A 178496-nucleotide genomic window follows, 5' to 3' on the forward strand; every position below is an offset into this window, starting at 1 on the left:
AGCTGGGGCCGGATCGCGGCCCAGGGCGAGCGGCTGGAGCCGGACCTCGCGGTCGGCCTGCGGGCCGCCCGCCGCGCGCTGCGGGTGGTCCGGGCGCCGGGTCGCGAGGTGCTGCCGGTGACGGAACGCCCGTACGTGGCCTCGTTCTCGGACGAGCCCAACATCGCCGTCGGCGACGTGACCCCGTGGGGCGTGGCCGGCATGCTGGCCGACCGCTTCCCCGGCACCCGCACCCGCGAGGTGGGCCCGCAGGACGCCGCCCCGGAGCAGCTGGACGGGCTGGTCGCCGGGGTGCTGGCCGGGGCGGAGGGCCGCCGCCTGGTGCTGGTGGTCCGGGACGCGCACCGGCACGCGTGGATGGCCGCAGCGCTGTCCCGTCTGGTGGCGGCCCGGCCGGACGCCGCGGTGGTCGAGATGGGCCTGCCGCAGTCCGAGCCGGTCGGCGCGCTGCACATCGCCACCCACGGTGCCGCCCGCGTCTGCGGCCTGGCGGCGGTGGAGGTGCTCACCGGGCAGCCGGGAGCGATCGGCTGACCCACTGTCGGACAGTGACCCAGGGTGCCGGGAGGGCATCCACGAGCGGGCCCGTCATGCGCATGTCGCATGGCGGGCCCGCTTCGTCTTTCCCGCGTTGACCTGCGGTTTCGCCACCTGTCGATGTTCCCTCAAATCCCCCTTAAGGCAGCCTTAAGTTCTACTTAGGGTGATGGCGCCACGACTGATCGCCACGCGGTACAACAGGTCTGCAACGTCCTTTGCCGGTAGGCCATTTCACGTTGACACCGCAAGTGGTCTAGGCCAGGCTCCACCCATCCGGTTCGAACTCAAACCTCACCGGATGTGGTATCGGCCCTTCCCGAAGCACTTCGCCGCCCCTTTCCGGAGATCCCTCCCGACGGGCGCCGGCGCTGCCGGCGGGCACCCAGGCTCTAGCACCCTCGGAGGATGACGTGAACAAGCGTCGGCTCATGGCGGCAATCGGGATCACGGCGCTGGCCGCCGGACTGACGGCCTGTTCCTCGACGGCCTCGCCGTCGGCCGACGGCAAGGCCGGATCGGCGGACCCGAAGTCGGCGACCGGGACGGTGACGGTCTGGCTGATGGAGGACGCCCAGAAGAGCTGGCCGGACCTCGTCCAGCGGGTCAACGACGAGTTCGCCGCCAAGTACCCGAACGTCACCCTGAGGCTCTCCTACCAGGGCTGGGCCGACAAGGTCACCCGGCTGGACAAGGCGCTCGCCGAGGGCACCGCCCCGGACGTCGTGGAGCTCGGCAACACCGAGACCATGAAGTACGTGCTCTCCGGCGCCCTCGCCCCGGTGGAGCGGAGCAGCTTCGAGAACTCCGACGCCTGGATCAAGGCGCTCGCCAACACCTGCACCTACCAGGACAAGCTCTGGTGCGTGCCCTACTACGCGGGCGCCCGGGTCGCCGTCTACAACTCGGCCGCCTTCCAGACGGCCACCGGCAGCGCGGACTTCCCCAAGACCGAGGACGAACTGCGGACGGCGCTGGACAGGCTGGCCGACAAGAACAAGTCCGACAAGACGTACTCGGCGCTCTACCTGCCCGGCCCGTACTGGTACGCCGCGATGAGCTACGTCTCCGCGTACGGCGGCGCCATCGCCCGCTTCGACGGCAGCGGCAACTGGCACGGCACGCTCAGCGACCCCAAGTCCGTGCAGGGGCTCAACCACTTCGTCGACCTGGTGCGCAAGTACAACAAGGGCGACCTCGCGGTGAACGAGCTGAACCAGTACGAGGCGATGGCCCGCGGGCGCGCCGGCGCCTTCTACGGCAACGGCTACGAGGCGGCCAGCGTGACCGCACCGGTCACCGGCGACCCGACCCTCAAGGACGCCGTCAAGGTGGCGACCATGCCCGGCCCCGGTGGCAAGCCGCTGCCGACCTTCATCGGCGGCTCGGACCTCGCCGTCACCGCCAAGTCGAACGTCGCCCCGCTGGCCGCCGACTGGATCCGGATGTTCACCAGCGGCAAGTCCGAGCAGGCGCTGGCCGACAGGGACATCCTGCCGAACAACCTGACCCAGCTGAACCCGCTGAAGAGCAAGCCGGCCACGGCCGCCGCGGCCAACGCGGTGCCGGACGCCTGGTTCACCCCGCTGGCGCCGGGCTGGGGCGCGATCGAGAAGCAGAAGATCCTGCCCGACATGCTGACCGCCATCCTCAAGAACAACAAGCCCGTGGAGCAGGCCGCCAAGGAGGCGGACGCCGCGATCGACCAGCTGATCAACAAGCAGGGCTGATCCGGGGCCGCGGGCCCCACCGTCCGACGAGGGGCCCTCCCGCAGCGCCGGGAGGGGCTCTCGAATGTGCTCCACGGGGACCGCCCCCGTAGGATTGCCGCAGGAATCACCGCAGCGAGTGTGCGGACTCGCCGCCGTAGAGGTCCCCGCCGGGCATCCCCGCCCGCGTGGGGTCGAACCATCTCATCGGAGGCACATCCAGATGTCCGACACGCAGACTGTCCCCGTCCCCGGCCGGATCATGGCGGCGGAGATGGCCGAGCAGCCGGCCGTCCTCCAGCGCATCCTCGACGAGGGTGCCCCGAAGATCTTCGAGATCGCGGCCGAGATCGCCGCCCGCAACCCGCGCTTCGTCCTGCTGACCGCGCGCGGCACGTCCGACAACGCGGCGCTCTACGCCAAGTACCTGATCGAGATCCTGCTCGGCAAGCCGGCCGGTCTGACCTCGATGTCGACCACCACCGCGTACGGCGCCAAGCCGGACCTCACCGACGTGCTGGTGATCACCGTCAGCCAGTCCGGCGGCTCGCCGGACCTGGTGGCCTCCACCAAGGCGGCCCGCGAGGCCGGTGCCATCACCCTGGCGGTGACCAACAACGCCGCGTCGCCGCTGGCCGAGGTCTCCGAGTTCCACATCGACGTGCTGGCCGGCCCGGAGAAGGCGCTGCCCGCCACCAAGACCTACACGGCCGAGCTGCTGGCGCTCTACCTGCTGGTGGAGGGCCTGCGCGGCGGCGACGGCGCGGCCGCCAAGGAGCTGCCGTCGCTGGCCGCCGGCATCCTGGCCCGCCAGGCCGAGGTGAAGGCCCTGGCGGAGCGCTACCGCTTCGCCCAGCGCCTGGTCATCACCTCGCGCGGCTACGGCTACCCGACCGCCCGTGAGGCGGCGCTGAAGCTGATGGAGACCACCTACATCCCGGCCTCCCCGTTCTCCGGCGCCGACCTGCTGCACGGCCCGCTGGCCATGGTGGACAACGTCTCCCCGGTCATCGCGATCGTCCCGGACGGCAAGGGCGGCGAGGCCCTGCAGCCGGTCCTGGACCGCCTGCGCGGCCGCGGCGCGGACCTGGTCGTCATCGGACAGCGGGCGCAGGTGGACGCCGCCTCCGCGGGCTTCGCGCTGCCGGCCGGCGTGCCCGAGGAGGTCCAGACCATTCTGGAGATCCTGCCGCTCCAGCAGCTGGCCTACGAGGTCACCATCGCCCGCGGCCAGGACCCGGACGCCCCGCGCGCCCTGGCGAAGGTCACCGAGACGCACTGACGCCGCACCGGCGCCGAACGCGCAACGCCGAACCCCCGTCCACAGGTTGTGGGCGGGGGTTCGGCGTTTGAGCGGCGGAGAAGGGTCCTGGTCGCACCACCCGCCCGGAGCTGTCGTCGGGCGCGGAAAGCACTACGGGCCACGGCGCCGACACGGGACCCTCAACCCGTGCGGCACCGCAGCCCGGAGCTGTCGTCGGGCACCGTGGTCGACCGAGAACTGTGCGGGGTCCTCGCTCGGCGGCGTCCGACCGAGGAGGGGCCTCGCGCGGGTCAGGGCAGTTGCGCGGGGGGCCTCTCCTTGGTGCCCTTTCATTGTGGACTAGACCAATCTGGCTTGTCCAGGGGGCTCCGAAAATTGGTCTGGACAACTTCGGGAGGGCGTGCGGACCGGCGGCGCGGGCGGGTGCGACAGGCCCGCGCGCCCGGCCTGGAGCTACCCTCGCCATGTGCCCTCGCTGAACGAACTCGTCCGCCGCCACACCACCCTGACCGGTGCCGATGTGGAGTGGCTCCACATGCTGGTCTCGGAGTGGCAGCTGCTCTCCGACCTGTCCTTCGCCGACCTGGTGCTGTGGATCCCCACCTGGGACGGCATCCGGTACGTCTCGGTCGCCCAGATGCGGCCCAACACCGGCCCCACCTCCTACCAGGACGACATGGTCGGCCACCTCGTCCCGCGCGGCCGCCGCCCGCTGCTGGACGCCGCCTTCGACGAGGGCCGGATCGTCCGCGAGGGCGACCCGGAGTGGCGCGAGGAGGTGCCCGTCCGGGTCGAGTCGATCCCGGTGCGCCGCGAGGGCAAGGTGCTCGGCGTGATCGCCCGCAACACCAACCTGCTGACCGTCCGCACCCCCAGCCGGCTCGAACTCACGTACCTGCAGAGCGCCTCCGACCTGGCGCAGATGATCGCCGCCGGCGCCTTCCCGTACCCCGGCGTCGAGCAGACCGACATGGACGCCGCGCCCCGGGTCGGCGACGGCCTCATCCGGCTGGACGCCGACGGCATCGTCACCTACGCCAGCCCCAACGCGCTCTCCGCCTACCACCGCCTCGGCCTCACCACCGACCTGGTCGGCAGCCACCTCGGCCGCGCCACCGCGGAGCTGGTCCCGCCCTCGCGCTCGGCCGTGCACGAGGCGCTGGTGAAGCTGGCGAGCGGCTGGGCGCCCCGGCAGACCGAGGTCGAGGTGCAGGGCGGGGTGGTGACCCTGCGGGCCATCCCGCTGAAGCCCAAGGGCACCCTGACCGGCTCCCTGGTGCTCTGCCGGGACGTCACCGAGCTGCGCCGGCGCGACCGCGAGCTGATGACCAAGGACGCCACCATCCGGGAGATCCACCACCGGGTGAAGAACAACCTCCAGACGGTGGCCGCGCTGCTGCGGCTGCAGTCCCGCCGGATGGACTCGGACGCCGGCCGGGCCGCGCTGGACGAGGCGGTCCGCCGGGTCGGCTCGATCGCGATCGTGCACGAGACGCTCTCGCAGGCGCTGGACGAGCAGGTCGCCTTCGACGAGATCGCCGACCGGGTGCTGGCGATGGTGATGGAGCTGTCCCAGGACGGCCGGGTCGCGACCCGCCGCAGCGGCAGCTTCGGCATCCTCTCCGCCGAGGTGGCGACGCCGCTGGCCATGGTGCTGACCGAGCTGCTGCAGAACGCCCTGGAGCACGCCTTCGGCCCGACCGCCTCCGGGAACCTGGAGGTCTCCGCGCTGCGCGGGCGGGCGCCGGCCACCGGCATGGGCTGGTCGGACAGCTGGAACGGCGGGGCCAGGCCGGAGGAGTACCTGCTGATCACCGTGCAGGACGACGGGAAGGGCATGCCGGAGGGGTTCGACCCGCAGCAGGCGGGCAACCTCGGGCTGCAGATCGTCCGGACGCTCGCCACCGGCGAGCTCGGCGGCACCTTCGACATGGTGGCGGGGCCGGACGGCGGCACCAAGGTGGTCCTGGAGATCCCGGTCCGCTGAGGTCCAAGGGGTTCGCCGGGGTCCACCGGGGTCCGCCGGGCCCGTCAGCCGCGGTGGGCCCGGGGTGGGCCCGGGTCCGTCGCGGTCCTCGGCGGACCGTCGGGGTGCATCGAAGTGTGCGAGGGGCGTGTGTCCGGTGAAAGCGCCGGTCCCGCACCCTCGCACAACCATCACGGCCGGAAAACAGAAACGAGGCCCTGTCGACCGGGGGGGGTGGGTCGACAGGGCCTCTCAACCCGTTCCGGCCGTCGGGGGGAGTCGGCCGGAACGGGGGCTCTGGGTGGTGCGACACCTCACCGGTGCGTTGCACACGGTGAGCGCCTCAGCTCCACAATATTGCTCTCCGTGAACAGTATCAAGTGCCTGGGCGGCTCGGTGTCGCGGGACCGTGTCGAGCAAGGTCCTTTGTGCGGAAGGCTTCACCAGGAAGTGCAGGGAAGCCCTTGATCATGTGTTGATCGGCACTGCGGTCACTGCTGGTGCTACGGCGTGTGATCAGGCGGTGCGGGCGCGGTTGCGGGCGGCACGGCGCTTCATCGCGCGACGCTCGTCCTCGCTCATACCGCCCCAGACGCCGGCGTCCTGGCCGGTCTCGAGCGCCCACTGCAGGCACTGCTCCATGACCGGACAACGGCGGCACACGGCCTTGGCTTCCTCGATCTGCAGCAGAGCAGGACCGGTGTTCCCGATCGGGAAGAACAGCTCCGGGTCCTCTTCGCGGCAGACAGCGCGGTGGCGCCAGTCCATGGTCGTCCAACTCCTCCTGCCGCGGGGGTTGCCCGGTCGGCACAATCGATGGCTTGTGAATGTGAACGCTTTCACGAATCCCGCAACAGCAAAAGAGACCAAAGGCCCGCCGGGCCCGGGTGGTCTGTGCTGGGGAGGGATTCGGCGATTCGAGGGACACTCCGCGGTCGGCCCCCGTCAGGGTCTGAGGTTGCCGTCGCTGCGATGTGTCCCGATCGCCATGTAGAGGTTCGCAAACCTCGGGCCCGGATACAACCCCCTTCAGGGAGGAATTTTTGATTCTTCGGTGTCGCCTAGCTCACAGCCAGTACTTCTATGGAGTGAAGGGGGCTTGTGCGTTCGAGAAGAAGGGTGAACCCCTCTTCCGGTCACACAATCACACGCAGTGCCCGCCGTACGCCTGTGAAACTGACGCGACTCCTGTCTCCAAGGTGGTCCCCATCGACCTGGAATGGGGCCGGTTCCTGTGAAACCAAGGTGAAGTGGCGGGCGTCGTGATAGGAGACGACGTGCTTGCCGGACGGGCCGGCAGGTGCCGTGCCATCGCTCGAAGGGCTGTGCGACCGCAGGATCTGACGGACCGTTCGAGCCGTGCCGAACGCCGTCATCCGGGTGATGCCGAAGACGTCGAGGTCCGTGTCGAAGGAGGCGAGCGGCGAGGGGTAGACGGGGCGGTTGCCCAGGAACGTCCACGGCGACGTGTTGCTGACTATGGCCATCACCAGGCCCGGCACGGGCTCGCGGCCCGGCAGTTGCAGGGTGACCGGGCCCGACCGGCGCTGCTCACGCTGGGTGATGTAGTGCCGGAGCGCCTGCCCGACGTAGAGCGCGTGGGTGGACTTGCGCCCCGCTCTGCGCTGCTCCTCCACCCGCCCGACCACACCGGCGTCGAAGCCCAGGCCGGCCGTGAAGGTGAACCACCGGTCCGGCAGTCCCTCGGTCATCGCCTTGCCCAGGCCGATCGGCCGCTCGCGGCGGTTGTCCAGGGCGTCCAGCAGGGCGCCGGTGGCCTCCACCGGGTCGTTGGGCAGGCCCAGCGCGCGGGCGAACACGTTGGTCGACCCGCCGGGCACCACGGCCAGCCGGGGGAGCTTCTCGCCCGGGCCGTGCGCCAGGAGTCCGTTGACGACCTCGTTGACCGTGCCGTCGCCGCCGAGTGCCACCACCAGGTCGACGGTGCCGTCCTCGGCCGCCTCGCGGGCCAGGTCGCGGGCGTGGCCGCGGTACTCCGTCTGCGCCACCTCCAGCTTGAGGTCGCTGCGCAGGGCGTGGATCAGGACATCCCTGGTGCGGCCACTGGTGGTGGTCGCTTTCGGGTTGACGACCAGGAGAGCGCGCATGTGCTCAGCCTACGGGTCGGTACGGACCAACCGGCGGCTACCCTGCTGGAGTGACCGCAGAATCCTCCGCACCCGCACCCGTGCCCGGCTCCGGGCGGCCGACGGCCCTGACCGTGGGCGCCGCCATCACCGCCCTGGAGGGCGCCGCGCTGGCCGTCACCGGCGTCTGGGACATGGTGGCCGCGCTGTCCGGCCAGTCCAAGCAGCTCGCCCTCAACGAGTTCGGCGGCCTGGTGATCGTGCTGCTCGGCGTGCTGCCGCTGCTCGCCTCCCGCGCGCTGCTCCGGGGCCGGCGCTGGGGCCGCAGCCCGGCGGTGCTGACCAACTCGCTCTGCCTGCCGGTCGCGTACTACATGCTGAAGAGCGGCGGCGTGATGATCGGGGTGGGCACCCTGGTCGGCCTGCTCGGGCTGGCCGGCATCGGCGCCCTGCTCAGCCCGAAGTCGACGACGGCCCTCTACGCTCCGCACGAGGGCTGAGCACAGAGGGCCGGGGCCGGGGACGGCCGCCCGGGCGGCCGTCGGTCCTACTCCTCCACCAGGAGCTTCTCCCGCAGCTGGGCCAGCGTGCGGGCGAGCAGCCGGGAGACGTGCATCTGTGAGATGCCCACCTCGGCGGCGATCTGGGACTGCGTCATGTTCCGGAAGAACCGCAGCACCAGGATCTTCTGCTCCCGGGGCGGGAGTTGGGCCAGCAGCGGTTTGAGGGACTCGCGGTACTCGACGCCCTCCAGCGCCTCGTCGGTGGCGCCCAGGGTGTCCGCGACGGCCGGCGACTCGTCGTCGCTGTCCGGCACGTCCAGCGACAGCGTGGAGTACGCGTTGGCGGACTCCAGGCCCTCCAGGACGTCCTCCTCGGAGATCCCCAGGTGTTCCGCCAGCTCGTGCACCGTGGGGGAGCGGCCGTGCCGCTGGGAGAGCTCGCTGGTCGCCGTGGTCAGCGACAGCCGCAGCTCCTGGAGCCGGCGCGGGACCCGGACCGCCCAGCCCTTGTCGCGGAAGTGCCGCTTGATCTCGCCGACGATGGTCGGCGTCGCGTAGGTGGAGAACTCGACCCCGCGCTCGTGGTCGAACCGGTCCACCGACTTGATCAGCCCGATGGTGGCGACCTGGGTCAGGTCGTCCAGCGGCTCGCCGCGGTTGCGGAACCGCCGGGCCAGGTGCTCGACCAGCGGGATGTGCATGCGCACCAGCTGGTTGCGCAGCTCGACGCGCTCCGGGGAGCCCTCGGGCAGCGCGGACAGCCGGACGAACAGTGCCCGGGCCGCCTCGCGGTCCGGCGCACCCGATCGGTGCGGGGCCTGGGCCGGCACCGCACCGCGCAGCGCCTCGCCGGCCGCCTGGTCCTCGGGGGACGGCGGGGGCGGGGGCGTCTGCGACGGGTCGGACGTCGGCTCGGTCGGCTGGCTCATCCGGTGGGCGTCCTTCGGGTGCGCTTCGTCGTTGGAGGCGAGGCCGGGAACGCTCGCCTGGGTCGGTACGGCAGGGCCCGCCGTCGCGAGGCCGGTACGGTCCAGATCACTCACGGCCATTCCCCCGTTCCGTTCCGGGAGCACCGGGACCTTGGGGCGGTCCCGGTTCCGTCATGTCGGTCGTACCGCGTGTAGGGCGGTACCGGGAGCCGCCCGCCGGCCCGGGTGGGGTGCCGGGCGGACGGCCCTTGTTCGGTGCTGCTGTGGCGGACCTAATGGGCGGCGGACCCGCCGCGCTTCTTGTGCAGGCTGATCGACACGGTCTTGTCCTCGCCGACGGAGGATTCCACCTCGCCGGCCAGCGCGGAGAGCACCGTCCAGGCGAAGGTGTCCCGCTCCGGGGCCCGGCCGTCCGTGGTCGGGGCGGAGACGATGACCTTCAGCGAGTCGCCCACCAGCCGGAACTCGCAGGAGAGGACCGAGCCGGGCACCGCCTGCTGGAGCAGGATGGCGCACGCCTCGTCCACCGCGATGCGGAGGTCCTCGATCTCGTCCAGCGTGAAGTCCAGCCGGGCCGCCAGCCCCGCCGTCGCTGTTCGCAGCACCGAGAGGTAGGCCCCCGCCGCGGGCAGCCGGACCTCCACGAAGTCCTGCACTCCGGGCTCGCCGTCGATCTGGGACACCCTCACCTCCTGGGTGACGCGCTGTGCTTCCGGGCCGGTGGCCGCGGCACTGTCTGTTGCTTGGCTCAACTGCTTCGCCCCAACTGTCCAGAGGGGTGGTGCGGTACGTACCGGTCATACCCCTCCGAGGGTGGCCGGACGCCGCGCATCCGCACGAGACGTTACCGCTTTTGTCCCCGGTGCGGGAGTCACTCATGGTAGGCCCTCGCGACACAGGGTGTCAGCGGCCTGGCGCCAACGTCCGGAATCGGCGGCCGGATCCACGGCCGGACTCCCGGACGTGCGCCCCGGGGGTCAGCGGGTGCCGACGGCGGTGAGCGCCTCGTCGGTCAGCCGGAAGACGCTCCAGCCGTGCATCGGCACCGCGCCGAGCGACTTGTAGAAGTTGATCGAGGGCTCGTTCCAGTCCAGCACCGACCACTCCACCCGCGAGTAGCCGCGCTCGACGGCGATCCGCGCCAGCTCCAGCAGCAGCGCCTTGCCGTGGCCGCCGCCACGGGCCTCCGGGCGGACGTAGAGGTCCTCCAGGTAGATCCCGTGAGTCCCGCGCCAGGTCGAGAAGTTGAGGAACCAGACCGCGAAGCCGACCGGCTCGCCGGTGGTGTCGTCCTCGGCGATCAGGCCGAACAGCGCCGGGTTGGCGCCGAACAGCGCGTCGCGCAGCTGTTCCTCGGTGGCCACCGCCTCGTCGAGGGCCTTCTCGTACTCCGCGAGCTCGCGGATCATGGCGTGGATGACCGGGACATCGGTGACCAGTGCTGTGCGGATCATGCTACGAGCCTACTTGGACTGCTCGTTCTCGTCCCAGGCCTGGATCGAGGTCTGGTCGACGATGCGGCCGTCCCGCAGGTCGGCCACCGAGCTGACCAGCACCCGGACACCGTCGGGGTACCGGCAGGACTCCAGGAAGGCCACGTGGTCGTCCTGGAGCACCACCTGCTCCAGCCGGTGGGTCATCTCCCGGCCGTAGACGTCGGCCAGCATCGCGCCGATCTCGTCCCGGCCGTGCATCACCAGGGGGTGGCTGGGCTGGGTCTTGCGGTCGACCATGCGCAGTTCGGCGTCGTCCGCGTACAGCGCCAGCAGGGCGTCGGCGTCGGCGCGCTCGATGCCCTCGCGCAGCGCCGCGGTGTCGAAGGCGGACGACGCGGCCATGGTGGTCATCTTTCGCTCCTCCGGTCGGTTCCGTCGGCTCGTACCTCCGAGCCTACGCCCGCCGGGCGCCGCCGCCCGGCGGTGTCCCGTGGCCGTCCTCAGCCGGCCGTGACGCCGCGCAGGTACGCCGCGAGGGCGGTGATCGCGGCCGGGTTGCGCGGGCTCTCCACCAGGTCGACGTAGTCCAGGACGAAGATCCGGTCGTTGCGGACCGCGGAGACGCCCGCGAGCGGCGGGAAGGACTTCAGGAACCTCGCCTTCGCCCCGGCGTCGGGGGCGCCGTAGTTGTTGATCACGATCACCTCGGGGTCGCGCTGCACGACGCTCTCCCAGCCGACGGTCGTCCAGGAGTCGGCGATGTCGCCCATCACGTTGGTCCCGCCGGCCTTGGCGATGATCTCCTCCGGCGCGGCGAACCTCCCCGAGGTGTACGGCTTGTCCTCGCCGCTGTCGTAGAGGAAGACCCGCGGCCGGCGCTCGGGCTGCGGCACGGCCGCGACCTGCGCCCTGAACCCGTCGATCAGCCGGTCGGCCCGGTCGCGGACGTCGAAGATCTCGCCCAGGTTGGCCAGGTCGGTGTAGAGCGCGTCCAGCGGGGACATCACGCCGCGCTCCTGGCCCTTGCCGCTGCGGCAGGACTCGGTGAGCACGTAGGAGCCGATGCCGAGGCCGGCCAGCGCCTGCGGGGTGAAGCCGTCGGCCTCGCTGAAGCCGTAGTGCCAGCCGGCGAAGACCAGGTCGGCCCCGGCCTCCAGCACGATCTCCTTGGTGATCTGCTGCTTGGAGAGCCACTTCGTCTGCTGGTAGCCGTCCTTCCAGGCCACCTGGTCGACCCGGCCCTTGTCGTCGGGCATCACGTAGCCGGCCATCCGGTCGGCGACGCCGAGCGCCAGCAGCAGCTCGGTGATGCCGACGTCGTTGCTCACCGCCCGGGCCGGCTTCTGCCGGTAGGTGACCTTGGTGCCGCAGTTGTCCACGGTCACCGGGTAGTGGGCCTGGCCGGCGGCCGCCGCCCCGGTGGCGGCGTCCCCGGCGGGGGCGATCTCGGCGCCGCAGGCGGTCAGCGCGAGGGTGAGCAGGGCGGCGGGGGCAACGGCCTTGGTACGCACGGGGGATCCTCGGAGGTCGGGTCAGCGGAGTCGGTCGAAGAGCAGCTGGACGGCACCGGTGTCCGGGTGCCGCAGCGGGGTCGCGCGGACGCCGAACACCTCGGCCAGCAGCGCGGGCCGGAGCACCTCGGCGGGTGCCCCGGAGGTGACGATCCGGCCGGCCGCGATGACGTACAGCAGGTCGCAGTGGCCGGCCGCCAGGTTGAGGTCGTGCAGCGCGGTGAGCACCGTCGGCCCGGCCTCCCGGACCAGCGCCAGCACCTCCAGCTGGTGGGCGATGTCCAGGTGGTTGGTGGGCTCGTCCAGCACCAGCAGCCGGGGCTCCTGGACCAGTGCGCGGGCGATCAGCACCCGCTGCTTCTCGCCGCCGGACAGGCTCAGGAAGCCGCGCTGCGCCAGATGCCCGGCGCCCACCCGGTGCAGCGCGGCGGCGCACCGCGCGTCGTCCCCGTCGGCGGGGCGGGCGAAGCCGCCGCGGTGCGGCAGCCGGCCCATGCCGACCACCTCGGCCACCGTGAAGTCGAACTCGGCGGAGTGCTCCTGGGGTAGCGCGGCCACCCGCCGGGCGGCCTCGCGCGGGGCCAGCGCGTACAGGTCCGCGCCGTCCAGTCGGACGGCGCCGGCGGCCGGCCGCAGCGCCCGGTAGACGCAGCGCAGCAGGGTGGACTTGCCGCTGCCGTTCGGCCCGACCAGGCCGACCACCTGCCCGGCGGCGGCGTGCAGCGTGATGTCGCGGACCAGCCGGGTGCCGGCCGGACCGGCCGAGACGTCGTCGAGGTCGAGGTCCATCAGCGGCCTCCGAAGGTGTAGCCGCGACGGCGCATGAGCAGCAGGAAGCAGGGCACCCCGAGCACCGCGGTGACCACCCCGACCGGCAGTTCGGTCGGGGCCAGCAGGGTGCGCGAGACGATGTCCACCCAGACCAGCAGCAGCGCGCCGGCGAGCGGGGCGACCAGCAGCACCCGGCGGTGCCCGGCCCCGACCAGCATCCGGGTCAGGTGGGGCACCATCAGCCCGACGAAGCCGATCGCCCCGCTGGCCGCGACCACGGTGCCGGTGACCGCCGCCGTCACCACGAAGAGCTCGCGGCGCAGCCGGTCGCCGTCGACGCCGAGCGAGGCGGCCGTCTCGTCGCCCATCGCGAGCGCGTCCAACCGCCCGGCGGAGCAGGCCAGGTGGGCCAGGCCGGCCAGCACGGTGACGGCCACGATGGGCACCGATCCCCAGGTGGCCCCGCCGAGGCTGCCGAGCAGCCACATCATCGCGCTGCGGGCCGCCTCGCCGCGGGCGGCGGCGAACACCATCAGGGCCGTCACCGCCGAGAAGCCGTAGGACATCGCGGTGCCGGTGAGCACCAGCCGCAGCGGGGTGAGGCCGAAGGCCGTCCGGGCGGCGGCGTACACCAGCACCATGGCCAGCAGCGCCCCGCCGAACGCGGAGACCGAGATCGCCCAGACCCCGAGCGAGGCGAAGGCACCGAGGAGGAGCACCGCGTTGGCGCCGACCGCCGCGCCGGAGGAGATGCCGAGGACGAACGGGTCGGCCAGCGCGTTGCGGACCATCGCCTGTACGGCGACCCCGGTGGCCGCGAGCCCGGCGCCGACCACGGCGGCCAGCACGGTGCGCGGGAGCCGGATCTCCCAGACGATCGCGTAGGCGGCGGCCTCGTCGGCGTCCAGCCGGCCACCCGTCAGCCCGGCGCCGAGCAGGCGCAGCACCTGTGACCAGGCGAGCCCGGAGGAGCCCAGGGCGACCCCGCAGAGCAGCGAGAGCAGCAGTGCCACGGTCAGGGCGGTGGCGGTGGCGGTGACGGGTATTCGGCGGACGGCGGGGGCCGGGGGCGTTCCGTCGGGGGGCGCTGCGGGGGCCGGTGCGGGGGTCGCGGCGGTGCTCACGCGCCCGCCCCGGTCCGCCCGGCAGGGGCGTCCGCCCTCGTGCACCGCTCGGTCGTTCGCTCGCTCACGGGGGCGTGCCTTCGCCTCGGGCCGCGGGCGTCGCGGGGCGGCGCGCCGGGGCCGCAGGGGATGCCGGAGCGCCATCCCCTCGCAGTCCGCGGCGAGTTGTCGGGAGGTCAGCGTCCCGGGGCGATCGGGCTCGCGGGCACGGGGCTCCGCTTACCGTTGCGGGTCAGCGCCGGATTCGCACCGGCTTCCCCCGCGGGACGCCCTGGCAGCATAACAGGCAGTTAGGCGAGGCAACCCTTACCCGCCTGGGTCCGGGCCGGGCCCAGGTCGGTCAGGGGCGGGGCGGGCCGGGAAACGCGACCGCCCCCGTCCGGCGGTGCGGACGGGGGCGGGCGGCGGAGGCTGACCGGGGATCAGGCCTGCTTGGTCTCCCAGAAGATCTTGTCGACCTCGGCGATGAGGTCGAGCAGGGCCTGGCCGGTGGCCGGGTCCGTCGACGCCTTGGCGGCCGAGGCGGCCTTCAGGGTGTCGTTGATCAGCTGGTGCAGCTGCGGGTACTTCTCGAAGTGCGGGGCCTTGAAGTAGTCGCTCCACAGCACGGAGATGTGGTGCTTGACCGCCTCGGCGCGCTGCTCCTTGATGATCAGGGCACGGGTGCGGAACGCCGGGTCCTCGTTGGCCTGGTACTTCTCCTGGGTGCCCTTCACCGACTCGGCCTCGATCCGGGCCTGAGCGGGGTCGTACACGCCGCAGGGCAGGTCGCAGTGGGCGTGGGCGGTGGCGCGCGGTGCAAACAGACGAGAGAACATGGGAGTCCTTCCTTAGATCGTCTTCCCGCGGCTGAGATTACCCTTCCGGCCTCGGGGTTTCGCGATCGGGCGGTGGGCCTAGGGCAAAAGGCGGAGCCGGAAACGGGCCAATCCGGACATCGGCGGGTGACGGTCCGTACGGCAGACTGGGACCGGGCGGGCCGGGAGGAGGAGTCGTGGCGCGGATGGCGGAACCGGAGGGCGGCACCCCGGGGGGTGGCGCACCGTTCGGGCTGATCGACGTGGCGGGGCCCTCGATGGTGCCGACCCTGCGCGAGGGCGACCAGCTGCTGGTCCGTTACGGCGCCCGGATCCGGCCCGGCGCGGTGGTGGTCTTCCGCCACCCCTTCCAGCAGAACCTGCTGGTGGTGAAGCGGGCCGCCGAGCGGCGCCCGCAGGGCTGGTGGCTGCTCTCCGACAACCGGCCGGTCGACAGTGACAGCCGCAGCTACGGCGCCGTCCCGGACGAGCTGGTGCTCGGCCGGGTGCTGCTGCGGCTGCGCCCGCGCCCGGCCTGGCTGGCCCCGGGCCCACGGCTGGAGCGGCTGCTGCTCGCCGCCCCGCTGGCCCGGGTGCCGGGGTTGGCGCGCCGGCTCGGCGTCTGGGCCGATCCGGACGCCCTCTAGCTTCGGGGCCGGCCCGCGGCTAGCCCTGTCCGGCGAGCGTCGCCGCGTCCTGAGCCTCCTGCCGCTTGCGGGCCCGGTACGCGGCGACGTTGGCGCGGGTGGCGCAGCGGTCGGAGCAGTACCGCCGCGAGCGGTTGGTGGAGGTGTCCAGGTAGGCGTTGCGGCAGGGCGCGGCCTGGCAGATGCCGAGCCGGTCGGCGCCCAGCTCGGTCAGGTGGACCGCCAGTCCCATGCAGGCGACGGCGCTGAAGTGCGCGGTGGCGGTCGGCGAGTTCTCGGCGAGGTGCAGGTGCCAGCGCGGCCGCCCGGCGTCGTCCAGGTAGTCGTGCCCGGAGACCAGCGGGCTGACCGGGTACTCCATCAGCAGGCTGTTCAGCAGGTCGACGCCGCGGACCTCGTCGCCCTCGGCGGCGGCCTCGAACACCCCGCGCAGCCGGGTGCGGACGGCCCGCAGCCGGGGCAGGTCCGACTCGTCGGCGAGCCCGGCGGCCCGTGACGAGTCCGCGAACAGTGCGCGCACCGCGTCCACCGAGGTCAGCGAATCGGTGCCGCGCTCGGGCTCCTCGGTGTTCACCAGCCGGACGGCCAGATCGGCGTACGAGGCGAGCTCCACGGTGGTCCTTCCAGAGTCGGTAACGGGCTGAATGCTTCCAGCCTATTACCCGGATGGGGAAAACGTCGGCGCCCGGCAGGACGGGCCTGCCGGGCGCCGACTGGAGGTGCGCTCAGAGCACCTTGGACAGGAAAGCGCGGGTGCGCTCGTGCTGCGGGTCGGTGAGGACGTCGCGCGGGCTGCCGGACTCGACCACCACACCGCCGTCCATGAACACCAGGGCGTCGCCGACCTCGCGGGCGAAGCCCATCTCGTGGGTGACCACGATCATCGTCATGCCCTCCTCGGCGAGGCCGCGCATGACGTCCAGCACCTCGCCGACCAGCTCCGGGTCGAGCGCCGAGGTGGGCTCGTCGAAGAGCATCAGCTTGGGCTTCATGGCCAGCGCGCGGGCGATCGCGACGCGCTGCTGCTGGCCGCCGGAGAGCTGGGACGGGTAGCTCTTCGCCTTCTCGGCGAGGCCCACGCGCTCCAGCAGGGCCATGCCGCGCTCCCGCGCGTCCGCCTTGCTCTCGCCCTTGACCTGCACCGGAGCCTCGGTGATGTTCTCTATGGCGGTCATGTGCGGGAACAGGTTGAAGCGCTGGAAGACCATGCCGATGTCGCGGCGCTTGAGGGCGACCTCGCGGTCCTTGAGCTCGTAGAGCTTGTCGCCCTTGCGCCGGTAGCCGACCAGCTCGCCGTCGACGGACAGCAGCCCGCCGTTGATCTTCTCCAGGTGGTTGATGCACCTCAGGAAGGTCGACTTGCCGGAGCCGGACGGCCCGACGAGGACGAACACCTCGTTCTGCTTGACCTCAAGGTCGATGCCCTTGAGCACCTCGACGAGGCCGTACGACTTGCGAACGCCCTCGGCCTGCACCATCGGGTGCCCGGGGACCGGGGGCTTGCTCAGGTCGGTCATTGGTGGCTACCTCCCTCGATCCCCGGGACCACGTCGTTCTTGGCCTTCGGGACGGGCTTGCCCGCGAACAGCCGGCGCAGTCGCTCGATCGGCGTCGGCGGCAGCGTCCGGGTGGTACCTCGAGCGTAGTGCCGCTCGACGTAGTACTGGCCGATGGTCAGCACGGAGGTCAGGAAGAGGTACCAGAGGCTGACGGTGATCAGCAGCGGGATGGTCTGGAAGGTGCGGGAGTAGATGTTCTGCCCGGCCCGGAAGAGCTCCTCCAGGGCGATGACGCTGACCAGGGAGGTGGTCTTGAGCATCGAGATGGTCTCGTTGCCGGTCGGCGGGATGATCACCCGCATGGCCTGCGGCAGGATGATCCGGCGCATGGTCGCGAAGCGGCTCATGCCGAGCGCGTGAGAGGCCTCGGACTGCCCCTCGTCCACCGACTGGATGCCGCCGCGGACGATCTCCGCCATGTAGGCGGCCTCGTTGAGGCCGAGGCCGAGCAGGGCCGCCGTGAAGACGGGGATCAGCTTGTTGGTCGACTCGGACCAGAACTCCGGCCCGAACGGGATGCCGATCGACAGCGTCGGCCAGAGCGCGCCCAGGAAGTTCCAGAAGACCAGCTGGACCAGCACGGGGGTGCCGCGGAAGATCCAGATGTAGAACCAGGCGGTGCCGGACAGCAGCGGGTTCGGCGACAGCCGCATCACCGCGAGGATGATGCCGCCGACCACACCCATCACCATCGAGAGCGCGGTGAGCTCCAGGGTGACGCCGAGGCCGTGCAGGATGCTGGAGTCGAAGAGGTAGGTGTTGACGACATCCCACTGGAACGCGGGATTGAAGATCAGGGCGTGGAGCAGCATCGCCGCGAGGACCGCGACGACGACGGCTCCCGCCCACCGGCCGGGGTGGCGGACCGGGACGGCCTTGAAGGACTCAGGCCGTCCCGGGCTCACCTTCCCCTGATCGGAAGTGTTCACAGTGGCCTCAGGGGGGTGGGGAACTGGTGAGGGGTCAGCTGGTGGCGCCGTTGACGACCGACTTGTCGATCGCCCCGGCCTGGACGCCCCACTTGTCCAGGATCGCCTTGTAGGTCCCGTCGTTCATCAGCGACTGGACGGCGCCCTGGACGGCCGGGGTGAGCGCGGCGCCCTTGGCCAGCACGATGCCGTAGGGGGCCTTGCCCTCGACCGAGCCGAGCTGCTGCAGCTGGCCGTTGGTCTGCTTGATCGCGTAGTCGATGACCGGGGAGTCGGCCAGCATGACCTGGTCGCGGCCGGAGACCACGGCCTGGGTCACGTCGGTCTGCAGGTCGAACTTGTCGCCGTCGTTCGGCACCGGGGGCTTGCCGGCCGCGACGCAGGCCGGGTTGATGACGTCCTTGATGGAGTCGGCCTGGGTGGTGCCGGTCTGGACGGCGACCTTCTTGCCGCACAGGTTGTTGATGTCGATGTTGTCCGGGTTGCCCTTCTTGACCGCCGCGCTGGTGCCCGCCAGGAAGTAGGTCACCATGTCGACGGTGGCCTCGCGCTCCTTGGTGTCGGTGAAGGAGCTCATGCCCAGCTGGAACTTGTTGGCCGCGATGCCCGGAATGATCGCGGTGAACGGCGAGTTCTGGACGTCGACGGCCAGGCCCAGCTTCTGGCCGATGGCGTTGGCCAGGTCCACGTCCATGCCGATGATCTTGCCCGAGGCGTCCTGGAACTCGTTGGGCGCGTACGAGGCGTCGGCGGCGACGACCAGCTTGCCGGCGGACTTGGCGTCGGCCGGCACCAGCGCGGCGAGCGACGGGTCGGCGCTGACCGCGGGCACGGTGCCGGTCGCGGAGCCGGAGGCGCCGGAGGAGGACTTGCTGCTGCCGCAGGCGGTCAGGACGAGGGAGACGGACGCGACTACCGCGCCGGCCGCGAGGAGGCGGGTGCGCTGGGTACGGGCGGTCATGAGGGGGATCTCCTCCTGAGGGAGAGGTCGGGCGGAGCGCGCCGCGGGGGAGCGGCACACCGGGACAGCAGGCCGTACGGCGCTGTACGGGTGGTATTTCGCTGTACGTCGTCGTACGGGCAGAGCCGGTCGTGCATGGCCTGGGCAGGGGGCGCGCAGGGTGGTGCCAGGGACTGCTTCCGCCACCCTCCGCCGAGGTGGACGTCGATCGAACCGCCTCGACCAGTGGCCGGCTCGATCCGAGATGGGGGGAATCCTGCCATCTGATGACGGTCGGGTGGCCCTCATTCAGATCAAAATCGGATAACGAGGGGTCACACTGTCCGCTATTCGGACGAATACCGTGCCCCTGTCACCCTGCGTATAAGTATGCAGATCTCCCCGCGCTCCGCCCGGAGGCCCGCCCGAGGAGCCGGGGGGATTGGTCCGCCCGCGCGGGCCGGGGCCGGATCCCGCCCGGATCCGCCCGGCCCGCCCGGTTCGCGGGGCTCAGATCCCGCCGTTCACCACGGCGTTCTGGGCCGCGCCCGCACTGACGTTCCACTTGGCGAGGATCTTGTCGTACTCGCCGCTGCGGATCAGCTCGTCCACCGCCTTGGAGAGCGCGTCCCGCAGGTCGGTGTCGCTCTTGCGCAGCGCGATCCCGTACGGGTTGGACTTGGACTGCGCGCCGGTGACCTCGAAGCGGTTGCCGCCGTCGGTCGTCTTCGCCGCGTAGGCCGCCACGGGGAAGTCGTTGAGACCGGCCACCGCCGCGCCGGAGGCGACCTCGGCCAGCGCCTTGGCGTCGCTGTCGAACTTGTGCACGGTGAGCGGCTTGTTCAACCGGGAGCAGGCCGTGACCTGGCGGGCGACGATCTCGTCCTGGGTGGTGCCCTGCTGCACCGCGACGGTCCGGCCGCAGAGGTCGTCCAGGGTGTGGATGCCCTTGGGGTTGCCCTTCGGGACGGTGATCGAGGAGCCGGCGATGAAGTAGTCCACGAAGTCGACGCCCGGGTCGGTCTGCTTGCCCCCGTCGTCGACGCCCTCGCGGCGCGCCCGGATGTCGCTCAGCGCGGACATCGCCACGTCGAACTGCTTGGCGTGCAGGTCCGGTATCAGCTTGTCGAACGGGGTGTCGACGATCTCGATCCGCAGGCCGAGGATCTTGCCGAGGCCGTTGGCGATGTCCGGGTCGAGACCGTCCGGCTTGCCGTCGGCACCGCGGAAGTCCACCGGCGCGTAGTTGAGGTCCGAGCCGACCCGGAGCACGCCGGCGGAGCGCTGGGCCTTCGGGACCTTGGCGCGGACCATCTGCACCGGGTCCTTCGAGGCCTGCTCGTCTGCGCCGCCGCTGCCGCAGCCGGTCAGCAGCAGGGCTGCGGCGGTTGCCAGGGTGAGGGCGGCGGTGGCCGTTCGTCGCGGGTGGGCACGGTGGTGCATGAGGTGCTCCTGTGGGAGGGACGTGGTGTCGCCGCAGCATCGCGGAGGTGTACGCGAGATGGCGGAACAAGGGATCCTCCCATCCCGCCCTGCCAGGCCCGGCGGCGGGTGTGTCAGAATCTGGTACCGGGTGACCCCCGACGATCGAACCCAGACCGCCGAGTCGAGACAGGCTCGGGGTGCACAGGAACGGAAGTCCACGACGCGGACTCCGTATCCGGGGCACCGGCTCCCCTCCGTGTCTGCGTTCACTCCTGCGGGTGCGTGTGCGCGCACGACTGCCGCCACCGGGGCCAGGTGCTTCCGACGCCAGGTGCCGTCAAGGTGCAACACAGTCAATGAAAAAAAGCGCATGACGTTGGACGAAAAGGCATAGGTGCGATGCCGTCGTCCGACCTACGCTCAGCCCGGAAGCACAGCGCAGACAACTGGAAAGAAAATCCCTCATCCCGAGGGCGCGGGCCCGACGGCAGCGCCCCGACCCCGCTCTCCCCGGGTCCGCTTCGGCGTACCCGGTTTCGAGTTTCCGCCGGGTCGTCCGCCCGTCGGCCTCGTCCTCGCTGATCAATGACGAAGAGGTCATCGTGGCAGCGGAGATCATCCACAGCAGCACTCAGGAAACCGACGATCCGGTCGACGCCGTTTTCGCACTCCACCGCGGCGGCAAGATGGAGATCCGGGCGACCGTCCCGGTGCGCGACGCGGACGACCTGTCCCTCGCCTACACCCCCGGTGTCGCCAAGGTCTGCACGGCCATCGCCGAGCAGCCCGAGCTGGTGAACGACTACACCTGGAAGTCCAACACGGTGGCCGTCGTCACCGACGGTACCGCCGTGCTGGGCCTCGGGGACATCGGCCCGGAGGCCTCGCTGCCCGTCATGGAGGGCAAGGCCATCCTGTTCAAGCAGTTCGGCGGGGTCGACGCCGTCCCGATCGCGCTCGCCTGCACCGAGGTGGACGAGATCGTCGAGACCGTCGTCCGCCTGGCGCCCTCCTTCGGCGGCGTCAACCTGGAGGACATCTCCGCCCCGCGCTGCTTCGAGATCGAGCGCCGGCTCCAGGACGCCCTGGACATCCCGATCTTCCACGACGACCAGCACGGCACCGCGATCGTCACCACCGCGGCGCTCTGGAACGCCGCCAAGGTGACCGGCCGCGAGATCGGCGCGCTGCGCGCCGTCATCTCGGGCGCCGGCGCGGCCGGCATCGCCATCGCCAAGATGCTGGTGGCCGCCGGCATCGGCGACGTCGCCGTCTGCGACCGCCGCGGCGTGGTCCACGAGGGCCGCGAGGACCTCACGGACGTCAAGGCCGAGATCGCCGCGCAGACCAACCGGACCGGCGTCAAGGGCTCGCTGGCCGACGCACTGGCCGGCGCCGACGTCTTCATCGGCGTCTCCGGCGGCACCGTGCCGGAGGACGTCGTGGCGACCATGGCCGAGGGCGCGTTCATCTTCGCGATGGCCAACCCGAACCCGGAGATCCACCCCGAGGTCGCGCACAAGTACGCGGCGGTCGTCGCCACCGGGCGCAGCGACTTCCCGAACCAGATCAACAACGTGCTGGCCTTCCCCGGCATCTTCGCCGGCGCCCTGCAGGTCCGGGCCACCCGGATCACCGAGGGCATGAAGCTCGCCGCCGCCAAGGCGCTGGCCGGCGTGGTCGCCGACGAGCTGACGCCGCAGAAGGTGATCCCCTCCCCGTTCGACGAGCGGGTCGCCCCGGCGGTCACCAAGGCCGTCGCCGAGGCCGCCCGCGCCGAGGGCGTCGCCCGCCGCTGAGCACCCGTACGGCTTCGGGCCCGGGACGCGCGTCACACCGACGCGTGGTTCCGGGCCCGCGTCGTCGCGGCTATCGTCCGGATCATGTTTGCTGCCTACGCCGCACGAATCGACGCCGACGACCCGCTGAGCGGGCTGGAGTTGGGCGAACTCCCCGAACCGCAGGCGCGCCCCGGGTGGAGCGTGGTCACGGTCCGGGCCGCCAGCCTCAACCACCACGACCTCTGGTCGCTGCGGGGGGTCGGCCTGCCCGCCGAGAAGCTGCCGATGATCCTCGGCTGCGACGCCGCCGGCATCGACGAGCACGGCAACGAGGTGGTGATCCACTCGGTGATCGGCCAGACCGGTCACGGGGTCGGACCGGCCGAGCCGCGCTCCATCCTCACCGAGCGGTACCAGGGCACCTTCGCCCAGCGGGTGGCCGTCCCCACCTGGAACCTGCTGCCCAAGCCGGCCGAGCTCTCCTTCGAGGAGGCCGCCTGCCTGCCCACGGCCTGGCTGACGGCGTACCGGATGCTCTTCACCAACGCCGGGGTGAGGCCCGGTGACACCGTCCTGGTGCAGGGCGCCGGCGGCGGGGTGGCGACCGCGCTGATCGTCCTCGGCAAGGCCGCCGGCCTGCGGGTCTGGGTCACCGGGCGGGACGAGGCCAAGCGCGCCCGGGCCGTCGCACTCGGTGCCGACGCCGCCTTCGAGAGCGGCGCCCGGCTGCCCGAGCGGGTGGACGCGGTCATGGAGACGGTCGGCGCGGCCACCTGGTCGCACTCGGTGAAGTCGCTGCGCCCCGGCGGCACCATCGTCATCTCCGGCGCCACCTCGGGGCCCAGCCCGAAGGCCGCCGAGCTGAACCGGATCTTCTTCCTGGAGCTCAAGGTGGTCGGCTCGACCATGGGCAGCAAGGAGGAGCTGGCCGGGCTGCTCTCGCTCTGCGCCACCGCCGGGGTCCGGCCGGTGATCGACTCGGTGCTGCCGCTGGCCGAGGCCCGGGAGGGGTTCGCCCGGATCGCCAAGGGCGACGTCTTCGGGAAGATCGTCCTCACGCCGTGAGCCCGGGCCGGGTGCGCCGGTGACCCGCCGACGCGTACGGGCCCGGTACCCCTGCGCCGAGGGGTACCGGGCCCGTACGGGCACTCAGCCCAGCAGGCGCCGCAGCCGCTCGCCGGTCGCGCCCAGCACCGAGCGGGCCTCGGCCAGCCCGGCGGCCGTCACGCCGCCGTCCCGGGCCGCGTCACGGACCTGGTCGCGGAAGCGGTCCAGCAGCCGCTCCAGCTCGCGCGCCGGGTCGCCGGCCGGGTCGGTGGCCGTCCACGCCGGCAGGTCGGCCGGGGCGGTACCGGCCGGCTCGTCCTTGTCCAGGTCGATCCGGGTGACGGTGATCCTCTCGGCGGACGGCGCCGCGTCCTCCGCCGGGTGGCCCCAGCGGGCCGCGTCGGCCAGCCCGGCCAGGCCCTTGGTCAGCTCCGAGAGTCCCTCGGCCAGCCCGGTCGGCCAGTCGCCGCGGGCCGCGTGGTCGCGCACCTGCTGCTCGACCCGGCGCTTGATCCGCAGCGCCTCCTGCTGGGCCGCCGTCCGCGCCGCCCGGGACTGCTCGCGCAGCCGGCGGGCCTCCTCCTCGGCGGCCTTCGCCTTGGCCTTGGCCGCCTTCTCCTGCTCCTTGGCGCGCTTGGCCTGCTCCTTGGCCTGCCGCTTGAACTGGGTGAACTCCTCCTTGGCGCGCTGCCAGGCGTCCTTGTCCCCCCAGGGGCCCGCCCACGGGTCCCCGCCCTCGGCCGGCTCCGGCTTCGGCGCCGCCTCCCGGGCCTTCTGCGCCGCGCCCCACAGCTCCTCGCGGAGGTCCTTGGCGCTGTCCCGGACGTCCTCGCGGATCGCCCCGGCGAGCTGGGCCACCGAGTCGCGGATCTCCAGCTCCAGCTCGTCCAGCTCGCCCCGGCGGTCCGCCAGCTCGGCGCGGCCGGCGTCGGTGAGCCGGTAGACCTTGCGGCCGCCCTCGGTGCTGTGGGCGACCAGGCCCTCCTGCTCCAGCTTGGCGAGCCTCGGGTAGACGGTGCCGGCGGATGGCGCGTACAGGCCCTGGAAGCGCTCCTCCAGGAGGCGGATCACCTCGTAGCCGTGCCGCGGGGCCTCGTCGAGCAGCTTCAGCAGGTAGAGCCGGAGCCGGCCGTGGCCGAAGACCGGGCTCATCTCAGGCCTCCTTGGTGAGGTCGGGGCCCTTGGTGAGGTCCGGGGCGGCCGGCAGCTCCTTGACGACCGCCGGGCCGTCCTCCTCCGCGTCGGGGCGGTGCAGCACGGTGACGGCGCCGGAGACGGTGGTCACCGCGAGGCTGCCCTTGCCGTCGCCGAGCTGGCCGGAGAGCCGCTTGGCGCCCCAGGTGCCGCTGACCTTCAGCTGCTCGAAGGTGCTGGAGATGTCGCCGCTGTTGGTGCCGGCCTCGACCTTGGTGTCGGCCAGCGAGGGGATCCGGACGCCGACCGCGCCGCTGACCGTGCTGACCTTGATGTCGGTCGGGGTGGCCACGTCGAGGTCCAGGGTGACCGCGCCGGTGACGGCGTTGGCCTGCACCTTGTCGGCGGTGCCGGCGACCACGGTGAGCCGGCCGGAGACGGTGTTCAGCTTGAGCTGCCCGGCCACCGACTGGGCGTCGACGTCGCCGGTGACGGTGTTGGCGGACGTCCGGCCCGCCAGGCCGACCAGGGTGACGTCGCCGTTGGCCGTCTGCGCCGAGACGTGCTCGGAGAAGCCGGAGACGGTGGTGTCGGCCGAGACGGTGCCGACCTTGACCTCGGTGGCGGCCGGCACGGTCACGGTGACCGCGGCGACGCGCTTGTGCTTGAACGAGGAGAGGAAGCCCTTCACGGAGTTCACCGACTTCAGCACGTCGCCGAAGTCGCTCCAACTGCTGAGGTCCTGGTAGGTGACCGTCAGCACGCCGTCGACCAGGGTGACGTGGAGCGGTTCGCCCTTCAGCTCGGTGACCTCCAGGTGGGCCGGCCCCTCGGCGGCGACCACGTTCACCGTGCCGTCGACGGTCCGCACCTGGAGCGTCCGGACCTCCTCGTCGATGGTGATCCGGTCGGGCCCCTCAAGCGTCCACTGGCTCATCTCTGCCGCCTCCCGTTGTGACTCGCGATGTATCGCGTCCTCTTCCAAAGACGATATATCGCGTGACGGCGAAGTCAAGGGGATCCGGCCCCGAGGGGAACCCGGAGAGGACCCGGAGACGCCCCCTACGGGGAGCACGCGAACGGGCCCGGGAGGCATCGCCTCCCGGGCCCGTCGTCGGTGCGTCGTTGGTCTACCGCGTCACTCGTCGTCCTCGTCGTCGAGCCGGGCCAGCCAGGTGGCCAGCCGCTCGACCGGGATCTCGAAGTCGGGGTTGAGGTCGACGAACTCGCGCAGGCGCTCGGCCAGCCACTCGAAGGTGACCTCCTCGTCGCCGCGCCGGCTCTCCAGCTCCTCGATGCCGCGGTCGGTGAAGTACACGGTTCGCTCCGGTCCGGTGGGGATTCGACCTGGTCAGGATAGTCCGGGGCGGTCAGCCGTCGTTGCGGTAGTAGGTGAGCGAGCAGGTCGCCGTCCCGTCGACGGCTCCGAGCTTGACCACCTTCAGCACGACGATCGAGCCGCTGGCCCGCTGGCGGACGCAGAACTGGCGGTCCACCGGGAGGTTGTCGAACTTGAAGTTGGCGGCCGGCTCGCGGTCGATGCCGTTCGCGCAGGACTCCGGGGTGATCGGGCTGTTGTCCTTGGCGATGTAGGCGTCGCTCTTGTCGCTCAGCCGGAACTCGGCGCCGTAGGTGCCGACCTTCCAGTCCGCGGTTCCGGTGGGGACGACCTTGCCGTTCTTGAGGTCGAACTCGTAGTTGGCGTTCGGCGGGATGGTGAGCACCTGGTCCTTGTAGACCTCCACGTACTTGGGCGGCCGGGCCGCCGGGGAGGTGGGCGAGGAGGTGGGCGAGGCGGACTTCGTCGAGCCGGTGCTCGTGGCCGCGGTCGGCGAGGGGGACGGCTCCTCGGTCTGCGACGGCGCGGTCGTGGCGGGCGTGCTCTGGGTGGGCGCGGGCTGGGGCTGGTTCGCCGGGCTCTGCTGGGCGGTGTTCGCCTTGTCGTCGCCCTTCTTGTCGTCCAGCTGCTTCACCAGCACCACCCCGCCGACGGTGCCGCCGACCGCCATCACCAGGGCGACGCTCAGCAGGACCTTCCAGGAGACGCCCTTGCGCCTGGGCTCGGGCGCGGCCGCCGGGGTGTCCGTCACCACCGGACCGGGCGGCGGGGTGTCGTAGGACGGCGGCTCCTGGCGCAGCTGCACGGTCGGCGGCGAGGGCAGCACCGGCCCGGTCGGGGCCTCGGTGGCGGGCTGCGGGGCGCCGTACGCGCCGAGCGGCGGCGGGGTGAAGCCGGCCGGCGGGGTGACCGGCGGCTGCGGGGCAGGGTACGAGACGGCGGTCGCCGGGTGGGTCGGCTGCGGGGGAGCGGTGGGCGGCCCGGCCGGGGCCGGCGGAGTGGCCGGCGCGGCCGGCAGCGGGGTGGGCGGGGTCTTCGGCAGGTCCGAGCGGCGGGTGATCTCGGTGTTGACCTGCTTGGGCAGCCAGTCGTCGGTGAACCGCAGCTGCCCGCCGACCGACGGGTGGTTGCGGGCGATCTCGATGATCTCGGCGGGCTTGGGCCGGTCCTCGGGGGACTTGGCCAGGCAGCGCAGGATCAGCTCGCGCAGGTCGGCCGGGACGGCGTCCAGCTCGGGCTGCTCGTGCACCACCCGGTAGAGCACCGCGGTGTCCGGGCCGTCGCCGAACGGTGCGGCGCCGCCGGCCACGTACGCGGCCAGCGCGCCGAGCGCGAAGACGTCGGTGGCCGGGGTGACCGTGCGGCCCTGGGCCTGCTCCGGGGACATGAAGGCGGGCGAGCCGATCCGGTAGCCGGTGCCGGTCAGCGCGGTGGCGTCGGCGGCCCGGGCGATGCCGAAGTCGATCACGCGCGGGCCGTCGCCGGCCACCAGCACGTTGGCCGGCTTGAGGTCGCGGTGCACCACCTCGACGCTGTGGATCGCCTGGAGCGCCTCGGCGATGCCGCCCATCAGCAGCAGCACGGTGCGGACCGGCAGCGCGCCGTTCTCCCGCACCACCTGCTGGAGGGACGGGCCCGGCACGTACGCGGTGACCAGCCAGGGGGCGTCCGCGTCCAGGCCGGAGTCGATCACCTGCGCGGTGTAGAGCCCGTGGATGCGCTGGGCGTTGGTGACCTCCTGGGCGAACCGGCGGCGGAACTCGCCGTCCTCGGCGAACTCCGGGCGGACCACCTTGAGCGCCACCGGCCGGCCGCCGGGGGTGTACGAGAGGTAGACCCGGCCCATGCCGCCGGCGCCGAGCCGGGCGAACAGCCGGTAGCCGCCGACCTCCCGCGGGTCGTCCGGGTGGAGCGGCTGGAAGACCGGCGGGAGCGGTGCGGAGGCGGCGTCCCGTGGTGCGTCGGCGGTCATGCGGTGATCCCCCTGGGAGAGCGGTGAGGTCGTTCGGCCGGCCGACGGGCACGATGACGGTTGCCCGGGCGGCGGTCTGGCGAGGCATAACCTATCGACCCGTCAGGCGAACGCGCATTTCCGCGCCGTTTTGGTTGCAGAGCTGCGACCTTGGCATGGCGTCATCGTGGAGCCCGGGGCAGCGCGAAGGCCCCGGCCCCCCGCGCGGTGTGCACGGGGGGCCGGGGCCTTGGAGCGGGGCGCCGGAGCGCCGGGACGCCGGGGCGTCAGATCGTGAAGATCTCCTCCAGCAGCGCCTGCTGCTCGGCGGCGTGGCGCTTGGCCGAGCCGACCGCCGGGGCCGAGGAGGCCGTGCGGGCGACGCGGCGCAGCCGCGAGCCGTTGGCGCTGCGGCCGACGACGACCTGCAGGTGGTCGACCAGGTTCATCGCGATGAACGGCCAGGCACCCTGGTTGGCCGGCTCCTCCTGCGCCCAGACGAACTGGACGTCGTCGCCGTACTTGGCCAGCTCCTCCTGGAGCTCGGCCACCGGCAGCGGGTAGAGCCGCTCGACCCGGACGATCGCGGTGTCGGTGACGCCGCGCTCGGTGCGGGCCGCCTCCACGTCGTAGTAGAACTTGCCGGCGGTGATGACGACCTTGCGGACGTTCGCCGGGTCGACGGTGCTGTCACCGATGACCGGGCGGAACGAGCCGGACAGGAACTCCTCGGTCGCACTCGCCGCGGCCTTCAGACGCAGCATCGACTTCGGGGTGAAGACGATCAGCGGCTTGTGGTGCGGGTTGTGCGCCTGCCAGCGCAGCAGGTGGAAGTAGTTCGACGGCAGGGTCGGCATCGCGACCGTCATGTTGTCCTGCGCGCACATCTGCAGGAAGCGCTCCGGGCGGGCGGACGAGTGGTCCGGGCCCTGGCCCTCGTAGCCGTGCGGCAGCAGCAGGGTGACGCCGGAGTGCTGGCCCCACTTCTGCTCGGCGGAGGCGATGTACTCGTCCACCATGGTCTGCGCGCCGTTGACGAAGTCGCCGAACTGCGCCTCCCACATGACCAGCGCGTTCGGGCGGGTCAGCGAGTAGCCGTACTCGAAGCCCATCGCCGCGTACTCGGACAGCAGGCTGTCGTACACGGTGTAGCGGGCCTGGTCCTCGGTCAGGTACAGCAGCGGGGTGTAGTCCTCGCCGCTGTTGCGGTCGATCAGGACGGCGTGCCGCTGGCCGAAGGTGCCGCGGCGGCTGTCCTGGCCGGCCAGGCGGACCGGGTGGCCCTCCATCAGCAGCGAGCCGATGGCGAGGGTCTCGCCCATGGCCCAGTCGATGGTGTTGTCCTCGACCGAGGAGGCGCGGCGCTGGAGCTGCGGCAGCAGACGCGGGTGGACGGTCAGCCAGTCCGGCAGGTTGACCTGCGAGGCGGCGATCCGCTTGACCATCTCCTGGGAGATGCCGGTCTGGATGTTGACCGGGAAGTCGGCCTGCGGCTTGCCGTTGGCGGTCGGCGCCGGCGCCTGGGCGGCGTCGCGGACCTCGGCGAAGACCTTCTCCAGCTGGCCCTGGAAGTCCTGGAGCGCCTGCTCCGCCTCTTCCATGGTGATGTCGCCGCGACCGATCAGGCCCTCGGTGTACAGCTTGCGCACCGAACGCTTCTTGTCGATCAGGTCGTACATCAGCGGCTGGGTGAACGACGGGTTGTCGGCCTCGTTGTGACCGCGGCGGCGGTAGCAGATGAGGTCGATCACGACGTCCTTGTGGAACGCCTGGCGGAACTCGAAGGCGAGCCGCGCGACGCGGACCACGGCCTCCGGGTCGTCGCCGTTCACGTGGAAGATCGGGGCCTCGATCATCCGGGCCACGTCGGTGCAGTACATCGAGGAGCGCGAGGACGCCGGGGCGGCGGTGAAGCCGACCTGGTTGTTCACCACGACGTGCACGGTGCCGCCGGTGCGGTAGCCGCGCAGCTGCGACATGTTCAGGGTCTCCGCGACGACGCCCTGGCCGGCGAAGGCCGCGTCGCCGTGGATCTGGATCGGCAGGACCGGGAAGGTCGTGCCGCCCTGGTCCAGGATGTCCTGCTTGGCGCGGGCGATGCCCTCGACGACCGGGTCCACGGCCTCCAGGTGGGAGGGGTTCGCGGCGAGCGAGACCTTGATGGTCTCGCCGTCCAGGCCGGTGAAGGTGCCCTCGGAGCCGAGGTGGTACTTCACGTCGCCGGAGCCGTGCATCGACTTCGGGTCGAGGTTGCCCTCGAACTCGCCGAAGATCTTGCCGTACGGCTTGCCGACGATGTTGGCCAGCACGTTGAGGCGGCCGCGGTGGGCCATGCCGATGACGGCCTCGTCCAGGCGGTGCTCGGCCGCCGAGTCGATGGTGGCGTCCAGCAGCGGGATGAGGGACTCGCCGCCCTCCAGCGAGAAGCGCTTCTGCCCGACGTACTTGGTCTGCAGGAAGGTCTCGAAGGCCTCGGCCGAGTTCAGGCGGCGGAGGATCCGCAGCTGCTCCTCGCGCTCCGGCTTGGTGTACGGCTTCTCCAGGCGCTCCTGTAGCCACTTGCGCTGCTTCGGGTCCTGGATGTGCATGTACTCGATGCCGACGGTGCGGCAGTACGTGTTGCGCAGCAGGCCGAGGATGTCGCGCAGCTTCATCATCCGCTGGCCGCCGAAGCCGCCGACCGCGAACTCGCGCTCCAGGTCCCACAGGGTGAGGCCGTGCGTGGTGACGTCCAGGTCGGGGTGCTTGCGCTGCTTGTACTCCAGCGGGTCGGTGTCGGCCATGAGGTGGCCGCGGACCCGGTAGGAGTGGATCAGCTCGATGACGCGCGCGGTCTTGTTGACCTCGTCGTCGTGGGTGGTGGCGACGTCGGTGGCCCAGCGGACCGGCTCGTACGGGATCCGCAGGGACTCGAAGATCTCGTCGTAGAAGCCGTTCTCGCCGAGCAGCAGACGGTGGATCTCGCGCAGGAACTCGCCGGACGCCGCGCCCTGGATGACGCGGTGGTCGTAGGTCGAGGTCAGCGTCATGATCTTGGAGACGCCCAGGCGGGACAGGGTCTCCGGGGCGGAGCCCTGGAACTCGGCCGGGTACTCCATGGCGCCGACGCCGACGATGGTGCCCTGGTTCTGCATCAGGCGCGGCACGGAGTGCACGGTGCCGATGCCGCCGGGGTTGGTCAGCGAGACCGTGACGCCGGTGAAGTCGTCCATGGTCAGCTTGTTGGCGCGGGCCCGGCGGACGATGTCCTCGTAGGCCTGCCAGAAGCCGAAGAAGTCGAGCGTCTCGGCCTTCTTGATGGCCGCGACGACGAGCTGGCGGTCGCCGTTGGGCTTCACCAGGTCGATGGCCAGGCCCAGGTTCACGTGCTCGGGCTTGACCAGGTAGGACTTGCCGTCCTTCACCTGGTAGCTGTGGTTCATGCCCGGCGAGGCCTTGATGGCCTGGACCAGGGCGTACCCGATCAGGTGGGTGAAGGAGACCTTGCCACCGCGGGCGCGCTGCAGGTGGTTGTTGATGACAATGCGGTTGTCGATCAGCAGCTTGGCGGGCACCGCGCGGACGGACGTCGCGGTCGGCACCTCCAGCGAGGCGTCCATGTTGGTGGCGACGGCCTTGGCCGGGCCGCGCAGCTGGACCAGCTCGGGGCCGGTCCCGTCGGCGGGCGCGGCCGGGGCCGGGGTGGCGGCCTTGGGGGCCGGGGGCGCGGCGGGGGCTGCGGCGAGCGGCGCGGTTGCCGGGGCCGCGGGGGCCGGCGCGGGCGCGGCCGGTGCGGCGGGGGCGGGCGCGGCCGGAGCGGCAGCGGCGGGCGCGGGGGCGGCAACGGTGGTCGGCGTGGGGCCGACCTGGGTCGCGGCCTGGGTCACTGGGGTCACCTCGGTACCGGGCTTGTAGTCGGCGAAAAAGTCCCACCAGGCTCGGTCGACCGAGTTCGGGTCCTGGAGGTACTGCTGGTAGATCTCGTCGACGAGCCACTCATTGGGGCCGAAGCCAGTGGAACTTGCCGAGCTGTTGGGGGTTTCTTGGGACTGTGGCGACACGGCGGCAACCGCCCTCTTCCGCTTCCTTTTGGGATGTTTGGACAGCGGGGATTAAGGCTACGCCCCTGACCAGTGATCGCGCAGTCCCCAGGGCTCAGGCGTCGCCCAGATCACAGTCCTGACCTGCAGTTTGGCTGAAAATGTGCGTTAGAAAGCCGCTTCGGATGGGAAGCGATCACCCCCGATCAGGCCCCATAATGGGGTGAAACCGGACATAATCGCTTCCCGAGATCCGTATACGTCTGTGTCGGATCTGTGACATGCAGGTCTGAATCGGGGGTCAGCGCGGACCGGGCAGCCGTACCTCGATCCGGCAGCCCCGGGCGGCCTCGGCCACCTCGATCCGCCCGCCGTGCAGGTCCACCGCCCAGCGGGCGATGGCCAGCCCCAGCCCGGTGCCGCCGTCGGAGCCGGGCCCCTGGGCGGTGGCGGTGCCGCTGCGGCTGAACCGCTCGAAGACCCGGCCGCGGTCGGCCGGCGGGATGCCCGGCCCCTCGTCCTCGACCTCCAGCAGCAGGGCGCCGGGGGCCTCCCCCGGCCGCGCGCGGACCGTGACGGTGCCGCCGGGCGGGGAGTGCTTGCAGGCGTTGTCGACCAGGTTGGCGACCACCTGGTGGAGCCGCTCCGGGTCCGCGACGCCGGTCAGGCCGGCCGGGCTGACCTCCAGGGCCAGCCGGACGTCCCCGCGACGGGAGAACGCCCCGCCGGCGGTCGCGCCGTCCACGGTGACCCCGCGCAGCACGCCGTCCAGGAACTCGCGGACCTCGAAGGGCCGGGCGTCCAGGTCGACCACGCCGTCGTCGATCTTGGAGAGGTCGAGCAGGTGGGTGACCAGCCGGCCGAGCCGTTCGGTCTGCTCCAGTGCGGCACCCAGGGTCGCCGGGTTCGGCTGGACCACGCCGTCGACCACGTTCTCCAGGACGGCGCGCAGCGCGGCGATGGGCGTGCGCAGCTCGTGCGAGACGTTGGCGACCAGCTCGCGGCGGTGCCGGTCGGCGGCCTCCAGGTCGGCCGCCATCTGGTTGAAGGTGGCCGCCAGCTCGCCGATCTCGTCGCGCGAGTTCACCTCGACGCGGCGGCTGTAGTCGCCGGAGGCCATCGCGCGGGCGGCGGCGGTCATGTCGCGCAGCGGGGCGGTCAGCCCGTGCGCGAGGAACTGCATGAAGAGCAGTGACGCGATCATCGAGAAGATCATGATGATCCGGATCTGCGTCTCGGAACGGATCGCCACGACCACCATGCCGGTGGCCAGGAAGACCGAGACGATCACCAGGAGGGCGAGTTTGCCCTTGATGGAACGGACCGGGTCCAGCGGCCGGATGTCGGCCCAGACCCGGCGGGCGGCGCGGGCGGCCAGGGTGGGCCGCCGGGTGTCGTCGGCGTCCCCGTTGCGTTGCTGTGGAAAGGTCATTGGTTCCCTGTGATCCCCGCGTGCTGTGGTTCCCCGCGTGCGGTGCTCGCCCGCGCGGGTGGGCACGGCGGTTCGGGACACGGGCCCCCCGGAGGCCCGTCGCCCGAGGCGCCGCTAGGAGAGCGGGGCTTCCAGCGCGTAGCCGACGCCGTGGACGGTGCGGATCCAGCTGGCGCCGATCTTCCTGCGCAGCGCCTTGACGTGACTGTCGACGGTGCGGGTGCCGGACGCGTCCGTCCAGTCCCACACCTCGGCCAGCAGCTGTTCGCGGGTGAGCACCGCGCGCGGCTGGGCGGCCAGGCAGGCGAGCAGGTCGAACTCGGTCGGCGTCAGGTGGACGTCGCCCGAGGCCAGCCGGACCCGGCGCTGCACGTGGTCGATCTCCAGCTCGCCGAAGCGCAGCGAGCCGAGCGCCGGTGTGCGGGCCGCCTGCTGGGCGCGCTCGACGCGGCGCAGCAGCACGTTGACCCGGGCCGCCAGCTCGCGCATGGAGAAGGGCTTGGTCATGTAGTCGTCCGCACCGACGCCGAGGCCGACCAGCAGGTCCGTCTCGTCGTCGCGCGCGGTCAGCATCAGGACCGGTACCGGGCGCTGCGCCTGGATCCGGCGGCACACTTCGAGGCCGTCGAAGCCGGGCAGCATGATGTCGAGCACGACCAGGTCGGGCTGCCAGGTGTGGAAGCCGTCGACGGCACCGGGGCCGTCGTGGGCCACGGCGACCTTGAAGCCCTCCGCACCCAGCCGGGCCGCGATCGACTCGGCGATCGTGGGCTCGTCCTCCACCACCAGCACTCTGCGCTGGCTGCTCACCGTGCCGCCGCTGTTCTGGTTGTCCTGCTGAATTTCTGTCACGGTCACGCCACCGCCCCCAGGGCTGCGGGCCGGCCACCTGTGGGGATGGCGGGGCTCCGCTCGTAGTCTTGTTCCGTCGTGGACTGTGCCGGGTCCGCCGTCCCGTTACCTCGTGTGCGCGGACCGGAGGGCAGGTGTGGACTGCCCGCCGTTTCCGCACACTTCGCAGCGTACGGACCGCGGATGCTTCCCGGCAGGTGGACCGGTCGTTTCCGGCCCGTGGGCCGGCTTTCGGGCCGCCCTCCGACCCACTCGGGAGTGGGCACGGGCCGCTACCTTACCCGGCGATTTTTCACTCCGTGACGATACGTACGCAGACTTTTTGACATCAACCCGCCGGTCAGGACAGCTACTCGTGCGTAAGCAGAGTGAAGGTCTGGACCAAATCCGGGTGTTCCCGCCGTCCGGCCGTCAGAGGGTCTTCACGGGGATTTCCCAGCGGGCTCCCAGGAGCCCGACGTAACGTGGTCACGACAAGAGTCATGGGGGTGGGATCTGCGGCGCGCGCCGGTACGTTGAGCACCGGACGGGGCCGGATGCAGCGGGTCGGAGCGGAGGCGGCATGGCGGGGCTGCGCAGTGGTGCCGGCCGGGCCGGGCCGCCCTACGGGATGCTCCGGCACGGCCTGAGGGTCTGGGTGGTCGACTGGCTGCTGGCCCGGGTGCCGACGCCCCGGCGCAACCCCTTCGCGCTCGGCTACCTCGCGGTGGTCTGCGCCACCACCACCTTCGCCAAGCTCGCCGACCCGGGGCTGGTGCTGCGGCTCCAGCAGGCGTCCAGCTCGGACGCGCACAACCTGTTGCAGCACCCGCTGCGCGCGCTGCTGTTCAGCGGGTTCTGGGTGGCCGGGACGATCTGGATGCCCTACCTGTGGGCCTTCGCCTTCACGGTCGCGCCGCTGGAGCGGCGGGTCGGTCCGGGCCGGGCGGCGGCCGTCTTCGCGGCCGGGCACGTCGGCGCGACGCTGCTCTCCCAGGCGGTGGTGATCGCCGCCGTGGCCGACGGGCGGCTGGAGTCCGGGGCGCTGGACCACCTGGACATCGGGGTCAGCTACGGCGTCCTGGCCAGCCTCGGAGCGTTGGCCGGGCTGTTGCGGCCGCGCGGGCGGCTGCTGGCGCTCGGCCTGGCGGCCACGCTGATCGTCCAGCAGATCGCGGGCGACCGGGACCTGGTGACCGGCATCGGCCACCCGGCGGCGCTGCTGGCCGGGGTGGCGCTCTGGGGACGGCTGCGGCGCACCGCCGACCGCCGCCTGTGCCGCCCGGAGCCGGGCCGCCGCGGGGGGAGGCGCCGGTCCGAGCCCGCCGGGCCGTCCGGGACGTCCGCCCCGGCCTCGGGCCGGGCCGCCCTGCTGGACCGGATGTGACGCCGCCCGGGCGTTTTTGACGGGCCCTCCCGCGGTCTTCCCCGTGCCGTTCCCGCCCGCTCCCGTTCGCTCACGGCGAACGCGCCGTGGGGAACAACCGGCGCCCGCCAAACCTTAGTCAGGTCAACTCAACTTCACTGACTGGGGAGAGATCATGGCATCGACGTCCACACCGCTCACCCTGCCCGTGCTGCCGCTCGACGACGAGGTCGTGCTCCCGGGCATGGTCGTCCCGCTGGACCTCAAGGACACCGAGGTGCGGGCCGCGGTCGAGGCCGCGCGCGCCGCGGCCACCGGCACCGGGAAGCCCCAGGTCCTGCTGGTCCCGCGGGTGGACGGCTCCTACGCGCCGGCCGGCACCCTCGCCACCGTCGAGCAGGTCGGCCGGCTGGCCGACGGCGACCCGGCGGCGCTGGTGCGCGCCGTGCGCCGGGTCCGGATCGGCGTCGGCACCACCGGGCCCGGCGCCGCCCTCTGGGTGGAGACCACGGGTTTCCGGGAGTCCTCGGTCGGCACCCCGGTGGCCGGGCGCGCCGCCGAGCTGGTCAAGGAGTACAAGTCGCTCTCCACCCAGTGGCTGCGCAGGCGCGGCGCCTGGCAGGTCGTCGACCGGGTGGCCCAGATCGAGGGCGTCGGCGAGCTCGCCGACAACATCGGCTACGCCCCCTTCGTCACCGCCGAGCAGAAGCTCAAGGTGCTGCTGGAGGCCGACCAGGTGGCCCGGCTGGAGTACGCGCTGACGCTGCTGCGCGAGCACCTCGCCGAGGAGGAGGTCAACGACACCATCCGCAAGGACGTCGAGGAGGGGGTGGCCAAGCAGCAGAAGGAGTTCCTGCTCAGGCGCCAGCTGGAGGCCGTCCGCAAGGAGCTGGCCGAGCTGAACGGCGACCCGGCCGACGAGGAGGGCGACTACCGCGCCCGGGTCGAGGCGGCCGACCTGCCGGAGAAGGTGCGCGAGGCGGCGCTCAAGGAGGTCGACAAGCTGGAGCGCGCCTCCGACCAGTCGCCCGAGGGCTCCTGGATCCGCACCTGGCTGGACACCGTCCTGGAGCTGCCCTGGAGCGAGCGCACCGAGGACGCCTACGACATCGCCGGCGCCCGCGCGGTGCTGGACGCCGACCACTCCGGCCTGGCCGACGTGAAGGACCGCATCGTCGAGTACCTCGCGGTGCGCAAGCGCCGGGCCGACCAGGGGCTCGGCCTGGTCGGCGGCCGGCGCGGAGGGGCGGTGCTGGCACTGGTCGGCCCGCCCGGCGTCGGCAAGACCTCGCTCGGCGAGTCGGTGGCCCGCGCGATGGGCCGCAAGTTCGTCCGGGTCGCGCTGGGCGGCGTCCGGGACGAGGCGGAGATCCGCGGCCACCGGCGCACCTACGTCGGCGCGCTCCCCGGCCGGCTGGTGCGGGCGATCAAGGAGGCCGGCTCGATGAACCCGGTCGTCCTGCTCGACGAGATCGACAAGGTCGGCTCCGACTACCGGGGGGACCCTGCCGCGGCGCTGCTGGAGGTCCTGGACCCGGCGCAGAACCACACCTTCCGCGACCACTACCTGGAGGTCGAGCTGGACCTCTCCGACGTGGTCTTCCTCGCCACCGCCAACGTGCTGGAGGCCATCCCCGAGCCGCTGCTCGACCGGATGGAGCTGGTCCGCCTGGACGGTTACACCGAGGACGAGAAGGTCGTCATCGCCCGCGACCACCTGCTCCCGCGCCAGCTGGAGAAGGCCGGCCTGAAGGGCGGGGAGGTGGCGGTCGACGAGGAGGCGCTGCGCAGGCTGGCGGGCGAGTACACCCGCGAGGCCGGCGTCCGCAACCTCGAACGCTCGATCGCCCGGGTGCTGCGCAAGATCGCCGCGCAGAGCGAACTGGGCGAGCGCGAGCTGCCCGCCGCGATCGGCGCCGACGACCTGCGCGCCCTGATCGGCCGGCCGCACCACGTCCCCGAGGCGGCCCAGGAGCCGGCCGAGCGGCGCACCGCCGTCCCCGGCGTGGCGACGGGCCTCGCGGTGACCGGCGCCGGCGGCGACGTCCTCTACATCGAGGCCTCGCTCGCCGACGCCGAGACCGGCGGCACCGGGCTCACCCTCACCGGGCAGCTGGGCGACGTGATGAAGGAGTCCGCGCACATCGCGCTCTCCTTCCTCCGCTCGCGCGGCGCCGAGCTGGAGCTGCCGGTCACCTCGCTGCGGGACCGCGGCGTGCACCTGCACGTCCCCGCCGGGGCCGTCCCCAAGGACGGGCCGAGCGCCGGCATCACCATGACGACCGCGCTGGCCTCGCTGCTCTCGGGCCGCAAGGTGCGCACCGACGTGGCGATGACCGGTGAGGTGTCGCTGACCGGGCGGGTGCTGCCGATCGGCGGGGTGAAGCAGAAGCTGCTCGCCGCCGACCGGGCGGGCGTCACCACGGTGATCATCCCCAAGCGGAACGAGGCCGACCTGGACGACGTCCCGGCCGAGGTGCTGGAGCGGCTCACCGTCCACCCGGTCGCGGACGTCCGGGAGGTGCTGAAGCTGGCCCTGGAGCCGGCCGAGGTGCTGGTCGCCGCCTGACGGTGGTTCAGGGGCCCGGCGGAGCAGGGGGACTGCCCGCCGGGCCCTTTCCCGTACCGTGAGACGCGCCTTGTGAGACGGACCGTCAGTGGGGCAGTCTGACGGTGTGAATCGCCATGCGCACCTGAGCCGTCGACTGGACGTCGACCTGGCCCGCGCATGTTCGGCGATCTGTCACCGCGTCCTCTGACGCGCGGTGACCCGCCTGGCGCCGCCCGTACGACCGCGGGCCCGGCCGCAAGCCCGGCCAGCTCAGCTGGGGCACCGGCTCGACGCCCACCTTCTTCGGGCCGCGCACCGGCACCGACTATGTCACCGTCGTCGACAACGCCGCGCCCACCGTGAACCTCCTGGTCTACCGGGCCTCGGACGGCTCGCAGGTCTGCTCGGTGCCGGTGCTGAAGGCGGGCGGCAGCGGCAGTGAGAACTCCCCGGTCGCGGCCGGCAACACCGTCCTCGTCGCCTCCACCTACGGGTACCCGTACCCGAAGCTGCCCGACGACGCCGGGCCGAGCGTGCCGTCGTCCGACCGGTTCCGCGGCGGGCTCAGCCGGGTCGACGTCCGCGCCGACGGCTCCGGCTGCGATCTCGCCTGGGACAACAGGGTGCGCTCCGCGGCCGTCCCCCGGCTCTCCATCGCCGACGGGCTGATCCACACCGTGCTGCGCAACCCCGTGATCCCGGGCACCGATGCCACCTCGGTGCTCGACCCCTACTACTACGCGGAGGTCGACCCGCGCACCGGCGCCGTGGTGCGCACCAAGTACACCGGGGCCGGCTTCGTCTTCGACACCCTCCAGATGGTCGGCTCGATCGCCCCCGGCGGGGTCGTCTACCAGGGCACCACCACCGGGGTGCTGCGGATCACCGCGGACGAGTAGCCCGCGCGCGGGGCGGGCGGCGGCCGACGAGTAGCGGCCCGCGGCCACCGTGGTCAGACTGCGAAGATGCCGTCCCCCACGCAGCGCGCCCTGGCCAGAGTGCCGGCCGGGCTGCGCCCGTTCCTGCTCAGGCACCGCCGGCTGGTGAAGTTCCTGCTGGTCGGCGGTGTCTGCTTCGCGCTGACCACGGTGCTCAACCTCTCGCTGAAGTTCACCGTGCTGCAGCAGAAGCCGGTGGTGGCGCTGACCGTCGCGACGGTGGTCGGCACCGCGGTCTCGTACGTGCTCAACCGCCAGTGGTCCTTCCGCGCGGCCGGCCGCCGCCGGGAGGTGCTGCTGTTCGTGCTGGTCAGCGTGGTGGCGATCGGCGTCAACGACCTCCCGCTGATCGTCTCGCGCTACCTGCTCGACCTGCGCGAGCCCCAGGTGACCGCCTTCACCCAGGAGGTGGCCGACTTCCTCAGCGGGATGGTCGTGGGCACGTTCATCGCGATGCTCTTCCGCTACTGGGCCATGCAGCGCTGGGTCTTCACCCGCCTCGCCGAACCCGCCGCCACCCCCGCGGAGCAGCCGCAGCGCATCCCGTGAGGCGCGGCGGGCCCGCCCTCCCGAGGCCGCCGGGAGCGGGCGGCCGAACGCGGTTAGGCTGCAGACGACCGGTCTCGACGACGGTGTCCGGCAGTCGAGCGGGGTGAGGGCGATGCGCGAGACGGACGGCCTCCGGGCCGGGCCCGCCAGCCAGCAGGGCATGCGCCGGGCCAACCTGGCGCTGGTGCTCGGCGTGATCGCGCGCGCCCCGCGCTCCCGGGCCGAGGTGGCCGCCGACACCGGCCTCACCAGGGCGGCCGTCTCCTCGCTCGCCGAGGAGCTGATCGCCGCCGGCCTGGTGGTCGAGGAGGGCCCGGCCGCACCGAGCGGCAAGGTCGGCCGGCCCGGCACCGCGCTGGGCCTCAACCCGCAGGGGCCGGGCGGCCTGGGCGCCGAGATCGGGGTGGAGCACCTCGGCGCCTGCGTCGTCGACCTGCGCGGGGAGGTCCGCGCCTGGCGCCGCCAGGAGATCCGCAACCGGGGCAGGCGGCCCGCCGCCGTCCTGGCCGACCTGGCCGAGCTGCTGCGAGCGGCCGCCGTGGAGGCGGGGCTGCGCCCGGCCGGGCTGACCCTGGCCGTCCCCGGGCTGGTCGGCGACGGCGGCGGGCAGCTCCAGCGGGCCGCCAACCTGGGCTGGCAGGACGTGCCGGTCACCGCCGAGCTGCGGCTCGCGCTGCGCGCCGCCGGTGCCGGGCAGCTGGCCGAGCTGCCGATCGACGCCGACAACGAGGCCAACCTGGGCGGGCTGGCCGAACTCTGGCTGGGCGGGGCGCCGGACCACTTCCTGCACGTCTCCGCCGAGGCCGGGGTCGGCGCGGCGATCGTGATCGGCGGCCGGCTGCTGCGCGGGGCCCGCGGCTACGCCGGCGAGCTGGGCCACGTGCCGGTGCGCCCGGACGGCCCGCTCTGTGCCTGCGGGTCGCACGGCTGCCTGGAGCAGTACGCGGGGGAGGCGGCGGTGCTGCGGGAGGCGGGCCTGGAGGGGATCCGCGGCGACTGGGTGGCGCTGCTCGCCGAGCGGGCCGGGGCCGGTGACGAGGAGGTCCGTGCGGCGCTGGCCGGGGCCGGCTCGGCGCTGGGCATCGCCTCGGCCGGGGCGGTCAACCTGCTCGACCCGGCCGAGGTGGTGCTGGGCGGCGGCTACGCCCGGCTGGCGCCCTGGCTGCTCGGGGCGATGCGGGCCGAGCTGGCGGCCCGGGTGACCGTCCGCCCCTGGACGGACGAGCGGCTGACGGTCTCCCGGCTGGGCCGCCGCGGCCCGCTGCTCGGGGCCGCGGTCGGCGTGGTCCGGGCGATCGTCGCGGACCCGGGCCGGCTGGACGTGTAGCGCGGCCGGGGCCCGTGCCGGGCGGCCGCGGGGCGTGCCCGGCGGTCCGCGCCGCCGCCGGCGCGAACCGTCCGGACGCGCGTCCTACGGGTGCACGAGCTCGCGGCCGCCGCGCGGCCCGCGCAGGACGGCGGCGAAGGTGATCCCGACGCCGACCAGTGCCCAGACCACCAGGACCACCAGCGGCATGCCGAGGTTGGTGGCGTCGAAGTAGGCGATCGAGCGGGTCGCCTCCGTCCCGGCGCCGTTCGGGATCCAGGCGCCGATCGCCCGCCAGAACGGCGGCATCAGCGGCGGCGGGAAGACCCCGCCCGCGCTCGGGTTGCCGAGCACCACGAAGATCAGCACCGCGATGCCGATGCCGATGATGTCGAACAGGCACTGCAGCGCCATGGTGAACGCGCCGACCGCGAAGACCACCAGCGCGCCGACGCCGGCCAGGCCCCAGAACGAGCCGGGCAGCGCGTCGAGGACCGGGCCGACGATGATCGCGCCGCCGATGCCGGCCGCGACCGAGTACAACGCCAGCGTGCCGAGCCGGATCACCGCCCGGTTGGTGTTGGCGGGCTTGGCGCCGGCGCTGACGCCCAGGATCGAGGCGACCAGGTAGCCGCCGACGCAGAAGCCGATCACCAGGTAGAAGGAGGTGAGGCCGTTGGGGTCGCCCTTGGCCAGCGGCACCACGTCGACGGTCTTCACCGTCCGGCCCTGGGTCTTCTCCAGCGCGGTGACGATGGTGTCCGCCGCCCTGGCCGCGGACGGGCCGCGGGCGCCGCCGACCAGCAGGGTGTCCTCGGTGCCGGCCGGGTTGAAGACCAGCGCGGCGTAGATCTTCTGGTCCTTGATCTGCGCGGTGGCGGTCTCGGCGTCCGGTGCGGTGACGGCCTTGACGGCGTCGTCCGGCACCGACTCCAGCGCCGCGACCAGCTTGGGGGAGACCTGCGGCGGGGCGACCACCGCGATCGACAGCTCGTGCGGGGTCGGGTGGTGGAGGGCTCCGACGTAGGACGTGATGAAGCCGAACTGGAGCAGGAGCACGGCGATCACCAGCAGCGCCGTGCGCGGGGTGACCGCTCCCTTCAGTTCGGCGACGAGGCCCGGTCCCGGTACCTGTCCTGGGGCGGTCATGCACATCTCCTTGCCTATCGGCGGATAGAGGACAAACGGATACTTCATACCATCAACTAGTTGGGCGGTGTCCTCCCCGCGCCGCTTCCGGGACCGGTGGGCTGCGGGATACTGGCGCCGTGAGTGCGGAGAGTGACGACGAGTCCCTGATGGCGGTGGAGCGCGAGGTCTCGCTGCTGTTCCGGCGCGGCCGGGCCCGGGTGGCGGAGATGTCCCGCCGGGTGCATCCCCAGCTGGAGGGCATGGCGTACAGCATGCTCGCCCACATCGAGCAGGCCGGGCGGGTGCGGGTGACCGACATCGGCGTGCACTTCGCGGTGGGCAAGGCCACGGTGAGCCGGCAGATCCGGGCGCTGGAGGAGCTGGGCCTGGTGGACCGGGAGGCGGACCCGTTGGACCGCAGGGCGGCGCTGGTCTCGCTCACCGAGGACGGCCGGCGGCGTTTCCTGGGGGCGCGGGACGCCCGGATGGAGCGGGTGCGCGCGCTGATGGCCGACTGGCCGGAGGAGGACGTGGCCCGCTTCGCGGAGCTGCTGCACCGCTTCAACGACGTGGTCGGGGAGGGCATGGGGGTCTGAGGCGCAAGGCCCGGGGCCGGGCCGGCGGCAGATTTTACTTGGGCTTGAAGAAAGTTGCCCTAGTCAACCATTCGTCCTATGGTTGCGTAAGGCAACGATTCCCTGCCCTTCGTCCGCCGTCTCCCGCTTCCGCCCCGCACCCCGCCGAAGGACCCAGATGACCGTCACCACCCAAGCCGCGACCGGGGCCGCCACCGCCGACGACCAACCCATGACGCACCGGCAGGTGATGGAGGCGCTGTCCGGCCTTCTGCTCGGTCTCTTCGTGGCCGTGCTGTCGTCGACGGTCGTCTCCAACGCGCTGCCCCGCATCCTCACCGACCTGCACGGCGGCCAGTCCGCCTACACCTGGGTGATCACCGCCACCCTGCTCACCCTGACCGCCTCCACCCCGATCTGGGGCAAGCTCTCCGACCTCGCCAGCAAGAAGCTGCTGCTGCAGATAGCCCTGGTCATCTACATCGCCTCCTCGGCGCTGGCCGGCCTCTCCCAGAACACCGGCCAGCTGATCGCCTGCCGCGCCCTCCAGGGCATCGGCGCCGGCGGTGTCACCGCCCTCGCCCAGATCTGCCTGGCGGCGATGGTCCCGCCGCGCGAGCGCGGCCGGTACAGCGGCTACTTCGGCGCCGTCTTCGCCCTGGCCACCATCGGCGGCCCGCTGATCGGCGGCGTCATCGTGGACACCTCCTGGCTGGGCTGGCGCTGGTGCTTCTACGTCGGCATCCCGTTCGCGCTGGCCGCGATCGCGGTGCTCCAGCGCACGCTCAAGCTGCCGGTGGTCAGGCGCAAGGTGAAGATCGACTACCTGGGCGCGCTGGTCATCACCGGCGCCGTCAGCCTGCTGATGATCTGGATCACCCTGGCCGGCAAGAACTACGCCTGGCTCTCCTGGCAGACCGTGGCCATGGTCGGCGGCGGCCTGGTGCTCGGAGCCCTCGCCGTGGTGGTCGAGAAGCGCGCCGTCGAGCCGATCATCCCGCCGGACCTCTTCCGCCACCGCACCGTCGCCCTGGCCGCGCTCGCCAGCGTCCTGGTGGGCGTCGGGATGTACGGCGCGACCACCTTCCTCAGCCAGTACTTCCAGCTGGCCAGGGAGAAGTCCCCGACCATCGCCGGCCTGATGACCCTGCCGATGATCCTCGGCCTGGCCGTCTCCTCCACCGTGGCCGGGAAGCTGATCACCAAGTACGGCAAGTGGAAGGTCTACCTGGTCTCCGGCACCCTCATGCTGGCCATCGGCTTCGGCCTGCTCGGCACCGCCCGGGCCGACACCCCCTACGGGCTGCTCTGCGTCTACATGGCGATCACCGGCATCGGCCTCGGCCTGACCATGCAGAACCTCGTCCTCGCCGTGCAGAACACCGTGCCGCGCCACGAGCTCGGCGCGGCCAGCTCGGTGGTCACCTTCTTCCGCACCATGGGCGGCGCGATGGGCGTCTCCGCACTCGGCGCCCTGATGAGCAACAAGGTCGGCCACTACCTGGCGGAGAACCTGGCCGCCGCGCACATCCCGGCCACCGGCGCCGCGGCCGGCGGCGGCATCCCGGACCTGCACAAGCTGCCCGCCCCGATCGTCCCGCTGGTGACGGACGCCTTCGGGCACGGCGTGGGCGTGGTCTTCCTGATGGCGGCGCCGTTCGCGCTGCTGGCCTTCGTCACGGTGCTGTTCATCCGCGAGACCGCGCTGCGCACCACCCAGCAGGACTGACCGGGCGCCCGCGGGAACGCCGAAGGGCTGGGGAGCGGATGCTCCCCAGCCCTTCGGCGTGTGCGGCCGGTGGCCGCTGCCGTACCGGCTAGTGGCCGGCGATCAGCGACAGGCCGTAGAGGACGGCCGCGCCGCAGACCGCGAAGCAGGCGTACGCGCCGGCCAGGGCCAGCCGGCCGGCGCCCGCGGACGGGGCGCCGGTGCCGGCCGCCGAGCGCTGCGCGGTCAGCGCGGCCTCGCGGCGGGAGAGGGCCAGGATGCCGAGCGCGAAGACGGCGACCACGGCGACGGTGATGCCGAAGCTGAAGCCGGCGGTCTGCGCCAGGGCGTTCCACTTGATGTGCATGGTGTGTGCTCCTCAGCCGGCGGCGCTCAGGCCGCGACCGTGGTCGAGGCGGTGGTGGGGGCGGCGGGGGTGCCGGCCGGGCCCACCTCCACCGGGGTGACGTTCTCGACCGGGTTGACGTCGTTGACGTTGTCCGCGCCGACCGGCTGGCGGCGCGAGATGATCCACATCGCGCCGGAGCCGGCCACCAGGGCGGCGCCGACCAGCGCCACGCCCCAGGGGCCCTGCTGGGCGAGGAACGCCGCGGCGCCGGAGACCACGGCGGCGGCCGGGAGGGTCAGGCCCCAGGTGTAGACCATGCGGCGGACCAGGCTCCAGCGCAGCTCGGCCTTCGGGCCGCCGAGGCCGGCGCCCATGATGCCGCCGGAGCAGACCTGGGTGGTGGAGAGGCCGAAGCCCATGTGCGACGAGGTCAGGATGACGGTCGCGGCGGCCGACTCGGAGGCGAAGCCCTGCGGAGCCTGGATGTCCGCCAGGCCCTTGCCCATCGAGCGGATGATCCGCCAGCCGCCCATGTAGGTACCGAGCGCGATCGCCGCACCGGCCGAGACGATCACCCAGGTGGGGGGCAGCGCACCCTTGGGCAGGGCGCCGACCGAGACCAGGGTCAGGGTGATGATGCCCATCGTCTTCTGGGCGTCGTTGGTGCCGTGGGCCAGCGAGATCAGCGAGGAGGAGAACATCTGGCCGGTCTTGAAGCCCTTGGTGACGGTCTCGCCGTTGCTCCTGCGGGTGATCGCGTAGGCCAGCTTGGTGGCGCCCCACGAGGCCAGGCCGGCGACCAGCGGGGAGGCGACCGCGGGGATGAGGATCTTGGTGACGACGGTGTCGAAGTTGACGCCGTTGACGCCGACGCCGACGACGGTGGCACCGATCAGGCCGCCGTAGAGCGCGTGCGAGGAACTGGACGGCAGGCCTCTCAGCCAGGTGAGCAGGTTCCACAGGATCGCGCCGACCAGTGCGGCGAAGATGATCTCGGGGTGGATGCCGGTCTTCTCGTTGACGATGCCGCCGGAGATGGTGGTGGCGACCTTCACGGACAGGAACGCGCCCGCGAAGTTGAGGACGGCCGCGATGGTGACCGCGACCTTGGGCCGGAGGGCTCCCGTCGCGATGGAGGTGGCCATCGCATTGGCGGTGTCGTGGAACCCGTTGGTGAAGTCGAAGGCGAGCGCCGTGATGATCACGACGGCAACCAGGAACGAGATGTGTTCCATACCCAAACAATCGTCGTAGTTGTCGCACTGACGTTGGTGTCGCTCGCGACGGTAGGGACGTTCGGTGAACGGAAGATGAACTGGGCCGGGATTCGTGGTTCCGACAGTGTCGGAGGGGTTGCCGGCACCTTTCCCCGAGGTGTCCACGACCGCGCTGAGCTGGGCATTGGCGCAGAACGTCCTGGTTCGGTCCGGTTTGGTGAGACCAGGCTCACAGCCGGACCGGCCCCCGGACCTGAGAATTCACCGACCCGTGCGGGCGCGGTCTGTTTCTGACGGGTAACCCATGACAGGATCTGCGTGGATCCGGACACCCCGGACCGTCGGGTCGGGGAGGACACACCCATGGGCGGGGCTGCACAGCGGACGGAGACGGCCGGACTGCGACCGTGGGTACGGGCGGCCCTGCGCTGCGGGGCGGTGCTCGCGGCCGCCGCGCTCGCCCTGCCGCTGGCCACCCAGGCCGCCTACGCCGCACCGGACCCGGGCACGCCCGGCGTCACCGCCCCGACCGCCGCGCCCGGGGCCGACCCGCTCGCCGACGCCAAGGCCACCCTCGGCCCGCTGCTCGACAAGCTGCACGAGCTGTACAAGGGCGCCGAGGCCGCCACCGAGCAGTACAACGCCACCGTCGCCAAGGTCGCCGAGCAGCAGGCCGCGCTCGCCGACCTCAAGGACAGGCTGGAGCGCCAGCAGAAGCTGGTCGACGCCGGCACCGACATCGCCGCCCAGCTCGCCGCGGCCCAGTACCGCAACGGCGCCGCGTCCGCCTACGCCGAACTGCTGCTCTCCAAGGACCCGTACGAGGCGGTCACCATCGCCGAGCTGCTCGCCGCCGCGAGCCGCTCGCAGTCCGAGTTCCTGGGCCGGCTGAAGAACGACCGCGACGCGCTCACCGGTCTGCAGAAGCAGAACGAGGAGGCGCTGAAGAGCTCGCAGGTGCTGGTCGGCCAGCAGGACGCCGCCAAGGCCAAGGTCGCCACCGACCTCACCTCCGTCGAGCAGCTGGTCTCCTCGCTCACCGGCGCCCAGCGCACCGAGCTGGAGAAGCTGGAGAAGGCCAAGGCCGACGAGGCCCAGCTCGCCTTCCTCGCCTCCGGCGCACTCGGCAAGGGCGAGCGCACCCCCTCGCTGGCCGGCCGGGCCGCCGTCGCGTACGCGCTGGCGCAGCTGGGCAAGCCGTACGTGTGGGGCGGCGCCGGCCCCGACACCTTCGACTGCTCCGGCCTCACCTCGCAGGCCTGGCTGCACGCCGGCAAGCCGATCCCGCGCACCAGCCAGGAGCAGTGGGCCCAGCTCCAGCACGTCGCGCTGAACCAGCTGCGCCCCGGCGACCTGGTCATCTACTTCGAGGGCGCCACCCACGTCGCGATGTACATCGGCGGCGGGCTTGTCGTGCAGGCGCCGCGGCCGGGGGCCGTGATCAAGGTGTCGCCGATTGGCTCGATGCCGATCCTCGGTGCCGTCCGGCCGGACCCGGAGACCGCTTCGGACGAGGCGGGAGGCGCCTGGAAGGTGCCGGACCTCCCGGCCGGCTGGGACACCGTCACCCCGATCGCGCCGAGCCCGGCCAACCAGGTGCCGGTGACGCCCGCCCCGGACGCGCCGGCCCCGGGGACGCCCGCACCCGGGACCCCCGCACCGGGGACGCCGTCCACCACGCCCACGGGCACCCCGACCACCACGCCGACCGGCACCCCCACGGGGACGCCGACCGGCACGCCCACGGGCACCCCGACCGGCACGCCCACGGGGACGCCGACCGGCACGCCGACCGGTACCCCGACGGGGACGCCCACGGGAACGCCGACCACCACGCCGACCGGCACCCCGACGGGCACCCCCACCGGGACGCCCGCGGGAACGCCGACCTCGTCCGCCTCGGCCACCGGCACCGGCTCCGCGAGTGCCTCGGCCCCGGGCACCACCTCGGCCACGCCGCTGCCGACCGGGCAGAACTGACGCGAACGCCCGAGGGGGCCTGCCGACCTTCCGCGGTCCGCAGGCCCCCTCGGGCGTTCCGTGCTCAGCTCGCGCCGCTGTCCGGTTCGAAGCGGACCACCACGGCCTTGGAGGTCGGGGTGTTGCTGATGTCGGCGGTGGAGTCCAGCGGCACCAGCACGTTGGTCTCCGGGTAGTACGCGGCGGCGCCGCCGCGGGCCACCGGGTAGTGCACCACCTTGAAGTGCGGGGCGCGGCGCTCCACACCGTCCTTCCACTCGCCCACCAGGTCGACGTACGCCCCCTCGGCCAGGCCCAGCTCGGCGGCGTCGGCCGGGTTCACCAGGACGACGCGGCGGCCGCCGGTGATGCCGCGGTAGCGGTCGTCCAGGCCGTAGATCGTGGTGTTGTACTGGTCGTGCGAGCGGAGCGTCTGCAGCAGCAGGCGGCCGGCCGGCACCTCCGGCGCGGTGAGCGGGTTGACCGTGAAGTTGGCCTTGCCGGTCGCGGTCGGGAAGGTCCGGGAGTCGCGCGGGCCGTGCGGCAGCGTGAAGCCGCCGGGGCGGCGGACCTTCTCGTTGAAGTCGGCGAAGCCCGGGACCACCCGGGCGATCCGGTCCCGCAGGGTGTCGTAGTCGACGGCGAACTCCTCCCACGGCACGCCGTCCTGCGGGCCGAGGGCGGCGCGGGCCAGCCGGCAGACGATCGCCACCTCGGAGAGCAGTCCCGGCGCGGGCGGGCGCAGGCCGCCGCGGGAGGAGTGCACCTGGCCCATCGAGTCCTCGACGGAGACGAACTGGGCGCCCTTGGCGGTGACGTCCCGGTCGGTGCGGCCCAGGGTGGGCAGGATCAGCGCGCGGGCGCCGGTCACCACGTGCGAGCGGTTGAGCTTGGTGGAGACGTGCACCGTGAGCCGGCAACGGCGCATCGCCGCCTCGGTGACCTCGGTGTCCGGGGTCGCCGCGACGAAGTTGCCGCCCATCGCGAAGAACACCCGGACCTTGCCGTCGCGCATCGCCCGGATGGTGTCCACCGAGTCGTAGCCGTGCGCGCGCGGCGGCTCGAAGCCGAACTCGCCGCCCAGCGCGTCCAGGAAGGCCTCCGACGGGCGCTCGAAGATGCCCATCGTCCGGTCGCCCTGCACGTTGCTGTGCCCGCGCACCGGGCAGACGCCGGCGCCCGGACGGCCCACGTTGCCGCGCAGCAGCAGGAAGTTGACCACCTCGCGGATGGTCGGCACGGCGTGCTTGTGCTGGGTGAGGCCCATCGCCCAGCAGACGATGATCTTCTCCGACGCCAGCACCATCCGGGCCAGCTCCTCGATCTGCTCCCAGGGCAGGCCGGTGGCGGCGAGGACCTCCTCCCGGGTGGTCTCGCGGGCCTCGGCGGCGAACTCCTCGAAGCCGTGGCAGTGCTCGGCGACGAACGCGTGGTCGACGGCGTCCTTGTCGAGGATCAGCTGGTTGAGCGCGCGGAACAGGGCGAGGTCGCCGCCCAGCCGGATCTGGAGGAAGAGGTCGGTCAGCTTGGTGCCGTGGCCGACCAGGCCGCGCGCGTTCTGCGGGTTCTTGAACCGCTCCAGGCCGGCCTCCGGCAGCGGGTTGACGCTGACGACGGTGGCTCCGGCACGCTTGGCCCGCTCCAGGGCGGAGAGCATCCGCGGGTGGTTGGTGCCCGGGTTCTGGCCGGCCACGATGATCAGGTCGGCCTGGTAGAGGTCCTTCAGGCTGACGCTGCCCTTGCCGACCCCGAGCGTCTCGGTGAGGGCCGAGCCGGACGACTCGTGGCACATGTTGGAGCAGTCGGGCAGGTTGTTGGTGCCCAGCCGGCGGGCGAACAGCTGGTAGGCGAAGGCGGCCTCGTTGCTGGTCCGGCCGGAGGTGTAGAACGCGGCGCCGTCCGGGGTGTCCAGCGCGCGCAGCTCCTCGGCGATCAGCGCGAAGGCCTCGTCCCAGCCGATCGGCGTGTAGTGGGTCGCGCCCTCGTCCAGCAGCATCGGTGCGGTGAGGCGGCCCTGCTGGCCGAGCCAGTAGCCGGAGCGCTCCGCGAGCTCCGCCACCGGGTGGGCGGCGAAGAACTCGGCGTGGATCCTGCGCTCGGTGGCCTCCTCGGCGACGGCCTTCGCCCCGTTCTCGCAGAACTCGGCGGTGTGCGTCTTGCCCGGCTCGGGCCAGGCACAGCCGGGGCAGTCGAAGCCGTCGGGCTGGTTGACCTTGCGCAGGGTGGCCAGGGTGCGGCGGGCGCCCATCTGCTCGGTGGCCATCCGGAGGCTGTGGCCGACGGCGGGCAGCCCGGCGGCAGCGTGCTGGGGCGCGGACACCTCGGGGGCGTCCTGCGCCGGGTCGCTCTGCGGGGCCTGCTTGGCCATGACTGCGCTCCTCGGCTGATCGTCGGCCCCTCGCACCGTTGCGGGAGCCGGTACCCATCCTTCCACCTGGGAAGGGACGGGGGCAGGGGCCCCGGGCGGGCCCTGCGGCGTCGGTAGAGTGTGACGGCTTTCGAGAGGCGGGGGGTGGGGCGGGTGACGGTCGGGGATGTCCTCGACGGCCGGTACGAGCTGCTGGAGCGGCTCGGCCAGGGCGGCTTCGGCGTGGTGTGGCGGGCCTTCGACACCCGGATGCAGCGGCAGGTGGCGGTCAAGGTCATCGGCCACCACGGCGAGGACCAGCAGAAGGCCGCGCTGCGGTTCGTCCGGGAGGCCTGCGCGGCGGGGAACCTCTCGCACCCGCACATCGTCACCGTGCACGACCTCGGGGAGGGCGAGCTCGGCGGCCGGCAGGTGACGTACCTGGTGATGGAGCTGCTCACCGGCCGCACCCTGACCGACGTGCTCCGGTCCGGCCTGCCCGACCCGGTGCAGAGCCTGCGCTGGGGGCGGCAGATCTGCTCCGCGCTGGCCGCCGCCCACGACGCGGGCATGGTGCACCGCGACATCAAGCCGGACAACATCATGGTCACCGCGGCCGGCGTGCTGAAGGTGCTGGACTTCGGGATCGCCCAACTCGACGTCGGGGCGGGCGGGCTCACCACCACCGGGACGGTCATCGGCAGCCCCGCGTACATGGCGCCGGAGCGCTGGACCGGCGGCCGGGTGGACGGCCGGGCGGACCTCTACGCGTTCGGCTGCGTGCTGGTCGAACTCTGCACCGGAGCGCGGCCGTTCAGCGGCGACTCGACGCCGGTACTGATGTACCAGCACCTCAACGAGCCGCCGCCGGCGCTGGACCCGGCGCAGTTCGGGCTGCCGGACGAGGTGGCCGCGCTGGTCACCGAGCTGCTGGCGAAGGACCCGGCGGACCGCCCGGCCGACGCCAGGACGGTGGAGCGGCGGCTCGCGGACCTGGCGGAGCGGCGCGCGGCGCAGGGGCCGGCCGCCCCGCCGGCCCCGGCCGCGACGGTGCTGGACCGGCCGGTGCCGCTTCCGCTGGCTGTTCCGTCGTCCGTTCCGCCGGCTGCCGTTCCGGCCGCTCCGTCCGTTCCGCCGGCTGCCGCTCCGGCTGTTCCGCCGGCCGTTGCCCCGGCCGTTCCGTCGGTCGCGCCGCCGGCGCCGCCCGTCCGGCCCGTGGCACCACCGCGGGCCGAGGCGCCGCCCGTCCTGTCGCCGCTCACCACGCCGCCGGTGACCGCCCCGCCCGCCGCGGCCGGCGACGCCGTCCGGGCGGCGCTGCGCGAGCGCCGGAACGCGGCCTTCCGGGCCTCCACCGCGGGGGAGTCCGCCATCCAGCTCCAGGCGGTCGCCCAGGACTGCGCCGTCGCACTCGGCGCCACCGACCGGGACACGCTCTGCGCCTGGCGGGACTTCACCTGGTACCTCAGCCGGGCCGGCGACCTCGACGGGGCGATCCGGCTGCTCTCCACGGTGGTCGAGGACATGCGGCTCGCGCTCGGCCTGACCGACCCGGACACCCTGGGCGCCCGGTACCACCTGACCTGGTGCATCGGCGAGAGCGGCGAGACCGTCACCGCGATCCGCCAGCTCTCCCAGCTGCTGCCGGACATGCACGCCGCCTGGGGCGGTCACGACGCCCGGGTGTTGAAGGCCCGGCACGACCTGGCGGTCTACGCGGCCAACCGCGGTGACCTGGACGGCGCCGTGCGCCAGTTGCACACCCTGCTGCCGGAGCTCGCCCGGGCGCTCGGCGAGCAGCACCCGACCACCGTCCAGGCCTGGCACGACCTCTCCGGCTACCAGCAGCGGCTGGCGCAGCCGGCCCGCCGCTCCCGCCCCGTGCGGCGGCCGCGGATCAGCCCGCTGGAGGCCGTGGTGCTGATCCGGCGCCTCCTGGCCTGGGACTTCGCCTCGGACCAGGAGGCCAACGCCTGCCTGAACGCGCTGGAGTGCGGGACCGGCATCAAGGGGGTCGGGGACTGGATCCTCTCCGCACCGGACCACGTCACGGCCGAGGACCTGGTGGAGGAGCTCTTCGGCCCGTGACGGACCGGTGAGGCGGGCGTCACGGCGTGCGGCCCCGCGCGGGGCGGGGGCCGGCCGTCCGTCCGCCCCGCACGCCGCCTAACGGCAGCCCGTGAGGGCCGCCGCCGGAACGCCGGCCAGCGCGCGCAGGAGCGCCCGCGCGGCGGCGTCGTTCTGCCGGAACCCGGGCGAGTCGGTGCGCGGCCGGGCGAAGGCCGCCGCCGCGCGGAGGCTGGTGTGCGGGCCGAGGGCGGTGCGGCGCGGGTGCGCCCCGCCGTCCAGGGCGGGGTCGAGCAGGCGACTGTCGGCGGGGCGGATGGTGAGCAGCCCGGACCGGTGGGTGTGCTCCGCGTCGGTGACGACCTCCTCCACGATCCGCCCGGAGCGGTGCAGTTCGCGCAGCAGCGGGTCACGGGTGCGGGCCAGCGCGTGCTTGGGCAGGTACGCCTCGACCAGCGCGGTGGCGGTCACGCCGTGCCCGGGCACGGTGGCGCCCGACGCCCGCCAGGTGCCGGTGGCCTCGTCCCGGTCGACCCGGATCCCGGCGCCGAGGAAGCGGACCACGCCGGCCTCGGAGAGCGCGAGCAGCTGGCGAAGCCGGAAGCCGGGCGGGCCGGAGGCGAGGTAGCTGAAGTAGCCGAAGAACCACTCGTCGACCTCCTCGCCGACCGAGCGGGCGGAGAGCCGGCCGGAGGCGAGCACGCGCGGCAGCTGGCCGAAGAGCGAGAGCAGGGCGAGGAAGGCGCCGAGGTCGGCACTGTGGGCGGGGTCGGCGCGCCGGTCGGCGTCGGTGGTGATGTAGTCGCGCAGGTGGCGCTGGAGTTCGTCGTCGGAGCCGAGTTCGAGGCCGGCCAGCGGGTGGTCGAGCCGTTCGAGGTCGAGCCGGTCCGCCGGGTCGGGGACGGCCGCGGCGACCAGCCGGGCGAGTCCGGGGGAGTGCCAGTCGTGCGCGTCGTAGCCGGCCAGGAACTCCTCCCACGGCAGCGTGGTGCGTCCGGGGTGGGCGTGGAACAGCTCGTGGTAGTGGCCGAAACCGATGTCCTTGGCCATCAACGGCCAGAAATCGCGCCGTAGTTCGAGCGGCCCCGGCCGGTCGAGGACGGCGTCGACGGCGGCCGCGTCGAAGTAGCGCGGGAGCGGCGCGGGCGGGCCCTGGAGCCGGTAGCCGGTCTTGGAGCGGTACGGCACCCCGCGGCGGGAACCGACGTGGATCACCGGCTCGCGGCCGGACGGGCGGTAGGCCAGGCCGCCTGGGGTCTGCTCGAAGCGGCCGCCGCGCCCCTCGGTGAGCAGGGCGACCAGGTCGACGAAGGCGAGGCCGAAGCCGCGCAGCACGAGCTGCTCGCCGGGGGCGATGCCGGAGAGGTCGGCGTCGGCGGAGAAGGCCGGCGGCAGGTGGAAGCGGCCGTGCCGGGCGGCGAACTCCGCGTCGGCGGCGTACCGGGGGTGCGGGCCGGAGTCGAGATGGCCGAGGGTCAGGGCGACGTGGTCGGCGGTGAGCACGCGGTCGCCGAGGTGGACGAGCTGCGGGCCGTCGTCCGGGCCCTCGATCCGGCGGACGGTGTCCCGGTGCACGGTGACGGTGACGTGCGGCGGCAGGTCGGCGACGGCGCGCCGGAACACCCAGTCGAGGTAGGCGCTCTGGGCCCGGCGGGTGGGGAAGTCGGTCGGCGCGAGGGCGCGCAGCTCCGCCCGGACAGCCGGGTCGGCCACCTCCCGGTAGGGCGCGAACTCCTCGCTGCGGGCGGCCCATTCGGCCAGCGAGGGGCCGGGGCGGACCGGCCCCTCGATGGTGGACCGCTCGTCGGTGAACATCGTGACGTCCTCGGCCATCGAGTTCATCCGCAGCAGCGGCGACTGGTCGTAGCGCCAGATCCGGCCGGCGCCGGGCGGGTAGGGGTCGACCAGGTGGATGTCCAACGGCAGCCCGGCGGGCAGCAGTTCGGGGCCGTTGGCGGCGATCCGCTCCAGCAGCCCGGTGCCGCGGGGGCCGGCGCCGACGATCACCAGGGTGCTCATGCGCCCCCCTCGCTTCGCTCGGCGGGTGCTGAGCACGATGCGCGCCTTCCGGTGGTTCGCTCGCTGCGCTCGTTCACGGTGCCCCCCTCGCTTCGCTCGGCGGGTGCTGAGCACGATGCGCGCCTTCCGGTGGTTCGCTCGCTGCGCCCGCTCACCGTGCCTCCCCTGGGGCGGAGCCGGCGTCGGCGGCGGTGCGCAGCCGGCGGTAGGCGGCCCGGGCCTTCTGCAGCGGGGTGGGCGGCAGTCCCTCGCGGGTGGCGCCCTTGGCGTAGTGCCGTTCGACGTAGTACTGCCCGACGGACAGGATCGTGGTGATGACGATGTACCAGGTGGTGGCGACCATCAGCATCGGGATGACCTGGTAGGACTGCAGGTAGACCAGCTGGACCGAGTAGAGCAGGTCGGAGACGGCCAGCACGCTGATGATGCTGGTGCCCTTGAGCGCGCTGATCAGCATGTTGCCCGCGGTCGGGACGATCGAGCGCATCGCCTGCGGGACGACGATCCGGCGCAGCACCCGCCGTCGGCTCAGCCCGAGCGCCGAGGCGGCCTCCAGCTGGCCGCGGTCGACGGAGAGGATGCCGCCGCGCACCACCTCGGCGGCGTACGCGGCCTCCAGCAGGGTGAGGCCGATGACGGCGGTGAGGGTGGGCCCGAAGAGGTTGACCGTCCTGACGGTGACGAACTCCGGGCCGAACGGGATGCCCAGGCCCAGGGTCGGGTAGAGCGCGCCGATGTTGAAGAAGAGCAGCAGCTGCACCAGTGCCGGGGTGGAGCGGAAGATCCAGATGTAGATCCAGGCGAGCGTGCGCAGCACCGGGTTGCCGGAGAGCCGCATGGTGGCGAGCACGGTGCCGAGGACGAAGCCGAGCCCGAGGGTGACGGCGGTCAGCCAGAGGGTGAGGGTGAGGCCGTTCAGGACGGACGTGGCGGTGAACCAGTCGGCCACCACGTCCCACTGGAAGGCCTTGTTGCGGATCACCGAGTTGAGCACCATCGCGAAGAGCAGCAGGGCGACGGCGGCGGAGATCCACTGCCCGGGCCGGCGGCGGGCGACCAGGCGGGCGCCGGGGTCGGCGGGGCCGGCGTCCGGCCGGCCGGGGGCGCGGTTCTTCGTGAGGGTGGCGGGCGCGGGCAGGACGTCCTGCGGGGTGGCCATGAGGGGGCTCCAGGCGGCGCGGGTGCGGGCGGGCGGGAGGTACGGGGTGGTCACGTGCGGCCGTCTCGCCGGTCCGCGTCCCTCAACACGGCCGGCCTTGCACTGCGCTCCGCCGTGATCGTACGCACGGTCGATCGTCGCCTGTCAAGGGTGGTGCGGCCGTTCGTCCGGCTGGTCGTACGGCGACAGACGATCGCAACAGAGCGGTAATGGAGGGTGGTTGACGCCGTGCGTCCGCGACTGCTCAACTTGTGGCCATGTACGCCGAGCAGCCCCTGGTCACCCGCGACCACATCGACTTCGGTCGGGTGTGGTCCGCGGCGTGTCGCGGCTGACCCGGCAGCGGGCCGCCCAGCCGGCCCTGTCCTCCTAGGAGCCTCCCCCGCCCGGGGCCGCTCCTGCGGAGTGCCCTCCCTCGGTGCCCCGTCGCGGGCCGGGAGAGCCGTCACCGGGTGACGGCTCGTCAGGCGCACGCTGCCGCCGCTTCCCCTCCCTTCCCCTCCCCGTCGCTGCGCTCCGGCAGTCCTCCCCGGCCACCGCCACGTACCGGTGCCGTCGTACCCCTCGGCCTGGCCCCGCCACGGCCTCCTCCGGCCTGCCCGTCCGCAGTCCGGGCCCGCCGCCGCTCCAGAAGCACCTGCCCAGCTGAAAGGCGTCAACTCCCGTGAGAACCACCACAGTCCGCCGCCACCTGCTCGCCGCCGCCGCCCTGCTGCCGGTCCTGGCGCTGGCCGCGTGCGGCTCGGACCCGAAGACCGCCGGGCCGGGGGCCGCGGGCCCGGCGGCCACCGCCGCCGGGCAGGACCTCGTCTCCGGCATCGCCAGGTCGGAGGCGGCCGCCGCGCTGCTGCCCGAGGACGTCCGCGCGTCGGGCACGGTGAGGTTCGGCTCGTCGTTCGGCTACCCGCCGAGCGCCTTCTACGCCGACCAGGCCACCAAGAAGCCGGCCGGCGTGGACATCGACTTCACCGACGCGGTGGCCAAGGTGCTCGGCCTGACGGTGCAGCGCGAGGAGGCCGCCTTCGAGACCATCCTGCCCGCGCTCGGCAGCGGCAAGTACGACGTCGGCACCGGCAACTTCGGTGTCACCACGGCCCGGTTGAAGACCATCGACTTCGTCACCTACATCGACGACGGCCAGGGCTTCGCGGTCAAGAAGGACAACACCGCGATCCAGCCGGTCACCGACCTGGCGCAGCTCTGCGGGCTGACCATCGGCACCGGCGCCGGCACCACCTTCGAGACCACCCTCAACGCGAAGAAGAACGTCTGCACCGACGCGGGGAAGAAGCCGTACGAGGTGAAGGCGTTCAGCGACAGCGGCGCCGTCCTCACCGGCCTCCAGCAGGGCCGGGTGGACATCACGATGTCCACCATCAACGGCCTGCGCTACCAGGCCTCCCAGGAGGCGTCCGGGACGCGGTTCCTCGGCGAGTTCCACCGGCTGGACGTCGGCTTCGCGTTCAGGAAGGGCTCCCCGCTCGCCCCCGCGTTCCAGGCGGCGGTCAACCAGCTGATCAAGGACGGGAGTTACGACAAGATCCTCAAGAAGTGGGGGGTCGCCGATTCGGCGATCAAGGAGTCCCGGATCAGCCCGCCCGAGCACGCGTGACCCCCTGTCCGGGCCCCGGGCCCCTTGGAGGAACCCCACCATGACCGTCACCACCACCGCCGCCGGTGCCCCGGCGGAGTCCGAGAAGGCCCGCAAGCGGGAGAGACCGGCGGCGGGACCGCCCGGCCGGATCGACCTGGACGGGCTGGCCGGGCTGCGGACCGTCCGCGCCCGGCACCCCTGGCGCTGGGCGGCGGGCGCCGCCGCCCTCGTCGTCCTCGCCCAGTTCGCCCACGGGCTGGCCACCAACCCCGCCTGGGACTGGCCGACCTTCCGGATCTTCTTCTCCGCCGACACCATCCTGCGCGCCGTCGGCCGCACCGTCGAACTCACCTTCTACGGAACCGTGCTGGGCTTCCTGCTGGGCGCCGTGGTGGCCGCGATGCGGTTGTCGCGCAGCGCGGTCCTGCAGTCCATCGCCTGGGCCTACGTCTGGGTGTTCCGCTCGATCCCGCTGATCGTCCAGCTGGTCTTCTGGTTCAACCTCTCCTACCTCTACAAGCGGTTCGGCCTCGGCATCCCGTTCGGCCCGACCTTCGCGGACTTCGAGACGGTCGGTGTCCTGGGTGCGATCGGGGCCGCGGTGCTGGGCCTCGGCCTGCACCAGGCCGCCTTCGCCGCCGAGATCATCCGCGGCGGCGTCATCGCCGTGGACGCCGGCCAGCGCGAGGCCGCCGCCGCGCTGGGCGTACCGCGCCGGCGCCAGGCCTGGCGGATCGTGCTGCCGCAGGCGATGCGCGGCATCCTGCCCGCCGCCGCCAACGAGGTGATCTCGCTCTTCAAGGGCACCTCGGTGGTCTACGTGATGGCCATCGGCGAGCTCTTCTACCAGGTGCAGGTCGTCTACGGCCGCACCGGCCGGGTCGTGCCGCTGCTGATGGTCGCCACCGTCTGGTACGTGCTGCTGACCACTGTGCTGTCGCTCGGGCAGTACTACGTCGAGCGCTACTTCGCCCGCGGCGCCGAGCGCACCCCGCCGCCCACCCCGCTCCAGCGCGCCCGGGCCCGCGTCCAGGGCCTGCGCGCCGCCCGTACCCCTGCCCCCGCCACCGGAGGACGCTCGTGACCGCCGCCCTTGCCGCCGCAGAACCCATGGTGCAGGTCAGGGGCCTGCACAAGAGCTTCGGGCAGCTCGCCGTGCTGCGCGGGGTCGACCTCGACGTGCCGGCCGGCTCGGTGACGGTGGTGCTCGGCCCGTCCGGCTCCGGCAAGTCCACCCTGCTGCGCTCGATCAACCACCTGGAGAAGCTGGACAGGGGCTTCGTCGCGATCGACGGCGAGCTGATCGGCTACCGGCGCTCCGGGGACCGGCTGCACGAGCTCCGGGAGCGGGAGGTCCTGCGCCAGCGCACCAACATCGGCTTCGTCTTCCAGAACTTCAACCTGTTCCCGCACCTCACCGTGGTGGAGAACATCATCGAGGCGCCGGTCAGCGCGCTGCGCCGGCCCAAGGCCGAGGCCCGGGCGGCGGCGCTGGAACTGCTGGAGCGGGTCGGCCTGGCCGACAAGGCCGGCGCCTACCCCCGCCAGCTCTCCGGCGGCCAGCAGCAGCGCGTGGCGATCGCCCGGGCGCTGGCCCTGGAGCCGAAGGTGCTCCTCTTCGACGAGCCCACCTCGGCGCTCGACCCCGAGCTGGTCGGCGAGGTGCTGGACGTCGTCAAGGACCTCGCCCGGGCCGGCACCACCATGATCGTGGTCACCCACGAGATCGGCTTCGCCCGCGAGGTCGCGGACACCGTCGTCTTCATGGACGGCGGCGTGGTGGTCGAGCAGGGCCCGCCGGAGGCGGTCCTGGACGACCCGCAGCACGAGCGCACCCGGGCCTTCCTGGCCAAGGTCCTCTGACCCCCCCTTCTCGCACGACCCCTTCACCCCGCAGGAGTTCCGCCATGTCCCAACCGTTCCAGCTAAGTGACCAGGAGTGGGTCCTGGACCCAATGCTGGTCACTGCGGGCATCCCGAACGGTGTTGGATGCCCGGCTGGTCGCCCGCGTTCTCTCCCGGTTCGGCGACGGCACTCGTGGTGCGCGCTCCGTGACGGGGCGGCGGGTTTCCTCACGCCTTCGGATGTCCGGTGGGGCCTGGGCGCTCCGATGCCCGTGCAGATCGCTCTGGTATGCGCGGGGCGGTGGCGTCCGTCGCCGGATCGGGTGTCCGAGGGCGCGCCGTCCGATCGCGACAGCGGCGCTGTCGTGCCGGGTGGTCTTACGGTGTGGGGTCGCCAGGGGCTTCTGCCAGTGCTGCGCGCCCCACTGGGAGGTGTAGGCCGGGTCCGTTGCGACGATCGCGAGGCCGGTCTCGGCGGCCATCGAAACGAGCCGGGCCCTGAGTTTGCCGGTGGGCATGCCGGAGATCAGCCGGCGGAAGCGCTTGCGGCGGCCGTGCTTCTCACGGGTCGTCTCGGCCGTGAAGTCGAGGTCCTCGATCGCGATCGCGGCGACGCCGCACTGCTTGGCCCAGTGCAGCAACCGGGTGATGGCATGGCGGATCTGCGCGTCCCGATGGTCTGCGGTGCCGGTCAGGTCGTAAAAGAACCTGCGCGGATCGCCGAGCGGGTTGCCGTGGGGGTCGAGGCGCCAGGTGGCGAAGTGGTCGGCGTTGGTGTCCACGCCGACCATCCCTGCGGCGCGGGCCGCATCGAGCGGCATGGTCCGCACGACCGGGCGGGTCCACGACGCGTCCAGGTACCAGCGTCCGCGCCGCGTGTCGTAGTGGAGGCGGTAGGCGATGGCCCGGTCCGCCTCGACCCGGTCGCGCCACTCGGCGCCCCGGTGCGGGAAACACACTTGGGCGGCGAGGACGTACCGGCCGTGCCGGGCGTTGGCGTGCTCCGCCAGCGCAGCGGGGAGTTTGATGCTGATCCCGCCGTCGGGGGTGACACGGATCGTCTCGTTCCCGTACCGCTTGCCCGACTCGCCGTCGGCGGACAGGAACCGGCGGGCCGCCTCCCAGCGCTCCCGCCACTGGGCCTCGGTGAGGTTCGCGGCGGCCAGGTGGTGGCGGGTGTTGAGGAGCTTGCGGCCGCCGCGAGCCACCCGCACCCGGCCGCTCACGTAGTCCGCCGCGACGGCGGCGTGGCGGTCCTCCAGTGTCGCGAGGCGGCGGGACTTGGCGAACCACTCCTGCCGGGAGCGGTAGCCGCCCGGCGCGCGTTTGGTGCCCTTCTCGCCGATTGGCAGGGACAGCCGGTGGCGGGTCGTGCGGATGCCGGTGTCGAGGGAGTCCAGGTGCGCGGCCTGTCCCCGCCGGGCCAACGCCCACTGGTCGTGCGTAGCCCTGGTGATCGACCCGGCCCAGCGTGAGGAGGACACCGCCGTCAGCTCCCGCTTACGCGCCGCCCACGTCTCGTTGGAGTGGCCCAGGCCGTCCCGGCACCGGGCGGCCAGATCGCGGGAGGCAAGCGAACCCGCGTACGCGCCCAGTAACCGCAGAACCTCGTCGTCATGGGGGGTGAGGCCCCTGAGCCGGTCCCGGATCGACACACCCGACGGGCCCGGCACCACAAACGGATCGGCAACCGCGCGCAAAAGAGCCCCCCCAACAGTCCCACGGCCTCGACGACTTGACCGACGCTACCCCGAAAACGCCAGGCCAGAGGCCGTGATCACCGAGCCGGAAGCCATCGAACACCGACCGCCACGCAAGGCGACAGAAGCGACACCGAAAGGCACTCGAACGAGCCCATGAACACTCCTGCTCACTCAACCGCCGGCCGTTCACAACCCCGTCGCGCCCTCGTGACCGCCGCCGCCCTCGCCGCCACCGTGGCCCTGGGCGCCTGCGGCAGCTCCACGGACGCCTCGGCGGAACTCGCCCCGGCCAAGGGCGGCACCGCGCCGAACGGCGTCACGGTCAACCTGACGCCGAACCAGAACCGGGTCACCACGGGCAAGGTCGACGCGGTCGCGGCGCTGGTCCCGGAGGAGATCAGGAAGAGGGGCACGCTGACCGTCGTCGACTCGCTGGGCACCACGCCGCCGCTGGACTTCTACGCCAACGACGACAGGACCATCATCGGCGTCGAGCCCGACCTCGCCACGCTGATCGGCAACGTCCTCGGCCTGAAGGTGGAGTTCAACCCGGTCTCCTGGGAGAACGTCTTCGTCGGCCTGGACAGCGGCAAGTACGACGTCGGCATCTCCAACATCACCGTCACCGAGGCCCGCAAGGAGAAGTACGACTTCGCCACCTACCGCCTGGACGTCCTCGGCTTCGAGGCGAAGAAGGGCAGCGGCTGGAAGGTCACCGGGCCCGAGGACATCGCCGGGAGGACCATCGGGGTCTCCTCCGGCACCAACCAGGAGAAGCTGCTGATCGCCTGGAACGAGGAGAACACCGGGAAGGGCCTCAAGCCGGCCGAGATCAAGTACTTCCAGAACTCCTCCGACTACTACCTCGCACTCTCCTCCGGCCGGATCGACGCCTACGTCGGCCCCAACCCGAGCCTCGCCTTCCACGCCGTGCAGACCGGCGAGAGCGAGGTGATCGGCACCTACTCGGGCGGCGGCGCCGAGGTCCTCGGCAAGATCGCGGCGACCACCAGGAAGGACGGCGGGCTGGTCCAGGCGCTGGGCGGCGCGATCAACGAGGTGATCAGGAACGGCACCTACGCCCAGGTGCTGAAGCGCTGGGGACTGGACGGCGAGGCCGTGACGGCCTCCGAGATCAACCCCCCGGGTCTGCCGAAGCCGAAGCCGTAGCCCGTTCACCCTCCGGTCTCCCCCCACCGCTATGGTGGCCCCGGTCACGGTGAACACCGTTCGGAACCGGCGTACTTGGGGGTTGGGGGAGACATGGGGCCTGGGGAGGTGCTGGACGGCCGCTACCGGCTGGAGCGCAAGCTCGGCGAGGGCGGCTTCGGGGTGGTCTGGGCGGCCCACGACAGCAACATGGACCGGCCGGTGGCGGTCAAGGTGCTCTCGGAGGACCAGGCGCGTGACGAGGAAGCCGTCGAGCGCTTCAACCGGGAGGCCAAGACCGCGGGCGGCCTCTCCAACCCGCACATCGTCACGGTCTACGACTACGGCCGGTGGCAGCGGGGCGGCTGGTCCACCAACTACCTGGTCATGGAACTCGTGTCCGGCCGGCCGCTGTCCGCGCTGCTCAGGGAGGGCACGCCCGACCTCACGCTCTCGCTGAAGTGGGTCCGGCAGGTCTGCAAGGCGCTGGACGCGGCCCACCGTTCGGGCGTGGTGCACCGGGACATCAAGCCCGAGAACATCATGATCGCCGACAGCGGCGAGGCCAAGGTGCTGGACTTCGGCATCGCCCGACTGCTCACCCAGGCCGCGGGCGGCGGGCTCACCTCCACCGGTGTGGTCATCGGGACCCCGCCCTACCTGGCGCCCGAGTGCTGGGCCGGCGCCCCCATGGACGGCCGCGCCGACCTGTACGCGCTCGGTGTGGTGCTCTTCCAACTCTGCACCGGGCAGCGCCCGTTCAACGCCGGTACCCCGGTCACCATGATGTACCAGCACCTCAACGACCCGCCGCCGCCGTTCCACACCCCGGATCCGGCGCTCGCCGTGCTGATCCGCCAGCTGCTCGCCAAGGACCCGGCCGACCGGCCCGCCGACGCCGCCGAGGTGCGGCGCCGGCTGCGCGAGGTCCGCCTCGGTCCGGAGGAGCCCAGCGCCGAGGCGCTGCGCAAGCGGGCCGACCAGGCCTGGCAGCACGGGGTGGACGGCCGGCCGGGGGAGGCCGTCCAGATCCTCACGCCGCTGATCCCGAAGCTCGCGCGGGTCTGCGGCCCGGACGACGTCCGGACCCTGCGCACCTGCCACGACCTGGCCCTCTGGCTGGCGCGCGACGGCAGCCCGGGCGCCGCCGTCGCCCTGCTGGCCGAGCTGGCCGAGGCCCTCGGCGAGCCGCAGGCCCGTGCCGACGTGGCGCGCGACCTGGACCGCTGGCGGCGTGCGTGCGAGCGCGGCGGCCCGGGCCGGCCGAGGCCGCTATCCCTGCGGCAGTTGCTCGACGGCTGACCGCAGCGCGGCCGAGGCCCCGGTGGCGACCGGGTCGCCGTGGCCGAACACCGCCGTCTCCACCGGCAGCGAGGCCAGCCGGCGCAGGGCGTCCGCGGCCCGCGCGGGGTCCGTGTTGAAGACGCCCAGCATGGTCCGCCCGCCGACGTTGGCCACCGCGTCCCCGGTGAAGAGCACGCCGGGCCCGGGAAGGTGGAGGGCGATGCTGCCGTCGGTGTGGCCCGGCACGTGCACCACCACCGCACCGCCGCCGAAGCCGAGCACCTCCCCGTCCTCGACCTCCCGGTCCACCGGGCAGGGCGGGGCCGGGGGCAGCGGCGGCAGCCCGGCCCGGATCTCCTCCTCGAACGGGCTCAGCACCGGCGGAGCCGGCGCCTGCTCGCCCCGGACCACCGGGGCGTCCAGCCGGTGCGCCACCACCTCGGCGCCCCAGCGCCGCGCCAGCTCGGCGGCCGAGCCGGTGTGGTCCTCGTGGTGGTGGGTCAGCACGATCCTCCGCAGCGCCGCCGGGTCGGACCCGGCCCGGCGGACGGCCGCCTCGACGTCGTCGGCCGACCCGGCGATGCCGGTGTCGACCAGGGTCAGGGCCTCCCCGCCCCCGTCCCCTTCCTCGTCCCGCCAGAGGTAGGCGGTGCCGAAGTCCAGTGTGATCATGTACAACTCGGGCCGTACCCGTATCAGCTCCATGTCGGCGATCCTGTGCGGCCGCGCCGCCGTCCACGCGCGTGTTCACCGTGAGCGTGGGGCCGTTCGCCCACGGCGGAGCCGCCCGGGGCCCGCCGCCACCGGCCGGGACGGCTGTCAACCGTACGGGCACCCGATTCCGGGCCGTCCCGGCTTGTGCGAATTGATAGGAACTCGCCCATCGAGACCGTCTGGTTCGCAGGTGGGAGCCGTTGATATACCTCGCATGCAAGAGTCCGGGAGCGGTGTGCGGCCGCCCCGGCCAGCTGCGAAGGAACTGGTGGTGACGCTCATATGAAGCTCCTCCGTGTCGGACCTCCGGGCGCCGAGCGTCCGGTCGTGCTGGGCCAGGACGGCACCGCGTACGACCTCTCCGGGCGCGCCCGGGACATCGACGGCGCCTTCCTCGCCGGGCTCGACCCGGCCGCCCTGGCCCGCGACGTGGCCGCCGGCCTGCTGCCGGAGGCCGACCTCGCCGGGCAGCGCGTGGGCGCGCCGGTCGCCCGGCCGGGCAAGGTGGTCGGCATCGGGCTCAACTACCGCGACCACGCCGCCGAGGCCGGGGCGCCGATCCCGGACGAGCCGGTGATCTTCCTCAAGCCCAGCTACACGGTGGTCGGCCCCTACGACGAGGTGCTGGTGCCGCGCGGCGGCGAGAAGACCGACTACGAGGCCGAGCTGGCGATCGTGATCGGCCGCACCGGCCGCTACCTGGCGGACCACGCGGCGGCGGCCAGGGTCATCGCCGGGTACACCATCGCCAACGACGTCACCGAGCGCGCCTTCCAGTTCGAGCGCGGCGGCCAGTGGGACAAGGGCAAGTCGGCGGAGACCTTCACCCCGCTCGGGCCGTGGCTGGTCACCGCCGACGAGGTGGCGGACCCGCAGGCGCTGCCGCTGCGCCTCTGGGTCAACGGGGGGCTGCGGCAGGACGGCTCCACCTCGCAGATGGTCTTCCCGGTGCTGGAGATCGTCCGGTACGCCAGCCAGTTCATGGTGCTGGAGCCGGGCGACGTGATCGTCACCGGCACCCCGGCCGGCGTCACCCTGGGACACCCGGGGACGCCGTTCCTGACCCCGGGCGACATCGTCGAGATCGAGATCGACGGGCTCGGCCGGCAGCGGCAGGTGTTCGGCAAGGCGTAGCGCCCGCCGTCGGTGACCCTTGCCCCGGGCACGGGGGTCGGGGTTGCCGTGAGGCCGGTGCCGGCGCGCCCTCACGGCCGGCGCGTGAGCAACTCCCGCAGCCGCGCGACGCGGGTGTCGTCCGGACCCTCCAGCGCCAGCAGCCCGGCCAGCACGTCCGCCGTCTGCCGGTCGCCCAGCGCCGTCGCCGCCGCCATCGCCACGAACTGGTCCACCAGCCAGTCCCGTAGCTCGGCCACCGGCACCGCCCGGCCCTCGTCCAGCCAGGTCAGCGAGGCGCCCTCGACCACGGCGATCCACGAGCGGACCAGCAGCGTCAGCCGCGGCCCGGCGTCCCGGACGCCCAGGTGGCGCAGCGTCCGCTTCAGCGCCGCCCGCCGGACCTCGTCCACGATCGCCGAGGTGCCCGCCGTCTCCACCACGGAACCGCCGCGCAGCAGCGCCGAGTAGCCCGCGTCGTGCTCGGCCACGAAGGCGAAGTAGCTGTCCAGCACGGCCGCCAGCTGCGCGGTCGGGGTGCCGGTCAGCTGCACCGTGAACCGGCTGGTCAGCTCCTCGGCCGCGGTGCGCAGCGCGGCCTCGTACAGCTGCTGCTTGCCGCCCGCGAAGTAGCGGTACACCAGCGGCCGTGACGCCCCGGCGGCCTCCGCCACGTCGTCCAGGCCGACCTCTTCGGGCGGCCGGGAGGCGAACAGCTCCAGTGCCACCGCGATCAGCTGTTCCCGGCGCTGCTGCACCGGCAGCCGCCGGTACCCGGTGCGCCGCGTGCGTGCCTCGGGGGTGGACGGGACTGGGGCTGAGCTGGCTTCCATGGCGGTCAGCGTAATGGGCGTCAGGTCGTTCTGCTCCTGGCCTGCACGGCACTTCTCGAACGGCCGTGCGTGCCCGTGCCCGCCCGGCCCGCAGGTGCGGCCCCGCCGCGCCGGTGCGGGCGCGCGGAACGGCGGCGCCTCGCCCAGGATGGAGGGGTTGCCGCCGCCACCGAGGAAGGGTCGCCGGATGACGCGGACACCGGAGCCGACGGGCCTGGCGCACCGACTGCCACGGGCGGCGTCGGCGTGGGTCCGCTCGGCCCCCGGGACGTACGTGTGGCTGCTCGTGCTGGCGGTCACCAGCTTCGTGGTGGCGCGGATGGACCCGGCCAACCTGGACTGGTTCCTGGCCGCCCGCTCGACCAACGTCGACAACCTGCGCTCGGACCCGGTGCACGTGCTGCTGGCCAGCGCGCTCTGGACGGAGTCGGCGAGCTTTCCCCTCTACTTCGTGCTGTTCAACCTCTTCCACGCCAACGCCGAACGCTGGCTCGGCACCCTGCGCTGGCTCACCGTCGCCGTCACCGCCCACGTGGTGGCCACCTTCGTCAGCGAGGGCGTGGTCGCCTGGGGCATCGCGGAGGGCCGGCTGCACGACGACCTCGCCGGCACCGTGGACGTCGGCGTCTCGTACGCGCTGGCGGGCGTCGTCGCCGTACTCACCTACCACTTCGCCGGCCGCTGGAGCCTGCTGTACGGCGGCGGGGTGCTGGTCTTCTACCTGCTGCCGCTGATCACCTCGCACACGTTTACGGACCTCGGACACTTCTGCGCGGTGCTGGTCGGCCTCTGCTTCTTCCGCTTCGCGCGCGGACGGCCCACCTGGGACCCGGGTCTGCTGTTCCGGGGGTGGCGGGAGCGGCGGGCCGGCGGCTGAACTGGCAGGCGCATGCCAGGGGATAGGGGCTTGCAATCGGCCCCTGCCACGCAATGATGTCCAGATGGTTGAAGAACTGATCAACTCCGACGGCACCACCCCGCGCCGTATCGCCGACGCCTACGTGCAGGCCCTCGCCCAGCTGGACCCGCTGACCGCGGTGTACCTGGGGCTCAACCCCGAGGACGACCGCCTCCCCGACCTGTCCCCGGCCGGAGCCGACGCGCTCGCCGCACTGGCCCGGCACACCCTCACCGTGCTCGCCGAGGCGGAGGCGGCCGGTGCCGCCGAGGACGAGGCCGAGCGCCGGTGCGCCCGCCTGCTGCGCGAGCGGCTCACCGCCGAACTCGCCGTCCACGACGCGGGCGAGGGCTTCCGGGCGGTGCGCAACCTCGGTTCGCCGGTGCACAACCTGCGTGACGTCTTCACCCTGATGCCCACCGAGACCGAGCAGCAGTGGGAGATTCTCGGCCGCCGCCTGGCCCGGGTGCCCGCGGCGCTCGCGCAGTACCGCGAGACGCTCGGCGAGGGCGTCGAGCGGGGCCTGCTCTCCGGCCCCCGCCAGGTCGCCACCGTGGTCGGACAGCTGGGGGAGTGGCTGGAGGGCGAGGAGCCCGGCGGCTGGTTCGGCGGGCTCGCCCGGAAGGCCCCCGAGTCGCTGCGCCCGGGCCTGACCGAGCACGCCCTCGCCGCCAACGACGCGCTCGGCCGGCTGCGCGAGTGGCTGTCCGACGTCTACGGGCCGGCCGCCGCCGACGCGCCCGACACCGCCGGGCGCGAGCGGTACGGCCGCTGGGTCAGCTACTGGACCGGCGCCGACCTGGACCTGGACGAGGCGTACGCCTGGGCCTGGCAGGAGTTCCACGACCTGCTCGCCCAGATGCAGGCGGAGGCCGAGAAGGTGCTGCCCGGCGCCACCCCGATGGAGGCGATGAAGTGGCTGGAGACCGACGGTCCCGCCATCCGGGGCGCCGAGGCCACCCGTGAGTACCTCCAGGGCCTGATGGACCAGGCGATCAACGACCTCCAGGGCACCCACTTCGACCTGGCCGAGCCGGTCACCCGGGTCGAGTCGATGATCGCCCCGCCCGGCAGCGCGGCCGCGCCGTACTACACCGCGCCCTCGCTGGACTTCACCCGTCCCGGGCGGACCTGGCTGCCGACCCTCGGCCGGGAGGGCTTCCCGGTGTGGGACCTCGTCTCCACCTGGTACCACGAGGGCGTCCCCGGCCACCACCTCCAGCTCGCGCAGTGGAACTACGTCGCCGACCGGCTCTCCACCTACCAGGTCAGCATCGGCGGGGTCAGCGCGAACCTGGAGGGCTGGGCGCTGTACGCCGAGCGCCTGATGGACGAGCTGGGCTACCTCACCGACCCCGGCCACCGGCTCGGCTACCTCAACGCCCAGATGATGCGCGCGCTGCGGGTGATCGTCGACATCGGGATGCACGTCGGCCTGGACTTCCCCGCCGACTCCCCGTACCGGCCGGGCGAGCCGGTGCTGCCGGACGCCGCCCGGGAGTTCTTCGGCCTGTACTGCGGGCTCTCGGCGGAGTTCCTGGACAGCGAGCTGGTCCGCTACCTGGGCATGCCCGGCCAGGCGATCGGCTACAAGCTGGGCGAGCGCGCCTGGCTGCGCGGCCGGGCGGCGGCGCGGGCGGCGCACGAGGCGCGCGGCGAGGAGTTCGACCTCAAGGCGTGGCACATGGCGGCGCTGTCGCAGGGCTCGCTCGGCCTGGACGACCTGGTCGCGGAGCTGGCCGCGCTGTAGCGCCCGGCGTCGTGCGGCCGCGGGCCCCGGGTGTCGTGGACACCCGGGGCCCGCGCGCGTGTCCCGGGCCTCGTCCCCTGGTCCCGGGACCCTGGTTCTTTTGTCCCGAATTGCCATATTCAGCGAGGTTTTTCCTTGCCAATCGGCGCCCCGGGAGTTTGGCTTGAAGGCGACTGCGTGACCTCTCCGACCCTCTGCGGAAGGCTCAACAGTGTCTGCTCAAACTGCCACCGGGCATGCGGCTCACGGGGCGGCGGACAGCCGCCGCTGGTGGGCCCTGGCGGTCATCGCCGTCGCCCAGCTGATGATCGTCCTCGACATCACCATCGTGAACATCGCACTGCCGTCGGCCCAGAAGGACCTCGGCATCTCCGACGCCAACCGCCAGTGGGTGATCACCGCCTACACGCTGGCCTTCGGCGGCCTGCTGCTCCTGGGCGGCCGGCTGGGCGACCTCTTCGGCCGCAAGCGCGTCTTCACCGTCGGCCTGCTCGGCTTCGCCCTCGCCTCCGCGATCGGCGGCGCGGCGGTCGGGCCCGCCATGCTCTTCGGGGCCCGTGCCCTCCAGGGCGCCTTCGGCGCCATCCTCGCGCCCTCGGCGCTGGGACTGCTGTCCACGACCTTCTCCGATCCCAAGGAACGCAGTACGGCCTTCGGCATCTTCGGCGCGATCGCCGGCGGCGGTGCCGCGATCGGGTTCATCGCGGGCGGCCTGCTGACCGAGTACCTGAACTGGCGCTGGTGCCTCTTCGTCAACACCCCGATCGCCATCGCCACCGCCCTCGCCGCCTACTACGTGCTCACCCGTGACCACATCGCCAAGGGCCGCCGGGTCAGACTCGACCTGCCCGGCGCACTGCTCGGCTGCGGCGGCCTGCTCGCCATCGTCTTCGGCACCTCCGAGGCCGTGACCCGGGGCTGGGGCGACTGGCTGGTGCTCGGCTCGCTGGGGCTCGGCGTCCTGCTGCTCGCGCTCTTCGTGCTGGTCGAGAAGAACACCCGGCACGCGCTGCTCCCGATCCACATCGTCGGCGAACGGAACCGCGGCGGCGGCGCGCTCTCGGTCGGCCTGGCCATGGTCGGCATGTTCGGCCTGTTCCTGTTCCTCACCTACTACCTCCAGGAGATCAAGCACTTCTCGCCGGTGGTCTCCGGCGTCTCCTTCCTGCCGATGACCGCCGCCATCGTCGTCAGCTCCACCGGCCTCGCGGCCAGGCTGATGACCAGGGTGCCCTCCCGCAACCTGATCGCCCCCGGCCTGCTCCTCGCCGCGGCGGGCATGGCCTGGCTGACCCAGATGAAGGTGGACAGCCCGTGGGCCGGCATGGTGCTGCCCGCGGAACTGCTGCTCGGCTTCGGCATGGGCATGGTGTTCATGCCGGCCATGAGCCTGGCCACCCTCGGGGTCGCCCCGAACGAGGCCGGCGCCGCGTCGGCCACCATCAACTCGGCGCAGCAGGTCGGCGGGTCCTTCGGCACGGCGCTGCTGAACACCATCGCGGCCAGCGCCACCGCTTCGTACCTGGTCACCAGGGCCGGCTCCGGTCCCGAGGTCCAGGCCCAGGGAGCGGTGCACGGGTACGTGGTCGCCACCTGGGTGGCGATGGGCATCCTGCTGCTGGCGGCGCTGGTCGCGTTCCTGATGATCAACCACCGGCCGGCGCCCGGTGAGGCCACCGGTGCGGGCGGCGGCTCCGCCGCCGGGGCCGGGGCGGCCGACGAGGAGGCGGGGGCGCGCGTGAAGGCGGCGGGGGCGCCGACGCCGGGCGAGCGGCAACGAGCCTCCTGATCTTTGCTGCAAGCCCTTGCAGCAGACCTCCGGCGCCTGCTTGACTCCTGGAACCCCCAGGGATCAAGGAGGCGCCGCCGTGTCGCAGTCCGCAGCAGCAGGGCCCGGGTTCGACCTGCTCGTCGTCGGCGGGGCCGGCGTCGACACCATCGTCCGCGTCGACCGGCTGGAGGTGCCCGACGGCGACTCGCAGCAGGTCGGCCCGGTCCTCGACTACGTCGCCCACACCGGCAACGGCGTCGCCCTCGGCGCCCACCACCTGGGCCTGCGCACCGCCTTCATCGACTACCTCGGCGAGGACCCGCAGGCCGAACTGATCCTCGCCGAGTACGCCCGCCAGCGCCTTCCGTTCGCGCACCTGGTCTCGCCGCACGGCACCGCGCGCTCGGTCAACCTGGTCGACGCCGCCGGCCGCCGCTTCTCCTTCCACGACAGCCGCCACCCGGCCGACCTGCGGCTGCCGCCGGCGTTCTACCTGCCCTACCTGGAGAACAGCCGGCACGTCCATCTCTCCATCACCGGCCACAACCGCGACATGTACGCGGACGTCCACCGGCTCGGCCGCACCAGCTCCACCGACCTGCACGACTGGGACGGCGTCAACCCGCACCACCGCGACTACGCCCTCAATTCCGACCTCGTCTTCCTCTCGGTGGCCGGCTGCCGGGGCCGGCACACCGAGGTGATGCGCGCCGTCCTCGCCGAGGGACGGGCGGCCGCGGTGGCCGCCACCGCCGGTGCCGACGGCTGCTACCTGCTCACCCGGGACGAGCCGCTGCTGCACCTGCCGGCCGTCGACCCCGGCCGCCCGGTCGTCGACACCAACGGTGCGGGGGACGCGTTCGTGACCGGCTTCCTGCACGCCTGGCTCCGCGGCCGCCCGCTGCCGGAGTGCGCCCGGGCCGGGTCGGTGGCCGGGGCGTTCGCCTGCACCACCGTCGGGACGCACACCGCGTTCATCACCGAGGACGGGCTCGCCGATGGCCTGGCGCGCGCCCTGGCCGGCTGACCGACCGCCGGCTCCCGCCGGCGGTTTTTCTCATCGGCCTCCCAGGCGGACGTAACGACCCTCCCAGCTCCCTCCGCCATAGTCGGACCGTACTTGCCACCGACACCCAGGGCAGGAGCAGACCAGGTATGGGACAGCACCGCCGCCGCACGCCCCGACGCCGCCTTCTGGCCCCCACCCTCCTCGCCGCGCTCTCGGCGCTCACCATCGCCACGGTGGTGGCGGGAACGCACGCCTGGACCTCGGAGGCGACGGCGGCGGGCGGCCCCTCGGCGGTGGTGGTCTCCCCGGCGGGCCCGAGTCCGAGCCCGACCCTGAGTCCTGGCCCGACCCTGAGTCCGACCCCGGCGGCCACCGTCCCGGCCACTCCCACGGCCACGGACCCGGCCACCGACCCGGCCGCCGGGCCGGAGACCCCGTCGCCGAGCAGGACGCCCTCGCCCCGGGAGGCCCGGGCGGCGACCTCCTCCGCCACCCCGACGGTCACCCTCGGCACCACCGCCGAGGCCCCGGCCACCCCCGAATCCGCCACCGTGGGCGCCCTGTTCAGCGGCGACGTCGCGGCGGGCGACCACTTCTGCACCGCCAGCGTCCTGCACAGCCCGACCGGCAACCTGCTGCTCACCGCCGCCCACTGCCTGGAGAGCACCGACGGCGTCGTCTTCGCCCCCGGCTACCGCGACGGCACCGCCCCGTACGGGACCTGGCGGGTCACCGCCATCCACACCACCACCGGCTGGTCCCGCAACGGCGACCCGGACGAGGACTTCGCCATCCTGGAGACCGCGGCCGCCGACGGCCGCCGGATCGAGGACGTGGTCGGCGCCAACACGCTCGGTACGGACGAGCCCTTCGGCGCCACCGTCCGCCTCTACGGCTACCCCAGCGGTGGCGACGCCCCGCTGCTCTGCACCAACACCACCGGCCGCCAGAGCACCTACCAGCGCGTCGTCGACTGCCCCGACTACCCGGGCGGCACCAGCGGCGGCCCCTGGATCAGCGCCGCCACCGGTCACGTCATAGGTGCCATCGGCGGCTACCAGCAGGGCGGCGACACCAACGACACGTCCTACAGCGAGTACTTCGACCACACCATCGCGGCCCTCTACGCCGCCGCGGTCGCCGCGGCCTCCTGAGCCGCACCGGCTCCGGCCGGCGGCCCGGCCGCCGGCCTTCCCCGGCAGGGTCCTCGGGACCGGACCGGTCGGCTGATCCGGCCGACCACGGCCAACCACGGGCGGCCCGCGGCGGGCGATCTGGCGGGCGCCGTCGCGGGCGACGTGGCGAGCGGCCCAACTGTGCGGCCCTGGAAGGGTCCTGAGCCGTCCCGGAACATGACGAAGGCCCAGGTTGGCGGCAACTCGCCGCTGACCTGGGCCTCTTCAGCACTTCTTGCGAAGTGCCCCCGGCAGGATTCGAACCTGCGCACCCGCCTCCGGAGGGCGGTGCTCTATCCCCTGAGCTACGGGGGCCTGCTTGGTGTTGTCGTCGCGTTCGCTTCGACGTGGAGAACATTACCAGGCCCGGGGCGTGGTCCGTGCACGGGTTTTGGGAGCGGTGTCCGGAGCGGGGGAGCGGAAGTGCGCAAAGGCCGGACGGGGCGGCGGGGCCGCCGATACCCTCGGTGAGGTGTCGGGAGTGTCCGGGCGGGTCCTCGTGGTGGACGACAGCGAGGTGATCCGCCAGCTGATCAGGGTCAACCTTGAGCTGGAGGGCTTCGAGGTGGTGACCGCAGCCGACGGCGCCGAGTGCCTGGAGGTGGTCCGCCGGGTGAAGCCGGACGTGGTGACGCTGGACGTGATGATGCCGCGGCTGGACGGTCTGCGGACGGCGGCCCGGCTGCGGGCGGCCCCGGGGACGAGCGGGCTGCCGATCGCGATCGTGAGCGCCTGCACGCCGGCCGACCTGGACCTCGGCGAGGCGGTCGGGGTGGACGGGTACCTCGGCAAGCCCTTCGACCCGGCCGACCTGGTCGCACTGGTGTGGCGGCTGATGGCGCAGGGCGGCGGTGCGGAGACCGGCAGCGCGGGCGGATTTCGCCCTCAGCGAACAGACGGGATCGACCGGGGCTGAGCACGGCGGCAGGGCGTCTCAACCGGTAAACCGAGTGGCGGGCGGGTGCCCCGTCTCGCCTACGCTTGGCGTCGTGACCCCCGCAGAGCTTTCCCAGGCAGTCCAGGCCGCAGTGAGCGCCGCCGTCGAGGCGGGCGAGCTGACCGTCGCCGTGCCCGAGCACGTGACGATCGAGCGGCCCAAGAACAGGGACCACGGCGACTACGCGACGAACGTGGCCCTCCAGCTCGCGAAGCCGGCCGGCAAGCCGCCGCGAGCCGTGGCCGACCTGGTGGCCGCCCGTCTGCGCGAGCTGCCCGGGGTCGCCAAGGTCGACATCGCCGGGCCGGGCTTCCTGAACATCACCCTGGACACCGCCACCCAGGGCGCGCTGGCGCGCACCATCGTCGAGGCGGGCGCCGAGTACGGGCGCAACGAGGCGCTCAAGGGCCTGAAGATCAACCTGGAGTTCGTCTCCGCCAACCCGACCGGCCCGATCCACATCGGCGGCGTCCGCTGGGCCGCCGTCGGCGACTCGCTGGCGCGCGTGCTGCGGGCCTCCGGCGCCGACGTCACCACCGAGTACTACCTCAACGACGCGGGCGTGCAGATCTCCAAGTTCGCCGGCTCGCTGAAGGCCGCCGCCAACGGGCAGCCGGTCCCCGCCGACGGCTACGTCGGCGAGTACATCGTCGACATCGCCAAGGCGATCGTGGACGGCGTCCCGGGCGTGCTCGACCTGCCCGAGGACGAGCAGCTCCAGGTCTTCCGCGCCGAGGGCCTCAAGCTCATGGTGGCCGAGATCCAGCGCTCGATGGAGGAGTTCGGCACCCACTTCGACGTCTGGTTCTCGGAGAAGTCGCTGCACGACTCCGGCGCCGTCGAGAAGGCCATCGACCGGCTGCGCGAGCAGGGCCACGTCTTCGACCGGGACGGCGCCATCTGGCTGCGCACCACCGACTTCGGCGACGACAAGGACCGCGTCCTGATCAAGGCCGACGGCGAGACGACGTACTTCGCCGCCGACGCCGCGTACTACCTCTCGAAGCGGGACCGCGGCTCCGAGGTCTCGGTCTACATGCTGGGCGCGGACCACCACGGCTACGTCAACCGCCTGAAGGCCATCGCTGCCTGCGCGGGCGACGACATGGACCACAACATCGAGGTCAAGATCGGCCAGTTCGTGAAGATGCTTCGCGACGGCGAAGAGGTCCGCATGTCCAAGCGGGCCGGCAACATCATCACGATCGACGACGTCGTCGACTGGATCGGCGTGGACGCCGCCCGCTACACGCTGGCGCGTTCCTCCACCGACTCCACCATCACGCTCGACATCAACGTGCTGACCAGCCAGACCAACGAGAACCCGGTCTTCTACGTCCAGTACGCGCACGCCCGGATGAGCTCCGTCCAGCGCAAGGCCGCCGGTCTCGGCATCACCAAGGCCCAGGACTTCAAACCGGAGCTGCTCGCCACCGAGTGGGAGTCCGACCTGCTCGGCCAGCTCGGCGAGTTCCCGCGGGTGCTGGCCAAGGCCGGCGAGCTGCGGGAGCCGCACCACGTCGCGCGGTACCTGGAGGAGGTCGCCCGCGACTACCACCGGTTCTACGACAACTGCCAGATCCTGCCGAAGGGCGACGAGGAGGTCACCGACCTCACGCACGCCCGTCTCTGGCTCGCCGACGCGACGCGCACGGTGATCGCCAACGGCCTCACGCTCCTGGGCGTGACGGCGCCCGAGCGGATGTAGCACCACCCCCAAGCGCACAGCGGGGGCGGCGGACGGTCAACGGGGACCGTCGCCGCCCCTCGCCATAGGTCTAGGAAGTACGAGAAGGCATGAGTCGCTCCGCACACCCCGCAGGCCCCCGCCACGGCGACGTGCTGCCCGAGGGCCACTACCAGGCCCCGCCGGCCGACCTGAACGCGCTCGACCCGAAGGTGTGGTCCGAGACCGTCACCCGCGGCGCCGACGGCGTCGTCACCGTCGGAGGCATCGACGTCAACCGTCTCGCCGCCGAGTTCGGCACCCCGGCCTACGTCATGGACGAGGCCGACTTCCGCTCCCGGGCCCGTGCCTGGAGGGACGCCTTCGGCACCGAGGCGGACGTGTACTACGCGGGCAAGGCGTTCCTCTCCAAGGCGGTCGTGCGCTGGCTGCACGAGGAGGGCTTGAACGTCGACGTGTGCAGCGGCGGCGAGCTGCACGTCGCGCTGGCCGCCGGGATGCCCGCCGAGCGGATCGCGCTGCACGGCAACAACAAGTCCGTCCACGAGCTGGAGCAGGCCGTGAAGGCGGGCGTCGGGCACATCGTGGTCGACTCCTACGAGGAGATCGAGCGCCTCGCCGCGATCGCCGGCCGGCAGGGCGTCCGCCAGCCGGTGCTGATCCGGATCACCGTCGGCGTCGAGGCGCACACCCACGAGTTCATCGCCACCGCGCACGAGGACCAGAAGTTCGGCCTCTCGCTGAGCGGCGGCGCGGCGGCCGAGGCCGTGCGCCGGGTGCTCGCCCACGACGGGACCCTGGAGCTGCGCGGCATCCACTCGCACATCGGCTCGCAGATCTTCGACACGGCCGGCTTCGAGGTGGCCGCCCGCCGGGTGGTCGGCCTGCTGGCGGAGATCCGGGACGAGCACGGCGTCGAGCTGCCCGAGATCGACCTCGGCGGCGGCCTCGGCATCGCCTACACCAGCGACGACGACCCGCGCGAGCCGTCCGAGATCGCCGCCGCGCTGGCCGACATCGTCCGCCGCGAGTGCGCCGCCGCGAACCTCGGCGCCCCCCGGCTGAGCGTCGAGCCCGGCCGCGCGATCGTCGGCCCGACCGCCTTCACGCTGTACGAGGTCGGCACCGTCAAGCCGCTGGAGGGCCTGCGCACCTACGTCAGCGTGGACGGCGGCATGTCCGACAACATCCGGACGGCGCTCTACGACGCCGAGTACTCGGTGGCCCTGGTGTCGCGCGCCAGCGACGCCGAGCCGATGCTGGTCCGCGTGGTGGGCAAGCACTGCGAGTCCGGCGACATCGTGGTGCGGGACGCCTTCCTGCCCGCCGACCTGGCCCCCGGCGACCTGATCGCGGTGCCGGCCACCGGCGCCTACTGCCGCTCGATGGCCAGCAACTACAACCACGCCCTCAAGCCCCCCGTGCTGGCCGTCGGGGACGGCGCGGCCCGGGTGATCGTCCGGCGCGAGACGGAGGAGGATCTCCTGCGTCTCGATATCGGATGACGAAATTCTCGTCTCAGATCATGGAACGACCGTAGATCCGTACGGAAAGTCCCGGAGACTGGTACGGACCGAAGTTTCGGCGGACCCCCGAAATCCCGCCGGAATACCGAAGCAGGACGAATGCAGAGCGGAGTCGGATGATGCGTACGCGGCCGCTGAAGGTGGCGTTGCTGGGCTGTGGTGTGGTGGGCTCCGAGGTGGCGCGCATCATGACGACGGACGCCGCCGACCTCGCCGCGCGCATCGGCGCGCCGGTCGAGCTCGCCGGCATCGCGGTCCGCCGGGCGGGCCGGACCCGCCCGGGAGTGCCCGATCACCTGGTCACCACCGATGCCGAGGCCCTGGTCAACCGGGGCGACATCGACGTGGTGATCGAGGTCGTGGGCGGCATCGAGCCGTCCAAACACCTCCTCCTGTCGGCGTTCAAGCAGGGCGCCTCGGTGGTCAGCGCCAACAAGGCGCTGCTCGCCCAGGACGGCACCGAGCTGCACGCCGCGGCCGCCGAGGCCGGCGTGGACCTCTACTACGAGGCCGCGGTGGCCGGAGCGATCCCGCTGTTGCGCCCGCTGCGCGAGTCCCTCGCGGGGGACAAGGTCAACCGGGTGCTGGGCATCGTGAACGGCACCACCAACTTCATCCTCGACAAGATGGACACCACCGGCGCCGGCTATTCGGAGGCGCTGGAGGAGGCCACCGCGCTCGGCTATGCCGAGGCGGACCCGACGGCCGACGTCGAGGGCTTCGACGCCGCCGCCAAGGCCGCGATCCTGGCCGGGATCGCCTTCCACACCAAGGTGACCGCGGCGGACGTCTACCGCGAGGGCATCACCGAGGTGACCGCCGCCGACATCGCCTCCGCGAAGGAGATGGGCTGCGTCGTCAAGCTGCTCGCGATCTGCGAGCGGGCGGCCGACGGCGAGTCCGTCACCGCGCGGGTGCACCCGGCGATGATCCCGCTGTCGCACCCGCTGGCGTCCGTCCGCGAGGCGTACAACGCGGTGTTCGTCGAGGCCGAGGCGGCCGGGCGCCTGATGTTCTACGGCCCGGGCGCGGGCGGCTCGCCGACCGCCTCGGCGGTGCTCGGCGACCTGGTCGCGGTCTGCCGCAACAAGCTGGCCGGCGCCACCGGCCCCGGTGACTCCGTGTACACGCAGCTGCCGGCCAAGCCGATGGACGAGGTCGTCACCCGGTACCACGTCAGCCTGGACGTGGACGACCGCGCGGGCGTGCTCGCGCAGGTGGCGTCCGTCTTCGCCGAGCACGGGGTCTCCATCGACACCGTGCGCCAGCAGGGCCGCGACGGCGACGCCTCGCTCGTCGTGGTCACCCACCGTGCCACCGACGCCGCCCTGTCGGCGACGGTCGACAAGCTCCGCGCGCTCGACAGCGTGCGGGACGTGGCCAGCATCATGCGGGTTGAAGGGGAGTAGGAACAGCCATGAACGCCGTGATCGCCAGAGGCGCGCACACCCACCAGTGGCGCGGCCTGATCGAGGAGTACCGCGACCGCCTGCCGGTCACCGACTCCACTCCCGTGGTCACCCTGCTGGAGGGCGGCACGCCGCTCGTCCCCGCCCGGGTGCTCTCCGAGCGCACCGGCTGCGAGGTCTACCTCAAGGTCGAGGGCGCCAACCCGACCGGGTCCTTCAAGGACCGCGGCATGACGATGGCCATCTCCAAGGCGAAGGAGGACGGCGCCCAGGCCGTCATCTGCGCCTCCACCGGCAACACCTCGGCCTCCGCCGCCGCCTACGCGGTGCGCGCCGGGATGGTGTCGGCGGTGCTGGTCCCGCAGGGCAAGATCGCGCTCGGCAAGATGGGTCAGGCGCTGGTCCACGGCGCCAAGATCCTTCAGGTGGACGGGAACTTCGACGACTGCCTCACCCTTGCGCGTGAACTGTCCGAGAAGTACCCGGTGGCGCTGGTCAACTCGGTGAACCCGGTCCGGATCGAGGGCCAGAAGACCGCGGCCTTCGAGATCGTGGACATGCTCGGCGACGCACCCGACATCCACGTCCTCCCGGTCGGCAACGCGGGCAACATCACCGCGTACTGGAAGGGTTACCGCGAATACGCCACCGACGGGCTGGCCGCCCGCACCCCGCGGATGTGGGGCTTCCAGGCCGCCGGCTCGGCCCCGATCGTGGACGGTGCGCCGGTGCTCAAGCCGCAGACCATCGCCACCGCGATCCGGATCGGCAACCCGGCCTCCTGGGACTTCGCGCTGGCCGCGCGGGACGAATCGGGCGGTCTCATCGACAAGGTGACGGATCGTCAGATTCTGTCCGCCTACCGGCTGTTGGCCGCTCAGGAGGGCGTCTTCGTGGAGCCCGCCTCGGCCGCCTCGGTGGCCGGCCTGCTGGCCAAGGCGGAGGCCGGCCTGGTCGACCCGGGCCAGCGGATCGTCTGCACCGTGACCGGCAACGGCCTCAAGGACCCGGACTGGGCCGTGGCCGGCGCCCCGCAGCCCCAGGTGGTCCCGATCGACGCGGAGGCCGCCGCCCGCCGCCTCGGCCTGCTGGACTGAGCCGGGTCACCCCGTGAACGGTGTCCGGGCCGACCCTTTCGGGGGTCGGCCCGCCGCCGTTCTCGGCTGACACTTTTGTGTCAATTCCAGCGTGCATTCCGGTGCCATTCCGGCATGCATTCCGGCCAGAAACGGCAACACACCAGATCGAAGGCCCACGGGGTGTACCACTGTGGAACCTCTCTTCGATACTCTGGGTTCGGCCGTGTGGCACATGCCCCGGGTCCGGCCCGTCTGCGGGCCGCGCCGACGACTGTGACCGCCCGCCCCGGCCGGGGCCCGCGGCCCATCCCCACCCTCGCACCGACGCGCTTCGCGCCGCCCGATTTCCCCAGGAGAGTCCACCGCATGGCCGGTCCTGCGTTCCGTGCCGCCGCCGTCCGGGTCCGGGTTCCCGCGACCAGCGCCAACCTCGGCCCCGGTTTCGACGCCTTCGGACTCGCCCTGGGTCTGTACGACGACGTGGTCGTCCGGGTCGCCGACTCCGGACTCTCCGTCGACATCGCCGGCGAGGGTGCCGACACCCTGGCCCGTGACGAGCGCCACCTGGTGGTCCGCTCGATGCGCGCCGCCTTCGACCGCCTCGGCGGCCAGCCGCGCGGCCTCGAAGTGGTGTGCGCCAACCGGATACCGCACGGCCGTGGCCTGGGTTCCTCGTCCGCCGCGATCTGCGCCGGCATCGTGGCCGCCCGCGCCGTCACCATCGGCGGCCCGTCCGCGCTGGACGACGAGGCGCTGCTGGCCCTCGCCTCCGAGCTGGAGGGCCACCCCGACAACGTCGCGTCCTGCCTGCGGGGCAACTTCACGGTGGCCTGGACCGACGAGGAGTCCGCCAGGGCCGTGACCCTGGAGCCGTCCGCGCAGGTCGTCCCGGTGGTGTTCATCCCGTCCACCGAGGTGCTCACCGAGACCGCCCGCGGCCTGCTGCCCAAGACCGTCCCGCTGGCCGACGCCGCCGTCAACGCGGGCCGCGCCGCGCTGATGGTGGAGGCCCTGACCCGGCGGCCCGAGCTGCTGCTCGCCGCCACCGAGGACCGGCTGCACCAGGACTACCGGGCCTCCGCGATGCCGGACAGTGCCGCGCTGGTGGGGGCGTTGCGCGCGGAGGGCGTCCCGGCGGTGATCTCCGGGGCCGGTCCGACCGTGCTGGCGCTCACCGACGAGGCGGGTGCCGACAAGGTGCTGGCCTTCGCAGGCGACCACGGCCACGGCGGCCCGGTGTTCGCCGCGCACCGGCTGGAGCTCGACCGGGCCGGGGCCACGGTGCTCCCGCTCGACGTCTGAGCACCACGTCGGAGCACGTCCGACGGCCCGGACCGGCGCCGACCGGAGCCGGGTTGTCCGGACACGATTGGCAAGCGCAAGGCTGGGGAATGTCTGAGGGGGTCGGTAGTGTTAACCTCATTGCTGCACCAGGTGCCCTCCGGGGCTCGGTGCGCCGCGTCCCGATCCCAGCACTCCGCTCACGCGGAGTCCCGGCGATGCACGGGGCGACGATTCTCCGGGAGCCCACCGCAGCGCGTACGCAGCCTGCCTGCGCAACTTGCGGTCGCATCCCGAAGCCGTGACGGCACCTGACTCCCACCCGCAGCCTCCAACCCGAGGCCAGGACGGGCGGAGCGCGGGCCACCGTCACGCGACGGGGGCCCGGGATTCACAGGCAGCGCGGGGTCGGCACGCGACCGTCCCATCGCGCCACTCAGCACCACCGTGCTTCATGCACCGCACCTCGCAGCTCTCCTCCGACTGGCTACCGCCATCCGGGGGATCACCGCCTCGGACCGACGCAGTCGAGCGTTGGTCAGGACAGCACAACCGGTCGCCGAGCCAGACAGGCCGACGTCCGCTCCAGGGAAGGACCCTTAGTGAGCGACACCACCGATCTGATGGGCGCGCGCCCGGACGCCGAGGCGTCGGACGCAGCCGCCGCCCCCGCGGCCCCGGCCCGGCGCCGTCGCACCGCCGCCGCGGGCCTCGACGGGCTCGTCCTGGCCGAGCTCCAGAAGCTCGCCTCGACGCTGGGGATCAGCGGCACGGGACGCCTGCGCAAGAGCCAGCTGATCGAGGCCATCAAGGAGAAGAGCGGCGGGGACCCGCTGCTCGCCGCCGGTGCCACCACGGCCGCCCCGGCGACCAAGCGTGCCGCCGCCAAGACGGCCGCCGCCGAGCCGGCCGAGAAGCCCGCCCGCCGCACCAAGGCCGCGCAGGCCGAGGCCCCGGCCGCCGCCGAGGCCCAGATCGAGATCCCGGTCCAGGCCGCCGCCGAGACCGCCGCGCCGGCCCGTGCCGAGCGCACCCGCCGCCGTGCCACCTCGGCCGCCGGCGCCCCGACCGCCGAGGCCGCCGCCGAGGCGCCCGCCGCGGTCGTCACCGAGGCCAAGCAGGCCGAGGCCCGCCCGGCCGAGACCCGCGCCTTCGAGGGCCGGGAGGAGGGTCGCACCGAGACCCGCCGCGACCGCCGGGACCGCCGCGACCGCCGCGAGGGCGGCGAGCGCGAGGGCCGCCAGGAGGCCGGCGAGGCCCAGGCCGGCCAGGACGCCGACAGCCGCGAGTCGCGCCGTGACCGCCGCAACCGACGGGACCGTGCCGACCGCACCGACCGTGCCGACCGCCAGGGCGGCCAGCAGCAGGCCGGCCAGGGCGACGGCCAGCAGAACCGCCAGGGCGGCCAGCAGGTCCAGCCGCAGGCGCAGCAGGGCGGTTACGACGACGACGAGTTCGGCGACGGCCGGCGCGGCCGCCGCGGCCGTTACCGCGACCGCCGGGGCCGTGGGCGTCGTGAGGGCTTCGAGGTCGGCCCCGCCGAGCCGCAGGTCGGCGACGACGACGTGCTGATCCCGGTCGCGGGCATCCTCGACATCCTCGACAACTACGCGTTCGTGCGCACCTCCGGCTACCTGCCGGGCCAGAACGACGTCTACGTCTCGCTCGCCCAGGTCCGCAAGAACGGCCTGCGCAAGGGTGACGCCATCACCGGTGCGGTGCGCCAGCCGCGCGACGGCGAGCGCCGCGAGAAGTTCAACGCCATGGTGCGGCTGGACTCGGTCAACGGCATGGACCCGGAGAGCGGCCGCGGCCGCCCCGAGTTCAACAAGCTGACCCCGCTCTACCCGCAGGAGCGGCTCCGCCTGGAGACCGACCCGGGCGTGCTGACCACCCGGATCATCGACCTGGTGTCGCCGATCGGCAAGGGCCAGCGCGGTCTGATCGTCGCGCCGCCGAAGACCGGCAAGACGATGGTGCTGCAGGCGGTCGCCAACGCGATCACCCACAACAACCCCGAGTGCCACCTGATGGTCGTCCTGGTCGACGAGCGTCCGGAGGAGGTCACCGACATGCAGCGGTCGGTGAAGGGCGAGGTCATCTCCTCGACCTTCGACCGCCCGGCCGAGGACCACACCACGGTCGCGGAGCTGGCCATCGAGCGCGCCAAGCGCCTGGTGGAGCTGGGCCACGACGTGGTGATCCTGCTGGACTCGATCACCCGCCTGGGTCGTGCCTACAACCTGGCGGCGCCGGCCTCCGGCCGCATCCTGTCCGGTGGTGTCGACTCGACCGCGCTGTACCCGCCGAAGAAGTTCTTCGGTGCCGCGCGCAACATCGAGAACGGCGGCTCGCTGACCATCCTGGCCACCGCGCTGGTCGAGACCGGCTCGCGGATGGACGAGGTGATCTTCGAGGAGTTCAAGGGCACCGGCAACATGGAGCTCAAGCTCGACCGGAAGCTCTCGGACAAGCGCATCTTCCCGGCCGTCGACGTCGACGCCTCCAGCACCCGCAAGGAGGAGATCCTGCTGGGCAGCGAGGAGTTGGCCATCGTCTGGAAGCTCCGCCGGGTGCTGCACGCGCTCGACTCGCAGCAGGCGATCGAGCTGCTGCTGGACAAGATGAAGCAGACCAAGTCCAACGCCGAGTTCCTGATGCAGATCGCCAAGACGACCCCCGGGTCCGGCGACTGACCGTCATCGGTTGATCCACCGGCACGGAACCCCGGTTCGCGCGAGCGGACCGGGGTTCCGTGCGTTGTTCCAGAGTTGGGACACATTGACCCCTTTGGATCATGTTGTCCGATTTACTCTGGACCGTATGGCTGAGCACAAGCGGGTCCTGAGCCGCCGCCGCAAGGTCCTGCGGGTGGCCGCGTGCGCGTTCGCCGCGCTCGTCGTCCTCGGTGCCGGGGCGGCCGGCTACGCGTACTTCAAGCTCAACGGCAACATCAAGAGCGTCGACATCGACGCCCGGCTGGGCACCGCCCGCCCGCCGTCCGCCACCGACGGCTCGTTCAACGTCCTGGTGCTCGGCTCGGACTCGCGGGCCGGCGGGAACGGCGACCTGGCCGGCGGCGACACCGGCGACACCGCCCGCTCGGACACCGCCATGGTGGTGCACGTCAGCCAGGACCACTCGCGGGCCGAGGTGGTCTCGATACCCCGGGACACCCTGGTCGCCCGGCCCGACTGCACCGACCGGAACGGCAAGGCCGCCCCGGGGGCCGGGCGCGCGATGTACAACAGCGCGTACGAGACCGGTGGCGCCGCGTGCGCGGTCAAGACCACGGAGCAGCTCACCGGGCTGCGGATGGACCACTACGTCGAGATCGACTTCGCCGGCTTCGCCCGGGTCGTGGACGCGATGGGCGGGGCCACCGTGACCACCACGGTCCCCATTCACGACCAGGACAGCGGGCTGGACCTGGCGGCCGGCGAGCACCACCTCGACGGCAGGCAGGCGCTGGCCTTCGTCCGCACCCGGCACGGCGTCGGCGACGGCAGCGACCTCGGCCGGATCGAGCTGCAGAAGCAGATGGTGAGGTCGCTGCTCCAGCAGGCCGGCGGGATCGGGTTCTTCTCCGACCCGGTCAAGCTCTGGTCGATCGGCGACACGCTGACCCGCTCCATCACCACCGACTCGGCGCTGGCCTCGGTGAACTCCCTGGTGGGGCTGGCCCAGGAGCTCAAGGGGATCGGCCCGGACCAGCTGTCCATGGTCACCCTGCCGGTGGTGGCGGCCCCCGGCGACCCCAACCGGGTGGTCGCGCAGCAGCCGCAGGCGGACCAGCTCTGGGCGGCCCTGAAGGCCGACCAGGCGCTCCCGCAGGCCGTGGTGGCGGCCCAGCCCGGGAACCCCGCCCAGGCGACCCCCACGGCCCCCGCGAAGGCCCCGGCGAACGGTCGGGCGGGCACCGCCGGGCCTTCGGCGCGGGCGACCGCGCCCCGCTGAGTCCGGGCCCGGAATATCCCGGAACGCCTCCCGGTTTGGGAAGAAGCGGCCGGTCCTGGCAGACTGGTCCGTCGGTCCCGGTTCACGTGCGGCACTCCAGTCGCCGACCCGGTGCCCTCCCGAACACTAGGAGAACCCCTTGAAGCCCAACGTTCACCCCGAGTACGTGGTCACCCGTGTGACCTGCACCTGCGGCAACGAGTTCACCACCCGCTCGACCGAGACCAGTGGCGAGATCCGCGCCGAGGTCTGCTCGCAGTGCCACCCGTTCTACACCGGCAAGCAGAAGATCCTCGACACCGGTGGCCGCGTGGCCCGCTTCGAGGCCCGCTTCGGCAAGCAGCACAGCGCGAAGGCCTAGCGCTCCCTCGGCGCCGGTTCCCGGCGCCCCCGTACTCGTTCCGGGGGCGTTGGGGACCGGCGCCGTTCGCGTCCCACGGCGCACGAGCGCCCCGCGACCCCCACCACCGCAACCCACGGGAAGAAGGCCACCCATGTTCGAGGCAGTCGAAGAGCTCCTCGTCGAGCACGCCGACCTCGAGACGAGGCTGGCCGACCCGTCCGTCCACGCCGACCAGGCCAACGCGCGCAAGCTGGCCAAGCGGTACGCCGAGCTGACCCCGATCACCCGGGTCTACCGGGCCTGGAAGCAGGCCGGCGAGGACATCGAGGCCGCCCGCGAACTCGCCGCCGAGGAGCCGGAGTTCCTCGCCGAGGTGAAGGACTCCGAGGCCCGCCGCGAGGAGCTGACGGAGGAGCTGCGGCTGCTGCTCGTCCCGCGCGACCCGAGCGACGAGAAGGACGTCATCCTGGAGATCAAGGCGGGCGAGGGCGGCGAGGAGTCCGCGCTGTTCGCCGGTGACCTGCTCCGGATGTACCTGCGCTTCGCCGAGCGGATCGGCTGGAAGACCGAGATCATCGACTCCAACGAGTCCGACCTCGGCGGGTACAAGGACGTGTCGGTGGCCGTGAAGACCAAGGGCAGCACCGAGCCCGGCCAGGGCGTCTGGGCGCGGCTGAAGTACGAGGGCGGCGTGCACCGCGTGCAGCGCGTCCCCGCCACCGAGTCGCAGGGCCGCATCCACACCTCCGCGGCGGGCGTGCTGGTCACCCCCGAGGCGGAGGAGGTCGAGGTCGAGATCGTCGCCAACGACCTGCGGATCGACGTCTACCGCTCGTCCGGCCCCGGCGGCCAGTCGGTCAACACCACCGACTCCGCGGTCCGGATCACCCACCTGCCGACCGGTATCGTGGCGTCCTGCCAGAACGAGAAGAGCCAGCTCCAGAACAAGGAGCAGGCGATGCGCATCCTGCGTTCGCGGCTGCTGGCCGCCGCGCAGGAGGAGGCCGAGCGGGAGGCCTCGGACGCGCGCCGCAGCCAGGTCCGCACCGTGGACCGCTCCGAGCGGATCCGCACGTACAACTACCCCGAGAACCGCATCTCGGACCACCGCACGGGCTTCAAGTCGTACAACCTGGACCAGGTCCTGGACGGCGACCTGAACGCGGTGATCCAGTCCTGCGTGGACGCCGACGCGGCCGCCAAGCTCGCGGCGGCCCAGCAGAACTGAGACCGGCGTCCGGGCCCCGGACGCACCAGAGAAGCCGCAGCGCAGAAACAAGAGGTCGTACGTGAACCTGCTGCTCGCCGAGGTGGCCCAGGCCACCCAGCGGTTGGCCGCGGCCGGTGTGCCGTCGCCGCGCTTCGACGCGGAGGAGCTCGCCGCACACGTCCACAACGTCAAGCGCAGCCAGCTGCACACGGTCAAGGACGCGGACTTCGACGCCCGCTACTGGGAGGCCGTCTCCCGCCGCGAGGCGCGCGAGCCGCTCCAGCACATCACCGGCCGGGCGTTCTTCCGCTACCTGGAGCTGGAGGTCGGCCCCGGGGTCTTCGTGCCCCGCCCGGAGACCGAGACGGTCGTCGAGTGGGCCATAGACGCCGTCCGTGACATGGACGTCGCCGAGCCGCTGGTGGTCGACCTCTGCTCCGGCTCCGGCGCCATCGCGCTGGCCCTCGCCCAGGAGCTGCCGCGCTCCACCGTGCACGCCTTCGAGCTGGACGAGGGGGCGCTGCAGTACACCCGGCGCAACATCGAGGCCAGCTCCGACCGCGCCCGGGTCACCCTGCACGCCGGTGACGCCACCAAGGCCTTCGCCGACGACCGCTCCTGGGACGGCCGCTTCGACCTGGTGATCTCCAACCCGCCGTACATCCCGCTCACCGAGTGGGAGTACGTGGCGCCGGAGGCCCGCGACCACGACCCGCAGATGTCGCTGTTCTCCGGCGAGGACGGGCTGGACACCATCCGCGGCATCGAGCGGGTCGCCGCCCGCCTGCTGCGCCCGGGCGGCGCCGTGGTGATCGAGCACGCCGACACCCAGGGCGGCCAGGTGCCGTGGATCTTCAACGAGGAAGGCGGCTGGACGGACGCCGCCGACCACCGCGACCTGAACAACCGGCCGCGCTTCACGACGGCCCGAAGGGCGTCGTTGTGACCATCCAGCACGGCACGACGGTCCGGAAGGCCTCGTCGTGACCATCCAGCGCAGCACCACGACCCGCAGGGCGTCGCTGTGAACGCGCCCGCCCACGTGTTGAGCCATCTCGGAAGGGGACCGCACCGATGAGCCGCCGCTACGACTGTGCCGATGCAGGGGACCGCGCCACCGGCCTGCGCGAGGCCGCCTCGGCCATCCGCCGGGGTGAACTCGTCGTGCTGCCCACCGACACCCTCTACGGGGTCGGCGCGGACGCCTTCTCGCCGGAGGCCGTCGCCGCCCTGCTGGCCGCCAAGGGCCGCGGCCGCAACATGCCCTCGCCGGTCCTGGTCGGCTCGCCGACCACCCTGCACGGCCTGGTCACCGACTTCTCCGAGCAGGCCTGGGAGCTCGTCGACGCCTTCTGGCCCGGCGGCCTCACCCTGGTCGCCCGGCACCAGCCCTCGCTGCGCTGGGACCTCGGCGAGACCCGCGGCACCGTCGCCGTCCGGATGCCGCTGCACCCGGTCGCGATCGAGCTGCTGAACACCACCGGCCCGCTCGCCGTCTCCAGCGCCAACAAGACCGGCGGCCCGTCGCCGTCCACCTGCGACGAGGCCGAGCAGCAGCTCGGCGACGCCATCTCGGTCTACCTGGACGGCGGCACGGCCGACCACGCCACCGCCTCCTCCATCGTCGACGTCACGGGTAAGGTCCCGGTCCTGCTGCGGGCCGGCGCGATCAGCGCCGAGCAGCTGAGGGAGGTCGTCCCCGACCTGGAGGCCGGCAGTTGACGGCCGCCTCCCTCCATGCCGGGCCCGGCATATCGCCGTACCTGAGCGTGGGTCCCAGGCCGCTGGACCACTTCCGGATCCTGTTCGTCTGCACGGGGAACATCTGCCGCTCGCCGATCGCCGAGCGGCTCACCCGGCGTGAGCTGGACACCCGGCTCAGCCCCCGGGTGGCCGGGCGCATCCTCGTGGAGAGCGCCGGCACCTGGGGCCACGTCGGCGCGCCGATGGAGGAGCACGCCGCCACGGTGCTGGACGAGTACGGCGCCGACAGCGGCGGCTTCGCCGGCCGCGAGCTGCTGGACGAGCACGTGGTCGAGGCCGACCTGGTGCTCACCGCCACCCTGGACCACCGCGCCCAGGTGATCTCGATGGGCCACGAGGCCGGGCTGCGCACCTTCACCCTGAAGGAGTTCACCCGCCTGGTCCGGACGATAGACCCGGGCACCCTGCCCGACCCGCGCCGCGGCGCGGACGTCACCGAGCGTGCCCGCGCCCTGGTCAGGGCCGCCGCCGCGCTGCGCGGCTGGCTGCTCGCCTCCAGCCCGGAGTCGGACGAGGTGCACGACCCGTACGGCGCGCCGATCGGCATGTTCCGCAACTGCGGCGAGGAGATATTCCACGCGGTGGACCCGGTGGTCACCGCGCTCACCGGCGTGCCCGCGCGCACCTGAACGCGGCGCGCCCTCCTGCCGCCGGGCCTGACCGCGGCAGCATTCGCCGGTCCCCGCGAACGCGGCACCGGCGCGCGCTCAGGACGCAGGGCCTGACGGCGCATCCTGACACCCTTCCGGCCGCGGCGGACGCCCGCCCGGGTGCACCGCCCCCGCGTCGGCAGGACGGCCGCGATCCCCCGACCTACGCTGGAGGGATCCACCCGACGCGCCCCGGGAGCCCCGCCATGACCGTCGCCGATGCCGTGACCGGATCCTCCGAGACGACGGGGCGCCGGTGGGCGTCCGAGGCGTTGCGACGGGCCGACCCGCAGCTGGCCGACCTGCTCGCCGCCGAGGCCGAGCGGCGGGCCGAGAGCGTCCAGCTGCTGGCGGGGGAGAACCTCACCAGCCCCGCCGTGCTGGCCGCCCTCACCGGCCCGCTGATCGACAAGTACGCCGAGGGCTACCCCGGCCGGCGTCACCACACCGGCTGCGCGCTGGCGGACGCCGCCGAGCTGCTGGCGATCGACCGGGCCCGCGAGCTCTTCGCCGCCCCGCACGCCAACGTCCAGCCGCGGTCGGCCACTTCGGCGATGCTGGCGACGTACGCGGCGCTGCTGCGGCCGGGCGACGTGGTGCTGGCGATGTCGCTGGAGCACGGCGGCCACCTGAGCTGCGGCTCGCGTGCCAACTTCTCCGGACGCTGGTTCGACTTCGTCGGCTACGGGGTGCGCCGCGAGGACGGACTGATCGACCTCGACCAGGTCCGCGAGCTCGCGCGCGAGCACCGCCCGAAGGCCATCGTGGCCGGCTCCATCTCCTACCCCCGGCACCCGGACTGGGCCGCCTTCCGGGAGATCGCCGACGAGGTGGACGCCTACCTGATCGCCTCCGCGGCGCAGACCACCGGCCTGGTCGCGGCGGGCGTCGCGCCCTCGCCGGTGCCGTACGCGGACGTCACCGTGGCCGCCACCCACAAGCTGCTCCGCGGCCCGCGCGGCGGCCTGCTGCTCTGCACCACCGGGCTGGCCGAGCGGATCGACCGGGCGGTCTTCCCGTTCAGCCAGGGCGGCGCGGCGATGAACGAGGTGGCCGGCAAGGCCGTCGCGCTGGCCGAGGCGGCCACCCCCGGGTACCGCGCGTACGCCCACCGCACCGTCGCGGGGGCGCGCGTCCTGGCCGCGGGGCTCGCGCAGGCCGGTATGCGCCCACTGACGGGCGGCACCGACACCCACCTGGTCACCGCCGACGTCGGCCCGCTGGGGGTCAGCGGCGCCGAGGCCGAGCGCCGCTGCGCCGTCGCCGGACTGATGCTCGGCAAGTGCGCCCTGCCGTACGACCCCGCGCCGCCCTCCGAGGCCTCCGGGATCCGGCTCGGCACCGGGACGGTCACCTCGCAGGGCATGGGGGAGGCCGAGCTGACCGAGATCGCCGGGCTGATCGGCCGCCTGCTCGCGGAGGGCACGGACGTACGGATCGGCCGGCGGGTCCGGGAGCTCGCACGGGCCTTCGCCGACCGCGCGTAGGCGAGGAGCCGGGGTCACCTACCCGGTAGGGCGAACCGCGATGCACGTCCCGGGCGTCCGACTCAATAAGGTGTGTGCCGTGGCGACGCACCTCGATACCCGGACAGGCACGGGAGTACCTTCGGTACCGACCCGTCGGACAGTGACGCAGGAGGCCAGTGGTGCGTGAGTATCTGCTGGTGCTGTTCTGCACCGCGGCCGTCACCTACCTGCTGACCGGCCCGGTCAGGAAGTTCGCCATCGCGGCCGGCGCGATGCCGCCGGTCCGCGCCCGTGACGTGCACCGCGAGCCCACGCCGCGACTCGGCGGCATCGCCATGTTCGGCGGCCTCTGCGCGGGCATCCTGGTCGCCTCGCAGCTGGACAACCTCTCCAAGGTCTTCTCGCAGGGCACCGACATCCGCGCGCTGCTCTCCGGCGCCGGGATCATGTGGCTGCTCGGCGTGCTCGACGACAAGTGGGGCGTCGACGCCCTGGTCAAGCTGGGCGGTCAGATGATCGCCGCCGGTGTGATGGTCTGGCAGGGGGTCACCGTGATCACCCTGCCGGTGCCCGGTGTCGGCGCGGTCGCCGTCAGCCCCACCCAGGGCATGGTCATCTCGGTCACCATGGTCGTCGTCATGGTCAACGCGGTGAACTTCATCGACGGCCTGGACGGCCTGGCCGGCGGCATGGTCTGCATCGCCGCGATGGCGTTCTTCCTGTACTCCTACCGGCTCTGGTACGGCTACAACATCATGGACGCGGCCCCCGCCGTGCTGTTCAGCGTGCTGCTGATCGGCATGTGCCTGGGCTTCCTGGCGCACAACCTGCACCCGGCCCGGATCTTCATGGGCGACTCCGGCTCGATGATGCTCGGCCTGATGCTGGCCGTCGCCGCGATCTCCATCACCGGCCGCGTCGACCCGGACCTCATCACCAGCGAGACCGGTTCGCAGACCGCCACGGTGCACGCCCTCGTCCCGATCTACATCCCGCTGCTGCTGCCGCTGACCGTCATCGCCCTGCCGCTGGCCGACCTGCTGCTCGCCGTGGTCCGCCGCACCTGGGCCGGCCAGTCGCCGTTCGCCGCCGACAAGCGGCACCTGCACCACCGGCTGCTCCAGGTCGGCCACTCGCACAGCCGCGCCGTACTGATCATGTACTTCTGGGCCGCGCTGATCGCCTTCGGCACCGTCGCCTTCTCGGTCACCAACACCGGCCGCACCGTCGTGCTGACGCTGGCCGGGCTCTGCCTGGTCGGCCTGGTGGTGCTGCTCACCCCGCGGTTCCGCCCGCGGGCCCCGCGCGCGGTGCAGGCCTTCGTCCCGCCGCGCTACCGGCGCCGCGGCGCCGCCCGGAGCGCCGCGCAGGCCGTCGGGGAGGATGCGGTGGCACCCGCGCCGACCTCGGCGCCGATGGCTGAACTGTCCGCGAAGGACAAGGAACTCCTGGGTGAACTGCCGAAGGGATCACCCGCGGTCGGCGGCAACCGGAACGGCAGCAACCGCAGCCGGTAGGCGAATTGACGTATCGTCAAGGTGGTTCACCCGTACGGCGGCACCGTTGGGCCGTTGGTGTGACAGGTACCACACATTCATGGTAAAGCTCTCATCAAATAGTTTGTGATACCGTTCACGAGTACCGAGAACACGCCGAAAGACCTGACAGGTGGAGGACTTCCGTCCCTGGTCGGTCTCCCTCGACAGGCCCGCCGCGGAGCGGCAAGGCCTGCGGCGATCCTCGGTCCGGTGCCAACCACCACGTTCTGTGCCCGTCCCCCTGCCACATCGACATGCCGCCGGAGCTGCCGACATGCCGTCCAACGACGCCCGGATCCTCCGAGGCGCCGCGATTCCCACTGCGGTCGCCGGGATCATCGCCATGGTGATCTCCTTTGCCGTCGCGGGTGGCAAGGGACTGCTCGGCGCCCTCTTCGGAACGCTGCTGGTGATGGCCTTCTTCAGCTTCGGCCAGGTCGCACTCGACCGGCTGACCAGGTCGAACCCGCACATCATGATGGCTGCGGCGCTCCTGGTCTACACCACTCAGATTCTGCTGGTCGGCATCGTCCTCGCCGTCTTCAAGAACACCGAGCTCTTCAACCGGCAGGCATTCGCCTTCACGCTGCTGGGCTGCGCACTGATCTGGACGGGCTTCCAGGTGCGCGGTGCGCTCAAGGCCAAGACCTTCTACGTCGACACCGACGCCTCCGAAAACAAGGGCGACAAGCCTTCCGACTCGGGGCGTCAACAGTGACGAGGCCCGACTGTCCCCCCAACGAGGGGGGCGGTGTTTATGCCGCACTGACGGGCTGCTATCGTCCGTCGCAACAACGGAGTACGGGAAGAGGCCAGGTCTGTCCGGAAGACGGACGGATCGCCCCCCGGACCCGCGCAGTCTTCGATGGTCCCGCTGTGGCGCAGATAGCCGCCGCGCGGGGTCCGCGAGAAACCCATCAAGTTCCAGTGCCGCTCCGTGGCCGCAGGCCACGCCGACACACCGAGGTTGCCGTAACCATGCGTCACGACGAAGGAGTCCGTGGTGAGTGCTGATCAGCTCACGTCCCTCGCCTCAGGCAGTTGCCACTTCGGGGACGCTGGCTGCGGCTTCCCGGCCCCGGGCCTGAACGAGTTCGACTTCAAGCCGATCTTCTCGATCGGCAGCTTCTACTTCAACAAGCCGATGCTGCTGTCGATGGTCGTCGCGCTGCTGGTGGTCGTCTTCTTCTGGGTCAGCTTCGCCAAGCCGCGCCTCGTTCCCGGCAAGCTGCAGCTGGTCGCCGAGATCGGCTACGACTTCGTCAAGCGGTCCATCGTGCTGGAGACGATCGGCAAGAAGGGCGAGAAGTACGTCCCGATGCTCGTCTCGATGTTCTTCTTCATCTGGCTGATGAACATCATGTCGATCATCCCGTTCGCCCAGTTCCCGGTGACGGCCGCGATCGCGTTCCCGGCCGGCCTGGCCGGTGTCGTGTGGGTCACCTACATGACGCTGACCTTCAAGAAGCACGGCTTCGTCGGCGGCCTCAAGAACCTCTGCTGGCCCTCGGGCATCCCCGGCTGGGTCATGTTCATCCTGGTGCCGATCGAGTTCTTCTCGAACATCTTCGTGCGCCCCTTCACGCTCGCGGTCCGAGCCTTCGCGAACATGTTCGCCGGCCACCTGCTGATCGTGATGTTCTCCATCGCCTCCTGGTACCTGCTCAGCCCGACCCTGGGCGCGCTGTACGGCTCGGCCTCGTTCATCGTCGCCGTCGCGCTGACCGCCTTCGAGCTGCTGGTCCAGTTCCTGCAGGCCTACATCTTCGTGATGCTGGCCAGCAGCTACATCGCCGGTGCCCTCGAAGAGGCGCACTGAGCCAGGGGCCCCGGCCCTCCCCGAACCAAACCTCCCGGATCGCCCGGTGGCCAATCACCACCGGTTCACCACCCTGCAAAGGACAACTGCAATGAGCTTCCTCGCTGAGGGCACTGTCTACGGTTCCGTCGCGTCCATCGGCTACGGCCTCGCCGCGATCGGCCCCGGCATCGGCGTCGGTCTCATCTTCGGTAACGGTGTCCAGGCCATGGCCCGTCAGCCCGAGGCCGCCGGCCTCATCCGTTCCAACATGTTCATCGGCTTCGCGCTGACCGAGGCGCTCGCCCTCATCGGCATCGTCATGCCGTTCGTCTTCGGCAACAAGTAATCCTGCCGCAGACCCATTCGAGGAAGGTCCAGATATGAGCATCGCGGCTTCGCTCGCGGCCGAGGAGAAGATGAATCCTCTCCTCCCCGCATGGCCCGAGATCATCATCGGCCTGCTCTGCTTCTTCATCGTCTTCGGTCTCCTCGGCAAGAAGCTCCTCCCCAGCATCGAGAAGGTGCTGTCGGAGCGCCGGGACGCCATCGAGGGCGGCATGGAGCGTGCCGAGGCCGCTCAGGCCGAGGCCCAGGCCCTGCTTGACCAGTACCGCGCCGAGCTCGCCGAGGCGCGTCACGAGGCTGCCCGCATCGTCGAGCAGGCTCGCGAGCAGGGCGCTGCCCAGCTCACCGAGATGCGCGAGGAGGGCCAGCGTCAGCGCGAGGCCATCGTCGCCGCCGGCCACGCGCAGATCGAGGCCGACAAGAAGCAGGCGACTGCCGCCCTGCGCCAGGACGTGGGTTCGCTCGCTTCGCAGCTGGCCTCCCGCATCGTGGGTGAGTCCCTCGAGGACCACGCGCGGCAGAGCGGCGTCATCGACCGCTTCCTGGACGAGCTGGAGGCCAAGGCCGCCGTTGCTCAGGGTGCGGCCAAGTGATCGGCGCCAGCCGTGAGGCCCTCGCCGCCGGGCGGCAGAACCTCGAAGGCCTGACCGACTCCACCTCGGTGGACGCGGCCAAGCTCGCCGAGGAGCTCACCGCCGTCACGGTCCTCCTGGACCGTGAGGTGTCGCTGCGCCGCGTCCTGACCGACCCGTCCCGGTCGGGCCAGGACAAGGCCCAGCTGGTCTCCTCGCTGCTGACCGGCCAGGTCTCCGGCGAGACCCTCGACCTGGTCTCCGGCCTGGTCCGCTCCCGCTGGTCGGGTGCGCGTGACCTGGTCGACGCCGTCGAGGAGCTGGCCGCGTACGCCGAGGTCATCGCCGCCGACAAGGCCGGTGTCCTGGACGACGTCGAGGACGAGCTGTTCCGGTTCGGCCGGGTGGTGAGCGGCTCCAACGAGCTGCGCGCCGCGCTGACCGAGCCGAAGGCCGGCGCCGTCGCCAAGGCTGCGCTGATCAAGAAGCTGCTCGGCGGCCGTGCCAACGCCGGCACCGTCCGGCTGGTCACCGCCCTGGTGAACGCTCCGCGTGGCCGTAGCCTTGAGCAGGGCCTGGAGTCCTACTCGAAGCTCGCCGCGGCGCGGCGCGGTCGCGTGGTGGCCCTGGTCACCACCGCGGTGCCGCTGTCGGACGGCCAGAAGGACCGCCTCTCGGGCGCCCTGGGCCGGCTGTACGGCCGCCAGGTGCACCTGAACATCGATGTCGACCCCGAGGTCGTCGGCGGTGTCCGGGTCCAGATCGGTGACGAGATCATCGACGGCACCGTGTCGAGCCGCCTCGAAGGCGCTCGCCAGTCGCTCGAAGGCTGAGCACCGAAGCACATCCGACCCTCGGTCGGGAACCGGCTCCCAATAGGAGCCGGCAAATCGTACGGCCGGTTCGAGAGACCCGGCCGAGAGTCGAATACTTGCGGCCCTCAATGGCGGGCCGAGGATCGCAAACTAGGAGAGCAGGGAAGCCTGATGGCGGAGCTTACGATCCGTCCGGAGGAGATCCGGGACGCGCTGGCCGACTTTGTCCAGTCGTACCAGCCGGACGCCGCCTCGCGTGAAGAGGTCGGCACGGTCACTGACGCGGCGGACGGTATCGCGCATGTCGAGGGCCTGCCCTCGGTCATGGCGAACGAGCTGCTGAAGTTCGAGGACGGCACGCTCGGCCTCGCGCTGAACCTCGACACCCGCGAGATCGGTGTCGTCGTCCTCGGTGAGTTCGGCGGCATCGAGGAGGGCCAGACGGTGCGCCGCACCGGCGAGGTCCTCTCCGTGCCGGTCGGCGACGGCTACCTCGGCCGCGTCGTGGACCCGCTGGGCAACCCGATCGACGGTCTGGGCGACATCGCCTCCACCGGCCGCCGTGCCCTGGAGCTGCAGGCCCCCGGCGTCATGGCCCGCAAGTCGGTCAAGCAGCCGCTGCAGACCGGCATCAAGGCCATCGACGCGATGACCCCGATCGGCCGTGGCCAGCGTCAGCTGATCATCGGCGACCGCCAGACCGGCAAGACCGCGGTGGCCGTCGACACGATCATCAACCAGCGCGACAACTGGCGCTCGGGCGACCCGGAGAAGCAGGTCCGCTGCATCTACGTCGCCGTGGGCCAGAAGGGCTCCACCATCGCGTCCGTCCGTGGCGCCCTGGAGGAGGCCGGCGCGCTGGAGTACACCACCATCGTGGCCGCTCCCGCCTCCGACCCGGCCGGCTTCAAGTACCTCGCCCCGTACACCGGCTCGGCCATCGGCCAGGAGTGGATGTACGACGGCAAGCACGTCCTGATCATCTTCGACGACCTGTCGAAGCAGGCCGAGGCCTACCGCTCCGTCTCCCTGCTGCTGCGCCGCCCGCCGGGCCGCGAGGCCTACCCGGGTGACGTCTTCTACCTGCACTCCCGCCTGCTGGAGCGCTGCGCCAAGCTGAACGACGCCCTCGGCGGCGGCTCGATGACCGGTCTGCCGATCATCGAGACCAAGGCCAACGACGTCTCGGCGTACATCCCGACCAACGTCATCTCCATCACCGACGGCCAGTGCTTCCTGGAGTCCGACCTGTTCAACGCCGGCATCCGCCCGGCCGTGAACGTCGGTATCTCGGTCTCCCGCGTCGGTGGCTCCGCCCAGATCAAGGCCATGCGCTCGGTCGCCGGCCGTCTGCGCCTGGACCTCGCCCAGTACCGTGAGCTGGAGGCGTTCGCCGCCTTCGGTTCCGACCTGGACGCGGCCTCGAAGGCCCAGCTGGAGCGCGGTGCGCGCATGGTCGAGCTGCTGAAGCAGGGCCAGTACCAGCCGTTCCCGGTCGAGGAGCAGGTCGTCTCCATCTGGGCCGGCACCACCGGCAAGCTGGACGACGTCCCGGTGGCGGACATCCGTCGCTTCGAGCGTGAGTTCCTGGACCACGTGCGCCTGCAGCACAAGGACCTGCTGGCCGGCATCGTCGAGACCGGTCTGCTCGCCGACGGCACCGTCGACGCGCTGACCACCGCGATCGACGCCTTCAAGCAGGGCTTCACCACCGCCGACGGCAAGCTGCTCGGCGAGCAGGCCTGAGTCCGGTAGCGAGGGAAAGGACGTAACGACCCATGGGAGCACAGCTTCGGGTCTACAAGCGCCGGATCCGCTCTGTCACCGCGACGAAGAAGATCACCAAGGCGATGGAGATGATCTCCGCGTCGCGCATCGTCAAGGCGCAGCGCGCGGTGGCCGCCTCCACTCCGTACGCCGATGAGCTCACCCGGGCGGTGACGGCGGTGGCCACCCGGTCCAACGCCAAGCACCCGCTCACCACCGAGAACCCGAACGCCACCCGGGCCGCCGTTCTGCTGATCACGGCGGACCGCGGTCTGGCGGGCGGCTACTCGACCAACGCCATCAAGCAGGCGCTCTCGCTCAGTGCGAAGCTCCGCGAAGAGGGCAAGGACGTGGTGACGTACATCGTCGGCCGCAAGGGCGTCTCGTACTACGGCTTCCGTGACCTCGCGGTCGCCGGCTCGTGGACGGGGTTCTCCGACAAGCCGACGTACGGCGACGCGAAGGCCGTGTCGGCCGACCTGATCGAGGCCTTCACGGCCGAGACGGGCGGCGTGGACGAGCTCCACCTGGTCTCGACCAAGTTCGAGTCGATGCTGACGCAGACGGCGGTCGACGCCAGGCTGCTGCCGCTGAAGCTCGACGAGGTCGAACTCAGCGACGAGTCGAAGGCCAAGAACGAGATCTTCCCGCTGTACGACTTCGAGCCGTCGGCGGAGGGCGTCCTCGACGCGCTGCTGCCGCGGTACGTCGAGAGCCGGATCTACAACGCGCTGCTGCAGTCGGCCGCCTCGGAGCACGCCGCTCGTCGGCGCGCGATGAAGAGCGCGACGGACAATGCCGGCGAGCTCATCAAGTCGCTCACGCGGCTTGCCAACTCGGCCCGTCAGGCCGAGATCACCCAGGAAATCAGCGAGATCGTCGGCGGTGCCAACGCCCTCGCCGACGCTAGCCGCGGGAGCGAATGAGAATGACCACCACTGTTGAGCCGACCACGGCGACGGGCCGCGTCGCGCGGGTCATCGGCCCGGTCGTCGACGTGGAGTTCCCCGTCGACGCGATTCCGGACATGTACAACGCCCTGCACGTCGAGGTGGACAACCCCGACGGCACGGGCAAGAAGACCCTGACCCTCGAGGTCGCCCAGCACCTCGGCGACGGCATGGTCCGCGGCATCTCGATGCAGCCGACCGACGGCCTGGTCCGTGGCGCGCAGGTCTCCGACACCGGTGCGGCCATCTCCGTGCCGGTCGGCCAGATCACCAAGGGCAAGGTCTTCAACGCCCTCGGTGACGTGCTGAACGTCGACAAGGACGAGTTCGAGTCCCAGGTCGAGGTCCGCTGGCCGATCCACCGCAAGGCCCCGGAGTTCAAGGACCTCGAGTCCAAGACCGAGATGTTCGAGACGGGCATCAAGGTCATCGACCTCCTCACCCCGTACGTCACCGGTGGCAAGATCGGTCTGTTCGGTGGTGCCGGTGTCGGCAAGACCGTTCTGATCCAGGAGATGATCTACCGCGTCGCCGAGAACTTCGGTGGTGTGTCGGTGTTCGCCGGCGTCGGCGAGCGCACCCGTGAGGGCAACGACCTCATCGACGAGATGGTCGACTCGGGCGTTCTGGACAAGACCGCGCTGGTCTTCGGCCAGATGGACGAGCCGCCGGGCACCCGTCTGCGCGTCGCGCTCTCCGCGCTGACCATGGCGGAGTACTTCCGTGACGTCGAGAAGCAGGACGTGCTCCTCTTCATCGACAACATCTTCCGGTTCACCCAGGCCGGTTCCGAGGTGTCGACCCTGCTCGGCCGTATGCCCTCCGCGGTGGGTTACCAGCCGAACCTGGCCGACGAGATGGGCCTCCTGCAGGAGCGCATCACCTCGACCCGTGGTCACTCGATCACCTCGATGCAGGCGATCTACGTCCCCGCGGACGACCTGACCGACCCGGCCCCGGCCACCACCTTCGCCCACCTGGACGCGACGACCGTTCTGTCGCGCCCGATCTCGGAGAAGGGCATCTACCCGGCCGTCGACCCGCTGGACTCCACGTCCCGCATCCTCGACCCGCGGTACATCGCGCAGACCCACTACGACACGGCCATCCGTATCAAGGGGATCCTGCAGAAGTACAAGGACCTCCAGGACATCATCGCGATCCTCGGTATCGACGAGCTGTCCGAGGAGGACAAGGTCACGGTCCACCGTGCCCGTCGCATCGAGCGCTTCCTCTCGCAGAACACCTACGTGGCGAAGCAGTTCACCGGTGTCGAGGGTTCGACCGTGCCGCTGTCCGAGACCATCGAGGCCTTCAACTCGATCGCGGACGGCAAGTACGACTCCGTTCCGGAGCAGGCCTTCTTCATGTGCGGTGGCATCGAGGACCTCGAGAAGAACGCCGCCGAGCTCGCGAAGAAGTAGTCGCGGCCGGTAGCAGCTGAGTGACCGTGAGGGGTGGGCCCCAGCCCTGGGACCCACCCCTCGCGTCGCATCGGCTGTGATTCCGGTCAAATCCGTGCCGCCGGTTTCATGCCGGGGGCGCGGGCCCGTTATTCTTACCGAAACTCCCGAGTAATCGGGGGTTGCATGAGCCTAGGAGCCCACGTTGGCTGAGCTGCACGTCGAGCTGGTCGCAGCCGACCGCAAGGTGTGGTCCGGTGCGGCCACCATCGTCGTCGCCCGTACGGCCTCCGGTGACACCGGCATCATGCCGGGCCACACCCCGGTGCTGAGCGTGCTGGAGACCGGTCCGGTCACCATCCGCACGGTGGACGGCGGCACCGTGATCGCCGCGGTGCACGGCGGCTTCATCTCCTTCGCCGACAACAAGCTGTCTCTGCTCGCGGAGATCGCCGAGCTGGCGGACGAGATCGACGTCGCGCGTGCCGAGCGTGCACTGGAGAAGGCGCAGTCGGACCTGGACGAGCACGCCGAGCGACGCGCCGAGGTGCGTCTGTTCGCGGCGCGCGGTCTCAAGGCCCACGCCTGAGTGCGCCAGACCCTCTAGCGGGGTCGACCGACGGTCCCGGGGACGCGCGAGCGTGACCCCGGGACTGTCGTATCAGTTGGTAGGTCAATGCGGTCGCTTGATACGACCGATACGGGGAACGCGGGTAGCGAGGAGGTAGGTGAGCATGGTCCTCGCCCTTGTGGTGTGTGCGGCGGTCGTGGCCGCTGGTGTGATCGGCCTGGTCGCGTTCGCGGTACGGCGCCGTGTGATCCAGCGGGTCGGCGGCACGTTCGACTGCAGCTACCGGCTCAAAATGCCCGCCGACGCCTCGACGCAGCCCGACCTCGACGAGAACGGCAAACCCACCTCGGCCCCGGTCCCCCAGACCGACGGCAAGGGGTGGGTTTTTGGTATCGGCCGCTACAGCGGTGACTCGATCGAGTGGTTCCGGGTCTTCTCGTACGCCCCGCGCCCGCGCCGGGTGCTGCCCCGCCGGGAGATCGAGGTGCTCGGCCGGCGCTACCCCGAGGGGCAGGAGGAGCTGGCACTGCTCTCCGGCTCGGTCGTCCTGAGGTGCCTGCACAACGGCGCCCCGCTGGAGCTGGCGATGAGCGAGGACGCGCTGACCGGCTTCCTCGCCTGGCTGGAGGCGGCGCCCCCCGGTCAGAGGGTCAACGTCGCGTAGCGACGAGACCCCCGGCCGAGGCCGGGGGAGGGTTAACGTCGCCTAACCGCTTGGCTACGCTGGGCCCCATGGTCAATCTGACGCGCATCTACACCCGTACCGGCGACGACGGCACCACCGCGCTCGGTGACATGAGTCGTACGACCAAGACCGATCCGCGCCTGGTCGCGTACGCCGACACCAACGAGGCGAACGCCGCGATCGGCGTGGCGATCGCCGTCGGCGGGCTGGCGGAGGACGTCGCCGCGGTGCTCACCCGGGTGCAGAACGACCTCTTCGACGTCGGCGCCGACCTGGCCACCCCGGTGGTGGAGGACCCGAAGTACCCGCCGCTGCGGGTGCTGCAGTCCTACATCGACAGGCTGGAGGAGGACTGCGACCACTTCCTGGAGTCGCTGGAGAAGCTGCGCAGCTTCATCCTGCCCGGCGGCACCGCCGGCGCCGCCCACCTGCACCTGGCCTGCACGGTGGTGCGCCGGGCCGAGCGGGCCACCTGGGCCGCCATCGAGGAGCACGGGGAGAGCGTCAACCCGCTGACCGCCAAGTACCTGAACCGGCTCTCCGACCTGCTGTTCATCCTGGCCCGGACGGCCAACAAGGAGCGGGGCGACGTGCTCTGGGTGCCGGGCGAGAACCGCTGACCCCGGCGGGGGCCTACTGCCGCGGGATCGTCCAGCCGACCACGCGGCCGTCCTCGACGATCGCGCCGGCCGGCGCCTCCTTCGGCCAGAGCGAGTAGCAGGCCGCCACGATCACGTTGATCGCGGCCGTGATGCCCAGCCGCGCGTACCAGCCGGTGAAGTCGGAGAAGTGCGCGGCGCCGGCGGAGAGCGGCACCAGGGCGGTGATCAGGCCCAGCGTGATGGCGGCCGAGACCACCGTCCGCCCGCAGATCCGCCACTCGTGGCGGGTCCGCTCGGGGCCGTACTGGGGGGACCGCACCGGCTTGGGCCCGCCGGCGAAGCGGTACCGGAAGTGCCGGTCGGCCCAGCGGACCAGCGACGGCCCGTAGCCGATCGAGAAGCCCGCGTAGCCCGCGGCCAGCGCGTGCGTCCAGCTCGCGGTGGCGCCGCCGCGCAGGTCGAGCACGGTGAGGGCGAACAGGGTGAGGTCGACGACCGGCAGCCCGACCAGCAGCACGGTGCTCACCCGGCGCCACCGCAGCAGGTACCGGGTGGCCAGGCCGAGCCCGAGGAGGATCCAGAAGGCGGCCTCGGCGGCGAGGACGAGGGTGACGATCATGGTGGGCTCCGCGGCTCTCGGTGACCCCTCCAGCGTTCCCGACGAGCGCGCGGGCGTCGTCGTCGCGGGAGCCGAACCGGGCCTGCACCTTTCGATGTACGGGGGATCCTCCCCGCACCGGAGCCGCCGGCCCCGCCGGGGATGATCTGATGGGGCCGTGCGCAGACCCACACTCACCCCGCGGCAGGAGGACCGGGCGATCGCGCTCTTCGGGCTGCTCGGGGGGCTGCTGCTGATCGCCCTGAAGGTGTACGACGGCTCGGGTCACATCCCCCGCTGGATGGCCCTACCGCCGCTGCTGGTGATGGCCTCGCTGGAGCTGGTCCGCCGGAACAGGCCGGTTCTCATCGCCACGGTCGGCGGGATCGCCTTCGCGGTCAGCATCTTCAGCGGGGCGCTCCTGGCGACCACCCTGATGTACACCGACCTGCTGTACGCCGCGGTGCTCTACGGCAGTCCGAGGATGTCGCGGGTGCTGCACCTGACCGGCGCCGGCTCGGTGCTGGTGCTCTCGACCCTGGTGCTGGTCTTCAGCGACGCCCCGACGGCGGTGGCCGTCGTGGTGCTGACCACGCTGGTCTACCTGGCGCCGGTGTGGACCGGGGACATCGTGCGCAAGCACCGTCAGGAGGCGGAGACCCAGCGGTTGCGGGCCGAACAGACCGCGCTGCTCTCCGAGCTGGACCGGCGCGAGGCGGTCGTCGCCGAACGGGCCAGGATGGCCCGGGAGTTGCACGACGTGGTGGCCAACCACCTGTCGGCGATCGCGATCCACGCCACCGGCGCCCAGTCGGTGGCCCGCCGCCAGCGGCGGTCGGAGGACGACCCGCTGGTGGAGGTGCTGGCGGTGATCCGGGAGAACAGCGTCCAGGGGCTGGCCGAAATGCGCCGGATGATCGGCCTGTTGCGGGACAGCGGCGGGGGAGAGGCCGACGAGTCGTACGCCGCGCCCGACCTGGGCGCGGTCGACGCGCTGCTCGCCCAGGCCCGCGCGGCCGGGCAGGACGTCGGGCTGGACTTCGAGCTCACCGAGAGCGGTGACCGCGGGGAGCTGCCGGTGCCGGTCGGCCTGGCGGCGTACCGGATCGTCCAGGAGTCGCTGACCAACGCGCTCAAGCACGCCGGCCCGGGCCGCGTCCGGGTGCTGCTGGAGTACTGCCCCCAGGAGGTGCGGATCGCGGTGGAGAGCCCGTACCGCACCGGGGCCGGCCAGGCCCTGCCGGGGGCCCGGGCGGGCATGGTGGGCATGCGGGAGCGGGCCGCGCTGCTGGGCGGCGACTTCACGGCCGGGCCGGAGGGGAAGTTCTGGGCCGTGCGCGCGGTGCTGCCGCGGGCCCTGGTGACCGAGGCGGGAGAGGGACGGGCATGACGATCAGGGTGCTGGTGGCGGAGGACCAGGCGGCGGTCAGGGCCGCGCTGGTGATGATCCTGCGGGCGGAGCCGGACCTGGAGGTGGTCGGGCAGGCCGCGGACGGCGAGGAGGCGGTGCGGCTGGCCCTGGAGCTGCGGCCCGACGTCGTCCTGATGGACGTCCAGATGCCCCGGCTGGACGGCGTCTCGGCGACCCGCCAGGTGGTGGCCGCCGGGGCCGCCCAGGTGCTCGTGCTGACCACCTTCGACCTGGACGAGTACGTCTACGGTGCGCTGCGGGCCGGCGCGGCCGGGTTCCTGCTGAAGGACCTGGAGGCGGACACCCTGGTCGAGGGCATCCGCACGGTGGCGCGCGGGGACGGCATGCTGGCGCCCTCGGTGACCAGGCGGCTGATCGGCTCCTTCGCGCGCCCGGAGCGGACCGTCGGGCCGGACGTCCGGACGGCGGTGGCCGGGCTCACCCCGCGCGAGCGGGAGGTGCTGGCCTGCCTCGGGGCCGGGCTCTCCAACGGCGAGATCGCCGGGCGGCTGGAGATGGCGGAGGCGACCACCAAGACCCACGTCAGCCGGATCCTCGCCAAGCTGCGGCTGCGCAGCCGGGTGCAGGCGGCGATCCTGGCCCAGGACCTCGGCATCACCCTCTGACCACCCGGCCCGCCCGGCCGGTTCGGTCGCAGATCACACTCTCGGATGGCACCACGGGCGCGTGAAGGGCATTAGAGTCCGGCGCAGAGCGACGCGGCTCAAGCGGGTGACCCCTGCCCTGAGCCGCCTTCAGGGCCCGCCCGCCGGGCGGCGACGGCATCCGGGAGACCAAGCCATGAGCAACGCGTCCAGCCAGCAGATCGCCGTGATCGGCGCCGGCCTGATGGGGGCCGGCATCGCCCAGGTCTCCGCCCAGGCGGGGCACCCGGTGGTGCTGCGGGACGTCACCGAGGAGGCGCTGCAGCGCGGGCTCGCGGGCATCCGCGCCTCGTACGAGAAGTTCGTCTCCAAGGGCCGGCTGACCGCCGAGGACGCCGAGGCGGCGCTCGGCCGGATCACCACCACCACCGACCTGGGCGCGGTCGCCGAGGCCGACATCGTGGTCGAGGCGGTCTTCGAGCAGCTGGACGTCAAGGAGGGCGTCTTCCGCGAGCTCGACAAGATCGCCAAGGACGGCGCGGTGCTGGCCTCCAACACCTCCGCCATCCCGATCACCCGGATCGCGGCCGCCACCGGCCGCCCCGAGTCGGTCGTCGGCGTGCACTTCTTCTCGCCGGTGCCGCTGATGAAGCTGGTCGAGCTGGTCCGCGGCTACAAGACCAGCGACGAGACCCTGGCCACCGCCCGCGCCTTCGCCGAGGGCGTCGGCAAGGACGTCGTCGTGGTCAACCGCGACGTGGCCGGCTTCGTCACCACCCGCCTGATCACCGCGCTGGTCGTCGAGGCCGCCAAGCTCTACGAGTCGGGCGTCGCCACCGCCGAGGACATCGACACCGCCTGCCGGCTCGGTTTCGGCCACCCGATGGGCCCGCTGGAGACCGCCGACCTGACCGGCGTCGACATCCTGCTGCACGCCGCCCGGAACATCTACGACGAGACCCAGGACGAGAAGTTCGCCGCGCCGGAGATCATGGCGCGCATGGTGACCGCCGGTGACCTGGGCCGCAAGAGCGGCCGGGGCTTCTACCCGTACCCGGGCAAGTGACCCACGAAGGCGTGTGACCAGGCGGGCCGTGCGATCGGAGAATCGTACGGCCCGCCGCGCCGGGGGCGGGTGAGTTTCCTCACGCCGGGTGCCGCAGACGGGTGATTTGGGCGGTAATCGAGCGTAGGTATGGAGAGTTCCTGCGTATATTCCCTCGGACGAGTGAAGTTGCTTCAGATCTGGCCGGAACCAGCAACCTGCGGACCTGGTTCACCGTCAGATGAGGGGGAGCCCGGCCCACGCTGACGTTGCTGCGGCCGGGCCCGGGCGCGGGGCTTCAGGCCCGCCCGGATGGACACCCGCTCCCGGGCCCGGCGCGGCCGGGGCGGGACGAACCCGTACCAGTGACCCGCCAGGCGGAGGAGGAGACCATGCGCATCACGGGCGACCACGCGGCGCTGGCCATCGAAGGCCGCCTCGACGTGCGCACCGCCGCCGACGCGCGGGTCCGGCTGCACCAGGCCGTCGACGGCGGGCGGGGCGACCTCGTCCTCGACCTCGCCCGGCTGGAGTTCTGGGACGCCACCGGCCTCGGCGTGATCATGGGAACGCACCGGCGGGCCGGCCGGATCGGCCGCCGGCTGGTGCTGCGCTCCGTTCCCGCCCAGCTCCAGCGGCTGCTGGTGGCCACCCGGCTGCACCGCATCCTCGCCGTCGAGGGCGTCGTCGCCGAGCCCCGCGGAGCCACCCTGCCCGTCCTCGGGCCCGCGCTCTGACCCACCGTTCCCCGTCGTGGGGTGGGTCCGCGCTGCGCGCGCGGAGGCGGATGTGCAAGAGTCTGCCGTCAGAAACACGGCCGTCGGGCCCGGTTCCGGCTCGTCCGGACCATGGCCGGGGGGATCCCAGCCCGGGCGCGGCCGTGCGAAGTCGTCGGCAGAGCAGGGGCGGAGCAGATCGTGGGACAGCCATCCGGGGAGTTCCGGCAGGAGGCCGTTCGCACCCGGGGTGGTGAACTGGTCTCCGGCGGCCTGTTGGTGACCGTCGGCACCCCTGACGGCTCCGAGGTGCGCCCCTGCCCCGAGGAGTGGCGGCCCCGCCCCCGCCGGATCGAGCGCACCGAACCCGCGCGCGGGCCCGTCGGCGGCCCGGGCCGCGCGGTCGGCCCGCTCGCCCTCGGCGCCGGGCCCGCGGACCTCCCGCTGCTCGACCGCGAGGCCGACATCGCCCAACTGCTCGGCCTGCTCGCCGAGGGTCGCTCGATACGTCTGGTCGGCCAGGCCGGCTCCGGGCGCAGCGCCCTGCTGTCCGCCGTCGCCGAAGCGGCCGGCGACCTCGCCCCCGGCGGCGTCGTCCAGCTCTGCGGCCACCGCCGCACCGCGGCCGACCTCCTCCAGGACCTCTTCGCTGCCACCCACCAGGCTCCCGGCTTCCGCCCCGACCCCGGGCAGCTTGCCGAGCACCTCGGCCGGGTCGGCGCGATCGTGGTGATCGACGAGGTCGAGCCGGCCGGCCCCGAGCTGGAGGACCTGCTCGCCGCCGCCCCCGACTGCGCCTTCCTGATCTCCGTCGCCCCCGACAGCCCGCCGCTGCCCGCCGACTCCCGGCTCCGGGACCACCTCGTCGCCGGCCTCTCCCGCCCCGCCTCGCTCGTCCTCGCGGCCCGGCTGGCCGGCCGCCCGCTCGACGCCGCCGAGAAGGCCTGGGCCGTCGACCTCTGGTTCGAGTCCGAGGGGCTGCCGCTGCGCTTCGTCCAGGCCGCCGCGCTGCTGCGGCAGCGGGACGTCGCGGTGGACGCGCTGGTGGCCGCCGAGGAGGACCGCCTCGGCGTCTTCGGCGCCGTCGAGGAGCCCTCGCACGACCCCGACCCGGCGGTCCGCGAGGCCGAGCTGCGCGGGACCGTGCCGCTGCCGTCCGTCGCCGAGAGCGCCTCGCCCGCCGTCCGGCTCGCCGAGGGCCTGAGCGAGCCCGCCCAGGCCGTGCTGCGGCTCGCCGTGGCGCTCGGCGGCGAGTGCCCGACCGCCCCGCACCTGCCGGCGCTGATCGACGTCGGCCAGGGCGAGAGCGCCCTGCACGAACTCGCCGACGCCGGGCTCGCGGTGTCCATCGGCGGCCACCACCGGCTCACCGCGGGCGCGCTCGACCTGCTGGCCCCGCAGTGGCCGGCCCGCGGCAGCATCGACGGCGCCGCCCAGCACTTCGCCTGGTGGGTCGGGCACAGCTCGGTCTCCACCGAGCAGATCGCGGCCGAGGCCGAGGTGGTGCTCGGCGTGCTGCTGGCCGACCGGACCGCCGGCCGGCACGCCTCCGTCGTCCGGCTGGCCAGGGCCGCCGCCCCGGCGCTGGCCCTGGCGCTGCGCTGGGGGGCCTGGGAGCGTGCCCTGCTGCTCGGCCTGGAGGCCGCACGGCAGACCGGCTCGCGGGCCGACGAGGCCTGGTTCCACCACGAGTTGGGCGTGTACGCGATCTGCGTCCAGCAGTCCGGCCGGGCGATCGCCGAACTGGAGTCCGCGCTGACCCTGCGGGCCGCGCTCGGCGAACCGCGCGGGGCGGCCGGCGCCCGCCGGATGCTCGACCTGCTGCGCGCCGACGGCCGGCAGCTGCCCGCCGCGGCAGCCGGTCCGGCGCCCGTGCGCCGGCCCGTCATCCGGGCGATCGCCCAGGTGCCGTGGCGGTTCCGGACCACCCCCGGCACGGGACCCAACCGCCGCACGGTCGTCGCCGCCTCGGCGGCGGTGCTCGCGCTCGGCGTGCTCGGCACGGCGGTCGCGATGAGCGTCGCCGGTCCGGACGAGCACCGGAGCACCGACCCGCACAGCAGGTCCGACGACGGCACCGGCGTGCCCGCGGGCCTGCCGACGCCCCGGTCGAGCGTCAGCCCGTCGGCGACGGCCACGGGTGGCACGGAGAGCCCGGACGGCTCCCCGGAGGCGGCCGGGACCGCCCCGGAGCCCTCGTCGAGCAGCAGCGGGGCGTCGCACTCGCCGTCCGCGTCGAAGAAGCCGAGCAAGTCGCCGAGCGCCGGTGAGTCCGCCTCGCAGCCGCCGTCCCCGAACCAGTCGCAGCCCCCGGCGGGCGGCGCGGGCGGCGGCGCGGGTGGTGGCGCGGGCGGCGGTGCGGGCGGTAACCCGCCGCCGGCCGGTTCGGGTGGCGGCTCCGGGTCGGGCTCCGGGTCGGGCTCGGGCGGTTCCAACGGGGGCGCGGCGGCCGGCGGCTCCTCCGGGGGCACCACGCCGACCCCCTCGCCGTCCACGACGGCCACCCACTCCTCGCCTCCCGGCACGCCCTCGCCGACCCCGACGCCGACGGGCTCGGCGACCACGACGCCGCCCGCGTCCTAGGGCGCAGACGGCGTGGTCACCGCTCCCCGGAGGCCCGGGGAGCGGTGCGGGTCAGAACAGCTTCAGCTTGTCGTCGTCGATGCCGCGCAGCTCGTCGTAGTCGAGCACCACGCAGCCGATGCCCCGGTCGGTGGCCAGGACGCGGGCCTGGGGCTTGATCTCCTGCGCGGCGAAGACGCCCTTCACCGGGGCGAGCAGCGGGTCCCGGTTGAGCAGTTCCAGGTAGCGGGTGAGCTGCTCGACGCCGTCGATCTCGCCGCGGCGCTTGATCTCGACGGCGACCGTCGCGCCGTCGGAGTCGCGGCAGAGGATGTCGACCGGGCCGATCGCGGTCGGGTACTCGCGGCGGATCAGGGACCAGCCGGCGCCGAGTACCTCCATCCGGTCCGCCAGCAGCTCCTGGAGGTGTGCCTCGACACCGTCCTTGATCAGGCCGGGGTCGACGCCGAGCTCGTGGGAGGAGTCGTGCTGCACCTCCTCCAGTGTGATGATGAGCTTCTCGCCGGCCTTGTTCACCACCGTCCAGACCCCCTCGTCCTCCTTGAGGACGCACGGCGGGGACATCCAGTTGAGGGGCTTGTAGGCGCGGTCGTCGGCGTGGATGCTGACGCTGCCGTCGGCCTTGACCAGGATGAGCCTGGTGGCGGAGGGCAGATGGGCGGAGAGCCGACCGGCATAGTCGACTGAGCAGCGGGCAATTACGAGACGCACGGTCGACCACGCTAGCCCACCGGGGCCAGTTGATGCGATTCCGCGACGACCGGGTGAAGAATCCGCGAACCCCGCGAACATGGAGGTTCGGCGATCCGGCGAACGCCTGTCGGCCCCCTGGCGCCCACACCCCAAGGCCGCTACGGTGTGTGACGGCGTGCTCGCAGGAGCGCTGTCAACGGGGACGGAGACTTCAGATGAACGATCCAACGTGATCCGGCCAATCTGGTGCACCGGGGCGTATTTCCGGAGTAATCCGAAGGAATCACCGGCCGGGCCCTCCGTTGACTGCCACGCTGTTCTGAGCGGCCGGCGCCCCCGACACGTCCCTCGACACGTCCTCGGCGCCGACGCCTTCGCACGGTGCCGGAAACAGTCGTCCGACGGCGTTCCGGACATCACGCGCGATTCGCCCACCCTCACCCTCAGCTTGGACTACGCATCACCACCCGGGCGCCGCGCGGGTGGACCGCGAGAGGAGAATCCATGTCGCTCGACGTCTCACCGGCCCTGCTGGAGAAGGCCGAGCGGGGCGAGGTCGACGAGCGGGAATTCGTCGACTGCGTCCGCGTCTCCCTGCCGTACGCCTGGGAGCTGATCAGTTCGCTGGTCGCCCAGGCGAAGGTCGACGGCACCGACTTCGCAGACAACCACGTACCGCCGCCCAGCGAGCAGGCCCGCGGCCAGCTCCTCCGGGCCCTCGCCAGCGACGCCATCCGGGGTGCGCTGCAGCGCCACTTCGGTGTCCGGCTGGCCTTCCAGAACTGCCACCGGGTGGCGGTGTTCCTGCCGTCGGGCCCCAACGAGGCGCGGTTCGAGCGCTTCACGTCCGTCCGGGAGCAGCTGCTCAACCAGTCCGAGGAACTCCGGGACTGCTGACCCGTCGTCGGACAGCGCCTCCCCGGCGCCGGCACGCCACCGGGCCGCCCGCCCCCGCCGAGGGGGAGGGGCGGCCCGGGCCGTCCGCCGGCCGGAGGGGGGTCTCAGCCCAGCTGCGGCAGTACCTCGGAGCCGAGCCGGGCGATGTTGTGCAGGGTGGCCTCGCGGTCGCCGCTGCCCTCGGCGAGGAGGGCGAAGCGGCGGATGCCGGTCCGCTCGGCGGTGGCCAGCAGTCGGTCCGCGCACTGCTTCGGCGTGCCCACCGCGTGCAGGTCGCAGAGGAGTTCGGTGTACTGGTGCGGGTCGCGCATCTTGCGCTCCCGGCCGTCCACCGTGCGGTGCGCGCCGAGCCCGTACTCGAACCAGCCGGGCATCGCCCGCAGCAGGGTGGCCCGGGCCTGCGAGGTGCGGTCGTCCACCTGTGCCACGCCGGCCGCGACGTGCTGGCGGGTCACCCGGCGCAGCTGCTCCTCGCCGCGTCCCGCGGCCAGCCAGGCCGTCCGGTAGAGCTCCAGCATCCGGAGCTTGTCGTCGTCGCCGGAGTGCATGCCGAGCAGCATCGGCAGCCCGCGTTCGGCGGCCAGCCGCACCCCGCCGGGCGAGGTGCACGCGACCACGACCGGCGGGCCGGCCACCGGCCGCCCCGCGGGGTTGAGTTCGTCACCTGCCCCGTCGGCGTCCTTGCGCTGACGGGGGAAGCGCAGCAGCCCGGACTGGTCGCCGAGGCCGAGCCAGGTGCCGAGTTCGGGCGTGCGCGCGGGCTCGCTCGCGCGTGGCACCACGGCCACCTCCGGGAAACTGAACTGCGGGCCGTCCGCGCCGACCCGGGAGCCGCGCAGCCACCGCAGCAGCAGGTCGAGCCGCTCGGGAAAGCCCTGCTCGAAGGCGTCCACGCCGCTGCCGAACACCTCCAGGTCGATCCAGGGCCCGCCGCGGCCGACCCCGAGCGTGAACCGCCCGCCCGAGGTGAGGTGCAGCAGCGCGGCCTGCTCGCCGAGGGCCACCGGGTGGGCGGTGGAGAGCACGCTGACCGCCGTGCCGACGCCGATCCGGCGGGTGCGGCCGAGCAGCATCGCGGCGAGGGTGGCGGCGTTCGGACAGACGCCGTACGGGACGAAGTGGTGCTCGGCCAGCCAGACGCTGTCCAGGCCCGCCCGCTCGGCCTCCACGGCGGCCCGGACGGTACGGTCCAGGGCCTCGGCGTGGGTCTGCCCGGGGAACTGCGCCGAGAGCAGGAAGGCGCCGACCCGCACCGGCGCGGTCTCCGCGGGCAGCGAGCCGGACGGCGTCGCGGCGGGCAGCGGAGTGCCCGCGGCGGCGGTCACGGGACCGGCGGCGGCCAGTGCCCGGGCGGGCTCCGGGGTCCGGATCCCGGAGGGCCGGCGGGTCTCGGCTCGGGCGCTGGTCTTGGTCATCCTTGGGCCTCCTCGGGTGCGCGCAGGGTTTGCGGCCCCCGCCTGTCCCCATGTGAGTAACCGATGTCATGTGCCAATGGCACGCCGAACCACGAATTTCGCGGAAGATCGGGTGGATATCACCGGAAACCCCGAAGCGCCGGACAGTGGCGTGATAGGGGAGCTGGGGATGAGTCGCACGGCCTACGCTGGAGGCCCGATCCCCCGTAGAGAGGTAGCCCGACGTGTCGCCCCGCCGCAACCGGATCAAGAGCGCCGCCGACCGCGAGCAGGCCGAGCCGGCCGCCGCCCCGCTCGGCGGCTCGCTGCGCCGCACCGAGAGCTACCAGGGTGACGAATGGGTCGTGCAGACGGTGGCCGGCACGGCCGGGCGGTTCTACCGGTGCCCGGGCTGCGACCAGGAGATCCCGCCGGGCGTCGGACACGTGGTGGCCTGGCCGATGCACGGCGCCGGGGTGGACGACCGGCGTCACTGGCACCGCGCCTGCTGGGGCGCCAGGGAGCGCCGCGCCTCCAACCTCCAGCGCGGGTCAGGCGTCGCGGTTCTTCAGGACCATCGCCCCGCCGACCAGGGCGGCCAGGGTCCAGGTCAGGCAGATGCCGAAGCCGGCCCAGGGGCCGTACGGCTGGCCGTGCTGCTCGTACACCAGGAGCATCCGCGAGCCCGCGTAGTCCGGGAAGTAGTGCGCCAGCGTCTTGACCTTCGGCACCGCGGAGAGGATCGGCGAGAGCAGGAAGAAGAACGGCACCAGCACGCCGAGCGCCAGCGTCTGGTTGTGCAGCATCGCGGTGACGCCGGCCGAGAAGAGGCAGAGCATCGTCAGGTAGAGCGCGGCGCCGAACACCGCACGCAGCACGTGCGGTTCGGAGATGCCGGTGGAGTGGTCGCCGAGCAGCGACTGGCCGACGAAGAACGTGACGAACGCGGTGACCAGGGACACCGCGAAGGCCAGTGCGCCGAGCACCACCGCCTTGCCGGTCAGCAGCGTGCCGCGCTGCGGGACGGCCGCCAGGGAGACCCGGATCATCCCGCTGCTGTACTCGTTGCCGACGGCGAGCACGCCGAAGACGATGATGGCCAGTTCGCCCAGCATGATGCCGGAGAACGCCGTCCCGGTGGCGTCGAACGGGGTTTCCTCGTTGCCGCGGAACTCGTTGAAGTTGTTGTTGGTGAGCAGGGAGAGCAGGGCCCCGACACCGAGGGTGACGACGAAGGCCAGGGCGAGCGTCCAGACCGTCGAGCGGACGCTGCGGATCTTCGTCCACTCGGAGCGCAGGACCGCCGGGAAGGACGCCATCTCAGTTCTCCTCCGTGCCGCTGGCCGCCGGCTGCCGAGCCGAGCCGCCCTGCCAGGTGGCGCCCCAGGCACCGGGTGCGCCGGCCGCGTCGCGACCCTCGCCGGCCCCGGCGTGGTACTCCACCGAGTCGGCCGTCATCTGCATGAACGCCTCTTCCAGCGAGGCCTGTTGGGGGCTCAGCTCGTGCAGCACCACGCCGTGGGCGGCGGCCAGCTCCCCGAGCTCGGCGAGGTCGCCGTCGACCACCTCGTACGAACCGTCCGGGCCGGGTTCGTGCCGGACCCCGGAGCGGGCCAGCACGTCCAGCAGCCGCTCGGGGTGCGGGGTGCGCAGCCGGACGGCGGAGCGCGAGTTGTGCCGGATGAACTCGGCCATCGGCATGTCGGCGAGCAGCCGGCCCTTGCCGATGACGACCAGATGGTCGGCGGTGACGGCCATCTCGCTCATCAGGTGGGAGGAGACGAAGACGGTCCGGCCCTCGGCGGCGAGGCGCTTCATCAGGTTGCGGATCCAGAGGATGCCCTCCGGGTCGAGCCCGTTGACCGGCTCGTCGAACATGACGATCTCGGGGTCGCCGAGCAGGGCGGAGGCGATGCCGAGCCGCTGGCCCATGCCGAGCGAGAAGCCGCGGGCGCGCTTGCGGGCGACCGCGGTGAGGCCGACCAGGGAGAGGGCCTCGTCCACCCGGGAGGTGGGGATCCGGTTGCTCTGGGCGAGCCAGAGCAGGTGGTCGCGGGCGCTGCGGCCGGGGTGGACGGCCTTGGCCTCCAGCAGCGCGCCGATGTACTTGAGCGGCTCGCTGAGCTGCCCGTACCTCTTCCCGTCGATGGTGACGCGCCCGGCGGTGGGCCGGTCCAGGTCGAGGATCATGCGCATGGTGGTGGACTTGCCAGCGCCGTTGGGGCCGAGGAAGCCGGTGACCACGCCCTGCGGCACCTGGAAGCTCAGCCGGTCGACGGCGAGGGTCTTGCCGTAACGTTTCGTCAGGTCGTGCAACTCGATCATTCGCGCTCCCTTACTCTCCGTCAGGCTATGACAAAGCGGACAGGGTGGCCCGCTGAGTGGGCCCGCCGGGCGCACCGGAATACGGTGGGCCCATGACCCAGCCCCCCTCCGCAGTGTCGGTCCGCGAGAGCGGTACCGGAACACCCCTCGTGCTGTTGCACTCCTTCCCGCTCGACGCCTCGATGTGGTCCGCGCAACTGGACGCCCTGCCCGGGCCCACCGGCCACGGGGCCCGGGTGCTCGCCCCCGACCAGCGCGGCTTCGGCGGTACCGAGCTGGGCACCGACGAGCCCTCGCTGGACGCGCTCGCCGACGACGTCGCCCTGCTGCTGGACGCGGCCGGGATCGGGCGGGCGGTGCTCGTCGGCCTCTCGATGGGCGGCTACGTGGCGCTGGCGTTCGCCCGCCGCCACCCGGACCGGCTGGCCGGACTGCTGCTGGCCAACACCAAGGCCACCGCCGACACCGACGCGGCCCGGGCCAACCGGGAGCGGATCGCCGCCGCGGTGCTGGCCCGCGACAGCGTCCAGCTGCTGCTGGACGAGAAGGTGGCGGCCGGCCAGCTCGGGCCGGACTCCGGGCACCTGGTCGACCGGGTGCAGGGGATGATCGCCGCGGCGTCACCCGCGGCGGTGGCCTGGGCGCAGCGGGCGATGGCGGCCCGGCCGGAGACCCTGGACGTACTGGCCGGGCTGCGGGTGCCGACGGCGGTGGTGGCGGGGGCGCAGGACGGTCTGATCCCGCTCTCGGAGGCCGAGCTGATGGTGCGGGCGAGCCCGGACGCCGAGCTGACCGTGCTCCCGGGCGTGGGCCACCTGAGCGCGCTGGAGGCACCGGAGGAGTTCAACGCCGCCGTCGGCCGGCTGCTGGAGCGGGTGGCCGGATGAGCGAGCGGAAGGCGGACCAGGGCAGTTGGGACTTCTCGGCGCTGGAGGTCACCGGCCGGATGCCCGTCACCAACCGCGGTGAGGGCCTGGTCGAGCTGACGCTGGAGCCGCTGGGCGAGGACTACTGGCTGAAGCCGGGGGAGACGTTCATCGTCACCTCGTACGGGGACTACGGCTCCGGGCACCCCTTCGAGGTGCAGTACTGGCCGGACTCGGTCTCGGTCTGGTGCACCTCGTGGTTCGGCACCGTCTCGGACGACGACGGCAACCAGCTGAGCTGTGGCCACCAGCGGCCGGACGGGGCCTACCCGCGCTGAACGCTAGGGACAGCACGACGGGCCCCCACCCCGGAGGGTGAGGGCCCGTCGTGCGCGGCGTCAGCGCGACTGCTGGGCGGGCACGCCCATGGTGTCGTCGTTCGGCAGCGACGCGGCGGCCACGGCCGCGCCGGTCAGCGTCGCCAGCATCTCGCGGACGTTGGTCAGCTGGGCGTTGATGCTGTCGCGGCGGTTGGTGAGCGCCGCCAGCTCGCGCTCGGATTCGCTGCGGATCCGGTCGGCCTTGGCGTTGGCGTCCGCCACGATGTCCTCGGACTGGCGCTGGGCCGTCTCGACGGTCTGGCGGGCCCGGCGCTCGGCGTCGGTGCGCAGCTTCTCGGCCTCCAGGCGCAGCTGCTCGGCCCGGTGCTCGATCTCGGCCAGGCGCTTCTCGGCCTTGGCCTGACGGGCGGCCAGGTCGCGCTCGGACTGCTCGCGGCGCTTGGCCAGGTTGGTCTCGAACTCCAGCGCGGCCTGGGCGGCCTTGGTGCGGGTCTCCTCGAAGAGGACGTCCGCCTCCTCACGCTTGTTCTGCGCGTCCTTGTTGGCCTCGGCGCGCAGCTGGGCGCTGTCGCTCTTGGCCTTGTCGACGATCCGCAGGCCCTCGTCCTCGGCCTTGGCCTTGCGGTCCTTGGCGTAGTTCTCGGCCTCGGTGCGGACCTGCTGGGCGGCGGCCTCGGCGAGCTCGCGGTGCTGCTCGGCGGCGCGGTGCGCCTCGTCGCGCAGGTCCTTGGCCTCCTCCTCGGCGAGCCGCAGGATCTTCTCGACGCGGGCGCCGAGACCGGCGTAGGAGGGCTCCGCCTCGGTGACCGCCGCCTGAGCGGTCTGGGTCTCCAGGTGGAGCTCCTCGATGCGCTTCTCCAGCGCGCTGATCCGGGTCAAGGCACTGTCACGGTCGGCCACCAGCTTGGTGATCCGCTCGTCGACCTGGGCGCGCTCGTACCCACGGCGCACCAGGTCGAAGCCGTGAGGGGAGTGACTGTCGCTCATGGGGTTCTGGGCTTCCTGTCGTCAAACCGCTGAGGTGGTTGAGGGAATCCTGACACGGTACCGGAGTGTCTACGGCGAAACGCCGTTGTCTCGCGGACAATGTCCGCTCAATCGGGTGGTGCGCTCTTGGAGCGATTGCCACCCGACCGGGGAGCGCCAACTCCGGCACCGGCCTTGGCACCCCCGTCCTTCTTGGTGTTGCTTCCCCCGTTGGCCTGTGCGACCGGTGATGGTGCCTCGAACGCCTCCAGCGCGGACAGCACGTCCTGCACCCTGGAGATCTCGGTGTTGATGTCCTTGCGGCGGCGCACCAGCTCGTCCAGCTCGCGCCGGCCCTCGTCGGTGACCCGCTTCGCCTCGGCCCGGGCCTCGGTGAGCAGCCGCTCGGACTCCGCCTTGGCCAGCTCGACCTGCTCGTTCGCCGACTCGTCGGCGGTCCGCAGCCGCTTCTCCGCCTCGGCCGACGCCGATTCGAGCCGCTCCTCCGCCTCGTCCTGCGCGGACTTCAGCTTCGCCTCCGCCTTGACGATCAGGGCCTCGGCGCGGTCGGTCGAGTCGGCGAGCTTGGTCTCGGCCTCCTTCAGCAGGCCCTCCGCCTTGCGGACGGCCGAGATCCGGACCTTGCTGGCCTCGGCGGACGCCTCCGAGGACAGCTCGTTGGCGCGCTCCTCGGCGGCCGCGACCAGCGCCGCCGCCCGCTCCTCGGCCTCGGTGACGGCGGCGATCGCCTGCTCCTCGGCCTCGGTCAGCTGCTCCTGGGCGGCCGTCACCAGCGCGTCCACCCGCTCGCCGGCCGACTTCATGGCCTGCGCGTTCTCCTTGCGGGCGCGCTCGTGCAGGGCCTCGACCTCGGCGTCGGTGCGCTCGCGCAGCTCCTCGGCGCGCTCGCGGATCGCGGTGGCGTCCCGGCGGGCCTCGGAGAGCAGCGCGTCGGCGTCGGACCGGCCCTTCTCGACCTCGGCCTGGCCGGCGGCCTCGCCGGCGGCGACCAGCCGGTCGGCCTCCTTGCGGGCGGCCGCGACCATCGCGTCGGCCTGCTCCTCGGCGGCGGCGGTGGTGGCCAGCGCGGTGGTCTGGGCGTCCTCGCCGAGCGCCTCGGCGTCCGCGAAGGCCTTCTCCAGCACGGACTTGGCCTGATCGCGGGTGGCCTTGTCGAACTGCTCGGCGGCCTCGCGGGTGTCGGCGTCGTACGCGTCGGCGCGGGCGTGGGTGGCCGCGTCGTACTCGTCCGCGAGGCCACGGGTGGCCAGCGCGTACTCCTCGGCCTCGGCCCGCAGTGAGGCGGCGAACTCCTCGGCCTCGGCGATCGCGGCGGCGGCCTGTGCCTCGGCGGCGGCCACCGTCCGGGCGGCCTGCGCCTCGGCGTCGGCGCGCTGCTGCTCGGCGGCCTCCTGGGCGGCCCGCAGCTCGGCCTCGGCGTCGGCGCGCAGCCGCTCGTCGTAGGCCTGCGCCTCGGCCCGCAGGCGGCCCAGCTCGGCCTCGGTGGCCTCGCGGTCGGCGGCCAGCTCCAGCTCGGTCTGCTCGCGCAGGGCGGCGGTCTCGGCGTCGGTGCGGGCCCGCAGGTCGGCGGTCTCCCGCTCGGCCACGGCCCGCTGCTCGGCGGTCTCGAAGTCGGCGAGGGCGCGCTGCTCGGAGGTCTCCCGGTCGGCGGTCTCGTGCAGTTCGGCGACGGCGAGGTCGGTCCGCTCGCGCAGCTCGGCGGTCTCCCGCTCGGCCAGCTCCCGCAGTTCGGCGCTCTCGCGGGCGGCGGTGTCGCGCAGTTCGGCGGCGGCCCGGCCGGCCTCCCGGCGCAGTTCGGCGGCTTCGGCCTCGGCGGTGGCCCGCAGCTCGGCGATCTGCTGCGAGGCGGCCTCGTGCATGCCGGCCACCGACTGGCGGACCTCGGCGGCCTCGTCCTCGGCGGCGGAGACCAGCTTGGCGCCTTCGGCCCCGGCGGCGGCGACCAGCTCCTCGCCCTCGGCACGGGCCTGCTCCAGCGCCTCCTGCGCCTCGGCGCGGACGGAGTCGGCGGTGGCACGGGCCTCGGACAGCTCCCGGCCGGCCTCGGCCCGGACGGTCTCGGCCTGCTCGGAAGCCAGCGCGAGATCGGCGTCGGCCCGCTCGCGCAGCGCCTTGGCGGCCTCCTCGGCCTCGGCCCGGCGCTTCTCGGCGGCGGCCCGGGCGCCCTCCAGCACCTCCTCGGCCTCGGTACGCAGGCGGGAGGTCTCGGCGGCGGTGCGCTCGGTGAGTTCTGCGGCGGCCTGCTCGGCCTCGCTGCGGACGCGGTCGGCGTGTGCGTCGGCGGCCTCCCGCAGGGCGGTCGTCTCGGCGGCGGTGCGCTCGGTCAGCTCGGCGGCGGCCTGCTCGGCCTGCTCGCGGGCGGTCCGGGCGGCCGACAGCTGTTCGGCGGTCTCCTCGCGCTCGCGGCGCAGCCCGGCGGCGGCCTCCTCGTGCTCGCGCCGGCTCTCCTCGCGCAGCGCGTCGGCGGCGGCCTCGGCCTCGGCCCGGGAGCGGGCCACCTCGGTGTCGGTCTCGGTGCGCAGCCGCTCGGCGTCGGCCACCGCGGCGTCCCGGACGGCGGAGGCCTCGGCCTGCGCGTCGGCCCGCAGCGCCTCCGCGGCGGAGGTCGCCTCGGCCCGCACCCGCTGGTCGAACTCGGTTGCTTCGCGGCGCAGTTCGGCCGTCTCGCGCTCGGCTGCGGCACGGTTCTCGGCGGCCGCGGCCTTGGCGGCGGCGAGCGCGTCCTGGCCCTGCTGCTCGGCGGCGGCGACGGTCTTCCCGGCCTCGGCGCGGGCCCGGGCCAGGGTCTGCTCGGCGCGCCCTTGGGTCTCGACGGCCTGTTCCTTGGCCTGCTCGCGCATCCGTTCGATCTCGGCGGCCGCGCCCGCGCGCAGCTCGTCGGCGTCGGACTTGGCCTTGGTGAGCAGCTCCTCGGCGTTCTTCGCCGACTCCTCGATCTGGACGACGGCCTGGCGGCGGGCCTCGCCGCGGACCCGGTCGGCCTCGGCGGCGGCCTGGGCGCGCAGCTCCTCGGCCTCGGCACGCAGCAGGGCGGCCTCGTCCTGCATCTCGCGGATCCGCTCGCGGACGGCCGCGGCGTCGTCCAGGGCGGCGTTCTGGGCCTGCTCGACGGCGGCCTGGGCCTGCTCGCGCAGCCGCTGCGCCTCGGCGGCGGCCTCGGTACGGATCCGCTCGGCCTCGGTGGCGGCGCCCGACCGGGCGGTCTCGGCGTCCTGGTTGGCCCTGGCGAGCACCTCCTCGGCCGTCTTGGCGGCCTTGGCGAGGTGGACGGTGGCGTCCTTGGCACCGGCCGCGCGGCCGGCCTCCTCGGCCTCGCTGCGCAGCTGCCGGGCGGCGGCCTCGGCCTGCGCCCGCAGTTCCGCGATGTCGCGTTCGGCCTGCGCCCGCATCTCGGCGATGGCGGCCTCGGCCTCGCCGCGCAGTTCGCCGGCCACCGACTCGGCGGTGGCGCGCAGCCGCTCGCTCTCCTCGGCGGCGGCCGCCTTGGCGGCCTCCGCCTCGGCCTGCTTGGTGGCGGCCTGGGCCTTGATGGCCTCGGCCTCCTTGGTGGCCTGGGCGACCATCCGGGCCACCTCGGCCCGGGCGGTCTGCGAGCGCTGCTCGCTGGCGGCCTCGCCGTCGGCGACCTTGCGTTCGGCGGCGGCCTCGGCGTCGGCCTGGAGCTGCTCGGCGGCGGCCTCGGCCTGGGCGCGCAGCTCGGCGGCCTCCCGACGGGTGCGCTCCGCCTCGGCGATCGCCTGGGCGCGCAGCCGCTCTATCTCGGCCTGGGCGTGGGCGAGCGCCTCCTGGGCGCGCTGCTGTTCGGCGGCGGCCTGTTCCTTGAGCCGGCCGATCTCGGCCTGTGCGGCGGCGAGCTGGTGCTCGGCGGCGACGTGGGCGGCGGCCAGCTGCTGCTGGGCCTCGCCGCGGGCGGCGTCCACGTCGGCGGCGGCCTGGGCGCCGGCCTGCTGGGCCTGCTCGGAGGCGGCGCGCAGCAGCCGTTCGGCGTCGCTCTGGGCGCGCTGGATGGCGGCCTCGGCGGCGGCCTGGGCCTCGCCACGGGCGGCGTCGACGTCGGCCGCGGTCTGCGCGCGGGCCTGGTCGGACAGGGCGGTGGCCTCGGCGCGGGCGGCGGCCATCAGCCGGTCGGCCTCGGCGCGGGCCTCCTGGAGCAGGCGCTGGGCCTCCTGCTCGGTGCCGGCCCGGGTCTGCTCGGCCCAGTTGACGTTCTCGTTGACGTGCTGTTCGGCGCTGCGCCGCAGCTCGGTGAGCTCGTCCTCCAGCTGGCGCCGGCGGGCGGCGAGCTCGGCCTCCAGCCGGGCGGTCCGCTCGGCGGCCTCGGCCATCAGGCGCTGGGTGGCCGCCTGGGAGTCGCGCAGGTGCCGCTCGGCGTCCGCGCGCAGCTGCTGGGCCTGCATCTCCGCGGTGCGGAGCATCTGCTCGGCCTGCCCGGACACCGCGTCGAAGGCGCGCGGCTGGGCGAGCATGCGGCGGGACTCGTGCAGCTTGGCCCGGAGCACCTCCACCTGGTAGGCGAGGTCTTCGGCATGCTCGGCCGCCTTGTCCCGCTCCTTCCGAGTCCGATCCATGTCGGCCTCGAACTGGGAGAGGTGATCGTCAGCCTCGTAGCCCCGCACTCCGCGGTCCCATCCATCTCCTGGTTGCGTCCTCGACCCGGCCGTTCCCGGGCACCCGCTGTCCGGGGCCCCGGTCCGACTGGTCCTTGCATCCGCAGCCGGTGGACGACCCCTTGTTCAGCAGGGGGCGTCCGCCGCGGTCGTCGAAGCCCTGGCCGGGAGCGCGGTGGTTCCGCGTTCCCCCGTCCGGGTGGACTTCTGGGCGAACTCTTGCCTGTGGAGAATGGTGACAGATCCGATGCGACTGTTCAGCCGTGCCCGCGTAATGGACTCCCCTGACGGGCCGACCACCGGAGGGCGGACGGGCCTGTCGTCGGCCGTGCCCGTCGTCCCCGTCCCCCGGAGTCTTCGCGCACCTGGGCATTGTAGTGGGAGCGCCCTGCGGGGGAATGGCCGCGTGGGGGTTTTCCGGGCAGAGGGCGACATTACTGACGAGTCACCAGTGGGTGCCGCCCGTCGGCGGCACCCGCCGGGAGGTTTCAGTGGGCCGTGTGATCGCCCGGTTCGGCCGAGGTGACCAGCTCGGTCAGCACGCCGCCGCAGTCCTTCGGGTGCAGGAAGGTGATCCGCGAGCCCATCGAGCCGATCCGCGGCTGGTCGTAGAGGACGCGGACGCCCTTGGCGCGGATGTCCTCGGAGTCGCCGTCCACGTCGGCGGTGCCGAAGGCGATGTGGTGGACGCCCTCGCCGTTCTTCTCCAGCCACTTGGCGACGGTCGAGTCGGGCCGGGTGGGCTCCAGCAGCTGGAGGTAGGAGGCGCCGCCGTCGCCGGTGTCGTTGATCTTGAGCATGGCCTCGCGCACCCCCTGCTCCTCGTTCACCTCGCTGTGGAACACCTCGAAGCCGTAGGTGGCGCGGTAGAACTCGACCGTCTTGTCGAGGTCGCGGCAGGCGATGCCGATGTGGTCGATGCGGGTCAGCACGGGGGCCTCCGGGTCTGGGCGGGCAACGGGACGGCAACAGTGCAGCGCATGCGGCCGGAGCGCGCCAGCGATGGGGGTGCGAGCCTGCTCACACGGTGTGGACGCGGCCGGTTGCGGCGGGGTTCACCCGGACCGGCTTGACACGGTGTTGACTGGACAGTGCCAGTGCGCTCGATCACACCGTCGCTCCGGTGACGGGCGGGTTACAGGTCAGTACATTGAGCGGCATCCACACCTGGCCACGACGTGCGAAGGGGCTCGTCCCATGACCAACACCACCTCTGTGATCGTTGCCGGTGCGCGGACCCCGATGGGTCGCCTGCTCGGTTCGCTCAAGGGCTTCTCCGGCGCCGACCTCGGCGGCTTCGCGATCAAGGCCGCCGTCGAGCGGGCCGGCATCGCGGGTGACCAGGTCCAGTACGTGATCATGGGCCAGGTGCTCCAGGCCGGCGCCGGCCAGATCCCGGCCCGCCAGGCCGCCGTCAAGGCCGGCATCCCGATGAACGTCCCGGCGCTCACCATCAACAAGGTGTGTCTCTCCGGCCTGGACGCCATCGCGCTGGCCGACCAGCTGATCCGCGCCGGCGAGTTCGACATCGTGGTGGCCGGCGGCCAGGAGTCGATGACCAACGCCCCGCACCTGCTGCCGAAGTCCCGCGAGGGCTACAAGTACGGCGCGATCGAGCTGCTGGACGCGATGGCCCACGACGGCCTGACCGACGCCTACGAGAACATCCCGATGGGCGAGTCCACCGAGAAGCACAACACCCGCCTGGGCATCCCGCGCGACGTCCAGGACGAGATCGCCGCCGCCTCGCACCAGCGGGCCGCCAAGGCGCAGCAGAACGGCGTCTTCGACGCCGAGATCGTCCCGGTCGAGATCCCGCAGCGCAGGGGCGAGCCGGTCGTCTTCAGCCAGGACGAGGGCATCCGCGCGGACACCACCGTCGAGGGCCTGGCCAAGCTGCGCCCGGCCTTCACCAAGGACGGCACGATCACCGCCGGCACCTCCTCGCAGATCTCCGACGGCGCCGCCGCCGTGGTCGTGATGAGCAAGGCCAAGGCCGAGGAGCTGGGCCTGACCTGGATCGCCGAGATCGGCGCGCACGGCAACGTCGCCGGCCCGGACAACTCGCTGCAGTCGCAGCCGTCCAACGCGATCAAGCACGCGCTGGCCAAGGAGGGCCTGACGGCCGCCGACCTCGACCTGATCGAGATCAACGAGGCCTTCGCGGCCGTCGCCCACCAGTCGACGAAGGACCTGGGCGTCTCCTCCGACATCGTCAACGTCAACGGCGGCGCGATCGCGCTCGGCCACCCGATCGGCATGTCCGGCGCCCGCGTGGTGCTGCACCTGGCGCTGGAGCTCCAGCGGCGCGGCGGCGGCGTCGGTGCGGCCGCCCTCTGCGGTGGTGGCGGCCAGGGTGACGCGCTGATCGTCAGGGTTCCGAAGGCCTGATCGTCCGACATATCTTCGGGGCTGCGGACCGCCACAAGCGGTCCGCGGCCCCGACCCGTAAGGAGATCCCGATGATCGATGTCGCGACGCTGGTCGAGCAGGCCCGGCAGGGCCGTCCGCGTGCCGTCGCCCGGCTGATCTCGCTGGTCGAGAACGCCGCCCCGCAGCTGCGCGAGGCGATGGCGGCGCTCGCGCCGTACACCGGCCGGGCCTACACCGTCGGGCTGACCGGGTCGCCGGGCGTGGGCAAGTCGACCTCCACCTCGGCGCTGGTCTCCGCCTACCGCCGGCTCGGCAAGCGCGTCGGGGTGCTGGCCGTCGACCCGTCCTCGCCGTTCTCCGGCGGTGCTCTCCTGGGCGACCGGGTCCGGATGCAGGACCACGCCACCGACCCGGAGGTCTTCATCCGCTCGATGGCCACCCGCGGCCACCTCGGCGGCCTCTCCTGGGCCGCCCCGCAGGCGCTGCGGGTGCTGGACGCGGCGGGCTGCGACGTGATCCTGGTCGAGACCGTCGGCGTCGGCCAGTCCGAGGTGGAGGTCGCCGCCCAGGCGGACACCACGGTGGTGCTGCTCGCCCCCGGGATGGGCGACGGCATCCAGGCCGCCAAGGCCGGGATCCTGGAGATCGGCGACCTCTTCGTGGTCAACAAGGCCGACCGGGACGGCGCCGACGCCACCGCCCGGGAGCTGAACCACATGCTCGGCCTGGGCGAGGCCCGCGAGGCGGGGGACTGGCGCCCGCCGATCGTCAAGACGGTCGCGGCCCGCGGCGAGGGCGTGGACGAGGTGGTCGAGGCGCTGGAGAAGCACCGCGCCTGGCTGGAGGAGCACGGCGAGCTGGCCGCGCGCCGCCGCCGCCGGGCGGCCGACGAGGTCGAGGCGATCGCGCTGGCCGCACTGCGGGCCCGGATCGGCGACCTGCACGGCGACCGCCACCTGGTCACCCTGGCCGAGCGGGTGGTGGCCGGCGAGCTGGACCCGTACGGGGCCGCCGACGAGCTGGTCGCCGGGCTCACCCGGGGCTGAACGCACGCAGGAGGGCCGGTCCCCCGTCGGGTACGGGGGACCGGCCCTCGGGCGTTCCGGGCGTCCCCGGCCCCCGGCCCGGAGAGGGGCGGAAGGGGACGGGGTGGCGGCTAGGAGCGGCCGCGCAGCCCGCGCAGGTGCTCGGCGACCGGGGCCAGCGCCTCGTACATCGCGTCCAGCTGCTCGGGCGTGAAGCGGTCGATGAAGTGCGCCCGGACGCTGCGCACGTGGTCCGGGGCGACCTTCTGCATGGTCGCCCAGCCCTGCTCGGTGAGGTGGGCGTAGAGGCCGCGCCGGTCGCCCGGGCACTCCTGCCGCAGGACCAGCCCGGCCGTCTCCATCCGGGTGATCTGGTGCGAGAGCCGGCTCTTGGACTGGAGCGTGGCGGTGGCCAGGTCGGTCATCCGCATCCGCCGCTCGGGCGCCTCGGAGAGCACGACCAGGATCTCGTAGTCGTTGATCGCGAGGCCGTGGGGCTGGAGTTCGCGGCCGAGCTGGTAGTCGAGCAGCTTGGCGACCTCCAGGTGGGCGCGCCACAGCCGCTGCTCCGTGGCGGTCAGCCAGGGAGTCTCCTCCTCGGGGCCCGGTGGGGAGACGTCCGCGGCGTCGGCTGTGTGCGTATCCATGGGGGACAGCATACCGCATTTAGTTAAATCTTGTACAACTTGCCGGGTCCGTCCGGGGCTGTCCGGCCCCACCGGCCCTACCGGCTCGTCCGGCCCGCGGACCCGTGGAGACCCGCGGACCCGTGGGGGCCACGGACCTGGACGGACCCGCGGGCCGGTGGAGGTTCACAGCCCGAAGCGCCGTCCGAGGTCGCCCAGGTTACCGAGACCCGGCACGTTGACGTTGGGCAGCTGGCTGCCGTGGCCGGACGCGTGCTGCGACGGCACCCCGCCCATCGGCACGCCCGCCTCGGCGTGCACCTGGCCGACCGCGCGCTCGGCCATCAGGACCTCGGTCGACTGCAGCAGCACCTGGCCGGCACCGATGAACTCGAACTGGTGCTCCTCGCCGGACGCCCCGCCCAGCCCGGTCAGCCGGCGGATGCCGCCGATCACCCCGTGCATGTAGTCGTGGTCGTAGTGGTGGCACGGCGCCGGGCAGTCGGCCCAGCCGACCAGTGCCTGCGGGTCGACCCGGATCGGCGGCTCGACGAAGTGCACCGGGCCGTTGGAGGCGGCCACGAACTTGCCGGTGCCGATCAGGGTCAGGAAGCCGGGGATGATCGACTGCTTGAGCCGCAGCGTCGGCTCGTACGCCAGCAGGTTGCCCGAACGGACGGTCAGGTTCCCCTCCTCCAGGTCGTAGGAGTTGAGGTCGAACGCCCGGTCGGCCAGCAGCAGCTTGCCCCGGCCCTCGGCGACCACCCAGTCCGCCGCGTGCATCGGCGAGTTGAAGTGCTGGCCGAGCATCCGGTCGATCGCGCCGGCGCCGACGCCCTTGAAGGAGATGTCGCCGTAGTAGGCGATCATCTTGCCCTTCTGCAGGAAGTACGACCCGTTCAGGTCCACCGAGAAGGCGTACGGGTTGACGTTGTCGTTGACCGGCAGGCTGTGCGCGTCGTGCACCACCGGGCCGGAGCCGTCCTGCGCCTTGGGGAGCGGGGCCTGGGCGCCGCCGAACTGCTCCTGGGCGTACTGCTGCGGCGGCTGCGCCGGGTAGCCCTGCTGGGGATGGCCCTGCTGGGGGTGGCCGTGAGGCGGCGGCGGGTAGCCCTGGCCGGGCGGCGGGCCGTAGCCGGGCGGCGGCGGGGCGGCCGGGAAGCCGGGCTGGGTGGGCTGGTTGTACGGCGACGGCTGGCCGTACGGCTGCTGCTGGCCGTACGGGTCGTTCGGCTGCCCGTACGGGGGCTGCGGCGGGTAGGACATCAGAGCTTCTCCTCGCTCGCCTGCACGAACACGGTGCCGTTGCCGGACAGCTCCAGCTGGAACGCCTCGCCGGAGCCGCGTCCGATCATGTCGCGCCACCCCAGCGCGGTGGACAGCTTGTTCTGGACCTGGCCGCGGTGCGCGACGTAGGCCTGGGGGTCGACGTGCACCGGCTGGTGCGGGGTGATGGGCAGCTCGAAGACGCCGCCGTGGGCCATCACCGCGACCGAACCGTGGCCGTCCAGCTTGGTGGTGAACAGGCCCTGGCCGGTCACCTGGCCGCGGACCATGCCCATCACACCGCCCTGCGAGCCCATGAACATGGTGGACTGCTGGAGCGAGCCGTCGAAGGCCAGCAGCCGGTCCGCCTCGACGTACAGGGTGTCGCCGGCCAGCTCGATCACGTGCACGTGGTGGCCGCCGTGGCCGAACATCACGGTGCCCTGGCCCTCGACCGTCATCAGCGGGGTGTCCTCGTTGGCCACCCGGCGGCCGATCATCGACATGACCCCGCCCTGCCCGCCGGTGATGTTCGGCGTGAACCGGACCTCGCCGGTGTACGCGAGCATCGCGCCGCGCTGGCTGAACAGCCGCTGCCCGGGGACGACCCGGGCCTCGATCATCTTGTTGTTGATCCTGGTGAACGGCATCAGACGTCGCCCCCGACGGTCAGCTTCTCGGACGGCTGCACGTACACCAGGCCCTCGCCGGTGAACTCCACCTGGACGGCCTCACCGCCGCCCTCGCCGATGAACGTCGTCCAGCCGGCCCCCGACTTGAGGCTGCGGCTCAGATTGCCGGTGTGCGCCACGTACGCCCCCGGGTCCACCCGCAGCGGCATGCCCTGGGTGACCCGCAGGATGATCGCCGGCCCCTTGGAGGTGACGGCGGCCCAGCCGCTGCCCTCGACCTTGGTGGTGAACAGGCCGTTGCCGGACGAGATGCCGTTCAGACCGGTGAAGGTGGTGCCGGTGCGCAGCGTGCCCTCGGTGCAGAGCAGGTTGTCCGACTCGACGTAGAGCGTCTCGCCGTTCAACCGGACGAGGTTGATCTCGGTGGCCTTGTCGGCGAAGTAGCAGGTGCCCTGCCCCTTCACCTCCATGACCGTCATCTGCTCGCCGGTCAGCCTGCGCGTGACCATGCCGCGCAGGCCGTCACCACCGCCGCTGAGCTTCTTGAAGCTCATCTGGCCGCTGTACGCGACCATCGAGCCGTTTCTGGCTTTCACGCCGTCGCCCGTCATGTCGACGGCGAGCGTCTTGGACCCCTGGAGTCGAAACTGTGCCACCGCCGCAATGTAGCCGCATCGGGCGGCCGCCGGGGAGAGGGAGGCGGCGTTCTGGTACCGCTCTGCGACAAATGCCCGGATCGGGCTCAGGTGTGCGCACCGTGCGGGACCGCCCCGGCGGCCAGCTCCACCTCCAGCAGCGAGGCCGAGTGGCGTTCGGCCTCGAAGGCCACCACGCCGCCGCGCAGGCCGAACAGACGCTTGGAGAGCAGGATCCAGAGCACGGCGACGATGTTCAGCACCAGGGTGCCGATCTTCAGGGCGCTGACGTGCTCGGTCAGCTCGTACGCCTCCAGCGGGAGGAAGGCCGCGGTGGCCACCACCGTGAGGTACTCGGCCCAGCGCCTGCCGAGCCAGAGGCCGTACGCCTCGACGATCTCGATCAGCGCGTAGACCAGGAGCGCGCCCGCGACGATCAGCAGGGTGCTGTGCTTGTAGTCGAAGGTCTTGCGGATGGTGTCGGCTATCGGTGAGTGTTCGAGGTCCCAGTGGAAGTGCTCGGTCACCGGCCGGAACACCGTCAGGTTCTCGTCGAAGACCCGGCGCACCGCGTCCTGGCTGTTGGAGAACTTCCAGACGCCCCAGGCCACCACGACGATCAGCAGCCCGCGCAGCAGCCGTTCGACGGCCAGGAAGCGGAGGATGAAGAGGTCCCGCAGGGCCTTGCCGCGCGGCACCAGTGGCGCCTCCTCGGCCGGCCCGGAGCCGTGCGGGGCGCCGAGCGCGAAGTCGCCGCAGCGCAGGCAGCGCCAGGCGTCGCCGAGTGCGGTCGCCGCGTGCAGGCGGCGGTTCAGCTCGGGCTCGGCCGGCGCGTAGGTGACGTGCCCGCGCCGGGCGCAGGTCCTTCGGTCCCAGTCCAGCTTGAACATCGGTGGTACCCCCGTGGTGCTGCGATGCGGACGGCTCCCGGATCGCCGGGGCGCGGCAGCAGGATAGGGGCGCCGGCCGGCCCGGCGCCGCGACCGGGGGCGATCTGCTGCAGGGCTGTGACATCCGGGGCCGTGGCGCAGGGGGCCGTGAGGCCGTGGGCCGTGACGTCCGGGGTGTGACGTCCGGCACGGGGGAGCACCCCGGCCGGGGGCTCGGACATGTGCTCGGTGATAATGGCGGGGATGCTTGTGAGCCGGTTCACAAGCGATCTTCGACTCCGGTATGAGGTACGCCATCGTGAACAGCAGTGCCGTCCACCGCCTGCGCCTGGTCTCCGCCCCCGAGGGCCTCTCCTTCCTCCTGCTCCTGGTCTGTTCCGTGCTCAAGCGCACCACCAGCTTCGACGCGGTCCCGGTGATGGGCATGGTCCACGGGATCCTGTTCATCCTCTACGTGGTGTTCTGGATCATGGCCTGGCAGGCGCAGAAGTGGGACGTGAAGCGCGGCGCCCTGCTCTTCGTCCTCTCGGTGCTGCCCACCGGCGGGTTCTTCGCCGAGCGTCTCCTCAAGAAGGAGGAGCTCGGCGTGGCGGCCCCGGCCCGCGAGCCCGCCGCCGCCTGACCCGCGGCCCGGACCGCCGGACCGCCGGACGGCCGACAGGCTGCCGGGGCCTCCTCTCCCAGAGGGCCCCGGCAGCCTGCCGTCTTTTCCAGGGGTGGTCCGCCGGGGCTAGTTGACGTTGACCGCGCTCCAGGCCGCGGCCACCGTCTTGTACTCGGTGCTGGTGGCGCCGTACAGGTCGGAGGCCGCCTTCAGGGTCGCGGTGCGCGCGGCCTTGTAGTTGGTGGTCGAGGTGAAGTAGACGGTCAGGGCGCGGTACCAGATCGCGGCCGCCTTGTTCCGGCCGATGCCGGTGACCGTGGAGCCGTTGGAGGTCGGGCTGTTGTAGCTGACGCCGTTGATGGTCTTGGCGCCGCTGCCCTCGGCCAGCAGGTAGAAGAAGTGGTTGGCCACGCCCGAGGAGTAGTGGACGTCCACGTTGCCGACCCCGGAGTACCAGGAGTCCTTGGACGCGCCGTCCTTGGAGGGCTTGTCCATGTAGCGCAGCGGGGTGCCGTTGCCGTTGATGTTGAGCTTCTCGCCGATCAGGTAGTCGGGCACGTCCACCGGCAGGTTGGCGTACCACTCGACCATGGTGCCGAAGATGTCCGAGGTGGCCTCGTTGAGACCGCCGGACTCGCCGGAGTAGACCAGGCCGGCGGTGGCGGAGGTGACGCCGTGGGTCATCTCGTGGCCCGCCACGTCGATCGCGGTCAGCGGGTGGGTGTTGCCGGAGCCGTCGCCGTAGGTCATGCAGAAGCAGGAGTCGTTCCAGAACGCGTTGACGTAGTTGGAGCCGTAGTGGACCCGGCTGCTCGCGCCGACGCCGTTGTTCTTGATGCCGCTGCGGCCGAAGGTGTTCTTGTAGTAGTCCCAGGTCGCACCGGCGCCGAACTGCGCGTCCACGGCGGCGGACTGGGTGTTGGAGGCGAGGCCGTTGCCCCAGACGTTGTCCGCGTCGGTGTACAGCGCGTTCGAGGACGCGGCGTTGCCGGTCCACTGGTTGCCCCGCGAGCCGTCCTTGAGCTGGTAGGTCGAGCCGCTCTGGGTGGTGGTCAGGGTGACCGAGCCGACGTTGACGCCCTTGCCGCTCCCGGTCGCGGTCTGGAACTCCTCGTGGGTGGAGAGCACCTCGCCGGTGGCCGCGTCGGTGACCAGCCGCTGGCTGCTCGGGGTGCCGTCGGCCCGCTGGCCCTGCACCACCGTCTGGTACGCCAGCCGCGGGCTGCCGTCGGCGGCCCAGACCACCAGGGTGGCCGCGCCCGCGCCGTCGACCCGGCTGATCGCCGCCTCGTCCTTGTCCGCCGCGATGCCGACGGTGGCCCGGACCGCGCCGAGCGCCTGGGCGGAGGCCTTGTCGGCGGAGAGCGCCGGGGTGAGGCTGGGCAGCGACAGCTGCCCGGTGAAGGCGCGGTCCACCGAGGTGATCGAGCCGTTGGACTTCTGGTGCACCACCAGGTCACCGCCGATCACCGGCAGGCCGCCGAGCGTCCGCTCGTAGCGCAGGTGGCGGTCGCCGTTGGCGTCCAGCACCGCGTCCTTGACGACGAGCCGCTCCTGGCCGCCGAGCGCGAGCGACTGCGCCACCGGGGCGGCCTCGCCGCCGGCCAGGGCGATCAGGGCGTCGCGCTGCTGGGCGACGGAGGGCGCGGAGGCCTGGGCGGGGGCCGCGGCGACCTGGATGGCGCCGGCCAGCAGGGCGGTGGCGGAGAGTACGGCGCCGGCTGTCAGCTTTCGCTTCACGTACGGGGTTCCTTCCACGAAACCGCGTGTGCGCGGTCACGCCGCATACCGGGGCGCCGGGGGTGGCGCCTTGGGGCGGTAGGGCGCTGACGTGCTTGCTCCCGTGCGGTCCAGGACGGCTGGTCGGTGGGTGGGGGCGACGGCCGTCGAACGGGGCTTGGACGCAAGCATGACAACCCGACAGGGGGAAGGACAGGGCGCCGCCGGGGATTGGCCAGGTCTCGCCAGTCGCCGGTACGGGTGGTCCGGGTGCGGCGGATGCCCGGTTCGGGCGTTTCGCCCCGCTGGCGGGATCCCGCCAGCGGCCGGCCTTGCCCGGCCCGGCGGCCCTTGCTACGCGGGCCCGGGCGAGGGCATCGGGGGCCCGCGGACGCGCGAGCGCCCGGGGCCTCCCCTCCCAGTGAGGGCCCCGGGCGCTCGCGGGGCCATCAGGCCCCCGGCGGGTCACGTCAGTTGACGTTGACGCCGCTCCACGCGGCCGCCACCGCGTTGTACTCGGCGCTGCCCGCGCCGTAGAGGTCCGCCGCCGCGCTCAGGGTGCCGGTGCGGGCGCCCTTGTAGTTGGTGGTGGAGGTCCAGTAGACGGTCAGGGCGCGGTACCAGATGGCCGCGGCCTTGTCCCGGCCGATGCCGGTGAGGGTGGAGCCGTTGGAGGTCGGGCTGTTGTAGCTGACGCCGTTGATGGTCTTGGCGCCGCTGCCCTCGGCCAGCAGGTAGAAGAAGTGGTTGGCCACACCCGAGGAGTAGTGGACGTCCAGGTTGCCCACGCCGGAGGACCACGAGTCGGCCGAGCCGCCGTCCTTGGAGGGCTTGTCCATGTAGCGCAGCGGGGTGCCGTCGCCGTTGAGGTCGATCTCCTCGCCGATCAGGTAGTCCGGCTTGTCGGTGGCCAGGTTGGCGTAGAACTCGACCATGGTGCCGAAGATGTCCGAGGTGGCCTCGTTGAGACCGCCGGACTCGCCCGAGTAGTTGAGGCCCGCGGTGGCCGAGGTGACGCCGTGGGTCATCTCGTGGCCCGCCACGTCGATCTCGGTCAGCGGGTGGGTGTTGCCGGCGCCGTCACCGTACGACATGCAGAAGCAGGAGTCGCTCCAGAAGGCGTTGACGTAGTTCTTGCCGTAGTGGACCCGGCTGGTGGCGCCGACGCCGTTGTTCTTGATGCCGTTGCGGCCGAAGGTGTTCTTGTAGAAGTCCCAGGTGGCCGCCGCGCCGTACTGCGCGTCCACGGCGGCGGACTGGCCGCTGGAGACGGTGCCGGTGCCCCAGGCGTTGTCGGCGTCGGTGTACAGGGTGCCCGACCCGGAGGTGCGGCCCTTGTAGTCGACGGTGGACTGGCCGCCGCGGGAGGCGTCCTTCAGCTGGTAGGTCGAGCCGCTGAGCGTGGTGGTCAGCGGGACGTTGCCGACGAAGACGCCGTTGCCGGTGCCGGCCGCGGTCTGGACCTGCTCGTGGGTGGAGAGCACCTCGCCGCTGGCGGCGTCGGTGACGAGCAGCTGGCTGCTCGGGGTGCCGTCGGCGCGGACGCCCTCGACGGTCGTGCGGTACGCCAGGCGCGGGTTGCCGTCCGCGGCCCAGACCACCAGCTCGGCGGCGCCGGCCTGGTGGACCTCCTTCAGCGGCGACTCGTCCTTGTCGGCGGTGATGCCGACGGTGGCCTGCACGGCGCCGGAGGCCTGCGCGGCCGCCTTGTCGGCGGGGATCGACGGGGTGAGGCTGGGCACGGAGATGGTCGCGCCGACGGCCTTGTCCACGGCCTTGACCGCACCGTCGGCGGCCTGGTGGACCACCAGGTCGCCGCCGAGGACGGGCAGGCCGGCGAAGGTGCGCTCGAAGCGGAGGTGACGGGTGCCGTTGGCGTCCACCACGGCGTCCTTGGCGACCAGCTTCTCCTGGCCGCCGAGCGCCAGCGCCTTGGCCAGCGGGTCGGCCTGACCCTTCGCCACGGCGAGGACGGCCTCGCGCTGCTGCGACGCCTGGGCCTGGGCCGAGGGGGCGGGGGTCGCCTGGGCGGCGGTGCTCACCTGGATGACGCCGGTGAGGAGTGCGGTGGCGGAGAGTACGGCGCCGGCTGCGAGCTTTCGCTTCACGTACAGGTCCTTCCGGAAAACCGCGTGTGCGCGGTCGCGCCTCGTCCCGGGGTGCCGGGGTTGGCACCTGAGGGGCGGAACGGGCGCTGACGGGCTGCTCCGTGCGGTCGAGCGGCGGGCCACCGGTGAGTGGGGCGGTGGCTGCCGGACGGGGCTGGCCGAAAGCATGACAATCCAACAAGTGAAATGACAGGTCTGGTTCACCAATTGGCCAGGTCTCGCCAGCCCGGCGGATTGTGAACAGAGTGACGAAAGGGGCGAATCACCCCGTCTTTCAGCGGGTTACCGCCCGAACCGAGGCCTGATAGCGGGCCGAACGCCTGGTCGGTGGTCAACGACCCGTGGGGTGCGTGGGGTTGGCTTCCGTTCACATCCCGGCAATGTCCTGGTACGGACCTGGCCGCCCCGCTGGCGGGATCCCGCCACGTGTTGCGCTTGTCCACCATCAGGACGCCTGATAGCGGCGTTCCCGACCGCCGGTACGGTTAGGAGGTGGCCAAGCCCCTCGCACTCGACTTCGACCCGATCGCCCGCGCCGACGAGCTCTGGACCCGTCGTTGGGGCGGAGCCCCCTCGATGGCGGCGATCACCTCGATCATGCGCGCCCACCAGATCCTGCTCTCGCGGGTGGACACGGTGCTCAAGCCGTACGGCCTGACCTTCGCCCGCTACGAGGCGCTGGTGCTGCTCACCTTCAGCCGGACCGGTGAGCTCTCGCTCTCCAAGATCGGCGAGCGGCTGATGGTCCACCCGACCAGCGTGACCAACACCGTCGACCGCCTGGAGCGGGCCGGCCTGGTCGCCCGTCGGCCCAACCCGCTGGACGGCCGGGGGGTGCTCGCCTCGATCACCGGCCGCGGCCGCGAGGTGGTGGAGGAGGCCACCCGGGAGCTGATGGCGATGGAGTTCGGCCTGGAGGAGTACGACGCCGCGCAGTGCCGCCAGGTCTTCGAACTGCTCCGCCCGCTGCGGGTGGCGGCCGGCGACTTCACCGGGCCGGACGCGGCCCCCGCCGGGTAGGGCGCGCCCGTGGCCGGGCAGGGCGCTGCGCGGCGCACCCGTAAGCGGCGGCTACCCTCGTGGGAGCGGTGCGCGGATCGGGGCGTGCCGGCCGATCCCTGCCGAGCGAGGCGATGAAGAGTATGAAGGCGAACCCCCTGCTGGGCTGGTACCGGGCCCTGGCCATTGCGACCGGTGTGGCGCTGCTGGTGTTCTGCGGCTTCATGGTCGCGAAGTACGGCTTCGACACCGCCGAGGACGTCACCACCTACGTCGCGATGCTGCACGGCTACCTGTACATCGGGTACTTCGTGGTCACCTTCCTGCTCGGCCAGAAGCTCAAGTGGCCGCTCGGCCGGATGATCCTGACGCTGGCCGCCGGCTGCATCCCGTTCGCCTCCTTCGTCGCCGAGCGCCGGGTGGTCCGCGAGGCCGCCGAGCAGCTCCCGGCCGGCGGCGCCGCCCGGCAGACCGCCGGCGTCTGACCGCACCGGCCCGTGCGAGCGCCCGTCTCCGATTCCGGGGACGGGCGCTCGGCGTTTCGCCCCGCCCCTGCGGCCCGACCTGCGCGTACCGTCTCCATCGACAAGTACTAGGACGTCCGAGTAAATTAGTAGGACGTCCTAATAGCTGTGCCGCCCCGATGCCGTGGCGGCCGTACGGAGCGGAGTTCTTGGCCATGGACGCCGAGGAGATCGAGCGCGGGCGGCAGCGCTGGCAGCAGCGGTACGACAGCGCCCGCAAGCGGGACGCGGACTTCACCACCCTCTCCGGCGACGAGGTCGAGCCGGTCTACGGCCCGCCCGCCGGGCAGCCCGTCGAGGGCTTCGAGCGGATCGGCTGGCCGGGCGAGTACCCGTACACCCGCGGTCTGCACGCCACCGGCTACCGCGGCCGCACGTGGACCATCCGCCAGTTCGCCGGCTTCGGCAACGCGGAGCAGACCAACGAGCGCTACCGGATGATCCTGGAGGCGGGCGGCGGCGGCCTCTCGGTCGCCTTCGACATGCCGACCCTGATGGGCTACGACTCCGACGACGCCAAGTCGCTCGGCGAGGTCGGCCACTGCGGCGTGGCCATCGACTCGGCCGCCGACATGGAGGTCCTGTTCAAGGGCATCCCGCTCGGCGAGGTCACCACCTCGATGACGATCAGCGGCCCGGCCGTCCCGATCTTCTGCATGTACCTGGTCGCCGCCGAGCGCCAGGGCGTCGACCCGGCGGTGCTCAACGGCACCCTGCAGACGGACATCTTCAAGGAGTACATCGCCCAGAAGGAGTGGCTCTTCGCCCCCGAGCCGCACCTGCGCCTGATCGGCGACCTGATGGCGTACTGCGCCGAGGGCATCCCGGCGTACAAGCCGCTCTCCGTCTCCGGCTACCACATCCGCGAGGCCGGGGCGACGGCCGCGCAGGAGCTGGCGTACACGCTGGCGGACGGCTTCGCCTACGTGGAGCTCGGCCTCTCCCGCGGTCTGGACGTGGACGTCTTCGCGCCCGGCCTCTCCTTCTTCTTCGACGCGCACCTGGACTTCTTCGAGGAGATCGCCAAGTTCCGCGCCGCCCGCCGGATCTGGGCCCGCTGGATGCGCGACCGCTTCGGCGCCAAGACCGACAAGGCGCAGTGGCTGCGGTTCCACACCCAGACCGCGGGCGTCTCGCTGACCGCGCAGCAGCCGTACAACAACGTGGTCCGCACCGCCGTCGAGGCGCTGTCCGCGGTGCTCGGCGGCACCAACTCGCTGCACACCAACGCCCTGGACGAGACGCTCGCGCTGCCGTCCGAGCAGGCCGCCGAGATCGCCCTGCGCACCCAGCAGGTGCTGATGGAGGAGACCGGCGTCACCAACGTCGCGGACCCGCTGGGCGGCTCCTGGTACGTCGAGGCGCTCACCGACCGGATCGAGGAGCAGGCCGAGGCGATCTTCGAGCGGATCCTGGACAAGGGCCGAGAGGACCACGAGATCGGCCCGATCACCTCCGGCATCCTGCGCGGGATCGAGGACGGCTGGTTCACCGGGGAGATCGCCGAGGCGGCCTTCCAGTACCAGCAGTCGGTGGAGAAGGGCGAGAAGCGGGTCGTCGGCGTCAACTGCCACCCGCGCAGCGTCACCCCCGAGCTGGAGATCCTGCGGGTCAGCCACGAGGTCGAGCGCGAGCAGGTGCGCGTGCTGGCCGAGCGGAAGGCCGGCCGGGACGAGGCGGCGGTGCGCGCCGGCCTGGAGGCCATGCTGGCGGCCGCGCGCTCGGGCGAGTCGATGATCCCGCCGATGCTGGACGCGGTGCGGGCCGAGGCCACCCTGGGCGAGATCTGCAACGCCCTGCGCGAGGAGTGGGGGATCTACCGGGAGACGGCCCGCTTCTGAGGCCTTCCCGTCTGAGGCCCTCCCGGCACACGGGAGCCGCCCCGCACGTACCGACGTGCGGGGCGGCTGCGTGCTGTCCGCCGCGGGCCCGGGGCAGGCGCGTGCTCAGCCCGCCAGCAGGCTCGGGAACGGCCCGAGCAGCAGGTTGGTGAAGCGCCGGGTCCAGTCGGCGGTGATCGGCTCGCCGCTGACCAGCACCCGGTGCTCGACCGTCCCGGCGATGGTGTCGAAGATGATGTCGATCTCCTCGCCGGCGGTCACCTCGTCGGCGTCCGGGGCGAGCTCGCCGCGTGCCTGCGCGGCCGCCCGGCCCTGCCGGACGAGCCGCTTCTGCGGGTCGACGATCGCCTCCCGGATCCGCCGCCTCAGCTGACGGTCGCGGGTGCCCTCGGCGAACAGTGCGAGCAGCGCGGCCTGGGTCTCCGGCCGGGCCAGCAGGTCGGCGAACTGGGCGACCACCGCCTCGATGTCGGCCCGCAGGCTGCCGAGGTCGGGCATCACCAGCTCGTCGAAGAGGCTGGCGACGGCGTCCACCACCAGCTCGTTCTTGGACGGCCAGCGGCGGTACAGGGTGGTCTTGGCGACCTTGGCGCGGGTGGCCACGTGGCCCATGGTCAGCCCGCCCCAGCCGAGCTCGGCGAGGGCCTCGCGGGTGGCGTCCAGGATGGCGAGGTCGGCGGCGGCGCTGCGCGGTCTGCCCTTGGCCCGGATGGTGGTGCCGTCGGTGCCCTCCGGGGCCTGTGGGGGGTCTTCCCGGAGGTCCGGGTGCGCCGGGGTCACGGGGGGCTGGGGGGCCGACACCGGGTCTCCTTGCGGTTTACTGGTAAGTAACATGGGTGGGACCGGTAACGGTAGCGACTCCCCGCCGTCCTGGTCAGCCAGGCCGCCCGGGAAAGTGGGGCAGCTCACGTCCCGGGAACGCCGGATGGGGTTGCGACAGGGGGCCTCGGTCCAGTTACGCTACGACTCGTAGCGAAAGCAGTGACGACCAGGCGCCGTGACCCGTGGGACGGGGCGGCGCGGGCGCGGGTGGGGATCCGCGCCGAACGGTTCAGGCTACCGGGGGACGGGCCGTCCGCCCGGGGATCGGGTGCCGCGCAGCCCGCGCGGGGCGACTTTCCCCGAGGTTGGTGCCCGTCGGCGGCGCGGACGGGGGAGGATAGTGCCATGCAGCCACGGAATTCGCGTCTCAACAGCTCCGCCCTGCGCGGTGCGGTCGACCTCGCCGCAGTGAAGGCAGCCGGCGAGGCTGCCCAGAAGGCCGAGCAGGCCCGGGCCGAGCGGGCCCGTCAGGCGGCCGCCGCCGAAGCGTCCGGTGTGGCGGCCCCCCAGGCCCCGTACGAGCTCGTCATCGACGTCACCGAGGACACCTTCGAGACCGAGGTCGTCCAGCGTTCCACCGAAGTGCCGGTGGTCATCGACTTCTGGGCCGAGTGGTGCGGGCCCTGCAAGCAGCTCAGCCCGATCCTGGAGCGCCTGGCCGAGGAGTACGCCGGCCGGATCGTGCTCGCCAAGATCGACGTCGAGGCCAACCAGCTGATCGCGCAGCAGTTCGGCATCCAGGGCATCCCGGCCGTGATGGCCGTGGTGGCCGGCCAGCTGGTGCCGCTGTTCCAGGGCGCCGAGAGCGAGGCCAACGTCCGCAAGGTGCTGGACCAGCTGATCCTGGTCGCCGAGCAGCGCTTCGGCGTGGCCGGCGGCGCCGGCGCGCCGGCCGGGGAGCCGGGCGAGGCCGCGCCGTACGTGCCGGAGGACCCGGCGCTGGCGGCCGCGCACGAGGCGCTCGACCGGGGGGACCTCGGCGGCGCGATCCAGGCCTACCAGAACGTGCTGGCCGACCAGCCGGGCAACACCGAGGCCCGGCTCGGCCTGGCCCAGGCGCAGCTGCTGCGCCGGGTGGAGGGGCTGGACCTGCAGGCCGTCCGGGCCGCGGCCGCGGCGAGCCCGAAGGACGTCGCGATCCAGCTCCAGGCGGCCGACCTGGACCTGGTCGGCGGGCACGTCGAGGACGCCTTCGGGCGTCTGGTGGACACCGTCGGACGGACCTTCGGCGAGGACCGCGACACCGCCCGGCTCCGGCTGCTGGAGCTGTTCGAGGTGATCGGCGCGGACGACCCGAGGGTGACGGCGGCGCGCACCGCGCTGGCCCGCGTCCTGTTCTGAGCCGGTTTCGGGCTTCCGGCCCGGAGCGGACCGGTTTCGGATCACGGTCCGTAACCGCTTCGCCGGTCCGTACTGGCACGGCGGGTGACCTGCGGTGTCGCTGGAGATTTGGCGACAATCCGGTCATCGCGTCAGAGGTTTACCAAATCTTGACAACGCCCGTGGGTGGTCACTTCGCGTGACCACCCACGGGTGTTTCGTTGTTGTTTCCGGCGGATTTCGCCGTCACGATTCCTTCAATTCGTCACTCAGGGTGCACGAGCGGAAATTTTCATGATCGTCGGCACTGGATGTTGGATTACCCGTCAGTAATGAACCCCTTGTGCTTCGCCCGGGATTCAAGCAGCATCGGCGACGCCCGGTCCCAGACTCCACCCCGCCGACAGCCGGTCGGCGCGACGGAGCGAGGGATCCCCACCGGGTGAGCCGTCGGCCCTGGCCGGCGGCAGGGAGGGCAGGGGGGTATCCGCGGTCCCACGGCGGTTCCTGTCCTTCGATCCGGCCGCGCGGCCCGCGCGGTCGCTGGTTGTCGCTCGGGGGTGATCGCCGATGTCGTCGGTCCTGTCCGCCGCCCCGCAAGGGTGGCCGGTGAAGGGACGGGAGTGCCGCTGTGTGCCGGCCGCTCCCGCGTCCGACGACGCCCAAGGCGCTCTCCGCTACCGAGGACGTAGCTCTCTCCCATCCCAGGCCCCCACCGGTGCGGGACGCACCGCCGGGCGCCGGAGATGTACGTCCTAGAAGGAGGACTCGCATGTCCCAGACCTACGGCAAGACCCGCTGGAAGCGCTTCGCCCTCGTGATGGTGCCGGGCATCGCCGCCACCGCCGCGGTCGGCGTCGCGATGGCCAACAACGCGCTGGCGGCTTCGTTCAGCGTCTCCGGCCAGAACTTCAAGGTCACCGCGCAGGAGCTGCACGGCACGAACTTCGCGCAGTTCGGCTCGCTCGACGCCGAGACCAACGGCACGCCGCACCCGGTCGCCGTCTCGGCGTTCGACGACGCCACGATCAAGGGTCTCTGCCAGTCGGTGGTGACCGACCCGAACATCATCCCCGGCCTGCCGTGGAAGCTGCCCAAGATCACCCTGCGCCTCGAGGCCGGCCAGAGCGACGACGTCGCGAAGCAGGTCTCCGCGAAGAACCTGCTGATCGACCTCGACCAGCTGAGCGCGGACGCCACCTTCACCAACATCAACATCGGCCAGGACGCCTCCACCCTGAAGGGCACCGCCACCCAGGGCTGGAAGTCCAAGCTCGGCACCGGCCTGCCCTCGGGCGGCGTCGGCTTCGCCCAGGCTGCCGACAAGGCCGACCTGACCGACGTCAAGCAGACCGCGTGGGCCACCTCGGCCGGCACCTTCAAGCTCCAGGGCCTGAAGCTCCAGCTGCACACCGACGGCGGGCACGAGTGCTACTAGGCCGTTGACCGGCGGCGGGTCCGCGGACCCGCCGCCGACCGCGGCACCCGGGGGGTCGGGGACGGCGAATGCGCCGCCCCCGGCCCTCCCCCTCCCGTTTTTCCCCTCGTTCACACCATCGAGGAGCTGCACCGTGTCCAGCGCCCTTGCCGAGCTGCGGCCCGCCGAGCACGAGAACACCGTCCACTGGGTGCTTCGGGTGTTCCGTCACTTCCGTCGGTCCCGCCCGTTCTGGGGCGGCCTGATGGCCATGATCGCCGGCGTCCCGATCATGTACTTCCCTTACGCCAAGCTGTCGTTGAACGGCATGACGGTCACCATGGCGACGACGGCCGGTGCCGGGTCACTGATCATCGGGATCCTGCTGATCGTGCTGGGCCTGACCGCCTGGTTCCAGCCGGCCGTCCGCTTCTTCGCGGGCGTCGCCACCATGCTGCTGACGCTGGTCTCGATCCCGGTCTCCAACCTGTCCGGCTTCGGCACGGCGCTGCTGCCGGGCCTGATCGGCGGCGGGCTGATGCTCGCCTGGGCGCCGAACCCGCCCGAGGAGGCCGTCGCCACCGCCGAGGCCGTCGCCGCTCCCGCCGCCGCCGAGGCCACTGCCGAGGCCGTCGCCGCCCCCGCCGCCGAGGCCGCCACGGCTCCGCTGCCCGCCGTCCCCGGCCAGGCTCAGCCGCCGGTCCTGGACAAGGCTCCGGCCGCCGACGCCACCCTCCCGCAGCAGGCCGGCGGCCCCGAGGAGGCACGGTGACCTCGCAGGACCAGCAGGGCCGGCCCGTCCTGCCGGAGCAGCGCTCCGGCCGGCACGCGGCACCCCGGACGCCCGTCCGGGTCCGGCTGAGAGGACGCGCGCTGGCGATGGCCGCGGTGCCGACCGCGCTGCTGATGGCCGCCGCCTACACGCCGAACCCGGCGATAGCCGAGCCCGCCGCGGGCAAGCCGTGCGCCTCCGCGCCCGAGTCCGTCCCGGACGTGACGCCGGTGGAGGAGACGCCCGTTCCCAAGAGCGAGCTGACCCCGCCGCCCGGCCCGTCCACGGCGCCCACCGGGGCCGCCACGACCGCGCCCACGACCGCGCCCACGACCGCACCGACCGGTGCGCCGACGGCCGGTGCGCCGACGGCCGCTCCGACGGCGCCCGCCCCGACGACGCCCGCCGCCCCGGCCGCGACGACCGCGCCGGTGAAGCCGACCGGTGCCGCGACCCAGCCGCCCGCCGTCCGCTCCGGCGCCACCGGCGGCCAGGGGGGCGTGGTGCAGGCCGGGCTCATCGACGACCTGATCGGCGGCGTCACCAACCTGATCCACCCGAGTGCTTCGCCGAGCGCCTCGGCGAGCCCGAGCGCCTCGGCCGCGCCGTCGGCCGCCGCCGGCGCCCGTGCGGCCGCGCCGCAGGCCCCGGCCCTGCAGGCCGTCCAGACGCAGCCGGCACAGACCACGGCCGCGCCGCAGGCCCCCGCGCCGGGAGCCACCACGGCCGCGCAGCCCACGGGGACCGCACAGAGCGCGGGGACCGGGCAGACGACGCCCTCCCCGAAGGCGTCCAGCGGCGGCAGGGCGACCCCGAAGGCGACGCCGTCCGCGGGCGCCACCGCGACCCCGTCGGCCACCGGCACGCCGACCGCCAACCCGAACTGCGACGTGGACGCCCGCGGTCTGACCGCCGGGGCGGCCGCGCCCGGGCACGTCGTCCCGGAGCAGAACTGGACGCTGAAGAGCAGCCGCCTCGGCCTGCACGGCGCGGCCTTCCACGGCGTCTACGACGTGCGGACGCCCACCGGCACCAAGCGGGTGCTGAAGTTCGTGGTCAACAGCGTCGACATCGAGAACCTCGACATGTCGACACTGGAGGGCAACGGCAAGACCTTCCACGTCAAGGGCGCCCCGGGCTCGACCTCGACGATGCGCAACGGCCAGGTCACGATGTACGTGGAGCGGCTCTCCGGCCACCTCTCGAAGGTGCTCGGCCTGCCGGTCCCGATCGACCTGGGCGAGATCACCCTCACGCCGGACACCCTGCCGCGCTGGCTCTACGACCTGATCGGTGCGATCCCGATCCCGCTGGACCTGGAGCTCACCGGCGTCACGGCCAAGCAGGCCGGCCAGTTCGGCGGCACGCTCAAGATCCCCGGCATGAAGATGTACAACGACGACGAGCCGTACAGCGACAAGTAGGCGCGCCAGGCCGTGCAGACGCCCGTGGGGCGGCCCCTCCGGTGAGGAGGGACCGCCCCACGGGCGTCTTCCGGCGCGGGCGGTTACTCGCTCCGGGTGCCCAGGTGGTGCACCTGGACCATGTTGGTGTTGCCGGGGACGCCGGGCGGGGAGCCGGCGGTGACGATGACGGTGTCGCCCTCGTTCAGCTCGCCGATGCGCAGCAGCTCGCGGTCGACCTGGGCCACCATCGCGTCGGTGGAGCCGACCTGCTCGGTGACGTGCGCCTCGACGCCCCAGCTCAGCGAGAGCTGGTTGCGGGTGGCGTTGTCCGGGGTGAACGCGATCACCGGGATCGGCGAGCGGTACCGGGAGAGCCGGCGCGCGGTGTCACCGGACTTGGTGAACGCGACCAGCGCCTTGCCGTTGAGGAAGTCGCCCAGCTCGCACGCGGCGCGGGCGATGGAGCCGCCCTGGGTGCGCGGCTTGCGGCCTGGGTTCAGCGGCTGGAGGCCCTGGGAGAGCAGCTCCTCCTCGGCCTTCTCGGCGATCCGGCTCATGGTGCGCACGGTCTCGACCGGGTACTTGCCGACGCTGGACTCGGCGGAGAGCATCACCGCGTCGGTGCCGTCCAGGATGGCGTTGGCGACGTCGGAGACCTCGGCGCGGGTCGGGCGCGAGGCGTGGATCATCGACTCCATCATCTGGGTGGCGACGATGACCGGCTTCGCGTTGCGGCGGGCCAGGGTGATCAGCTGCTTCTGGACCAGCGGCACCCGCTCCAGCGGGTACTCGACGGCCAGGTCGCCACGGGCCACCATGATGGCGTCGAAGGCGAGGACGATCTCCTCCATGGCCTCGACGGCCTGCGGCTTCTCGATCTTGGCGATGACCGGCACGCGGATGCCGACCTCGTCCATGACCGCGTGGACGTCCTTGATGTCGGCCGCGTTGCGGACGAAGGAGAGGGCGACCATGTCGACGCCCAGGGCCAGCGCGAAGCGCAGGTCGTCCTTGTCCTTCTCGGACAGGGCGGGCACGTTCACGGCCGCGCCGGGGAGGTTGATGCCCTTGTTGTTCGAGAGCACGCCGCCCTCGACGACGACGGTCTTCACGCGGGGGCCGTCGACGCTGACGACCTCCAGGGCGATGACGCCGTCGTTGATCAGGATCGGGTCGCCGGGCTTGACGTCGCCGGGCAGGCCCTTGTAGGTGGTGCCGCAGATGTGCTGGTCACCGGGGACGTCCTCGGTGGTGATGGTGAACTCGTCGCCGTTGTCGACGGTCACCGGACCGTTGGCGAAGGTCGCCAGACGGATCTTGGGACCCTGGAGGTCGGCCAGGACGCCGATGGCCTTGCCGGTGTCCTCCGAGACCTGGCGGACCTTGCGGTACCGCTCCTCGTGGTCCGCGTGGGTGCCGTGGCTCATGTTCAGTCGGGCGACGTTCATGCCCGCCTCGACGATGGCCTTCAGCTGTTCGTAGGAGTCCGTCGCGGGACCCAGGGTGCAGACAATTTTCGCTCGGCGCATATGGATCAGTCTATCCGTTCGTGTTATAGGTGCATTCGGCACGAATCGAGAGGAATCGCCGACGAAGGATTCCGAGGGGCGAGACGACGGTGCGTCACTGCCCGGACTTCACCGGCCGGACTGCTGGTGCACCAGGGCGAAGGCCTGTCGCGCGATCTCCAGTTCCTCGTCGGTGGGCACCACGGCGACCGCCACCCGGGAGTAGGCGGGGGAGACGATCCGGGCCTCGCCGGAGCGCACCGAGTTCAGCTCGGGGTCCACCGCGATGCCCAGCGCCTCCAGTCCGGCCGTGGCCGCCGCCCGCACCGGCGCCGCGTTCTCGCCGACACCCGCCGTGAAGGCGATCGCGTCCACCCGGCCCAGGATCGCGTAGTAGCCGCCGATGTACTTGCGCAGCCGGTGGACGTAGGCGTCGAAGGCCAGCCGGGCGTCGGCGTCGCCCTCCTCCGCCCGGCGCATGATCTCGCGCATGTCGTTGTCGCCGCACAGGCCCAGCAGGCCGCTGCGGCGGTTGAGCAGGTCGTCGATCTCGTCGACGGAGAGCCCGCCCACCCGGTGCAGGTGGAACACCACGCCCGCGTCGATGTCACCCGAACGAGTGCCCATGACCAGGCCCTCCAGCGGGGTGAGGCCCATCGAGGTGTCCACGCACCGGCCGCCGGCCACCGCGGAGGCCGAGGCGCCGTTGCCCAGGTGCAGCACGATCACGTTGACCTCGGCCGGGTCCTTGCCGAGCAGCCGGGCGGTGGCCCGCGAGACGTACTGGTGCGAGGTGCCGTGGAAGCCGTAGCGGCGCACCCGGTGCTCGTCCGCGACCGCCTTGTCCACCGCGTACCGGGCCGCGTGCTCGGGCATCGAGGCGTGGAAGGCGGTGTCGAAGACGGCCACCTGCGGCAGGTCCGGGCGCAGCGCGCGGGCCACCTCGATGCCGGTGATGTTGGCCGGGTTGTGCAGCGGGGCGACGGGGATCAGGCGGCGGATCTCCCGGAGCACCTCGTCGGTGATCACGGTCGGCTCGGTGAACCGCAGGCCGCCGTGGACCACCCGGTGGCCGATCGCGGCCAGCTCGGGGGAGTCCAGCCCGACGCCGTCGGCGGCCAGCTCCTCGGCGACGGCCTTCAGGGCGGCGGAGTGGTCGGCGAAGACCTGGACGGCCTCCCGCCGCTCCCCGCCGCGCGGCGTGTGCAGCAGCCGGCCGCCGGCCTCGCCGATCCGCTCGACCAGCCCGGAGGCCAGGCGGGTGCCGTCGAGCATGTCGATCAGCTGGTACTTCACCGAGGACGAGCCGGCGTTCAGGACCAGGACCCGCGTACCTTCGCTCATGCCTGCACTCCTTCGGCGCGCTCCTGGGACTGGATGGCGGTGATCGCGACCGTGTTGACGATGTCCTCGACCAGCGCGCCGCGCGACAGGTCGTTGACGGGCTTGCGCAGGCCCTGGAGGACCGGGCCGACCGCCACCGCGCCGGCCGAGCGCTGGACCGCCTTGTAGGTGTTGTTGCCGGTGTTGAGGTCCGGAAAGATCAGCACGGTGGCCCGGCCGGCCACCGGCGAGCCGGGCAGCTTGGCGGCCGCCACGTGGGCGTCCACCGCCGCGTCGTACTGGATCGGGCCCTCGACCAGGATGTCGGGGCGCAGCTCGCGGACGATCTCGGTGGCCTTGCGGACCTTGTCGACGTCGGCGCCGGAGCCCGAGGTGCCGGTCGAGTAGGAGAGCATCGCGACCCGCGGCTCGACGCCGAACTGGGCGGCGGTGGCGGCGGACTGGATGGCGATGTCGGCGAGCTGCCGGGCGTCCGGGTCGGGGTTGACGGCGCAGTCGCCGTAGACCAGCACCCGGTCGGCGAGGCACATGAAGAAGACGCTCGACACGATGGCCGCGCCCGGCGAGGTCTTGATCACCTCGAAGGCGGGCCGGATGGTGGCGGCGGTGGAGTGCTGCGCGCCCGAGACCATTCCGTCGGCGATGCCCTCCTGGACCATCAGGGTGCCGAAGTAGCTGACGTCGGTCACCACGTCCAGCGCCCGCTCGACGGTCATCCCCTTGTGCGCGCGCAGGCGGGCGTACAGCTCGGCGAACTGGCGGCGCAGCGGGCTGGTGGCCGGGTCGACGATCCGGACCTGGGCGCGGTCGGCGTCCGGCTCCTCCGCGGGCAGGCCGATGCCGAGCGCGGCGGCCTTGCGGCGTACGGCGTCCGCGTCCCCGAGCAGGGTGAGGTCGCAGATGTTGCGGCGGAGCAGGATCTCGGCGGCGCGCAGCACCCGTTCCTCGGTGCCCTCGGGCAGGACGACGTGCCGGCGCGACGAGCGGGCCCGTTCCAGCAGCTCGTGCTCGAACATCATCGGGGTCACCCGCTCGGACCGGCCGACCTCGATCCGGGTGGTCAACTCGGCGGTGTCCACGTGCAGTTCGAAGAGCCCGAGGGCTATCTCGGCCTTCCGGGGGCTGGCCGAGGAGAGCTTGCCCTCCAGATGGGTGAGGGTGGCGGCGGTGGGCCAGCTGCCCTCGGGGACGACCGCGACCGGCGTGCCCGGGGCGAGCCGGGCGGCCAGCGCCATCACGTTCGGGCCGGGGTGCTGGCCGAGTGTCAGCAGGACGCCGGCGATCGGCGGGGCGCCGGCGGCGTGCGCGGCCAGCGAGCCGATCACCAGGTCGGCCCGGTCCCCGGGGGTGACGACGAGGGCGCCCTCGGTCAGCGCGTCGAGGAAGGTCGGCAGCATGGCGCCGCCGAAGACGAAGCCGCGGACGTCCCGGGCCAGGCCGGCCGCGTCGCCGATCAGCACCTCGGCCCCGGTCGCCTCGACCAGCTGGGCGACGGTCGGCGCGGCCAGCGCCGGCTCCTCGGGGATCACGTACGCGGGGACCGGCAGCTTCTCGGTGAGCGTGCGCTGGATCCGCTGCTTGGCGCCGGGGGCGACCCGGTTGGTGATCATCGCCAGGGTCGCGCAGCCGAGGTCGGTGTACGCGCGGTGGGCGTTGCGGACCTCGGCGATCACGGCCTGGGCGTCCTCGGCGTGCCCGCCGACCACGGGGAGGACGGCGGCGCCGAACTCGTTGGCGAGCCGGGCGTTGAAGGCCAGCTCGTCCGGGATGTTGGTGTCCGCGAAGTCGGTGCCGAGCACCAGGACCGCCTGGCAGCGCCGCTCCACCGCGCGGAACCGGTCGACCAGGACGGAGACCAGCTCGTCCTGCCCCTGGGCGGCCTGGAGGGCGGCGGCCTCCTCGTAGGTGAGGCCGTACAGTTCGGCGGGCCCGAGGTCCAGCCGGTAGCGGGTGCGGAGCAGCTCGACCACGTGGTCCGAGCCCGCTTCGCCGGGCGCGTGCGCGTGCACCAGCGGGCGGAACACCCCGACCCGGTCCACCTGGCGGGTGAGCAGTTCCATGACCCCGAGTTCGACCGCCTGCCGGCCGTCGCCCCGGTTGATCCCGGTCACGTACACGCTGCGCGCCACGTGGCTCTCTCCGTCCCGTCGTCTCAGAGGATGGTCATATCGACCATACCTTCGCACCGCGAATGCCCGTCCGCGAGCAGGAGGGCCCCGTCGGTGCAAGGGACGAAGGTCACTCCGGGAGGGTCGGGAGGTCAGGGTCGGGTGTCCGTGTTGGTCAGCTCCGAACCGGCCAGTTCCACCGACACCCCGAGGGGGTTCTCGCTGATCCAGACCTCCGACAGCCGCGTGTCCACCAGCCAGCCGTGCCGGCGCAGAAGGGTGTTGCCGGGCCCGGGGCGCCAGCCGTCGGTGGCGAGGTGCTTGCGCAGGCGGTCGGCCACTTCGCCGGGCGGCAGGCCGGTGGTGCTGACGATCGTGAGAGTGCGGGAGCAGAAGTTGGAGCCGCAGTAGCCGTCGGTGCTCTGCGCGGTCAGTCCGGGCGGCATCGACACTTCCTCGGCACTCGGCAGGAAGGCCTCGTAGGAGAGGAGGGGGCCGAAGACGAAGCAGATGACGGTACCGATCAGGGTATGGGCGCAGATCGCGACGGCCGCCCCGCCGGTGGGGTCGAAGGACTCCCCCTTCGGCCGGGGGCCCCGCAGTCGCCGCTCGACCAGCACGCCCACCAGGATCACCAGGCCGGCCGCGAACGGGTACCCGGCCTCGATCTCGGTCGTGGCGCGGGTGAAGTACCAGTCGCACTCCAGGCCGACCAGGACCATCGCCAGGCCCGCCAGGACGGCGAACACCGCCACTGCGACCACCCGGGTGCGCATCACCACCGCCCAGCAGACCAGTGGCAGCAGGAGGTAGACCCACCCCAGAAGCATCAACACGTGCCAGGCCCCCGCCTGCTGACGATCGATCTCAGGCGGCGAGCCTAGGGGCGGGCCGCGGCCGGACGCAATGGTCCGGCCGCGGCCGATCCGCCGCGGTGCCGGTCGGGCCGGTCGGGTCGGTCAGGCCGGGCGGAGCCAGAGGGTGGCGAGCGGGGGGAGGACCAGCTCGGCGCTGCGCGGCTGGCCGTTCCACTGGACGGGCTCGGCCTTCACGGGGCGGGAGTTGCCGATGCCGGCGCCGCCGTAGGTCTCGGCGTCGGTGTTCAGCACCTCCTCCCAGAGCTGTTCGCGGCCGTCGAGGGCGGGCAGGCCGACCCGGTGGCCGTGGCGGACGACGGGGGAGAAGTTGCAGACGGCGACCAGCGGGGTGCCGTCGGCGGCGTACCGGACGAAGGAGAGCAGGTTGTCCTCGGCGGCGCCGCCGTCGAGCCAGCGGAAGCCGTCCGGGGTGGTGTCCTGCTCCCAGAGGGCGGGGGCGTCGAGGTACTGCCGGTTGAGGTCGCGCACGAGGCGGCGCACGCCGAGGTGGTCGCCGGCCGCCGGCCACTGCTCGTCGAGCACCCACCACTGCGGGCCGCTCTCGTGGTCCCACTCCGCGCCCTGGGCGAACTCCTGCCCCATGAAGAGGAGTTGCTTGCCTGGGTGGGCCCACATGAAGCCGAGGTAGGCGCGGTGGTTGGCGCGCTGCTGCCACCAGTCGCCGGGCATCTTGGCGACCAGCGCCTGCTTGCCGTGCACCACCTCGTCGTGCGAGATCGGCAGGACGTAGTTCTCCGAGTACGCGTACACCATCGAGAAGGTGATCTCGTTGTGGTGGTACTTGCGGTGCACCGGCTCCTTGGACATGTAGACCAGCGAGTCGTGCATCCAGCCCATGTTCCACTTCAGCCCGAAGCCGAGGCCGCCGCTGTCGGTGGGCCGGGTGACGCCGTCCCAGGCGGTGGACTCCTCGGCGATGGTGACCACGCCGGGGCAGCGGCGGTACACGGTGGCGTTCATCTCCTGGAGGAACGCGGCGGCGTCCAGGTTCTCCCGGCCGCCGTACCGGTTGGGCGTCCAGTCGCCGCCCTCGCGCGAGTAGTCGAGGTAGAGCATCGAGGCGACGGCGTCCACCCGCAGGCCGTCGATGTGGAACTCCTCGCACCAGTACACCGCGTTGGCGACCAGGAAGTTGCGCACCTCGGTGCGCCCGTAGTCGAACTCCAGGGTGCCCCAGTCGGGGTGTTCGGCGCGCAGCGGGTCGGCGGGCTCGTACAGCGGCTCGCCGTCGAAGCGGGCGAGCGCGAAGTCGTCCTTGGGGAAGTGCGCGGGCACCCAGTCGACGATCACGCCGATGCCGTGCCGGTGCAGGGTGTCGACCAGGTACCGGAAGTCGTCGGGGCTGCCGAGCCGGGCGGTGGGGGCGTAGTAGCCGGAGACCTGGTAGCCCCAGGAGCCGCCGAAGGGGTGCTCCATGACCGGCATGAACTCCACGTGGGTGAAGTTCAACCCCTTGAGGTAGCCGGGGAGTTCCTCGGCGATCGCGCGGTAGGAGGTGAGGTCGGGCCGCCAGGACGGCAGGTGCAGCTCGTACACCGACATCGGTGCCCGGTGGTGCGAGGTGCGGGCCCGGCGGGCCATCCACTCGTCGTCCTCCCAGCGGTACGAGGAGGAGGTGACCACCGAGGCGGTGCCGGGCGGGCACTGGGCGGCCCGGGCCAGCGGGTCGGCCTTGTCGAGCACCCAGCCCTGCCGGGTGTGGATCTCGTACTTGTACTGGGTGCCCTCGGCCAGGCCCGGGACGAACAGCTCCCAGATGCCGGACGAGCCGAGCGAGCGCATCGGGTGGCCGGTGCCGTCCCAGTGGTTGAAGTCGCCGATCAGCCGGACGCCGGCCGCGTTGGGCGCCCAGACCGCGAAGGCGGTGCCGCTCACCCCGTCGACGGTGCGCACGTGGGAGCCGAGCGCCTGCCAGAGCTGCTCGTGCCGCCCCTCGGAGATCAGGTGGAGGTCCAGCTCACCGAGGGTGGGCGGGGTGCGGTAGCCGTCGTACTGGGCGACCGGTTCGCCGCCGGCGTACGTCACCAGCAGCCGGTAGTCGGCCGGGCCGCTCTGGTAGAGCTCGGCGCCGGCCAGCAGGCCGGTGAACAGGCCGCCCTGCTGGTGGGTGAGTTCGGCGGGGCCGTGCGCGGTCTCCACCACGACCCGCTCGGCGAACGGGCGCAGCACCCGGATCGCGGTGCCGCCGTGCACCGGGTGGGCGCCGAGGAGGGCGTGCGGGTCGTGGTGCTGCCCGCCGACGAGCCGGTCCACCTCGGACGGCGGCAGCGGCGCCTCGGGCAGCCGCAGGACGCCGCCGGGCACCCCGCCGGGCTCGCCGCCCGGGGCGGGGGCGGGTTGCGCCGCCGTACGCGGCGCGGCCCGTCGGGGCGACGCGGGCTCGCGCCGGGGGGAGTCCGCGTCCGCGAGGAAGGTGGCGGGCACGGTGCGGGTGGTGCGGCCGGGCGGGTCGAGCGGCGTCACGGCTGGTCCTCCTGCGGATTCGGGGTGGCCGCGGATCGTCGGCGGCGGGGTGGGTCCGCTCCGGGGCGGGAGCGGGGCAGGGCGGGAGCGGGGCGGGCGGGGCGGAGCAGGGTGGAGCGGGTCGGACGAGGAGTGGCGGGCGGGGCCCGCCGGGGGACGGGCCGGAGGGGGGATCGAGGAGCGCGAGCCGGGGAGCAGGGGAGCAGGGGGGACAGGCGGAGGACGGGGTCAGACGGTGAGCGCGAGCCGGTTGATCGCGGCCAGCGGGATCGGCAGCCAGCCGGGCCGGTGCCGGGCCTCGTACACCACCTCGTAGACCGCCTTGTCGATCTCCAGCGCGCGCATCAGCTCCGGCGAGGCCGCCGGGTCGGTGCCGCCGCCGGCGGTGTAGCCGGCGCAGAAGGCGGTGCGGTTGCGCTGCGCCCAGGCGGCGGCCAGGTGGGCCAGCTCCGGGTCGTGCGGGCCGCCGGCCAGCAGGTGGGCGGCGGCGTAGTCGAAGGAGCGGAGCATCGCGGCGACGTCCCGCAGCGCGGTCTGCGGTTCGCGCCGTTCGGCGACGGACTTGGCCGGCTCGCCCTCGAAGTCCAGCAGCACCCAGCCGTGCGGGGTGCGCATGGCCTGGCCGAGGTGCAGGTCGCCGTGGATCCGCTGGACCGGCATGCCGTCCGGGTGGGCGTCGGCGAGCTGCTGGAAGGCGGTGCGCAGCGCGGCCCGGTAGCGCATCAGCCCGGGGACGACGGCCACCGCGCTGTCGAGCCGGTCGGCCATCGCGGTGGCCAGCTGCCGGGTCTGGGTGCGGTCCAGCCGGGCGACCGGCATCGAGCGGGCCAGGACCCGGTGCACCTCGGCGGTGGCCCGGCCGAGCCGGTGGGCCTCGATGGCGAAGTTGCCGGGCGACGGGTCGCCCTTGAGCCGGCCGACCTGGTCGAGCGCCAGCTCCCAGCCGTCCTCGGCCTCCGGCAGGTAGCGCTGGAGCAGTCCGAGGGTGGCCGGCTCGGCGCGCTCCAGCCGGCTCTCGAACCAGGCCGCGACCCGGGGGATCCGGGTGGAGCCGGCGCGGGAGAGCGCCAGGGAGAGCTCCAGGTCGGGGTTGGTGCCGGGGTGGATGCGGCGGAAGAGCTTGAGGATGTACGAGGTGCCGTAGATGACCGAGCTGTTGGACTGTTCGGCGGTGGAGGCGCGCCCGGGAAGGTTGGCGGGGAGCCCGGAGCCGGGGGTGCGGCGGAACGACAGGGAGCCGAACCGGTCGCCGGTGGCCAGGTGCTCCAGCAGCCGCCCGGTGAGCTCGGGGTCGTGCACCGCGTCGTAGAGCGCCGCGCCGTCGTACGGGCCCTGGGTGAGCCGGCCGAGGACCGCGGTGGGCTCGATGCCGGCGGGCCCCTGGGAGCGGATGCCGAGCAGCAGTTGGTAGATGTCCCCGTGCGGCGCGCCGGCGGTGGTGGCGTGTTCGACCCGCAGCAGCAGGTGGAGCAGGGCGGGGTCGCCGACCTGGAGCGGGGTGCCGACCACCGGGGTGAGGCCGGTGATGGGCCGCCCCTTGCCGGCGTACCAGCGCTGGGTGGGGAGCCACTCGGCGATGAGCGGCAGGGCCGCCTGGACGAGTTCGCTGACCCCCAGAGCGGTTCTCCGGGCCCCGGCACCGCGGGTGCCCACCGGCACGGGGCCGGCGGGGGTGTCGCGGTGCACGTGGGCTTGAGAACGGGAGGTTTCGGACATGACTCCCTTTCCCCGGAAGCGGGCGGGTGCCCGACGGGTCTGGCCGGGTCCGTCAGTCTTCCGGATTTCGGCGGCGCGGCGGCGACGGCACGCGAGCGGTGCTCAGGTGTCACGCCTTCGTGTGGGTGGCCGTTGGGCTGTTCTCCGTACGCGGTGGTGCAGAGACCTCCGGGGGCGCGTGGGGTTCAACTCGCGCCCCCGGAGGGTTTGGTGGTGCGGGTGGCGCCGGAGCACCCGGGTACGGGGGCGGCGCCTGATGGATCGTTACTTCGATCGCCTGGTTCCGCTCAGCCGCGGGGGCTGGCGGAGCTGGAACCAGTAGAAGCCGTGCCCGGCGAGCGTGAGCAGGTACGGCCACTCGCCGATCGAGGGGAAGCGCACCCCGCCGATCAGCTCCACCGGATACCGCCCGCCGTACTGCCGCAGGTCCAGTTCGGTCGGCTGCGCGAACCGGGAGAAGTTGTTCACGCACATGACCAGGTCGCCCTCGTGCTCGCGCACGAAGGCCAGCACCGCGGGGTTGCTGGAGGGCAGTTCGGTGTACGTGCCCAGGCCGAAGGCCGGGTTGAGCTTTCGGATCTCGATCATGCGACGCGTCCAGTGCAGCAGCGAACTCGAACTGCTCTGCTGCGCCTCGACGTTGGTCACCTGGTAGCCGTACACCGGATCCATGATGGGCGGCAGACTGAGCCTGCCCGGGTCGGCGGAGGAGAAACCCGCGTTGCGGTCCGGGGTCCACTGCATCGGCGTGCGCACGCCGTCCCGGTCGCCCAGCCAGATGTTGTCGCCCATGCCGATCTCGTCCCCGTAGTAGAGCACCGGCGAGCCGGGGAGGGAGAGCAGCAGGGCGGTGAACAGCTCGATCTGGTTGCGGTCGTTCTCCAGCAGCGGGGCGAGCCGTCGGCGGATGCCCACGTTGGCGCGCATCCTCGGGTCCTTGGCGTACTCCGCGTACATGTAGTCGCGCTCCTCGTCGGTGACCATCTCCAGGGTCAGCTCGTCGTGGTTGCGCAGGAAGATGCCCCACTGGCAGCCGCCGGGGATCTTCGGGGTCTTGGCGAGGATCTCGGAGACGGGGTAGCGGGACTCCCGCCGGACCGCCATGAAGATCCTCGGCATCACCGGGAAGTGGAACGCCATGTGGCACTCGTCGCCGCCCGAGGCGAAGTCGCCGAAGTAGTCGACGACGTCCTCCGGCCACTGGTTGGCCTCGGCGAGCAGCACGGTGTCGGGGTAGTCGGCGTCGATCTCCTTGCGGACCCGCTGGAGGAACTCGTGCGTCTCCGGAAGGTTCTCGCAGTTGGTGCCCTCGCGGGCGAACAGGTACGGCACGGCGTCCAGCCGGAAGCCGTCGATGCCGAGGTCGAGCCAGAAGCGGAGTCCGGCGATCATCTCGTCCTGGACCCGGGGGTTGTCGTAGTTGAGGTCCGGCTGGTGGGAGAAGAACCGGTGCCAGTAGTACTGCTTGCGCACCGGGTCGTACGTCCAGTTGGAGGTCTCGGTGTCGACGAAGATGATCCGGGCGTCGGGGTACTGCTTGTCGTCGTCGGCCCACATGTAGAAGTCGCCGTACGGGCCGTCCGGGTCCTCCCGGGAGGCCTGGAACCACGGGTGCTGGTCGCTGGTGTGGTTCATGACGAAGTCGATGATCACGCGCATGCCGCGGGCGTGCGCGGCGTCCACGAACTCCATGAAGTCGGCGAGGTCGCCGAACTCCGGCAGGACCGACTTGTAGTCGGCCACGTCGTAACCGCCGTCGCGCAGGGGTGAGGCGAAGAACGGCGGCAGCCAGAGGCAGTCGACCCCGAGCCACTGGAGGTAGTCGAGTTTGGACGTGAGCCCCCTGAGGTCCCCGACCCCGTCGCCGTTGCTGTCCTGGAAGGACCGCACCAGCACCTCGTAGAAGACCGCACGCTTGAACCACTCGGGGTCAAGGTTCTTCTTCGAGGTCTCGGGGAAGGTGTCGGGGACGGGCTCGTTCACTGTCACGCTGGGTTCCTCCGAACCGTGAGGAGGTGAGCCGGCTCGGCTGAGGGATCGAGCCGGACGTAGTTGTGCCGGCCCCAGGTGTAGGCGGCGCCGGTGAGCTCGTCGTGCACCGCGAACGGCCCGTCCCCGTCGAGGGTGACGGTGGCCTCCTGCACGTGGTGCGGGTCCAGGTTGACCACCGTGAGGACGTGGTCGGTGAGGCCCTCGGCCGTGGTGGCCGTCTTGGAGAAGGCGAGCACCTGGTCGTTGTCGGTGGCGTGGAAGCGCAGGCCGCGCAGCTGCTGGAGGGCCGGGTGCCGGCGGCGCAGCCGGTTCAGCACGGTGAGCAGCGGGGCCAGGGTGTCGGTGCGGTTCCAGTCGCGCGGGCGCAGCTCGTACTTCTCGGAGTGCAGGTACTCCTCGGACCCCGGGTGGGCCGGCTCGTTCTCGCACAGCTCGTAGCCGGCGTAGACGCCGTAGCTGGGGGAGAGGGTGGCGGCCAGGACCGCGCGGATCGCGAACGCGGCCCGGCCGCCGGTCTGCAGGTAGCCGTGCAGGATGTCCGGGGTGTTGGCGAAGAAGTTGGGCCGCATGTACGCGGCGGCGTCACCACTGAGTTCGGTGAGGTAGTCGGTGAGTTCCTGCTTGGTGGTGCGCCAGGTGAAGTACGTGTACGACTGGTGGAAACCGATCTTCCCCAGGGTCTGCATCATCGCGGGGCGGGTGAACGCCTCCGCCAGGAACACGACATCGGGGTCGGTGCGGGCGATGTCGCCGAGCACCTTCTCCCAGAACAGCACCGGTTTGGTGTGCGGGTTGTCGACCCGGAAGATCCGCACGCCGTGGGACATCCAGAACCGGAGGATACGGATGGTTTCCTTGACGATTCCGTCCATGTCCTGGTCGAAGTTGATCGGATAGATGTCCTGGTACTTCTTCGGCGGGTTCTCGGCATAGGCGATGGAGCCGTCGGCGCGGTGGCTGAACCATTCCGGGTGCTTGTTCACCCACGGGTGGTCCGGCGAACACTGCAGCGCGAAGTCCAGCGCCACCTCCAGGTGCAGCGCCCCGGCCTCGGCGACGAAGTGGTCGAAGTCCTCGATGGTGCCGAGGTCGGGGTGGACCGCGTCGTGGCCGCCCTCGGGCGAGCCGATCGCCCACGGCGAGCCGACGTCGTGCGGGCCGGCCGTCAGGGTGTTGTCCGGGCCCTTGCGGTAGGCGCGGCCGATCGGGTGGACGGGTGGCAGGTAGACCACGTCGAAGCCCATCGCCGCGACGGCCGGCAGCCGCTCGGCGGCGGTGCGCAGGGTGCCCGAACGCGGCGGCTCGACGCCGGACGGGTCGACCACCGCGCCCTCCGAGCGGGGGAAGAACTCGTACCAGGAGCCGTACAGCGCCCGCTCGCGGTCCACCTGGAGCGGCAGCGGCCGGGAGGCGCTGACCAGCTCGCGCAGCGGGTAGCGGGCCAGCAGGTCCAGCACCTCGGGGGCGAGCGCGGCCGCGAGCCGGGAGAGCGGCGGCAGGCCGGTGTCGCGCAGCGCGTCCACCGCGGCCAGGACGTGCGCCCGGCCCTCCTTCTTGGGCACGCCGCCGGCGGCCCGCTCCAGCAGCAGCGCGCCCTCCTCCAGGACCAGCGCGGTGTCGATCCCGGCGGGCAGCTTCACCGCGGCGGTCCTGCGCCAGGTGGCCAGCGGGTCGCTCCACGCCTCCACCAGGTAGGACCAGCGGCCGGGCGCGGTCGGGGTGACGAGGGCGCCCCAGCGGTCGGTGCCCTCGGCGAGTTCGCGCATCGGCGTCCACGGGCCGCTGCGGCCGCGCGGGTCGCGCAGCACCACGTTGGCGTTCACCGCGTCGTGGCCCTCGCGGAACACGGTGGCGGTGACCAGGAAGGCCTCGCCGGTCACGGCCTTGGCCGGGCGGCGGCCGGCGTCGACGAGGGGGCTGACGTCCAGGACGGGGATGCGGCCGATCACGGTGTCGCTCTCTGTCGTCTTGCGGGCGGAGGGCTTGCGGGTGGTCGCGGTCCGGGGGGTCGCGGTCCGGTTGGCCGCGGTCCGGGCGGGAGCGTTGCGGGAGGCGGTGCCGGCCCCGGCGGCGTCGGCTCCGGCCACGGCGGTGGCCGTGGTGGCGGCCTTCGCGGTGGCGGTGGCCGTGGTGGCGGCCTTGCCGGTGGTGGCGGCGGTCGCGCTGCGCCGGGTGGTGGTGCGCTTGCGCGGTGCCGCGGGGCGGGTCTCCTCGGCCCCGGGTTGTCGGGCCGGTTCGCTCTGCTGCTCCGTACGGATAGCCCCGGCACCCCGGGGTGCCGGCATCGGCGCGTCTGTCCGGGTGTCAGAATCCATCCGTCCGGCGGATTCCGCGACCCCCGCGTCGACGGTGTCGGTCACCGGTGTGGACTGGTCCCGCGTGTCGCCGTGCATGCCAAACTCCTGCCCGAGATCGGCGGCAGCTCCCGCGGGCCGCACGGGCCGGGGGGAGTACCGGGAGGACTGCTGGGTGGGGAGGCCGTGCGACCGGAAGCCTGCCCGCGCCGCCGTCCCCGGCAACCTGCCCCGCGCCCGCCAAGCCCGTGGCGGGGAGCCCGAGAGCCCGCGCGCGTCCCGGCGCACGCCTCTCGGGGCACGCCCCTGGGCGACCCAACCCACCCGTGAACGAGCAGGCCGAGTTCGAGGACACGCATCGGTGCGCCGTGGGCGCCGAATGGGCTAAGGAGGTTGAGGAACGATCAACGCGAAAAGGATTCGGACGTGCTGCTTCAAGGGGGGCGCCACCCGTCGCCGCACTCCCCACAGCATCAACGACCTTGGTTCATAGTCGCACCGGGGACAAGACTTTCGCAGCGGTACGACAGTAGTTTCGGGCCAATGCGGGGGCGGAGCCACGGCAGGAAATGGAGCTGTTCCGCGATGTTCACGTATTGGTAGCGCGGCCCCCGGGAAAGTGCGCCTCGCGCGCCCCCTGTGCAGTCCAATGCGCCGAATGCGATCTCACCAATAGGCCGAACGGAGGCCCAATAGCCCACTTGACGCACCATCATGACAGTCGCCGGGGCTACGCTTCACGCCGTGAAGGCAATCCGCAGATTCACCGTCCGCACCGTCCTGCCCGAACAACTCCAGCCGTTGCACGAGCTGGCCTTCAACCTGCGCTGGTCCTGGCACCCCGAGACCAGGGACCTCTTCCGGTCCGTGGACCCGGACGTCTGGGCCGCGACCGGGGAGGACCCGGTGCGCCTGCTGGGGGAGGTCCCGGCCGCCCGGCTCGCCGCGCTCGCCGGGGACCGGCGGTTCCTGCGCAGACTCGGCGACCTCGCCGACGACCTGCGGGAGTACCTCTCCGGCCCGCGCTGGTACCAGGCCGCCCCGCACGGCCCCGACCAGCAGGCCGCCGTCGCCCCGCAGCCCGCCGCCATCGCCTACTTCTCGCCCGAGTACGGCATCGCCGCGGCGCTGCCCCAGTACTCCGGCGGGCTCGGCATCCTGGCCGGCGACCACCTCAAGGCCGCCAGCGACCTCGGGGTCCCGATCATCGGCGTGGGGCTGTTCTACCGGCACGGCTACTTCCGGCAGTCCCTCGGCAGGGACGGCTGGCAGCAGGAGCGCTACCCGCTCCTCGACCCGGACGAACTGGCCGTCACCCTGCTCCGGGAGGGTGACGGCACGCCCTGCCGGATCGACCTCGCGCTGCCCGGCGGCCGCACCCTGAGCGCCCACATCTGGCGGGCCCAGGTCGGGCGCGTCCCGCTGCTGCTGCTCGACTCCGACATCGAGGCCAACTCGCCGGCCGAGCGCGACGTCACCGACCGCCTCTACGGCGGCGGCAGCGAGCACCGGCTGCTCCAGGAGATGCTGCTCGGGATCGGCGGCGTCCGCGCGGTGCGCGCCTACGGCCGGCTCACCGGCCACGCCGCCCCCGAGGTCTTCCACACCAACGAGGGCCACGCCGGCTTCCTCGGCGTCGAGCGGATCCGCGAGCTGATCGCCGACGGCGCGGCCGGCCCCGGCCTCGACTTCGCCGCCGCCCTGGAGGCCGTCCGGGCCGGCACCCTCTTCACCACCCACACCCCCGTCCCGGCCGGCATCGACCGCTTCGACCGGGACCTGGTCGCCCGGCACTTCGGCGGCGACGCCGCACTGCCCGGCGTCCCGGTCGAACAGGTGCTCGCGCTCGGGGCCGAGACCTGGCGCGGCGGGGACCCGAAGCTGTTCAACATGGCCGCCATGGGCCTGCGCCTCGCCCAGCGGGCCAACGGCGTCTCCACCCTGCACGGCGAGGTCAGCCGGTCGATGTTCAACGGCCTCTGGCCGGGCTTCGACTCCGCGGACGTGCCGATCACCTCCGTCACCAACGGCGTGCACGCCGCCACCTGGATCGACCCGGCGGTCGTCCGGCTCGGCGCCGCGGAGATCGGCGCCGACCGCGCCGAGGACGCGATGACCACCGGTGACGCCAAGCGCTGGACGGGCCTGGAACGGATCGGCAACGCCGAGATCTGGGAGCTGCGCCGCACCCTGCGCGCCCAGCTGGTGGACGAGGCCCGCCGCCGGCTGCGCGCCTCCTGGCGCCAGCGCGGCGCCGGCGAGGCCGAGCTGGGCTGGGTCTCCTCGGTGCTCGACCCGGACGTGCTGACCATCGGCTTCGCCCGCAGGGTCCCCTCCTACAAGCGGCTCACCCTGATGCTGCGCGACCAGGAGCGGCTGCGCGCCCTGCTGCTGCACCCCACCCGGCCGGTGCAGATCGTGGTCGCCGGCAAGGCCCACCCGGCCGACGACGGCGGCAAGCGGCTCATCCAGCAGATGGTCGCCTTCGCCGACGACCCGGCCGTCCGGCACCGGATCGTCTTCCTGCCGGACTACGACATGGCGATGGCCCGGCACCTCTACCCGGGCTGCGACGTCTGGCTGAACAACCCGCTCCGCCCGCTGGAGGCCTGCGGCACCTCGGGGATGAAGGCCGCGCTCAACGGCTGCCTCAACCTGTCCGTCCTCGACGGCTGGTGGGACGAGTGGTACGACGGCCAGAACGGCTGGGCGATCCCCACCGCCGACGAGAGCGGCGGCGTCCTCGACCCGGAGAGCGGCGAGGCCGAACGGCGGGACGACATCGAGTCCGCCGCGCTGTACGACCTGATCGAGCACCAGGTGGCCGCCCGGTTCTACGACCGGGGCGCGGACGGCCTGCCGCACCGCTGGATCGCCATGGTCCGGCACACCCTGGTGACCCTCGGGCCCAAGGTGCTGGCCGGGCGGATGGTCCGCGAGTACGTGGAGCGGCTGTACACGCCCGCCGCGCAGGCCCAGCGGGAGCTGGCGGCCGCGGTGCCGGGCCCGGTCCGGGCCGACGGGCGCGCCGGGGCCGGGAGCGACGAGGGGCAGCGCGTGACGGGCCCCTACGCCGGGGCGCGAGAGCTGGCCGCCTGGAAGACCCGGGTGCGGGAGGCCTGGCCCGCCGTCCGGGTCGAGCACGTCGAGGCGGACTGCCCGGACGAGGCGCAGGAGCTGGGCAGCTCACTGGCGCTTCGGGTGCAGGTCGCGCTCGGCACGCTGGAGCCCGGCGACGTCGAGGTGCAGGCGGTCTCCGGCCGGGTGGACGAGGCGGACGGCATCTCGGACGCCTGCGTGCTCGCCCTGAAGCCGGTCGGCGGGCCGGACCTCGACGGGCGGACCCGGTACGAGGGATCGCTGGAGCTCTGCCGGACGGGCCCGTTCGGCTACACCGTCCGGGTGCTGCCGGCCCATCCGCGGCTGGCCTCGCCGGCCGAGCTGGGCCTGGTCGCGCTGCCGGCCGAGTCGGCGGGGATGGACGCGGGGATGCTGCGCTGAGCGGCCGGTGAGGTGGGGAGGGCCGGCCGGGCCGGCCCTCCCCACCCGTGCGCCACGGGCAACGGCCGCGGTCAGACCAGGCTGTCCCGCCACGCCTGGTGCAGCTCGGCGAACCGCCCGGAGCCCGCGATCAGCTCCTCCGGGGTGCCGTCCTCGACGATCCGGCCCTGGTCCATCACCAGCACCCGGTCGGCGATCTCCACGGTGGAGAGGCGGTGGGCGATGATCACCGCCGTCCGCCCGGCCAGCACCGTCCGCATCGCCCGCTGGACGGCCTGCTCGCCCGGCACGTCGAGCGAGCTGGTCGCCTCGTCCAGGATCAGCACCGCCGGGTCGGCCAGCAGGGCGCGGGCGAAGGCGACCAGTTGGCGCTGGCCGGCCGAGATCCGGCCGCCGCGCTTGCGCACGTCGGTGTCGAAGCCCTCGGGCAGTGCGGCGACGAACTCGTGCGCGCCGATCGCCCGGGCGGCCTCCTCGACCTCCTCGCGGGTGGCGCCGGGCCGGCCGAGCGCGATGTTCTCGGCGACGGTGCCGGAGAACAGGAAGGACTCCTGGGTCACCATCACCACCCCGCGCCGCAGCTCGGGGGTGGCGAGGTCGCGCAGGTCGATCCCGTCGAGGGAGATCCGCCCGCCGGTCGGGTCGTAGAAGCGGGCCAGCAGCTTGGCGACGGTCGACTTGCCCGCGCCGGTCGCACCGACCACGGCCACCGTCTGCCCGGCGGGCAGCACCAGGTCGAAGGCGGGGAGCACCTCCTTCCCCGTGCGGTAGCCGAACCGGGCCTTCTCGAAGTGCACCTCCCGCCCCTTGGTGAGGGACTTCGGCAGCTCCTTCGGCTCGGCCGGTTCGGCGACGGTCGGCTCGTGGGCGAGCAGGCCGGCGATCTTCTCCAGGGCGGCGGCGGCCGACTGGTAGCTGTTCAGGAACATCGCCAGCTGGTCGATCGGGTCGTACAGCCGGCGCAGGTAGAGCACGAAGCCGGTGAGCACGCCCAGCTCCACCGCGCCGTCGGTGACCAGGAAGGCGCCGAGCAGCACGACGCCGGCCATCCAGACGTTGGCGGTGGTGCGGGAGAGGCCGACGTACCGGGCGATCTCCAGCAGGCCGTCCGCCATGGCCGTGGCGGACTGCCGGTTCACCACGCCGAACGCGGCGTCGTTGGCCCGCTCGCGGCGGAACGCCTGGACCGGGCGGATGCCGTTCATGGTCTCGGTGAACCGGACGATCAGTGACGCGGCCGAGGTGCGCGAGCGGCGGTAGACCAGGCGCGAGCGCCGCCGGAACGAGCGGGCGATCAGGAAGAGCGGTACGAAGGAGCCCAGCGAGACCAGGCCGAGCCGCCAGTCCATCACCAGCAGCAGCACCGAGATGTAACAGACCGAGAGGAACACGGTCAGCAGTTCCTGGAGGCCCTCGGAGAGCAGCTCGCGCAGCGCGTCCACGTCACTGGTGGCGCGGGAGATGATCCGGCCCGAGGTGTAGCGCTCGTGGAAGTCCAGGCTGAGCCGCTGGGCGTGCCGGAAGATCCGGCCGCGCAGCTCCAGCAGGATGTCCTGGTTGATCCGGGCGCTGATCTTGATGAACGTCCACTGCAGGACGGTGCTCAGCAGCGCGAAGGACAGGTAGGCCGAGATCACCGCGATCAGCGGGCCGGCGTCGTGGTCGCGCAGGGCCGGGATGCCCCGGTCCATCGCGATCGCCACCAGCAGCGGGCCGGACTGCAGCGCCGCCTGCTGGACCAGGATCACCACCATCGCGATCGTGATGCGGGTCCGGTGCGGGCCGAGCAGCGCACGCAGCAGCGCGCGGGGGGCGCCGGGCGGGACGGGGATGTCCTCCTCGTCGGCCGGCGGGGGCGGCAGATCGTCCTCGGGCTCCGCGGCCTTCTCGTCGGGCTCGATCGTGGTGGTCATCGGGCGGGGCTCCCCTCCGGTACGAGGGCGGCCTCGCCCGACATCAGTTCGCGGTAGCGCGTCGAGGTGCGCAGCAGGTCCTGGTGGGTGCCGACGGCCTCGATCCGGCCGTCCGCCAGCACGGCGACCCGGTCGGCGAGCAGCACGGTGCTCGGCCGGTGGGCCACCACCAGGGCGGTGGTGGAGCCGAGCACCTGCCGCAGCGCCTGTTCGACCAGCGCCTCGGTGTGCACGTCCAGGGCGGAGAGCGGGTCGTCCAGCACCAGGAAGGCCGGGTCGCCGACCACCGCGCGGGCCAGGGCGAGCCGCTGGCGCTGGCCGCCGGAGAGGCTGAGACCCTGCTCGCCGACCTCCGTCTCGACGCCGTCGGGCAGCTTCTCGACGAAGCCGGCCTGGGCGGTGGCGAGGGCGGTGGCGAGTTGCCCGGCGTCGGCGCCGGGCGCGCCCATCAGGACGTTCTCCCGGACGGTGGCCGAGAACAGCGTGGGCTCCTCGAAGGCGACGGCGACCAGCTCGCGCAGCCGCTCCCGGGACAGCTCGCGGATGTCCCGCCCGTCCAGGGTGATGCTGCCGGCGGTGGCCTCGTAGAGCCGCGGGAGCAGGGCGGTGAGCGTGGTCTTGCCGCTGCCGGTGGCGCCGACCAGGGCCATCGTCTCGCCGCTGCGGATGTGCAGGTCGATGCCGCGGAGCAGATCGAGGGTGTCGGACGGGGCGTCGGGGTAGCGGAAGCGCACGCCGGTGAGGCGGATGCCGTTGGGGGAGCTCCCGGGAAGGGGCGCCCGCTCGCCCGTCGCCTCGTCCACCTTCTCGTCCACCTTCTCGTCCGGCAGCTCTGCGTCGAGCACCTCGAAGTAGCGGTCGGTGGCGGTCGCGGCCTCGTTGGCGTAGGCGAGCAGCCAGCCGAGCGACTCGACGGGCCAGCGCAGTGCCAGCGCGGTGGAGAGGAAGGCGACCAGGGTGCCGGTGGTCAGCTCGTCGTGCGCGACCAGGTAGCAGCCGGCCGCGAGTGCGCAGCCGAGCGCCAGCTCGGGCAGGCCGACGATCACCGCCCAGAGGTTGGCCAGCAGGCCGGCCTTGCGCAGTTCGGTGCGGCGCAGCCGGTGCGCCTGCCCGCGGAACCGCTCGGCCATCGAGCGGTGGCGGCCGAAGGCCTTGAGGATGCGGATGCCGAGGATGGACTCCTCGATCACGGTGGCGAGGTCGCCGTTCTGGTCCTGGGCGCGGCGGGCGGCGTCCGAGTAGCCGGTCTCGAAGCGCCGGGTCAGCAGCAGCAGCGGCCCGGCGGGGAGCAGCACGATCAGTGCGAGCCGCCAGTCCTGGGTGAACATCAGCGCGGTGCCGGCCAGGAACGTCACCGAGTTGACGATCAGGAAGACCAGCGGGAAGGTCAGGAACAGCCGCATGGTGAACATGTCGGAGGTGGCCCGGGAGAGCAACTGGCCGGAGCCCCAACGGTCGTGGAAGGCGACCGGCAGCCGCTGGAGCCTGGCGAAGAGGTCGCCGCGCATCGCGGTCTCCACCCGGGCGAGCGGTCTGGCCAGAATCACCCGCCGGGTGTAGAACAGCCCCGCCTCGAAGAGGCCGAGGGCCAGCAGCAGGGCGATCAGCGGCCAGAGCGCGTCGAGGTCGTGGTCGGCGATCGGTCCGTCGACGATCCGGCCGAGCACGATCGGTACCAGCAGCAGGCTGAGCGCGGCGAGCAGGGCGGAGCCGACCGAGGCGGCCAGCCGCCAGCGGATCGGGCGGACGTACGGCCACAGGCGCAGCAGCGAGCGGACCGTCGACCGTCGGGCGGGCGCGGGCGTGGGGGCTTGGTTCTCGGCCATCGCCGTGAGCGTAGGTCGTGACCGCGTCATTTCTCATCCGGTTTTTCGGACCTGTCGGCGAGAACCGGCCACGTGCGCGGGGGCGCTCCGGCGGATGTCAGGCGGCGGGTGTGCGCAGGAGGCGCAGGGAGCGCCCGCCCAGGGTGACGGCGTCCTGCGGGTGGTGGGTGTGGGTGCCGTTGCCGGTCTCGTCCGCGGCGGTGTCGAGGACGGTCGTGTACTGCGCGTCGGGTGCGGCCCAGGGTTCGCCGGGGAGGGTGAACGGGACGGCCTCGGGGCCGGCGTTGAGCAGCAGCAGGAAGCTGTCGTCGCGCAACGGGCTGCCGTACTGGTCGCGTTCGGACATCGCGGCGCCGGAGAGCAGCATGCCGAGGCAGGCCGTCGGGCCGAACCAGTCGGCCTCGGTCATCTCCTTCCCGCGCGGCGTGAACCAGGCGAGGTCGGGCTGGCCGCCGGGCACCGCGGCCCGGCCGGAGAAGAACGCCCGCTGGCGCAGCACCGGGTGGGTGCGGCGGAGCCGGACGAGGCGGGCGGTGAGATCGCGCAGCCCGGCCCAGCGCCGGTCCTCCAGCAGGGACCAGTCCAGCCAGCTGACCTCGCCGTCCTGGCAGTAGGCGTTGTTGTTGCCGCCCTGGGTGCGGCCGAACTCGTCCCCGGCGGTGATCATCGGCACGCCGGTGGAGAGCAGCAGGGTGGCCATCAGGTTGCGGAGCTGGCGCAGCCGCAGCGCGTTGACGGCCGGGTCGGCGGTCTCGCCCTCGGCGCCGTGGTTCCAGGACCGGTTGTCGTCGGTGCCGTCCCGGTTGGCCTCGCCGTTGGCCTCGTTGTGCTTGCGGTTGTAGGAGACCAGGTCGCGCAGGGTGAAGCCGTCGTGCGCGGTGACGAAGTTGACGGAGGCGTACGGGCGCCGGCCGCCGCGCTGGTAGAGGTCGGAGGAGCCGGAGAGCCGGTAGCCCAGCTCGCGCACGTCGGGGCGGGCTCCGCGCCAGAAGTCCCGCACGGTGTCGCGGTACTTGTCGTTCCACTCGGCCCAGAGCGGCGGGAAGCCGCCCACCTGGTAGCCGCCGGCGCCGACGTCCCACGGCTCGGCGATGAGCTTGACCCGGCTGAGCACCGGGTCCTGCGAGACGGCGGCGAGGAACGGGTGGTCCATGTCGACGCCGTCGTTGCCCCGGGCGAGGGCGGCGGCGAGGTCGAAGCGGAAGCCGTCCACGCCCATCTCGGTCACCCAGTACCGCAGCGAGTCGGTGACCAGCCGGACGACGTGCGGCCGTCGGGTGTCCAGGGTGTTGCCGCAGCCGGTGTAGTCGGCGTAGCCGCGCGGGCGGTTCAGCGGGAGGCGGTAGTAGCCGGCGTTGTCGATGCCGCGCAGGGAGAGGGAGGGGCCGAGTTCGGCGGCCTCGGCGGTGTGGTTGTAGACCACGTCGAGGATCACCTCGATCCCGGCGGCGTGCAGCGCGCGCACCATCCGCTTGAACTCGCCGACCTGGCCGCCGAGACCGCCCGAGGAGGAGTAGCCGGCGTGCGGGGCGAAGTAGCCGATCGTGTTGTAGCCCCAGTAGTTGACCAGCCCGCGCGCCTGGAGGTGGTCCTCGCTGGCGTGCTGGTGGACGGGCAGCAGCTCGACGGCGGTGACGCCGAGCGCGGTGAGGTGGGCGACGGCGGCGGGGTGCGCGAGGCCGGCGTAGGTGCCGCGCAGGTGCGGCGGGACGTCCGGGTGGCGCATGGTGAAGCCGCGCACGTGCAGCTCGTAGAGGACGGTCTCGGCCCACGGGGTCTTGGGGCGGTGGTCGTCGTACCAGTCGTCGTCGTCGTGGACGACCACGGACCTGGGCACGTACCGGGCCGAGTCGCGGTTGTCCCGGACGGTGTCGGCGACGTCCGCCTCGGGCCAGTTGCGGACGGCGGCGCAGACCGCGTCGTGGGAGGTGTAACAGCCGTCGATGGCGCGGGCGTACGGGTCGAGCAGCAGCTTGGCCGGGTTCCAGCGGGCGCCCGTCCACGGGTCCCAGCGGCCGTGGACGCGGAAGCCGTAGCGGGTGCCCGGGCGGACGCCGGGCAGGAAGCCGTGCCAGGTCTGGAAGTCCTGCTCGGTGAGGCGGTGTCTGCTCTCCTGCCCGTCCTCGTCGAACAGGCAGAGGTCGACGGCCTCGGCGCCGGCCGCCCAGAGCGCGAAGTTGGTGCCCCGGCGCCCCTGGGCGTCGGTCCGGAAGCGGGCGCCGAGCGGCTGCCAGCTGCCGGGCCACGGCTGTTCGGCGGCCGCCCCGCCGCGCGGCCGCACTCCGGCTTCCAGCTCCTGCCCTGACGCCATGGCCGTACCCTCCCTGAACCGGGGTGTCCCGGACCCCGTTCACCTTCTCTTTCCCTGATCCCACGGAGCGGAAGCCCGCTGAACGGAGGCTTACGCCGGCCCGAACTCCCGGCCCTCCCGTGCCCGGGCGCCGCCGGGGCCCGCACGGCGGCGCGCACGGGAAGTCGGACCGGCCGACTTCCCGTGCGGAGCGCGTTGGGGCGCCCGGCCCGCGATTGCTCCTCCGGTGTGCGGTTTCCGGGGTTTGGGCGTGTCCTGCCGTGCTCGCCCTCGTTGTGGGGGGTATCGGACGGAAGAGGCGGGAGGCCCCGGAATGCGGCCCCGAGGACGGGTTTGGGCACGGCGCGCGGGGGCCTTGGCCTGGTGCCTGGCAGTGCTGACGGGTTGCGCCGGCGGGGGCGGCACCCCGGCCGGCGGCGGCGCGGCGTCGTCGGGCCCGGCCCACGCCGCGCCGCCGCCCGTCTCGCGGGCGGCCATCACCGCGCTGCCCGCCGACGGCACGCAGGACGTCCCGCCGGAGGGCCCCGTCCGGGTCACGGTGGCCGAGGGGCGGCTGGTCTCCGTCCGGCTGGCCGACTCCAAGGGCGCCGAGGTGGCCGGGACGATCTCCGAGGACGGCTCGACCTGGATGCCGGACGGCCTGCTCCCGCTGGGCACCGCCTACACCCTGGACTCGGTGGCCGAGGACGAGCAGGGGCAGAAGGCGGCCCAGCACACGGACTTCTCGACGGCGGCGCGGGCCCACACCTTCGTGGCCTTCTTCACCCCGGAGGACGGCTCCACGGTCGGCGTCGGCATGCCGGTCTCGCTGCGCTTCAGCCGGCCGGTCGCCGACCGGGCGGCCGTGGAGAAGGCCGTCGCGGTGACCGCCGACCCGCCGGTCGAGGTGGCCGCGCACTGGTTCGGCAACCAGCGGCTGGACATCCGGCCGCAGAAGTACTGGGCGGCGGGCACCAGGGTGGAGGTGGCGCTGCGGCTGAAGGGCGTGCAGGGCGCGCCGGGCGAGTTCGGCACCCAGGTGAAGGACGTCCGCTTCACGGTGGGCCGGGCCCAGGTCTCCACGGTGGACCTGGACGCCCACACCCTGACCGTCCGGGCCGGGCAGGGCGGCAGGGTGGTGAAGGTGCTGAAGGTGTCCGGCGGCGACCCGAAGCACTCGACGTACCGGGGCGTCCTGGTGGTCTCCGAGAAGTACAAGGTGACCAGGATGAACTCGCAGACCGTCGGGATGGGCGACGAGTACGACATCAAGGACGTCCCGCACGCGATGCGGCTGACCAACTCGGGCACGTTCATCCACGGCAACTACTGGGCCGACCCGGAGGTGTTCGGCACCGCCAACACCAGCCACGGCTGCATCGGCCTGGCCGACGCCAAGGGCGGGACGAGCACGGAGACCCCGGCGGGCTGGCTCTTCGAGCACACCGTCCCGGGGGACGTGCTGGAGGTGAAGGCCTCCGCGGGGGAGGTCGTCCCGCCGAACAACGGCCTGAACGGCTGGAACCTGCCCTGGGGCCAGTGGCTGGCCGGCAGCGCCGTCCCGCACGAGGCGCACTGACCCGGCGGGCCCCCGCCGGCCGGGCGGGGAGGGCGGCCCGGCGGGCGTTCGAGGCCCCGTCTTCACCCCGGGTCCACCCCCGGTCCACGGACCTCCCCCCAGGATTCACTCATTCGGCTTAGCTATCCTGCTTCCGCGCCGGAAGCCCGGCGCAGAAAGATCGCCGGTCAGGTGCAACCCGTCCGGGTCGATGCGCGTCCATCAGGGTGGACACCGGGAGGGGAGAAACCGTGAAGCCGGTTTGGGCGGCCGAGGCCGCAATACGCACCACCAACCGTCGCAACCGTGGCCTGCGCCGCAGTGCGGTGGCACTGGCGATGGGTGGGGTGCTGCTGTTCACCGCAGCCTGCAACGACGACAAGGGCGGTGACAGCAAAACCGGCGGCGGTGACGCGGCCGCGACGGCGGGGGCCAGTGGCGCCCCGGCGGCCGGCCAGAGCCAGGGGACGCCGAAGACGTCGGCCGCGGTGCTGACCGTCGACCCGAAGGACGGCGCCCAGGACGTCGCGCCGACCAACGGGCTGAACGTGTCGGTGGCCAACGGCAAGCTCACCACGGTCGAGGTGACCGACAAGGAGGGCAAGCCGGTCGCGGGGGCGATCTCGGCGGACGGCAGCGGCTGGAAGCCGAGCGGTGCGCTGGCCGTCGGCATGGCGTACAAGGTGAGCGCGCAGGCCCAGGACGCCGAGGGCCTGGTGGCCGCGTCGACGACCTCGTTCACCACGCTGACGCCGGCGAAGACGATCTCCACCAACGACAACATCGCCGACAACGCCACCTACGGCGTCGGCATGATCGTCTCGGTGGTCTTCAACAAGGACGTCAAGAACAAGGACGCCGTGCTCAAGGGCATCACGTTCGAGACCAGCGACGGTGCCGCCACCGAGGTGAAGGGCCACTGGTTCGGCGCCCGCCGGCTGGACTTCCGCCCGGCCGAGTACTGGAAGCCGGACACCAAGGTCACCATCAAGTACCGCCTGAAGAACGTCGAGGTCGCGCCCGGCATCTACGGTGACGTGGACAAGGACGAGCCGTTCACCATCGGCCGCTCGCAGGTCTCCACCGCGGACGCGGCGGCGCACAAGATGACGATCGTCCGGGGCGGCCAGAGCACGACCGTGCCGGTCACCCTCGGGGCGGACGCGACGCCTTCCTGGGGCGGCACCATGGTGATCATGTCCAAGGAGAAGGTCACCCGGATGAACTCGCAGACCGTCGGTCTCGGCGGCGAGTACGACATCCAGGACGTGCCGCACGCGATGCGGCTGACCACCTCGGGCACCTTCGTGCACGGCAACTACTGGGCCAACCCCTTCGGCAAGACCAACGCGAGCCACGGCTGCGTCTCGATGCAGGACGAGAAGGGCGGCAGCGACTCCTCGGTGGCGGGCAAGTTCTTCAACGACTCGCTGGTCGGTGACGTCGTCAAGATCGTGAACACCAAGGAGAAGACCGTCTCGCCCGACAACGGGCTCGGCGGCTGGAACATCGCCTGGGCGAACTGGTAGACCGGCCGGCCGTCCCGGGGAGGCGCTTTACCCCGCTGACGGCCCTGGTAGTCCCGGTTGGGTAACGACCGGCCCGATCCTCACTCGTTGGGGTCGGGCCGGTCCTCGTTCGTGGGGTAATTGCCCCTCGAATGGCGCAACCTTTCCGTTGGCTGCGGCGTGTATCTGTCGGATCCCGCGGGATCAGGGACGGGATCGAGGGAGGGAGTCGACGTGAGGTCGATACGCAGGATGGTGGCCGCCGGCTGTCTCGGTGGCGTGATGGTGCTGACCAGCGCCTGTGGCGGCGGTGGCGGCAGCGGGAGCGCGGCCAAGGCCGAGCTGGGGGGCGGCGCGGCCGCGGGGGCCGCGCCGACCGCCTCGGCGACCGCCTCCGGCTCCGCCACGGCCCCGGCGGCCGCGACGCCGAAGACCTCGGCCGCGGTGGTGGACATCCAGCCGAAGAGCGGCGCGGTGGACGTGGCGCCCAGCGGTGCGCTGAAGGTCGCGGTGGCGGGCGGCAAGCTCACCACCGTCAAGGTGAGCGACAAGACCGGCAAGGAGGTGGCCGGCACGATCGCCGCCGACGGGAGCAGCTGGACCCCGTCCGCCGGTCTCGCGGTCGGCACCGCCTACCAGGTGAGCGCGATGGCGGCGGACGCCAACGGCGTGGTCGCCACGGCGGACAGCAGCTTCACCACGCTGACGCCCGAGCGCGAGGCGAAGGCGAGCGACAACGTCGAGGACAACGCCACGTACGGCGTCGGCATGATCGTCTCGGTCGACTTCGACAAGGACGTGAAGAACAAGGACGCCGTCGCCCAGGGCATCGCCGTCAAGACCGACAACGGCACGGTCGTGAAGGGCCACTGGTTCGGCGACCGCCGGCTGGACTTCCGCCCGGAGGCGTACTGGAAGCCCGGTACCAAGGTCACCGTCCAGTACCGCCTGAAGAGCGTGGAGATCGCCCCCGGCGTGTACGGCGGCGTGGACCGGGACGAGCCCTTCACGATCGGGCGATCGCAGGTCTCGACGGTTGACGCCAAGAGCCACCGGATGACGGTGGTCCGCGACGGGGCGACCTCCACCATCGACATCACCTCCGGCTCGCCGGAGCACCCGACCTGGAACGGCACCATGGTCGTCATGTCGAAGGAGGGCGTGGTGCGGATGCAGTCCAGCAGCATGCCCGGCATGACCGGTGCGCCGTACGACCTCCAGGTGCCGCACTCGATGCGGCTGACCACGTCCGGCACGTACGTGCACGGAAACTACTGGAGCAACGCCTTCGGCGAGGACAACGTCAGCCACGGCTGCGTCGGCCTCAAGGACGTCAAGGGCGGCGGCGACGCCACCTCGGCGGGCAAGTTCTACGACGACTCGCTGATCGGCGACATCGTGACCGTGCAGAATTCCTCGCGCGGCCAGGTGGAGCCGGACAACGGCCTCAGCGGCTGGAACCTGGCCTGGAGTGCCTGGTAGGAGCCGGTTCGCGGCAACCCGGGCTTGACGGCGCGCGGGTCCGGGTTGCACGCGGCATATGCCGATCGAGTGGTGATCGTTTGCTCATTGTCCGTACGCGGCCGCTTGCGTTCCGCAATGATGGTCCGCATGGCGGGTTGGGGCGAAACAGATCAGTCATCACTTCCTGGGTCCAGCTTGGTTGCTGACGCGTCGTGGATGTGCTTCCAGGACACTCTCGCGGCCCTGGAACGACTCAGCTCCGAGGAGCTGGAACACATGTACTCCGGCAGGCTGTGCGACCAGACGGACCCGGGGGAGGTGCGGCTGCCGTCCCGGCCGGAGTCCGGTCCGGTGGCCCGCCGGCTGGTGCTCTCCGTCCTCGAATCCTGGGACCTCCACCAGCAGCTGGAGGTCGGCGAGTTGCTGACCAGCGAGCTGGTGGCCAACGCGGTGCGGCACGCGGCCGGGCGGACCATCGGCCTCCAGGTGTCGCGCAAGCCGGGCTGGCTCCGGGTCGAGGTGCGGGACTCCTCGCGGGCGATGCCCTGCCTGATCCTGGCCGAGCCGCTGCCGGTCAACGAGCGCGGGCGCGGCCTCAAGGTCGTCGACGACCTGGCGGACCGCTGGGGCGCGGACCTGCTGCCCCGCGGCAAGGGCGTCTGGTTCGAGCTGAAGGTGCGCGAGCGGCACTGAGGGTGCCGGTGCGCCGGCGTGTGCGGGGGTCCGGTGGGCGTGCGCGGCGCATGCTGCGGGCCCGGAAAACACGCAGGGCCCCCGACGCGCCGTGGTCCGGCAGCTGGGGGCCCCTGCAAGTCATCGCGCCGGCCAAGGGGGTGCGTGCCGCGCGATGGACGACGGCCGTGCCAGGTCGGGCCGGCCGTAGTTCCGGTGCCCACGGCGGATTCGATGGCGTCCGCCCTTGGACACCTCGACTATCGCACGGATCTCAGCATGTGGGCAAACCGAGCGTCTTTGATTGCAAGGTTTGTAACCTGGTTCACCTTTGGAATTTGCATAGGTTAACGCTGTGGCCTGAGATTATTCATGATCGATGCAAAGTGCGGGGTGCCCGCTACGCACTGGGCAGGCGCAGCGCGAGTCCGTCGAGGATGACGTCCAGGCCGTAGGTGAACTTGGAGTTGCGCAGGGCCACCGGGTCGGCACCCACCACGGCGTCGTACGAGGAGGCGAGGTGTTCGCTGCCGGCCACCGCCTCCTGCGCCGCGGGAATCAGACGGGCGATGAAAGCGGTCTCGGTCTCGCCCGAGCGGGCGACCGTGGTCAGCCAGGCGGCCTCCGTCGTACTCATGCCGATCGCGTACGAGAGCACGGTGTCGATCGCGCGTGACGGCTCGGGGAAGCCGGCGGCGGTGAACAGGGCGGCCACCTGCTCGGCGTAGGCCATCAGGTTGGGGCCCAGGTAGGCGAGCCCTGCCTGGCCGAGGACCGAGGCCAGCCAGGGGTGGCGCAGCGTCGTCGCGCGGAAGGACTCGGCGGCCAGGGTGACCGCCGCCCGCCAGTCCGGGCTGTCGGCCGGCGGGACGTCGATCTCGCCGAAGACCTCGTCCACCGCGAGCTCCATCAGCTCCTCCTTGGTGGCCACGTGCCGGTAGAGCGAGGTCGCGCCGGCGTTCAGGCGGGCGCCGAGCTTGCGCATGCTGAGCGCCTCGACGCCGTCCGCGTCCAGCATGACGACGGCCTCCCTGACGATCGCCGCCCGGCTCAGTGCGGGCTGGTCGGGCTCGCGCTGCTGCCGCGCCCACACGGACGGGATCGGCTTCTGCTGCGCCTTTGCGGGCATGGTCGTCCTCCACTCTTCTGCGTACACCGTGCGCATCCAGCGTACATGTGCAAGGGGTTGCGCACACTGTTCCGCCGTGCGTACAGTGTTCGCAACGAAGGAACAGCGTGCGCAGCTCGGAAGGAAGAACCATGGAAACCCGCAACCCACGTCGCTGGTGGATCCTCGTCGTGCTCTGCCTCAGCACGCTGGTCCTGGTGATCGACAGCATGGCGCTGACCGTCGCCGTCCCGTCCATGACGGAGGACATCAAGGCGAGCGCCCAGGACACCCAGTGGATCCTCGACTCCTACATCCTGGTGTTCGCCGGACTCCTGCTCACCTCGGGCAGCCTCGGGGACCGGTTCGGCCGCCGGAAGGTGATGGTGATCGGCCTGCTGCTCTTCGGAGCCGCCTCACTGGGCGCCACCCTCTGCACCAACCCGGGCGAGGTCGTCGCCGCCCGGATCGCGATGGGCGTCGGCGGCGCGCTGATCATGCCGTCCACCCTCTCGATCCTGATCACCGTCTTCGAGGAGGACGAGCGCAGCAAGGCGATGGCGGCGTGGGGGTCGGTGTCGATGCTCGGCCTGGTCGGCAGCCCGGTGCTCGGCGGCGTCCTGATCGACCACTTCTCGTGGCACTCGATCTTCTTCATCAACGTCCCGGTCGTCGTCCTGGCCGTGCTCGCCGCCCTCACCCTGATGCCGGAGTCCAAGGGCCCGTGGCAGAAGGCCGACCCGCTGGGCGCGGTCCTCTCCGCCGCCGGCATGACCGCACTGGTCTGGTGGATCATCGAGATCCCGCAGCACGGCGCCTTCGAGGGCAGGTCGCTGATCACCCTGGCCGTGGCCGTGGTCGCCCTCGGCGGGTTCGTGATCTGGGAGAACGTCACCGAGTCCCCGATGGTCCCGCTCGTCCTGTTCAAGCACCGCAACTTCAGCGGCGGCTCGCTCTCCCTCACCCTGGTCCAGATCGGCAACGGCGGCCTGCTGCTCGTCCTCACGCAGTACCTGCAGTTCGTCCTCGGCTACTCGCCCGTCAAGGCCGGCCTCGCGTTCGTCCCGCTCGCCGTCGCCGCGCTGATCGGCAACGGCGCCGGTGCCGGGCTCGCCGCGAAGACCGGCCACCGGCTCCTGATCCTGGCCGGCATGCTGGTCATGGCCAGCTCGTTCGGCCTGCTCACCACCGTCTCCGCCGACAGCGGCTTCGCCCTCCCGGCCGTCGCCCTCGGTCTGCTCGGCCTCGGCGCCGGCCTCGCGATGCCGGCCGCCGTCGGCGCCCTGATGGGCACCATCCCCGCCGAGCGGGCCGGCGTCGGCTCCGCCCTCAACGACACCATCCAGCAGGCCGGCACCGCGCTCGGCATCGCCATCCTCGGCTCGCTGCTCTCCAGCCGCTTCGCCCACGAGATGCCCGCCGGCTCGTCCGAGCAGGCCAAGCGCTCCATCGGCGACGCGCTGGCCGCCGCCAACGGCGACGCGGGTCTCGTCCACGCCGCCCGGGAGGCCTTCACCTCCTCGATGTCCACCACCTTCACCATCAGCGCGGTCAGCATCCTGGCCGCGGCCGTCCTGGCCGCCCTGGTGATGCGGGACAAGAAGCCCGAGGCCGCGGAGGCCGCGGCGGAGGAGGCGGAGCTGGTCGCCTGAGCCCCAGCTCGACGGAAGGCCGGCACCCCGGGGAGGGGTGCCGGCCTTCCGTCGTCCGCCGGGCCGACCGCCCGGATCACCGGTCGGTGATGGTGGTGGGGGACCAGCCGGCGTGGTCGTCCTTGTAGAAGTAGGCCGGGGCGCCCTTCAGGCCGGCGGTGCGGAAGGGCTTGTCCTGGCGGTCGCCGATCCGGAGCTTCCCCTGGCGGTCGCCGCTGGTCCAGGCCACGTCCAGGTACCAGGAGACGTCCTGGGAGACGGTGCCGGCGTCGATGTTCAGCACCTGGGGGTCGGTGGCCGAGACGGTGTAGGGGAAGTTGGTGGTCCTGCCCTTGACGTTGCCCTCCATGGCCGGGACGGGCACCGGCCGCGGGGCCGACGCGTCGAGGTCGACGGCGAAGGCCGCCGGGGTCAGCTCGCCGCCGCAGCCCGAGCCCATCATGTAGGCGTTCCACTTCGGGGCCGGCTTCACGTCGACCACGTGCACGTACAGGGCCTGGAGGACGACCGGCTTGGCCTCGGAACCCTGTGCGGTCAGTTGCAGGCGCAGGTGCCCGCCGGGGAGGGCGTTCTGCGCGGCGGCCCAGCTGTCCGTCTGCTGGTTCTCCGGGGGAGCGGGCACGGAGCGCGGGGACTTCGGGCTGAGGAACCACTGACCGCAGACGCTGCCCCAGTTGTCCGTCAGGACGCTGACGTGGAAGGGCGGCTTGTCGTCCTCGGGGGCGGACGTCGCCGAGGTGGTGGGAGCGGACGGGGACGCGGTGGCCTCCGCGGCCGGGGCGGTGGCCGCGGCCGTGGGGGAGGGAGCCGGCGCCGGCGCGAGTGCGGGCACGGGCCCGGTGGCCGACGGCGGGGGGCTCGCGACCGGGGTGCCGGTGCCGGTGTTCAGGGCGACCACGGGGATCACCGCGGCGGCCACGGCGGCGACGGCGGCCGCGCTCAGCAGGACGCGGACATTGGGCCGCCGACGGGGCCGCTCCGGGTCGGCCGGGCCGTCGACGGGCGAGGGCTCCGGCCCGACGACGGGTTCGGTCTCGGGCACGCCCTCCGGTTCGGGCGCCGCCGGAGGGGGCGGAGTCGGTGCCGCCGAAGCCGTCGGTGCCGGTGCCGCCGCCGGCGCGGACGGCTCCCTGCGGCGGGACGCGTCCGCGAGGATCCAGCGGCGGTGCAGCTCGACGAGTTCGTCGGGGCCCGCCCCGCAGACCCGCGCGAGCCGCTCCACCGGCGCGTACTCGTTCGGGACGGCGGCGCCGTTGCAGTAGCGGTGCAGCGTGGAGGTGCTGACGTGCAGCCGGGCCGCGAGCGTTCCGTAACTGCGGCCCGAACGGTCCTTCAGCGCACGCAGCATCGCCGCGAACTCGTCCGTCTCCACGCTCATGTCGGCATCCCCCTCGTTCCGGTCCGGCGTTCCAGGCTTCCCCGAATCCGCAGCTCACGGTACCTGTCGCCGTTCCAGCGTCCCGAACTGCCCGGCAAGGCTGGCGGCCGGGACGGACCGGGAGCCAGTGTTCGGTCAGCGGCAGCCCGTGACCCCGACGGCGCGGTGCCCGAACCGACCACGCCCTCGGCGGAGGAGAGAAGACCCATGCCCGTGAAGCGAATCCTGATCCCCGGTGCCCTGCTCGTGCTCGGCACGGCCGCCCTCACCGGGTGCTCCGGCGGCCCGGTCGCCGCCACGCCGGCGCCGAAGGCCGTCGCGGCGGTGCCGAGTGCGGTGTCGAGTGCGGTGCCGAGCACCGCGCCGAGTGCCGTGCCGTCCGTGGCCCCGGCCGCCGCGGCCTCCCCGGCGCCGGCGGGTGCCCCCGCCGAGACCCCGACGGGCGCACCCGCCGCGGCACCCGTGAAGGCCCCCGCCGCGGCGCCCACGAAGGCGCCGGTGGCAAGGCCGACGGCGGCCCCCGCCGGAACGGGCTCGCAGGGCGGGGCGTCCCGGCCCGGCAAGCCCGCGGCCCCGGCGGCCCCCGCCGGCGCGCCCGCCCCCGGCCCGACGCCGTACTGCACCGCCGCGCAGCTCGCCGTCACCGCGACCCCCGCCCCGGCGGGCCGGCTGCTGCTCACCGCCCGCAACGCCTCCACGAGCCCGTGCGACCTCGGGTTGATCGGGCTGGTCACCTTCGACGGCGGGACGAAGGCGGCCGTCCCGGACGGTCTCGGCGGCGGGCCCAACATCCTCAAGCCGGGGGAGTCCGGCTACGAGGCGGTCGAGCTGGTCCGGCCCGGTGCACCCGGAAGCGGCGCCAACGCGTTGAAGCTCATGGTCACGTTCGACGGCGGCGCCACGGTGACCGTCGACGCCAAGGCCTTCGTCCACGGCCCCTCGGTCGACACGTGGCGGCCCACCGCGGCCGACGCCGTCCGGCCGTGACCCCCGGGCCCCCGGTGACCCCGGGACCCCCGACAGTCATCCGAATCGAAGAACCGAAACCGAGAAGGCGAGTCCGTCCGCATGCGCAAGCCGAAGCGAATCCACATGAGCATCCCGCTGGTCGCCGCCGGTCTGGTGGCCGCCGCCGCCTCGCCGGCCGCCGCCGTGCACGGCGGTTCCGACACCACCACCGCGGCCAACCCGTTCGTCGTGGCGCTGGAGACCCCGGCCGGCGAGCAGTGGTGCACGGGGGCCCTGATCGCGCCCACCAAGGTGCTCACCGCCGGCCACTGCATCGCCGAGGCGGGTGACCCGGCCGGGCTGCGGGTGATCGCCGGCCGGACCGACCTGACGAGCTCCGCCGGGCAGGTGCGGCACGTGAAGAGCTACAAGCTCGACCCCCGGTACACCGACGGCCTCCAGCACGACTCGGCCGTCATCACCCTGGACCGGCCGCTTCCCCACCGCACGGTCCGGGTGGCGCGGCAGCGCGACGAGGGGCTGTACCGGAACGGCGCCACGGCCACCGTCTACGGCTTCGGCCGCACCGGCACCGACGGGCCGGGCACGCGTCTCAAGCAGGCGACGCTCACCCTCGCGCCGCTCGCCGACTGCGACCCCTACACCTGGCCCGGCGACACCCCGGCCCTCAAGGCCTGCGGCGCGCCCAAGCCGGGGAAGACCGACAGCGTCTGCAAGGGCGACTCGGGCGGGCCGCTGGTCGCGAACGGCGTGGTGATCGGCATCGTCTCGACCGGCAACCACTACTGCGACGACCAGCAGCCGCTCTCCGTCTTCACCAGGGCCACGGACGTCCCGGCGGAGATCCTGCGCTAGGGCGAAGACCTGGCACGGGACGGGCGCGTGATCGGTGCCACGGCGGTTCGGCTCCGGCCGTCGACGCCGTGGACCGTCTCAGACAATCTCCGGTGGAGGACTACACGCCCGACACGGCCCGCATCCACGCGAGGCTGATGGCGTACGTCCGACGACAGGGCAAGCCCCGGGGCGCGCACGATCTGATCATCGCGGCAACGGCGGTGGCCACCGCGCGAACCGTGGTGACGGCCGATCCGCCCGCCGCGTTCGCCGACCTGCCGGGTGTGCAGGCGATCACGCTGCGCCCGTCCGGCTGAGGCCCCGCAACAACGCCCGGGCCCCCGGAACGGTCGCGTTCCGGGGGCCCGGGCGTGGGCGGAAGGGGGGATCAGCACTCGATGACGTTGACGGCGAGGCCGCCGCGGCTCGTCTCCTTGTACTTGATCTTCATGTCGGCGCCGGTCTCCTTCATGGTCTTGATCGCCTTGTCGAGGGAGACGTGGTGGCGGCCGTCGCCGCGCAGGGCCATCCGGGCGGCGGTGACGGCCTTGACGGACGCCATGCCGTTGCGCTCGATGCAGGGGATCTGGACCAGGCCGCCGACCGGGTCGCAGGTGAGGCCGAGGTTGTGCTCGATGCCGATCTCGGCGGCGTTCTCGACCTGCTCGGGGCTGCCGCCGAGGACCTCCGCGAGACCGCCGGCCGCCATCGAGCAGGCGGAGCCGACCTCGCCCTGGCAGCCGACCTCGGCGCCGGAGATGGAGGCGTTCTCCTTGAAGAGCATGCCGATCGCGCCGGCGGCGAGGAGGAAGCGGACGATGCCGTCCTCGTCCGCGCCCGGGATGAAGTTCAGGTAGTAGTGCAGGACGGCGGGGATGATGCCGGCCGCACCGTTGGTCGGGGCGGTGACGACGCGGCGGCCGGAGGCGTTCTCCTCGTTGACGGCCATCGCGTAGAGGGTGACCCACTCCATCGCGTTGGCCGGGCCGATGCCCTCGGCGCGCAGGGCGCGGGCGCCCGAGGCGGCGCGCCGGCGGACCTTGAGGCCGCCGGGGAGGATGCCCTCGCGGGACATGCCGGCCCGGACGCACTCCTGCATGACCCGCCAGATCTCCAGCAGACCGGCCCGGATCTCCTCCTCCGTCCGCCAGGCCTTCTCGTTCTCCAGCATCAGGCCGGAGATGGACAGGCCGGTCTCGCGGGTGAGGCGCAGCAGCTCCTCGCCGGTGCGGAAGGGGTACTTCAGCGCGGTGTCGTCGGGCTTGACCCGGTCGGCGCCGATCGCGTCCTCGTCGACGACGAACCCGCCGCCGACCGAGTAGTAGGTCTTCTCCAGCAGGGCCGAGCCGTCGGCGGCGTAGGCCCAGAGGGTCATGCCGTTGGCGTGGTACGGCAGCGAGCGGCGCCGGTGCAGCACGAGCTGGCTGCCGGGGTCGAAGTCGATGGCGTGGACGCCGAGCAGGTTCAGCCGCTTCTCGGCGGTGATCCGCTCGACGTCGGCGTCGGCCTGGTCGACGTCGACGGTGCGCGGGGAGTTGTTCTCCAGGCCCAGCAGGACGGCCTTGGGCGTCCCGTGGCCGTGGCCGGTGGCGCCGAGCGAGCCGAACAGCTCGGCGCGCACGCTCGCCACGTCGGTCAGCAGGCCCTCGGACTTCAGGCGGCGGGCGAACATCCGGGCGGCGCGCATCGGGCCGACGGTGTGGGAGCTCGACGGGCCGATGCCGATGGAGAAGAGGTCGAAGACGCTGATGGCCACGGAGGACGTCCTTGTCTGGTCTCGTGGAAGGTGGAGCAGGCGGGGTACCGGCACGGAACGGGGCACCGCGCGCACTGTCCAGTGTGCGCGGTGCCCCGGAATCCGAGGTGGACCGGCGGGGTGAGGCCGGTCACCTACGGCCGAACTACAGGTTGGGGTAGAGCGGGTACTTGTCGGCGAGGGCGGTGACCCGGGCCTTCAGCTCGGCGGCGACGGTCTCGTCGAAGGCGGGCTTGAGCGCCTCGGCGATGATGTCGGCGACCTCGCGGAAGTCCTCGGCCTGGAAGCCGCGGGTGGCGAGGGCCGGGGTGCCGATCCGCAGGCCGGAGGTGACCATCGGCGGGCGCGGGTCGTTCGGGATCGCGTTGCGGTTGACCGTGATGCCGACCTCGTGGAGGCGGTCCTCGGCCTGCTGGCCGTCGAGCTGGCTGTTGCGCAGGTCGACCAGGACCAGGTGGACGTCGGTGCCGCCGGAGAGCACGGAGGCGCCGGCCTCGGCGACGTCGGCCTGGAGCAGGCGCTCGGCGAGGATCCGGGCGCCGTCCAGGGTGCGCTGCTGGCGCTCCTTGAACTCCTCGGACGCGGCGACCTTGAAGGCGACGGCCTTGCCCGCGATCACGTGCTCCAGCGGGCCGCCCTGCTGGCCGGGGAAGACCGCGGAGTTGATCTTCTTGGCCCACTCGGCCTTGGAGAGGATGACGCCGCCGCGCGGGCCGCCCAGGGTCTTGTGGGTGGTGGTGGTGACCACGTCCGCGTACGGCACCGGGTTGGGGTGCAGGCCCGCGGCGACCAGGCCGGCGAAGTGCGCCATGTCGACCATCAGCAGGGCACCGACCTCGTCGGCGATGCGGCGGAACGCGGCGAAGTCCAGCTGGCGCGGGTAGGCGGACCAGCCGGCGATGATCAGCTTGGGCTGGTGCTCCTTGGCGAGGCGCTCGACCTCGGCCATGTCGACCTGGCCGGTCTTGTCGTCCACGTGGTACGCGGCGACGTTGTAGAGCTTGCCGGAGAAGTTGATCTTCATGCCGTGGGTCAGGTGACCGCCGTGGGCCAGGGACAGGCCCAGGATGGTGTCGCCCGGCTGGATCAGCGCGAACATCGCGGCGGCGTTGGCCTGCGCGCCGGAGTGCGGCTGGACGTTGGCGTGCTCGGCGCCGAACAGGGCCTTGATCCGGTCGATCGCGATCTGCTCGACCACGTCGACGTGCTCGCAGCCGCCGTAGTAGCGGCGGCCGGGGTAACCCTCGGCGTACTTGTTGGTCAGCACCGAGCCCTGGGCCTCCATGACCGCCACCGGGGCGAAGTTCTCGGAGGCGATCATTTCCAGGGTGGTCTGCTGGCGGTGCAGCTCGGCGTCGACCGCGGCGGCGATCTCGGGGTCGAGCGAGTGCAGGGACTGGTTGAGAACCGTCATGGTGTGGTCTTCCCGGGAGGAGAGAAGGAGGTCCCGCGCGTGGCACGCCCCCGCGGGGGTGGCGGCGGGCGACGGGAGGGAGGGACGGCCGGCGGCGGGGGGGGGGGGCCGCCGGGGGGGCCCCCCCCGGGGGGGGGGGGCCGGCGGGGGGGTGGGGATGTGTAACAAAAAACAAACCCACCACCAAGTGAA

At 72.5% G+C, this 178496-nt stretch carries 142 protein-coding genes, 1 tRNA gene, 1 pseudogene and 1 riboswitch (1 of these 145 cut by a window edge); of the genes and pseudogenes, 81 read left to right on the forward strand and 63 right to left on the reverse strand.

Translation table 11 applies throughout. The features are described 5' to 3' along the window. From ACFC1F_RS01515 to ACFC1F_RS01530, 4 genes are all read left to right on the forward strand, one after another. Positions 1-534: the 3' end of a glycoside hydrolase family 3 protein gene (locus ACFC1F_RS01515; protein WP_376154886.1), read on the forward strand. 1020 nt of this gene lie to the left of the window's left edge; 534 of the gene's 1554 nt are visible here — the last part of the coding sequence; its start codon lies off the left edge, out of view; the stop codon is at positions 532-534. A 434-nt stretch (positions 535-968) separates the two neighbouring features. Further along, positions 969-2267 (forward strand): extracellular solute-binding protein, encoded by a 1299-nt coding sequence (locus ACFC1F_RS01520; protein ID WP_376154888.1) that lies wholly within the window; start codon positions 969-971, stop codon positions 2265-2267. Between the two features lie 202 nt (positions 2268-2469). Continuing rightward, positions 2470-3528 (forward strand): SIS domain-containing protein, encoded by a 1059-nt coding sequence (locus ACFC1F_RS01525; protein WP_209411221.1) that lies wholly within the window; start codon positions 2470-2472, stop codon positions 3526-3528. Between the two features lie 448 nt (positions 3529-3976). Beyond that, the gene (locus tag ACFC1F_RS01530; protein ID WP_307853004.1) at positions 3977-5497 is read left to right on the forward strand and encodes a PAS domain-containing sensor histidine kinase; all 1521 of its coding nucleotides are present in this window, start codon (positions 3977-3979) and stop codon (positions 5495-5497) included. A 495-nt stretch (positions 5498-5992) separates the two neighbouring features. Here ACFC1F_RS01530 and ACFC1F_RS01535 read toward each other — a convergent pair whose 3' ends face one another. Continuing rightward, a complete protein-coding gene (locus ACFC1F_RS01535) occupies positions 5993-6244 on the reverse strand; it encodes a WhiB family transcriptional regulator (protein WP_014138019.1) in 252 nt (83 codons plus the stop codon). Between the two features lie 368 nt (positions 6245-6612). Then, positions 6613-7584, reverse strand: coding sequence for a diacylglycerol kinase family protein (locus ACFC1F_RS01540; RefSeq protein WP_209411222.1), 972 nt, complete (start codon positions 7582-7584; stop codon positions 6613-6615). Positions 7585-7634: 50 nt separating this feature from the next. Between ACFC1F_RS01540 and ACFC1F_RS01545 the strand changes: the two genes are divergently transcribed. Next, a complete protein-coding gene (locus ACFC1F_RS01545; protein WP_209411223.1) occupies positions 7635-8063 on the forward strand; it encodes a hypothetical protein in 429 nt (142 codons plus the stop codon). A gap of 47 nt (positions 8064-8110) precedes the next feature. Here the strand turns inward: ACFC1F_RS01545 and ACFC1F_RS01550 are convergent, their stop codons facing one another. The 8 genes from ACFC1F_RS01550 to sodN all read right to left on the reverse strand — a co-directional run bounded on the left by ACFC1F_RS01550 (position 8111) and on the right by sodN (position 14655). Further along, positions 8111-9115 (reverse strand): RNA polymerase sigma factor SigF, encoded by a 1005-nt coding sequence (locus ACFC1F_RS01550; protein WP_209411224.1) that lies wholly within the window; start codon positions 9113-9115, stop codon positions 8111-8113. Positions 9116-9267: 152 nt separating this feature from the next. Beyond that, positions 9268-9678: an anti-sigma regulatory factor gene (locus tag ACFC1F_RS01555; RefSeq protein WP_209411225.1), complete on the reverse strand. Its 411-nt coding sequence runs from the start codon at positions 9676-9678 to the stop codon at positions 9268-9270. A 294-nt stretch (positions 9679-9972) separates the two neighbouring features. Beyond that, positions 9973-10449 (reverse strand): GNAT family N-acetyltransferase, encoded by a 477-nt coding sequence (locus tag ACFC1F_RS01560; RefSeq protein WP_376154892.1) that lies wholly within the window; start codon positions 10447-10449, stop codon positions 9973-9975. Positions 10450-10458: 9 nt separating this feature from the next. Continuing rightward, on the reverse strand, positions 10459-10842 hold the full coding sequence (locus ACFC1F_RS01565) for a nuclear transport factor 2 family protein (protein WP_376154894.1): 384 nt from the start codon (positions 10840-10842) through the stop codon (positions 10459-10461). Between the two features lie 89 nt (positions 10843-10931). After that, positions 10932-11942, reverse strand: a complete 1011-nt coding sequence (locus tag ACFC1F_RS01570) for an ABC transporter substrate-binding protein (protein WP_376154896.1) — start codon at positions 11940-11942, stop codon at positions 10932-10934. A 21-nt stretch (positions 11943-11963) separates the two neighbouring features. Then, complete coding sequence (locus ACFC1F_RS01575) at positions 11964-12731, reverse strand: ABC transporter ATP-binding protein (protein ID WP_376154897.1); 768 nt, start codon at positions 12729-12731, stop codon at positions 11964-11966. Beyond that, on the reverse strand, positions 12731-13837 hold the full coding sequence (locus ACFC1F_RS01580) for a FecCD family ABC transporter permease (RefSeq protein ID WP_376154898.1): 1107 nt from the start codon (positions 13835-13837) through the stop codon (positions 12731-12733). Before ACFC1F_RS01580 ends, ACFC1F_RS01575 begins: the two co-directional genes overlap by 1 nt. A 170-nt stretch (positions 13838-14007) precedes the next feature. Further along, positions 14008-14126, reverse strand: a riboswitch (cobalamin riboswitch). A 133-nt stretch (positions 14127-14259) separates the two neighbouring features. Then, positions 14260-14655 (reverse strand): superoxide dismutase, Ni, encoded by a 396-nt coding sequence (sodN, locus tag ACFC1F_RS01585; protein WP_063347853.1) that lies wholly within the window; start codon positions 14653-14655, stop codon positions 14260-14262. A gap of 185 nt (positions 14656-14840) precedes the next feature. Here sodN and sodX point away from each other — a divergent pair, with 185 nt between their 5' ends. Then, a complete protein-coding gene (gene sodX / locus ACFC1F_RS01590; protein ID WP_209411231.1) occupies positions 14841-15281 on the forward strand; it encodes a nickel-type superoxide dismutase maturation protease in 441 nt (146 codons plus the stop codon). A gap of 19 nt (positions 15282-15300) precedes the next feature. On the opposite strand, the gene ACFC1F_RS01595 is transcribed toward sodX, so the two are convergent. From ACFC1F_RS01595 to ACFC1F_RS01615, 5 genes are all read right to left on the reverse strand, one after another. Beyond that, positions 15301-15894, reverse strand: a complete 594-nt coding sequence (locus tag ACFC1F_RS01595; RefSeq protein WP_376154899.1) for a CGNR zinc finger domain-containing protein — start codon at positions 15892-15894, stop codon at positions 15301-15303. A 112-nt stretch (positions 15895-16006) separates the two neighbouring features. Then, positions 16007-16798, reverse strand: a complete 792-nt coding sequence (locus tag ACFC1F_RS01600; protein ID WP_376154901.1) for an amino acid ABC transporter ATP-binding protein — start codon at positions 16796-16798, stop codon at positions 16007-16009. Further along, positions 16795-17745, reverse strand: a complete 951-nt coding sequence (locus tag ACFC1F_RS01605) for an amino acid ABC transporter permease (RefSeq protein WP_376154903.1) — start codon at positions 17743-17745, stop codon at positions 16795-16797. The genes ACFC1F_RS01600 and ACFC1F_RS01605 overlap by 4 nt, the downstream gene beginning before the upstream one ends. A gap of 58 nt (positions 17746-17803) precedes the next feature. Continuing rightward, entirely contained in the window at positions 17804-18730 is a 927-nt protein-coding gene (locus tag ACFC1F_RS01610; RefSeq protein ID WP_209411233.1) for an ABC transporter substrate-binding protein, read from the reverse strand. Between the two features lie 489 nt (positions 18731-19219). After that, the gene (locus ACFC1F_RS01615) at positions 19220-20152 is read right to left on the reverse strand and encodes an ABC transporter substrate-binding protein (protein ID WP_209411234.1); all 933 of its coding nucleotides are present in this window, start codon (positions 20150-20152) and stop codon (positions 19220-19222) included. 584 nt (positions 20153-20736) lie between these two features. Between ACFC1F_RS01615 and ACFC1F_RS01620 the strand changes: the two genes are divergently transcribed. After that, entirely contained in the window at positions 20737-21933 is a 1197-nt protein-coding gene (locus tag ACFC1F_RS01620) for an NADP-dependent malic enzyme (protein ID WP_209411235.1), read from the forward strand. A gap of 84 nt (positions 21934-22017) precedes the next feature. Next, on the forward strand, positions 22018-22980 hold the full coding sequence (locus ACFC1F_RS01625; RefSeq protein WP_209411236.1) for a zinc-binding dehydrogenase: 963 nt from the start codon (positions 22018-22020) through the stop codon (positions 22978-22980). Between the two features lie 84 nt (positions 22981-23064). Here the strand turns inward: ACFC1F_RS01625 and ACFC1F_RS01630 are convergent, their stop codons facing one another. From ACFC1F_RS01630 to ACFC1F_RS01660, 7 genes are all read right to left on the reverse strand, one after another. Then, on the reverse strand, positions 23065-24114 hold the full coding sequence (locus tag ACFC1F_RS01630) for a PadR family transcriptional regulator (protein WP_376154905.1): 1050 nt from the start codon (positions 24112-24114) through the stop codon (positions 23065-23067). 1 nt (position 24115) lies between these two features. Continuing rightward, positions 24116-25033, reverse strand: a complete 918-nt coding sequence (locus tag ACFC1F_RS01635) for a DUF4097 domain-containing protein (RefSeq protein WP_376154907.1) — start codon at positions 25031-25033, stop codon at positions 24116-24118. Positions 25034-25234: 201 nt separating this feature from the next. After that, entirely contained in the window at positions 25235-25414 is a 180-nt protein-coding gene (locus ACFC1F_RS01640; protein ID WP_030235677.1) for a DUF6104 family protein, read from the reverse strand. Between the two features lie 52 nt (positions 25415-25466). Then, entirely contained in the window at positions 25467-27407 is a 1941-nt protein-coding gene (locus ACFC1F_RS01645) for a protein kinase (RefSeq protein WP_376154909.1), read from the reverse strand. Positions 27408-27673: 266 nt separating this feature from the next. Beyond that, the gene (locus ACFC1F_RS01650; RefSeq protein ID WP_376154911.1) at positions 27674-31426 is read right to left on the reverse strand and encodes a multifunctional oxoglutarate decarboxylase/oxoglutarate dehydrogenase thiamine pyrophosphate-binding subunit/dihydrolipoyllysine-residue succinyltransferase subunit; all 3753 of its coding nucleotides are present in this window, start codon (positions 31424-31426) and stop codon (positions 27674-27676) included. Positions 31427-31706: 280 nt separating this feature from the next. After that, positions 31707-32837, reverse strand: coding sequence for an ATP-binding protein (locus ACFC1F_RS01655; protein ID WP_376154912.1), 1131 nt, complete (start codon positions 32835-32837; stop codon positions 31707-31709). A 114-nt stretch (positions 32838-32951) separates the two neighbouring features. Beyond that, on the reverse strand, positions 32952-33689 hold the full coding sequence (locus tag ACFC1F_RS01660; RefSeq protein ID WP_209411241.1) for a response regulator transcription factor: 738 nt from the start codon (positions 33687-33689) through the stop codon (positions 32952-32954). Positions 33690-34251: 562 nt separating this feature from the next. Here ACFC1F_RS01660 and ACFC1F_RS01665 point away from each other — a divergent pair. From ACFC1F_RS01665 to ACFC1F_RS01685, 5 genes and pseudogenes are all read left to right on the forward strand, one after another. Beyond that, positions 34252-35055 carry a rhomboid-like protein gene (locus tag ACFC1F_RS01665; RefSeq protein ID WP_376154914.1) on the forward strand — a complete coding sequence of 268 codons (804 nt, stop codon included), beginning with the start codon at positions 34252-34254 and terminating at the stop codon, positions 35053-35055. A 154-nt stretch (positions 35056-35209) separates the two neighbouring features. Beyond that, positions 35210-37603 (forward strand): endopeptidase La, encoded by a 2394-nt coding sequence (gene lon / locus ACFC1F_RS01670; protein ID WP_209411243.1) that lies wholly within the window; start codon positions 35210-35212, stop codon positions 37601-37603. A gap of 203 nt (positions 37604-37806) precedes the next feature. Next, positions 37807-38484 (forward strand): annotated as a pseudogene (locus ACFC1F_RS01675) (hypothetical protein); the annotation flags it as partial. Positions 38485-38550: 66 nt separating this feature from the next. Further along, positions 38551-39072 (forward strand): GtrA family protein, encoded by a 522-nt coding sequence (locus ACFC1F_RS01680; protein ID WP_376154916.1) that lies wholly within the window; start codon positions 38551-38553, stop codon positions 39070-39072. Positions 39073-39184: 112 nt separating this feature from the next. Beyond that, positions 39185-40399 (forward strand): ROK family protein, encoded by a 1215-nt coding sequence (locus ACFC1F_RS01685; RefSeq protein WP_376154917.1) that lies wholly within the window; start codon positions 39185-39187, stop codon positions 40397-40399. A gap of 84 nt (positions 40400-40483) precedes the next feature. Here ACFC1F_RS01685 and ACFC1F_RS01690 read toward each other — a convergent pair whose 3' ends face one another. Next, positions 40484-41527: an ABC transporter permease gene (locus ACFC1F_RS01690; protein WP_376154919.1), complete on the reverse strand. Its 1044-nt coding sequence runs from the start codon at positions 41525-41527 to the stop codon at positions 40484-40486. 119 nt (positions 41528-41646) lie between these two features. Here ACFC1F_RS01690 and ACFC1F_RS01695 point away from each other — a divergent pair, with 119 nt between their 5' ends. Together ACFC1F_RS01695 and ACFC1F_RS01700 are read left to right on the forward strand one after the other, a co-directional pair. Further along, positions 41647-42105: a MarR family winged helix-turn-helix transcriptional regulator gene (locus ACFC1F_RS01695; RefSeq protein WP_376154921.1), complete on the forward strand. Its 459-nt coding sequence runs from the start codon at positions 41647-41649 to the stop codon at positions 42103-42105. 157 nt (positions 42106-42262) lie between these two features. Next, positions 42263-43813: an MDR family MFS transporter gene (locus ACFC1F_RS01700; RefSeq protein ID WP_376154922.1), complete on the forward strand. Its 1551-nt coding sequence runs from the start codon at positions 42263-42265 to the stop codon at positions 43811-43813. A gap of 88 nt (positions 43814-43901) precedes the next feature. Here the strand turns inward: ACFC1F_RS01700 and ACFC1F_RS01705 are convergent, their stop codons facing one another. Together ACFC1F_RS01705 and ACFC1F_RS01710 are read right to left on the reverse strand one after the other, a co-directional pair. Continuing rightward, positions 43902-44159 (reverse strand): hypothetical protein, encoded by a 258-nt coding sequence (locus tag ACFC1F_RS01705; RefSeq protein WP_209411249.1) that lies wholly within the window; start codon positions 44157-44159, stop codon positions 43902-43904. Between the two features lie 26 nt (positions 44160-44185). Next, a complete protein-coding gene (locus ACFC1F_RS01710; protein WP_376154924.1) occupies positions 44186-45376 on the reverse strand; it encodes an anion permease in 1191 nt (396 codons plus the stop codon). 345 nt (positions 45377-45721) lie between these two features. Between ACFC1F_RS01710 and ACFC1F_RS01715 the strand changes: the two genes are divergently transcribed. Further along, positions 45722-47338: an NlpC/P60 family protein gene (locus tag ACFC1F_RS01715; RefSeq protein ID WP_376154926.1), complete on the forward strand. Its 1617-nt coding sequence runs from the start codon at positions 45722-45724 to the stop codon at positions 47336-47338. A 64-nt stretch (positions 47339-47402) separates the two neighbouring features. On the opposite strand, the gene ACFC1F_RS01720 is transcribed toward ACFC1F_RS01715, so the two are convergent. Continuing rightward, entirely contained in the window at positions 47403-49685 is a 2283-nt protein-coding gene (locus ACFC1F_RS01720) for an FdhF/YdeP family oxidoreductase (protein WP_376154927.1), read from the reverse strand. 153 nt (positions 49686-49838) lie between these two features. Between ACFC1F_RS01720 and ACFC1F_RS01725 the strand changes: the two genes are divergently transcribed. Then, positions 49839-51752, forward strand: coding sequence for a protein kinase (locus tag ACFC1F_RS01725; protein ID WP_376154929.1), 1914 nt, complete (start codon positions 49839-49841; stop codon positions 51750-51752). Positions 51753-51830: 78 nt separating this feature from the next. On the opposite strand, the gene ACFC1F_RS01730 is transcribed toward ACFC1F_RS01725, so the two are convergent. Together ACFC1F_RS01730 and ACFC1F_RS01735 are read right to left on the reverse strand one after the other, a co-directional pair. Beyond that, positions 51831-53750, reverse strand: a complete 1920-nt coding sequence (locus ACFC1F_RS01730; RefSeq protein WP_376154931.1) for an FAD/NAD(P)-binding protein — start codon at positions 53748-53750, stop codon at positions 51831-51833. Between the two features lie 151 nt (positions 53751-53901). After that, the gene (locus tag ACFC1F_RS01735; protein ID WP_376155034.1) at positions 53902-54909 is read right to left on the reverse strand and encodes an amino acid ABC transporter permease; all 1008 of its coding nucleotides are present in this window, start codon (positions 54907-54909) and stop codon (positions 53902-53904) included. 664 nt (positions 54910-55573) lie between these two features. Between ACFC1F_RS01735 and ACFC1F_RS01740 the strand changes: the two genes are divergently transcribed. Genes ACFC1F_RS01740 through ACFC1F_RS01750 form a run of 3 tightly spaced genes read left to right on the forward strand, consistent with a single transcriptional unit; the run spans position 55574 to position 58366 of the window. Next, a complete protein-coding gene (locus tag ACFC1F_RS01740; protein ID WP_376154933.1) occupies positions 55574-56521 on the forward strand; it encodes an ABC transporter substrate-binding protein in 948 nt (315 codons plus the stop codon). A gap of 40 nt (positions 56522-56561) precedes the next feature. After that, positions 56562-57587, forward strand: coding sequence for an amino acid ABC transporter permease (locus ACFC1F_RS01745; RefSeq protein ID WP_376154934.1), 1026 nt, complete (start codon positions 56562-56564; stop codon positions 57585-57587). A 26-nt stretch (positions 57588-57613) separates the two neighbouring features. After that, on the forward strand, positions 57614-58366 hold the full coding sequence (locus ACFC1F_RS01750) for an amino acid ABC transporter ATP-binding protein (RefSeq protein ID WP_209411518.1): 753 nt from the start codon (positions 57614-57616) through the stop codon (positions 58364-58366). Between the two features lie 62 nt (positions 58367-58428). Here ACFC1F_RS01750 and ACFC1F_RS01755 read toward each other — a convergent pair whose 3' ends face one another. Next, positions 58429-60048, reverse strand: a complete 1620-nt coding sequence (locus ACFC1F_RS01755; protein ID WP_376154935.1) for an IS200/IS605 family accessory protein TnpB-related protein — start codon at positions 60046-60048, stop codon at positions 58429-58431. Positions 60049-60204: 156 nt separating this feature from the next. Here ACFC1F_RS01755 and ACFC1F_RS01760 point away from each other — a divergent pair, with 156 nt between their 5' ends. Together ACFC1F_RS01760 and ACFC1F_RS01765 are read left to right on the forward strand one after the other, a co-directional pair. Then, a complete protein-coding gene (locus ACFC1F_RS01760; RefSeq protein WP_376154937.1) occupies positions 60205-61221 on the forward strand; it encodes an ABC transporter substrate-binding protein in 1017 nt (338 codons plus the stop codon). 93 nt (positions 61222-61314) lie between these two features. Further along, on the forward strand, positions 61315-62502 hold the full coding sequence (locus ACFC1F_RS01765) for a serine/threonine-protein kinase (RefSeq protein WP_376154938.1): 1188 nt from the start codon (positions 61315-61317) through the stop codon (positions 62500-62502). On the opposite strand, the gene ACFC1F_RS01770 is transcribed toward ACFC1F_RS01765, so the two are convergent. Then, entirely contained in the window at positions 62473-63189 is a 717-nt protein-coding gene (locus tag ACFC1F_RS01770; RefSeq protein WP_376154940.1) for an MBL fold metallo-hydrolase, read from the reverse strand. The genes ACFC1F_RS01765 and ACFC1F_RS01770 overlap by 30 nt on opposite strands. A 291-nt stretch (positions 63190-63480) precedes the next feature. Between ACFC1F_RS01770 and ACFC1F_RS01775 the strand changes: the two genes are divergently transcribed. Further along, complete coding sequence (locus ACFC1F_RS01775; RefSeq protein WP_376154942.1) at positions 63481-64332, forward strand: fumarylacetoacetate hydrolase family protein; 852 nt, start codon at positions 63481-63483, stop codon at positions 64330-64332. Between the two features lie 71 nt (positions 64333-64403). Here ACFC1F_RS01775 and ACFC1F_RS01780 read toward each other — a convergent pair whose 3' ends face one another. Beyond that, entirely contained in the window at positions 64404-65144 is a 741-nt protein-coding gene (locus ACFC1F_RS01780; protein WP_376154944.1) for a TetR/AcrR family transcriptional regulator, read from the reverse strand. A 187-nt stretch (positions 65145-65331) separates the two neighbouring features. Here ACFC1F_RS01780 and ACFC1F_RS01785 point away from each other — a divergent pair, with 187 nt between their 5' ends. The 5 genes from ACFC1F_RS01785 to ACFC1F_RS01805 all read left to right on the forward strand — a co-directional run bounded on the left by ACFC1F_RS01785 (position 65332) and on the right by ACFC1F_RS01805 (position 71726). Continuing rightward, a complete protein-coding gene (locus ACFC1F_RS01785) occupies positions 65332-66021 on the forward strand; it encodes a rhomboid-like protein (protein ID WP_376154946.1) in 690 nt (229 codons plus the stop codon). A gap of 64 nt (positions 66022-66085) precedes the next feature. After that, on the forward strand, positions 66086-67792 hold the full coding sequence (locus ACFC1F_RS01790; protein ID WP_376154948.1) for a DUF885 domain-containing protein: 1707 nt from the start codon (positions 66086-66088) through the stop codon (positions 67790-67792). 211 nt (positions 67793-68003) lie between these two features. After that, positions 68004-69581, forward strand: a complete 1578-nt coding sequence (locus tag ACFC1F_RS01795; protein ID WP_376154950.1) for an MFS transporter — start codon at positions 68004-68006, stop codon at positions 69579-69581. Between the two features lie 79 nt (positions 69582-69660). Beyond that, positions 69661-70590, forward strand: coding sequence for a carbohydrate kinase family protein (locus ACFC1F_RS01800; protein WP_376154952.1), 930 nt, complete (start codon positions 69661-69663; stop codon positions 70588-70590). A gap of 128 nt (positions 70591-70718) precedes the next feature. Then, complete coding sequence (locus ACFC1F_RS01805) at positions 70719-71726, forward strand: trypsin-like peptidase domain-containing protein (protein ID WP_376154954.1); 1008 nt, start codon at positions 70719-70721, stop codon at positions 71724-71726. 264 nt (positions 71727-71990) lie between these two features. Here the strand turns inward: ACFC1F_RS01805 and ACFC1F_RS01810 are convergent. Next, positions 71991-72062, reverse strand: a tRNA-Arg gene (locus ACFC1F_RS01810). Positions 72063-72219: 157 nt separating this feature from the next. Here ACFC1F_RS01810 and ACFC1F_RS01815 point away from each other — a divergent pair. From ACFC1F_RS01815 to ACFC1F_RS01940, 26 genes are all read left to right on the forward strand, one after another. Beyond that, a complete protein-coding gene (locus ACFC1F_RS01815) occupies positions 72220-72663 on the forward strand; it encodes a response regulator (protein ID WP_376154955.1) in 444 nt (147 codons plus the stop codon). A gap of 73 nt (positions 72664-72736) precedes the next feature. Next, a complete protein-coding gene (gene argS, locus ACFC1F_RS01820; protein WP_376154957.1) occupies positions 72737-74392 on the forward strand; it encodes an arginine--tRNA ligase in 1656 nt (551 codons plus the stop codon). Between the two features lie 89 nt (positions 74393-74481). Continuing rightward, positions 74482-75876: a diaminopimelate decarboxylase gene (lysA, locus tag ACFC1F_RS01825; RefSeq protein ID WP_209411268.1), complete on the forward strand. Its 1395-nt coding sequence runs from the start codon at positions 74482-74484 to the stop codon at positions 75874-75876. 137 nt (positions 75877-76013) lie between these two features. Next, positions 76014-77306, forward strand: coding sequence for a homoserine dehydrogenase (locus ACFC1F_RS01830; RefSeq protein ID WP_209411269.1), 1293 nt, complete (start codon positions 76014-76016; stop codon positions 77304-77306). An 8-nt stretch (positions 77307-77314) separates the two neighbouring features. Beyond that, positions 77315-78403: a threonine synthase gene (gene thrC, locus ACFC1F_RS01835; protein ID WP_148642925.1), complete on the forward strand. Its 1089-nt coding sequence runs from the start codon at positions 77315-77317 to the stop codon at positions 78401-78403. Between the two features lie 348 nt (positions 78404-78751). Then, a complete protein-coding gene (gene thrB / locus ACFC1F_RS01840; RefSeq protein ID WP_376154960.1) occupies positions 78752-79687 on the forward strand; it encodes a homoserine kinase in 936 nt (311 codons plus the stop codon). 581 nt (positions 79688-80268) lie between these two features. Then, on the forward strand, positions 80269-82362 hold the full coding sequence (gene rho, locus ACFC1F_RS01845) for a transcription termination factor Rho (protein WP_376154962.1): 2094 nt from the start codon (positions 80269-80271) through the stop codon (positions 82360-82362). 127 nt (positions 82363-82489) lie between these two features. After that, positions 82490-83623 carry an LCP family protein gene (locus tag ACFC1F_RS01850; RefSeq protein ID WP_376154963.1) on the forward strand — a complete coding sequence of 378 codons (1134 nt, stop codon included), beginning with the start codon at positions 82490-82492 and terminating at the stop codon, positions 83621-83623. A gap of 139 nt (positions 83624-83762) precedes the next feature. Continuing rightward, positions 83763-83984, forward strand: coding sequence for a 50S ribosomal protein L31 (rpmE, locus tag ACFC1F_RS01855; RefSeq protein WP_148642921.1), 222 nt, complete (start codon positions 83763-83765; stop codon positions 83982-83984). A gap of 133 nt (positions 83985-84117) precedes the next feature. Further along, positions 84118-85194 carry a peptide chain release factor 1 gene (gene prfA, locus ACFC1F_RS01860; protein WP_209411278.1) on the forward strand — a complete coding sequence of 359 codons (1077 nt, stop codon included), beginning with the start codon at positions 84118-84120 and terminating at the stop codon, positions 85192-85194. Between the two features lie 61 nt (positions 85195-85255). Further along, complete coding sequence (gene prmC / locus ACFC1F_RS01865) at positions 85256-86122, forward strand: peptide chain release factor N(5)-glutamine methyltransferase (RefSeq protein WP_148642919.1); 867 nt, start codon at positions 85256-85258, stop codon at positions 86120-86122. Positions 86123-86250: 128 nt separating this feature from the next. Beyond that, on the forward strand, positions 86251-86898 hold the full coding sequence (locus ACFC1F_RS01870) for an L-threonylcarbamoyladenylate synthase (protein WP_148642918.1): 648 nt from the start codon (positions 86251-86253) through the stop codon (positions 86896-86898). Positions 86899-86927: 29 nt separating this feature from the next. Next, positions 86928-87569: a protein-tyrosine-phosphatase gene (locus ACFC1F_RS01875; protein WP_376155036.1), complete on the forward strand. Its 642-nt coding sequence runs from the start codon at positions 86928-86930 to the stop codon at positions 87567-87569. 227 nt (positions 87570-87796) lie between these two features. After that, positions 87797-89077 (forward strand): serine hydroxymethyltransferase, encoded by a 1281-nt coding sequence (glyA, locus tag ACFC1F_RS01880; RefSeq protein ID WP_376154966.1) that lies wholly within the window; start codon positions 87797-87799, stop codon positions 89075-89077. A 161-nt stretch (positions 89078-89238) separates the two neighbouring features. Continuing rightward, on the forward strand, positions 89239-90576 hold the full coding sequence (locus ACFC1F_RS01885; RefSeq protein ID WP_209411284.1) for an MraY family glycosyltransferase: 1338 nt from the start codon (positions 89239-89241) through the stop codon (positions 90574-90576). A gap of 295 nt (positions 90577-90871) precedes the next feature. Beyond that, entirely contained in the window at positions 90872-91315 is a 444-nt protein-coding gene (locus ACFC1F_RS01890; protein ID WP_376154968.1) for a hypothetical protein, read from the forward strand. A gap of 285 nt (positions 91316-91600) precedes the next feature. Then, positions 91601-92416: a F0F1 ATP synthase subunit A gene (atpB, locus tag ACFC1F_RS01895; RefSeq protein ID WP_209411285.1), complete on the forward strand. Its 816-nt coding sequence runs from the start codon at positions 91601-91603 to the stop codon at positions 92414-92416. Between the two features lie 91 nt (positions 92417-92507). Next, positions 92508-92744: an ATP synthase F0 subunit C gene (gene atpE, locus ACFC1F_RS01900; protein ID WP_148642913.1), complete on the forward strand. Its 237-nt coding sequence runs from the start codon at positions 92508-92510 to the stop codon at positions 92742-92744. Between the two features lie 34 nt (positions 92745-92778). Further along, entirely contained in the window at positions 92779-93336 is a 558-nt protein-coding gene (locus ACFC1F_RS01905; RefSeq protein ID WP_209411287.1) for a F0F1 ATP synthase subunit B, read from the forward strand. Next, positions 93333-94148 (forward strand): F0F1 ATP synthase subunit delta, encoded by an 816-nt coding sequence (locus ACFC1F_RS01910; RefSeq protein ID WP_148642911.1) that lies wholly within the window; start codon positions 93333-93335, stop codon positions 94146-94148. The genes ACFC1F_RS01905 and ACFC1F_RS01910 overlap by 4 nt, the downstream gene beginning before the upstream one ends. Before the next feature lie 153 nt (positions 94149-94301). Continuing rightward, a complete protein-coding gene (gene atpA, locus ACFC1F_RS01915) occupies positions 94302-95876 on the forward strand; it encodes a F0F1 ATP synthase subunit alpha (protein ID WP_209411289.1) in 1575 nt (524 codons plus the stop codon). Positions 95877-95908: 32 nt separating this feature from the next. Further along, a complete protein-coding gene (locus tag ACFC1F_RS01920) occupies positions 95909-96823 on the forward strand; it encodes a F0F1 ATP synthase subunit gamma (RefSeq protein ID WP_376154971.1) in 915 nt (304 codons plus the stop codon). A gap of 2 nt (positions 96824-96825) precedes the next feature. Then, a complete protein-coding gene (gene atpD, locus ACFC1F_RS01925; protein ID WP_209411291.1) occupies positions 96826-98271 on the forward strand; it encodes a F0F1 ATP synthase subunit beta in 1446 nt (481 codons plus the stop codon). Between the two features lie 184 nt (positions 98272-98455). Continuing rightward, positions 98456-98839: a F0F1 ATP synthase subunit epsilon gene (locus tag ACFC1F_RS01930; RefSeq protein WP_148642910.1), complete on the forward strand. Its 384-nt coding sequence runs from the start codon at positions 98456-98458 to the stop codon at positions 98837-98839. 145 nt (positions 98840-98984) lie between these two features. Continuing rightward, positions 98985-99485: a DUF2550 domain-containing protein gene (locus tag ACFC1F_RS01935; protein ID WP_148642909.1), complete on the forward strand. Its 501-nt coding sequence runs from the start codon at positions 98985-98987 to the stop codon at positions 99483-99485. Positions 99486-99553: 68 nt separating this feature from the next. Beyond that, positions 99554-100126 (forward strand): cob(I)yrinic acid a,c-diamide adenosyltransferase, encoded by a 573-nt coding sequence (locus tag ACFC1F_RS01940; RefSeq protein WP_148642908.1) that lies wholly within the window; start codon positions 99554-99556, stop codon positions 100124-100126. 13 nt (positions 100127-100139) lie between these two features. Here the strand turns inward: ACFC1F_RS01940 and ACFC1F_RS01945 are convergent, their stop codons facing one another. Beyond that, positions 100140-100727: a hypothetical protein gene (locus tag ACFC1F_RS01945; RefSeq protein ID WP_376154973.1), complete on the reverse strand. Its 588-nt coding sequence runs from the start codon at positions 100725-100727 to the stop codon at positions 100140-100142. A gap of 157 nt (positions 100728-100884) precedes the next feature. Between ACFC1F_RS01945 and ACFC1F_RS01950 the strand changes: the two genes are divergently transcribed. From ACFC1F_RS01950 to ACFC1F_RS01970, 5 genes are all read left to right on the forward strand, one after another. Continuing rightward, positions 100885-102096, forward strand: a complete 1212-nt coding sequence (locus tag ACFC1F_RS01950; RefSeq protein WP_376154975.1) for a sensor histidine kinase — start codon at positions 100885-100887, stop codon at positions 102094-102096. Next, a complete protein-coding gene (locus ACFC1F_RS01955; protein ID WP_209411295.1) occupies positions 102093-102743 on the forward strand; it encodes a response regulator transcription factor in 651 nt (216 codons plus the stop codon). Before ACFC1F_RS01950 ends, ACFC1F_RS01955 begins: the two co-directional genes overlap by 4 nt. A 175-nt stretch (positions 102744-102918) precedes the next feature. Further along, on the forward strand, positions 102919-103788 hold the full coding sequence (locus ACFC1F_RS01960; RefSeq protein ID WP_209411296.1) for a 3-hydroxyacyl-CoA dehydrogenase family protein: 870 nt from the start codon (positions 102919-102921) through the stop codon (positions 103786-103788). A 371-nt stretch (positions 103789-104159) separates the two neighbouring features. Continuing rightward, positions 104160-104504, forward strand: coding sequence for an STAS domain-containing protein (locus tag ACFC1F_RS01965; protein WP_148642903.1), 345 nt, complete (start codon positions 104160-104162; stop codon positions 104502-104504). 180 nt (positions 104505-104684) lie between these two features. After that, complete coding sequence (locus ACFC1F_RS01970) at positions 104685-107066, forward strand: ATP-binding protein (RefSeq protein ID WP_376154976.1); 2382 nt, start codon at positions 104685-104687, stop codon at positions 107064-107066. 51 nt (positions 107067-107117) lie between these two features. On the opposite strand, the gene nucS is transcribed toward ACFC1F_RS01970, so the two are convergent. Beyond that, on the reverse strand, positions 107118-107777 hold the full coding sequence (gene nucS, locus ACFC1F_RS01975; RefSeq protein ID WP_209411298.1) for an endonuclease NucS: 660 nt from the start codon (positions 107775-107777) through the stop codon (positions 107118-107120). Positions 107778-108263: 486 nt separating this feature from the next. On the opposite strand from nucS, the gene ACFC1F_RS01980 reads away from it, so the two are divergent. Continuing rightward, positions 108264-108656 carry an SCO5389 family protein gene (locus ACFC1F_RS01980; protein ID WP_148642900.1) on the forward strand — a complete coding sequence of 131 codons (393 nt, stop codon included), beginning with the start codon at positions 108264-108266 and terminating at the stop codon, positions 108654-108656. Between the two features lie 104 nt (positions 108657-108760). Here ACFC1F_RS01980 and ACFC1F_RS01985 read toward each other — a convergent pair whose 3' ends face one another. The 3 genes from ACFC1F_RS01985 to ACFC1F_RS01995 all read right to left on the reverse strand — a co-directional run bounded on the left by ACFC1F_RS01985 (position 108761) and on the right by ACFC1F_RS01995 (position 112375). After that, positions 108761-109909, reverse strand: a complete 1149-nt coding sequence (locus tag ACFC1F_RS01985) for an LLM class flavin-dependent oxidoreductase (protein ID WP_376155037.1) — start codon at positions 109907-109909, stop codon at positions 108761-108763. A 692-nt stretch (positions 109910-110601) separates the two neighbouring features. After that, positions 110602-111369 (reverse strand): ABC transporter permease subunit, encoded by a 768-nt coding sequence (locus tag ACFC1F_RS01990; RefSeq protein WP_376154978.1) that lies wholly within the window; start codon positions 111367-111369, stop codon positions 110602-110604. A 1-nt stretch (position 111370) separates the two neighbouring features. Then, entirely contained in the window at positions 111371-112375 is a 1005-nt protein-coding gene (locus tag ACFC1F_RS01995) for an ABC transporter ATP-binding protein (RefSeq protein ID WP_376154980.1), read from the reverse strand. Positions 112376-112467: 92 nt separating this feature from the next. Between ACFC1F_RS01995 and ACFC1F_RS02000 the strand changes: the two genes are divergently transcribed. Together ACFC1F_RS02000 and ACFC1F_RS02005 are read left to right on the forward strand one after the other, a co-directional pair. Then, entirely contained in the window at positions 112468-113262 is a 795-nt protein-coding gene (locus ACFC1F_RS02000; protein ID WP_376154982.1) for an alpha/beta fold hydrolase, read from the forward strand. Further along, positions 113259-113579, forward strand: a complete 321-nt coding sequence (locus ACFC1F_RS02005; RefSeq protein ID WP_209411306.1) for a hypothetical protein — start codon at positions 113259-113261, stop codon at positions 113577-113579. The genes ACFC1F_RS02000 and ACFC1F_RS02005 overlap by 4 nt, the downstream gene beginning before the upstream one ends. Positions 113580-113639: 60 nt before the next feature. Here the strand turns inward: ACFC1F_RS02005 and ACFC1F_RS02010 are convergent, their stop codons facing one another. From ACFC1F_RS02010 to mce, 3 genes are all read right to left on the reverse strand, one after another. Then, the gene (locus ACFC1F_RS02010) at positions 113640-114569 is read right to left on the reverse strand and encodes a cellulose-binding protein (protein WP_148642894.1); all 930 of its coding nucleotides are present in this window, start codon (positions 114567-114569) and stop codon (positions 113640-113642) included. Between the two features lie 107 nt (positions 114570-114676). Then, entirely contained in the window at positions 114677-119137 is a 4461-nt protein-coding gene (locus ACFC1F_RS02015; RefSeq protein WP_376154985.1) for a hypothetical protein, read from the reverse strand. A gap of 527 nt (positions 119138-119664) precedes the next feature. Next, positions 119665-120108, reverse strand: coding sequence for a methylmalonyl-CoA epimerase (gene mce / locus ACFC1F_RS02020; protein WP_148642892.1), 444 nt, complete (start codon positions 120106-120108; stop codon positions 119665-119667). 265 nt (positions 120109-120373) lie between these two features. Here mce and ACFC1F_RS02025 point away from each other — a divergent pair, with 265 nt between their 5' ends. Then, entirely contained in the window at positions 120374-121567 is a 1194-nt protein-coding gene (locus ACFC1F_RS02025; protein ID WP_148642891.1) for an acetyl-CoA C-acetyltransferase, read from the forward strand. 71 nt (positions 121568-121638) lie between these two features. Beyond that, a complete protein-coding gene (meaB, locus tag ACFC1F_RS02030) occupies positions 121639-122595 on the forward strand; it encodes a methylmalonyl Co-A mutase-associated GTPase MeaB (protein WP_148642890.1) in 957 nt (318 codons plus the stop codon). Positions 122596-122705: 110 nt separating this feature from the next. Here meaB and ACFC1F_RS02035 read toward each other — a convergent pair whose 3' ends face one another. From ACFC1F_RS02035 to ACFC1F_RS02055, 5 genes are all read right to left on the reverse strand, one after another. Beyond that, positions 122706-123221 carry a MarR family winged helix-turn-helix transcriptional regulator gene (locus ACFC1F_RS02035; protein WP_148642889.1) on the reverse strand — a complete coding sequence of 172 codons (516 nt, stop codon included), beginning with the start codon at positions 123219-123221 and terminating at the stop codon, positions 122706-122708. A 165-nt stretch (positions 123222-123386) separates the two neighbouring features. Beyond that, positions 123387-124169: an AIM24 family protein gene (locus tag ACFC1F_RS02040; protein ID WP_174315698.1), complete on the reverse strand. Its 783-nt coding sequence runs from the start codon at positions 124167-124169 to the stop codon at positions 123387-123389. Positions 124170-124465: 296 nt separating this feature from the next. Then, positions 124466-125116, reverse strand: a complete 651-nt coding sequence (locus ACFC1F_RS02045; protein ID WP_148642887.1) for an AIM24 family protein — start codon at positions 125114-125116, stop codon at positions 124466-124468. Next, positions 125116-125754, reverse strand: coding sequence for an AIM24 family protein (locus ACFC1F_RS02050; RefSeq protein ID WP_209411310.1), 639 nt, complete (start codon positions 125752-125754; stop codon positions 125116-125118). Before ACFC1F_RS02050 ends, ACFC1F_RS02045 begins: the two co-directional genes overlap by 1 nt. An 86-nt stretch (positions 125755-125840) precedes the next feature. Beyond that, positions 125841-126623, reverse strand: coding sequence for a DUF2127 domain-containing protein (locus tag ACFC1F_RS02055; RefSeq protein ID WP_376154988.1), 783 nt, complete (start codon positions 126621-126623; stop codon positions 125841-125843). 283 nt (positions 126624-126906) lie between these two features. Here ACFC1F_RS02055 and ACFC1F_RS02060 point away from each other — a divergent pair, with 283 nt between their 5' ends. Continuing rightward, positions 126907-127245: a DUF3817 domain-containing protein gene (locus ACFC1F_RS02060; RefSeq protein WP_376154990.1), complete on the forward strand. Its 339-nt coding sequence runs from the start codon at positions 126907-126909 to the stop codon at positions 127243-127245. A 108-nt stretch (positions 127246-127353) separates the two neighbouring features. On the opposite strand, the gene ACFC1F_RS02065 is transcribed toward ACFC1F_RS02060, so the two are convergent. Next, positions 127354-128967, reverse strand: a complete 1614-nt coding sequence (locus ACFC1F_RS02065; RefSeq protein WP_209411314.1) for a M4 family metallopeptidase — start codon at positions 128965-128967, stop codon at positions 127354-127356. A 449-nt stretch (positions 128968-129416) separates the two neighbouring features. Next, positions 129417-131054, reverse strand: coding sequence for a M4 family metallopeptidase (locus tag ACFC1F_RS02070; RefSeq protein WP_376154992.1), 1638 nt, complete (start codon positions 131052-131054; stop codon positions 129417-129419). Between the two features lie 492 nt (positions 131055-131546). On the opposite strand from ACFC1F_RS02070, the gene ACFC1F_RS02075 reads away from it, so the two are divergent. The 3 genes from ACFC1F_RS02075 (at position 131547) to ACFC1F_RS02085 (ending at position 134418) form a co-directional block, all read left to right on the forward strand. Next, positions 131547-132074 carry a MarR family winged helix-turn-helix transcriptional regulator gene (locus tag ACFC1F_RS02075; RefSeq protein WP_209411317.1) on the forward strand — a complete coding sequence of 176 codons (528 nt, stop codon included), beginning with the start codon at positions 131547-131549 and terminating at the stop codon, positions 132072-132074. 122 nt (positions 132075-132196) lie between these two features. Continuing rightward, entirely contained in the window at positions 132197-132538 is a 342-nt protein-coding gene (locus tag ACFC1F_RS02080; protein WP_376154994.1) for a DUF3817 domain-containing protein, read from the forward strand. 194 nt (positions 132539-132732) lie between these two features. Beyond that, complete coding sequence (locus ACFC1F_RS02085) at positions 132733-134418, forward strand: methylmalonyl-CoA mutase (RefSeq protein ID WP_209411320.1); 1686 nt, start codon at positions 132733-132735, stop codon at positions 134416-134418. Between the two features lie 105 nt (positions 134419-134523). On the opposite strand, the gene ACFC1F_RS02090 is transcribed toward ACFC1F_RS02085, so the two are convergent. Continuing rightward, on the reverse strand, positions 134524-135129 hold the full coding sequence (locus ACFC1F_RS02090) for a TetR/AcrR family transcriptional regulator (RefSeq protein ID WP_376155040.1): 606 nt from the start codon (positions 135127-135129) through the stop codon (positions 134524-134526). A gap of 456 nt (positions 135130-135585) precedes the next feature. Between ACFC1F_RS02090 and ACFC1F_RS02095 the strand changes: the two genes are divergently transcribed. The 4 genes from ACFC1F_RS02095 to ACFC1F_RS02110 all read left to right on the forward strand — a co-directional run bounded on the left by ACFC1F_RS02095 (position 135586) and on the right by ACFC1F_RS02110 (position 140173). Then, complete coding sequence (locus ACFC1F_RS02095; RefSeq protein ID WP_209411323.1) at positions 135586-136581, forward strand: tetratricopeptide repeat protein; 996 nt, start codon at positions 135586-135588, stop codon at positions 136579-136581. Positions 136582-137332: 751 nt separating this feature from the next. After that, positions 137333-137998, forward strand: a complete 666-nt coding sequence (locus ACFC1F_RS02100; protein ID WP_209411325.1) for a DUF6230 family protein — start codon at positions 137333-137335, stop codon at positions 137996-137998. A gap of 133 nt (positions 137999-138131) precedes the next feature. Further along, a complete protein-coding gene (locus ACFC1F_RS02105) occupies positions 138132-138749 on the forward strand; it encodes a DUF6114 domain-containing protein (protein ID WP_376154997.1) in 618 nt (205 codons plus the stop codon). Then, complete coding sequence (locus tag ACFC1F_RS02110; RefSeq protein WP_376154998.1) at positions 138746-140173, forward strand: hypothetical protein; 1428 nt, start codon at positions 138746-138748, stop codon at positions 140171-140173. The genes ACFC1F_RS02105 and ACFC1F_RS02110 overlap by 4 nt, the downstream gene beginning before the upstream one ends. 83 nt (positions 140174-140256) lie before the next feature. Here ACFC1F_RS02110 and pyk read toward each other — a convergent pair whose 3' ends face one another. From pyk to ACFC1F_RS02150, 8 genes are all read right to left on the reverse strand, one after another. Next, a complete protein-coding gene (gene pyk, locus ACFC1F_RS02115) occupies positions 140257-141684 on the reverse strand; it encodes a pyruvate kinase (RefSeq protein WP_209411329.1) in 1428 nt (475 codons plus the stop codon). 108 nt (positions 141685-141792) lie between these two features. Continuing rightward, complete coding sequence (locus ACFC1F_RS02120) at positions 141793-143007, reverse strand: acetate kinase (protein ID WP_376155000.1); 1215 nt, start codon at positions 143005-143007, stop codon at positions 141793-141795. Beyond that, on the reverse strand, positions 143004-145136 hold the full coding sequence (pta, locus tag ACFC1F_RS02125) for a phosphate acetyltransferase (protein WP_376155002.1): 2133 nt from the start codon (positions 145134-145136) through the stop codon (positions 143004-143006). The genes ACFC1F_RS02120 and pta overlap by 4 nt, the downstream gene beginning before the upstream one ends. Positions 145137-145267: 131 nt before the next feature. Further along, positions 145268-145945 carry a hypothetical protein gene (locus ACFC1F_RS02130; RefSeq protein WP_376155004.1) on the reverse strand — a complete coding sequence of 226 codons (678 nt, stop codon included), beginning with the start codon at positions 145943-145945 and terminating at the stop codon, positions 145268-145270. A gap of 129 nt (positions 145946-146074) precedes the next feature. Continuing rightward, positions 146075-148630, reverse strand: coding sequence for a 1,4-alpha-glucan branching enzyme (gene glgB / locus ACFC1F_RS02135; RefSeq protein WP_376155041.1), 2556 nt, complete (start codon positions 148628-148630; stop codon positions 146075-146077). A gap of 54 nt (positions 148631-148684) precedes the next feature. Then, positions 148685-150172, reverse strand: coding sequence for a phosphotransferase (locus ACFC1F_RS02140; RefSeq protein ID WP_209411335.1), 1488 nt, complete (start codon positions 150170-150172; stop codon positions 148685-148687). A gap of 264 nt (positions 150173-150436) precedes the next feature. Then, positions 150437-152161, reverse strand: coding sequence for a maltose alpha-D-glucosyltransferase (gene treS / locus ACFC1F_RS02145; RefSeq protein ID WP_148642869.1), 1725 nt, complete (start codon positions 152159-152161; stop codon positions 150437-150439). Then, on the reverse strand, positions 152158-154113 hold the full coding sequence (locus ACFC1F_RS02150; protein WP_376155043.1) for an alpha-1,4-glucan--maltose-1-phosphate maltosyltransferase: 1956 nt from the start codon (positions 154111-154113) through the stop codon (positions 152158-152160). Before ACFC1F_RS02150 ends, treS begins: the two co-directional genes overlap by 4 nt. Before the next feature lie 1089 nt (positions 154114-155202). Between ACFC1F_RS02150 and glgP the strand changes: the two genes are divergently transcribed. Next, the gene (gene glgP / locus ACFC1F_RS02155) at positions 155203-157959 is read left to right on the forward strand and encodes an alpha-glucan family phosphorylase (protein ID WP_376155006.1); all 2757 of its coding nucleotides are present in this window, start codon (positions 155203-155205) and stop codon (positions 157957-157959) included. 71 nt (positions 157960-158030) lie between these two features. On the opposite strand, the gene ACFC1F_RS02160 is transcribed toward glgP, so the two are convergent. The 3 genes from ACFC1F_RS02160 to glgX form a co-directional block, all read right to left on the reverse strand. After that, complete coding sequence (locus ACFC1F_RS02160) at positions 158031-159872, reverse strand: ABC transporter ATP-binding protein (protein WP_376155008.1); 1842 nt, start codon at positions 159870-159872, stop codon at positions 158031-158033. Beyond that, positions 159869-161698, reverse strand: a complete 1830-nt coding sequence (locus ACFC1F_RS02165) for an ABC transporter ATP-binding protein (RefSeq protein ID WP_376155009.1) — start codon at positions 161696-161698, stop codon at positions 159869-159871. The genes ACFC1F_RS02160 and ACFC1F_RS02165 overlap by 4 nt, the downstream gene beginning before the upstream one ends. A gap of 97 nt (positions 161699-161795) precedes the next feature. After that, positions 161796-164009: a glycogen debranching protein GlgX gene (gene glgX, locus ACFC1F_RS02170; RefSeq protein WP_376155011.1), complete on the reverse strand. Its 2214-nt coding sequence runs from the start codon at positions 164007-164009 to the stop codon at positions 161796-161798. Positions 164010-164382: 373 nt separating this feature from the next. On the opposite strand from glgX, the gene ACFC1F_RS02175 reads away from it, so the two are divergent. From ACFC1F_RS02175 to ACFC1F_RS02190, 4 genes are all read left to right on the forward strand, one after another. Continuing rightward, on the forward strand, positions 164383-165567 hold the full coding sequence (locus ACFC1F_RS02175) for an Ig-like domain-containing protein (protein WP_376155013.1): 1185 nt from the start codon (positions 164383-164385) through the stop codon (positions 165565-165567). A 317-nt stretch (positions 165568-165884) separates the two neighbouring features. Next, positions 165885-167075, forward strand: coding sequence for an Ig-like domain-containing protein (locus tag ACFC1F_RS02180; RefSeq protein ID WP_376155045.1), 1191 nt, complete (start codon positions 165885-165887; stop codon positions 167073-167075). A 213-nt stretch (positions 167076-167288) separates the two neighbouring features. Beyond that, on the forward strand, positions 167289-168536 hold the full coding sequence (locus ACFC1F_RS02185) for an Ig-like domain-containing protein (RefSeq protein ID WP_376155015.1): 1248 nt from the start codon (positions 167289-167291) through the stop codon (positions 168534-168536). 117 nt (positions 168537-168653) lie between these two features. Beyond that, positions 168654-169211, forward strand: coding sequence for an ATP-binding protein (locus tag ACFC1F_RS02190; RefSeq protein ID WP_374105972.1), 558 nt, complete (start codon positions 168654-168656; stop codon positions 169209-169211). A gap of 379 nt (positions 169212-169590) precedes the next feature. Here the strand turns inward: ACFC1F_RS02190 and ACFC1F_RS02195 are convergent, their stop codons facing one another. Beyond that, positions 169591-170319 carry a TetR/AcrR family transcriptional regulator gene (locus ACFC1F_RS02195; RefSeq protein WP_376155016.1) on the reverse strand — a complete coding sequence of 243 codons (729 nt, stop codon included), beginning with the start codon at positions 170317-170319 and terminating at the stop codon, positions 169591-169593. 131 nt (positions 170320-170450) lie between these two features. Here ACFC1F_RS02195 and ACFC1F_RS02200 point away from each other — a divergent pair, with 131 nt between their 5' ends. Then, positions 170451-171950: an MFS transporter gene (locus tag ACFC1F_RS02200; RefSeq protein ID WP_376155018.1), complete on the forward strand. Its 1500-nt coding sequence runs from the start codon at positions 170451-170453 to the stop codon at positions 171948-171950. A 76-nt stretch (positions 171951-172026) separates the two neighbouring features. On the opposite strand, the gene ACFC1F_RS02205 is transcribed toward ACFC1F_RS02200, so the two are convergent. Further along, complete coding sequence (locus ACFC1F_RS02205; RefSeq protein WP_376155020.1) at positions 172027-173328, reverse strand: helix-turn-helix domain-containing protein; 1302 nt, start codon at positions 173326-173328, stop codon at positions 172027-172029. 207 nt (positions 173329-173535) lie between these two features. On the opposite strand from ACFC1F_RS02205, the gene ACFC1F_RS02210 reads away from it, so the two are divergent. From ACFC1F_RS02210 to ACFC1F_RS02220, 3 genes are all read left to right on the forward strand, one after another. Then, on the forward strand, positions 173536-174315 hold the full coding sequence (locus tag ACFC1F_RS02210) for a hypothetical protein (protein ID WP_376155022.1): 780 nt from the start codon (positions 173536-173538) through the stop codon (positions 174313-174315). Between the two features lie 105 nt (positions 174316-174420). Then, positions 174421-175152, forward strand: a complete 732-nt coding sequence (locus ACFC1F_RS02215; protein WP_376155024.1) for a trypsin-like serine protease — start codon at positions 174421-174423, stop codon at positions 175150-175152. Between the two features lie 92 nt (positions 175153-175244). After that, positions 175245-175451: a hypothetical protein gene (locus ACFC1F_RS02220; RefSeq protein WP_376155026.1), complete on the forward strand. Its 207-nt coding sequence runs from the start codon at positions 175245-175247 to the stop codon at positions 175449-175451. Between the two features lie 71 nt (positions 175452-175522). Here ACFC1F_RS02220 and ACFC1F_RS02225 read toward each other — a convergent pair whose 3' ends face one another. Both ACFC1F_RS02225 and glyA (ACFC1F_RS02230) read right to left on the reverse strand, forming a co-directional pair. Then, positions 175523-176890, reverse strand: coding sequence for an L-serine ammonia-lyase (locus tag ACFC1F_RS02225; RefSeq protein WP_376155028.1), 1368 nt, complete (start codon positions 176888-176890; stop codon positions 175523-175525). A gap of 145 nt (positions 176891-177035) precedes the next feature. Continuing rightward, positions 177036-178304 carry a serine hydroxymethyltransferase gene (glyA, locus tag ACFC1F_RS02230; protein ID WP_376155029.1) on the reverse strand — a complete coding sequence of 423 codons (1269 nt, stop codon included), beginning with the start codon at positions 178302-178304 and terminating at the stop codon, positions 177036-177038. Positions 178305-178496: the final 192 nt, after the last annotated feature.

The sequence above is a fragment of the Kitasatospora sp. NPDC056181 genome, assembly GCF_042266225.1.
Lineage (GTDB): Bacteria > Actinomycetota > Actinomycetes > Streptomycetales > Streptomycetaceae > Kitasatospora.

Bases quoted from the DNA above. Each gene is read 5' to 3' on its own strand.
- ACFC1F_RS01520 (WP_376154888.1), top strand. From the start codon at position 969: ATGGCGGCAATCGGGATCACGGCGCTGGCCGCCGGACTGACGGCCTGT.
- ACFC1F_RS01525 (WP_209411221.1), top strand. From the start codon at position 2,470: ATGTCCGACACGCAGACTGTCCCCGTCCCCGGCCGGATCATGGCGGCG.
- ACFC1F_RS01535 (WP_014138019.1), bottom strand. From the start codon at position 6,244: ATGGACTGGCGCCACCGCGCTGTCTGCCGCGAAGAGGACCCGGAGCTG.
- ACFC1F_RS01540 (WP_209411222.1), bottom strand. From the start codon at position 7,584: ATGCGCGCTCTCCTGGTCGTCAACCCGAAAGCGACCACCACCAGTGGC.
- ACFC1F_RS01550 (WP_209411224.1), bottom strand. From the start codon at position 9,115: ATGGCCGTGAGTGATCTGGACCGTACCGGCCTCGCGACGGCGGGCCCT.
- ACFC1F_RS01560 (WP_376154892.1), bottom strand. From the start codon at position 10,449: ATGATCCGCACAGCACTGGTCACCGATGTCCCGGTCATCCACGCCATG.
- ACFC1F_RS01565 (WP_376154894.1), bottom strand. From the start codon at position 10,842: ATGACCACCATGGCCGCGTCGTCCGCCTTCGACACCGCGGCGCTGCGC.
- ACFC1F_RS01575 (WP_376154897.1), bottom strand. From the start codon at position 12,731: ATGGACCTCGACCTCGACGACGTCTCGGCCGGTCCGGCCGGCACCCGG.
- sodN (WP_063347853.1), bottom strand. From the start codon at position 14,655: ATGTTCTCTCGTCTGTTTGCACCGCGCGCCACCGCCCACGCCCACTGC.
- sodX (WP_209411231.1), top strand. From the start codon at position 14,841: ATGGCGGAACCGGAGGGCGGCACCCCGGGGGGTGGCGCACCGTTCGGG.
- ACFC1F_RS01600 (WP_376154901.1), bottom strand. From the start codon at position 16,798: ATGACCGACCTGAGCAAGCCCCCGGTCCCCGGGCACCCGATGGTGCAG.
- ACFC1F_RS01610 (WP_209411233.1), bottom strand. From the start codon at position 18,730: ATGACCGCCCGTACCCAGCGCACCCGCCTCCTCGCGGCCGGCGCGGTA.
- ACFC1F_RS01615 (WP_209411234.1), bottom strand. From the start codon at position 20,152: ATGCACCACCGTGCCCACCCGCGACGAACGGCCACCGCCGCCCTCACC.
- ACFC1F_RS01625 (WP_209411236.1), top strand. From the start codon at position 22,018: ATGTTTGCTGCCTACGCCGCACGAATCGACGCCGACGACCCGCTGAGC.
- ACFC1F_RS01630 (WP_376154905.1), bottom strand. From the start codon at position 24,114: ATGAGCCCGGTCTTCGGCCACGGCCGGCTCCGGCTCTACCTGCTGAAG.
- ACFC1F_RS01635 (WP_376154907.1), bottom strand. From the start codon at position 25,033: ATGAGCCAGTGGACGCTTGAGGGGCCCGACCGGATCACCATCGACGAG.
- ACFC1F_RS01645 (WP_376154909.1), bottom strand. From the start codon at position 27,407: ATGACCGCCGACGCACCACGGGACGCCGCCTCCGCACCGCTCCCGCCG.
- ACFC1F_RS01655 (WP_376154912.1), bottom strand. From the start codon at position 32,837: ATGACCTTTCCACAGCAACGCAACGGGGACGCCGACGACACCCGGCGG.
- ACFC1F_RS01665 (WP_376154914.1), top strand. From the start codon at position 34,252: ATGGCGGGGCTGCGCAGTGGTGCCGGCCGGGCCGGGCCGCCCTACGGG.
- lon (WP_209411243.1), top strand. From the start codon at position 35,210: ATGGCATCGACGTCCACACCGCTCACCCTGCCCGTGCTGCCGCTCGAC.
- ACFC1F_RS01680 (WP_376154916.1), top strand. From the start codon at position 38,551: ATGCCGTCCCCCACGCAGCGCGCCCTGGCCAGAGTGCCGGCCGGGCTG.
- ACFC1F_RS01685 (WP_376154917.1), top strand. From the start codon at position 39,185: ATGCGCGAGACGGACGGCCTCCGGGCCGGGCCCGCCAGCCAGCAGGGC.
- ACFC1F_RS01690 (WP_376154919.1), bottom strand. From the start codon at position 41,527: ATGACCGCCCCAGGACAGGTACCGGGACCGGGCCTCGTCGCCGAACTG.
- ACFC1F_RS01700 (WP_376154922.1), top strand. From the start codon at position 42,263: ATGACCGTCACCACCCAAGCCGCGACCGGGGCCGCCACCGCCGACGAC.
- ACFC1F_RS01705 (WP_209411249.1), bottom strand. From the start codon at position 44,159: ATGCACATCAAGTGGAACGCCCTGGCGCAGACCGCCGGCTTCAGCTTC.
- ACFC1F_RS01710 (WP_376154924.1), bottom strand. From the start codon at position 45,376: ATGGAACACATCTCGTTCCTGGTTGCCGTCGTGATCATCACGGCGCTC.
- ACFC1F_RS01715 (WP_376154926.1), top strand. From the start codon at position 45,722: ATGGGCGGGGCTGCACAGCGGACGGAGACGGCCGGACTGCGACCGTGG.
- ACFC1F_RS01720 (WP_376154927.1), bottom strand. From the start codon at position 49,685: ATGGCCAAGCAGGCCCCGCAGAGCGACCCGGCGCAGGACGCCCCCGAG.
- ACFC1F_RS01730 (WP_376154931.1), bottom strand. From the start codon at position 53,750: ATGAGCACCCTGGTGATCGTCGGCGCCGGCCCCCGCGGCACCGGGCTG.
- ACFC1F_RS01735 (WP_376155034.1), bottom strand. From the start codon at position 54,909: ATGGCCACCCCGCAGGACGTCCTGCCCGCGCCCGCCACCCTCACGAAG.
- ACFC1F_RS01745 (WP_376154934.1), top strand. From the start codon at position 56,562: ATGACCGTCACCACCACCGCCGCCGGTGCCCCGGCGGAGTCCGAGAAG.
- ACFC1F_RS01750 (WP_209411518.1), top strand. From the start codon at position 57,614: ATGGTGCAGGTCAGGGGCCTGCACAAGAGCTTCGGGCAGCTCGCCGTG.
- ACFC1F_RS01760 (WP_376154937.1), top strand. From the start codon at position 60,205: ATGAACACTCCTGCTCACTCAACCGCCGGCCGTTCACAACCCCGTCGC.
- ACFC1F_RS01765 (WP_376154938.1), top strand. From the start codon at position 61,315: ATGGGGCCTGGGGAGGTGCTGGACGGCCGCTACCGGCTGGAGCGCAAG.
- ACFC1F_RS01770 (WP_376154940.1), bottom strand. From the start codon at position 63,189: ATGGAGCTGATACGGGTACGGCCCGAGTTGTACATGATCACACTGGAC.
- ACFC1F_RS01775 (WP_376154942.1), top strand. From the start codon at position 63,481: ATGAAGCTCCTCCGTGTCGGACCTCCGGGCGCCGAGCGTCCGGTCGTG.
- ACFC1F_RS01780 (WP_376154944.1), bottom strand. From the start codon at position 65,144: ATGGAAGCCAGCTCAGCCCCAGTCCCGTCCACCCCCGAGGCACGCACG.
- ACFC1F_RS01785 (WP_376154946.1), top strand. From the start codon at position 65,332: ATGACGCGGACACCGGAGCCGACGGGCCTGGCGCACCGACTGCCACGG.
- ACFC1F_RS01790 (WP_376154948.1), top strand. From the start codon at position 66,086: ATGGTTGAAGAACTGATCAACTCCGACGGCACCACCCCGCGCCGTATC.
- ACFC1F_RS01805 (WP_376154954.1), top strand. From the start codon at position 70,719: ATGGGACAGCACCGCCGCCGCACGCCCCGACGCCGCCTTCTGGCCCCC.
- lysA (WP_209411268.1), top strand. From the start codon at position 74,482: ATGAGTCGCTCCGCACACCCCGCAGGCCCCCGCCACGGCGACGTGCTG.
- ACFC1F_RS01830 (WP_209411269.1), top strand. From the start codon at position 76,014: ATGATGCGTACGCGGCCGCTGAAGGTGGCGTTGCTGGGCTGTGGTGTG.
- thrC (WP_148642925.1), top strand. From the start codon at position 77,315: ATGAACGCCGTGATCGCCAGAGGCGCGCACACCCACCAGTGGCGCGGC.
- thrB (WP_376154960.1), top strand. From the start codon at position 78,752: ATGGCCGGTCCTGCGTTCCGTGCCGCCGCCGTCCGGGTCCGGGTTCCC.
- ACFC1F_RS01850 (WP_376154963.1), top strand. From the start codon at position 82,490: ATGGCTGAGCACAAGCGGGTCCTGAGCCGCCGCCGCAAGGTCCTGCGG.
- prfA (WP_209411278.1), top strand. From the start codon at position 84,118: ATGTTCGAGGCAGTCGAAGAGCTCCTCGTCGAGCACGCCGACCTCGAG.
- ACFC1F_RS01870 (WP_148642918.1), top strand. From the start codon at position 86,251: ATGAGCCGCCGCTACGACTGTGCCGATGCAGGGGACCGCGCCACCGGC.
- glyA (WP_376154966.1), top strand. From the start codon at position 87,797: ATGACCGTCGCCGATGCCGTGACCGGATCCTCCGAGACGACGGGGCGC.
- ACFC1F_RS01890 (WP_376154968.1), top strand. From the start codon at position 90,872: ATGCCGTCCAACGACGCCCGGATCCTCCGAGGCGCCGCGATTCCCACT.
- atpE (WP_148642913.1), top strand. From the start codon at position 92,508: ATGAGCTTCCTCGCTGAGGGCACTGTCTACGGTTCCGTCGCGTCCATC.
- ACFC1F_RS01905 (WP_209411287.1), top strand. From the start codon at position 92,779: ATGAGCATCGCGGCTTCGCTCGCGGCCGAGGAGAAGATGAATCCTCTC.
- atpA (WP_209411289.1), top strand. From the start codon at position 94,302: ATGGCGGAGCTTACGATCCGTCCGGAGGAGATCCGGGACGCGCTGGCC.
- ACFC1F_RS01920 (WP_376154971.1), top strand. From the start codon at position 95,909: ATGGGAGCACAGCTTCGGGTCTACAAGCGCCGGATCCGCTCTGTCACC.
- atpD (WP_209411291.1), top strand. From the start codon at position 96,826: ATGACCACCACTGTTGAGCCGACCACGGCGACGGGCCGCGTCGCGCGG.
- ACFC1F_RS01935 (WP_148642909.1), top strand. From the start codon at position 98,985: ATGGTCCTCGCCCTTGTGGTGTGTGCGGCGGTCGTGGCCGCTGGTGTG.
- ACFC1F_RS01940 (WP_148642908.1), top strand. From the start codon at position 99,554: ATGGTCAATCTGACGCGCATCTACACCCGTACCGGCGACGACGGCACC.
- ACFC1F_RS01945 (WP_376154973.1), bottom strand. From the start codon at position 100,727: ATGATCGTCACCCTCGTCCTCGCCGCCGAGGCCGCCTTCTGGATCCTC.
- ACFC1F_RS01955 (WP_209411295.1), top strand. From the start codon at position 102,093: ATGACGATCAGGGTGCTGGTGGCGGAGGACCAGGCGGCGGTCAGGGCC.
- ACFC1F_RS01960 (WP_209411296.1), top strand. From the start codon at position 102,919: ATGAGCAACGCGTCCAGCCAGCAGATCGCCGTGATCGGCGCCGGCCTG.
- ACFC1F_RS01965 (WP_148642903.1), top strand. From the start codon at position 104,160: ATGCGCATCACGGGCGACCACGCGGCGCTGGCCATCGAAGGCCGCCTC.
- ACFC1F_RS01980 (WP_148642900.1), top strand. From the start codon at position 108,264: ATGTCGCTCGACGTCTCACCGGCCCTGCTGGAGAAGGCCGAGCGGGGC.
- ACFC1F_RS01990 (WP_376154978.1), bottom strand. From the start codon at position 111,369: ATGGCGTCCTTCCCGGCGGTCCTGCGCTCCGAGTGGACGAAGATCCGC.
- ACFC1F_RS01995 (WP_376154980.1), bottom strand. From the start codon at position 112,375: ATGATCGAGTTGCACGACCTGACGAAACGTTACGGCAAGACCCTCGCC.
- ACFC1F_RS02000 (WP_376154982.1), top strand. From the start codon at position 112,468: ATGACCCAGCCCCCCTCCGCAGTGTCGGTCCGCGAGAGCGGTACCGGA.
- ACFC1F_RS02005 (WP_209411306.1), top strand. From the start codon at position 113,259: ATGAGCGAGCGGAAGGCGGACCAGGGCAGTTGGGACTTCTCGGCGCTG.
- ACFC1F_RS02010 (WP_148642894.1), bottom strand. From the start codon at position 114,569: ATGAGCGACAGTCACTCCCCTCACGGCTTCGACCTGGTGCGCCGTGGG.
- ACFC1F_RS02015 (WP_376154985.1), bottom strand. From the start codon at position 119,137: ATGGATCGGACTCGGAAGGAGCGGGACAAGGCGGCCGAGCATGCCGAA.
- ACFC1F_RS02025 (WP_148642891.1), top strand. From the start codon at position 120,374: ATGACCAACACCACCTCTGTGATCGTTGCCGGTGCGCGGACCCCGATG.
- meaB (WP_148642890.1), top strand. From the start codon at position 121,639: ATGATCGATGTCGCGACGCTGGTCGAGCAGGCCCGGCAGGGCCGTCCG.
- ACFC1F_RS02035 (WP_148642889.1), bottom strand. From the start codon at position 123,221: ATGGATACGCACACAGCCGACGCCGCGGACGTCTCCCCACCGGGCCCC.
- ACFC1F_RS02045 (WP_148642887.1), bottom strand. From the start codon at position 125,116: ATGCCGTTCACCAGGATCAACAACAAGATGATCGAGGCCCGGGTCGTC.
- ACFC1F_RS02055 (WP_376154988.1), bottom strand. From the start codon at position 126,623: ATGTTCAAGCTGGACTGGGACCGAAGGACCTGCGCCCGGCGCGGGCAC.
- ACFC1F_RS02060 (WP_376154990.1), top strand. From the start codon at position 126,907: ATGAGGTACGCCATCGTGAACAGCAGTGCCGTCCACCGCCTGCGCCTG.
- ACFC1F_RS02080 (WP_376154994.1), top strand. From the start codon at position 132,197: ATGAAGGCGAACCCCCTGCTGGGCTGGTACCGGGCCCTGGCCATTGCG.
- ACFC1F_RS02085 (WP_209411320.1), top strand. From the start codon at position 132,733: ATGGACGCCGAGGAGATCGAGCGCGGGCGGCAGCGCTGGCAGCAGCGG.
- ACFC1F_RS02095 (WP_209411323.1), top strand. From the start codon at position 135,586: ATGCAGCCACGGAATTCGCGTCTCAACAGCTCCGCCCTGCGCGGTGCG.
- ACFC1F_RS02100 (WP_209411325.1), top strand. From the start codon at position 137,333: ATGTCCCAGACCTACGGCAAGACCCGCTGGAAGCGCTTCGCCCTCGTG.
- pyk (WP_209411329.1), bottom strand. From the start codon at position 141,684: ATGCGCCGAGCGAAAATTGTCTGCACCCTGGGTCCCGCGACGGACTCC.
- ACFC1F_RS02120 (WP_376155000.1), bottom strand. From the start codon at position 143,007: ATGAGCGAAGGTACGCGGGTCCTGGTCCTGAACGCCGGCTCGTCCTCG.
- ACFC1F_RS02130 (WP_376155004.1), bottom strand. From the start codon at position 145,945: ATGCTTCTGGGGTGGGTCTACCTCCTGCTGCCACTGGTCTGCTGGGCG.
- ACFC1F_RS02140 (WP_209411335.1), bottom strand. From the start codon at position 150,172: ATGTCCGAAACCTCCCGTTCTCAAGCCCACGTGCACCGCGACACCCCC.
- ACFC1F_RS02160 (WP_376155008.1), bottom strand. From the start codon at position 159,872: ATGACCACCACGATCGAGCCCGACGAGAAGGCCGCGGAGCCCGAGGAC.
- ACFC1F_RS02165 (WP_376155009.1), bottom strand. From the start codon at position 161,698: ATGGCCGAGAACCAAGCCCCCACGCCCGCGCCCGCCCGACGGTCGACG.
- glgX (WP_376155011.1), bottom strand. From the start codon at position 164,009: ATGGCGTCAGGGCAGGAGCTGGAAGCCGGAGTGCGGCCGCGCGGCGGG.
- ACFC1F_RS02180 (WP_376155045.1), top strand. From the start codon at position 165,885: ATGGGTGGGGTGCTGCTGTTCACCGCAGCCTGCAACGACGACAAGGGC.
- ACFC1F_RS02190 (WP_374105972.1), top strand. From the start codon at position 168,654: ATGATGGTCCGCATGGCGGGTTGGGGCGAAACAGATCAGTCATCACTT.
- ACFC1F_RS02195 (WP_376155016.1), bottom strand. From the start codon at position 170,319: ATGCCCGCAAAGGCGCAGCAGAAGCCGATCCCGTCCGTGTGGGCGCGG.
- ACFC1F_RS02200 (WP_376155018.1), top strand. From the start codon at position 170,451: ATGGAAACCCGCAACCCACGTCGCTGGTGGATCCTCGTCGTGCTCTGC.
- ACFC1F_RS02205 (WP_376155020.1), bottom strand. From the start codon at position 173,328: ATGAGCGTGGAGACGGACGAGTTCGCGGCGATGCTGCGTGCGCTGAAG.
- ACFC1F_RS02210 (WP_376155022.1), top strand. From the start codon at position 173,536: ATGCCCGTGAAGCGAATCCTGATCCCCGGTGCCCTGCTCGTGCTCGGC.
- ACFC1F_RS02215 (WP_376155024.1), top strand. From the start codon at position 174,421: ATGAGCATCCCGCTGGTCGCCGCCGGTCTGGTGGCCGCCGCCGCCTCG.
- glyA (WP_376155029.1), bottom strand. From the start codon at position 178,304: ATGACGGTTCTCAACCAGTCCCTGCACTCGCTCGACCCCGAGATCGCC.